This is a genomic window from Desulfomicrobium norvegicum (assembly GCF_900114595.1).
Lineage (GTDB): Bacteria > Desulfobacterota > Desulfovibrionia > Desulfovibrionales > Desulfomicrobiaceae > Desulfomicrobium > Desulfomicrobium macestii.
Map to the genome: position 1 here is coordinate 285455 of NZ_FOTO01000001.1, position 230686 is coordinate 516140.

A 230686-nucleotide genomic window follows, 5' to 3' on the forward strand; every position below is an offset into this window, starting at 1 on the left:
ATGACCTGGGCGATGCGTTTGCCGCCGATCTGGTGCGGAGTCAGCACGCGGTTGGCCCCGGCCCGCTCCAGCTTGGCCACGGATTCTGGCCGGTCGGCGCGGGCGATGATGGTCAGCTCGGAGTTGAACTGGCGCGAGGACAGGGTGATGTACACGTTCTCGGCATCCTGGCTGACACAGGCAAAGAGCCCCTTGGCGCGCTCCACCCCGGCGGCGATGAGAAACTCGTCCGAGGTCGCGTCCCCGGCCAGAAACAGATAATTGTCCCGCTCCAGCTCGAAAAGCAGCTCCGGGTCCTTTTCGATGACGACCACGGGCAGATTTTCCCGCCGGAGCTCCTCCGCCACCACCGCGCCGATGCGCCCGTAACCACAGATGATGTAATGATCCGCCAGCGAATCGATGATTTTCTGCACCTTTCGTTTCCCCCATAAATCCTGCAATCGGCCTTCGACCACGACCTGTGTGAACGCGCCCACCAGATAGGCAAAACTGCCCACGCCCATGAGAATCAGAAAAGAGACCATGAGCCGCGCCCGGTCCGAGAGCGGGTGCAGCTCCATGAAGCCCACGGTGGAGAGGGTCATGACGACCTGATAGAAGCTGTCCAGCAGGCTCCAGCCCTCCACCACCAGAAAGATGAACAGGCCGTAGGCAAAGACCGTCAGCAGAAAGCCCGCGCCCAGAACCAGCGGAAAAAAAGTTCCGAAACGGAACTTGACCATCTGGTACAACCCCGTGAAGCCGCGAATCCCCGCCGAACAGCGCGGCAGGAAACGGCGCAGAAATGATGTCCGCAGTGAGCATGTGTTCATGATCGTGTCGCCCTGGAACCGTCCAGACCATGGCGCTTCTCCAGGGTCTTGATCCGGTCCCGCAATCGGGCAGCCTCCTCGAATTCAAGCATTTCCGCCGCCTTGCGCATTTCGCGACTCAGGCGGGCCACTTCCCTGGCCGCATTCTCGGGGCCGGGATCGTAGTCCGCCGTTCGCTCTGCCGCCCGTTCCTGCTCCTTGATCTCGCGGTGCAGGTCGTAAAGAGTGTTCTCCGAGGTCTTGCGTATGGACTGGGGGGTGATGCCGTGCTCCTCGTTGTAGAGGGTCTGCCGCTCCCTGCGCCGCTGCGTCTCGCCCATGGCCTCGGCCATGGACCGGGTGACGGAGTCGGCATAGAGCAGGACCTTGCCCTTCACGTTGCGCGCGGCCCGTCCGAACGTCTGGATCAGGGACCGGGTCGAGCGCAGAAAGCCCTCCTTGTCGGCATCGAGCATGGCTACCAGAGAGACTTCCGGTATATCAAGGCCTTCGCGCAGCAGGTTGATGCCGACCAGCACATCGAACTCACCGGCGCGCAGAGCCTGGATGATGGCCACCCGCTCCAGGGTGTCGATATCCGAGTGCAGGTAGCGAGCGCGCACGCCCCGGGCCTGCAAAAACTCGGTCAGGTCCTCGGCCATGCGTTTGGTCAGGGTCGTGACCATGACCCGCTCGTCAGCGGCGATGCGCGCCAGGCACTGCTCCATGAGGTGGTCCATCTGGCCGCTCGTGGGCACGACCTCGACCTCGGGATCGATGAGGCCCGTGGGTCTGATGATCTGCTCCACCACCACGCCCTGGGCCCGCTCCAGTTCCCAGGGAGCGGGCGTGGCCGAGACGAAGACGGTGGTGCCGATGCGCTCCAGAAATTCCTCGAAGTTGAGGGGCCGGTTGTCCAGGGCCGAGGGTAGCCGGAAGCCGTAGTCGACCAGGGTCTGCTTGCGCGAGCGGTCGCCCTTGAACATGGCCCCGACCTGGGATACGGAGATGTGCGACTCGTCCATGAAGAGCAGAAAATCCTTCGGAAAATAATCGATGAGCGTGGCCGGTGGCTGCCCGGTGGCGCGCCCGTCCAGGTGCAGGGAGTAGTTCTCGATGCCGTTGCAGTAGCCAAGCTCCTCGATCATCTCCAGGTCGAGCTGGGTCTTTTGCTCCAGGCGCTGCGCCTCGACCAGCATGTTCTTGCCCTGGAAATACTCCAGGCGCTGCCGCAGCTCCTCTCGGATGTCGACCATGGCCCGGACCAGATTGTCGCGGTCCGAAACGTAATGGCTGGCCGGGTAGATGACGGTCTTCGACATGCTCGACAGGATCTCGCCCGTGAGCGGGTCGGTCTCGTAGATCCCGTCGATCTCGTCCCCGAAAAACTCAATGCGCAGGGCCTGCTCGTGCTTGTAGGCCGGGATGATTTCCAGCACGTCCCCGCGCACGCGAAAAGTGCCGCGATGCAGGTCGTAGTCGTTGCGCTCGTACTGCACGTCCACCAGCCGCCCGATGATCGTCTCCATGGCCACATGCTGCCCGCACTCCACCGGAATGACCATCTTGGCGTAGTATTCGGGTGAGCCCAGGCCGTAGATGCATGACACGGAGGCGATGATGATCACGTCGCGGCGGGTCAACAGGGCGTGGGTGGCGGCGTGGCGCAGCTTGTCGATGTCGTCGTTGATGGCCGAATCCTTCTCGATGTAGGTGTCGGAATGCGGCAGGTAGGCTTCGGGCTGGTAGTAGTCGTAATAACTGACAAAATATTCGACGGCGTTGTGCGGGAAGAGGCCCTTGAACTCGTTGTAGAGCTGCGCGGCCAGGGTCTTGTTGGGGGCCATGATCAGGGCCGGGCGGTCAAGCCTCGCGATGACGTGGCCCATGGTGAAGGTCTTGCCCGAGCCGGTCACGCCGAGCAGCACCTGGTCGCGCACGCCCTGCCGGATTCCCGAGCAGAGGGCGTCGATGGCCGCCGGCTGGTCGCCGCGCGGGACATATTCGGATTCAAGCTGAAAAAGGGACATGGATAACCTGCACGCCGGGCCGCTGCCCGGCGTCATGAGGGGCTTATTTGGGCCGGATGCCCAGCACGTTGGGCGCGGGCCAGAAATTCTTGTTGCTGCCTTGAAAAAAATCGGATCGATACTCGCCCACGAAACGCCCCACGAAGCCGTTCACATCGACATACATGGCCGCATCGGCCCCGCCTTCGACATACATGGCCCCGATCAGATCCAGGGGCAGGTCGATGAGGGCCTGGGCAAACTCGTGCAGGGACAGCCGGGGGCGGCAATGGACAAAGAGCAGCCGCCCCTCCCGGTCCATGGCGATGGCGGCGCCGGAATGGCGGCGGTCGCTCTGTTCCCAGAGATTTTCCCGCTCGCGGCTGATCAGGCGGTAGTTCTGGATGATCCCGTCGTAATCGGCCAGCGTTTCCTGCCAGTCGGCGTCGCTCTTGCGGTCCACCCAGCGCAGGGCGGGCAGGGCCGGGTCGCGGGGATGGAAGGCCAGGAACGCCCCGTAGTTCGGATGAATGAATGAATTGATGACCACGTTGGCGTCGCGCATGTAGCCCGTGCTGCGCATCCGGTCGTCGGCCCGGAACATGCCCGCGTTGATGACCGCGACAAATCCCGAATGCCGGGCCCACTCCTGCATGCTGCGCATGCGTCCGGTGCCCAGGGCCGAACCCAGGGCCACGTCATAATTGCCGGAATCGATGCGCAGCACCGCCATGGAGCTCTGCTGGCCCGCCAGGTCCCCGAACTGGTCGGGAATCAGGAACTCGCGCAGCTCAAGTCCGGGCGCCAGCACGCGCCACTCTTCCGCGTACAGCGAAGCGGCCGGAACGCAAAGGACCAGGCAGGAAAAAATGGCGCGAAGAAAAAAGGCGGACATGCTCGATGCTCCCTGATGGTCAAAAGGCCCAACTCGCAATTACATTCCACAGAAGCGGAATCATTTCAAGCAGAACGGCGCGCGCGGCATTGAAGCCCGTCCCGAAGCGTGCTAGACGTCTCCCAAAACAGCGACGCAATCAATCCGTCCAGGGAGGAAGGTTTCATGGAGACAGTTCGACAGGAAGCAAAAAACGCGCACCTCTGCCCGCGCGGACATGTCGCCACCATCTGCATCCGGGCTTTCAAAGGCCGACGTGACGTCCTCGTGCACCTCTTTCGGCCCGACTGGACCCCGGAGGAAACCGGCTATGACTGGTCCGAACTCGTGCAGGAAGATCCGGACACTGATCCGGCCGCACGCCGTGGCGACAGTCGCGCGGTCCTGCTCGAATCCTTCACCCGGGAGGAAATGGACCAGATCGTCGAATACCTCGCCATCAGGTACGCCGACCGGCTGACCCGCATCAGCGTCAATTCCCTGGAATTCCCCCTGCCTGCGGGTCTGCTGCCCTTGAGTTTCATGCCCGAAGGCAAGGACATCGGGCGCATCCGTTTTGAAATCGTGCCCCGGTATCCCCTGCCCTTCGCCGTGCACGGACTCTACGATCTGAGCCAGCACAAGCCCATGGACCAGGGAATGACCCAGCCCTAGTCCTCAGCCTGTTCGCGCTCGAAACTCTGGCGCAGCAGCCGAAACAGGGCGCGACCGTTCTTGGCCGGCTTTCCGGCGGCCTTCTCCGCCGCGGCCTGCTTTGCAAGCTGGCGCAGCTGCTGTGGGTCAAGGCCGAATCGCCCCACCAGCTCCGTCATTACGTCCCCGTCTCCATCCACCAGCGCGTCGCGCCAGATCTCGATCTGATGAAAGGCCTCGGCCTGCTGAAAACGAAGCTGGTCCAGTTCGTCCAGGGCTTCGCGCAACGGCACGGGATCGATCTTGCGCATGACCGTGCCGATGAACTGCTGCTGCCGCCGCTTGGCTTCCTTGTCCTTGAGGGTGTGGAAAAAGCGGATGGCCTCGACCAGATCCTCATGCAGATCAAGCCGCCCGAGCTGTTCCGGGGCCAGTTCGATGAGGCTCTCCCCAAGCTTCTGCAGGGCTACCATGTCCCGCTTGCGTTGCGATTTGCTTGGTCGTCCTTCCCAGTCTTCCTCGTTTCCGTGTTCAAATTCAGTCATTGTTTGGCTCCGTTAAATTTATTCAGGGTCCCGGCCGATCAAGGCTCCGTCACGCAGGCGCCAGGGCCCGCAAGGAGTCCGCAGCTTCAGGGCCCGCTCCAGGCGAAAAAGAAATTCGTCGCGCGGCATCTCGAATCCGCCGAAGCGGAGCATGTGCGCGGTGGTCTGCTGACAATCGAAAAGGACGAACCCCGCCCCGGTAAGGGCCCGCATCAGGGTCACGAGCCCTGCCTTGGAGGCGTCCGGCTCGCGGTAGAACATGGATTCCCCGAAAAAGACCCCGCCCATGGCCACGCCGTAGAGGCCGCCGACCAGGGCCGCGCCGGACCAGACCTCGATGCTGTGCGCGAACCCAAGGTCATGCAGACGGCAGTAGGCGGCCAGCATCTCCGGGACGATCCAGGTCCCGTGCGCGCCGCACCGGGGCGTCTCGGCGCAGCCGGTGATGACCTGCTCGAAGGCCGTGTCCAGGGTGAAGCGAAAGCGTCCCTGGCGCAGGATGCGATCGAGCCTTTTGGGCACATGGATGCGCGCGGGCTCCAGGACAAGCCTGGGGTCGGGGCTCCACCAGAGGATGGGGGAGTTCTCGTTGTACCAGGGGAAAATGCCCTGGGCATAGGCCATGAGCAGCCTGTGCGGCGCAAGATCCCCGCCCACGGCCAGCAGGCCGTCCTCGTCGGCATGGGCCGGATCGGGGAAGGCGGGCTGGGCGGGCAGGGCAAAGACGGTCATGTCGGGATCACTTGGTGGAGAAGGTGAAATCCAGCTCCCCGCTCTCCGTCAGCCCGATACGCACGCTCCCGCCGGTGGCGAGATCCCCGAACAGGATCTTGTCGGCGAGCTTGTCCTTGATTTCCGTCTGGATGAGCCGACCCAGCGGTCTGGCCCCGAAAGCGGGATCAAAGCCCTTCCTGGCCAGCCAGGCGCGAGCCTCGGGCAAGAGATCAAGGGTCACGTTCTTGGCCGCGAGCTGGACACCAAGTTCGCCCATGAACTTGTCCACGATCTTTTCCATGATGTCCTGGGTCAGGGAATGGAACGGAATGATGGCGTCGAGACGGTTGCGGAATTCCGGGCTGAAGAGCTTCTCGATGGCGGCCAACCCGCGCAGCCCCCTGTCCTCCTCGACTCCGGCCTTGAAGCCGATAGCGTTGCCGCTCATTTCGCGGGCGCCGGCATTGGAGGTCATGAGCAGGATCACGTTGCGGAAATCGGACTTGCGGCCGTTGTTGTCCGTCAGCGTGGCGTGGTCCATGACCTGGAGCAGTATGGAGAACATGTCCATGTGCGCCTTCTCGATCTCGTCCAGCAGGAGCACGCAATGCGGGGTCTTGCGGATGGCGTCGGTCAGAAGGCCGCCCTGTTCGAAGCCGACATAGCCGGGAGGCGCGCCGATGAGCCGGGCCACGGCGTGCTTCTCCATGTACTCGCTCATGTCGAAGCGTACGAAGGCCACATCGAGGCAGGCCGCCAGCTGTTTGGCCAGCTCGGTCTTGCCCACGCCCGTGGGGCCGCTCAGCAGGAAGGAGCCCAAGGGGCGCTCGACGTTGCCAAGGCCCGCGCGGGAGCGCTTGATGGCCTGGGCCAGCATCTCCACGGCCTCCTTCTGGCCGAAGACCTTGGAGCCGAGCTCGAATTCGAGGCTGGCCAGCCGGTCACGGTCCGAGGCGCTGACGCGGGCGCTGGGAATACGCGCCATGCGCGCCACCACTTCCTCGATGTCGCGCCGGGTCACGGACTTGCGCCGTTTCCTCTCTCCGGAGAGAACGAAGATGGCCCCGGCCTCGTCGATGACGTCAATGGCCTTGTCCGGCAGGAAGCGGTCGTTGATGTGCCGGGCGGAAAGCTCAACGGCGGCGGAGATGGCCGAGGGCTGATACTTCACGCCGTGAAAATCCTCGTAATAGGGACGAAGCCCCATGAGAATCTTCTCGCTCTCGGCCACGGTGGGTTCGACGATGTCGATCTTCTGGAAGCGCCGCGACAGGGCGCGGTCCTTCTCGAAATGATTCTTGTATTCCTCGTAGGTGGTGGAGCCGATGCAGCGCAGTTCACCCGAGGCCAGCACGGGCTTCAGGATATTGGAGGCGTCCATGGACCCGCCGCTGGTCGAGCCCGCGCCGACGATGGTGTGGATCTCGTCGATGCACAGAATGGCCCCGTCCATGGCCTTGAGCTCCGAGATGACACCCTTGAGGCGGGCCTCGAAGTCTCCGCGATACTTGGTTCCAGCCAGCAGGCTGCCCATGTCCAGGGCAAAGATGCGGGCATCGGCGAACTGCTCGGGCACCTCGCCGCGGGCGATCTTGAGCGCCAACCCCTCGGCCACGGCGGTCTTGCCCACGCCGGGGTCGCCGACGAAGATGGGATTGTTCTTCTTGCGCCGGGCCAGAACCTGCAAGGTGCGCTTGAGCTCCTCGTCACGGCCGACCAGGGGATCTATCCGGCCCTCCTGCGCCCTGGCCACCAGATCCACGGTATATTTCTCCAGGGCGCTCTGCTTGGAGGCATCCCTGGTGTCGGCTTCGCCGCTGCTCCCGCCGTCGGGGAGCTGATGGGAAATGTACTCGATCACCGCCAGCCGCGTAAGCCCCTGAGCCTTCAGATAGTAGACGGCAAAGGCGTCTTCCTCTTCGAGCATGGCGGCCAGGAAATCCCCGGCCTCAACCTGGGACTTGCCCGAGGACTGGATGTGCAGGATGGCCCGCTGCATGGCCCGTTGCACGCTCACGGTCTGCACGATCTCGTGCTCGGGACGGGGGCTCACGTCGAGATGATCGATGAAAAATTGAGCCAGCTGCTTGCGCAGACGCTCCAAATCTATGCCGCAACCGGCAAGCAGGCTCTGACCGTGGGTATCGAGCGTATAGCTGTACAGCAGATGCTCGAGGGTCAAGAACTCGTGCTGGCGAAGTTTGACCTCGCGCACGGCATTACCGATGATTCTTTCCAACTCCTTACTCAGCATTTACACCTCTTCCATGGAGCAGCGCAGGGGAAAAGACCGGGCCTTGGCCATCTGGTGCACAAGCTGCACCTTGGTTTCCGCGACCTCGGCCGTATAGATTCCGCACAGGCCAATTCCTTTCTCATGAACGCTCATCATAATGGCAAACGACTCGGACTCGGATTTGCCGAAGACATTCATGAGCACTTCCACGACAAAATCCATGGACGTATAGTCGTCGTTATGCAGCAACACCTTGAACTGCCGGGGCTCCTGCAACTGGTCCTCGACCATGATATCCGGATCGGAACCCGGAACCTCAAACGGTTCGGTCATGACACACCCCGGCCCTATTCATCTTCACCGTATTCGTCGATCCAGGCCTGCAGAATCTGTACAACCTGACGGGCCTGCTTGACCGATGAAATATTGAACTTGGAATGCGGCGAAAAACGGCCGTTGCGCTTCTGGTAGCGCCCGACCCGGAACTTGACCGGCCCGAACTCTTCCTCGCCGCGCCCCACTTCCTGATAGGCGAACATGAGGGTCGACCATGCGCCTCGGGTCAGCACTTCCTTCTTCAATTCCTTGACCTTCTGGACGCCTTCTTCATCAGTCCAGTCTATGGAAATATCGTCGATGGTTTCAGCCATTGTCTCTCCTCGTAATTGATTCATCCGGCAGTTCAGGTCTTTGGGGTCCGGGCAACAATGCGCGGGAACCGCCTTCTTTCGATGGGGACCGCCCCTTGGCAGGCGACCGTCCCCTTTGCAGGCGACTATTAATGCCGCGTTCGCTAAAAGCAAGTCTCAATACTGCCCGTGATCCACGGCATATCGCACGAAAGCGCACGCTCCGGGCCGGCCGCTTCCAATGCATTTTTCCACTACCGCTCCCGGGCGAAATATATTACCCAAAGCATGTTTTTTCCAAAACAACTCCTATTTTTTTACTATCAACATATTTAATTTCAAGGAGTTTTCATGTCTCTCAAAGTCGTTGTCATCGGCGGCGTGGCTCTCGGGCCAAAGGCTGCATGTCGCATCAAACGCGTGGCGCCTGATGCCGAAGTGACCCTGGTCGACGCCAGCAAACTCATCTCCTACGGCGGCTGCGGAATCCCCTATTATGTTTCGGGAGACGTCAGCGATCATCAGCAGTTGCAGGAAACCAGCTTTCACATGGTCCGTGACGAACAGTTCTTTCAGGATTGCAAGGACTTCAAGGTCATGACCGAGACCAGGGCGCTGTCCATCGACCGCAAGGCCAAGACCGTCCTGGTCCAGGCCAAGGACGGTACGCAGACCACGCTGCCCTACGACAAACTGGTCCTTGGCATGGGCAGCACGCCCCGCAAACTGCCCATCCCCGGACGCGAACTCGGCAACGTCTTCACCGTGAGCACCCTGGGCGAAGCCATCCGCATCAAGGAGCAGGTGGCCAGCGGCAGCGTCGGGTCGGCCGTCATCGTCGGTGGAGGCTTCATCGGTCTGGAAATGGCGGAGTCCTTCGCGGACATGTGGGGCATCGAGACCACGGTCATCGAAGTGGCGGACCAGATCATGCCGGGCTTCATGAGCAAGGCCATGGCCACCATCGCCGAAAAGCATCTCGCGGAAAACGACGTCACCGTCCACACCTCGGAAATGGTTCAGGCCATCGAAGGCGAAGACGGCAAGGTCACGCGCGTGGTGACCAACAAACGCACCATCGACGCGGATCTGGTCATCCTGGCCGTGGGAGTCGTGCCCAACGACAGCCTGGCCCGGGAAGCCGGGTTGTCCTGCTCCGAACGGGGCGGCATCATCGTCTCCAAGACCATGCAGACCTCGGACCCGGATGTGTACGCCGGCGGCGACTGCGTGGTCATCGAGAACATCGTCACGGGCAAGCTCGGCTACTATCCCCTGGGCTCCCTGGCCAACAGCCAGGGGCGCATCATCGGCACCAATGTCGCAGGCGGCAGGGAAACCTTCGACGGCGCGGTCGGCACCTTCATCATCAAGCTCTTCGATTTCGCCTTCTCGGGCACCGGCCTGTCCCTGCCCGTGGCCCTGCGCGAAGGCTTCGACGCCTTCAGCACCCACGTCATCATGAGCGACCACTCCCACTTCTATCCCAAGCGCGACATGGTCAGCCTGGAGATTGTCGTCGAGCACCGTTCCGGCCGGGTCCTCGGATTGCAGGGCGCCTGCCAGAACGGCGATTCGCTCAAGGGGCGCATCGACACCATGGCCGCCATCCTCAAGTTCCGCCCGACCCTGCGCGACGTGTCCAGCCTGGAGATGGCCTACGCCCCGCCCTTCGGCTCGGCCATGGACGTTTTGAATGCCGCAGCCAACACCGCCGAGAACATTCTGGTAGGCAGGAACGTCCCGCTCCAGCCTGTCGAATTCGCCAAGCTCTGGGAGAACCGCGTCAATGAAAACCTGCTCTGCATCGACACCCGCGAATGGGGCAATGCCGAGCCTTTCGTCACCAAGTACCCGGAATTCTGGAAAAACATCCCCCAGGGACAAATCCGCGGCAGGCTGGACGAGATTCCAAAGGACAAGAAGATCGTGCTGTTGTGCAACACCGGCGGCAGATCATACGAATCCCAGGTCATCCTGCGGCACGCCGGCTTTCTGGAGCCGGTCAACCTGCAGGGCGGCATGGGCTTCATCAAGCAGCTCGGATTCGACCCGAGCCAGGAAGATTGAGAACACTCGGCCAACCCTCGGGTTGGCCTTTTTTTTACTCAGGAGGACACATGGCCAGAATTCTTGCCGCGCTCATGCTTCTCTTTCCCTGCTGGGCCTGGGCCGCGCCAACACAGGTGACGCTCTTTCCGGATTCCGCCCAGGTCGAGGAGGTCTCGGCGGTGACGATGGAGACCGGCGAAGCGGGACTGTCGTCCTGCACCCTGGTCCTGCCCAGCCAGGCTGACCCGGCCAGCCTGCGATTTGGCAGACTGGCGGAAAAGGGAACCATTGCGGACCTGACCTGGAAAACCCGTCAGGAAAAGAATCAAAGCGCCCTTGAACCGCTCAACCGTCGCCTGGCTGAATTGAAAACGGAGCGGGACGCGGTCCTGTCCGAACTGGAAGGCGTACGCGGACGCATCGCCTTCTGGCAGGCCCAGACCAAGCCCGGCGAGCAGACCGTTGCGGCGCTGCGCGAACTGGCCGAGGAGATGGGCAAGGCCCTGCGCGAGAACACGGCCAAGGCCCAGACCCTGACGCCGCGCCTGGAAGAGTTGGAGGCAAGGATAGTCTGGGTGGAGAAGGAGATCGCCGACACGGCGGGCAAGGGCCGCACTGTATGGGAAGTCCGCGTCCTGATCGCGGGCGAGGCACCCAAGGAACTGGCCTACACCTACACCCTGCGTGACTGTGGCTGGACCCCCATGTATCGCCTGGAAGCCTCCCCGGCCCGCAAGAGCATCGATTTTTCCTGGCAGGCCAAGGTCTGGCAGCGTTCGGGGCAGGACTGGAGCGACGTGCGGCTTTTTCTGGCCACCATGCAGCCGCAAATCCAGGCCGAGCCCTCTAGCCTCCCGCCCTGGGAAATCGGGCCGCAGCGGGTATTCCGCAAGGCCATGGCCGGAGCACCCATGATGGCCATGCGCTCCGATGCCGCAAACGAGGAGATGTTCGCGGCTGCCCCCGCAGAGCCCGTGCAGGTCAGGCACAGCACCTACGCCGCCTGGGATATGGGCAAGAAATCGGTTCCGGCCGGAGACACCCGCATCCTTGAGATCGAGCGCGATGCCTGGCCGGTCAGCTTCACGCACCTGATCCGGCCCAGCCTCGATTCCAAGGCCTTCGTGCAGGCCAAGGCCGAGTTCGCCGAGCCCAAGGAACTTCCCCCCGGCACGGCTTTCCTCTTCATCGACGGAGCCATGGTCGATCAGCGCCAGTTCTCGCTCTCCGGCCGGGAAGCGACAGTGTTCTTCGGCACGGACCCGCTGCTGACCTGCACCACCGTCCTCAAGGACAAGAAGACGGGCGAAAAAGGTATCTTCAAGCAAAAACAGACCTTCCTGCGGCAGTGGACCATGACCGTGCGCAACGCCGCCGAGCGCCCGGTCCAGGTACGCATCGAGGAGCCGCGCCCCCTGCCCCGCGACGAACGCATCAACCTCGAACTGACGGCCAGGCCCGAACCCCTGAAAGAGGACGATCCGGAAATCCTGGCCTGGAACAGCACCATCGCTGCCGGAGCGGAAATGACCATCACCATGGACCTCAAGCTCGACGCCCCCGAAGATCTGAACATCGATCCGGGCTGGCGCTGGTAGGCGGCCGCCGAAACAACAAAAAACGCGCTCCCTCGCACATGAAAGGGAGCGCGTTTTTTGTTGCATCGCCGATCTTCCGATCCCCGATTCCAAAGCTCGAATTGCAGAGTTCGAATTTTAGGTTCCTGAAAAAATCCGAAAGACAAACCCTTCGGCTATCCCTTGTCCTTGGGCGGCGGCAGGGGCGCGCCGCATTTCTCGCAGCGTTCCCGGCGCTTATCGCCAGGCTGGGCAGACTGCCTGTGTCCGCAATGCGGACAGACCCGGACCTGGGAAATAAGCCTGCGCATCATTTCAACCAGAAACATGTCTTCACCCCATCGTTGCAATCAATTCCAGGTATCGCCTTCAGCGCCGATAAAAAGCGCAGCCTTCTCGGAAATCAAATCCTGCTCGCCAAAGACATGCACGCGGTCTCCGGCCTCGAAGACCCATTCCGGATCGGGATTGAGCGAGGTCCGGCCATCACGCTGCACGGCCACGACGGTCAGGCCGTGTTCCTTGCGCAACCGCGCCTCGATCAGGCTTTTGCCCTCGACGAATGCGCCCGGGACAACCCTGAGCACTGTCGCGCCAAAGGAGGAACAGACCCCGCCAAGGTTGCAGGCATCGGCGGTATTGAGCACGGGCCGACGCAGCATTCCGTAGCCCTCGGCCCTGATCTCGCGGACGAATCGCTCAATGTCGCCCCTGGGTACCAGATAGGTGGACAGAACGCGAATGAACATCTCCACGGAGGTCTCGTATTCCTCGGCCACCACCTCCTGCGCCCCGAGCTGCATGAGCGGCTCGATCTCGCTGACGAAGCGAGTGCGCACCACGATGTGCAGGGCCGGATTCTGGGCCCTGGCCGTGGCCACGATGCGCCCGATGGCGGCCGGGTCGGAGATGACCACGGCCAGGATGCGGGCCTTGGTCACATTGATGTGTTCGAGCACGGCAGCCTGGGAAGCGTCGCCGTACATGATCGGCACTCCCCTGTCTCTTTCCCGGCGCACCGTGTCCGGATTCATCTCAAGGATCACGTAGTTGATGCCCGCCGCTTTCGCCGCCCGGGCCAGGTGATGGCCGCCCAGACCGAAACCGGCGATGATGAGATGGTCATGCAGGTCCTCCTGCTCCGCCTTGGGCGGCTCGGCTTTGAGGCCCGGAGGCATGAGTTTCACCAGACGTGTGGATATGGCCGGAACAGCCGCAATGAGGAAAGGCGTCACCGCCATGGTCAAGATGGCAACCGCAAGAAAATACTGATATTCCACAGGACTGAGCAATTTATTGCCCATGCCCACTCCCGCCAGCACAAAGGAGAACTCGCCTATCTGACACAGGCAAAGTCCGCCGAGAATGGCCACGTGCCATGGATAGCCGAGCAACCGTCCGGCCAGCGCGGCCAAAAAAGCCTTGAGGACAAGAACCGCCCCGGCCAACCCCAGAACCTGAGGCAGATGCGCCAAGACAAAAGCCGGATCGAGAAGCATGCCGATGGAAACGAAAAAAATGCTCGTGAACACATCGCGAAACGGAAGGACTCCCTCCAGCGCGCTGTGGCTGTACTCCGATTCGCTCATTATGAGTCCGGCCAGAAAAGCTCCCAAGGACAGCGAAAGGCCAACGCTCGAAGTCAAAAGCGCGATGGCGAAGCACAGGCCCAGGGTCGTCATGAGAAAGAGCTCCCGGCTGCGCGTGCGGATCGCGGCTTCGAGCACGCGGGGGATGACCTTCCTGGCCGCCACCAGCAGGACGGCTCCCACCAGGACTGCCTTGAGCAGCAGTTCCCCCAGGGATTGCCATGGATTATCCGCGGTGCCTGCCAGCAGGGGGATGAGCAGCATCATGGGCACCACCGCAACATCCTGAAAGATGAGCATGCCGAGGGAGATGCGCCCGTGCGGCGCACCGAGCTGCGCTTTTTCGCCCAGCAGCTTGAGCACGATGGCGGTGCTCGACAGGGCGGCCAGAAAACCGATGAAGATGGCCTTGCCGAGTCCCACCCCGTAAATCATGAACGGCAGTTCCAGCACGGCTATGGTAAGCAGGACCTGCGCCGCCCCGCCCACGAAGACCGGCTTCTTGAGGCGCTGCAATTCCGCCAGAGAAAGCTCCATGCCGATGACAAAGAGCAACAGAATCACTCCTATCTCGGCAAAAATCTCGACCTCATCGACGGCCCCGACAAGGCCGAGACCGTAAGGACCCGCCAGAACACCCGTGAGCAGGAAGCCTATCACCGGTGGAATGCGAAAACGGTGACTGGCGATGATCACGGCGCTGGACAGGCCGAAAATCATGACCACATCGGTCAAAATGGGAATCTCGACACTCATGAAAGTCCTCGAAACGTGTTTTGCCGCATGCCGGAGTTCCCGAAATTGTCATGCATGCCTTGCCCTGTGCAAGAGACTCACTGCAACATGCCGCCATGTAATGAAAAAGCAGGCCACGCTCAAATGGAGCATGACCTGCTGACAGGTTAAAGCACGGGTATCGAGAAGTCTAGCTGAAGAACTCCACAACATATTTGAATGCCGTGCTCAAAATGATCACACACAGCATGGCCTTGATGAGACGGGCAGGGACGCGCTTTTGCAATCTGGCCCCGCAGTACATGCCGAGCATGCCGCCCAGACCGAAGAGAATGCCAAGCCCCCAGTCGGGGGCGATGGATTGACCGACGTGAAAAGTCGCCAGTACCTGATAGAACCCCACCCCCGCCACGGACGTGACCAAGGTGCCCATAAGCGCCGCCCCGGCCACCGTATAGACCGGCAGGCCGCAGATGGAGACAAAAAACGGGGCGATGATGGACCCGCCACCGATGCCGTAGACGCCGCCGACCACGCCCACGAGGAGGCTCATCATGAATATGGTCATGGTCGAGCAGGAATAGGTTTCTCCGGAAAAGTCGTAGCGGATGAGTCGCAGGGAAAACTCCCTGACAGTGACCTCCCCGGTCCCGGCCGCTCCCCTGGATTCTCTGACCGACTGCCGGAAGCTGCTCTCCGACTTTTTCTCCTTCTGCCGCAACAGATCCCGAACCATGCGAAACCCGATGTAACCCAGGACCAGTCCGGCAAAGACCTTGAAATTTCTGGGGTCAGGCAGGTAGTTGACCCTGATCACGGCTCCGAGAATGACTCCCGGGAGGGTGCCGACAATCACGACCCAGGTCAGGGGCCAGACCATGCGCCTTTCCTTGAGATACCGATACACGCCGCTGGGAATGGCCACTATGTTGAAAAGATGATTCGTGGCGCTGACGGATGGCGCGGTATATCCGAGAAAGGACATTTGAAAGGGCAGGAGCAGAAAAGCCCCGGAAACACCCCCCATGGAGGTGAAAAAAGACACCACGAAGGCGGCCAAGGGCGGCAGCCAGGGAGAAACCTCAATTCCTGCGGTCGCAAAATACATGACACCCCCCGGTGCCCGGACACGAACCCATCCGAAATCTCGTCATTCAGCATGGGCGTCCAGGATTATGAAAGACACGGTTAAAGACATTTTTTTAATTTTTATCGTGTCACTAATTGCTCAACTTCGAGTATTTTTGTCAAGAGAATCCGCTCCTTTTTCTTGTAAAAAAAGTTTCGCGACGCCCAGGTCATTTCGAAAATGTTGACGGCAAGCTTCTTTCCGGCTCATCTGCGGGCCGGGAGGAATAATCATGCACGCTTTGAGGGGTTCGCTCCAGTTCAAATTCGTGTCGGCCATCATCTGCATCGTCGTGCCGCTCCTGGGCATCATCTTTCTCTGGCAGGGCGTGGTCGAAGAGCGACAGGCCTGGTCCCAGGTGGTCAATCAGGCCCGCCTGCTGACCCGCCAGATCATCCTGACCCGTCAATGGGTCTCGGACAGCCAGGGCGTATTTCTCCGCCAGGACACGCCCGGCGCGCAGGGCGGCGGCGGGTTCTACTCCGACCTGCTGCCCACGGAACGCGGCGTCCTGCAACGCTTCACCCCCTCCATGATCACCAAGCAACTCTCCCTCTATTCCTACAGGCAGAATCTCTATCGCTTCCGCCTGGCGGGCATCGCGCCCATGAATCCGGAGAACAGGCCCGACGACTTCGAGCTGGCGGCCATCAAAAGCTTCTCCCAGAGCGAAAACAAGGAATACTACACCCTCGCCGATCATGACGGAGAGGCGATTTTTCAGTATTCGGCTCCCCTCTATGTCGACGAGACATGCCTGTCCTGCCACAAAAACTACACAAGCGGAACCGTCAGCGGGTGCCTGAGCATCCATCTGCCGGTCCAGCATGTGCTCGACTCCCTGAGCAGCAGCAAATTGCAGCTCTTTTCCTCGGCCCTGGCGCTCATCGTGCTGACGGTGTTGACCCTGTATTTTCTGGTCCGACATCTTGTCCTCAATCCTTTAAGCACGCTGGAGACCGTGGCCGAGGGCATCAGCAGGGGGCAATTCCCGGAGCGAATCCACTTCGGCGGCAGCGATGAAATGAACCGGGTCGGACAGGCCCTCGGCAGCATGAGCGCCAAGCTGCGGGAGGGGCGGGACAGGCTGGAGGAAGAAGTGCAGAACGCGACCAGCGAGCTGGCCCTGGCCAACGAGGAACTCAAGACCCTGGACCGCCTGAAAAGCGAATTCCTGGCCACCATGTCGCACGAACTACGCTCTCCGCTGACCTCCATCCGGGGCGGACTCGACTACCTGCGCCGCACGGAAACCGCCTCGGACAGGCAGGATTACCTTCAGATCATGGACAAGAACCTGCGCAGGCTGGTGCACCTGGTCACGGACATCTTCGACATCACCCGCATCGAGGCGGACAAGATCGAGTGGAATTTCGGACCGGCGGACATGTCCGAACTGGTGGGGGAAATCGTGGAGATCATGACCCCGCTGGCGGAAGAACGCGAACTGCGCCTGCGCTTCCTGTCCCCCGGACCCATGACCGCCATGGTGGACGTGGAACGTATCGAGCAGGTCATCGTCAACCTGACGGACAACGCCATAAAATATTCTCCCGGGGGCGGCCTCGTCAGCTTCGTCCTGCTGCGCGGGGAAGGCGAATTCAAGATCCAGGTACGCGACCAGGGCCCCGGCATCCCGGCCGAAGCCAGGGAGGCCATCTTCAAGAAATTCCACACCGCGCCATCTTCAGGGCATTCCGGCAAACCGGGGGGCACCGGGCTCGGACTGGCCATCTGCAGCCAGATCGTACGCGCTCACGGGGGGCGAATCTGGGTCGAGGACAACCCGGAGGGCGGCAGCATCTTCACCTTCACCCTGCCAGCCAGGGATGAGGACTGAGGGCCGATGCGCCCTGCCGACAAAAAAACGTGGCTGATTCGGGCGGCCACAATGTCCGCATCAATTCAGAATCGTCGCAAAACACGGGAAAACGTGCGCTTGGCGCAAAATATTTCAGAAACAATTAAACGATCTATTCAAGCCCATTGCATATATTTTTGGGCCCGAGACATCATGTTGCGGAAAAAATAAAAATAATAAACGTTGACATTAAAGTCAGCCCCACCTAGTTACTGCTGACTTTGGCGGAAATGAAAACTTGAATTCAAGCTTGAATCCACTTTCATTATTTCGCAATCCTGTCGGTAGCTGTTTTCCGCAGGAACAAAGTTTTTCTTTTTACTTTTTTTTCTTTGGAGTTACTGTCTTGTCTAAGAACATCTATGTTGGAAATTTGTCCTGGTCGACCACTGATGCAGATCTGCACGCCATGTTTTCCCAGTACGGTCAGGTCAGCTCTGCCCACGTCATTGAAGATCGTGAAACCGGTCGTTCCCGTGGCTTCGGCTTCGTGGAAATGGATGACGAAGGTGCACGCAAGTCCATCCAGGCGCTGAACGGAACCGACTGCCAGGGCCGCAACCTGAAGGTCAACGAAGCGCAGCCCCGTGAAAGCCGCTCCGATAGCCGTTCACGCTACTAAGCAGAACACTACGATCGCGATGAAGCCCGTCACCTGACGGGCTTTTTTTTGCCCAAAATCTGGGCAAGCCCCCGCTCCTTTCTCCGCCCGAATTCTCTTCGTCGGCATTTCAAGATGCCTCCGCGACACGCTGTCATCACCCTGAATGCGAATGTCCACAGCCTATCCCGGACTTGGTTCGAATCTGTAGCCGACGCCGGCCACGGTCAGAATGAAGCGCGGGGCCTGCGGGTTGACTTCGATCTTTTTGCGCAGACGCTGCACGTGCACGTCCACGGCCCGACTGTGGGAATAGAGCTTGGAATCGCCCCAGTTCTGACTCTGGATGAAATCACGGGACAAGGCTTCGCCCGGATGGGTGATGAAAAGTTCAAGCAGTGAAAATTCGGTTCGGGTCAGGCTTGCCTCGCGGCCCTGAATCGAGGCCCGATGCGTGCGGTAATCAAGAATGATCTCTCCCTGGCGATTGGCATTGGCCGATTCGCTGCGCCGCACTCTGCGCAGCACGGTCCGTATCCTGGCGGAAAGCTCCAGCGCATTGAAGGGTTTGACCAGATAATCGTCGGCTCCACACTCGAGCCCAAGCAGTTTGTCTGCAACCGTGTCACGAGCCGAAAGCATGATTACCGGCGCGTCGCTGTCCCGTCGCAGAATTTGGCAAACCTTTATTCCGTCTATGTCAGGCAGGTTCAGATCCAGCAGCACCAAATCGGGCGAATAGGCTTGCAGAACCGCGAGCCCTTCGTTTCCGGTCGGTGCGCTGGACACCAGAAATCCGTCCAGTTCCAGATTGGCGGACACGGTTTTCACAATGTCCGCGTCGTCGTCGATGATCAGAATGTGTTGCTGGGTCATGGTTCCTTATCCTTTAAAATCATTCCCGAAAAACGGATCGCCCGTCCGGCAAGTCCTCCGTTGCGTACGGACTATCCGATACACAGGTTTCAATTCTGTTACAACTTTAACCACCACTCACCATGAATTTCTGATACGTAGCCAGGACAAATGTCGGCACCGGATCAACGACTCGAGGTGTTCAGGCATTCACGTTGATCCCATAGCACCTTTCACAGGAGGGAGTATGACACGAAAAAAAGATGCATCCAGCGGACGGGGATGGCGGTTCGCCTTGCCTCCGGCCATAGCGGGCATCGTGGTCACGGTAGGAGCGGCGCTGGCCATGACCGCGACGGACCAGGCCAGTTTCTGCGGCAGCTGCCATTCGATGGCGGAAGCGGCCTTTACGCACAAGACCTCGGTCCATGCCGAACTGGCCTGCAACGAGTGTCATGCGCCGCACAATCTGGCGGCCAAGATACCGTTCAAGACCAAGGAAGGCACCCGTGACATCCTGGCCACGGTGACAAAAACCATCCCGGATCTCATCCATCCGGGCGAGGAAACCAAGGAAGTGACCCAGGAAAACTGTCAGCGCTGCCACGGCGCGACGACGTCCACGGTTGTGATGCAAAGCAAGAAGTTCTGCACCGACTGTCACCGCCACGTGCCCCATTCTCCCAAAATCCCCGTAGCCAAAAGGAGTGCCGCCGATGCGTAACACCCGATCCCTTATTGCCCTGCTGGCCGTGGGCTGCGCCCTGGCCCTTAGCGCCTGTTCCGAAGCGACCGAACCAAAGGCTCCGGAATTCAAGACCAAGCTCAAATCCGACGAGATCAAGAACTCCGCCTTCAAGGCTGAATTTCCGCTTCATTATGAAACGTTCCTGCGCAACAACGAATCCGAAATCATGACCGAGTATGGCGGATCCGTCGCCTACAACAAGCACGACAACGTTAATCCCCTGCCCGAAGGCTACAAGCACGCCCAGCCCTACCTGAAGAACCTCTGGCTCGGCTACGCGTTCAGCTACGAGTACAAGGCGGCGCGCGGTCACACCTACGCCATCAAGGACATCCTGCATATCGATCGTTTGAACCGCTACGACGAAAAGGCCGGGCTGCCTTCGACCTGCTGGAATTGCAAGACCGCCAAGATGAACGAATGGGTCGGGCAGTACGGTGACGAATTCTGGGCCAAGGATTTCAATCAGTTCCGGGAGCAGGTCGACATGGACGACAACACCATCGGCTGTGCCAACTGCCACGATCCGGCCAACATGGAGCTGCGCCTCTACTCCGTGCCCCTGCAGGACCACCTGAAGGCCGAGGGCAAGGATTTCAAGACCCTTTCCCGCAACGAGCAGCGCGCCCTGATGTGCGGCCAGTGCCACGTGGAATACTATTTCACCGATCCTGGCCAGGGTGTGCCCAAGAAGCCCGTCTTCCCCTGGGCCGAAGGCAAGGACCCCGAACAGATTTATTCCTATTACAAGGGGCACGGCGATACCACGATCCCCGGTTTCGAAGGCAACTTCGTGGACTGGGTCCACCCCGTGTCCAAGACCCCCATGCTCAAGGCCCAGCACCCCGAATACGAGACCTGGTTCAACGGCGTGCATGGCGCGGCAGGTGTCAGCTGCGCCGACTGCCACATGAGCTACACCCGTCTCGACGGCAAGAAGAAGATGTCCAACCACCACTGGAACTCGCCGTTGAAGGACCCGGACATGAAGGCCTGTCGCCAGTGCCATACGGACAAGAGCCCCGAATACCTGAAGCAGCGGGTCATCTACACCCAGGACAAGGTCTGGCAGCAGCTCATGGCCGCCCAGGACATCTCGGTCAAGGCGCATGAAGCCATCCGCATGGCCCATGAATTCCAGGGCGAAAAACCGGCCGATTACGACCAGCTCATGATCGATGCCCGTGAAATGTGCCGCAAGGGCCAATTCTTCTGGGACTACGTGTCCGCCGAGAACAGTGTCGGCTTCCACAACCCGACCAAGGCCCTGGACACCCTGGCCAAGTCCCAGCAGTACAGCCAAAACGCCGTGGACATCGCCATCAAGGCGGCGGCCTTCACCACGGCTAAGGCCCTGTCCGGCGACATCAAGGAACTTGTGCCGCCCATCATGGAGCACAGCCGCGAACTGCAGATGGATCCCGAGCACATGGCCAGCCACCAGTGGTTCAAATATCTCAAAGTCACTCCCAAGGCCGAAAAGATCTGGGAAGGCAACAAACGCCTCATCCCGGCCCCTGCGTCCAGCTAGTCATTCCGCACCCGTCACCGCGCGGGGGGTTCGGCACTACGCCGAACCCCCCGTTTTCTTTATCCCCTCAATTTCACGCGCAAAATATTTCCCCCATTGACTGATGAAATATCGCCAAGGACCTTGTCCTTTCGATGCCAATTAAATATGGTTAAGCTATCCATTCTGGAAAGAAGTATCGTTATCATCAATACTAGCCACGGAGGTCAGTGATGGGAGAAGAATTGGCGGCAGGCTGCACCAGGCCAACAGCCGAGGTCGAGCAGACACCGGAAGAAACGGTTCAACCAGCAACACCAGTCCAAGGAGCGCGCCCCATGATTCAGGTAGGAAAGAAAGCCCCCGATTTCTCGGCCCCGGCCTATTTCAACGGCGGTTTCACCAACGTCAGGCTGTCCGAATTCCTGGGAAAATGGGTGGTTCTGTGCTTTTATCCCGGTGACTTCACCTTTGTCTGAGCGACGGAAATCTCGGCGGTCGCCGAGAAGCACGCGGAATTTGAAAAGCTGGGAGTGCAGGTCCTGTCCATGAGCACGGACAGCATGTTCGTGCACAAGATGTGGGTGGACGACGAACTTTCGAAAATGATCACCGCGAAAACCGTGCCTTTCCCCATGCTGTCCGACGGCGGAGGCAACGTGGGCAGGATGTACGGCATCTACGATGAAGCGGGCGGCGTGGACGTGCGCGGCCGCTTTCTCATCGATCCGGACGGGAATGTGCAGGCCTACGAGGTGCTGACCCCTCCGGTGGGCCGCAACGTCAACGAAACCCTGCGCCAGATCCAGGCCTTCCAACTGGTGCGCGAAAGCAAGGGCACCAAGGCCACCCCGTCCGGCTGGAGACCCGGCAAACCGGTCCTGAGCCCCGGTCCGGGCCTGGTCGGCAAGGTCTGGGAAGTCTGGACCGTGGACAAGGCCTTCGACTGATCCAGCCCCGACCTCTCACCAAACGAAGCGCCCGGATTTCCCGGGCGTTTCGCATTCCCCCCCCGTCCCTGAGAACGACGACGGGTCCTGCCGAACGTCAGCGCCCATCCCCCCAGGAAAACAATCAATCGCTTGATTAATTCAATCAGATGATTTATTCGCATCGTCATGAACATCGATCTTCTCCACGAACCCACGCCAAGCCGGGCGGACCGCGCCAGGATCAGCCTTCTTGAGGCCGGGTTGCAATGCTTCGCCGACCGGGGCCTCCATGGCGTGACCATCCGTGAAATCGCCCGGATCGCGGGACAGAACTCCGCGGCCATCACCTACTATTTCGGCGGCAAGGAAGGCCTGTACGGCGCCGTGCTAGACGCGGTGATGCGCTTCTTCCGCAACCATGTACACGAGGCCCGCCAGACGTGGGACTCCCTGAACGAGGCGGATACAAACCCCACGCAGGCCGTGGAACTGCTCAAGCGCATCCAGCGCGGCTTCGCGATGGGCATCCTGACCGACGCCAAGGCCGCCCAGTTCGCCATGCTCATGGTCCGGGAACAGACCCAGCCCACGGCCGCCTTCGAGGCTCTCTACCAGGGCACCGTGGAACCGCTGCACCGCATGGTCTCGCGCATCCTGGCCCGAATCACGGGCGACGACCCCGAATCGCCCCGGGCCGTGCTCCGGGCGCACACCCTCATCGGGCAGTTGCAGTCCTTCGTCATGGCCCGGGAAACCCTGCTTCGGCGCATGGGCTGGGACGGATACGACGCCGAGCGCGCTGCCGCCGTGGCCGACATGCTGGCCGAGAATCTCGACATCTTCGTTGCCGGACTGAACACCCCGACTGAACCCAAACCGGAATATCCATCGTGAAACGCATCCTTGTATTTTTTCTTCTCCTGGCCACGGCCGCCGGTGGCTGGTACTTCTGGCACACCCAGCACGCCACGCGCGACAACACGCCCCCGGTCTTTCACGGCAACGTCGACATCCGCGAGGTTCGGCTTGGATTCAGGGTCGGCGGGAAAGTCCGGGAAGTCTTGAAGGAGGAAGGGGACGAGGTCGGGGCGGGCGAAATCGTGGCCAGGCTCGATGCGGAACCGTTTCAGAACGCCGTGGATCAGGCCGAGGCCGAGGTCGGAGCCATTGCAGCCCGTCTGGCGGAGCTGCGAAACGGCGCACGTCCCGAAGACATCGAACAGGCCCGCAAGAACCTTGCGGCAGCCGAGGCCACCTACGACAATGCCCGCCTCATCTTCGAGCGCCAGCGGCAACTTGTCGCCAGCGGGGCAGTGGCCAGACAGGATTTCGACACCGCGCGCTCAACGTTCGAAACGGCCAGGGCCAGGATGGGCAGCGCAAAAGCCGCCCTCGATCTGCTCCTGGCGGGATCAAGGCCCGAACAGATCCGCCAGGCCGAAGCCAATCTGGGGGCCGCCCGCGCCGCTCTGCACCAGGCCCTTACGCAGCTCGCCGACACGGTGCTCACCGCGCCCGAGGCGGGCGTGGCCCTGACCCGGGTCGTGGAACCGGGCAGCATCGTGCAACCCGGTAGCACGGCCCTGACCGTCAGCCTTGTCTCTCCCGTTCGTGTCCGGGCCTATGCGCCCGAACCACAGCTTGGCCTCGTCCACCCCGGCCGCAAGGTGCTGGTCTTCACCGACTCCCGTCCCGAGCCGTACCAAGGGCAGATCGGAGACGTCTCGCCACGGGCGGAGTTCACGCCCAAATCCGTGGAAACCGAGGAACTGCGCACGGCGCTGGTCTATCGTTTTCGGGTCGTCGTGCTGGACGCGGATCAGGGGCTTAGGCAGGGCATGCCCGTCACCGTAAAGCTGGCGGAGTGACCATGGCCACGGTCAGCCTGGTCGACGTCGGCAAAACATTCCCCGGCCTGGACACGCCCGCCCTGGCCGGCATCTCGGGTTCCATCGAACCTGGGATCATCACCGGCATCGCCGGGCCGGACGGAGCGGGCAAGACAACCCTGATGCGCCTCATGGCCGGACTGCTGCGCCCGGACAGCGGCGTCCTGACCGTGCTCGGCCGGGAACCCGTGACCGCTCCCGAGCTCCGTCTGCGGGTGGGCTACATGCCGCAAAAATTCGGCCTCTACGAAGATCTTTCGGTCTTGGAAAACCTGACCCTGCATGCGGATCTGCGCAACGTGACCGGAGAGGAACGGACGCGAACCTTCGAGCGGCTGCTGACCTTCACCGACCTGCAACGGTTTACGAAACGCCTGGCCGGACGGCTCTCGGGCGGCATGAAGCAAAAACTCGGGCTGGCCTGTGCCCTTTTGGGCACACCGGACCTGCTCCTGCTTGACGAGCCGGGAGTCGGCGTCGACCCCATTTCCCGGCGCGAATTGTGGAAAATGGTGCATGAACTCGCCGGTCAGGGCATAGCCGTGGTCTGGAGCACATCCTATCTTGACGAGGCAGAGGCATGCGACTCGGTGTTCCTGCTCAGTCAGGGCAGCCTGCTGTTTTCGGGCAAGCCGGACGATCTCACCAGCCGCCTGCGGGGACGCTGCCTGCACCTCGGCGGCGTCGAGGGGCGCAGACGGCAAGCGCTGGCGACCCTGCTCCGCCAGCCGGAAGTGAGCGACGGAGTCATCCAGGGACGAAACCTGCGCATCGTTCTGAAGGACGGCGCCGCCCGGCCCGATCCCTTGGCCCTGGATATTTCCGGCCCGACCGAATGGAAGGAGGTCTCCCCGCGCTTCGAGGACGCCTTCATCGATCTGCTCGGCGGCGGCCCGGGCGGTGAGTCCGCCCTGGCCGCATCCATGCAGCCGCGAGCCGAAATCCACGAAAGCCTGATCAAGGCCGAAGAGCTGACCAAAAGCTTCGGCGACTTCACGGCCACGGACCATGTCAGCTTCGAGATCAGGCAGGGGGAAATCTTCGGACTTCTCGGACCCAACGGAGCGGGCAAGTCAACCACCTTCAAGATGATGTGCGGCCTCCTCGCGCCCACCTCCGGACGGGCCGAGGTCATGGGCATCGACCTGCGCCGCAGCCCGGCCAGGGCCAGGGAGCGTCTGGGCTACATGGCCCAGAAGTTCTCCCTCTACGGCAAGCTCACCGTGCGCCAGAATCTCGAATTTTTCTCCGGAGTGTATGGATTGTCACGGACCAGGCAACGACAGGCCGTGGATTCGATGATCGAATCCTTCCACCTGAAGCAGTTCCTTGGCGTCACGACGGACGACCTGTCCCTTGGCTACAAGCAGCGCCTCGCACTGGCCTGCGCCGCCATGCACGAGCCGGACATCCTTTTTCTCGACGAACCGACCTCGGGCGTGGATCCCCTGACCCGCCGCGAATTCTGGAACCACATCAACGGTGTCGTGGAAAAAGGGGTCACGGTCATGGTCACCACCCATTTCATGGACGAGGCCGAGTACTGCGACCGCATCGGCCTGATCTATCAGGGCAAGCTCATCGCCCTGGCGCCGCCGGACGACCTGAAGGCCGACGTGGCCTCGCCCGCCCTGCCCGAACCGACCATGGACGACGCGTTCGTCGAGCTCATCCGCCGTAGGGAGGCATCATGAAATTCCTGTCCCGGCGAAGACTGTCCGCCCTGTGTCTCAAGGAAACACGCCAGATTTTGCGCGACCCGAGCAGCGGCGTCATCGCCTTCATCCTGCCCATGATCCTGCTGGTCATCTTCGGCTACGGCCTCAACCTCGACACCACCCGCCTGCGCATGGGCCTGTGCGACGAGGACGGAGGGCCGGTGGCGGCGTCATTCACGGCGAAGCTGACCGGCTCGACCTATTTCGAAATATTTCCCGGCAGCCGTGCCGAACTCGACGCCCTGCTCGAAACAGGGGGCATCCGGGGCTACGCGGTCCTGGCCCAGGATTTTTCGCGCATCGTGGACCAGGGCCGGGAAACGGCGCCAATCCAGGTCATCACCGATGGAGCCGAACCGAACACGGCAAACTTCATGGCCGCGTTCATGAAGAACGTCTGGCAGGAATGGCGGCAGACCCGGGCCAAGGATCAGGGCCGGGACGCCGTGCAGGGCGCAAGGGTGGAGGTTCGGTACTGGTACAACGCGGCGGCCATCAGCAGGCACTATCTGATCCCCGGGTCCATCACCATCATCATGACCGTCATCGGCGCCATGCTGACCTCGCTGGTCGTGGCCCGCGAATGGGAACGCGGGACCATGGAGGCCCTGCTGGCCTCCCCGGTGACCAGGGCCGAGCTGCTGCTCTCCAAGCTCCTGCCCTATTACGTGCTGGGCATGATCTCCATGTCCGTGGTGGCGCTGAGCGCCGTGCATCTCATGGGCGTGCCCTTCCGGGGCTCGGTGGGAGCGCTCCTGCTGGTCACGACGGTCTTCCTGCTCAGCATGCTCGGCATCGGCCTGCTCATCTCCTCGGTCATGCGCAACCAGTTCGACAGCGCCCAGACCACCCTGAACGTGGCTTTCCTCCCGGCCGTCATGCTCTCGGGAGCGTTCTTCGTCATCGCCAGCATGCCCGCGCCCGTGCGCGCCCTGACCTATCTGCTGCCGCCGCGCTATCTGGTCAGCTCCCTGCAGACCATCTTTCTGGCCGGTGACGTCTGGGAAATCCTACTCCCCGACATCCTCTTCCTGACGGGCACGAGCGTTCTCTTTCTGACCCTGACCGCGCTCAAGACCGTGCGCAGGCTGGACGCATGATCTGGCTGCGCCGCATCCTGGCCCTGGTCAAAAAGGAGCTGCAGATTCTCCTGGCCGACCCGCAAAGCCGCAAGCTGGTGGTCATCCCTGTTCTTTTGCAGGTCATCCTCTTCCCCCTGGCCGCCACGTTGGAAGTGAAGAACAATTCCCTGGCCGTGCTGAACGAGGACGGGGGCGCGGCTTCGGTGGAGCTGATCCAGCGCTTTGCCAGCGCCCGTGCCTTTACGGAAATCATCCACCTGTCCGGCGCCGGACAGATTGAAAGGACCCTGGACAACCAGCAGGCCATCGCGGTGGTCCGCTTCGGACCGGACTTCTCGCGCAATGCGGCGGCAGGGCTCCCCGCGCCCATGCAGCTGCTCCTCGACGGCCGCCGCTCCAACAGCAGCCAGATCGCGGCCAGCTATATCCAGGACATCACCACGCAGTATTTCAATGAACAAAACCTGGCCCAGGGACGCCCGCCGGCATCGGAACTGGTCGTCCGCCATCGCTACAACCCGAACCTCGAATACCAATGGTTCATCCTGCCGAGTCTTGTGGCCATCATCCTGACCGTGAGCGCGCTCATCCTGACCGCCCTGTCCGTGGCCCGGGAGCGCGAGCACGGAACGCTGGACCAGCTGCTGGTATCGCCCCTGACCCCGGAAATGATCATGATCGGCAAGGCCTCGGCCGTGCTGGTGGTGGGCCTTTTTCAGGCCACGGTCATCATCCTGGCCGCCATCTTCGTGTACAAGGTGCCCCTGTCCGGCTCCCTGGCCCTCATTTACGCCAGCAGCGTGCTCTACTTCGCGGCCCTGGTCGGCGTCGGCTTCTTCATCAGCGCCATCTGCGCCACCCAGCAGCAGGCCTTTCTCGGGGCCTTCGCCTTCATCATGCCGGCCATCCTGCTCTCGGGCTACGCCTCACCGGTCGAGAACATGCCCCAGTGGCTGCAAACCGCCACTTGGATCAATCCCATCCGGCACTTCATCGTCATCGTGAAGAGCATCTTTCTCAAAGACGTGTCTGTTGGATTCGTGCTGGAGAGCGCCATCCCGCTGCTGGTCATCGCGGCAGGGACGCTGACGGTCGCGGTGATCATCTTCCGCAGACGGTTCGGATAGTACGGCAACGGGCGACTGCCTTTTCAGGCAAGAAAATCAGTAACGCCCGATTGAATACGGATTGAGGAATTGGCGCTGCCACATCAGATTCTTATCAACGGGAGTGAGCCGGGCTTCACCACATACCCGATCCCAATTGTCCCGGATGGCCATGATCACCCTGTCGACGATGCCGGTGGCCTCATCGGTGGAAAGCAAGAAGAGATATGCAGCCTCTTGGCAGGTCTTAAGCTGGCTGTATCGGTTATTGCCGACAATCAGCATCGCTTGCGTTGCTTCATTGCCGGAGCGGTTTTGCGGGCAGATGTCGTAGGCCGGAGTCAGGGTCAGCTGACGTCCATCCCAAAACGCGGCATGATTGCGGGCATGATCGTCCGTATTGCCGCACAGAACATTGAACACCAGACGGCCATACAGCTCATGCAAGGTCTTTTTTGGATTGGTAAATCGTGCGCGAATGCTCTGCGCGAAGTCCTCATAGCTGGCGTAGCGTGCCTGCATCTCGCTCAAACCAAGCAATGTCAGAGCGGAAACCATGCTTTTGCGCTCCCATCCCGAAGCAACACGGATCCGATCAAAACGCTCAATCAGCAGCACGTCCTTGCCTGCGGCTTGAACCAGTCTGACGGGGGCGACACTCAGCCCCGCTGTTTCAGCCAGCCTCATGGCAACATATTCAGCCTTGACCACGCTGTAGGAGTCCGAACTCGATGAAAATTTCGCGATATATTTTGTACCGTGATCTTCAATCAGGGCTTTTGGCCGCGCGCCTCCGATAGAACTGCCATGGAACAAGGCATGGTCAAGCTCAGGAGTCAGGGGCACCCCTTTTTCTACACGATCCGCGGATTCCAGCAATTCTTCCAACGTGGCATTCTCGGCCGCGCGTGAAACGTATTCAGTCGGAGAACGCTGAAAATCAAGCGCACCGATACGGCCGGAACCTGATTCAAGCAAATATGTCAACTCGCCAAGATCCGCCGTATCCGTGTCACCTCCTTTTTTCCCAAATTGCCAGTTGATGATGACGCGTCGTCCCCAGGCATCCGGGGCGGCATCCCGGATACAGTTGGGGATATTCAAGTCTCCCAGCAGCGGCATGACACCTGCTCGTCATGGCAACTCGGGGTCATATATAGAAATTGCATCCTGTCTTTCCAGATAACTGCGACCATAGTTGAAACGAACAAGCTCACCATCGGCGACCAGCTTTCCGCAGACAACAGGCTCGGTTTTTCCCGGCAGCCATATCCAGACGTAGGCTTCTGTATTGCTTTGCCTAGAAGTCATCGTCGACCACGTGTGCTTGTTCACTTATCCGTTTCGGGAGAAGGGCTATCTTGCTTTGGGTCAAATCAATGCTGGTCGCCAGGCGCTGGTGGTCTTGTTCAAACAAAGGCACCCCCACCAACGATGCGACCTCAAACACAAGCCCGATAGCCGGCGACATTTCACCGGCTTCTATTTTTTGCAGCGTTGCCCTGGAAATCCCCGCCCGCTCGGCCAAATTCATCTCAGACCACTTGCGCCTTTTTCGAGCCAGCCTGATTTGCTGCCCCAGCAGGAAAACGGCGTCTCGGGCATATTTGGAATAGGTTCTTAACTTCGCCATATTTACCGCCGAATGACCATTATTATATCCGTTAAATGATACAACGCCTAATATAATGGTCATTTATACTTCTGTCAAAACAAAAAGACCATAATGATAGCCACTAAACGATTGAACGACTATTATTATGGTCATAAGTATTCAAAACAGAGGCAGTCGCGCCCTCAATTCAACGATGCAAGAGGGACTTTGCAAAAGGCTAAACCCGATCGCTGCCACGCTGCCCTTCCAGCATGCGCGCGATCTCGTCCTCGCCCAGGGGTTCGGGATGTTTGACCGTAAGGCTACGGGACCATTCGCGCGCGAAATCCTTCTGCAGATACATGTTCATCCCCAGAGTGACGAGCATGGCGATGAGCGCGCCGATGCTGGCCAGGAGCATGTCCTTGTGCGCGTCCCAGACATCGCCCTGGGTGCCCAGGTAGGCGACCCCGAGCTCCCCTCCGAAAAACTCCGCCGCGCCCCATTCGATCAGTTCGTAAAGCATGGAGGTCGACATGGCGAAATCAAGCGGCAGGAAATAGCCCCAGAACCCGTCCGCCCGGGCGACACGAAAATAGACCTCGCGAATAGGATAGGCCAGCAGCAGGCCGTAGAGGAAATGCACGATGCGGTCGAAATTGTTGCGTTCCCACCCGACCAGTTCGTTGAATGTCGTGCCGAAGGCGGACGAAAACCAGGCATCGTAGGGGACTTCGGAGTACGTGTAATGGGATCCTATCTCGTGGATAGCCAAAAAAATGAAAATCAGCGTGTAGGAAATCCTGGAGAGAGGAAACTTCTTTGCAGTAAGAAGCAAAACAAGCAAAAACATGGCGACAAGGACATTTTCCAGGAGCCAATCCTTCCTGTCGTATGGATCAAAGGCTAAAAAAATAAATTCGACAAAAAACAGCAGAGTCAGACACAGCAAATACGTCCTGTGTGTAGCAATTTGCATCCATCTCATGAAATAACCTCGGTGCGTTCCAATTTCACTATTCGGCCACGGGAAAAGCGCATCATTCGCATGGTGGTTACTTGCGGAGCTTAAAAGAGGCAATACGCATAAACTCGCAGCGGCGGGCTCACCCGAAAAACGCAGCAATGCCGTCAGACGCCTCCGGTCGAAACCTCGGCGATGAGGCGAGCAAGGGAATCCATGTCCACAGGCTTGGAAAGATAGGCAGTCATGCCGCGCTCCATGAAGTGCTCGCGGTCTCCGGGCATGGCGTGTCCGGTCAGGGCAATGACCGGAATTCGAGGGGACACGCGCGCAATGGTGCCGGAACGGATTCGGCCGGTGGCTTCAAGCCCGTCCATGATCGGCATCTGGATATCCATGAGCACGCAGTCGAAGTCATCCAGGGCCAACTTGTCCAGAGCTTCCCGGCCGTTGCCGGCAAGGGTCGGAAAATGGCCGAGCTTCTTGACCATCCGGGTCAGGGCCAGCTGATTGATGGGATCATCCTCCACCACCAGGATGCGCTTGCCCCGAACCGTCGGCACTGAGGCCTCTTCCCGGGCCCCGCACACCGTCGGGCCGGGAATGAGCGGAATCCTCGCGGTCATGGTCGTGCCCTGTCCGGGCTCGCTCTGAACCGTTATCGATCCGCCCATCATGTCCACCAGGCGCCGGACAATGGCCAGTCCCAGCCCGACGCCACCGTGCTGGCGGACCGCCGAGCCGTCGACCTGGGTGAAGGCGTTGAATATGTCATCCTGCCGCTCGCGGGGGATGCCGACGCCGGTGTCCCTGACCGTGAATTCGACGTGCATCTCATTGCCCACGTCAATCCGCCGGGCCGCGACGTGGACGCTGCCTCTGGATGTGAACTTCGTGGCGTTGCCCACCAGATTGAAAAGGATCTGACGCAGTCGGCCCTCGTCGCCCACCACGTGGGACGGAATTGCCTCGTCGACTTCGAACGAAAGTGCAATCCCCTTGGCCTTTGCCGGTATGGCAAAGAGGTCGCGCACGGAGTCACGCAGGTCGATGAAATGAAACTCCTGGGCGACAACGTCCATCTTGCCCGCCTCGATGCGCGAAATCTCGAGGATGTCGGTCAGGAGCTGGGTCAGCCTTCTCGATGAACGGATGGCCGTGAAGACAAACTCCTTCTGCTCCGCATCCAGAAAGGTCTGACTCAAAAGCTGCAACATGCCGACGATGCCGTTCAGGGGGGTGCGGACCTCATGGCTCATGTTGGCCAGAAATTCCGATTTCGCCCGGCTTGAGGCTTCGGCCTCGATACGCGCCGCAGCCAGATCCGTGACATCGGTCAGGACGTTTATGTATCCAGCCAAGTGTCCCTGACTGGAATGAAACGGCGCCCTGGAAGTCAGCATGCGCCGCACGCAGCCGTCACCCGCGAGGCATTCGAACTCTTCAGGCGCCGCCCCCCCGCTTTTGGCGGGCTCCATGACAAAGATGTCCCGAAGCCGGGATTCATGTTCGCCGACAAGCTCGCGCTCGGGCTTTCCCACCAGCGCAGTGAAGGCATCGTTACAACGCAGAATCCGGCCATGCACGTCCTGTACGAACACGGGATTGGGCAGGCTCGCAAGAAGGGACGACAAGAAGGCATGCTGCTCTTCCAGGCGGTCGCGCGTGGCCCGCAGCTCGGTGGTGCGCTCACGAACGGCCAGCTCCAGATCCCGGTACTGGTCCGCCTGGCGCATGATCAGGGCCAGCAGGGAGGACAGGCGATCAAGGCTGTGCACAATGGTCTCGATGCCTTGCGTGTCCATGAGTCCGAGCAGAACCAGCGCTCCGATCATCTCGCTGCCGACGCGCAAGGGGACGATCACGGAGTCCGACAGACCGAGGGATCGAAGCAGCTTGCCCGGCACAGTCGGGTCTTGCGGGTTTACGGTCATGGCCAGCGGCGAGGCGTGACTTGCGTGGATGAGCTGGTCGATGGCCGGGTTCCTGAACAATGTCTCCTGCCGCAAGGGACGCACAGCCAGGAGCAGATGCGGATTGTCATGCCCCTGGCAGGCCACCACGGCCACGGCCTTCACGCCCAGAAGCTCCCGGACCTGCGACGCCACATACTCGGCGCACTGCACCGGATCCGTGACATGCTGCAAGGTTCCCGAGGCCAGATCGGCGAAAAGCTGGTAAAAGGCGCGCGGTTCTCCGGCGTCACTGGGCATCGAGCAGCTCCTGCGCGTTGGCGACATTTTGTTCCAATCGGTCAAGCCCCACCGTCAGGACGGTCATGGGCATCTCAAGTTCCCGGCTGATTTCATCCAAAAGGGCCGCCGGCACGGGCATGACCCCGGTATCCAGATATATGAACTGGTTATGCACTTCGCGCAACATCTCCCCGGCCCCGCGTCCGCCCGCAAAACCCAGCTCACGCTCGAAGACATCCCTCCAGCGAAGCGTCCATTCCGGCAGGAAAAAAAATGCCCCGGCCTTGCGCAGACGGCGATATTCCTCGCGTCCGAGCAGAATTTCGCAGCAGTTGATGCCCTTGGTCTTGGCAAAGCCGGACCCGCGCGACAGTTCGACAATGCGCGGGGTGCAGTCTCCGTAGATGAAAAGCGTCTTGCCGGACGGATGCTGCGCGAGCACGCCGTCGATGCGGTCCTGGAGCAGATCCGGGCGCATGTGCAGCATGGAATCGGCAAAAACGAAGCGCATGCGGGGAAATCGCGGAGCCAATTGCTTCATTTCCGCCTGAAAAATGCCGCAGGTCAGGGCCAGGATGTCTTTCATGCGACAGCTCCCGCGTCCACGACCGCCCTGCGCACTGCCAGCAAGGTGTCCGGACTGGTGTCGAAAGGGATGTCCGCATGCGACGAGGCGAGCACGAACGCCCTGTCCGAAGCGCGTTCGGCCAGAAGCGTGGACACGGATGCATACGCCTTGTCCGGCTGCATGCGCGCCAGGCCAGGGCCATTCATGTTGCCGAGCACAAGTCGCCCAGGGCCAATAATATCGCGGGCCTGGGGCAGGCTGTCGCGCGGATCGAGCAGGAAGCCGGCCACGTTCGGCAGACTGGAGAAACGCTGGAGATGATCGAGGATGCGGTTGCCGCCGTGATGGTAGACGAGCGGTCCCGCAGCCTGGCCGAAAGCCCGGGCCAGGGCGGGAAGGACGGCGTCTTCGAGCAGGGCCGGAGTGACCAGACGCAAATTGGCGAACATGACCGGAATCGCCACGAAGGCGGCGCCGGCCGCGAAAAAGGCTCCGGTCAGGCGCAGAAAATGTTCCTCGGCCAAATCCATCAGCCGCGCGGCACGCTCAGGGTCGAAAAGCAGCGTCTCAAGCCAGGCCTCGATGCCCAGCAGCATGGCCGGAAGGTCGACGGGGGCCGTGGCCACGGCGCAGACAGGTTTCGACGGCCCGAACTCAAGGGCCAGGAGGCGCGTTGACTCGACCAGATAGGACACGCCCGGAGCGCAAAGCAACCCGTCACCCAACGGCTCGGGCGTCTCATGTTCGCGAAAGGGGGGCTTGCGCACGTTGGGCGGAAAATTATCCAGCCAGACCCCTTCCCCTCCATAGGCCAGCGCCTCGAAGGGCAGGGCAAAAGGGGCGAACACGATGTCCGGATCGATGAGGCGCACAACCTTACGCTGCCCTTCCAGATAACGCTTCGGGTCGGAATAGTATTCTTGTGTAGGGCACCCGGAAAGTCTGGCGCCGTAAAGGCTCAAGGCCAACGTGAAGGCCCGGCGGTCGGCGGGTTTCCCGTGCAGCGCGCAAAGCACGCGCTCCATGCCGGTCATTTGTCCTCCGCTAGGCTTTGGGCCCAAAGCCGCTCGAAGAGTTCAGGAGCCTGGATGGCGCTGGGGGCGGTGCCGTCGCCGCCGACCTCCAGCATCAGTTCGGGCCGCAGCTTGAACACCGCGCCACCCACCGCCAGTTGAATCCTGCCGCCAAGTCCACGGGCGTCGATCTCGGTCCGCAGGGCGCGAATGTTCTCGGCCGTGGTCAGCATCATGGCCGAAACCCCGATGACCCTCGCGCCGTTCGCAAGGGCTGCGTCGACAAAATCCCCCGGCACCACGTCGTTGCCCAGATCGACGACCTTCCACCCGGCGGCACGCAGGAAAACGGCGACCATCTTGCGCCCCAGCGAATGATAGTCGTCCTCCACATTGCCGATGACCACCGGACCCTTGACGTCCAAAGGCAGATCTCCACCGGATTCGGCGGCGGCCACCAACAGATCCTCGGCGATCTTCCCGGCCACATAGCCCTGGGCCAGGGACAGGTTCTCCCGGTGCCAGGCTTCTCCCGCCTTCTCCAGTACCGGTTCGAGCAGGGCGCTGACCGCCGACTGGAAACCGTGTACGCCCGCGTGGTCGAGCAACAGCCGCAGAGCCTCCTCACGCTTGGCTTCAAGCATCAGCGAATACAGGATCTCACGGCGCAATTCCAGATTGACGCACCTCTCTTCAGTCATGACCGCTCCCTTGCAAATCCGGACAACACATTCTTTGACATCTCACCACACTCTCACGGTCTTGGCAACGTGTCCTACGCCATCGCCCCGGTTGTCACACACTATTCGGGTCTCCGCGAGCCCACGCGGCATCCTCTTGTTGACTTCGCGGCCCATGGTGGCAAAGTCGGGATTTACTTTTCCGACACATCCCCCTATTTCACCCGGCTTCCGCAAACACCGCGTTTCGCGGATGCCACATCCCGGCGCGTGCTCTCCACGCCCATCACCTCCGGAGGAAAACATGAAGCGTTTTCTGGTCTCCCTTGGTCTTATGACCCTGATGTTCTGTCCGTCCGCGGCCATGGCCAAGGACCTCACCATCGGCCTCATCCTGGTCGGCCCCTACAACGACAAGGGTTACAGCCAGGCCCAGTACGAAGGCGGCAAATACGTCGAGGAAAAACTGCCCGGCACGAAGCTCATCTATCTGGACAAGGTCAATCCCGCCGACCGCCCCGGCCTGACCATCCCGCAGGTGGTCGATGATCTGGTAGAAAAGGGCGCGGACCTGATCATCGCCGGTTCCGACGACATGAAGGACGGCATCCGCGAAGCCGCGAGCCTGCACCCTGACAAGACCTTCGTCCACGTCTCCGGCGACGACGTCATTACCGGCAAGGCCCCGGCCAACCTGGGCAACCTGTTCGGGCGCATGGAGTATGGCAAGATGATGGCCGGCTTCAGCGCCGCCCTGACCTCCAAGACGGGCAAGATCGCCTACCTTGGACCACTGATCAACGAAGAGACCCGCCGTCTGGCCGCCTCCGCCTTTCTGGGCGCCCGCTATGCCTGGACCGAAGTCCTGGGGAAGAAGGCCGAGGATCTCAAGTTCAAGGTCAGCTGGATCGGCTTCTGGTTCAACATCCCCGGTGTGACCACCGATCCCGCCCAGGTCGCGGGCTCCTTCTTCGACGGCGGGTATGATGTCGTCATCTCCGGTATCGACACCCCCGAGGCCGTGACCGTGGCGCGCCAGAAGCGCGACCAGGGCCGCGACGCATGGGCCATCCCTTACGACTACGCCCATGCCTGCGAAGGCCAGGGGCCGACCTGCATCGGCGTGCCCTACTTCAACTGGGGCCCCTCCTTCCTGCGTCAGGCCACGGCCGTGCAGGACGGCACATGGAAGCAGGACTTCCAGTGGGACGCTCCTCATTGGGCCGACATCAACGATCACGACAAGTCCACCATCGGCTTCATGGTCGGCGAGGGCCTGTCCGCCGAGAACAAGGCCCTGCTCGACTCCTTCGTCGCGGACCTTGGCGCACACAAGATCAACCTCTTCAGCGGCCCCTTGAACTATCAGGACGGCACCCCCTTCCTCAAAGACGGCGACGCGGCCACGGACGAACAGATCTGGGCGCTGCAGCAGCTGCTGCAGGGCATGGAAGGCCAGTCCAGCGCAAAATGACATGATCGTTCTGCAAGACATCAGCAAGCACTACGGCCGGGTTCGGGCCAACGACTCCATCAGCCTGACCCTCGAACCCGGCCGCATCTACGCCCTGGTGGGTGAAAACGGGGCCGGCAAGAGCACGCTCATGCGCATCCTTGCCGGCCACACCGTGCCCGACTCCGGCACCATATCCATGCGCGGCGAGGTCCACCCGGGCCTCACCCCGGCCACGGCCGCGCACCTGGGCGTGGGCATGCTCTACCAAGATCCGCTGGATTTTCCCGCTCTGCCGGTCTGGGAAAACTTCCGCCTCAGCGGTCCGCCCCGGACCAGAACGCAGGTCGTGGACCGACTTGGCGAGCTTTCCAACCATCTGGGCGTGTGCTTCCTGCCCGAAGAACCAGTGGCCTCCATGACCGTGGGCGAACGTCAGTTGCTTGAGCTGCTGCGCCTGCTCGACCTCGGAGCCACGACGCTCATTCTCGACGAGCCGACCACCGGCATCACCCCGGAACAAAAGCGCGGCCTCTTCGACCTCCTGGCCCGACTGGCCCGTCAGGAAGGACACACCGTCATCCTGGTCACGCACAAGCTCTCCGAGGCACTGGAAATGGCCGACGCCATCTTCGTCATGCGCCAGGGACGCCTGGAGGCACGGCTCACGCCCCCCTACGACTCCAAGGAGCTGGTCCGACGCATGTTCGGCGATGCCGCCACGCAATCCGTGGACAGCGCCTTGCCCGAAACGGGACAGAGCAGTCGGGTAAAATTGGAAGAGGCGATATTCGCCGGACCCAAATACCACCTGGGCCCCCTGAACCTTTCGGCCGCCCCCGGCGAAATCATCGGTCTGGCCGGCCTCGACGGCAGCGGCCAGGAGCTTTTCCTGCGCGGACTGTGCGGCCTGGACCGCATGCCCTCGGGGCGTCTCGTTCTCAATGAAGTCGGGCACACCCGTACGAATTTCAAGACATTGCGCCACGAAGGCGTGCATTTCGTGCCTGCGGACCGCATGAGCCAGGCCCTCTTCCCGGACCTGTCCATCCGCGACCACATCCTGCTCGCCTTCCCGGAACACGCCACGAGGCTGGAAGAATTTCACCAGTCGCAATGCGTGGAGCGCTTCGACCTGCGCGCCCACCCGGACACCCCGGCCAAGGACCTGTCCGGCGGAAACCAGCAGCGCCTGCTTCTCTCCCTCATTCCCGACGACGCCCCGCTGCTGCTCATGGAGCACCCCACCAGGGGCCTGGATGCCGGATCAGCCCGTCAGGTCTGGGAGCATCTGCGCGGACGCTGCGACTCCGGCGCGACCCTGTTCTTCTTTTCACCCGATCTGGACGAGGTCATCGAACACAGCCACCGCGTGCTGGTCTTTTTCGATCGTACGCTGGTGGCCGACGTGCCGCGCCTGAACGCGAGCGTCGAGATCCTTGGCGCCCTCATGGCCGGAAAAAAACCGGAGAGCGCTCATGTCGCATAGCTCGTGGCTGCACCAACTGCTCTGGATCGCCGTCGCGCTGACCATGGCGCTGGCCCTGACCGTGCTCGTGGCCCTGCCTTCCGGCGCGCCGCCCCTTGAGACCCTGCGCATCCTGTTCATGGGCGGCCTCGGCTCCGCGTCCAAGTTCGGGCAGGTGCTGACGGTCTTTGTCCCGCTGCTGCTCTGCTCCATGGGCCTGCTCATCCCGTTCACGGCCAGATTGTGGAACATCGGCATCGAAGGACAGATCGTGCTGGGGGCCATCTTCTGCACCGGCGTGCTCATGCCTGTCGATCAGGGCGGACCCTGGCACATCGCCCTGGCCCTTGGAGCGGGCATGCTTGGAGGCGCGCTCTGGGCGCTTCTGGCCGGGCTGCTCAAAACCCACGGCAGGGTGCATGAAATTTTCTCCGGTCTCGGGCTCAACTTCGTGGCCATGGGGCTGGCCATCTGGCTCATCTTCGGTCCCTGGAAGCGGCCTGGCATGGCCTCCATGAGCGGAACCGAGACACTGCATCTCTCCCTGTGGCTTGAGCGCATCGGCTCCCTCGCTGTCAGCTGGACGGCGCTTGGCCTCGCCTGCGCGGCGTTCCTGCTGGTGGCGCTCCTGCTCCTGCGCACGCAGTGGGGACTGGGGCTGCGTGCCGTGGGGCAGAATCCCAAGGCCGCCCGCCTCTTCGACCTGAGCCCGCGCCTGCGCATGCTGCAGGCCTTTGCCCTGTGCGGAGCCCTGGGCGGACTGGCCGGGGCGGTGCAGGTGCTGGGCGTCTATCATCGCCTGCTGCCGAGCATCTCCTCCGGCTACGGCTACACGGCCCTTTTGATCGGCATGATGGCGGGTTTTCGGATCTTGCCGGTGCCCTTCATCTGCTTCTTTTTCGCCGTGCTGAACGTGGGTTCGATCCAGCTTCCCCTGCAGCTTGGCCTGGACTCATCCCTAAGCGGCGTCATCCAGGGGCTCATGGTCCTGTCGGTCTTCGTCACCCAGGGCATTCGCACCTACGCAACCCGTCGCCGGGAGGGACGCTGATGCAGGAATTCGCACTCATCATGGCCGGCATTCTCCTGGCCGGAGCACCGCTGGTCCTGGCCACCCTGGGCGAAACCATCACCGAGAAGGCAGGGGTCATCAACCTGTCCCTCGACGGGACCATAATCCTCTCCGCCATGGCCTCCTTCGCCCTGGCCTCGATCACTGGCAACGCCTGGATCGGCGCTCTGGGCGGCATGGCCGTGGGGGCGCTGGTGGCGTCGGTGCTCGGCCTGACCAACATCTATCTTGGGCAATCGCAGCTGGCCGTGGGATTCATCCTGACCCTTTTGACCCGCGACCTGGCCTATTTTCTGGGTCATTCCTACTCCCGGCAGCCCGGTCCGAGCCTTGGCTACTGGGGCATTCCCGGCCTTTCCGACACTCCGCTGCTGGACCTTTTGCTCGGACGGCAGTCGCCGATGGTGAGCATCAGCCTGGCAGCCATCGCGCTGTGTTGGTGGTGGATGTACAAGACCAGTGCCGGAATGCGGCTGCGCGCCGTGGGCGAATCGCCTCGGGCGGCTTTTGGGCGCGGCATCCGGGTGAGGCTCTCAAGGCTCATGGCCTGTCTTGTCGGCGGGGCGTTGGTGGGACTTGCGGGCGCGGCCTACTCCCTGGCCGTGAAGCCGGGCTGGGGACGCCCCCAGGGCTGCGAAGGCGCGGGCTGGATCGCCCTGGCCATCGTCATCTTCGGCGGCTGGCACCCGGTGCGGGCGGCCATCGGCGCCTATTTCTTCGCGGCGCTTCAGGTCTCGGGCATCTACCTGCAGGACATCTTTCCCTCCATCCCGGCCCAGGTCTTCCAGGTGGCGCCCTTCCCCATGATGATCCTGACCCTTCTGGCCGTGAACCTCGGCCGGATCGGCTTTGTTCAGGACATGATGCGCCGCTACCCCTTCCTCGGACGATTCTCGGGCAGTTGGCCCATCACCGCGCCCGCGGCGTTGGGGCAGGATTTCGATCCGAAGAAGGGGCTATAGCCCAGGCGGGCTGGACCTCACTCGTAGTGCGTCCACATGCGAAGCACCTTGACCACCCGTTGCTCCGTGAGAACCTGGTAGACAAGGCGGTGCTGGATGTTGATGCGCCGCGAATACGCGCCTGAGAGATCCCCGACCAGCTTTTCATAGGGCGGCGGGTTCTGGAAAGGGTTGTTTCGAAGGATTTCCAGGAGTTCCTGGGCCTTGGGTTTGAGTCCCGACGAGGCCAGCTTTTTCGCGTCCTTGCCGGCGTGACCGGTGAAGCGCAGTTCCCACGTCACCAGTCGAGTTCCTTGTCGCACTCCTCGACGCCCGTCGCCATGCCCTGGATGATGGACTCGCGCATGCCCGGAACGGACAGAAGATGCAGGGTCTCGGTGATGGCGTTCCAGTCCTCTTCGGACACCAGGACAGCGCTCGCCCTCTTTCCCTTGATCACGACCGGTTTGTGGGTCAGCGCCGCATCATCGATCAGACTGTACAGTCTGGAACGTGCTTCCGTTGCATTGAGTATCGTCATAATTCCCCCTTTTGTCGACAAAGCGTACGTATTAACGTACGCCCTGTCAATCTCCTCAGATCTGAATTGAATCCGTTCCCTGGCACCGGTTGAAATACATGAACAGGGAACCTGTCCCGCCCTACATTCTCGTCTCCCCGTCCGCCAGGGAACGGAGCCGTTCCATATCCAGGATGGTGATCTCCTTGCCCTGGACCTCGATGAGGCCTTCCTGGCTCAGCTTGCCGAGCACGCGCGAGAGGGTCTCCTGGGACGTGCCCAGGATATTGGAGAGCACGCCCTTGGTCACGCTGAGCTTGACCCGGGCCGAGACGGGCTTCAGGGACTGCTGGTGCACGAGGTACGTGGCCAGGCGCTGGGGGATTTCCTTCAGGGACAAATTCTCGATGAGGACCGTGAATTCCCGCAGGCGGCGCGACAGCACGGCCAGCATGTTCATGGCCAGGGACGGGCTCTCGCGGTAGAGTTCGATGAGTTTTTGGCGGGGAAAGAAATAGAGGGCCGATTTGCTCAGGGCCTGGGCATTGGCCGGATAGTTCATTCCGGCAAAGACAGGCACCTCGCCCAGCGGGTCGCCGGGCCCGAGAATGTGCAGAATCTGTTCCCGGCCATCGAAGGACATCTTGAAAACCTTCACCTGGCCGGACAGCACTACGTAAAATCCAACCCCTTCCTTGCCCTCGCCAAAGAGCAGGTCTCCCTTGTCGTAGTGGCGTGGCTCGCTGATGCGCTCCAGCTGCGCGAGTTCCTCCGGGCCAAGCCCCTTGAAGAGCGTGCTCTGCCCCATGGCGGTCATGAAATCCATGCAACGTGTCCTTATCGTTTGAATACGAAGATGCTGGCTGAAAAAACCTCGGGGTCAAAGCCGCTGCCGGAGTAGTCGGACACATGCTCGACCAGATGAAATCCGCGCGCTTCATGCCCGGCCACCATCTGGGCCGAGGACAGTGGATACAGCCGCACCTGATCGTCGAAGACCCGCTGTCCCTCGATGTCGAGGCCGGTATGAAAAGTCAATCCTTCCGGGGTGATGTCTTCGTAGGCGCGATGAAAGACCGCCCCCTCCATGACCTTGGCCGGAAAGTTGAAAGCAGGCAGGCCCAAGACGTAGTCCCAGTTCATGACCTGCACGATCCACACTCCGTCGGGCAGAAGCCGCTCGCCCACGTTTTCCACGCACGACCAGAAGCGGCCCCCTGGCAGGTGTGCGGCGGTATTGCCGATGGAATAGATCATGTTCCAGGGCCCGCCGAGCGTCGGAAACTCCGTCATGTCCAGGACATGAAATTCGGTCTCCGGTCCACGGGCCCGGGCCTGGGAGATCATCGCGGAATCGAGGTCGACGCCCACGGCCCGCACGCCGTCGCGGGTGAAGGCGGCGCAGTAGTCGCCCGTGCCGCAGCCAAGATCCAAGACCGGCCCGCCCCGATCGCCAAGATGGTGAGTCAGGAAGGCGTAGACGCCGGGGCTGAAGGGAAAGATGCGGTCGTACCAGGCGGCAAATTTTGAATACATGGACATGGCGGCCTCCTTGTCGTGAACGTGAATCGGAACATACTGATATGTCCGCACTGCCCTAAGGTCCAGTCCGAAACAAAACGGCATACGTCATCGGAGCGTCGGATCGCGCATGACATACCGAGGTCATGCGCGAAAATCGTCCACAAAGTGGTTGAAAATCAACCATTGCGTGGATGATTTTCAACCATGTAACGGTTGATTTTCAACCACGTAACCGGTATTCAAACCTCCATGTACACACGTCACATCTCAGCCAACATACTGGAAGCATTATCAGACACACCGGTAATCCTCATCCGGGGAGCACGGCAGACCGGCAAGACAACCCTCGTTCGCGACATCATGCCGGATCACATTTCGTCCGAGTATGTCACCTTGGACAATGCCCTTGCCCTCGCGGCGGCCCAGAGCGATCCGTCGGGCTTTATCGCCGGCATCGCAAAGCCGGTTGTCATCGACGAAATCCAGAAAGCTCCTGGCCTCCTGCCTGCCATCAAGGAGCATGTGGACCGGGATCGCAGTCCCGGCCGCTTCATCCTGACCGGCTCCTCCGACATCATGGCCGGTTTGCGCGTCTCCGACTCCCTGGCCGGACGCATGGAGATATTCGACCTGTGGCCTCTGTCCCGGGCCGAAATCTCGGGTTCGACCATCAATCTCGTGGATGCCCTGTTCACCCCGGAGTTGGCCTGGCCCGCACCGACGGATACCGACGTCATGAGCGCCGTGCTCACGGGCGGATACCCCGAAGCCTTGGCCCGAAGCACCGAGAGACGCAGGCAGGCCTGGTTTTCCGCATACGTAACCACCATCGTCGAACGGGACATACGCGACCTTTCGAGCATCCAGGACCTCGCGGCCATGCCTCGTCTGCTCCAGCTCCTGGCCTCGCGCACCGGCCAGCTTCTGTCCTATGCCGACATCTCCCGCGGCCTGACCATCCCCCAGACCACGCTCAAGCGCTACATGGCCCTGCTGGAAGCCACGTTCCTCATCCGCGAATTGCCTGCATGGGCCGTGAACATCGGCAAGCGGGTCACCAAGGCGTCCAAGCTCATATTCACCGACACGGGCCTGGCCGCCCATCTGGCCGGGCTGAACTCCGACCGTTTCACCCTCGATCGCCAGGCTTTCGGACATCTCCTGGAGAACCATGTCGTTTGCGAGATGGCCAAGCACGCGACATGGTCTGAAACCAGGGCGACATTGAGCCATTTCAGGTCCCACACGGGCCAGGAAGTCGACCTCATCCTGGAAGACCCGTCCGGCCGCATTGTCGGAGTGGAAATCAAGGCTTCCGCCACGCCTGCGTCATCCGACTTCAAAGGGTTGCGCCTTCTGGCCCAGTCCTGCCCCGAAAAATTTCTGCGCGGAATAGTCCTGCACCTCGGCCCCGAAACCGTTCCCTTCGGGGAGAACCTTCACGCACTGCCCATAGCGGGCATGTAGCGAACACATCTCTCTTCATAACAACACAGCTCAGAAGGATATCCATGAACCAGAATCAGCAACTCCTCATCAAGAACATCCTCCAGGCCCCCCTGCAGGACAATCCCGATCAGGAGATCACCTATGCCGGAACCCTGCGCTTCACCTATGCGCAGTTCCGGGAGCGCGTGGCGCGCCTGGCCGCCATACTCACTGCCCAAGGCGTGAAACCCGGCGACACCGTGGCCGTCATGGACTACGACAGCCACCGCTACCTGGAATGCTACTTCGCCATTCCCATGATCGGCGCTGTCCTGCACACCATCAACATCCGTCTCTCGCCCGAACAGATGGTCTACACCATCGGCCACGCCGAGGATGACGTCATTCTCGTCAATTCCGACTTCCTGCCCCTGCTGGAGCAAATCCGGGGCCGCCTGGACACCGTGGAAAAGTTCATCCTGCTCTCGGACACGGAGGAGACTCCGGCCACCTCGCTGCCCCTGGCCGGCGAATACGAGGCGCTGCTGGCCGCGTCCGAGCCCCTGGAAGACTTCCCGGACTTCGACGAGAACACCCGGGCCACGACCTTCTACACCACGGGCACCACGGGCCTGCCCAAGGGCGTGTTCTTCAGTCACCGCCAGCTTGTCCTGCACACCCTGGCCGGAGTCGCGGCGCTGGGATCCAACGCCACCCAGGGCCGCTTTCACCGCGAAGACGTGTACATGCCCATAACGCCCATGTTCCATGTCCATGCCTGGGGCATTCCGTACATGGCCACCATGCTCGGGGTGAAGCAGGTCTATCCGGGCAGATACATCCCCGAAGTCCTGGCGCGGCTCATCGCCACGGAGAAGGTCACCTTCAGCCACTGCGTGCCGACCATCCTGCACATGCTCCTCTCGGACCCCAAATGCGCGAAGTTCGACCTGTCGGGCTGGAAAGTGGTCATTGGCGGCGCGGCCATGCCCAAGGCCATCTGCGCGGCGGCCCTGGACCGTGGTGTCGACGTCTTCACCGGCTACGGCATGTCCGAGACCTGCCCCATCCTGAGCCTGGCCCATCTCTCGGACGCGGAACTGCAACTCGATCGCGAAACCCAGATCGCGCTGCGAACACGGACGGGCAAGGCCCTGCCCATGGTCCGGCTGCGTCTGGTGGACGACAACGGGGCAGAAGTGCCAAGTGACGACAAGACCCCCGGCGCCCTGCAGGTTCGCGCGCCCTGGCTCACGGCGTCCTACCTCAAGGACGAGAACAATTCGAAAAAGCTGTGGACCGACGGCTGGCTGAACACGGGCGACGTGGCCTGCCGCAGTGCCGAAGGCAGCCTGCGCATCACGGATCGCACCAAGGACGTGATCAAGGTCGGCGGGGAGTGGATCAGTTCGCTGGAACTCGAAGACATCATCCTTCAACACCCGGACGTGGCCGAGGCTGCTGTCATCGGCAAGCCGGACCTGCGCTGGGGCGAGACTCCGCTGGCCCTGGTCGTGCCGAAGAAAGGCGCGACCCCGCAAGAAAAGGAGATCGCCCAGCATGTAAAGAGCTTCGTGGACAAAGGCGTGCTGCCCAAGGAAGCCATCCTGCTCAAGGCCCGCCTGGTCGAGGCCATCGCCAAGACCAGCGTCGGCAAGATCAGCAAGGTGACCATGCGCGAAATGTATCTGAAGGACGGCGAGGAATAATCGGCGGCCCCGAAACGCGGATAACAAAAGCTTTCCCGCACAGTTGCGGGGAAGCTTTTGTTTGGTAGAGCGACAATAAATACGCATCAAGGAGTCAAACATGAAAAAAGCAAATCGCGCGCTCGTCGTCATCGACCTGCAAAACGACTACTTTCCCGAAGGGAAATTTCCCCTGTGGAACACCGAAACCACGCTGACCAACGTTCAGAATGCCATCAAAAAGGCAATCTCAAACGACATCCCGGTCATCCTCGTTCAGCACGTCGCAAGCGGCAAAGCAGGAGCCGCGCCCTTCTTCAATGCGGGAACGCATGGCGTCGCCTTGCATCCCCGCATTCTTGAAGTCGCGCAAGACGCAAAAATCGTCATCAAAAAATTCGCGGACAGCTTTCTTGAGACCAATCTTGAAAATATACTTGATGAGGAAAAGATCGAGGAAATACTCTTGTGCGGGATGATGACCCAGAACTGCGTTACGCACACTGCACTTTCAAAGTCGGCGGAAAAATACAAGATCTCCATCTTGGCGGACTGCTGCACCACGGTCAGCGAAATGATTCACAACATCGCCTTAAACGGCCTGGCCCCGCGAGTGACGCTGACATCGTCCACAGACGCGCTCTAGGCTGCGACGAAGGGGGGGCCGGTATTCCCCCTTGGACAGGCCTTAGGGACAACTGGCGCATTCCCAAACCGACGCCACAACATCCCGCACGGCCCCCAAAACAGGCTCGACCTTCCTGGCTTCCCGGCACACAAAGGACAATGGCAGGCCCAGCCGTTCTCCTGGCCAGACGGCGAACTGCCCGCGCTCCCGGCCGTCAAGCGCCTCGTCCTCGCGCATGAGGGTCACGCCTTCTCCGGCAAGGACCAGGGCGCGCAGAATGCTCTCGTGATCGGCCTCGATGCGTTTCTGCGGGTGCTGCCCAAACTCGGAGAATTTTCGGTCCAGGATGTCCAGGAAAGGACAATTATGGGCCATCCAGACCCAGGGCATGGCCGCGATCTCCGGCCATCCGGCGCTCTCCAGCCGCGCGGCCCATGCGGCCGGACCCACGACGCGAAAGGGAACCCGGGCCAAGACCGTCGCCAGCAGGCCCTCTTCCGAAATCTCGCCATACGCGAATCCCGCATCCAGCACACCCCGACGCACATCGCGCACGATCTCCCAGGAATTGGAATTGACCAGGGACATGGTGATGCCCGGATAATCCCTACGCATCAGCGCCGAAATCTCGACCAGCCGAATGAAGACCGAGTCCGTGTTGATACCGAGGGTAATCTGGCCGTTCAAATCGCCGCTCATGTTCCTGGCCGCGCCGAGCAGCGACTCGGCATCATCGAGGATGCGCCGGACGCGGCCCAGAAGTTTCTCGCCTTCCCGGGACAGGATCATGCCTTTGGGCGTGCGATGAAAGAGAACAACGCCAAGCTCCCCCTCCAGCGCCTTGATGTGGCTGCTGACCGCCGGCTGACTGACAAAAAGGCGCTCGGCCGCGCGGGTCAGATTATTCTCTTCAGCCACGGCCACAAAAGTCCGCAGATGGTGCAAATCCATGTTTTCTCCATAACGAAATCAGAACGGCATCATCACATAATCACATTGGATTGAAAACAATGTCCGGTGGTACCTCAGCACGCATCAACCAAGGAGGACCTCATGGACATGACTCGACTGGCAGGCATTCTGCGCTATTTCCTGATCCCCGAAGACAGCATCCTGACCCGACCCGAAGCGCAATGCTTCGCGGGCAGCGCGACTTCGGCATGCAAGACATTGATCTGGATCGCCCTGGCCCTGGGGCTCGGATTTCTGCTGGCCCGGCTGCACTGACCGCGAGCGTCCACCGGAAACAAACAATTCCGGTGTGGTCCGCCTGAAGCACAATTTCATGACGCATCAAAAATGCGGATTCCCGTGAAAACAAAAATTTCAGTTCATCAAACCCGCTCTTGGAGGTAGTGTCTCCTCAACACGTTCCATGGAGGAAAACATGAAAGCGCAACTCTTGCAAACATACGGGGATACGCCCGATTTTCGACTGGCGGATACCGACGTTCCTGCAGTCAAACCCGGTCATGTGCTTGTGCGCGTGGCCGCGACCAGCGTGAATCCCATCGATATCAAGATCCGGAAGATGAAACCGGTCTTCGCCCCGGCGCTGCCCGCCATTCTGGGCATGGACGTGGCCGGGACGGTCGAGGCCGTGGGCGAAGGCGTGAGCGGCCTCAAGCCCGGCGATGAGGTCTTCGGCTGCGCGGGAGGCCTTGCGAACATGCCCGGCGCCCTGGCTGAATACATGCTGGCCGACGCAAGGCTGATGGCCCTCAAACCGGCGAACCTGACCATGGCGCAGGCGGCGGCGCTGCCGCTGGTGACCATCACGGCCTGGGACGCGCTCTTCGACCGGGCCCGGATCAAGGCCGGACAGCTCGTGCTGATCCATGCAGGCACGGGCGGAGTGGGACACGTGGCCGTGCAGCTGGCCAAATCCTGCGGAGCGCGCGTGGCCGCGACCGTGTCCTCGGCGACTAAGGGCGAGCTGGCCCGGTCCCTGGGCGCGGACGAGATCATCAACTACCGCGAGGAGAAGCCCGAGGAGTATGTCGCAAGACTTACCGACAGGCGCGGCTTCGACGTCGTCTTCGACACCGTGGGCGGAACCAACCTGGACGCGTCGTTCCTGGCGACCGGGCCGGGCGGGGTGGTCGTCTCCACCAACACCCGCTCCACCCACGACCTGTCCCCCCTGCACGCCAAGGCCCTGACTCTGTCGGTGGTCTTCATGCTCCTGCCACTCATCACCGGCCAGGGCCGCGAACGCCACGGCGAGATTATGGCTCAGGCCGCCACCCTTGCCCACGGCGGCAAACTCAGGCCGCATCTGGACAGGACTTTTTCCCTGGAGGACATCGCAAAGGCCCATGATTTCCTGGACAGCGGACGGGCCGTGGGCAAGGTCGTGATCCAGGTCGCATGATCCGGACCAATGCGTACCGACCCCGGTGCGCCCAGGGCCGCCGCGTGTTGCCCGGCGGAGGATCGTGCTTATTTGAGGGCGGTCGACTTTTTTCGCCATGCAACCAAAGTCACCGGAGCCGGACATGCACCAGACAGCCATCGACCCGATACGCTTCTCTTCCCATCGCGGCCTGAACCGCCTGCAGACCCTGCTGCTCCTGGGCCTCATGACCGGGTACGCCGGCTTTCTCGGCTGGATGCTCTGGGGGTCCGACGGGCTGTGGTTCCTTCTTGTCTGGGGCGCCTTCCTGCTGCTCTTCTCGCCGCAGCTCTCGGCCCGATGGGTGCTCAGGATGTACGGAGCCAGGCCCGTTTCTCCGGCCCAAGCTCCCGAATACCATCAGGCCCTGTCCACCCTGGCCGCCCGGGCCGGACTGCCGGCCACGCCAAGCCTGTGGTGGGTGCCGAGTCCCATGGTCAACGCCTTCGCCGTGGGCCGCCGGGACGCCTCGGCCGTCGCCGTGACCGACGGCCTGCTGCGCACCCTCTCGCCGCGCGAACTCTTGGCTGTCCTGGCCCACGAGACCGCGCACATCGCCCATGGCGACCTGTTCGTCATGAGCCTGGCCGACGTCATTTCGCGCCTCACCTCGGCCATGAGCTTCGTGGGCCTCGTCCTCATCGTTCTGTCCCTGCCCCAGGCCCTGACCGGCGGAGAAGTGCACTGGTGGCCGCTCATTCTGCTGGCGCTGGCCCCGCAAGTGAACCTGCTTGCCCAGCTCGGACTCTCCCGCACCCGCGAATTCGATGCGGACCTGACCGCAGCCCAGCTGACTGACGACCCGCAAGGCATGGCCTCCGCCCTGGTCAAGCTGGAAAAAATCGAAAACGGCTTTCTGCGCCGCATATTCTTTCCCGGACAAGGCCTGCCCGAGCCGTCATGGCTGCGCACCCATCCGACCACGAGGGAACGCGTCCAGCGTCTCCTGGACCTGCAACGCGGCCGCCACGACCCCTGGTCCGACGGCTATGCCTTCGAACCACCCGAATTTCCGCATATCCGAGTCCGCCAACGCCCCCGGGGCGGCTGGTGGGGGTACTGGTACTAGAAAACCCGAAAGGCGCTCACGCTCAGCGCGACATCAGGAAATCGTCATACATGATCCGATAATCCTCGATGATCCCGGGCGTCAGCCAGCGCTCAAAGGCCTGTCTGTACCCCTTCGAACCCCGATGCCCGAGCAGGATCTCATTGACTCGCCCGATCATGGCCGTGCCCCAAGCCGTGCGGGGAGCTGCTATGCGACCCTGCACGGGGACCATGCTCTCTCGCAGCGGGGCTATGGAGATCATATCTTCCCTGCCCTTCATCCGCGCGCCGTACACCGCCTCGAAAGGGTAGGCGAGCACCCCGTCCACCCGCCCGAGAAGAAGCATCTCAAGCAGGCTTTCAAAAAGATTCGAGCCCTTGGTGACCACTACGCGGGACAGATCGGGCGACGAAAGCAGCACGGAATCAAGCTCCGGGCCGTAAGATCTGGCCGCTGCCACACCCAGGCGCTTGCGGGCGATGAAATCGCGCAGGCTGACGTGCCCTCCAAGGCCCAGGGCGTCCTGTTCCCCGGCCCGGACCACAAGGCAGACCGGCGGCACCAGCACGCAGGGAACGGAATATTGCATGACCCGATCGCGCTGCGGATTTGGAATGATTCCCACGGCCAGAACGTTTCGCCCACTCTCCATCCAGTTCAGGGTTCGGCTCAGGTTGGCGGTGATTACGGAGTGCCTGAGATCGGGTAGTTCCCGGCTCATCAGTTCGTGGATCATGTCCGAAATCCCCTGCCCCTTGTACGGGCCGTCGAGGATGCGCAAGGGCGGAAAATCGGCGTGCATCCAGACTACTTCATCGCGAGGTTGCGCTTCAACTTGCAAGGGCATGCACATACACAGGATAAAAACGATAATTTTAAATGAATTCCGAAACATAAAAAAATTGTATGACAAAGGCGGCAAAATCACAAGAGATGGGAGCCTGACACAAAATTCCCCGACATGCACTCTCCATACGCCTTTGGACAATTCAAGGTCACGATCGCCACATTTTTCCTTTATTCACGGCCCGGACAGGTCTATTATTTCTCCCAAAATAATAAGGAGGAGAAATGTCGCACCATTCGCACCGCTCAGGCTATTCCGAACTGACCGACCGGCTGAACCGCTGCCCCCAGGGCGCTCCACCCTCCGAGTCCCTGTACAGGATCCTGAAGATACTCTTCTCCGAGCGTGAAGCCGAACTCATCGCCGTGCTGCCCATCAAGCCCTTCACAGCGGAAAAGGCCGCCGAAATCTGGAAAATGGACCTGGCCCGGACCCGGAACATTCTGGACGACCTGGCCGGACGGGCCATGCTCGTGGATATCGAAGGAGAGGACGGACAGACGACTTATGTCCTGCCGCCGCCCATGGCCGGATTCTTCGAATTTTCCATGATGCGCACGCGCGGCGACATCGACCAGAAGGCCCTGGGCGAACTCTTCTACCAGTACCTGAACGTGGAAGAAGACTTCATCAAGGCCCTCTTCGTCGACGGCGAGACCCAGCTTGGCCGCGTCTTCGTGCAGGAACCCATGCTCTCACGCGAAAACGCCGTGCACGTGCTGGACTACGAGCGGGCCAGCGAAGTCATCCGCACGGCCAGCCACCGGGCCATCAGCACCTGCTACTGCCGCCACAAGATGGAGCACGTGGGCCGCGACTGCGACGCCCCCAAGGACATCTGCATGACTTTCAACACCTCGGCCGCCGCCCTGGCCCGTCACGGCCACGCCCGGCCCGTGGACACTGCCGAGTGCCTGGACCTCTTGGACCAGGCCCAGGAGCACGGGCTGGTTCAGTTCGGGGAGAATGTGCGCGAGCGGGTCAATTTCATCTGCAACTGCTGCGGGTGCTGCTGCGAGGCCATGATCGCGGCCCGCAAGTTCGGCAACCTCCACCCCGTGCACACCACCAACTTCCTGCCGGTAGTGGACGAGGGCGTCTGCAACGGCTGCGGCAAGTGCGCGGCCGCCTGCCCGGTCGAAGCCATGAGCATCGTCTCGGCCAACGACCCGAAGCAGCCGAAACGCAAAAAAGCCCGCGTGGACGAGAACATCTGCCTGGGCTGCGGCGTTTGTGTACGCGCCTGTCCGGAAAAGGCCATGCTGCTCAAATCCAGGGAGAAGCGGGTCATCACCCCGCTCAATTCCGTGCACCGCACCGTGGTCATGGCCCTGGAGCGCGGCAAGCTCCAGCACCTCTTCTTCGACAATCGCGTGCTCTGGAACCACCGCGCCCTGGCCGCCGTGCTGGGCGTCATCCTGAAACTGCCGCCCGTGAAGCAGATCATGGCCACGGATCAGGTCAAATCGCGGTTCATGGAATACCTGGTGCGCAAATTCCCGGTTTAGGAGACCACTTCAGAGCACACCGAGCACGAGATACAGACACAGCATGACACCCATGAACCCCACCACGGCGTTGATGGCCATGGCGGCCTTGGTGTTGTAGCCGGCGGGGATGTCCATCTCGTGCAGCGTGTCCAGGAAGTGCCTGTGCTGCAGCACCGAATAGACCTCGATGAAGGCGCCGAGGAGGATGAACCCAATGCCACCGACGAAGGACAGGTGGCGCTGGGCCCCGAGCACGCCCTGCACGCCGAGGAGCTGCATGTAGAGGCCGAAGCGCTCGACCACGAAGCCGAAGGCCATGAGGGAGATGCCTGTACGGTTCCAGGCGAAGAGAGTGCGTTCCGCAGCGAAGAGTACGCGCGGGTCCGTCTGTCCGGTCATGATATCCTCCTTGTCGGCGACGGCGCGCTACATGGCCCCGCGCCCCAGATTCACGCCCGTGGCCTCGGCCGCGCGGATGAGCTGATGGTCCATGGGCACGGTGCGGCACAATCCGGCCAGTTCCGAGAGGGGCACCAGCAAAATGTCCGGGGTCTTCAACGCCACCATGGTCCCGAAATCCCCGCGCGCGGCCGCGTCCACCGCCGCCGCGCCCAGCCGAGTGCCCAGCACCCGGTCGAAGGCCGTGGGAGAGCCGCCGCGCTGGATATGGCCCAGCACCGTGGTGCGCACTTCCAGCGGAATGCTTTCGCGAATCTGGTTGGCCAGATGGAATCCGATGCCGCCCAGCTGCTCCACGCCCTGCAGTCTGGTCCCGGCCGTGCCCTGGGTGATGCGTTCGCCGCCCTCCTCCCTGGCGCCCTCGGCCACCATGATGATGCTGAACGGGCTCTTGCCGCGAATGCGATGCCGGATCTTGGTCACGACATTGTCCAGGTTGTAGGGAATCTCCGGAATGAGGATGATGTGCGCTCCCCCGGCAAGGCCCGCCTCCAGGGCAATCCATCCTGCATTGCGGCCCATGACTTCAAGGATCATGACCCGGTCGTGGCTGCGGCCCGTGGTGTGCAGCCGGTCCATGGCGTCGCAGGCCACCTGCACGGCGGTCTGGAAGCCGAAGGTGTAGTCCGTGCCGAAAAGGTCGTTGTCGATGGTCTTCGGTATGCCGACCACGGGCATGCCCATCTGCTGGAACTTGTATCCCAGCTCCAGGGTACCCTCGCCGCCGACCACGAAGAGACAGTCCAACTCCAGGGAGCGAAAGGTCTCCATGGCCTGGGCCGAGAGGTCGCGGACCACGATCTCCCCCCGGTCGTCGAACTCGCGGTAGGCGAAGGGGTTGCCCTTGTTGGTGGTCCCGAGGATCGTTCCGCCCAGGGTCAGGATGTCCTTGGTGCTTCTGGTGGTCAGTGCCATGGTCCGGTTGAAGACAAGACCGTCGAAGCCGTCCTCCAGGCCCACCACCTCGGCCCCGTACTGGATGATGGCTGTCCGGGTCACGGCCCGGATCACGGCGTTGAGCCCGGAGCAGTCTCCCCCGCCGGTCAGAATTCCCACACGTTTCAAAGCCATGTTTCCCCCTGAAATGATCTGTGATTCCATGAAATTCGTCCTACATGTGGCCGCGCCGCGCGTCCATCCCCGCCAGGGGGAAATGGAGATGGCGGGGTGGAGGTGGGAGAAAACGTAGCGCTGTTTGTACTCTGGTAGTGATCTGCACGTATCCACCTTGCTTACCAGGCTGTATTGAGGATCACGTTACGCCATGATACCAAGCCATTATGACACTTCAGAGGGCCTGGCACTTCAGCACGAAGAATTGGATTCCAAATTCCAGCCGGTCCACGCCATGACTCCGAAAACTTGCAGCACGCCACGGCAGCACGCGGAACTTCTCAAAACAATTCAGCGATCTAAAATTCGAACGTCACCCCATGACTACCTTACACGGAGATTGGCCCATGACAGAAATCATCATTTACGAAGACCCTGAAGCGACCACGGCGGTGCAGGTCACGCTGGACGGGGAGACCGTGTGGCTGACCCAGGCCCAGATGGCGGAACTTTTTCAGGTCCGTCCACAAAACATTACCATCCATCTCAAAAACATCTTTCGCGATGGGGAGTTGGAAGAACCGGCAACGTGTAAGGATTTTTTACAAGTTCAACAGGAAGGTTCGCGCAAAGTTCAGCGGTCGCGCAAAATGTACAATCTCGATGTCATCATCTCCGTCGGCTACAGGGTCAACTCCAGACGTGGCGTGCGCTTCCGGCAATGGGCCTCGTCCGTGCTCAAGGACCATCTGCTCAAAGGGTATTCCCTGAACCGCCAGCGGCTTGGCGAACGCGGGCTGGAAGAGGCGCAGGCCGCCCTCGACCTCATGTCGCGGACCCTTGCGGCCAACGCGCTGGTGGACGACACCGGCCAGGCCGTGGTCGCCCTGATCGCGCGATATGCCAAGACATGGCGGCTGCTCCTGCAATACGATGAAGACCGGGTGCCCATGCCCGAGGGATGCAGCCCTGCCCGGGGCGTTCTGGAGTGCGACAGGGCCAGGGCCGCCATCGCGGGGCTGAAGGCCGATCTGTTCGCGAGGGGTGAGGCCACCCAGCTTTTCGGGCAGGAGCGTGACGGTGCCCTGCCCGGCATCCTCGGCAACATCGAGCAGACCATGTTCGGAGAGGCCCTGTACGCCAGCCGGGAGGAAAAGGCCGCCCACCTCCTGTATTTCGTCATCAAAGACCACCCCTTCGCAGACGGCAACAAGCGCATCGGCTCCTTCCTGTTCCTGCTCTACCTGCAGCAGGAGGAAATGGCCCTGCGCATGGGCGACACGGCCCTGACCGCCCTGGCCCTGCTCGTGGCCGAAAGCCTCCCGAGGAACAAGGACCTGCTCATCCGGCTCGTCGTCAACCTGCTGGCGGAATCGTGAGGGCAGAAGCTGACAGGCGGACGATTTTCCTCTGACCGGCCAAAGCCTCTTCAACGCAAGCACGCGATCTGAGGCAACGGCGCGAACTCGGTTCGCGCTTCCCTCAGCGAAACAAAAAATGGCCTGCCGATGCGTCACACCGGCAGGCCCTCTTTTTTTCTCAATCCGGGACGCCGTCCCGAAGCCCTATCCCTCGGACGTGGTCGGGTCGATGATGGTCTTGACTTCGCTCACGCTGTTGGCCGGGAAGCCGCCCTTGGTGGCGTGCTCGCGCACGGCCTCCTCACTGGGGGCGATGTACACGCAGTAGATCTTGTCCGGCGTCACGAAGCTCTCGACCCACTGGATGGACGGCCCCATCTCCTGCAGCACTCCGCAGGAATGTTTGGAAATGCCTTGCAGGGTTTCGGCGGACATGCTGCCCGCGCCGGGGATCTCGCGCTCGATGATGTACTTCGGCATACAGTCTCCTCTGGGTTGAAAGTCCATGTTCGGTAGATGGAACATATACGTGCAAAAGTCCTTAGCCCATCATACAAGAATGCGGCCAAAATCGCGCCCTTTTCCAAACATGGCCCAGCGCCTGACTTTCCGGCGCATTTCGGACGCCTCGCGCGCCAGCGAAGTCCATGCATGCGGACACGCCTGTTTCCAAATCGAACAGATCAAATCCCGCTATTGTATCAAAAAGAAACACGCACACGCCTGAAACAAGCACCCTTGCCCTGTCCGGGATTCTCTCGCGCTTGACCTCGCTTCGTCTGCCTCAATGGCGCCTTCCGATCATTCCAGCGCCTGATCCAGGTCGGCCAGGATGTCGTCGATGTGCTCGATCCCGACGGAAAAGCGGACCAGATCCGGGGTGATGCCCCCTGCGGCCTGCTCCTCTTCCGAGAGCTGGGAGTGGGTGGTGCTGGCCGGATGGATGGCCAGGCTCTTGGCATCGCCGACGTTGGCCAGATGCGAAACCATGCCCAGGCGGCCGATGAAATCCCGCCCCGCCTCGAGCCCGCCCTTGACCCCGAACACGACCATGCCGCCGAACCCGCGCGGGAACATGGTCCGGGCCAGATCGTAGGAAGGGTCGCCCGGCAGGCCGGGATAGCGCACCCAGGACACCTTCGGGTGCCCGGCCAGAAATTCGGCCACCTGCAACGCGTTCTCGCTGTGCCTCTCCATGCGCAGGGCCAGGGTTTCGAGGCCCTGCAGGAAGATCCAGCAGTTGTCGGGCGAGAGGCACGCGCCAAGATTTCTGAGCGGCACCAGGCGCATGCGCAGAATGAAGGCCAGATGATTCATCTCTCCGAGATCATGGGCGTAGCGCATGCCGTGGTAGGAAGAGTCCGGCTCGTTGTAGAGGGCGAACTTCGGGTCGGTCCAATCGAAGCCGCCCCCGTCGATGACCGCGCCTCCGATGGCCGTGCCGTGCCCGCCGATCCATTTGGTGAGCGAATGCACGACAATGTCCGCCCCGTACTCCAGGGGCCGGAACAGGTAGGGCGTGGTGAAGGTCGCGTCCACCACCAGCGGCAACCCGTGCTCGTGGGCAATGGCGGACAGGGCCTCTATGTTGGCCACGTCCAGGGCCGGATTGCCGATGACTTCGGTAAAGATGAGCCGGGTGCGTTCGTTTATGGCCGCACGCACGGCATCTGGATTATGGATGTCGACGAACCGGGTGGTGATCCCGGCGTCGGGCAGGATGGCGGCGAACATGGTGTGCGTGCCGCCGTAGAGGGTCGAGGACGAAACGAGTTCGTCGCCCTGGCGGCAGATGTTGATGACCGTGTAATGGATGGCCGCCGTGCCCGAGGCCAGGGCCAGGGCGGCCTTGCCGCCTTCGAGCTGAGCCAGGCGGGTCTCCAGGACCTCCTGGGTCGGCCCCCCGAGACGGGTGTAGATGTTGCCCGCCTGACGCAGGGCGAACAGGTCGGCCGCATGCCCGGCATCCTTGAACAGATAGGCCGAAGTGCGGTGCACCGGGACGGCGCGCGAACCCGTGGCGTCGGGAGTGTAGCCACCGTGCAGGGCCTTGGTTTCAAATCGTTGCATGGTTCCTCCTGTCCGGACCCGAGCCGGAAAAAGCTGTTTATGCGGCGGTTATCATGAAAATTCCGTACGAAGCCAGCAAATTGGGCCAGAAACGGACCTCGCGCATGCCTCCGTCCCCGGACGGGTTCACGGCCAGGGAACGGGTGATTGAAAAGGGCACGGCCCGCGAATAGGCCCTGAAATCCTCAAGACTCAGCACCCGGATGTTCGGCGTGTTGTACCACTGATAGGGCAGCTCGGGCGTGACCGGAACATGCCCCGAAAAGGCCATCTGCAACCGGATCGGCAGACAGCAGAAATTGGGAAAACTGACGATGCCCCGGCGGCCGACCCGAAGAAGCTGCTGCAGGAGGGCCGTCGGTTCATAGGCCTGCTGCAGGGTCTGGGAGACCACGACATAGTCGAAGGCGTTGTCGGGAAACCCGGCCAGCTCCCTGTTGATGTCCCCATGGATGACGGACAGGCCCTGCGCGATGCAGGACACCACCTCGTCCTCGTCATGCTCGATGCCCAGACCGACGACATCCTTGGTGTCCCGCAGCACGCGCAGCAGTTTTCCGTCGGCGCAGCCAAGATCGAGCACCCGGCTGCCCGGCTCGATCCAGGAGGCCACTATGCGCAGGTCGAAACGCAGTTCCGGCAGATCCCGGCATTGCTCAGCATCCATGCAAACCTCCCAGAAAACCCCTGACAACGGTTTCAAGCCGCTCGTCCGGCAACAGGAACGCGTCGTGCCCCCAAGGCGCGGTGATCTCGCAAAAACTCACATCCTTGCCCAAGGCCTTGAGCACATCGACGACCTGCCTGCTCTGATAGGTCGGATAAAGCCAGTCGGAGGTGAAGGACACCAGCTGAAAACGCGCCGGTGTCGCGGCCAGGGCGCGCCGGGCCGGGCTGTCCGGGTTTGCAAGGTCAAGATCGAAATAGTCCGCGGCCTTGGTCACGTAGAGAAAGGCGTTGGCGTCGAAGCGTTCCACAAATTTTTTGCCCTGGTGATGCAGGTAGCTTTCGACCTGAAAATCGCCCTCGAAGTTGAAGGCAAAAGAGCCTTTGCGCAGCTCGCGGCCAAACTTCACGTGCATGGACTCGTCCGAAAGATAGGTGATGTGCCCGATCATGCGCGCCACGGCCAGACCCAGGTCCGGGCGCACGCCGTCGTAGTAGTCGCCGTTCTTCCAGTTGGGATCGCTCATGATGGACTGCCGGGCCACCTCGTTGAAGGCGATGGCCTGGGGAGAATGGCGGCTGGTGGTGGCCAGGGCCAGGATGCCGTCCATCATCTCCGGATAGGCCGCCGCCCACTGCAGAGTCTGCATGCCCCCGAGGGAGCCCCCGGTCACGGCCAGAAGGTGGTCGATGCCGAGGTGCCGAAGCAGCTCGCGCTGGGCGCGGACCATGTCGGGGATGGTCACCAGCGGAAAATCGAGACCCCAGTAGCGCCCCGTGGCCGGATTGATGGAGGACGGCCCGCAGGAACCCATGCAGCTGCCGATGACGTTGGAGCAGACCACGAAATACCGGTCCGTGTCGATGGGTTTGCCCGGGCCCACGTAATGCTCCCACCAGCCGGGCTTGTCGTCTCCGGCGTGATAACCGGCCACGTGGGCGTCGCCGGTCAGGGCGTGACAGACGAGCACGGCGTTGGACCGCTCCGCGTTCAGGGTCCCGTACGTTTCGTAGGCCAGGGATACTGGCCCGAGCTCCACCCCGCTGTCCAGGACCATGGGCGTCGGGGGATGGGCGAAAGTGAACGATTTGGACTGTACAGTGCCGACAGATGGCTGGGTCATTGAAATCTCCATGATTAAGGCAAGAGCCTAGCATCTATGAAGCCCCGGCGCGAAGGTCAAGGCCCATGCAACCCTCCCAACGTTCTGGCCCTCCCGGCGGCGACGTGATATGTAAGCCCGCACACGCGACAACATCCTGGAGGCAGCCATGCTCAGATCCGATATTCTTGACCGACTCGATACCGACACCACCTGGGACATGATCATCATCGGCGGCGGCGCCACGGGCCTTGGCTGCGGCGTGGACGCGGCCAGCAGGGGCTACAGGACGCTGCTCCTTGAAGCGCACGATTTCTCGCAAGGCACTTCCAGCCGCTCCACCAAGCTGGTGCACGGCGGCGTGCGCTACCTGCAGCAGGGCAACGTGGCCCTGGTCATGGACGCCCTGCACGAACGCGGCGTGCTGCTCCGAAACGCCCCCCATCTGGTCTACAACCAGGCCTTTGTCGTGCCGGACTACAAATGGTGGGAGCGCCCCTTCTACGGCGTGGGCCTGAAACTCTACGACATGCTGGCCGGCAAGCTCGGTTTCGGCCGTTCGCGCATACTGTCGCGCTCGAAAACCCTGAACATGATCCCCAACCTCGAACCCACGGACCTGCGCGGTGGAGTCATCTACTATGACGGCCAGTTCGACGACTCCCGCCTGGCCATCACCCTGGCCAAGACCATGCAGGATCTCGGCGGACTGCCGGTCAACCACATGGCCGTGACCGCGCTCCTCAAGGACGATGAGGGTCAGATTGGCGGCGTGGAGGCCCGGGACTCTCTGACAGGCAAAACCCGGCGACTGCGGGCAAAGGTCGTCATCAACGCCACAGGCGTGTTCGTCGACGACATCCTGCGCATGGACGACGCGGCCGCGCCCAAACTGATCGCCCCGTCCCAGGGCATCCATCTGGTGCTCGACAAATCATTCTCCCCCGGAGACACGGCCATCATGGTCCCGCATACGGACGACGGCCGAGTCATCTTTCTGGTGCCCTGGCACGGACGCGTGCTGGTCGGGACCACCGACGTGGCCCTGGACGGCCCGAATCACGAACCCCGGCCCATGGAGGAGGAAATCACCTTCCTGCTCGAACACGCTGGGCGATACCTGACCCGCGACCCGAAGCGCAGCGACATCCTGAGCGTCTTCGCGGGCATCCGGCCGCTGATCAGGGCCGAGGGCGAAGGTCGGACCTCGTCCCTGTCCCGCGATCATCATCTGACCATCTCCCAGGGCGGCCTGGTGACCATCGCCGGCGGCAAGTGGACCACGTACCGCAAGATGGGCGAAGACACGGTGAACCAGGCCGCGCGCTTCGCGGGCCTCCCCGCCCACTCCTGCAAGACCGAGAACCTGCCCCTGCACGGCTGGATGAACGGACTTGATCCCCGGGATCATCTCTCGGTCTACGGCAGCGACATCGAGGAAATCCGCGAAATGATCCGCCGCGACCCGGAACTGGGCAAGCCCCTGCACTACAAATTGCCCTACCTGCGCGCCGAGGTGGTCTGGGCCGTGCGCCGCGAATGGGCCCGGACCCTGTCCGACGTGCTGCGTCACCGCACGCGCGCGCTGATCCTGGACGCGGCCGTGAGCATGGTCATCGCCAGGGACGTGGCTGAAATCATGGCCCGGGAACTGGACCTGGGCAAGGATTGGATCGAGGAGCAGGTCAGCTCCTTTCGGGAGCTGGCGAGGACGTATCTGGCAGGCTGAAAACGGTCGCGGCGGGCATGAGGCCCGCCGCGATCCGACACGTTCAATCGAGAATCAGCGGGTCAATTTTCAAAAAGGGTCCAGGGAAAATCGGAATCCTCCAGCACCACGAGGGTCGCTCCGGGCATGTCGGCCTGAACTCCCGGGACCGCTTCCGGCCAGGCGAGGGTGATCAAACCGCCGCCGGCGGCCGAGGTCACGCCCACTATCGAATCCTCCACGGCCATGCAGTCGTCCGGGGCGCACCCGGCGCGTCTGGCGGCCTCAAGATAGGGGTCCGGCGCGGGCTTGCCGCTGGGCACATCGTTGCCGCAGACCGTGAACGCCATCAAATCCCACAGTCCCAGAGCGCGCAGATTGGCCTCGATGACGGGGGCCTCGCCGTTGGACACGGCCGCCTGCGTGACGCCCAGCTCATGCAGGCGCCTTACCGCCGCCACGGGACCGGGCCGCATCATCTCGGCACGCAGTCCCGCCATGTAGGCGCGAGCGCAGTCCGCCCTGAAATCCTCTTCGGTCAGTCCGGCGGGCAGGCGGCTCTCAAGAATGGCCCACTTCTCCGGCATGGTCTTGCCGAGCAGTTCGTCGTTGGCGGCCTCGGTCAAGATGTAGCCTCGGGCCGCGCACCAGTCGCGGATGACTTCGTAGTGCAGGCCCTCGGTGGTGATGAGCGTGCCGTCGATATCCCAGAAGACGGCCTTGGGCCGCTTGGTCAGATTCATTTTTCCTCCTGCTTGAATGCTTCCAGCGCGGCCAGGGCCCGGGCTGGAAAATCGGTGATTATTCCGGTCGCGCCCTCACGGGCCAGCCGGAGCATGTCTTCTTCACGGTTCACGGTGTAGACGTTGACCTCGAATCCGGCCTCGCGAAACGCCGCGATGCGGCCCGGAAAAAGGCCCTTGATGGACGGATGCAGCGCCACGGCCCCAAGACTTTGCAGCCTCGCGACTATATCCTGCGTGGAGGCGGCCATGGCCTTTTCGTCCAGGAGCAGACCCACGGACACTTCCGGACACAGCTTGCGGAACAACTCCAGGGAGTTCTGCCGAAAGGACGAGACCAGCACCCGCCGCGCAATCCCGGATGCGCGGATCAGCCCCACAACCTCACGCACCAGGCCGTCATCATCACCGCCGAGCATGTCCTTGATCTCGACGTTCACGGCAAGGCTGCTCTCGCTGGTCCAGTCCAGGGCCTCGGCCAGGGTGGGGATCTTCTCGCCCGCGTAGGACGCCAGCCGCTCCGGGCCGACCTCGCCGGACGCCACGGTGCCAAAGGGATCGCGCCGGGCGAACCAGCTCCCGGCATCGAGCTCACGGATCTGGGCCAGGGTCAGCCGGTCCACCACATGCGACGCCCGCACGGGCATGTTCGGCCGAAGGGCAATGTCCGTCACGCGGCGCAGGCCGTGATCGTGGGTGACAATGACTACACCATCGAGGGTGACGTGCACGTCCAGCTCCCAGCCGAAGGCGCCCTGCTCCAGGGCGGCCCGGGCCGCGGCCATGGTGTTCTCGGGGGCCGCGCTGCGCGCGCCTCGATGCGCCCAGACCTTGGGCGCGGAGGAAAGATTGGTCATGTGTGTGCTCCGTTGAGGGGGACGGCGGGAGGCAAGAATTGCGGACCGGACGATTGCCCTAGTCCTGCCCCGGACACTCCACCTTGGCCGAGATGTCCATTTCCCTTGGCCCGGCCGCCGTGTCCGAAAGGCGGTACCTGATGGCTTCGATCTCGTCCAGATTCTCGAAGAAGAGGTCAACGATCCTGGGGTCGAACATGCCGCCTCGTTCGCGCCGGATAAATTCCAGCACCTTTTCCTTGGGCCAGGCCTCCTTGTAGACGCGGTCCAGGGACAGGGCGTCGTAAACGTCGGCCAGGGCGCAGATGCGGGCCGGCAGGCTGATCTCCTCGCCTTTGAGGCCGCATGGATAGCCCGTGCCGTCCCATCGCTCGTGATGCTGCAGGGCGATGTTTCGGGCCTCGGCCATGAGCCTGCGGTCCGAGGTGTGCAGGATGCGCTGGCCGATGACGGTGTGGTGCTTGATGCTTTCGAATTCCTCGTCATCGAGCTTGCCGGGCTTGTTGAGAATGGCGTCGGGGATGCCGATCTTGCCGATGTCGTGCATGGGCGCAGCCGCTTCCAGCAGCAGGATGTCCTCCTCGGAGAGGCCGTACTTCTCGCCCAGCAGGGCCGAATAGGCGGCCACCCTGCGCACGTGGTAGGCCGTCTCCTGGGACCTGGTCTCGATGACCTCGCCCAGGGTGGAGAGCAGTTCGCGCTGGGTCTCGATCATCTCCCGATTGAGATTCATGATCTCGCGGTTGCCGTGGTTGATCCTGCGCTGTTTGAGCACGTTCATGACCAGCAGCGCGATGATCACGCCGAGGATGGCGATGACCGCCAGGGCCGAGAGGATGACCGAGCGGTGCTGTTCAAAGTACGACAGGGGGCGGTTCAGCACCAGCGCATCCCCAGGCAACAGGGATACCGGGATACCGAAGCGCTCCAGAGCGGCATAATCGTAGGTGTGCCGATTCACGCCCGCAAGCCCGCTGTACGCGGCCGGAGGGTTCTTTCCGGCCAGGCGGTCCAGCAGGGTGCGGGCGGCCTTCTGCCCATGCCCGAAAGCGCTGGTCACGCAGCCCCCGACAACACCAAAACCCAACTGAAAATCCCAGGCCGCATACACCGGCACGGGGGAGGCGGCGGCCACGGCGCGCGGGATCTCCTCGGCCGTGAAGACCTGCCCCGCCGCGTCCTGGAAATAGACCAGCAGATAGAGAAGCTCCCCCTGCCCGCGCTCCGTCGCGAAGCGGACGAGCCCGTCCCGGGTCATGGGCGGCACGACCTCGATCTCCACACGCCCGGCCAGCTCGCGGGTCTGCTCCAGGAATTCCCGCAGGATGGATTTGCCCGTGAGGGTGCCGTCGATCATGACGAAGACCTTGCGCGTGCCCGGATTCTGCCGCAGGGCCGCCTCCAAAGTTTCGAGGTGCGCCAGGCTCTCGATGATGATGTTCATGTCCCGGGCCCCCGGCGGGACGGACTTGAGGTCGTTGATGCCGCAGGCCGCCATGGGCGTGCCGGGGAACAGTTCGCCCCGGTGCATGGCCACGAAGTCCAGGGCGTGGTCGTCGGTCAGGATGACCCCGTCGAAGCGGTCCCGGCCGTACTTCTCCCGAAAGAGATCCAGCAGCCGGGCCTGGTACTCGGGCGAGTCGTGGTGCTTGGCGTCCATGTACTCCACGCGCCAGCGCGCCCGAACATCAGGGGCGTCGAGGACCGAGACGATCCCGGCGTGCATGTCCCTGGTCCAGGAATAGTCGGCGGCGTAGGAATGGATCACCAGCACCACGGGCCTGTCCGACTCGGAGGCGCGGACTTCCGGCGACGGATGGAAGAATGCCAGGACGGCGAAGATGGGAATCAGGGCTAGAAGAAGCTTCATGATTCCCTGAATAGCATCTCTTGCGCGCAGGGGGAAGAAGCGGGATGAAACTGAAGAGCCTAGCGCACTGTTTTTCGATACCGGCAAAGAAAGGCAGGTCTCGCGTCGAACAAAAAGTGTAAAAAAATGAAGATACCACTGTAAAAATTTATGAATTCCCTTGAAGAAAAGGATTCATAATTTTTAACCACCTGAAAAAAAATGGATTTCGCGCCATTGCCCGACATGCCCCGCCTACCCATGCTGGCACACGTTCGCGGGAATGATCCGCCTGCAAAAAGTCGTCATCCCCTTGAAGAAAGGGATCTACGCCTTTCTAACTATCTGAAAAGAATGGTTTCCCGCCTTCGCGGGAATGACAATCAGGTTCATCCACGACTCTTTGCAAGCGCGTCAGGAATGACACTCAGATTCTTTTGCGACTTATTGCAGTGTCGTAATTAAGCACAAATCTCATTATTTTTAATATTCTTTTTACGCAAAGATATTTTTTTCTGTATTATGTTGCTTACGGAAGAAATAAGTTCACTCTGTCGTATCGGCTTTATAATATAATCTGCAGCATGCATTTTGAAGCTCATATCAATTGTTTCAAGTGTTGGATAAGCCGTCATTATTATCACCTGAGTTTCAACTTCATTTCGATCAATTTTTTTCAAAACATCTAATCCACATCCATCGCTTAAAATAATATCAACAATTATAAGATCATAAACTGTCTCATTCATTTTAGACAGTGATTCCAATAAATTTTTTGACGTGCAGACATGGTTTCCTTTATCGGCAAGAAATTTATAGAATGTGAATCGAATTGATTCTTCGTCATCAATGACAAGTATGTTTGCATTCATGGCTATTTCAAACGAAAATTCATGAAGATATTCTTGTAAAAAATATTGTCGCAACACAAAGCCCGGGTCCGCATTCGAGCCCGCACTGCCTGGAAACCACCAAGCAAAGTCAATACAATATTCATACCAACAGAACGATGCCGCCAGAATATTTTCATTACTATAGAATAATTGAACTTTTTGATAAAAAATGGATGCGGGGAGAAAAATGGCAAAAAAAGCGTGTTGCATGCAACAAAATCGTTGCAGGCAAAAAAGGTGTCATTAACGCAACAGTTTTGCACCCGAAGCTTCTCGGACAAGACCATATCTCTTGATTTTGCGGTACAGGGTCACCCGGTCTATCCCAAGCAGCCGGGCAGCTTTCGCCTTGTTCCAGTCGGTGTTGTTCAGAGCCGCAAGAACCGCGCCCGCATCGTCACTCTGAGCCTCGGGGCGGGAGCGTCGCACTCCTGCCAACTTCATGAAATCCGTGGGCAAATCGTCATGCGTGATGACGCTCTTGTTACAAAGGACAAAGGCATGCTCCATGGTATGCTCAAGCTCGCGCACGTTGCCTGGCCATGAATATTTGAGGAAAGCCTGAAAAACATCGGATGACACGGATTTGATGTTCTTTTTGAACTTCACGTTGAACCGTTCGCAAAAATGATCGACAAGGAGGGGGATGTCCTCAGTCCGGGTGCGCAAAGGAGGCAGCTTGATCTCGACCACTTTGAGCCGGTAATAGAGGTCCTCCCGTAGAATTCCCTGGCTGACCTGCTCCAGGAGGTTCTTGTTTGTCGCCGCGATGACTCGCACATTGGCCTTCACGGTCGCGGAGCTGCCAACCCGTTCAAACTCGCGCTCCTCCAGGACGCGCAAAAGTTTGAGCTGCACCATCGGCGAGAGGTCTCCAATCTCGTCAAAAAAGATTGTTCCGCCATTTGCTTTTTGAAAGCGCCCTTCGCTGTCCTTGATCGCGCCCGTGAACGCCCCCTTGACGTGACCGAAGAGTTCGCTTTCAAGCAGGCTCTCGGGCAAAGCCGAGCAGTTCACCTTGACCAGGGGCTTATCGCTGAGATCTCCGGCCATGTGCAGGGCTTCGGCGACAAGCTCCTTGCCCGTACCGCTTTCGCCGGTGATCAGGACCGTGGTCTGAACTCCGGCCAGCGTCTTTATCAGGGCGTAGACCTTCTGCATCGGCTCGCTCTTGCCGATGATGCGGTGAAACTGCCCGTACTCCCTCAGCTTCATTTCCAGATTGGACACATGCGTGTCGTCACGCAACATCATCACCACTCCGGTGGATTGCCCCTGGGTGTTGAGCAGCGGATAGATCCTCGCGCTGACCACTTTGCGGACTCCACTCGCCGCACTGCACTCGACGCGATCCTCTTCGCGGGGCTGGCCGCTCGTCAGCGCTTCCGCCAGAATCGTCTCGAACCTGTTGTCGGTCGTTCGCGGCAACAAGCTGACTGGGTTCCCGATGTCGGCCTGGGAAAACCCGCACATTTCGCTGGCCGCCTCGTTGAATTCGATCAGCACGGACTCGTTGTTCACAGAGAGGATAGCCTCTCTGACGCTCCTGAAGATCGCTTCAAGGTTTGAGCGGTATCTCTCCTTCTCATCGTTGGCGGCTTTATAAGACAAGGCCAGGCGGGTGGCGTTCAAGAGCGCTTCCTGCTTGACGGGCTTTGGAATGTAATCGAAGGCCCCCAGATGAATGGCTTCGGTCACGGTCTCGATACCCGGATCTCCGGTGATCATGATCACCGGACAGCCCAGCCCCCTGGCTTTGATCTCACGCAGGATGTCGATCCCCGTACCGTCTTCGAGGATTATGTCCGCGAACACGACATCAAAGCCGTCTCCTGAAATTTTGGCCAAGGCGTCACCGCAACTTGAAACGGTCACCACAGCATGACCCGCCGCACGCAAAAATCGTGAAAGCGTGAACCTGATCGACTCTTCGTCATCGAGAATCAGAATTTTTCCGGTCACTAACATATTCCTTCATCTTTTTGATGAACCGGCAAATCTATTATAACGCGGGTAAACTCCCCCTCTTCACTCTCAAACCGCAGATGCCCCCCGTGATCATCAATGATCTTCTGCGTAATGCTGAGCCCAAGCCCGGTCCCCTTGCCAAAAGGCTTGGTGGAAAAAAACGGTTTGGTCAGAAACGAGAGCTTTTCGGCCGATATCCCTCCACCCTGATCCAGAAACGCCACCCGTACAAAAGGGCAGCCTTCGACCATGACGAATTCGCCGGAGATCGCGAGACATTTGTTCTTATGCCACCCCGGATACTTTTCGTTCAATGCATAGCGCGCATTGCTGATGATGTTGATGAACCCCTGCTGAACCTGCTGCAGATTTGCCATGACCTTGGGAAGGCTTTCAGGGAAGTCGAGAACAAGCTGGATGCCGTCCTTGCGAATCTGGGCCTGGGTCAGGGCCAGGGTTTCCTCGAGAATGTCCACAACCTGCGTCGCCCTTTTTTCCTTTCGTCTTTCGTGCGCATAGGACAGGAGGGATTTGACGAGGCGGCCGATGCGTTCCCCCTCTTTGAGGATGCGCGCCCCAAGATCATGCTCCATGCTTTCAGCGTCGCATTCGTTGACCAATATTTGGCCGTAATTGATTATTCCGTTGACCGGATTGTTTATTTCATGTGCGACACTTGCAGCTAGCTCCCCCAGCGACAAAAGATGACATGCATACTGCGCGTCCGCCTGGATCGCCATTTTTCCCGTGACATCGCACACCAGCAGAAGAACACTGATTACATCTTTGTTTTCCTTGACAGGAAACGCCCGTATATCCAGTACAGATTCACCATGCGTAACAATGCAAGACTTTTTTTCTCCGGTGTTAAAACAATCGATGATAACTGATTTTTCATAAAGCACCGAACAATTACCAACAAAATCATTGCAATATCTCAAAACATTATCTGATATATTTGAATTTATTCCAAACTCATTAATTATATTCGACCACAAAACTTTCATTTCTGGAGAAACAACAATTACAGTCCCACTAATACCACTCAATACAGCGTGAAACTGCTGCAATAATATTTGAAATTTATTCTCGAAATCTTCAGTAAAATCTGAACTTAGATGGAATTTTTCATCAGCTTCACAATAAGAAACATCACTTGAAATTTTTTGAATGGCTATGTCGGCGATATCTGTAAAAGGAGACATGTAAAAAACTATATGACCACTATTTGAAGACTTGACGCTGTCTATTTTAACCCGGAAATCCTGCATGTTCTTCCGCTTTAGCATCAACTCGCAACTCTGTCGCTCTCCTGTTTTGAAAACGAGATCAAGATACACCCTGAATTTTTCCATATCCTGTGAGGCAACACGCTGCCCAAAAAACGAATTGACCAGCGCGTCTCTCTCCACACCCAATTGACTGATCGCCCAGGGGTTTACCTCCCGGACGCGGCCCTGCTCGTCCAGGCTGATAAAGCCTTGGGGCGAATAATTATAAAAATCTGAATAGACCGCCAATTTATTTTCAAGGTTGTCCAGAGCCCTTCGAAGTTCTTCGTTTTGCATCATCAACGCGCTCTGCTGCGCTTTGAGCTCATTCAGCACCCTCGCATCATTTGAACTGTCAGCCTCATGAATCCGGCGGGAGAAACACTCATCCCTGCCCACCGTTTCCCTGCTGTTCAACTCAAAGAGGTGATCTTGCTTCGCATACCGTTTTGTCATGCCAACACTCTCATTATATTTCTTCTTTACATCAAACATGAAACCACCAGAAATCGTAACTGATCAGCATACGTCGGCAAAGCAACGATCACGCCAAGACGATCCCGGGAATATTATTTCACAACATCCTGATTATAAAAAAGAAATAAAAAAACCAACAGAGCTGTAGAAAAATGAGTTACAACCTGATCCGTCACACACAGCATAACCGGGATATATGACGGGCCATTTTTAAAAAGCCTGTATCACTCCTTTGAATACTTGTTCCATAAAAAAAATTTCTACGACTCATCCCGACTGCACAAAAATATTCCTTTTGTTACGAGGTATTAAAAATATTCTAATTGCTAATCTCGTGCTTCTTCAAAAGGTCGTACATGGTTGGACGGCTGATCCCGAGCGCTTCGGAAGCCCTGACGATGTTGCCCTCGTACTTGGCAAGGGCCGCCAGAACCATCTTCTTTTCAAGCATGGCGCGGGCTTCCTTCAGGGTTTTGTCCGTCAGGCCGAGACCGTTCAGGGCGTAGTCACTCTCCCCGAAGCCCAGTTCCTCGGCCGTGAGCAGGGTCGAGTCCGCGAGCAGCACTGCGCGACGCAGCTTGTTTTCAAGCTCACGGATGTTGCCGGGCCAGCTGTAGGTGTTGAGACAGGCCAGGGCATCAGGCGTGAACCCGGCCAGGGTCTTACCCAGGTCGCGGGCGATGCGATCCAGAAAATATTCGGCCAGGATGCGCACGTCATCTTCACGCTCGCGCAGCGGTGGAAGATGGATATTGACCACGCCGATGCGGTAATACAGGTCCTCCCTAAAACGGCCCTGGGCTATGGCCGCGGCGATATCGATATTCGTGGCCGCGATGATGCGCACATTGACGGGGATGTCTTTCCTGCCCCCGACTCGCTGAATGACCATCTCCTGCAGGAATCTGAGCAGCTTGACCTGCAGGTTGACGGGCAGTTCCCCTATCTCGTCCAGAAAGAGTGTTCCGTCGCTGGCGTACTCGACCTTGCCCCGCACCATTGAAGCCGCGCCGGTGAAGGCTCCTTTCTCATGGCCGAACAACTCGGATTCGATCAGGTTCTCGGGGATGGCTCCGCAGTTGATGCAGACCATGGGACCGTGCCTGCGCAGACTCTTTGAATGAATGGCCCTGGCCACCAGCTCCTTACCCGTCCCGCTCTCACCGGAAATGAGGATCGGCACGTCCGAAGTGGCAACCTTGTCGATGAGGCCAAGCACTCCGCGCATGGCCGCGCATGCGCCCACAATTCCGCAGTTGTCTTTGAGCTCGCTGGCGGCTTCATCCTGCTGGACCACGCTTTCCCGCTCAATGGCATGCAAATGAAATGCGCGGCGGATGATGACTCGCAGTTCGTCCAGATCAATGGGCTTGCGGAAAAAATCAAAGGCCCCAAGCTTGATTGCCTGCAAGGCATTCTCGCGCTCATCGTTGCCGGTGACGACAATGATCTTGGCTGAAGGCTCAAGCTTGAGCATCTCCACCAGCCCCCTGAACCCCTCTTCCGAAGACTCGACATGCGGAGGCAGGCCCAGGTCCAGGGTCACGACACCGGGGTGAAGTTTACGAAAGGTAGCCAGCGCCTCGTCGACATTGGCGGCCAAGTGAAGTGTGTAAGATTCCGAGGTAAGGCCCCACTTGAGCTGGGTCAGGACGTCCTCGTTATCATCAACGATAAGCAAATGTTCCAATTATTGACCCCACTCGCTGAAATTTTCGGCCGCAAAATATCTCAGGCTACGGCAGAAAAAAAGAAGTTTACGGAAAACATAACACACACCGACAACGCAAGTCCATACTTACTAAGCAAAAATTGCTCACAAAACCTGCCTGTCACCAATACATACAATAAATTCAGAGCCCTCATTCGGCGCACTGCGCACTTCGATGCGCCCGCCGTGGGCCTCGACGATCTGCTTGCATTGATACAGCCCGATGCCCATGCCCTTGGCCTTGGTGGACTTGAAAGGTTCGAAGAGCCCGCCCGCCATGAACTCCTTGGCAATGCCCACACCATGGTCCGTCACCCTTACAAACGGTTCGGGCTCATCCCCTACCGTGACGGATACGGATTGACCCGCCGTGGACGCCTCCAGTGCGTTGAGGCAAAGATTCAGGATCACCTTGCCCATCTCCGCGCTGTCGATCATCACCCGCACGTCCGGACCCTGGAAATCAAGGCGTTCCTGCGGCAGAGGTCGGGTGGATTCCCTTGCCAGGGACAAAAGACCCACGGGCTCGCGCTTCAGGGTGTGACGGTCGGGGAGACCTTTAAGTTGCGAGATGAGGATCTTCATCTTGCCTACCGTGCTCCCCAGGGAATCGACCATGTCCTTCTGAAATTCGGGATTGCCGATATGTTTTTGCGCGTTGTCGGCCATGAGCGAGAGCGTATAGACATGATTCTTCAGATCATGAAGCACAAAGGCCGAGACCTTGCCCATGATCTCCATCTCCCTCGACCTGGCCAACTGGTCCAGCAGACGCATGTTCAAAAGGGCCGAAGAGATGTGCCGGGCCATGGTGTCCATCAGCTCGAAGTCTTCCTCGTCGTACTCCTCCCGTGGATTGATGGGCCGACCCAGAAGCACAAACCCGTCCAGCGCGTCTTCGCGGAAAATGGGAATGGCAAAGCCGGCCCGCGCGAGCCAGGGCGAAGAGTCGTCCACATCCGCCGCGCGCAGCACGGAACGCCGGGTTTCAAGCTCCGTCACAAGAGCCGAGTCTTCCCCGAAACCACCTTCGTGAGAATCCATCTCCACCAGGCTGGCGGGCAGGTAAAGCTTGCGGTCATGATCGAAGAGAAAGAGCCCCGCACCCACGATACCGAAGGTTTCGCAGCAGGCCGACAATGCCGCCTGCTGCAGCTCGTTTTGGGTGCGGGCCGAGGCCAGGTGCTGGGTGAACTGCACCCACTGGATGCGGTAATCATACTTTTCGCCGTAAAAGTGCATCTGCAGAAAAAGGCGGATCTTGCGGCGCACCGTGTCCGAGAGAAAAACGACCAGAAGACCGAGCCCGGCCAGAAAGCTGACCACCAGCAGTACGGCCCGGCCCAGATCGTCTCCGAAAAGGCGTGCACCCTCGCCGAGCAAGCCCAGCCCGACCAGATACAGACCGGCCGCGACCAGGACCACGGACTTGAAAGCCAACCGCCTCGAAAAGCTGATCCGTACTTCGGGGCCACGCCGCAGGTCCGAAAACCACATCATGGCCGTACCTAGAAGCAAGGCCAGGGAGCGCAGGCCCGCCAGACTCATGTCGATGGAACGATGCAAAAGGCTCTGGCTGTAATAGAGGATCAGGGCAGCCAGAATGCTCACGGCCCCCAGAAGAATGAATTTGATCTTCCAGCGACGGTGATGCACGGCCGCCGCCAGCGTGGCCTCGATGTTGAGCAGGGCCGCGACGCAGCACACGGCAAAACCGATATAGAAATAAAAGCTTCCCGGAAGGAGAAAAAGTAGACCCTCGGTCGCGAAATCCGGGGCAAAATAGGCACCCTGCGCGGCCAGATACCCGGCCCAGGGCATCATGAGGCAGGACAGGAGGATCAGCGCGCGCTGCGTTCCGGGCAACCTGCCTTCTTCGTAGTTGCGGGCAAAAAGGGCCGTGAACCAGATCCAGGCCGGCCCCAGGGCTCCTTCCACCAGCAGTCCGGCCATACGCCAGGCCTGTACCGATTCGGGGTACAGGAGCGTCAAGAGATCCAGCGCTTCCAGTCCGGCAGACAGCACCAGCGCCACGGCCAGGGCTCCCGAGGCCCGCGACCGATCGGCGCGCATGACGCCAAGCAGCATGCGCGCGGCAAATCCCACGGCCAGGATGACGGCACACAGGGTTGTCAGAAAGGAAACGAAGGAAGGGGTCATTAAAGCTACTCCAGCTACTCCAGATTGCCCGCAAGCGTTGCCGTATTGCCGAAAGGATCCATCAATTCCAGCCGCCACGGTTCCCCCTTGTGCACTTCCCGCTTGGGGACGAACACGCAGGGCCTGGAGGCAAAGCGTTCGAAGACATGCTTTGCCCCGTTTTCCTCGGCTGCAACGCGGCCAAGGCGCATCTGGGCCAGGCGGGGTTCATGGGCGCTCGCCCCCAAATCCGCCATGACCAGATATCCCTTGCCGTGCTCCGCATCGCGCGCCTGCGCCACGCGCACGTTTTTGTCCCAGGTCAGACCGACCAGGCCGCCCGGCTTTTGCGGTTCAGGCGGCAATCGGTACAGAGGATCGCCCACAAAACTGGTGATCCAGCCCATATGGACCTGATTGCTGAGCAGAATCTCGCCCACAGGGCGGCCTTCACGCAGGGCCGGATAAAAAACCGCTTCGTCCCAAAAACTGTGGCTGTGAATATGGGGCGTCTTGCGCGGGTCGACGCGAGCCGAACCGGCCGTCATCGTCACCCCTTGCCTCAAGAATTCGTGGAATCGCGAATCCTTCATGTTCCAGCCCTGATTCGACTGGACAAAGGCCGCAATCCCTCCGGGAAGGAATACAGGGCTTGAGTTGAAGAATCCGCTCCCCGGGGCCAGTTTGAAAAGGTCAAGCCGGACCCTGCCTTTGGGGTGCTGGAACAGATGCCTGTATCCCAGGTCCCAAAACGGCTTGGCCGGAGTCCGGTCACCGATCTCTCCGACGCGTTCCGGGGCTTTTACGAGAGGCACATCCGCGAGCATGCCCATCTCCGGACCCGCATGCCTGGATGCATAGACGGCCCGGTCCACCAGTTCCATGGCTTCAAGGGGTGTCTGTCCATCTATGCGCATGGCGAAAAAGAGGTGACGATCCGGGCGAAGGGCTCGCTGCGCGGATGTGAACCGAGGCGAACCCAGCCCGGCCTTGTTCCCGCCTTTGCGGTAGGCCGCCGGGTGCACGAAAGGATTTAGATCCGCCCCCTGAAGCGGCATGGACATTCGCGTGCGGAATATAATATTCGTGAAAGCGCTTTTCTTTGGAGCCGGAGCAAAGCGCATCGGCTGAACCTTACGTTGGTGCAGGCTCTCGAAATCGTAGTACATGAGCTGGAGTCGCTGACACAAATCAATCGCAGATCCATAATCGCGCAACTGCGGGCCAACGCCGGTGGCAATGCCGTACGGAGCCGCAACGGTGAGGGGCAGCCCATGACAAACAACTATGTACAGGACATGATCCTTCAGCAGGGTTCCGTCGGGCCTGGCATTGGCGGGATCTTCCAGAAACGCCTTGATCGGAGCCTCCACCAGATCCAGGTAATTTTGGTCGTCACGAATACCGTCAAGACCCGTGGCGTTCCATGACGCCTGTAGAATGTCTTTGTACTCGGCGCTCCACTCGTGAACGTCGCCCTGAGCGTCCGCGCACCGGGCCGTGGCCGTAAACGCCCCCTCCATGAGGAGCCCGCCCAGGGCCCTGATTCGCCAGTCCCCGTCTTGCTGGACCCGCACCTTGTCGGGATGAAGGCTTGCGCCGTTCTCGACCAGCATGAAACGCGCGCGACTTGATCTCTCGTCGGACTCGATTTCAAGTCCGAGGGTGCTGAGGTTCCACGGGACTTCGGTCTTGGGCAAGACCACCTCCACCATGCGACTGTCGCGCATCTCGCAGCCGCTTTCGACACGTTTGGAATCGCGGGACCGATACAGGACACCACAAGCGTTGTCCGCGCTGCGCTCCTCAAGATGATCGCCGGAGAGTACGTTTCCTGACGACCGGCCACCCGTCAGCCCCAGCAGGTAGGGCCTCTCCCCGGTGACCGGATCGGTATGCATCCGCGCATAGTGCTCGGCGACCGCCAGCGAATCCTGCGCAGCGGAGATAAGGGGATGCCGCTCTCGCCAATCCGCATTGTAAAGGACGAGGACCTGCGAGGGCGATACGCCGGCCAGGGGCTCTGCACATGCCAAACCATTGCAGAATGTGAGCGCGCACAGGATGAAAAGGAGCGCGGCGAACAGGCGATATGTGATTCCGGGCACGGCAGGCCTCGAAATGTTCATGTTCATGAGTCCCTCACAAATTTCTAGTTTGGCAAAAAATCGCGAATGACCGGATAGAAATCCCGCAGAAAACCTTCGATCCGTCGCTCCGCCTCCTCCTGGGCGCCATCTCCCTGCACGGAAATCCTCATAAAGCTCTGATCCCGGCGACGGTGAAACATGGAGCCTGTAATCTCCGCAAGTTTCAGGGAAAGCTCATCCGACATGGTCTTTCCGCGCATGGAGAACCAGTAGTAGATGACCTCCCGGTTATTGCCCATGGCGTACACGGCCTGGACCAGATTTACCGCTTCCCTGCCCAAATCCAACGTCACGTGCCTGGAGGACAGTTCCGTCCAGCCGCCGCCCGGCAGGCAATGCTTGGGCGAGTGTATCCTGCCCGAATCGGGTCCGCCGTCGAAAAAACTCAGGTACATGTCGACGGTCGAGCCATCCTCCCTGGCATAACGCCGGGAGAGATAATCCGTCGGCATCAGCACCTTCACGATGTTTTCACTTAAGTTTGCCTGCCCGATCATGCGCCAGCCCGCATGGCTGGCCGGAAATTCCTCGAAGGGCCGCCCCGGGGGCACTTCGAGATCGCGATGAAACGCCATGTACGTTCCGGCCCCGGCCAAAAGCAGCATGATGAAAATAAAACGGAAGCGAATATTCATGACCACCTCTTGAGTGCTGCGCCCAGGGCCACGAACATGACCACCGCTGCGAAAAAGACGAAGAATCCCGCGAATTCATGGAAAAAGCCCTCGGCTGCCGCCGCCCCGAAATATTGGGCCAGAACCCCCGTGGCGATGACCCGCAGGCAGTTGGTGAAAACCGCGATGGGCAGGGTCGAGGCGATGAGCACCACCCGGTCCCGGACCGAGGAGTGCAGCACGAATGCGTACGCCGTGCCCAGGGCCAAAAGGGACATGATGGAGCGCAGTCCGCTGCAGGCATCCGCCACCTCAAGGGTGATGCTTGGGAACATGAGGATGTTGCCTTCCTGCCAGATGACGATGCCCATGGCCTTGAGGGCCAGGACCGAAACCTTGGTCACAAAGAGTTTCAGGGGAAAGGCGGCGGCGTCATAGATAATGTAGGGAATCGGGATCATGAGCAGCAGATAGGCCAAAGGGGCAAGGAGAATCCCAAAAATCTTCCATCCCAGGATATAGAGCACCGATCCCGCGATGATGACCACCAGGGAGGCGCGCATGGTGAAGTATTCCGTGCCCAGCCAGCCGAAAAGAAGCATGGCCAGCCCAAAGAGGATGAGACCCATGCCGGACTCGGCCGGCTTGACCTCCGCCTCCAGGAGATCGTCCCGGCGCATGTAGACCAGATACCCGGCGATGAAAGGCACAAGAAAGCCGTGCGAGTAGTTGTCGTCGGCAGCCCACTGTCTGACCATGGGGACGACGATCGGCCAATAGACGACCCCGGCGGCAACGGCTAGAAAAACAACCCAGATGATCAGATTCTTTTGATTCTTCAAGAGTTCCATTCAGCTCCCCTCATCCGATGTTCACGTTCCAAAGGTCTGTCTTACTCCCAAACCCCGTCCAAAGCCTCCCGGTGCGCACCCCGTCCGACCAGGCTGCACACCTTGCGAGCGGCCTGGCAGGCGGCCCAGCCTGCCAGAGGAAAAGGATCGAGCAACTCAAAATCATCCATGGCCGCGAATCCGGATAACACCGCGTCCGGCCGCGCGGCGCTGGATCCGGATAAAAATGCATGGGCTTTTCGCATCATGTCTCCGCCCAGCCACCGCGTGGCGACCACCGGCGGGTTCAGGGGCGCACTGAAGTCATTCTCGCCCATGGCGCATTTGTAATAGTAGTAGGGAAAATCTATGCCCCGGGCGATGCTCTGCCCGACCGAACCCCAAAAACGCGGATTGACGTCGATGAGAAAACTCTTGTTCCGGACCTCGTCATGAAGAAAGTCCGCCTGACACGGCCCGGTCCATTGCAAATCATCAAGGAGGGTCTTCATCGCCGCCGTGGCATCGGGAAAATCCCGGCTAACCCGGACCGTCGGTTGGCCGTACGGGTGGGGATAGGTCTGCACGGTCCAATATGAGTCCGCAGCGACCAGGGCCCCGTCGCGGTAGAGCATGGCCACTCCCGCAATAGGACCTTCGATTTTCTCCTGAACGAGATAGCGTTCCGGGAGCACGTCAGTCCGCCCGGCCATCATGCGCAAGGCGGACTGGCTGGATACTTCCATCACCGACCACCCTCCCCCCCCCTGCTTGGGCTTGAGGACGGCAGGAAAATGAAAATCGGGCGGCAAGCCTGAAGTGACTGCGTCTTTGAGTTCCACGGTCAGGGGCATGCTCACCCCGAGACGCTCCGCAATGTTTTTGAGAGAGCGCTTGTCGTGCAGGCTGATGAGATCCTTGTACTGCGCCATGAAGATGCGCACATGAGGAGCAAGGACGGCGCGATGACGCGCCACGAAATAGGTTTCTTCCAGCACAGGGATAAGAACGTCGATTTTCTCCTTGTCGATGATCCGAAGAATGTCTTCGACAAAGCGGGCCTCATCCACAAAGGGCGAAGCGTACACATGTCTGCCGGCGGCATGACGCGACCAGAATGACATGGCGAGCGGATCGGAATCCGCCATGACCGCCTGGATGCCATGGCGACTTAAATTCTTGCAGATGCAGTAGGCAACACGAGTGCTGGCCGAAGTAATGAGTGCGCGTCCCACAGTATCTCCATTCTACACATTGAGATTAATTTTAAGAGCACTATTCATGAAGCTATCTTCCTTGCCAAAGAATTCTTCATAGACTTGAGAAAAGAGAACGTGCGCGAATTCTTGTCAAAATAATTTTTAGGATTTGAATAATAATTCAAAAAATACATACATCTTCCATACTGGCCGAGCCTGTCTTGAAGACCCTTCACATACGTATTCTTACAAGGATTACATGTTCCGCACGGCTTGGAAAAAAATGTTGGGCGGTGACAAAACCATGAAAGATCCAGTATGTCCGCAAAATCGTGTTCTGTCGCTATTCTTCGCATGTCCACTTTATAAATGTCCGTTATCGCGAAAACAAAATGATGGAAAAGATCATAGACAGGCGTTCCTTTAAATTTTGAATCGATAACGCGATATCCCTTTTCATCTTTCGATAAATAATTTGCAATGACGGAACGGCAGCCGACAACAGAATCAGAACGTTCAATAACCAGCTCAATTTCCGACAGGCCGAATTGATCGGCCCAGATGGACAACCACTCGTATTGCCCACCCAGTCTCTCTTTAAGTCCTGCATAACAGGCGGATAAATGTATATTTTCACCCACATCTGTTTTGTCAAAATAGAGTGTCGGCAACAGAAGATCACTCAATTCAGGATATTTTTGCTTCAAGGTACGCTTGATGTTGCTCATCGCCTTGAACTCGTGGACAAGAGACCAGCGGAACGGATCAATTATATAGTATGTCTGTACAGGACATTTTTCCACCACGACAAGGTAAAGCACTCTGAATGTCGAGTCCCACCCGCCAGTCCATAATACTTTCTTGACTTCACTCATTGATCCCTCTTCACCAGTATAGAACTGATAATTTCAGCATGTTACCAAAATTTAACCCATCTATTCTTCACAAGCCGCAGCACTATCTCCACAGTAAACATTTTCGTAAACATATGACCACTTTTGTCTCCACTGAGCAATTCTATCAAATTTTTCCTGGAAACATATTTTGATATTTCAAGATCATGACCGTGAAAAAACGCATCAATCCATGATCCACAATCCTTATTCAGCCATGTCTCCCAATCTTCGAGCGGGACCTGATTTATTTCTTTATTCAATGTATTGCGAATCTTATGGTTAACCCTGTACAGGAAGTGAAATAAATCTCCCCCCAGGACAAAATCGGGACGCGCGCTGACAATGGGTATTTTTGCAAGGTGCGGAGCTTTTTTCGCCAGCAGATAGGACTGCATGACCATTTCGCAGCGCGAGCCGCGACTATGCTCGGGCAAAAACTGGGAATAGCTCAGCATGCTGAGTTCCGAAGCGAAACCGTACTCTATGATTTTCGTATCGTATGCAGGAACTCGCCACGTGGTGAAGTTGTCTGCGATTTTCATTTCCCCGCCAAAATATCTCGCACCAATCATGTACAGGCTATATGAAAAATGATGAGCGCTGGACGTAAAACTCCCAAATCTATCAGCAAGTAAACAATTAGTTTCTATAATATGATCAGAAAAATTACCAATGTCATCTTCAAATATATCTCCCCATGAACCATTTTGAAATTCTGATGTCTTGCCTTCAAAGAGGTCGTACACGTCTGGAGAAGTCAATGGATGCCATCCAGCATGTCCACGCAGCGCACCCAAGGCAACACCACTCAGGGTAAGCGGATAATTCGTCCCATTTTGCGTTATCGAGCGATACACGTGCAGCAATGTGGCCCGTTTCACCCCTTGTGTTCCGGAAGATACATAAACAGTGTCCAGCATAAGTTCAGGCAAACCGGCCACGAATTCCTGATCAAACAAAACCTCCTTGTGCAACGTTCCGGCGCTGCGGGCCACTCTTGCCGCACGGATCAGATCCGACGTACCGGGAATCCCGTAGGTGTAAGTTGTCATGTCCGCACCGGTCGGCTTGAAACCCAGCACTGTCCGTGCATCCCAACCGGCTGTGATGGGGCATGCCATCTGTGTATTTTCAAAATAAAGAGGGAATCTTTCCGAAAAAACTTCCAAGGCTGCTTCAAGTGCCTTTTTTTTCTTGAGAAGCGGCGTATGCACCTTGAATTCCGATGCATAGGTGAATATTTTGTACACAATTGAATCTTGCAGCGAAAACTTCATCACCGTGCCTGCAGAAGCTCTGTTTACACCTTCTAGAAAACTTACGTTTGAGACTGAAAAATTGTAATATAAAAATTCCCATATCCATTTCTTGCTGACATTAAACACATCCAGCTTGCAAAAAGACGAGACCTCAGACCCTATATATAAATTTCCGGAATCAATCCCCCAGTAAATGGGATACTGGCTTCTTCTGTCGGTCAATACAAACACTTCATTTTCAATATTATTTACTGCGATTATCCCATACATGCCCTCGAATTTGGATAATTCATAAAATGATTCCCGGCTGAGAGCATCGGATATGATCTCAATATGATTCGAAGGAATATCAACCACATCCCCTACTATGAATATCTTCCATTTCAAATTCTCATAAAAAATTGAATATTTCATTTCCGGTGAAGGAGTTTTTCCAATTCTGATGCGAAAATTCTTTCCTATGAAGCTTGAGAGTGTACGTGTACGGCAAGGATTCAATGTTTCATCGACATCATGAAAAAGAGAATCCTGATTCAAGCATTCTTCATTGCATCCGAAGCAACTAAAAAATGAGGACATATACACCTCGATCTATACATACATGAATTTTCAATCCAGCTCTTTCATGTAAAGTCATGTCCTGCCTACTCTCATTGCGGAAGATAGGGACCTTCAAACACACCCTGTCCAAAGGTCGTTACAATGATTCGTGTCATGTCCGAAGGATCAAAATTAATGCTTTGCACCGATGCAGCAGGAAATTCCGAATAATGCCGCCAAGTCGCCCCGCCATCCTGGCTGTAGAGCAAACCGTTCCTGGAAGTACCGGCATAAACCAACCGGGAATTTTGAGGATGAAGGGCCACAGCCATGGTTTGCTCGTAGTTCTCCCCCCGGGCCGCTTTTTGAATCATCTCGTCGGTCAGGACATGCGCCCAGGAGTCTCCGCCGTCCGTCGTCTTGTATATGCCGCCCTGCATCCAGTGCCCTTCCGAAGAGCCGGCCGAGACGTACATCACGTCTTCGTTTTCAGGGTCCCAGGCGAAATTAGTGGTCCACCAGACAAGGTTGACGCCACTACTGATTGACTTCCATGTTTCGCCGCCATCCATCGACTTCCAGACGCCGCCCGGAACCGTGAAAAAATTATTCTTGGAGCGCAGCCCTGTGATGAGGCAGTACAAATTTCCGCTCTTCGGATGCACGCGTAACCGGTAGATATGCAGATTTGGCGCAACGCCCGGGCCCGGTGAAATTTTTGCCCACGACGTTCCTCCATCAACGGACTTGTACACACCCGCTTCGTCATCATCGCCTTCCCCATACACACCGGCATAGAGGGTTCGCCGATCAGGAGGCGACGCGGGATCGAGAGTCACGGTGGTGCAGACCTGTTTGGGCAGTCCGGATGAACTGCCCGGCTTATAGGGAACCTGCCAGCTCAGGCCGCCGTCCGTGGATCTGACCACCCCACCCTGATGCCCCCGATATCCCGATTTGGTAACCGAAAGATTGGAATGGTGCGGAATGTCGTGACGGGCGCTCACCGCCGCATACAGCACGTCCGGCACATCCGGATCGTTGACCAGATCATAGAACGTGTTCCTCCAGGGCGAACCCTGCGCCGTCCATTGCCAGCTTTTTCCGCTGTCCGGCGACCTGGCGAATCCGATGTCCGTGTAGGTGATGTAATGTCTGGCCGGGTGATGGGGGTCGAAATGATAGCCCCAGGCGCTGGTCACCTCCAGCCCGATGCTCCGGTAATGCGCCGACTTCTCCGGCCCAACGACGACCTCTGTGGCCATGCGCGGATGCCATGTCTCTCCTCCGTCCCGGGTGCGATACAGTTCGCCCTGCGTAACGAGAAAGGCTTCCTCGGGCTTTCGCGGATTGACCGTAAAACCCTTGGGCGAGATCAGATAACTCCATTTCAGGGAGTCCTGAATCCAGGTCGGTTCCACATTCGCCTTCCAGCCGTATTTGCGGGCGAAATCGGCCATCCTGAAACTCGGGTTCCAGCTTTGGCCGCCGTCAATGGAACGAAGCAGGTTGATGTTGACGTTTGATCCGGTCTGGGCGGCATAGACGACATCAGTCTGCCCGGGGGCCATGACAAGATGATTTTCGCCCCCATAGGGTGAATGCGCGAGGGCCCAGCTCGATCCTTGATCCGTGGAGCGGATGATGCCGAACTTGTGCAGACTGGCCACCATGAGCGAACCTTTGTCCGACACCGCGCCAGCAAGCCCCATGGCAGGGTGCCCCTTGATTGCCCGCCCGTCGACGACCACGGGAGACGTCGTCCACGTCTGGCCCCGGTCACGGCTGCACGCGACAGCATCCGGGTCCGCCATGGCGCAGAGGACCTCGCCAAGGATGACGGTCTCGGATGTCTGCCTGTCCAGCACCTTTTTCCAGGTCGCGCAGTCGTCATCAGTGCGCCACAGCCCGCCCTTCGTGCCGACGAGAAGAACATCCGGCGAGCCGGGAATCGCGGTCAGATGCAGAATCGCGTCCTTCCCCCAGGGCATGCCGTCCACCTTGGGCCACGAGCGTCCCTGGTCCGTGCTGACCCGCAGCGCGCTCTTCCCCGACCGCCAATAGATGCGATCCTTGAAGAACACCGGGGGCGTGGAGAACTGCATGAAGCGAAAGCCCTGGGTGTAATGGATCAGCTCCCACCGCTCGCCACCGTCTTCCGAGCGGTAGGCGCCGCCCATGTCGGTGACCAGAAACATGAGTCCCTCGTCGTATGGAGAGATGGAGATGACGTACATTCCGCCCCCGCCGCCAATGCCGCGCGGGGAAAACACTCCCGTATTCACCGTTGCAAACGATGACGGCGCGGACATGCCCATGATGACGAACACGGCCCAGAACATCAGGCCATACACCACGCAGCCACCATGCTTTCTCCCTTCCATTATTCGTGACACGATTCGTCCCTCACCCGCCCAAGCATGGCTATCTTCATTTTTTCCCAGTTTTCGACCGTGAGCTTCCCGCCTCCCCGAAAGAGACGCGCCAGGCGGCTTCCGCCCCGCACCTCCTCCAGAAACAGCGGCAACAGCCACGGCCCGAGATAACGAAACCCAATGCGTCCCTCGACTCCCGGAGGCCCCACACGGGAAAAACGAAAACACCCGTTCTCATCCAGGGCCGCCGGCCGGAGCCGTTCCCGAGACCCCACCGTGGTGCCGACATAATACCCGGATGCCGCGTCAAACACTTCCTCGGTGTACCCGCCGCCGGGCCAACAGAAGAAATCGATCTTCTTGTGCAGGTTGTCTTCAAGAACGGCCTTTGAATCCGCAAGTTCCCCATGCACCCGGAGCATGAACTCATCATGCGTCTCGACGCTGGTTTGCTTCCAGGCTTTCATCATTTCGTCGGCCATGCCGTGCAGATCACGCCTCCAGTCCGGCCCGTCGAAAAATGATCTCCCCATCGAGGCCACGACTTCGCGCAGCGCCCGGCCAACGCGCTCGTCGGGACGAAAAACGGGACCATCCATGGACTTGGCGTGTTCATAAACCGGCTCGCCCCAGACGCCCGGATCGGATTTGAGCTTCAGATAGCCCCACTTGTCCTCGGGACAGGCGTTCCAGTCCATCCAGTAATATGTATCGCCCGGATGCCGGAAATCCACGATCTTCGGCCCTGAGGGATACCAGGTGTGCGTAATCCCGTGGGACTGGATCTCCATGACTCCGCTCTGCTCCAGGGCGCGCATCTCGCTCCAGGACAAAAAACCGGCGCTTGGCAACCGGGCGCTTTCCGGACGCGTCGGATCGAATTGGGGGCGGGGCTTGACGGCGGGGTCGACAAAATCGGTTGAGACGAAAATCGTGCCGCAAAAACCGTGCTTTTTCAGCAGAGGCGCGGCAAAGACCCAGTTGTCCAGATAGCCGTCGTCAAAGGTCAGGGACACGACCCGCTCCTGCTCAAGGCGACCGGCCAGTGCGATGTCCATGTACTCGCGCAGAAAAACGGCGCGATACCCGAAACGCCTGAGCGCACCGAGTTGGGCGTCGAAGAGCTGCCAGGGGACCGTGAGAAAATTCCAGGCCCAGCGTCTGTCGGGCACTCCCACGGTGTGAAACATGACGGAACTTGTTCCGGGTCGCGACATCACTGCACCTCGCATACGATATACCTGTGTTTTCCACCAATTGTGCGTGGGATTTCATCCACAAAGCGGACCCGCAGCCGGATCTCGCCCTCGTGATCATGTGCGACGCATTGCGGCAGGGCATTGAGCTGCATCGTGGACGCTTCACTCACGCCCTCCTTGCATTTGACCAGCAGTTCCACTTCCCCAGGCACGGATTGCCTGAACTGGAATGAAAGAACGCCCTCTATCTCCTTGATGATCTTGACAAAATATGCGCCGTGAATCTTGCCGCCGCCTGCGGCGAGCATGTAGTCATAGACGCGGCCGATATCCATGCGAATGAGGGGAAAACCCCGGCCGCAGGAACAGCCATGGGAGAGCGGGGTCGCGTAATCGCCGATCTCGTAGCGCAGGAGCGGCATGGTCCGATTGGTGAGGCCGGTCACGACCAGGCGCTTCAGTTCCGCACCCGGCTCGGGCAGGAACTCGGCATAGGCCGAATGCGTCAAAAGATGCATGCCGCCGTGCTCGCACTCCACCGCGATGCACGGCACCTCCCTGCTCCCGTACTGGTCATGGACCCGGCACCCGAACGCCTGCGCGATGAGGGCGCGCTGATGGTCATGGAGCTTCTCAGCCGAGGTCATGACCGCGCACACGCTCGAAGGCTTGCGTCCGCAGGCCAGGATGTGTTCGGCCAAATCGCTCAAAACGGAGACATAGCCGTACACGAAGACCCTGCGAAAACGCGCCAGAACCTCCAGCCAATCATCCATCTCCTTGCGCCCGTAGCGGTAGGCGCTCAAGGTCATGGACCCTGAAAGCCATTGCTTCAGATCCACCGACGGCCGCGCAGTCCCCTTATCCCTTGGATTGCCCCAAATGTTGACGATCATGTCGGAGGGCTTCCATCCCGCGAACGTGAGCCCGAGCATGAAGCTGCCCTGCATGGCATCGAACACGTCCATGTCCTGATAAAATCTGACAGGCTCCCCGGTGGACCCCCCCGTGGCGTTGTCCACGCGGCGGGAAGCATCGGATGCGGACGAAAGCATGCGCGGCAGGCTTTCGCGCAGATCCTGCTTGGTAAGAGTCGGCAGACCGGCAAAATCCTCGAATGTCCTGATGTCGCTCGCCTTGAGGCCGAGTTCGTCAAAAAGATCGCGATAGAACGGCACCGTGCGGACGGCATGATCGACCACCTGGACAAGCCGGGCCAGTTGCCGCCGCCGCAATTCCTCCACGGACAGCCGTTGCAGGGCGACGCCTTCACGCATGAGCGCATAGCGCCTGCTTCCGCGCAAGGAGTGCATCGCCTGGCGCATTAGACCTATCATGGCCGCCTCCCCGCATCCGCATACAGCTCTGCATAACGCTCCACCATCCGCTCATGCCCGTATTGCCCATGAATCAGGGCCTTGCCCCGCGCCGCCATGTCGGCGCGCGCAGCGGCGTTCTCGACCATCCATGCCAGCCCGCCGGCCAGGGCCGTGACCTCCCGAGGTGCGACAACCCTGGCCGTCACGCCATCCTGCACGACCTCGCCGATCCCCCCGACATCGGTGGTGAGCACAGGCAAGCCCGCAGCCATGGCCTCCAGGACCGAGATCGGCATGCCCTCGCGCATGGAGGACAAAACAAAGACGTCCATGAGGCCAAGCAGGGCCGGCACGTCCCGACGCATGCCCGCCAATTGGACGAATTCGCCAAGGCCAAGCTCGCTGATCAGGGATTCGACGCCCGGCCGGGTCTCGCCGTCGCCCACCAGCAGGAGACGGACGCCGGGATGTCTGCGCCGGACCTCGTCAAAGGCCCGCAGCAGGCCGGGGTGATCCTTGGCTTCGCTGAACCGGGCCACATTTCCGAACACCGTGATGTCCGGCCCTCCCCAGCTCTCGGGCAAAAGCCCGCGCGTTTCAGGGCTTGGCGCCGCTTGCGTGAAACGTCCCAGGTCCACCCCGTTGGGGATGACCTGAATCCTGCGCGTATCGATGCCGACGCGTTCGACCATGAAGGATTTCAAATTCTCCGAAACGCAGGTGACCGCGTGCACAAACGGCGCGCAAAGGCGCACCACGCGCCGCAGCATGGGTTGCTGTTCGAGGGAATGCTTGGCGTGCTCGGTGTACACCACGCGCACACCGGCCAGCAGCGCCGCCGGGAGTACGAAGGAGAGAAGATAGCCGGCCTGGACGTGCGCCACATCGACCCGCTCGCGGCGCAGCACGCCCGCAAGAGCCTTCCAGACCGGGAAACGGCGGGGGGAACTTGACGAGAGCACATGCCAGGGCAACCCCTGGGCCTCGATGGCCGGGATCAGCGCGCCGGTGCCGCGCACCAGCCCGCACACCGAGCCCCGCACGCCCGCCTTCTCCAGAATGGTCAAGGCCAGGCTCTCGGCCCCTCCGGGGGCCAGGGAGACGACGCACTGCATCACATGGAGCTTCACGGGCGCTCTCCGATGACTTTGGCGGGAACGCCGGCAGCGATGCTGTACGGCGGTATCGGCTTGGTCACCACGCTGCCGGCCGCGATGACGCAGCCCTCGCCCAGATCGGCCATGATGATGGCGCCGTTGCCGACCCAGCAGTCCCGCCCAATGGTAATGGGCTGGAACTCCCCGCCCTGCAACCGGATCGGGATGTCCCGGGAGTCAAAACGGTGCTGGTTCTTTCCGCCGGTTACCATGACGTAGGTGCCGATCATGCAGTCAGCCCCGATATGGCATCGGCCGATATTGGCGCCCGTGCTGAAGGCCGTATTGTGGCCGATGCGGATATCCGGAGATGAAAACGTGGTCAGAAATCCAACAGCACAGCTTTGCGGACACTCGTTCATCGCAATACGGTAAAACCCCCCACGAATATACGAACCCAAAAATCCTGGAAAAAGAGATAAAAATTGCGACATGCTTATAAATGCGCCGTTTTTTCCGACAAAATAAGATCCAATCCGATATATGACATACGGAATTATTGCGATAACGAGAAAAGTTGCATGGAATAATTTCTTTATCATATATAATCAGCCCCTAGCTATGTGTGCATTAAACCTGAAAGCCTGTTGAAAAATTCATGTTAAATGACAACAGCCGCCTGCTGCTCCTTCCACATCCGGTATCGATCCTCCCCAAAATGCTCCTTGAGTTCTTCGGGAATGGGAAGTTTGCCCACAATGCGGCCCGGATTGCCCTCGACAAGACAGAAAGGAGGAATTTCACCCGCCACGTGAGTCCCGGTCTTGGCCACGACCCCGTCACCGACTCGCGCTCCGGGATACAGACAGGTTCCGGCGCCAAGCAGGCACAGATCACCCACACTCACCGGCCTGACGCTTTTCCGAGACGGACTTCCGCCTCCGGAAGTCATCCTTCCGGCCGCGTTGGCGATGGGATGTCCGGAGTTGTCCATGACGATGCGGCATGCGATGAGCCCCCAACTGCCGATGACGACGCTCTTGGCGATCAGAAACCTTGATCTCGGAGCAATGTAGGTGTTGTCACCGATCCTGAGCTCAGGCTCGTCAAATATCTTGAGGCCAGCCAAGCTGACGTTGTCGAACATCGTGACATTTGAACCTATGTATATATTCAATTTCCCTGCGATACGGGCGACTCCATCTCCACCATAATACATCTTGAATCCCGGTCCGACTTCCCTGCACATCGACTTGAACATGGGCTCGTAGTAAACGACACGCCAGAAATCATGCCACATTGCAGTTCTCAATGCCCATTCATGATACAAAAACCTGTGCAACCCAGGAATAACAGGGACAGATAGCCCTATAAATTTCTTTGCGACGTCATGGAGCTTTGAATGAAATGGAGTTTCACGGCGCCGGATCGCCAGTTTGAATTCAGAAAAATTACGCATTTTTGTTTCCTTCAAGAGTTTGCGCCACGAGGAGTTCTTTATAGAGTGCCAGCACACGATCCACTCTGGCCGTTGGTGAAAAATTATCGAGCGCGCGGCGTCGCCCCGCTTCGCCCATGGCCTGCATGCGACTCGGCGATTCCAGCATGCGAATGAGCGCCACAGCCAAAGACTCGGAATCACCCGCCGTGACCATGAAGCCCGTCTCGCCTTCAACCACCACCTCGGGCACTCCGCCAACCCGACTCGAGACCACCGGCTTTGCGAATATCATGGCCTCCAGGGCCACATTGGGCATGCCCTCGCTCAAGGAAGGCATGGCCACGAGATCCATGGCCCGGTAATAATCGCCCAAACCTGAAACATGCCCTGTAAAATAAACCGCCCCCGCGAGCCCGCATCGGGCAGCCTCAGCCTCCAGCATGGCCCGGTCCTGGCCGTCACCCAAAAGAATCCCCACCGCATTGGGCACACGCTGGCGAGTCCGAGCCAGGGCCTTGAGAAAAAAAATCTGCCCTTTCTCAGGACTCAATCTTCCAACCACCCCAACAACCAGCGCTTCGCCGGAAATACCCAATTCGTGCCGCACATCACGTCCGCTGGAATCATTGAGTTCAGCCGGGTCCACGGCATTGGGAATCACCGTCATCTTGCGCTGCGCGATCCCCGGCAGTCTTTTCCCCAGCGCTTCGGAAACAGCGACAACTCGTGTTGCCAGCGTCACCAGACCCATTTCAACGATCCTGTAGCAATGCATTTTCATGTTTTCGGAAGTCCAGCCGTGAACATAAGCAACCCAGGGAAGTCGTACGCGTCGTTTCAAAAGAGCGCACAGTACATGGCTTTTATATCCATGCGACTGCAATATCTGACAGCCTTCCCTTTTAACGATGCTCTCCGCCTGATCCACCAAGTTCATGTCAAATTTTTTATTCTGGCGAAGCTCGGCGACATTGGCTCCCGACAAACGCATGACTCGTGCAAACTCCGATTCACAGCCTGATTCCGTGACAAAATCCACGAGCACGGGATCACAAAGCTCAAAACCGCCCGATCGCAGAAACTGAAGCAGTCCCTTCCCTGGCCCGCCCAATTTGGAGGTGGCCAAACTGATGAACACGCGCGGCCTCATTTGACACCCGCAGCGGCTTGAGATTTTGCCGAAAGAGTCTCTTCAATCCAATCGGAGACCATCTGCGCCTTGTCCGTCCACGCATCCCCTTTCAAACACTCCCGCCTGGTCTCAAGGTCCACGACATCAGACAACGCCTTGTCCACTTCACTCGCAAAATCTTCCGGCTTGGCCGCAATGCGCAGATGCTCCTTGAAACGAAAAACTTCCGCCATTGCCGTGGTCACGATCGGTTTGCCTGTCGCCAGATACTCTCTGAGCTTGAGAGGATTTGCAGTATTGGTGTGCTGATTCACCACGTAGGGTATTATGGCCACATCAAAAACCGACGAATAGCGCGGCAATTGCTCATAGGGCACGGCCGGCAACCAGCGAAAGTTCGGCCTTGATTCCAGAGTGCCAAGATCGATGCGTTTTGTGCCGATGAGCACAACAGTCCAATCAACGCGCCAATCGAGCAGCATGCGAATAATTTCCACATCTAGATGAGAGTCGATAAGTCCGTAAAAACCGATTATTGGACCTTGAATATCCGCCAAAGAGAGTAAACGGTTCTGCGTAACGGTTGCCGTGGAAAAATGATCGACATCGACTCCATGCGTTAACAGAAAGGTGCTCTTATTAACACTTTTCTTCGCCGAATAAAGCTCATCGGAAACCGCCATGACAATATCAGCTTTTTCCAAAAGTTTCTTTTCAAATTCCATAACCAAACCTGGCAAATTCATACCAGGCCATATTGTAAAATCATCAACACAATAATACGACACAATACATTCATCAAAATATCCAATATATTCTGAAGCATTCGGTACTGTTGCAAGAAATATTGGATTACGAATATCCCATTCATCCATGTATTTTCTGACTGTACGAACGACATTCCACCTATTGAAATTTCGAACAGAAGAAACGTTGTTGAAAGGAATCATGACGGGTGAAATAATCCGTAGATTATCCGGCAGGGCTTCTTGCGGCGGATTTGAAGTCCACGAAGCAATTTTTCCGGCGGCCCTTTTCACATCGTACAGACTGAGTCGGGGCAGGCGCAGGCCGATGGTGTTGACCCACAGCACCCGGTTATGCGGCAGGAAATGCTGCATGATGTGCTGACAACTGAACGGATGCCGCCCCCAGTCGTCGGAAAAAACCAGAAAATTCCTACCCTTGATCATACGCATCTCCATGCGCTCTCAAATGATGAAGGCGGGATCGCCACGGGGATGCACGTCATGTCCGCACCGCGTCCGCGAACCCGACCAACCTGCGATCCAGACGGAAGAGCCCGTATTGCACCAAAATGATTACCAGTCCCTGCATGACCGACATCGCAAATAAGGAAAGATATCCCGGCCCCATGTAATCCTTGACCGAAATCCAGAAAATCCATTGAGGCAAGACATGCGTCAGCGCGACGCATCCGAGCAACTGTATATAACTCGACAGAGGCGCATCTGCCTGCCGAAACGCATAATACGGAAGAAGGCATGCTCTAAAAATAAAAGAACAGAAAAAAAATGACCACCCAACCCCAACAATTCCAAAGTACATCATTGAGATCATTGAAGCGAAAACTACGCAAATACCCTCTCCGATATTGCAAATCGCAGTTATTCTATGTTGAGAAATACCCATGAGAAATTCTTGCGCAGGTATTATACTTGTAGAGAATATTGTCCCGATCGCCATGGGCACAAGAACAAGCTGCACGTCCCGAAACTCGGGACCAAGCCACAGCTCGACAAACTCTCCGCCGTAGAAAACAAGACAAAGCCCGACATAGGCCGAAACCCGATAACTGAGCCATAACGCGCTCAGCATGGATTGCCGAATCCCATCGTGATCGTGTTGAGCCTGAAGGCGGCTGAAATGGGGAATGAATATACCGAACGCGCTACGAATCAGATTGGTAAAATAGGAAATCAGTTGGGTTGCGATGGAAAAAACCGCAACTCCTTCCGCGCCGATGGCCTTGACGATGATGTATGGCTGCGACCTGAAGCGCATGGCCTGGCCCACCTGAGCCACCAGGGAGGTCAACCCGAACCGGAAAAGCTCTCCCCCCAGCCGCCAATCGACATATTTGAAGCGGATGCTGACCGAAAAGCCGCGCCGGGCAAAAAGCCAATAGGCTACGCCTTCCAGAAGAAAACCCGCCCCATTGACCACGGACAGAAACATCAGGCCGTTGTCCCCGGATATCCAGATCAGGACCGACAGACTCACGATCACGTTCTTGACCATGGAAATGAAGGCCAGCAGGGTCCAGCGCATCTCGCCCGCCAGCACCCCATTCCATGTTCGAAAAAGGAAAAGCAGGGAAAATGTACCAGCATAGATGGCAAAATATGTCTGCGCTTGGGCAAAATCAGCGCTCTGCGGGATATGGTCCTTGCCTAAATAAAGCAGTATAATTGTAATAATGCATGACAAAAGGCACGATATGACGTTCAGCGCGATCCCAGTGGAACAAATGCGATTTATTTCCTTCTGATCTTCACGGGCAATGGCCGCTGCCACGAATTTGGAAACCGCCTGGGAAAGTCCGAAATCAAGCAGGAGATAGTTGGCCACCGTGGCGCTGATCAGCGCCCAGACACCGTAGGCGGCCTGGCCTATGGCATTTATTATGACCGGCGTCACAAACAAGGCAAAGACTATCCCCACCCCAAAGGACACCAGGCGCAACGTCGAGTTGCGTATGAGATAACGCATCATTCTCACAGGCGCACCTTTTGCTGCCGCACCTGCAGCGCGCTCAGCGGAGGATATCTGAGCGGAGCGCTGGAGCGGATTTTTTGCGGAACAGGCGCGTCGTTTGACTGGACATGATGAAAATGCATAACCGCAGCCAAACCGAGCAGATAGTACAGCGTCGAGGAATACCCCGCGGAAATGAAGAAACTCGCTGTCCCGAAGCCGACAATCCCGACCTTCAAGGCAATCCAGCGTGCTCGGGTGCCGGTGCGCTCATCCTCCTCGACATGTCGCGTGATGAGCTGCCAGGCGCTGCAAAGCATGGCGAGATACAGAATGAATCCGGGGAGCCCCAGTTCAGCGGCAAACTGAAGGTAGGTATTGTGCGCCGTGAGCCCGATCTTGCCATCAAGCAGAAAGTGCGCTGTCCCGAACATTCCGATGCCCACGCCAAGCACCGGATTGTCGGCCACGATCTCAAGACCGTTCTTCCAAATTTGTACGCGACCGGACCTGCCCTCAAGATTGTAATCGGCGGCTTCGCCCTCCGCAGTGAGACTCGCAAACCGATCCCACAACGACTGCTCGGCAGTCGCCACGACAACGAGACCGGCCGCACAGACAAGGGTCAAAGCCAGGAGTCTGAACTTTTTGGCGGTCAGGACGAAATACAGGGCCTGGACGCCAATCGCGACGATCGCCCCACGCGAGCCGGTCAGGACAAGTCCGAGCAGGACCATGGCGCCCAGCCCCAGATAAAAACCGCGCCGAACCATGTTCCCATTCATGGCCTCGGCCAGAACAACGGGCATGAACGTGACAAACAGGAGCGCGATGTCGTTCGGATCGTACGTGAAGCCGGCGGTAATCCTGCCGGCGCCCTTGCTCATGATCATTACACCGGCCAGCAAGGAGATGCCGTAAATGAGCGCTGCCCTGTATTGATTCAAATGGCCGGCGGCTGAAAGCAGTACCAGACAGCACGTAAAAAACAGGATCCGAGTGAAAGAAAGCAAACTGTTCAAAGCCCCGGTGCCCCAGACGCTGAACGGAACGCTCACCATTGCCATGATGAACAGCAAAAACAGATAGTGTGCAAACGGAACGCTGGCCCTGAGCTTCCCCAAAAGTCCTTTCGGCAAGAAAAATAATGAAATGAAGCCTGCTGCAAAAGCAATTTTCCCTAGATGCAAAGGAACAAGAAAGGTGAATAGCTCAGGCATTCGAGCCATGACCACAAAAACTATGATAAAAATTACTATTGCGTGCATACAGCCTCTTAAAAATTGTAAATGAATAACTTAAAAAAAATAACATTTAACTATAAATAACTAAAAATTTTAAATCTCTTATATTTTATTTTAATGTTTAAATAATATCTGCTTATTGGATAAATACATATTAATGCAATAAGAGCTATAAAATAACTCATTGGCAAGCTAAAATAGACATTTTTTGCTATTGGCCAATACATTTTATTTAAAATTTTTGACAATCCAACAGCAATAATTTTACATAGTGGAAGATGAACTATATATATAAAAAGAGATGTCGACCCAATGCTTATTAAAAACTGACACCGCAAGGAAAAATAATCGATCAAAAAGAAAAAAATAAAAATCGTCCCCAGTGCCACAAGTGAAAAATACAAGGAAGGCGGGTATTTAGAAATATTTACAAAAGATGCCACCGTCTTCCATGTTTCAGGATATTCCTGCCACAAAGGCTGGTACCCGTAGACATTTGCACCGCGAAGCACCAGCCACACAAAAATGAGAGACAAGCCCAGAAAAAGGAAAACACTCATTCTCTTCTTGAGGGGCAAGAGAAACAAATGTCCTGTGGCATACCCCAAAAGCATCATTCCAAACCATGGTATGACAGGAAAACGATTGAATATTGATGTGCCGCCAACGAATCCAAATGTATCGGCGGTCATGAAGATCCGCCAAATCACATGGCCTTCACCCGGAAAGCCATAGAGCGCAGGCAGTCCGTGTCCGGCCAGAATCGCAACGCTCATGAGAAGAAGCATATTTCGAGGCAGCTTGGAAAAAAATGACAGCAGGATCATGGACATCCCGATGCTCCACAGCACATCGAGAGATGCCGGATACTCCGACGTGAAGAGCTGCATGACGGTCCTTACCAACTGCAGCGCGATCAACAGCAATCCCCTGGGGATCAGGAAGCCGCCCAGTGATCTCTGGACTCCGCCCTTGTGGGCCCACAGATAGGCACCGACACCGGCCAGAAACAGAAAAATGGGCGCCCCGCTGTGCGTGAACCAGCGATTGAAAAAAACAAAGACCGTGGTCACGTTGACGTTCAGCATGGCCAGCGGGAGCGGCGAGGCCTTGCCCATGACCGCGGCCGCTTCATAGGAGAGATAGTCGTAGCTGTGCCCCACGACCATGAGCATGATGGCGATGCCCCGCACCATGTCGATGGATTCTATGCGCGAGGAAACAGGCGCCTGGACCGTGACGGATTCAGCCATGTCAGTTCCCCCTCGGATTCCAGGTCACGAACCTCTCGCCCTGTGCGAGCCGGAAAAGCCCCAGCAGCGCGGCCCAATGAAGGATGAGAAACATCCACGCCGCGTGCGAAATGCCTCCCCGCCCCCGAAATCCCGCCCAGGCCGACACGGCCAGAGCTGCCAGTCCGAAGAGGACGATGGACTGAAAAACCCCGCTCCCCGCCCCCGCGATGGCGCTCGCGCCCAGCACAGCCAGCAGCGGCAGGGTCAGCCAGCGCAGCATCTTGTGCGAGACGAGCTGCCACAGAAAACCGAGGCGACCTGCCTGCACAAGAGCGCCGCTGAAACGCAGGCAAAGCAGCCAGGACTGCGCCATGATGCGCGTCTGCCGCCTGAGTTCCGCCCCGCCGCTATTTTCCCCCACCTCGACCACCACGGCCGATGGCTCGCTTATGGCGCGCTTTCCGCGCAGGACAACCTGGATGGGATGCAGGAAGTCATTGATGTATTCAGGGCGCAGGGGTTCGAAAAGTTCCTTGCGCAAGGCGTAGATCGCCCCGTCGGCGCCGACGATGGAAAAAAGCCCGCTCTCGCCGCTCTTGATCCATTCCTCGTAGCGGCGGTACAGACCGCCCGGAGTCTCGCGCCCGTCCTTGTCCGCATACACGCTGCGCCCGCCGACCAAACCGACATCTTCGGATGCAAACGGCGCCGCCAGTTTGCGCATACTGTCCGGTCGGAACATGGAATTGGCGTCGGTGAAAACCAGAATATCCCCGGCAGCCTCCCCCGCAGCTCTGTTGATGGCCCGGGTCTTACCCCCGCGCGAAGGCTGCCGCAGCAGACGGACCTGCGGGGAGGCGCACTGCGCGACCAGGGTCTCGGTGGCGTCATCACTGCCATCCGAGACCACCAGAAGCTCAATGCGGTCCTGCGGATAGTCGAGTTCCAGAAAATTGCGGATCTTGGCCGTAATGACGCGCTCTTCGTTGTAGACCGAGAGCAGCACGCTGATGCTTGGAAGCTCACCGGGCGGCACGAACCTGCGCTTGCGGCCAAGGATGGCGACAAGCAGCGGATACCCGGCAAAGGCGTACGCAAGAGTCAGCAGGGAGATCCAGAACAGCGCGTTCATGCCGCGACCTCCTTGACGCTTGCGCATCTCTTTACAGGCAGATCCTGGAAGACCCGCACAATGGCCCTGATGTCGTCACCGTGCACATGGCCGTGGGTGGGCAGGGTCAGAAGATTTGCGGCCAGCAGCGAGGCTCCGGGATAATCGCCGACCGACGTCAGAAACGGCGCCAGTCCCGAAATGCGGTGCAGGGCCAGGGGATAGGAACGAACTACGCCGAGCGCCTGCGCCTGAGGCGCGACGCCCCCCGGCCAGACGCCTGAAAGCGGCAGAAGCGGCAGGCGCAGATACACCGGCACTGTCCCGGCGGCCGGCTGCACGACGCGCATTCCAGGCACCCCCTGCAGCCCTGCGTGCAGGGTCGCGGCAGTCCTTCGACGGGCCGCATTCAGGTCGTCCAGCCGGTCCAGGGCGCTGCGGCCTATGCCTGCCCGCAGCTCGTCCAAAGACTCAAGGCGAAAATCCGGATCGAAAACCGAGCGTCCGATCCCCAGAAACGGCAGGGAGGCCGGCAGCCAGTAGGCCCGGGGATGGAGCATGACCATGAGCGCCAGCGCCAGCGCCAGGTTCCGGGCGGTCCGAATTCTGCCGCTCGCCGCGAAAAGCGCGGGCATCGCTCCAAAAGCTTCCGCCAGGTCCTCGCGGTCGGTCAGGACGATCCCCCCGTCCACGGCGGTGATGTTCTTGCCCCGGCTCAGGCTGAAAAGCCCCGCATCGCCCATGGTCCCGGCCAGTTCCGTCCCGGCCCGCGCGCCCATGGCCTGCGCGGCGTCGTCCAGGAGGAACGCGCCGTGAACACGGCACAGTTCGCGCAGCGGCTCAAGAACCAGCGGATATCCGAAAAGATGACAGGCCACGACGCACAACGTCTTGCTGTTCAGGGCCTTTTCCAGGCTGACCATATCCGGGGCCAGGGTCCGGGAGCTGACATCGTAAAGACCGACCTTGAGCCCGGCATTGACCACGGCCGAGGGCACGGAAAAGGAAGTGAATGCCGGCAGCAGCACCTCGTCCCGCTGCGGGCAAAGCGTGCGCATGGCCCGCAGCGAAGCCGAGAGTCCGGCCCGGCCGGAGGTCGCAAAAAACACATGCCGCACTCCGAACTTCCGTTTCACTTCACACCGCAGGGACTGCGCCCCCTGGCCGGACATCCACGCCCTGATTCCGGCCGCGATATCGGCGGGACGCAGCGGCGAGGCGCTCGGCGGCAGCATGCGCAAATACGGGCCGCTCATGGAATGTCCCGTACGATCAGGGGTCCGAGGGTGCGGGTCATGGACAGGGGCAGACGCCGCCACAGGCTGATGGCCAGAGAAAACCGGGGATTGCTGTTGCTCAGGTTCGGCAGCTTCGCGCCCGAGGACAAGAGGTAGTGCCATTGCAGTATTTCGGGCCTGGCCCCCCATTGTTCCTTGAATTTGAACGTCCCGGAGCAAAGGGAGGACCGCCCGAGGTCAAACCGGCGCAGCCCCAGGCGCAGGCCATGGCGGATGGCCTCCCAGTACATGAGATTGTTGGGGCAAAGGGAGTTGTAGTCCCGGATGGACGAGGCCCAGGGAATCTCCAGAGTCTCCCCGTGCCAATAGAGCAGCCCGGCGGCGATGGGCTCGCCCTGCCTTCTGATCAATACGATCCGGGTCACGCCGGGCAGACCGGCCAGGATGTTGGCAAAAAACGAGCGCGCATACACCGGAGTGCCCAGATCCCTCATGTTGCGCACGAACACGGTGTAAAAATCGTCCAGCAGTTCTGCCTCGCCCCAGACCGTCTCCAGGCCGGCTTTTTGCGCCTTGCGGATCTGATTGCGGACCTTGGTATTGAAACCCGTCCACATCGCCTCTTCGCTTTCGGCCAGGGCGAGCACCATGGCCACCTTGTGCCTTCTGGCGGGCAGGTCCGGATTCACGGTCTGGGTGTGCCTGAGTTCCACGTGACGCGCTTTGAGCCGGGAACGCAATTCCCCGGCGGCTTCCAGCAGGGCCTGGCTTGACGCCTGATCCCGGCAGAGCAGTCCGCCATAGGTTACAAAGGGCAGTGAAACCAAAAAATTGCCAAAGACGCCGCGCATGTGCACCAGCGGCAAAACACCACTTATGGTGCCGTTTGTCCTGGCAGCCAGAAAATGGGTTTCATGCCCGAAGCTGCGCTCCAGAATATCCCGCCATACATGATTGTAATACCCTGCCGCACAGGGCATCGATTCAACAAAGCGATCCCAGTCCGCTGCCGCGCCCTGAAAGGTTTCCGTGCGTACGCTCATGGCAGGGGAACCTCCAGGCGGGTCGCGCTCCTGCTCTCATCGCCGTTTCCCCCGTCCAGTCCCAGCACCCGGGCCATGGTGTCGAAGCGCAGCTCGCCAAGGAGGCTGCGGACCTTTTCTTCCGTCGTGTCGAGGTTGAGATAATGCCGGAAGCGGGACCTTAGACGGGCCTTGATCCGCGGCTGGTCGGGGTCCAGTTCCCAGGGATGGAAATAGAGAACCACAGGCTGCTTTTCCGCAGTGTTGACGCTGCGCATCCCCCACAGCACGACCCCTGCGGGAAGAAGGCGCAGATAGCCGCCTCCGGCGATGGGCAGGACAATCCTGCGGCCCGCGAAGTTCACCGCCAGAGTGGTCAGGGGAAATTCACGGATGGTGCCGCCGGGGCGAACGATGTCGTACGGAAATCGGTGGGAGCCCGGGATGCCGTAATTGTCATGGACAATGGGAAAGATGCTCGAATCATAGACAAAGCCTTCCTCGATGAGGATGTCCAGAGCCCACATGGAGTTATTGGTGATGGAATAGCTTGGGGCTCGGTAACCCAGGACAGGAACGCCGGTCAGGTCTTCGAGCAGGGCCTTGCACCTGCGCACATCGGCCCTAAAAACGTGAGGTTCCAGATTGTAGATGAGTTCATGGCCATAGCCGTGGCAGGCCACTTCGTGACCGCCGTTTGCAATGGCCTGCACGACGCCCGGATAGTGCTCCGCCACCCAGCCAAGGATGAAGAATGTGCCAGACAGGGAGAATTCATCGAGCAAATCCAGCACCCGCCGGGTGTTGTTCTCGACCCGGGACGGATAGACAACCCAATCCTGCCGCTTCACAACTCCTTCAAAGGCCGTGACTTGAAAATAGTCTTCCACATCTATGGTCAAGGCGTTTTTCATGTATCCCCGTTCGTCGTTACAGACCTTCGTGCCGCAGCCTCTGCCATCATCATTGCCCTGTCCTGCTCCCGCGCTGTCTAGAAAGTCATTGTGAGCTGCACGCCGACCCTGTTCACCTGATATTCCTCCTCCTCGTCATCCGATGAGGAATCCTTGAACCTGTACCAGCAGCCGAGTCCCACGCGTTCGCTCAAGGCATAGTTCAAGCCGACATTTGCGTACCAGCGCCGCGTGTCGTCATCCGAGCGGTCCTGAAAATCGTGGATCAACCCCATGGAGGCGGTCAGGCGCTCACTCAGCTCATGAGACAGGCTCATCCCGAGCAGCGTTCTGCGCACCTCCTCCCCATCCTCGCCTTCATCGCTCCTGTCTTCGTACTCCTCCAACGTGGAGTACACGCTGGCCGTGGTCCGGGACCAGGTCTTGGTCAGCCGCAGGGTGCCGAACCTGCGCTCATAGGTCTCGCCCGTGTCCGGATCGTCCTCGAAGGAGACTCCCGTGTTCAGGTGCAGGAGCACCGTCCCGAAATCATGATCCAGCCCCGCATCCCAGAACAGGCTTGAAGAGCTGGTGTCGCGGTCCCGGTAGCGGGTATGCTGGGGGCCGGCCTTCAGGTATACGACTCCGTTTTCGGCGTAGGCATAGCGGCCGCCGAGATAAAGGATATTGCGGTCCAGGGTCTCGTCTTCCCAGAGCTCCTGGGTATAGGAGTAGCCGCTGAGCAAGGCGGTTTGTCCGGAGAGCTCGTACTCCCCGTCCACGAACCCCCGGTGGATGTTCTTGGAGTCCCGGTCATCCTCGTCGTACCAGATGTTGCTGTAGGCATAGCCGACCTTGGCCTGGCCGCGTTCCCCGAAACGCGGGGTGATGTAGGGAGAAAAAGTGAAGATGTTCTGCTGCAGCTGATCGACGGTCGAGTCCTCTTCCACGGTTTCGCCGCGGGTCCGGTCCTGGTTGACCATCCGGTATGTGTCGCGCAGGTCCAGGAAGAGAAAGCCATCCCAGGCATCCAGCAGGCCATGCAGCATGGCATCGTGGTTGAATTCCTGATCCCGGCTCCCGGACGCGTAATGATTCCACGTTCCCCTGTAGGTCGTTTCCAGCAGCGTGCGCGCGCCCTCGTGCCTGTAGCTCAAGCCGGGACGGACGGAGGTCACGAAATCTTCTTCGCCGTGGCGCTCCTCCTTTACGTTGTCGTTGTATTCTTCGCTCACGCTCAAAGATGCCTTCCACTCGGGGTCTGCCCAGGCAGGGAACGCGGCGATCATCAGCAAAAAGGCGGCGATCAGATAATTTTTCATGGTGCGGTCTCACGTTGAAGTTCGGAATCAAAATGGCCGGTTACGTCCCCCTGGCCGGTTCCAATCAGTTCCCCCACAGGTAATTCCAGATGCTTCTCATGGTCCCGTTGCGTTTCTTCACGTCGACCTCGGCCGGCAGGGGGTCGAGCTGCTGCACGATTTCACTGCGCAGTTGCTGCTGCATCGATCGCAGCTCCCGGACTTTGGTCTCCAGGGACTTTTCCAGCCTGTCCACCCGTTCCTGCATGTCGAGCATGGCCGCATGGTCCCAGACGGGCATGAATTCCAGTTCCTCGATGCGTTTGTTCATGGACCCGATGACGCTCAATATCCTGGACTGCGCGGCCGTATTCCGGGCCACGTCATTGGTGTCCCGTTTCTCTACGGGCGCTGCGATCGCCGCAGCGGCCTCCTTTTTTTGAGGCGGCTCGGGATTCCAGTACTGAGCCTCGAAGGACAAATCCGCAGCCAGTTCGTGAATCACGCTTCCCTCAATGTCCCGGGTCTGGGAGGAAAAGGCGTCGATCATGATGTAATCGCACAGGATGTTGACAAGCCGGGGGATGCCGCGGCTGTATGTCGCGACGGCCTCCACGGCATCATCGTCAAAAACCAGGGCGGTCTTGTTACCGGCCTTCTCCAGGCGGAAAAGAATATACTCACGGACCTCCTCCACGCTCAGCGGCTGCAGATGGCAGTTGATCTGAATGCGTTGCCGCAACTGCAAAAGACCGGGCCGGGCCAGGATGTCGCGCAGCTCCGGCTGGCCGACGAGAATGATCTGCAGAAGCTTGTCCCGATCCGTCTCCAGGTTCGAGAGCATGCGCACCTCTTCCAGGATTTCCGCGGACAGGTTCTGGGCCTCGTCGATGATCAGCACGGCCTGACGTCGCTGGGCATATTGCTCGATGAGGAAATCGTTCAGTTCCCGCAGCAGCGTGGCCTTGTCCCGCCCGTCCGTATCCAGTCCGAAATCACCGTTGATCTGCATGAGGAGCTGCAGGGAATCGACACGGGTGTTGAACACCTTGGCCAGGACGCTGTCCCGCAGCTGCGACCGGATCATGTTGCGGATCAGGGTAGTCTTCCCAGACCCCACTTCGCCGGTCAGCAGGATGAACCCCGCCCGCTCCTTGATCCCGTGCGTCAGATAGGTCAGCGCGCGCTTATGAGCCCGACTCGGATACAGGAAGTCGGGATTGGGCAGTAAATCGAAGGGTTTCTCACGCAACCCGAAGAATGCGGTGTACACAGGACTCTCTACTCCGCGTAATAGTAGGACGATCTGTTTTGCAGGTGCGCCCCGTTGTAGACAATGCCCAGAACCTTCTGATCCAGGGCGTCGATGGCCTCCTCGATCTGCTCCAGGTTTGGCATCCCCTCTTTCACGACCAGAATCACGCCGTCGACGATGCTCGCGATGGACCGCGTCTCGGCAAAGGGCAGCACCGGCGGGGTGTCGACTATGATGTAGCGGTCCCCGTAACGTATCTTCATTTCCCGAAACAGGCTGCGCATGGCGTCGGAAGAGAACAGCTCCACCGGATTGGGGGTGGGCGTGCCCGCAGGCAGGACCGAGAGCTTGCCGATCCCCGTCTTGACCAGCAGTTCACCCACGTCCAGACCCTCACGCATGCAATCCGAAAGCCCCTTGCACGAGCCAAGGCCCAGGTACTTGTGCACGGAGGGCCGCCGCAGATCGGCATCGACGAGCAGAACCGTGTGGTCGTACTCACCCGCAAGGCTTGCGGCCAGGTTGACCGCGGTCATGCTCTTGCCCTCGCCCGCGGTGGAACTGGTCACGGCAATGAGGTTGTCGAAACGCTCACGTTTGGTCATCTTGACCAGCGCCTCCTTCAACTTGCGATACTCCTCCGCCATGGGCGACAAAGGCGCGTTGATGACCACCATGGTCTCCTCGGCCAAGCGGACCCCGCCGACGCTGGTCGGCTCGCCCATGGGCGCCCGGGCAATGCCGGACACTCCGGCCCTGTTTCCCTTGCTGTGCAATCCGGATTGCATTCCAGCCGCTTTGGCCAGTGCTTCCTCGATTCTGCTCATTGGTTTTAGTATCCTTTCAAATTCAGGTTTCGGAGCTACAGCCACGGGCCGAACGCCCTTTCAAACAGCGCATCGAGGGGTGAGTTGCCCAGGGCCTCCATGACACCGATGGTCACCAGCATGAGGAAATAAAGCGCCGCGCCGGACAGAAAAATACGGTCCCCCCTCACGCGCTGCCTCTCCTCCTTTGGCTTGGAAATCGCTGGCAGAACGGCCAGCACCCGCTGATTGAGAACCCGCAGGTCGGCCAGGCTCTCCACCGACCCGCGCATGATGTACGGCACCATGATGACGGCAATGCCTATCCCGATTCCAGCCAGGGCCGACAAAAGCATGATCGGCACGCGCTTGGGACTGACAGTGGTGTCGGGCATGACAGCCGGATCCACGACTCGAAAGTTCATGGACTTGTTTTCCATCTCCATTTGCTTGGAAACCTCGGACTGGCCGTAGCGGGTCACGAGCTGACTGTAGATCAGGGTCTCGTTCTCCTTCTTGCGCAAGAGTTCGTTCAGCCCCGTGCGGAGCGTGGGAATCCGGCGCAGAAGCTCTGTCTTTTCCTCGATGGTCGCAAGCTGGGCCTTCTCCTGAAGCGTGGCGGCATCGATCTCGGCCTGAACCAGAGTCTTGGCAGCTGCTCCCGAGTTCCCGGTCATGCCGCCCGACGGACTGCTTTTCACGGCCCTGATCTGCCCCTGCAGCCGCACCACCTTTGGATGCTGATCCGTATAGGCCGTCAAAAGCGTCGCCAATTGACGCTCCATATCTGCCAGATGCGCGGACCGGCCCGCTCCGGAGGGTATGAGCTGCAACTTGGTCTCAAGCTCAAGTTTGCGCGCTCGAATGGCCTCCAGCTTTCTCTCGGCATCGGCGATCTCGAAACGGATGCTGGTCTCGTCCGTCGCCAACTGGAGGCCATGCTCGGCCTTGTACTGATTGATCTCGTCCTCCACCGCGTCGAGGCGCTTCTTGAAGCTCTCTATCTGCTCGGATAAAAAGCGGGTCGCTTCCAGGGATTCGTCCCGCTTGGAGGCAGTATTCGACTCGATGTAGACTTGAGTGATGGTGTTGACGAAATCACGGGCATAACGCGGGTTGCTGTCCTGAAAGGAGATGAAGAAGATCCCCCGCTTTTCGTCCAGCCTGATGGAAATCCTCTCCCGCAAATCCTTGATGTATGCTTCCCTATCCATATCCGAAGCAAACTCGACATCCTTATCGAGAATGCGCATCACCTTGAAAAGCGTTTCCCGACTCAACATGGCCACGGTCAAAACCTTGATCTTGGCCTCCATGGACGGAGTGGTGGCGATGCCCTTGACCAATTCGCTGATGACGCTCTGTTCGATGAAAACCGTGGATTGCGCCTCGTATTTCCTGGGCAGGACATAACTGGTTATAACGCCCAGGGTCATGACCAGCAGAGCCACGACGACCACAACGCGCTTGCGCTGCAGCAAGATCCGCGCATACGTTTCAAATTTCTGATACAGTTCATGATTCATGTGTGACTCCGCTCCTGCGGCTTAAAAAAAACTTTCCGCGGCAATGATGTAATCCCCGCGACGCAAGACTACGTTCTGAGACAGATCCCGGCCCTCGGCCAGATCCTGGGCCCGTACCTCGATTCGCTTCTCGACCCCGTCCTCACGCCGGACTACGATCGTATCGTTCTTCTTGGCGAATTTGTTGAATCCTCCGCACGCCAGCAGTGCATCGAGCACCGTCATTCCATCCTTGTAAGGCAAGGCCTGGGGCGTGTTCACGGCACCGACGACATAGACATACGGTTCAGGCAGAGCCGGAAAGACAATGATGTCGTTGTGGCGCAGGACAAGATCCTGCTTTAAGTCCCCCTTGCGCAGCAGAAGATCGAAGTCGCGTTCCATCCTGCCGCCGTCGCGCATGACATGGGCGCCGTGCAGGTCGGCCCGGGCCAAATCCATGCCCGCCAGGAGCTGCAGAAGCGAGGTCTTCTGCTTCAGGGGGTAAACGCCCGTGACGACGCCTCCACCGATGATGTAGACTTTGCTGTTCTCGATGCCGACCATGGACACCGTGACCATAGGTTCCTTGACCAGGGCCGAGAGACGGCTGGCGATCTCCTTCTGCAGGGCCACGGGGGTCAAACCCTCGGCCATGATCTCACCGGCTCCGGGGAGGGAGATGCGGCCGTCGGGGCGCACGAGGGCGGGAACCGTAAGCTCCGGCTCACCCCACACAAAGACATGCACGCTGTCTCCCGCGCCGATGACATAGTCACCGGCGTGCCCTATCCCGCCAAAGAGGATCGCGCCGAAAATCAGCACAGCAACCTTGGCCATGAAACATTTCTTCCACATGACGGATTCAATCCCGGTATCAGACGACATCTCTACCTCCCTTTTCCAAGCAATACGACTTTAAATGTTTTAATAACTATGTACAAATCAAGTATTATTGAGATATTCTTTATGTAGTACATATCATAACGAAGTTTCTCAATTGCATCCTCAACTGTTGAACCATACGGATAGAGCACTTGTGCCCAACCCGTCAGCCCCGGTTTCACATAATGCCGCTCCGAATAGTAAGGAATCACTTCCTTCAGCTCACTCACGAACTCAGGGCGTTCCGGTCTGGGACCGACCAGACTCATGTCACCTTTGAGGATGTTGATCAGCTGCGGAATCTCGTCCAGGCGGGAACGGCGCAGAAAGTTTCCGACCTTGGTTATGCGCGGATCATCCACCTGAGACCAGACGGCTCCGGTCCCTGCCTCGGCGTCCTCGCGCATGGTGCGGAACTTCATGAGCACGAAGGGCCTGTCGCCCCTGCCGACCCTGACCTGCCTGAACAGCATGGGGCCGGGAGAGTCCAATTTGATGGCCAGCGCGATGAACGGCACGAACGGCATAAAACAGATCAGGCCGACGCTGGCGGCGCTCAGGTCAAAGATGCGCTTGAACAGGCGCAGCATCCAGTTCACCTTGAACCCATGGCTGAATATGAACCAGCTGGGTGAGATGTTTTCGATGAGCAGCTTGTGCGTCGCGCTTTCATAGAAGGAGGGAGCGTCCACGACCTCGATCCCGGCCATCTTGCAGTTCAAAAGCTCCTCCACCGGGAAAAAGCCCCGCCGCTCGGCCAGGGCGACCACGACCTTGTCGGCCCCGAAATTCTGAGCCAAACGCAACAATCTGCCGATCCTGTCAGGAGCCGTTTCATGCCCGGCCTCTTCGTCTGCCGGGGGAAAAACCGTCGACGTGCAGCTGACCCTGCCAAGCATGACATAACTCTCCCGATTGGCGTGCATGAATTCCTCCATCTGCACGGCCAGCGGACCGTCTCCGACGATAAGCACGCGCTTGAGCACTCCCGGGATGACCCTGCGATACTTGGCGAACAGAAATTCGGCGGATTTGAGCCCGGCAAAGACGCCAAGCCCCAGCACGACGAGACGGATCTCGCTTCCGAGCACACCCGACGACCTGTCCACGACATAAAGCATCGCCATGGTCAGCGAAGTCGCCACGGCTTGGTAATACAAGGCCCTCGGCGCCTTCGGTTTACGACCAGTGAACCAGAAGACCGACCAGACTCCGACCGAGGGCAGCAGCGTAATGGCCAGAACACTGCTGGCTCCGCGCACGAACTCAAAATCCCCGGAAAGCGATGCGACGGACGGTGCCAGGATGGCCAGGGACGCACTCAGGGCCAGCAACGCCCAGACAATGTCGTGGGCAAGATTTCGAAATATAATCGGCGACATGCTTCCTCCCTACTTCCCGCTCAAGGCGCGCAGAAGCTTTTCGGCGTCCTCGCGTTCAGCGAAATCGGCCGAAGCCAAGGCCGTTTCAAGCGTTGCCCTGGCTTCGGCCGTGCGGCCCAGTTCGGCCTCGGCCAGGCCCTGATGATAAAGGATCCCGGGGTTGCCCGGAGCGAGGGTCAAGGCCCGCGCGAGTACGCCCAGGGCTTCCTCTGGACGACTGTTACGGATCAGGGCGTAGCCAAGAGTGTCGATGACGGAGGGGTCGTTGTTCGCAAGAACAAAGGCCGCCATGGCCAGATTCACGGCCTGGGCGCTTTTCGCCTCGTCATCGGCCCAGATCATGGCCAGGTTGTTCAAGGCCGGGACATGGTCGTGCCGGGCCTGCACGGCCTGGAGATACATCCTGGCCGCGTCGTCGTTCCTGCCAAGCAGTTGCAAGGCCATGCCCTTCCCGGTCAGGGCCTGGGCGTTGGTGGGGGAATGCGTCAAAACCCGATCAAAGGTGGCGAGCGCCTTCTTGGCCTCCCGGCCACGCAGCTGAAACTCGCCCATCACGACGCCGATCTGATCGTCCGTGGGCTCCAGCGCCCATGCACTGATCAGCACTTTTTCGGCTTCAGCCCGGTTCTGGCGCATCTCAAGGATGCTGGCCAACGGCAGGTAAGACTGCCCCTTGTCCGGCTTCAACTGCATCAGACGCCGGGCGTTTTCCTCGGCCTTGTCCAGATCTCCGGCGGCCATCCACGCTCTCATCCGCTCCACCGTCCCGGCATAGGGTTCGAGCTGCTCAAGCTGGGCGTACAAGGCCATGGCCTTGTCCATTTCCCTGCGTGCGACATGCAGCTTGGCCAGGCCTTGGACAATGACCATGTTTTTGGGTTGCTGCGTTCGTTCCTGGTCCAGAACCGCCAGGGCCTCGTCGCTTTTCCCGTTTCGCTGCAGGAAACTCGAAAGCATCAGGATCGCCCCGGTGTCCTTGGTGGAGCGCGCCTTTTCGAGCCGGATCCGAGCTTCGTCGAGCTTCCCCTGTTTCTCAAGGACCGCCGCCGAGGCGATCAGGGCTCGCACATTGTTCGGTTCGAAGCCCAAAGCCAGGTCATATTGCGTCACGGCCTCATCAAGCTTATTTCGGGCAAGTTTGGCGATGGCTCCATGAAAATAGGTCTGTAGAAAAGCGGGATCCGCGCCACGCGCCTTGGCCAGATACTCCTCAGCCCCCTCGGCGTCCCTGCGCCCCAATGAGGCCTTGGCCAGGGCGTTATAGAGCACGGCGTCGTTCCTGCTCCCGTTCAGGCCCTCGGTCAGCACGGCCATGGCCTCGTCCGTGCGGCCATTTCTGAAATAATACGAGTGCAGAGCCATGCGCGCATCGACGCCCTCGGGCGATATTTTGATCGCGCTCACCAACTCGTCCTCTCCACTGCGATCTCCCAGGGAGAGCTTGAGCAGCCCCGCCTTGAGCAGCAGTCCATAATGGGATGGCGCCAACCCCATCGCCAGTCTGAATTCGGCCAGCGCCTCATGGGCCTTGCCCTGCATCAGCAGGGCGTCGCCTTTCAGGACATGGCCTCGAAAATCCTCCGGACTGCCTTCGATCAGCTTGTCGGCCACGACCATCGCTTCCGGACCCCGTCCCTGGCGCAGAAAGATCTCGCCCTGCATGATCCTGGCCTGCACGAAGCCGGGGCTGTAATCGAGCACGGTCTGGAATTGGGTCACCGCCAGCTCCAGATTGTCGAGGTTGTAATAGACAAGACCAAGCAGGTAGTATGTTTCCAGATCCGGCTTGATGCGCAGGGATTTGCCGAGGTACGTCGCGGCCTCGTCGAATTTACCCTCGCGGAAGAGATACAGCCCCATGAGCCGGTGCCCTTCGGCGCTGTCGGGATACTCGCTCAGCATGGCCTCGGCCGAAGCCCTGACCTTCTCCCCTTCGCCTTTGTTCATGAGGAGGCTGCCTTGCTTGTAGCGGGCGAATAAATCGGAGGGGTAGATGGAAGAGATGCGGGAATACGCATCCAGCATGGCTTCGGGATCCTTTTCCTGAGCCTCAAGCTGCGCCAGCGCGTGCAGACCCGATCTGTTGTCGGGATCTTGAGCCAGCAGATTGTCGAGCATTTTGCGAGCCTCGGCCCTGTCTCCCTGAATCATAAAAATCTGGACAAGACCCAGCTTGGCCGAAATCCGGTCAGGCTCGACGGCCAGAGCCTTTTCCAGGTGTCCCTTTGCACTGGCGGGATCCCCGGAAATCGTGGCCGAGATGGCGAGCTGCTCCAAGGCGGCGGCATCATCCGGATGTTCCTGCAAATAGGCCATGATCAAGGGTACGGCCACGGCAGGCTTGTTCTGAAAATTAGCGATCCGGCCAAGCTGAAAATTGACTCGGCCGTCATAAGGGTTCTGCAGCAGAACTTTTTGAAATTCCCGCTCGGCCTGCTCCATCTTGCCGGTTTCGATATAAGCCAAACCGAGATTGTATCGCGCCGCGATAAAATTGGGGTCCTTCTCCAGGGCGTTCTTGTAATGGACGATAGCCCCGTTATAGTTGCCCTGCTTGAAAAGCGCCTCCCCTTCGGCGTTGAGGGATTCGCTGGTATGTCCCTTGCAGCCAGCAAGCGCGACACAGAGCATGAGCGCAACCGCGAATACAGTACATCTGATCATTCTTCCTCCGTCGAACACGCCTTTTGAAGAGCGGATCGCTCCGTATGCTGAATAATGCGCCGTGGTAAGTCTTGGGTAGCCAGTCCAGGGCGAGCCGCCCGCGCTCGGGCATCAGGTCCCGAAAAACTTCTCCAATGCGCAGGAACGCGCGGCCGCTCATCTTTCAAAGCGCCGCGAACATCACGCTCCGCCTCGCCGACGCCGTTGATGTCCTTTAGGGATATGCACCCTGGCCGCCTCATCAGAGGCAGGCCGACAGACGCTCATCACGCCCGTCGAGCCCCCTAGAGCAAGTTCGATGCCCGGAGGAGAAAAACCTGTTCGAATTTTAATTATTGTATTAATTCAAGATGATAAGGAATAAAAAGAGACCACGACAGAACCGCGTGAGCACGCAAAAGCGTTGCGCGCAGCAGAAGTGTTGCATCAACATGTAACAGACATCAAATCTTCATTTCTATCTTCATTAGCTGCGCAACATCTCAAACAAAAAACGGCTTCAAGTGTTAAAAATATCTCGACTTACTGTCGAAAAAACTTACACTTAATCAAAATTATCCGAAATAATTCGCAGCACATCTCTTGATCAATACTGTTGCATCGCTTTTTTTTATCTCTACCAACATATCATTGACACTTCGGACAATATCCCCGAAAAAACATGGGAGATGGAGGTGTCGGCCTCAAACAATCAAAAATCCGTGAGTGTCGATCATGCATATCCGCACCCTGTTCCCGAAATATTTCCTTGTCTGCTCGATCCTGCTCTGGGGCTTTGCCAACCCGGCGCTTCCGGCCCACGCCCAGCCTTCAGGCCGGGAACTGGCCCAGCTGGTCCATGACCGGTACGTGGGCGACGACTCCGTCTCCCGGCAAACCATGGAACTCGCTCCGGCCTCGGGACAAAAGCGCGTCCGCCAGCTGAACATTTCCGTTCTGGAAAAAAACGGCGCCCGATCCACCTTGCTCCGGTTCATATCCCCTGCGGATATCCAGGGCACAGGCTTTCTGGCCGTCGAGGACGGACAGGGGGGGACGGACCAGTTCCTCTATCTGCCCGCCCTGAACAGAACGCGACGCATCGTGGCAGGTCAGAAGAGCCGGAGCTTCGTGAACACCGATTTCACCTACGAGGACATGGAGCGCAGGCCAGTCGACGACTCCGAGCACATCATCGTCGGCGACGAATCCCTGAACAACGTACAGTGCTGGATCATGGAGAGCCGCCCCAAGGCTGGCACGGACTCGCAGTACAGCATGGTCCGGACCTGGGTGGCCCGGGATATGCTCCTGCCGTTGCGAGTGGATTTTTTCACTGGCGCCGACACTCCGATCAAGCGCTACCTCGTGCTCCAACTGGAAAACATACAGGACATCTGGACAGAGACCAAAGTGGTCATGGAAGATCTCCATTCAGGTCATAAGACAATCATGGAAACTCAAGGAATTCAATACAACACAGGTGTATCGGATAGCACATTCACACAGCAGTCTCTTGAGCGCTGGTAATTCATGAACAACGTTCCAATTCATTGTCTTTGTGCAAATAAATTAATGATTCTCCATTTCTGAAATAAAATCGAGCACGGATTCAAGTACAGTTCTTGGAGAGCAAAAACATATGAAAATTCGACAAAAAAGTCCGCCATCACTTTGCGAACATACGAAACGAAAACCTGGATCGCGCTTATCAAATTTTCTGCACGTCATCCTGCTGCTCCTGTCGCTCCTCTTCCCGATTTCAGCCTTTGCAAATGAGCCTGTTCTGGTTTCAACTTTTGATCCGAGCCCGAAAGATGCATCGCAAACCCTGGTCATGACCCTGTCAGGCCCTCCTCAAAACGTGCACTCTTTTGTCCTGGAAGATTCCAAACGCCTGGTGATCGACATCACCGAGGCACGACTCCTTGAACCGGCCACCAACATGCCCGTGCAGCACCCATTGGTCCTGCGCGTTCGCGCGGCCCAGTTCAAACCGACAACCGTGCGCGTGGTCCTGGACTTGAAACAGGACGTGACGCACCGCATCGAAACGCCCCCCACAAGCACGAAAATCGCCGCCCACAAAATCGTGGTCAGCCTGACCCCGATGAATCCGGCAGCGCCACCCCAAAAGCCCACTCTTCCCACCCCGCCACCGCAAGACGTCAAGCCCGAAATCCAAAAGGTTCACCCGGAGTATACCGTGGCCCTGGCGGACACGGTCGGCAGTGCCGAGAATAAAACCCTCATCTTTGGAGAATCCACAGCCCCAAGCGAGGAACAGGAAGAGCCTTCGCCCTGGGGGCGGCTCAACTTTTCGGGGTTCCTCCTGGCAAAAATAGCGCAGGAACTGCATGAATCTGGAGACCCCGAGCAGGCGCGAAACTTCCGCAACACGGTCAGGCTCGAAGGAAAATGGACTCCGCCTCTGCCCGGCAACGATCCTGCGGCCGCCCCCGGCGCATCGAGCACCTTTCTTTTGGCCTCGCTGCAGTCCGACTACCTCTGGTTCGGCCCCGAACATTCAACGGACGACTATGACCTGGACCTGTACGAAGGCTACATCTCCCACGCCACTCCGGACTGGGACCTGCGCCTGGGCAGGCAAATCGTGCGCTGGGGCAAGACGGACCAGATCAGTCCGGCGGACAACGTCAACCCCCAGGACATGCGGGAATTCTTCATCCCGGAACTGGAAGACCGCAAGGTTCCCAACTGGATGGCCAGAATCCGACTGTTCCCTGGCGACATCACGCTGGAAGGCATCTTCATTCCCTTTTTCGAGGAAAACGAATTCGACTTCTCCGGGACCACCTGGGCCCTGCTCGGCAATCAGCCGAGCGGTCTGAGAATCAAGGAGTCAAAGCCCGACAAGGGGCTGGACAACGCCGACCTGGGTCTGCGCACCTCAGCGACCCTGGCGGGATGGGACGTGGCGGCGAGCTACCTGTACGCGACGGAAAAATCGCCCCGCCTGCGCTTCGACCCGGTCAATCCCGCAGGGCCCACCCTTCATGCCGACTACCTCAGGCAACACATCTGGGCAGTGGAATTCGAAACCACCGCGGACAAGTTCGGATTTAGGGGCGAAGGGGCCTATTTCGACAAACAGAGCCTGCACACAGACTCCCTCGACTCCGTGGCCAAACCCGTGGCCCATTATGTCCTGGGGGTGGATTATCTGGGCGAACAGGACTGGTACGCGAACGTACAGCTCTCGCACCAGCACGTCTTTGAGTACGAGTCCCGCATCCAGCTCCTTCGACGCGACAATTTTTATCTCAACGGCGAAATCAATCGCGAGTTCTGGCGGGGAAACATGATGCTGAGGCTGCGCTACGCCCTGGATCTGAGCGATGGAGGCTCATTCCTGACACCGGAGGCCATCCTCAGTTACTATGAAAATCTCGAACTGACCCTTGGAGCAAACGTCTTTACAGGCCCGAAGGACACCTTGTTCGGACGCTACAGGGACAACGACCAGATCTTTTGTAAAATAAAATATTATTTTTAGAAAAATCACACTTTACCTGCATCACAGCCATCGAGAAAACGCCGTCTATTCAAATATAAAGATTGCATCGGATATAATCGCCGAAATAAACGGCGCTATTCTGTTTTTTCTGAAACAGAAATAGCGCCGCTCTTACGATAAAAATTCAAAAAAAAAAAAATCTGGATATAAAATGAAATTGTCAAAACATAGATGGATAAATCTCTCAAAAACAGCAGATTATGAACAAAAATACAGCAGCAGAAAAAAGGATGTCGATTATGTATTCAAGATAGCCGAATCCGCCAGCGAACTTCTTGAGTCATACAACCTTATGTACCATAAATATGTAAATGCTGGATATTCAAAGAAAAACAGCAAAGAGATATTGTTTACAAAATTTCATTTACTTCCAAAAACGACTGTTCTTTTGGCAAAATCGGAAAATACGATAATATCCACAGCGACGCTGGTTCCCGACTCCAAGCAATTTGGCCTGCCAATGGACGAATTGTACCGCGCGGAACTGGATTTTCTGCGCAGACAAGGGCGAAATGTGACGGAAGTATGCTCGCTGGCATCCAACACACAGAGATTTTCGCGAAGCGGCATTCAGAACTTCACCAGGCTGCTCTTTTTGTATTGTGTTTTCCTTGATGTCGATGACGTCTGCGTGATGGTCAACCCGAAACATGTCCCCATTTACAAGAGGCTCTGCGAGCTGGAAATATTCGGGGAGCAAAAGCACTATGACCGGGTCAATGCCCCCGCAGTGGCGCTTCGCGCGGATGTCGCCGCCGTCAGGAGGAGACTCGAGAGCAAGAGGCTCATGACCTCGTACCGAAACGCAATCGACGCCCATTATCTGTCCCTGCGCATCGCGCTCTGCGACCGGATCACCGACATTCTCGAAGGCCGCCGCCCGCCCGGGTCCCGCCCGAACCCTCTGGACACCAGCCTGCTCCATCACATCCTGGTTGACACCATCGACCTGCGGGACTTGCCCCTGGAATGCAAAATCCTGCTCCGGGATTCGTACCCCGGACTGCAGATCTGATTCTCCCAAGCAAGGTTCAGGCATGGCATATGCATTAAACATTTGCGTCTCTTCAAGCGTTGCTGCCGGGAGGAAATTATAACGAACATGGCCGTGACGCGAGCCGCGTCGGCTTTTCCTTTTTTTTACGTGCTCGCGAATATGGAGAACCCATGACCGATATCTCCGAAAACACGCGTCAGGATCGCCGAAGATCCGTCAGGCTCCGTCGCTCCGCCATGCTGAGAGCCAAACTCGATGAAATAGACAGGCCGAACATCAAGATCGCGGAAACCCGCGACGAATGGTCTCAGTCCTTCGCCCTCGTCTACAGGGAATACCTTGCCTCGGGGTACATCGCACAGCCGCACCCTTCGGGGATGCACTTAAGCGTCTACAATCTCCTGCCGGCGACGTGCGTTTTCATTTTCAGGACCTATGTCACGGTCATATCCACCCTGACCCAGATATTCGACAGCGAACTCTTCGGCTTGCCCATGGACGCCCTGTATCGGCCTGAGCTTGATGCGCTGCGTTGCCAGGGCCGAAAGATCACCGAACTTTCGGCCTTGGCAACTCCCAGGGAAACACGCTGGTGCAATCTCATGGTATTTCTGTCAAAGACCATGTTTGAATACTCGATGATGAACAACATCGACGACATATGCATCATGGTCAATCCAAAGCATGTCAACTTTTACAAGACCATGTTTCTGTTCGAGGATTTCGGCGAGGAACGTTTCTATCCAGGTGTGGGAGCTCCGGCGGTCGCCTTGCGCATCAACATGGAACACATTGAAGACAAGGCATCGGAAAAATACAGGGATTTTGAAACGGACGACAATATCCACGAGTTCTTCTACAAAATGAAGAGCACCCTTGTGGACTTGAACAACGGATGGACGTTTTATGACAAAAGACCCCCCATGAGTGAAGAGGACGCGAGCTTCTTCTTCAACGCCCGACCGGAAATCACCGCAAATCTGACCATGCGCCAAATAGAGCATCTGACGCGACTCTATCCATTCCTCGGATGCGCACTGGCATCCAGCACACGCACGGATCATCCATGAAGCAGTTCGCCGGTCTGGTCACTCGCGCCCCCACCCTCTGCCTTTTGCTGGCCCTGTGCCTGGCAATCCCCTTCCTGATCCAGCTCCCCCGCATCCAGACCGTGGACAATGTGGATTATTTCACCGTGGAAGATGATCCGGACGTCGCCTTTTACCAAAGCATCAAGGAAACATTCGGAGAGGACGAATTCTTCGTCATCGCTTTTTCAAGTCCGGATCTTTTCACCCCCCCCCTCCTGCGCATGATCGCGGCCATCACCAGGGAACTTGAAACCATTCCCGAAGTCCGGGAGGTGCAGAGCCTGGCCAATGTGGATTACATTCACGGCGAGGAGGAATATTTCGAAGTCCGCCCCTTCCTGGAGCGCATCCCGGAAGACGCCGCAGAACTGACCGCCCTTAAGGAGCAGGCGCTGGGCAACCCGCTGTATGTCGGCAACCTCGTCTCCGCCGACGGCGAAACGACCGCCCTGGTGGTTTTCCCCATAATACCCGACGCAAGCGACGGGAGCTTTCGCAAGAGACTCATCAGGCAGGCCGAAACAATACTCTCGGCCCACGAAGGGCTCGCCGGTCGTTTTCATCTGGCCGGCTGGACCATGACCAACTTCAGCCTCAGCCAGTACATGAAGTCGGATGTGGCCGTGTTCATCCCGGTGACCTACCTGTTCATCACCCTGACCATCTGGCTCTTTTTCCGCAACGTGCGTCTGACCCTGCTGGCCCTGGCCAACATCTCCATGTGCACGGGGGCGACCATGGGTCTCTTCCCCCTGCTCGGCATCACGCTGAACAACGTGACCACCATCGTCCCGCCGCTCGTCATGGCTCTGGCTTTGGCCGATTCCGTGCACATCTTCGCCCATTTGGACAAGAAGCTGCTGGATCAGGCCCGATCTCCCGCAAAAGCCATGGAGCGCATTCTGCAGCGGGTCATAACCCCCTGCTTTCTGACCAGCCTGACTACGGCCGTGGGCTTCATCTCCCTTGTCGTGAGCGACATTCCGCCAATCAAGGAATTTGGATACGTGGCTTCAGCGGGCATGATCTTCGAATTTCTGTTCTCCTTCCTACTGCTGCCGCCGCTCATGCTCATGTGCAGGCCCGACGGCATATACACCCACCAGCGCAAGGACATCGGCATGGGCGCCTTTCTGGGCCGCCTCTCCACGGTGGTGCAGGCCCACGCCCGCCCCATAACCATCTTCATCACGATCCTGACCCTGGGCGCTTTGTGGGCAGCCTCGACGATCCGGGTCGAGACCAACCTGCTGGAGTACTTCAAGCCTTCAAGTCCCCTGCGCCAGGAGCTTTCCTACATCGAGCCCCGCCTGAGCGGGGTCGGCACGGTGGACATTTCCGTCAAGGCCGGCGAGCGGGATGCCTTGCGTGACCCGGCCAAGCTGGCCGTGATCGACAGGCTGCAAACCTTCGCCCTGACCCTGCCGGGCGTCGACAGAACCATGTCCTTCGTGGACTTTCTCAAAGACATGAACATGTCCTTTCACAACGAAAATCCGGATTTCTACGTCATCCCTGAAAGCCGGGAACTGGTGTCCCAGTACCTGCTGCTCTACGACTCCGACGACATGGATGAATTCATCACCCCGGAATACGATCAGGCCCGCATCCTGATCCGCCTCTCCGAGCACAGCTCCGCGGGTCAGGCCACGATCATAGACTCCCTGCGCGCCTTCATCGACCAGCATGAACACGACGGCCTGCAAATCCGGGTCACCGGCCGGGCCGTACAGGACGTAAACACCATCGACGCCCTGGTCCGGGGGCAGGTGGAAAGTCTGGCCCTGGCCGCCGCCGTGATCACGTTCATCATGTTCCTGGCCCTGCGCTCGTTTGTCGCAGGGGCCTTAAGCCTGATCCCGAACGCATTTCCGATCATCATCAACTTCGGGATCATGGGCCTGCTCGGCATCCCCCTGAACACATCCACGGCACTGATATCCGTGGTCGCCCTGGGCATCGCCGTGGACGACACCATCCATTTCCTGACCGAGTACAACCGAAAGCGCGCCGAGAACCTGCCCATGCGGGAGGCTCTGCAACAATCCATCCTGGATAAGGGCACGGCCATCTGCGCTTCATCGCTGATCCTGGTCATTGGCTTCGGCGTGCTTCTTTTCAGCAGCTTCGTGCCCACCATGAGCTTCGGGGGCCTGAGCGCCGTGATCATGATCACGGCCTTGATAGGCGACCTGATCGTTCTGCCGGCGGCCATGCTTTCCTTTGACGGCAAGAGTGCGTGACAAGACAGGAGCAAGCCGGGCAGCAAACACGCCGAAAACGCCCCAAGGCCCGGGGGCATCTCCTTAAGGAAAAAGAGGATCAAGCATGAAACGAGATGAACACCTGGCAACCTTGCAGGCCCTCGGCATTTCCAGCGCGGCGACCTACCGCGAGGCCGCCTTTTCCCGCAACATCGGGCTGTTTTCGCCGGGGGAACAGGAGCGGCTTGCCAAGGCCAGGGTCGCCATCCCTGGCATGGGCGGCGTCGGCGGCGTGCATTTGATAAATCTGGTGCGCACGGGAATCGGCCGTTTCAACCTGGCCGACTTCGACCAGTACGAACCGGTCAACGTGAACCGCCAGTACGGGGCCAGGGTGCCATCCTTCGGCCGCCCCAAACTTGAGGTCATGATCGACGAGGCGCACAGCATCAATCCGTTCCTGGACATCACGCCCTATCCCGCAGGGCTGACCGCGGACAACATGGAAACCTTTCTGACGGATGTGGACGTGGTCCTGGATGGACTGGATTTCTTCCAGTTTGAAATCCGCCGCGCGCTGTTCAACATGGCTCGGTCCATGGGCGTGCCCGTGATCACGGCCGGCCCCCTGGGGTTCAGCTCGGCCCTCCTGGTCTTCACCCCGCAAGGCATGGGCTTTGACGACTATTTCGATGTGGGCGGAAAACTGCCGGAAGAGCAAAAATATCTGCGTTTCGCCATGGGTCTGGCCCCAAGGCCCACACATATCGGATACATGGATCTGTCCAGGGTGGACCTCAAGGGCGGCAAGGGCCCCTCCCTGAACATCGCCTGCCAGTTGTGTTCGTCTCTTGCCGCCACCGAGGCCGTGCGCATCATTCATTGCAAGCCGGGGCTCAAGCCCGCGCCCCATTTCCTGCAATTCGACCCCTTCAGGCAGGTGCTCCGCAAAGGGCGACTGGCCCGGGGCAATCGCTCCTTAAGCCAACGCGCCAAACTCTGGTACGTGCAAAACGTATTGATCAAGGCTACCGACCAGGCCCGGGTGCGCATTCCGGACCCACCTGCTTTAAGCGTCGCACATTTTGATTCCCTGCCCCAGGGTGTCGGCACCTATCTGCTGCAGGCCGCAATTCAAGCGCCCTCCGGAGATAATGTCCAGCCTTGGCAGTTCCGCCTGGCAGGCAACGACATCCACGTTTTTCTGAATCCGGAAGCCGACGTGTCTTTTTTCAATGTCCGTCAGACCGCCTCCATCATCGCCTGCGGGGCAGCAATGGAAAACATCCGCCTCGCTGCCACAACGATGGGTATGAATGCGACCACGCAAATCCGGCCCGATGCCGCGCAGAAAAATCTGATGGCCACCGTGCGCATTCATCCAGGCGATCGCACAGCGGACCCGCTGGCCCGGCACATCTGGACGCGCTGTACCAACCGCCGCCCGTACAGCAAAAGACCTCTGCCGGATTGGGTGCAAGCCGACCTCGAAACCCGCATCCGCAGCATGCCCGAAGCGCACCTACACCTTTTGACCGACCGCGCTCAACTCCGAAAGCTTGCCAAGGTCATCTACCTGGCCGACAGGATCCGCACCGAGCATCAGGGCTTGCACGAGCATTTCACATCCATGATCCGCTTCAACATGAAGGAGGCCGAGCAGCGACGCGATGGACTGCCCCTCAAAAACCTGGAAGCCGGATTGCCGGGGGAAGCATTCCTGCGCCTGACCAAACCTTGGCCCGCAATGCGCGTCGCCAACGGCATCGGCCTTGGCCGCTTGGTGGCCCTGCATTCGGCCCAGGGCATCCTGACCAGCGGGGCTGCCGGAATGGTTGTGATCGACGGGTTCGAATCACGGGATTTTATGCTCGGTGGCCAAGCCTTGCAGCGCATCTGGCTGGCAATGGAGCACCATGGCCTGCAAATGCAGCCCATGACCGCCGTGACCCTCTTCTGGCTGCGCTGGCTGTGGGAAGGGCCATCAAGTTTTTCCGAAAAACACCGCAAATTACTGGAACGGGTCTGGCAGGATTTGAAAAGGTTGTTCGCTTCCGTTGATTTTGAAAAGCAGGGCCTGGTCATGCTCTTTCGCACAGGCTACGGTCCCGGAATCCGTCACCGCACCCTGCGGCGCGGTGCTGGCGACTCTCTGATGAAATAAACGGGTATTGTTTCCGGGGATGATGGACTACAGAACATGAGAAAAGGCCGGGAAGCATCTGCTCCCCGGCCTTCATTCTGCAATTACGCCTGATCAGTTCTTCTTGTTGCGGCGTACCGCAATGCCGAGGCCGAGCAGGCCGGCACCGAGAAGAAGCATGGTGGCGGGTTCTGGAACAGGGGCAGCGGTTATGCTCAGGTTGAACTGAGCCGAGGTGTCGCCATCTTCACCTGTGAGCCATCCAAAATAATCCGTATCCACTCCCAGCTGGCTGACAATGAAGTCATGATATGCGCCTTCGATGAGCCCGAAGCCTTCGCTATTGAACGCGAAGTCGTACCTGTAGCCATCATAGTCAAATGATCCGTTGGTCAGACCCGGGTCGGTGAGGATGAAAATATCCATTGGCGTCACAGCATCATTGGGAGTTTCGAAGAACAGAAACTCCAGATACGCAGGATCGACAGACTGCGCAGGTCCGGCAGGATCAAAAGGCGTAAACTCAATGGTTGCCTCGACCTGGCCGTATGCAAGAGTTGGAAACAGTGAAGAAAGAACGTGGTTATAGTGTGTGATTGAAACCACATTCACGGCTGGCCCGAAAGTCATCAGATCGTCACCGCTTACAGGTGCGTTCAGCACAAGCGAGCTTTGCTCGCCGGTTGTGCTAGTCAACGCAGGCACACCCCAGGACAGGGTATTCAAATCACCGCTAACGCTCATAAAGTCCTGGGTTCCGGCATCGTTGAGCCAACCAACGAAATTTGCGTCGTTTGTATACGACCACTGATTCACCAAGGCAGCGGAGGCGAATGTCGCCGAGAAAAGAAACGCCACAGCCAAAAGACATGTTACAACGAAATTCTTCCTCATGGTAATCCTCCAATGTTAAAATAATTATCTTGTGGTGACAGGGTATAAGCATGGTCCATGCCAATATTTAAAGCAATAATACAGGCTAGTTATATGAAGACATGATAATAAAAACTCAAAAAATGTAAGGTCTGCCGACTTTCTTTCAGTTAAAATTTACAGACAAGGAATGCCCCTCGTCTCGGAGTAGCCAACGCGGTGTGATCCTGCCCTGCGGTAAACAGGCACCCTTATCGGAAACGAGAAAATTTATACATAATTTCGGGATGATAAATAAAAAAGACTCGAAAACATCCTTGGGATGTTCCGAGTCTTTTTACCGAGAACGGCTTGTTTTATTTGCGCAGCTTACGACTTGTGAATGCCAAAGCCGCCATGCCGAGTCCGAGCAGGGCCACTGTGGCCGGTTCAGGCACTGGAGGCGGAGGAGGATTGTCGCTTCTGTAACCCAGAATGAAGAAATCTTCGAAACCATCGCTCAAAAGCTGATACTGGAATGTAGCCGTGAAGAAAAGGCCCTGACCAATAAACTGGGCCAGGTCCATTGTCGGAGCATATACAAGAAAGTCCACGTCGTTTGTTCCGGTTGTATCGAACGAGTATTCCACGCCCATGAATTCCACAGTGCGGGTGTTCGGCACCTCGACAAGAGCTTCCTCGTCAAACTCTCCGTTAGGAGAACTGTCAAAAGCCCATTCTGCAAGACCGAAAGCATCGGATGCATACGGGACAACGGCGCCGAGTTCATCGACAATCGCGACATACCCATTGCCAAGCATGTTGGGCTGATTGCCTATCTGATTAATATCGAAAGCAAAAACAGGAATATTTGAATTCTCGAATTCACTTTGCAGAAAATCATAAAGCAAATCTACGGACACTTCCCAAGTGATAAGCAAATCAGTGTTAAATTCCGTAGTCGAACCTGCGTTCGGGAATGACAACGGATCAGGAAAGTCATATCCTCCCCTGATGTTCAAATTGTCTCCAGCAGCCTTATCGGCACTTTCGCTATCACCCCACCATATCTTGAGCTCATCTTTCAGCGAACCCTGATTTGATGGATAATCGGAAAAACCTCCTGGATAAAGTTGCTTCAAAATGCTTGTGGAATAGGAATAATATTCGTCGTACGGTACCGCATTAGGAAAGACCGGCTCCGGCAACCAAATACTTGCCCATGACGGCGAAGCCAATAAAAACACCAGCACTGTCGTGCAAAGACTGCCCTTGACAAGCGTTTTCATAATCAATCCCTCCGGTTGATTTCTCTCTGTGACGCCCCTTGACTATCAATCACGTAAAGCAGGGAAAATGCCAACACGCACCACTCTTTAATCATTCAATTTATTGTAAATACACGCTCAAGCAATGTAAGATTATCCGACAACGCACAGCTTTACTTTCCAGGTATCGACCAACGCTTGTCCCCCAATAAAGCGCTCCGACACAGCCAGCAGATTCGACCAGCAGCAGTAAAATCATTTTCAACTCGCAACGGCACGTTGCAAACAAGCACACTTTTAGTTTAACAGCCAGCCAATGAACGACAAAGCCTGGCCGCGCATAGTGCCTTTTGCCCTCTTCATGGCCGTCATCGGCCTGGAGGAAGGATTGCGTTTCATGGATGGCAAAGCCTGGATCGCCGTCCAGGACTCCACCTTCGCCCTGCTTTATCCACTCAGGCCTCTGGTCGCCGTCATCGCGCTCTTCCTGTGTCGGCGGGCCTACACGGAGCTGCGCTGGGCCGATCTGAAGAGACGCGGCCAGACTGTGGGGAGCATCGCACTGGGCCTGGCGGTCTTTGCGCTCTGGATCAACATGGACTGGACCTTCGGAGCGCTGAGCGAACCTCCGGGCTTCAATCCCGGCGTCTTTTCGAACCCGGACCTGCGCCTGGCCATGACCGTCGTCCGCATCGGCAGCGCCGTGCTCATTGTCCCGATCATGGAGGAAATCTTCTGGCGTTCCTTCATTCTGCGCTACGTCATCAACCCTGATTTCGCCAAAGTCCCGCTCGGGACGTTCACTTGGATTTCGTTTCTGGTCGGAGCCGTGCTCTTCGGCCTGGCCCATCATTTCATCCTCGCCGGAATCATGGCCGGCATGGCCTATTCCTGGCTGCTCTACAGAACCAGGAGTCTGGCGCACTGCGTCCTGGCTCACGCAGTGACCAATCTGGCCCTGGCCGCATTTGTGCTGAACACGGAAAAATGGTGGTTTTGGTAAATTCAGGGGAGATGGTTCGGCAGGTTCCATCAGTCAAACCTCACATCAGCGAAATTCCACCGTAAAGAAGGCCGACGAAAACTCCGAAATTGAAGGCAAAGACCCATCGACTCCCGAAGCGATGGATCTTGTACAGCGACACGGCCACGCTCGCGATGCAGATCAGGACAACGACAATCCAGCCCAGGCTCGACCCGCCCCATTCGACGATGCTTTTCGCCACATAGATCTGACCATAGCCGAGCAGCATCCCGTGGGCCAGGGAGACGGCCCCTACCCGGCTCATGAAATCGTCCAGGGCCTGCATGCCCTGACAAACAAGAATCGCGGCAATGGCCAGCAATATCTCCATCTGCAGACTCTCCCTCATGGATACGCGGGCACCAAAAACTCCTCCGGTTCGCATGCAATCATGCACAATCTGCAACAAACAGCCGCAGTTACGCCGGTCCATTTCCAGTTCAGCGTCCCTTGAAGAGCACGCGCATGGACGCGGAAGCAAAAAAGGCCGGGCAGCTCATGCTCCCCGGCCTTTCTCTGATGATCGAAAGCGCGTGATCAATTCTTCCTGTTCCGTCGCGCCGCCAAGCCCAGGCCAAGCAGGCCGGCGCCAAGAAGAAGCATGGTGGCCGGTTCGGGGACTGGCGCCACCGAGATACCCAGGTAGAACTGCGCCGACGTGCTGCCGTCCTCGTTTGCAAGCCAGCCATAATAGTCTGTATCCACACCGAGCTGACTGACAATGTAATCATGATAGGCGCCCGTGAGGAGTCCGAAGCCGTCACTCAAGAAGGAGAAGTTGTATGTATAACCATCGTAGTCGAATGCGCCGCTGGTTGCGCCCGGATCGGTGAGAACGAAGATATCCATGGGCGTTGCAACATTACTGTTTGGAGTCTCAAAGAACAGAAATTCAAGAAATGTTTTTTCGACAGGAAGAGGCTGTCCAGCAGGAATGTAAGGTGTAAATTCAACATTAGCCTCAACTTTCCCGTACGCAAGATTAGGAAATGATGAACTCATCAAGTAATTAAAGTGTGTAATTGACACTACCTCTACAGCGGACCCAGAAGTCATCAGATCGTTTCCCCCGACAGGACCGTCGATCACAAGATAACTTTGCAATCCTGTTTTAGAAAAAACGGATGGCACTCCCCAAGAGAGCTTTCTTCCGTCGGGACTCAGCGCCATATAATCCTGATTGGCATCTTCGTTGCTCCAATCGATAAAAACAGCATCATTGACATACGACCACTGTGTCACCAGCGCTGCGGAAGCAAATGTTGCTGAAAAGATGAATGCCACCGCCAGACATGTTGCTGATAGTTTCTTCTTCACAGTAGTACTCCGATGTTAAATAATTATGTCGTTCTCTCACAACTTAGCACCAAACGTGCCAAAACATAACTACTGTATATTGCAATATTATTTAACAAAAAATTCTCAAAACAAACATAAACTGTAAAATTTTTCGACATACTTCCGGGGCAAACTTACACGCCAGCAAACACAATCCGAAAATCCCCGGAAGCTTTGAGTATGCCAGCCAAAACTTCACATGTGCAAAGCCCTTTCGTGTGATGCACCGCAAAGATCAGTTCGACTTCTGCGCGTCCACTTCCGGAGAAGCGATGGGAACGGCAAGCTCCACGCCAACGGAATACGTGCCCATGAGCGAGGATTCGTCGGTCTGGCCCCAGCGGACGTGGCCCTGATAGCTGTCGCTCAAATCATAGCCATCCACTTCCCTTCCGGGACTTGCGATGATCGACAAGACATCGCCAACGTTGAAGGCGCAATCCGTCTCTATGAGAAACCCTTGCCTGCTCATGTTGAGAATACGACCCAATACGATCGTGTCTTTTTTCTTCCCGCATATGATACCGCAGGGAAACAGGCAGGCGTGACGCTTCCATTTTCTGATTTTTTGTTCTGTCGTCGACATGGTTTGTCCTACCTTGAGGCGTTTTGTATATTTTCAAGCATCCAGTGCGCGATCTTGATTGAAAACTTTGATAATGAACACATTTCCCCATCACATTAAGCAACGAACGTACCAGCAAGCCCGAGCCGCATCGGCACGGCCATACAATGTATTACATGATACCTACGCACCCTGAAGTCGTGCACATCAGAAAAATTTCGAAGAGTTGTAAGACTTCACGTTCGGCACTGTCGGAAAAATTTACATACGAGGCATCGTTTTTTTCCGTTCACGGCAATGCGGTAACAAGCCTGGGTCGACGAGGCCCTGTCGGCCCTGGATCCTGGAGACGTGCATACCGCGCCAAAGGCCTCAAAAGACGCCGTCAAGCACCCAAAGGGTCGCACAGAAACGCCTGGTTTCCGCTCGGCGGGGATCGCGGTCAGCGAAACCACTTTTTGGCATGGAACATGATAGACCAATCATGAAAAACAGTTCCAGGTTCCGGCAAATACTCGTGACATAGCCGGCGGCGCGGACAAATGGCGGATGCCTCTCCTTGCTAACGATGAAGCAACCCCGTCATTCATTGCGTTGCCAGGCAACGAAATCACGAGTTGAGCATACCCCTCCCTGATAAGCCACCAGGGGGGGGGATTTTTTTTTTGGGGGGGGGGGGGGGGGTACGAGGGATTTCTTTGAGTGGCGAGTGCCGCGAAGGCTTCGGTGGCCATTGGCCGACCCAAGTAGTATCCTTGTCCTTCGGCACAATGATGTTTTTTGAAGAAGGCATGCTGCGTCTGCGTTTCAATGCCTTCGGCCACGATTTGATGATTAAAGCCCCGCGCCATCGCCAAGAGGGCCGTGGCCACTGCCTTGCCCGATTTGGCCTCGATGTTGTGCACGAACGACTTGTCGATCTTGACCGTACCAATCGGAAATTCCCGTAAAAAACTCAAACTGCCATACCCTGTGCCGAAGTTGTCCACGGCAATCTGCACGCCGAGGTTCTTGAGCGCATGCAAGGCAGGCAGAGCCTGTTGCGAATCCCGCGACAGGCCGTTTTCGCTCATTTCAATTTGCAGAAAACGCGGATCCAGTCCTGTCTCGCGCAGGATGGCGCGGACTCCAGCCAAAAAATTCCTGTCGCTGAATTCAACCGCCGAGACATTGACCGCGATCCGGCTCAGGTTAAGCCCCGCCTGCAACCACGCCTGCGCCTGCCTGCAGGACTCACGGATCACCCACTGCCCAATCGGCAGAATGAGCCCGCAACTCTCGGCAACTGTGAGGAACTGAGCCGGGAAGTTGAGCTGATGATCGGAACGCTTCCAGCGCAGCAGGACCTCGGCGCCGGTGATGACGCCGCTCTCCAAATTCACCATCGGCTGGTAGTGCAAGATGAATTCGCCGTGGTCGAGAGCGCGCTTCAGCGCCAGCTCAGCGGACTTGCGCATGGTGCAACTGGAACTCGGACTCATGCTTGGGGTGAATATCTCGTAGTTGTTACGGCCGCTTCTTTTGGCTTGATACATCGCGATGTCCGCGTTGCGCATCAGCACCTCGGCGTCTTCGCCGTCATCCGGGTACATGCTGATGCCGATGCTCAAGGTGATGCGGAGCTCCTGCCCGGCAATGAGATGGGGTTCTCCCACGCTCTGGATCAGCTTCTCGGCGGCGTGAGCAGCGCTTTGCGCATCATCGACTTCCGGAAGCAGGACCACGAATTCGTCGCCACCGTGGCGGCTGACCGTATCCGAGGTGCGGACGCTGGCCTGCAGACGCTTGGCAACGGATTGCAGCAGCTGATCGCCAATACCATGCCCCATTGTGTCGTTGATATGCTTGAAATGGTCGAGGTCCAGGAACATCAGAGCCACTTTGTTGCCGTGGCGCTTTGCGAGCAAGATCGACTGCACCAGACGGTCAGTCAAAAGCGCCCGGTTCGGCAATCCCGTGAGCAGATCGTGCTCGGCCATGTAGGACAAATGAACCGAGACCCGCTCGACCGCCTCGGTCATCATATGCGCATTGACCGAGGCAACGACGAGTTTCTCGTTTGCTTCCCGCAACGTTGTTTCCATTTCCGAGCAATAATCGACCTTGACCTTCTCGGCATTTTTGCGAACCCGCAACGCCTTCTTGACCACCTTCAGAACTTCCTCTTGCCTGTCGGAAAACGCCTCGCCATGAGTGTCTGTTCTTGCTTCTCGCACTATCTTTTCGCCAGCCTCGTGTTTGCTTTCGGAAAGCGTTTGCAGGGCCTTGAAACTCGACGGCCAGGCGAACACACGCCTCTTGAGCGGTCGTTTGGACGTATAACGTCTGTACTTCAAACCAACTGTATTCAGCTTCATCGATCCTGGTCCTTCACTGCTAAAGACGGGTTCAGCGCCGGGCTTCCACTCAAAATCCCGCTGTAGCCGGACAAAATCTCGCCGATGGCAATACCGCCATCATCGATTTCAAATTCCCGCAGTTCATTGCTGTGAGCGCTGGCACGGACCTTGACGACCGCCATGACCCGCTTCAGACAACTCTTAATCTCGACGTAGCGCTGCACGATAATCGCGTCGGTGAGAAATGCGGACCCGTAGGGGCTGAAACGCAGATCGCCATATCTGTCTTCAAGTTCCGAGGTCATGAGCACCGTCACCCCGAGATTGGACAACGCGGCGATCATGCGAAACAGCGACTCCCGAAAATCCTCGCGAAAAGTCGGGGCCACGGCGAGCTCGAAACCGGACAGCGAATCGATCACCACACGTTTCGCTTTCATGCTGTGAATGAGGTCTATGAGATGCTGTATGACCTCGTCCATGGACAGGTCGAGGGAACGGGTATTGATCAGACCAATGCTCCCGGCCCGGACCAGATCATCAATGGTGCGCGTCCTGGACTGGCTCGGCGTCTGCTCAAAGGCGACAATCACGCCGGGCTCGCCTCGCCGCACCCCCTCTACCAGAAAGGCCGTGGCCAGGATGGTCTTGCCTGAACCGGACGGTCCGGCGACCAGAAGCGAATACCCGGATGGCAAACCTCCACCCATCATCTCATCGAGACGCGGCACGCCCATGGACAAACGCTTCTGCGTAGAGTCCTTGCGGCGGGACGCGACCGTGAGGTCACCGTCATCACGTACCTCCACCGCAGGGTAGACGACGATTCCGTCATCGGTGATGCGGAACGTATGCATCCCGGGGCGGGTGGCCTGGCCGCGCATTTTCATGATCTGAATCTTGCGCACCATTGAATTGCGAAAAACGCTCTGTTCAAGCGATATGAGCCCGTCGGCCATGGTGAAGATCGGCGGTGAGTCTGTCTTTGAAGAATATTCACCAACCAGAAACGTTGAAGTCGCCCAGCCCATGAGCTGCATGCCCAGCTGCTGGATGAATTGCTGCTGGCTGATCGATCCTTCGGACTGACGCTGCGCCTCATGCATGATCGAGCGGAACGAATCAACGAAGACCAGCGCTGGAGCCGTGGTTTCGACCTCACGCGTGATCCGCTTCAAAACCTCAGTATATGTCCCCGTAGTGACGTCATCACCAAGGCTGACGAAGCGAACCGCCCCGTTGATCTTGTCCAGATCGAAAAAAGAAAACTGCTGCTGGTAACGAAGCATCTTGATGGGCGATTCGCCGAGCACGGTAAAATAGAGCGCAGGTCGCCGAGGCGAGGCCATGGCGAACATGAGTTGATGCGCAAGCGTGGTCTTGCCGCAGCCCGGAGCCCCCACAATGAGGTTGAACGAAAGTTCCGGGATCCCGCCGCCAAGGATCGCATCAAGCCCGGGAATGCCGGTGGCAAGGCGGGCTATGCTTACTTTTCGGCTCATGATGTCTTCTCCTGCTCCGCCACGCCAAGCGCGGCAATCCAAACCGGATCCAAAAGGCGCCTGGTCAGGGAATTTCCAATCAAGGTGGCGAGTAATTCAGTGAACGTTATCAGCAGCGAACTGCTTGCCTGTGCCGCCGCAACGGGTTCGTGCCCAGCCAAAAGCACGCTGATTCGTACCGGAAGCGAGTCAGTGTCCAGCTGCGCATCCGGAATCGACAACCAAGGAAAGACGACACTTGTCAGATGCACAGATCGCTTGAGAATGGCGTCAACGCCGTTGCCGCCAATCACAGGCGTCAACCGAGCGGACATCAGCAGCCATATCTCGGACGTCGCCTTGGCGATGGCCAGCGCGTCGGGGGAATCACCGGCGCGTTGCCGCAGCGTTCTTCGTATCGCTTCGCGACAGAGGTCGCGATCTGTAATTGGCATCGGAGCGACTCCTGAAACCTTATACCTGGCGTTCTGTGTGGACGTGCACGATTCATCGGCACGCCATGAAATTTTATCGCACGACGTTACTCTGAAATTCGAACCGGGGTAGAACTGCATCAAGCGTGACTTCGCAGGATAGAGATCGCCATATAGATCAAGATTGAAATCCCAAGAGCCCAAAGCCACGGCCATCCGATCCTACCAGAGTCCTTACTGGACGGGGCAATCCGCCACCTTTGGTCGTGCTGCAAAAAATCAAATTTGAGTGAATGAAATTTTTCAATATCCCCGAACCTTAAAATATTGTTGAGGATGACTTGTCGTTTATTGACTCTGCGTAATAACATTTGTTCTCCGTGACCGGATAGTTATCCGGGTTTAGCATGAGACCGAATACGAATAACGCCAGAGCGATTCTTCGCTTTGCAGCAACAGCACACGATTGGTTGAGCAACAATCGCGCCAAGACGATGGGCGTGGTTTCGTCTCGGTTTCCGACCGGATTCATTCGAAGCGAACGATAGACCCGCAAGGACAATGCGCTACAGAGCAGGACCAGAAGTCCATATTCCTGAAAACCCTCGATCTCATGTGCCGCCTTGCCCGCAAAACCATGCGAATCCGACAATAAACTTCAAGACCCCGAAATCACTCAACGCGACCACCGTATCATGGACCCGCAATGATGTTTTCTTTCCGATGCGTTCCAAAATGGCCACGGCGACAGGAGCAACCTTGGGAAGACAGCGCCAAAGGACTCGTACCTTCGGCCGGGCCAACAGAGTTGCCACTTAGAGGGTTGCACAAATTTTCGGGACCACCTCTCAGGCTATGGCGGATTACCTTCAATAAAAAAAACATTTCAGTAAAGCGACCTTGCAACTGAAATTATTTTAATAACATCAGAAGCAATAAAAAATATCCGCAACATTGCTCTTATGCTCAAAAATACCCTATAAATTTTTGAATTGTTTCCTACAGCATGCGAGGACATATTTTCGCACAAAATAGACATTCTATCCTGAACTAATACAGAATTCACACATTACAAAATTATATTGGCACAATGACTAAAATTATGCCATTAAAAGTGACATGACCATGAAATCAAAATCCAAAGACAACGGCTCCCCCGCCTTGAATCCTGAATCCACTCCGCCAGCTTTCCCCATCGTCGGCGTTGGCGCGTCCGCTGGCGGACTTGAAGCGCTGGAGCATTTTTTGCGGCATGTGCCTGAAAATAGCGGGTTGGCCTTTGTCATTGTCCAACACCTCGACCCCACCCACAAGGGGCTCCTGCCGGAACTGCTCCAGCGCGCCACCGCGATGAAGGTACGGCAGGTCAGGGACAGGATGCCGGTCGAGACGAACTGCGTGTACGTGATTCCGCCCAACCACGACATGTCCATCCTGCATGGCGTGCTGCATCTGTTCAAACCAGCCGCTCCTCGCGGACTGCGCCTCCCCATCGACTTCTTCTTCCGTTCCCTGGCCGAAGACCAGCTGGAACGCAGCATCGGCGTCATCCTTTCCGGCATGGGCTCCGATGGCACGCTGGGCATTCGGGCCATCAAGGAAAAGGCGGGACTGGCCCTGGCGCAGGACCCCGCCTCCGCCAAGTTCGACAGCATGCCCAGAAACGTCATCAACGCAGGACTGGCCGATCTGGTGGCCCCGGTGGAAGAACTGCCCGCAAGGCTCCTCGACCTCATTCAGCATGCACGGGTTGCTGGATCGGTCGTCACCCCGCTTGAAGAGAAGACCCAGGGCGGCCTTGAAAAAATCATCCTTCTGCTGCGCACGAAGACCGGCCATGACTTTTCCCTGTACAAGAAGAACACCCTGTATCGCCGCATCGAACGGCGCATGAACATCCACCAGATCGACAGGATCATGACCTATGTCCGTTTTCTTCAGGAAAATTCCCAGGAAGCGGACCTCCTTTTCAGGGAACTCCTGATCGGGGTGACCAGCTTTTTTCGCGATCCGGCGGCCTGGGAGAAGTTGCAGGCAAATGCCCTTCCGCCTCTCCTCAAGGCATGCCCGGAGAATGGCACCCTGCGAGCCTGGTCGTCTGGCTGCTCCACGGGTGAAGAAGCCTATTCGCTGGCCATCGCCTTCAAGGAGACCGTGGCCAAACTGGCGCCAGAGTCGGGCCTCAAGCTGCGCATCTTTGCCACCGACCTGGACAAAGACGCCATCGACAAGGCCCGTCAAGGCCTCTATCCGCAGGGAATCGGCGCGGATGTTTCACCCGAACGGCTGGACCGTTTCTTCGAACAGGACGGGAACGGCTACCGGATCGGCAAGGAGATCCGGGAGATGGTCACCTTCGCCACGCAGAATGTCATCATGGACTCGCCGTTCACCAAGCTCGATATCATCACCTGCCGTAACCTGCTGATCTATCTCACGCCCGAACTTCAGCAACGGATTATCGGACTCTTCCATTACAGTCTCAAGCCGGAAGGAGTCCTTTTCCTGGGGAGTTCGGAAGCGATCAACGGCAGCACCGACCTCTTCGTACCCATAGACAGCAAATCCAGACTGTTTCTGCGGCGCGGAGCAACCCTCCCACCCCCGTCCATCGCATTCCCGGCGTCATCCATCCCGACCCTGCCGGGCGTCACACAGGAGACCACAATGCTCAAACCGGCGGTCAATATCCAGTCCCTGGCGGACCAAGTGCTGTTGCAACGCTTTTCACCGCCCGCCGTACTGGTCAACAGCAAGGGGGATATCCTCTACATCAGCGGGAGAACGGGAAAATACCTTGAACCGGCGGCGGGCAAGGTCAACTGGAACATTCACGCCATGGCTCGGGAAGGACTGCGTTTTGACCTGGGCACCGCCTTTTCGCAGGCCCTTCGACAAAAAAAGGCCGTCGTCGTCAAAGGACTCACGGTCACGGACGGTGAAACGGCTCAGTGTGTGGACCTCACCGTGCAGGAACTCCAGGATCCCGAGTCGCTGCGCGGCATGGTCATGATCATCTTCACCGACGTGCCAACTCCCCCAAAACAAAAAGCAATCCGCCGTTCCAAGTCGGGAGCGGCCGGCAACGCTCGGGCCATGGAACTGGAACAGGAATTGCAACGCTGCCGTGATGAGCTACGAACAACCCGGGAGGAGATGCAGGCATCTCAGGAAGAACTCAAATCCTTCAACGAAGAGATGCAGTCCACCAATGAGGAGCTGCAATCCACCAATGAGGAATTGACGACCTCTCGTGAAGAGATGCAATCGCTCAACGAGGAGCTGCAGACGGTGAACGCCGAGCAGCAATCAAAGATGGACGAGCTCGCGCGGGTCAATGACGACATGCGCAATCTGCTCAACAGCACGGAGATCGTCACCATCTTTCTCGACAACGACCTCCACGTTCGACGCTTCACTCCCGGCGCCAACAAGATCTTCAAGCTCATCCCCGGCGATGTGGGCCGGCCCCTTTCCGACCTCGTCAGCGACCTTGTCTACCCTGAAATGACCGAGCAGGCCCTGGAGGTGCTCAGGACGCTGGCATTTTCGGAAAAACAGGTTTCCACAACCGACGGCCGATGGTATGCGGTGCGCATCATGCCCTACAGGACCATGAACGATGTCATCGCAGGGCTGGTCATAACCTTCACGAACATCACCTCGGCCAAGGCACTCGAGCGGGAGCTGCGCGAGGAGAATGACCGGCTTAAGCTTCGGCTTGGTGAAGGAGAATCATCATGACCGCATCCAAAAACATGAAAAAAGCAGATCCCGCGCAAGCGCGGCAGGACAAACCGGCGTGCCTCAAGACCGCCGGCACTCGTCCCCTTCTGCCCGAAATCGAGATGAAGCGACTGGTGCAGGAGCTTGAGATTCACCAGATCGAACTGGAGATACAGAACGAAGAGCTGCGCCAGGCTCAGGAAGCGCTTGAGATATCGCGCAATGCCTACGCCGAGCTGTATGACTTCGCCCCCGCGGGCTATTTTTCCTTTGACCGACAGGGCCTGGTGCGCAGCGTCAATCTTCCGGGCGCGCAACTGCTGGGCATCGAACGGCAGCGCCTGCTGGGCATGCCCATGAGCCTTTGGATCGCCGACGCGGATGGACGGGAGCTGTTTTCGAAGCACTGCGCGGATGTTTTAAGCAAAGAGGGAGACGGTCTCTGCGAAATCTGGCTTCAGAGATCGGACGGAATAATGTTTCTTGCCCGCCTGCGAAGCATCGCCAAGTACCCGGTGGAAGGGACGCACGGCGACATCCGGTCCATGATCGCTGACGTTACCGAACAGATCCAGCTCAAGACCGCGCTGCAAAACGCCCATGACCAGCTTGAACAGAAGGTCGCGGAACGAACACGTGAATTGATCCAGGCCAACGAGCGTCTTGTGCAGGAAATCGCCGTGCGCAAAGACACGGAAGAAGCCCTGCGCCTGGCGTTCAAGGAAATCAAGGAGCTCAAGGATCGCCTGCTGGCCGAGAACGTCTATCTCCAGCACGAGGTTGCCCGAAAGTTCAACTTTGGCGAGATCATCGGCCAGAGCAGCGCCATCTCGCAAGTGTTCGACAAGATCGAACAGATCGCGCCCCAGAATACGACCGTGCTTCTCCAGGGCGAGACCGGATGCGGCAAGGGAGTCGTGGCGCGGGCCATCCATGCCCGGAGCCTGCGCAAGGATCGACCGATGGTCACCATCAACTGCACGGCATTGCCTGCCAACCTCATTGAAAGCGAACTCTTCGGACGGGAAAAGGGAGCCTTCACCGGAGCCAACGCCCGGCAGATGGGACGCTTCGAACTGGCCGACGGGGGGACCATCTTTCTGGACGAAATAGGCGAGATGCCGCTGGAACTGCAATGCAAGCTTCTGCGGGTGATCCAGGACGGCGAATTCGAGCGCCTCGGAAGCCCTCGCACCATCAAGGTTGACGTACGGATCATCGCGGCCAGCAACCGCAATCTGGAAGAAGAAATCAAGAATGGCAGCTTCAGGGAAGATCTCTACTACCGGCTCAATGTCTTTCCCATCGCGATCCCGCCGCTCAGGGCCCGCAAGGAAGATATCCGCCTGCTCGTCGATTTTTTCGTCGCCAAGTTCAACAAGAAGATCGGCAAGCGGATACAGACGATTCCCAAGGAAGCCCTCGAAGCGTTGGAGAATTACGACTGGCCCGGCAACGTGCGGGAACTGGAGAGCGTGATCGAACGGGCGACAATAATCAGCCAGGGTCCGTCATTGCGGATTCTGGATCAGTTCAATGCATCGTTCAAATCGAACGAGCCTTCCGGCTCGGACGTAAAGGCCCTGGCCGATCTGGAGCACGACCACATCCTCCATGTGCTCCGAAAAACGAATTGGCGGGTTGAAGGAAAAAATGGCGCCGCGGCCATCCTCGACATCAATCCAAGCACGCTTCGCGCGCGCATGAGAAAGCTCGGAATTCAGCGCAACAACTCGTAACACGCCCAAGCGCCCGTCCGCCCTCCGGTCAGCCATGGCCCAGGCATCGACCCTGCCCCCTCTCTACCAAATTCAATTGCCCCGCCGCGCTTCATCATATCCGACCTGATCGTCATGCCCCTTCCTTGCGACTGCACCGGCAAGACATCCGGGAAGCATGATGATTTCTGGCGCTCCATTCCACACGGACAGACTGCCATATACGGCACCTCCGTCAAATGTGGCCGATTCCCGTTGACGGATTTCCCCATGCTCACGCGCCTCCAACTCTCGCACATCATTGCAATCAGATAGTTACACCTAGGAAAATTCGCAGTGTCGCAGGCACGAAAGTTGCGATTCCAATTACGCCGCAGTCCACACAGACATGGATGCATGGAATAGCGGGCAGTTCAACGTGAACAGGCAATCCTGCTCCCATTCAATCATTCCATCTGGAACCAAACACTCCATGACCGCCTGGTCATATCGGACCATAAACAGGAGGCAGAAAAGTGTTGCAGAACACAGTATCACTCACCGTCGAAACTTTAGCCGAGCTGACGGCGGTACATCAACCGCCATGCCTGTCCCTCTACCAACCAACGCATCGACACGGCCCCGAAAACCAGCAGGACCTGATCAGATTCCGCAACCTGCTCAAGGCAATGGAAACGTCGCTCAAAAAAAAGTACCCTGAACCCGAGACCAGGCACTTTCTGGAGCCGTTTGAGGCTCTCGGGCTTGATCGCGAATTCTGGAACAACACGCTGGATGGGCTGGTTGTCTTGAGTGGCGCGGGAATGTTCCGGGTGTTCCGGCTCAGACGGCCGGTCCCCGAATTGGCCATCGTGGGCAACAGCTTCCACGTCAAGCCCTTGCGGCGTTTCATGCAATACGTCGGGCGTTATCAAATCCTCGGCCTGAGTCTGACCAGAATCCAACTCTTCGAGGGTGACCGTGGCACGCTGGAAGAGATCGAACCCGCCCAGGGAGTCCCGCGAACAATAACCGATGCCCTTGGCTCGGAGTTGACCGAGTCACACCAGACGGTGGCCTCCTACGGCGGTACGGGAGGAAGCGCGAACCCCATGCGTCACGGCCAGGGCGGGAAAAAGGACGAGGCCGACAAGGACACGGAGCGTTTCTTCCGGGCCGTTGATCGCGCGGTGCTTGAACATCACTCGCGCCCTTCCGGCCTGCCGTTGCTCCTGGCCGCACTGCCGGAACACCACCATCTTTTTCGGAGCATCAGCCACAACTCATTTCTCATGGAGGATGGCCTGGATCTGAACCCCTTCGTGCTCACGGCATCCGAACTCCGAGAACGCGCGTGGGAACTGCTCGAACCCCCGTACCAGACCTGGCTGGCCTCGCTGCTTGATGAATACGGAGAAGCGCAATCTCGGGGATTGGGCAGCGGCGATCTTGGAGAAGTCTTGAAAGGGGCCGCTGACGGACGTGTGTCGAAGCTCATGATCGCGTCCGATCGCGAGATTGCCGGGCGCATCCTGGACGATACGGGCAAGTATGAACTCACGGACATGAGTGAAGAGAACGCCGTTGATCTGCTCGACGATCTTGGTGAACTGGTGGACAGAATGGGGGGACAGGTTCTGGTCATGCCTGCCGCACAGATCCCCGGCAAGACAGGGCTGGCAGCCACCTTCCGATACTGACCGGCAGGCAGTCGGGGAGAAATGCGCCAGACAGCGCGTCCACCAAGAACCCGCTGTCATATTTAGCAGATTCAGAGCATATGACGGACCAATCGGATGGACTCACCATCCCATGTATTCGGCTCAATAATTTTAACAATTAATTCAGAATATTGCTGTAGATAATTTATTGAGATTCAGCGGAACGCTTATTGCTCATATCATTACATCGCCAATATATAACAAAAGAGGTGTATATGAAAATTCTTAGATACTTTTCCGCTTTATTACTCGTCGGCCTTCTCTTTACAGGCACATCCTCCTGTTTTGCCCAAGGTACAACAGCAAGTCCGGCTCCCGACGTCGATGGATATGTGTGGATGAAGTCAACCGATCCCGAGAAAAAGGCATTTCTTTTCGGGGCAGGAACAGCCGTCGCGCTTGAATACCAGATGCGGGCAAAACGCTCGGAAGAACCGTCCAAGTTCATCAAGGGATGGGTCGAGGCTTTTGACAACATGAGCTGGGCGGAAATGGCTTCCAGACTCGACAATTATTACGAATCGAACCCTGACAAGGCAAACAGGCTGGTCTTTGACGTGCTTTGGCATGAAATGATCAAGCCCAACCTGAAAAACTAAGGAGCGGATATGCAAAAAATACTTCTCTCTCTCATGATACTGATGCTTTTAAGCGCTTCCGCCTGCACCAACATGTCCCGCACGCAGCAGGGCGCATTGTCGGGCGGTGCCATCGGAGCCGGAGCGGGCCTTGGAATCAGCGCCCTGACTGGAGGCTCGCTGGGTGCCGGCGCCCTGATTGGCGGGGCGCTGGGCGGAGTCGCGGGCGGCATTTACGGAAATCAGAAATAATGACTTTCAACTGTGCAGCAAACACTGGAGTTACCATGAACGGATTTATTGAAAAACACATGCCGGGCAAGGCTCACGGCATTCTTCTACTCGCACTGCTGGCCATGATGTGCCTTTTCTCAAGCGCCGCGACGGCAAGAACCGGCGAAGAGATCGACACGCATGCCGACATGACGCTGCAGCGTTTTTACAAAGAAGTGAACGGCGGCAAGGAGATTGCCCAGGAAGCCAAGGCGCTCCTCATCATGTCCGATGTCACCAAGGCCGGCTTTGTTCTTGGCGGGACCTATGGCCAGGGCGCTCTTCGCGTGAACGGCAAGACCATCGGATACTACAATCTCATTGCCGGATCGTATGGGTTCACCTTTGGCGCGGAACAGATGGACATCATCCTCGCCTTCATGACCCAGCAGGCGCTCGATGACTTCATCAAGATTGACGGCTGGGAGATCGGCGTCACCGGCAACGTCGCGTTCATCGATGTCGGAGGCGGCAAGAGACTGGACACCACTTCGCTCAAAGACCCTGTCGTGGCCTTTGTGTTCAGTCCCGAGGGGCTGATGGTCGATGCGTCCCTGAAGGGCGCAAAGTTCACCAAGCTCAACAAATAAGCTGTCATTTGCCGCGCAAGGCAGGATCGCGCGCCCGCGGGATGCGATCCCGCCCTGTCCGGCGAAGGAGGAAACAATCATGGGACTCATACTCATCGTCATTCTTGTTCTCATACTCCTTGGAGCCTTGCCGACATGGCCCCACAGCAGGAGCTGGGGATATTACCCCAGCGGCGGACTTGGGCTGATACTTCTGATCGTGCTCATCCTGATGCTGATGGGAAGAATCTGAGGCCAAGCCGGAGCTTCTCTCCGGCTTGGCAGTCAGTAACAGCATGGCGTCTTTCCAGGGATTCATGAAAATTTAGGGGACTACCATGGACACACAACATTCGACCGACGCAAAACTCAAATCACTGATGGAAATGCTTGAAAGCAAGGACGGCCTGATTCGCCAGAAGGCTCGGATAGCGCTGGTGGAACTGGACGGACCCGCCGTCATGCCTCTCTCGGAGGCACTCACGCACTCAAAGCTGGATCAGACCCGTTGGGGCGCCGCCAAAGCCCTTGGCGAGATCGTCGATGCCAGATCAATCCCCGCGCTTGTGGACGCACTCGAAGACAAGAACGCCGATGTGGCCTGGCTTGCGGGTGTAGCGCTGCGAAAATTCGAAAAGGCGGCCTGGAAACTCCTGCTGCAGAAATTGATCGAAAGTGGAGTGGACTCCGTAAGGCTGCGTAACGGAACGCGCCATGTGTTCAGTGGTCAAAAGGCGGAAGGATTCAACGACCTGCTGGAGGAACTCATGACCGCCCTTGAAGACTCGGCACTACCGGAAGCCGGGGGAATCGTCGCGGGAGAAATCCTGAAGCGCATGAGAAGCGATGACGCGGATTGGGACTGAGGCCCGTGGGCACAGTATGAGTCACAATCTCCTTCTATTAACCCATGCATCGAATTTTCAAGAATCACGAACAATATTATTGTTACTAAGTAAACAATGGAGATAAAATAATGGAAAATTTTGCAAATATTTTCAAAATCATTCTGTGCACTCTGCTCGTGACATCAATCATGAGCTGTGCAGGAACAAGCAAACGTGAAAGTACAGGTCAGTACGTTGATGACTCAACTATAACAGCAAAAATAAAAGCAGAAATATTCAAAGACGATTCTTTGAAGTCACTACAGATAACAGTTGTCACATACAAGGGAATTGTTCAGCTAAGCGGATTTGTTGACTCAGCCAAAAACGTCAAAAAAGCTGGAGATATCGCAAGAAGCGTAGATGGAGTGAAATCTGTCAAGAACGACCTTGTTGTCAGATGAAGTATTTTTACGACACATAAACTCTTTGTATTTAAAACTGCATGCGTAATGCGATAAATACATATTAATCATCAAGCAAATACCGATCCTGAAGAACATTCTTCGGATCCAAGACAAACGGAGACAATCATAATGGCTCATACTTACGACAACAAAAAGATTATAAACAAGGAAATGCGTCACATCATGGAGCATGCCGAAGCCCTCGTGGACGCGACAGCAGGAGAGCTTGACGAGCGCATCGCAAAAGCCAGGACCATGCTCAAGGATCGTCTTGATTCGGCCAAGGACGAATACGGCGAACTGGAAGCCAAAGTCATGGACAAGGTGCAGTCAGCCGATGAGTTCATTCATCTCAAACCATACTATGTCGTCGGCGGAACCTTTATCTCCGGCCTGCTTCTGGGTTGGATGATGACCAGGAAATAACGTGAACAGGCTCCCCATGGAGATTTTCGGATTCAATGGCGCGGCAACCAGGCTCGGCAGGGTTACCGCCCAAATCCTTCAGGACCGCCTGGAGCTGCTTGCACTTGAATTGCGCGAGGCGAAAATCCTTTTTGCGCAGGCATTGATACTGGTTTGTCTGGGCGTGGCGTTCTGCCTGCTCGGCCTCTTGCTGCTGATTCTGGCCACAGTGTACGGGTTGCCCCCCGAATGGCGGGTCTATGGACTCGCGGCCACGGCCCTGGTCAGTCTGCTGGCCGGAGCGGCCGCCTTTCGCGCCCTGAACAGAATTCTTGGACAAAGCCCCCTGGCCTTTGACCAGAGCGTGGCCGAACTCAAAAAGGACGCAACATGTTTCTTGACCAAAAACTAGGTCTGATTCGGGAGGAAAAAGCCAGGCTTGGCATTTGCTGCGACCTTCACCGGCATCTGGCTCATGTCGAATTCCGGGAAATGGTGTCCGGAGCGTTGCACACAGCCTCGAATGTCGCCCTGGGATTCGCCGTGGTCGAACAGATCGTCCGCCTCCTGCGAGACCGCAAAGACAGACGACAGTAACAATCACCCTGCTCTGTCAAACACGGACAGCGACTTGCACGGACTGACTGCTTTTCGGGTCCGATAGTTTTCTCGCGATTGCGACACCGCGCATGAATGACATGCTCACAATGCATCCTTGCTGGGGTTTGTGTGTTCTGTCCTCCATTCGTGCGCGGTGTTGCAATCGCGAGTTGAAGATATCCTCCAGATTATAAGAAGACCTGGAGGAAAAATTTTGTGCTCGTATATTTAGAGCGGCCAAATGTGAAATCTTGCAGTAGCGCCATATGTGACGGATTCATCTTCTTTGCTTCTCCAGCACGATATTAAAATCAATCTATTTTATTCTTTATAATCATTCACTTACACAACATAAAAAACAATGCGAAGTCTGGCACGTTCATTGCGGTGTACATCATACCCTCTGGAAACGTGTCGCCCCTCATTTCAATAAAAAATCCGGGGCTGTGAAAGAGCGGAAAACGTTTGAATTTTATTACAAAAAAGGAGCGGCGCATGAAGTCCAGCACAAAGAATCAAACAAAAGGCGTTTACCATGAGACCAAAGGCAAGATCAAGGAAACCGTCGGAAAGATTATCGACAACCCATCCTTGGAGGCCGAAGGACTAGCGGAAAAAACAGCAGGCAAGGCGCAGAAGAAAGTAGGAGAGGTGGAAAAAGTCCTGAATGAATAACGGTCAGGCCCAGCTTTTATTCACCCAAAAAGCGTCCACAAGAATCCGCGACATACAGATACTACTACCAGTAACCGGAGAGCGTACGTGCTCTCCGGGCAACCTCGTATCTTACAAATTTATAAAGGGCACATTTTAATGAAAACAACACTCCTTAGGTCCCTGCTTTTGGCAACGGCGGCTTTTTTCATCCTCGGCATGCCTTTGCAGGCGTCAGATTCGGATCGAAACATAGAAAAATCAGCCAAACAATCACATGTATTCAAAAAATACCTGCAGGACGATGATATCAAAATAGAGTCCAAAGATGGCGCTGTCACTATGACAGGAGTTGTATCTGGAAGCTACCACAAAGCCCTGGCACAGGAAACCGTAGAAAATATCCCTGGAGTCAAAAGCGTAGACAACAAGCTTGAATACAAAAACGTTCCTCCTTCTGCAAACACAGACGCATGGATACGCGACAATGTTGTTTCGACACTTTTATTTCACCGTAGCGTCAGCCCTTCCACGACCCAGATCAATGTCAAAGACGGAGTGGTTACACTCAAAGGCGAAGCATCAAGTGAGGCTCAAAAGGAATTAACCACTGAATACGCTATGGATGTCGATGGCGTAAAGGACGTTGAGAATGAAATGACCGTGGCGAAGGATCAAGAAAAGGAAAAGGCGGAAAAGGCGGAAAAATCGCAAAGTATCAGCGAAACCATTGATGACGTATCCATCACCACCCAGGTCAAAATGACACTCCTCTACCACCGCTCGACCAGCGCCCTCAAAACCAAGGTCGAAACCCAGGACGGCGTAGTCACACTGACTGGAGAGGCAAAGAACGCGGCAGAAGCAAATCTGGCCACCAAACTTGCCGCCGATGTGAACGGCGTAAAGGAAGTCAAAAACCAAATGACCGTCAAATAAAGTTCAGCTCACGACAACAAAACGAGAATGGCCATGAAAACAATAAGCATAATCGGAATTCTGCTGATCGTCATAGGAATAGCGGCTTTTGCTTACCAGGGCATAACCTACACGACCCAGGAAAAAGTCGTTGATCTCGGACCACTCCAGATGACGGCAGAAAAAACGCGGACGATTCCTCTGCCCCCTATCATGGGCGCGATCGCTCTGGCGGGCGGCGTCGTACTTCTGATCGTGGGGAAAAAGAAAGCTTAAAAGAAGCCCTGTCCTGCCTGGAAAACAAGACACCACCCTTCACTCGAAAAATTCAACGGAGGACACAATGTTATATACTATCGCCGGCGTACTTGTAATTTTATGGCTGCTTGGCATCGTCAGTGGATACACAATGGGTTCATTTATTCATATACTCCTTGTGATCGCCGTCATTGTGATTCTAGTAAATTTTATCCAGGGAAGACGCACACTCTGACATCGCTGCAAAAAATCATCACTCCCGAGAAAGGGGATCCATGCCTTTTAAACTATCTGAAAAAGAATGGGTTCCCTACTCTCGGTATTGACATAGAGGCTCTTTCGCGACTTTTTGCAGTGACGTCATACTCTAATTAGCGAGGATCACGGATATGATAAAATATTATATTGCTGTCGCATGCCTGTTTTTCTCATCTATCACTGGAAACTTGGCATCTGCCAATGAGCCAGAGCTAGCTTACTTCATAACCCCATATATCGGCTATACTTGGTATGATGACGAGCAAAATGTTGACGACAATCCCGCTTATGGAGTTCGTATTGGATACAATTTCACAAAGTATTTTGGAATGGAAACGTCCTTGGAATATACCGACACGAACTATGACAACGACAACGATTCCAGGTCAGTCAATATCGGCAATTATCGACTGGACGCCATATTCAATCTACTCCCAGACAACCAGCTAGTCCCCTTTGTTTTTGCCGGAGTTGGCGGACAGTACATTGATTATCCAAGAGGAATTGACGACAGAAACGCCGCGACACTCAATTACGGCGCAGGATTGAAATATTTCCTGGACGAATCCGTGGCCTTGCGGGCTGACATCCGTCAGATCCATATCTTTCAGAATATTGATGATCTCGATGACAGGCGCGATATAGAAGCGACTGTCGGAGTCACTTATTATTTTGGCGGACCCGAGGCGCAGCCTGCTCCAGATCCGACTCCGGTCAGCCAGGCAACCGCCGCCCCCATGGTCGCGCAACAAACCGCGGTTGCCGAGACGCAGCCGGAGGTAGTGGTGCTCGTATTTGAAGACATCCACTTCGATTTCGATTCATCGGCCCTCAAACCGGAAGCCAAAGCAATTCTGAAAAGGAATATTCAACTCCTGAAGGATAATCCGAGAACACACATCCGCATTGCAGGCTACACGTCTGCCTCGGGGTCTGCAGAATACAACAAGAAACTCAGTGAACGCAGGGCAAACGCCGTCAAGAACTACCTCATAAATGAGGGCATCATCACTGAAGAGCGGCTCTCCATGATCGGCTACGGAGAGATGAACCCTGCCAAATATGAAGCTTCTCCGCAGGACATATTGTCTCAAGCGGCCAAAGCGAACATGCGGGTTCTCTTTGAAATCATAGTTAAATAAAAAGTGCTTTAATTTACAAGTATGATATAACATACTTTGAATTTTTATAAACAAATCAACCTCGCTGCAGCTGAGCAAAATAAATATCATATTTAAACATGTGATTTATTTATACTAAAATAAAAAATGAATCATAAACCCAACATGGTTCAGCTGCAGCAAAAATTACTTAAAAAACGCAAACATATTTCTTGCTATAAAACCGATTTCTGCGCGCTATGTAGCCTGATTTGCATGGAGATTCATCATGAAGAGCCGAGTCGATCAATCTGAAAATTTCGATCTGCTTCGCCGCAAGGCTGAAGACGTCATTCGAAAAAAAGAAACAGCTCCGTTGGAGAGTCTCCCAACCGTCCCTGTCGAAGACGCCTCGTGGATGGTTCATGAACTGCGCGTTCATCAAATCGAGCTTGAAATGCAGAATGAGGAATTACACAGGACGCATGAAGATCTTGAAAAAGAGCACGAGCAATATCTGGATCTCTACGACTTTGCGCCAGTTGGATATTGCACCATCTCGGAAGAGGGGCAGGTCATGGCAACAAATCTCACTGCCACGACAATGCTCGGCATGACCCGAAACAACCTCATTGGCCAGCGTATAACCCGCTTCATCCGTGACAAGGAACAACACACCTTCTCTCGCAACATACGGCACCTTTTCGCAACCGGGGAAGCACAGGGCTGCGAACTGGGCATGATAAAATCCGACGGGACCCACTTCTGGGCCAGCCTCAAGGCGGTCTTGAAACGGGACATGAACATCCCCGTTTGCCGCGTCATCATAAGCGACACCAGCGGCAGAAAAAAGGCCGAAAAGGCGCTGGCCGAGAGCGAACTGCATTTCAGAAACCTGGCCAACTGCGGCCAGGCGCTGATCTGGACCTCCGGAAAAGACAAACTGTGCGATTATTTCAACGAACCATGGCTGACCTTCACCGGGCGCACTCTGGAGGAGGAACTCGGCAACGGCTGGCTGCAAGGGGTCCATGAGGAGGATTTCGATCGCTGCATGACCACCTATGTCACGGCCTTTGACCGGCGCGAACCTTTCAGCATGGAGTACCGCTTGCGCCATGCCAGTGGCGAATACCGCTGGCTGGTCGATCAGGGCACGCCACGCTTCGACTCCGGGGGCGCATTCGTCGGGTACATCGGCCATTGTCTGGACATCACTTCCCGCAAACACATGGAAGAGGAGCTTCTGGCCACCAAAAAAGCGGCTGAAACGGCGAATACTGCCAAGAGCGCTTTTCTGGCCAACATGAGCCATGAAATCAGGACCCCTCTGAACGGCCTGCTGGGCATGATGCAACTGTTGGAATTCACGGAAACTAGCGACGAACAGCGCACGTACATCGAGATGGCCATCCGCTCCGGGGGCAGGCTTACCCGCCTCTTGAGCGACATCCTCGATCTTTCCCGCATCGAGGCTGGCCGGATGCCGTTAAGCGAGGAGCCGTTCGACCTGTCCGAAACGTATGCCGCCATTACCGACAGTTTCGGCCCGCTGAGCATTCAAAAGAATCTGCCCGTGCGCATCGACGTCGCGCCGGACGTTCCGCTGGAAGTGTTCGGAGATGAGGTCCGCGTGCGTCAGGTGCTCTTCAATCTCGTCGGAAACGCCATGAAATTTTGCGACCAGGGAGAGGTCAGGATCGAGGTGTGTACGCTGCTTCCCATGCCGCCGGATACCGTTCGCGTGCTGTTCTGCGTTTCCGACACGGGCGCGGGGATGAGCGATACGACACTTGAAACCTTGGGTTCACCCTTTACCCAGGCCAGCAACGGTTTCACCCGCAAGCACCAGGGAGCAGGGCTTGGGCTCTCCATCTGCAAGCGTCTTGTTTCCGCCATGGGTGGGACGCTGACCTTCGAGAGCACCCATGGAGCCGGGACCACCGCGTACCTGATGCTTCCATTCAGGCGGCGGGCGTATTCAAGGCTCCCGGACCAGTCCGGCACCGACTCAGCCACGCCATCGCTTCGAATTCTGCTCGTCGAAGACGACGCAACAAGCCGCATGGCTGAAAAGGAGATGCTCAAAAGGATGGGCCACTCCGTGCAGACGGCGTGCAACGGGATTGAAGCGCTCAAAAGCATGCGGCTGAATACCTTTGATTGCGTGCTTATGGATGTGCAGATGGAGGTCATGGACGGCCTGGAGACCACCAAAAAAATCAGGACGGACGTTTCCAGATTTTTTGACCCCACAATCCCCATTGTCGCCATGACGGCATATGCCATGTCTGGCGATCGAGAGCGGTTCTTGATGGCCGGCATGGATGACTACATCTCAAAACCATTCGACCTCGGCAATCTGACAAAAGTGCTCGGCAGCCTAGACGTCAATGACGGCAAATGACCAGAACGCTCCGCCTGCACGCCGCGCCGTCTCTTCGCTTCAGTGCTGAAGACACTGCGCGGCCTTAGAAATTTCAAAGAATTCGCAGCCAGGGCAAATCTCATGCTTTCGCTCTAACTCCAGGAGACCACGCGCATGAAGATGAGCAGCAACATAGGCAAGGGTGCCGGTCCACGGTTCTGGACGCGCCTGACCGGACGTGGACCATCTGTAAAAAGTATCGAAGAGGAACTCCCCCTTCGGGCGGAGCTCTTCAGCGCCTCCCAGATGGAACTGCACGGCAAGATTCTGGCTGCCATGCATCAGCTCAGCGGCAAGCGCACGCAAGATCGCCTCCTGTCGCGCCTGGCCGAAAACGAAAAGGTGTTGAGGGACGTACACCGCCTGCTCACGGAAGACGTCAAGAATGAACGGCGCATGACTCCGGCCGGAGAATGGCTGCTCGACAACTTCTATGTGATCGAAGAGCAGATCCGCATCGCCGCCAAACACCTGCCCAAGGGCTACAGCCGCGAGTTGCCGCAACTGCGGGGCGGACATACGGCCGGGCTCCCGCGCGTGTACGACCTCGCCCTGGAGGCGATCTCGCACGGCGACGGCCGCGTGGACCCGGAATATCTGAGCCGCTTCGTAGCCGCCTACCAGACCGTGACGACCCTGAAACTCGGCGAGCTGTGGGCCATCCCCATCATGCTGCGCCTGGCCCTGATCGAAAACCTGCGCCGGGTCGCGGCCCGCCTCGCCGCACGCAGAATAGACCGCAACAGTGCCGATTACTGGGCCGATCTGATGACCGAGGTGGCCGCCACCGATCCCAAGAGCCTGATCCTGACCATCGCCGACATGGCCAGGTCCGACCCGTCCATGGGCAGTTCGTTTGTCGCGGAACTGACCCGTCGTCTGCAGGGCCAGGGTCCGGCGCAATCCCTCCCGCTATCGTGGATTGAACGCCGTCTGTCCGAATCCGGCCAGACCATCGATCAGCTGGTGCGACTGGAAAACCAGCAGCAGGCCTCCGACCAGGTCTCCATCAGCAACAGCATCGGCAGTCTGCGCTCCCTGAACGCCACGAACTGGAACGACTTTGTCGAGTCTCTGAGCGCTGTCGAAGCCATTCTTGGGGAAGATCCCGGTTCAATTTACGGTAAGATGAATTTTGCCACCCGGGACCGTTATCGACATGTCATTGAAAAAATAGCAAAAAAATGTCCACATGCCGAGCCCGAGGTGGCGCGCAGAGCGCTGGAGTTGGCGCGGGAAGGCGCAGCTTTACAGGGTGAAGAGCGCAAGGGCCATGTAGGATACTATCTGGTCGGAGACGGACTTGCCCAGCTTGAGCGCCTGGTTCAGATGCGCCGGTCGCCCACGGCGGCGCTGCGCGATCCCGGCCGACGATTGCTCATCCATTGCGGAGGCATCATGCTCCTGACGGCCATTCCGACCGCATTCCTTGGGCTCAAAGCCCACGGCGACGGACTTGGCGGCTGGCAACTCGGCCTTTTTTGCCTGCTCCTTGTGCTCTGCTGCAGCCATCTGGCGGTGTCGCTCGCGAATTGGCTGGCCACGCTCCTTGGCAACCCGCATCTCTTGCCGCGCATGGACTTTTCCAAGGGAATTCCGCCCGAGGCTCGAACCATGGTCGTGGTTCCGACGATGCTCACCAGCACACGCGGCATCGAGGAACTGATCAACGATCTCGAAGTCCGGTTTCTGGGGAACCGTGACCGGCACCTCCACTTTGCCCTGCTCACGGACTTGGCCGACGCAGCCCAGGAAATTCTGCCTGAAGACGAAAATCTGGTCAGCTTGGCCCATGGCATGATCGAAGCGCTGAACGCCAAATACCCGGGCGAAGCCGGCAGCACCTTCTTCCTGCTGCACCGCCCGCGCAGCTTCAACGCCGCGGAACGGACATGGATGGGCCATGAGCGCAAGCGCGGAAAACTGGGGGATTTGAATGCCCTGCTCAGCGGGGGCACGGCTGATGCGACGGATCGGTTCGCGCTCATCGTCGGCGACACGTCCATTTTGCCGGACATCAGATTCGTCATCACCCTGGACACGGACACCCAGCTGGGCCGCGATTCGGCGCGCAAGTTCGTCGGCGCCATCTCCCATCCGCTGAATCGGGCCCGCTACGACACGGCGCGCGGCCGCGTCGTGGCCGGCTACGGCATTCTGCAGCCAAGGGTGGCGGTCAGCCTGCCCGGCGCGAATCGTTCGAGATATGCGCGGATGTGCGCCAGCGAAGTCGGCATCGACCCCTACACCAGCGCCGTCTCCGATGTGTATCAGGACCTGTTCGGCGAAGGGTCGTTCATCGGCAAGGGCATTTACGACGTGGCTGTCTTCAGGCAGGCGCTGGACGGCCGGTTTCCCGACAACCGAATTCTGAGCCACGACCTCCTGGAAGGCTGCTACGCCAGGGCCGGGCTGTTGAGCGATGTGGAACTCTATGAGCAGTATCCATCCCGCTACAGCGAGGACGTGGCCCGCAGGCATCGCTGGATCAGGGGCGATTGGCAGATCGCCCGCTGGCTGATGCCCCGGGTTCCCGGCGCGGACGGGCGTCTGTACGCCAATCCCATCTCCATGCTGTCCCAATGGAAGATTCTCGACAATCTGCGACGGAGCCTGAGCGCAGCGTCGCTAGTCCTGCTTCTGGGCCTGGGTTGGACCATCCTGCCCGACGCGCTTTTCTGGACCACGGTGGTGCTCGGAATTGTTCTGGTTCCGTGTCTGGCCGAGTCGCTTTCAAACGCATTCAAGAAACCCGATGACGTGTCTGCGTGGCAACACCTCGCCGCATCGGCAGGCCTGGCCCGCCAGCATCTCGGACGCGCGATCTTCTCTCTTGCCTGCCTGCCCTACGAGGCCTTCTTCAGCCTGGACGCGATCCTGCGCACCACCTGGAGAATGCTGGTCTCGCATCGGCGCCTGCTGGAATGGAATCCGTCGATCAACGCCCAGGGCAGTCCCGCCGGTTTTGCCAGATCCTTGCGGACCATGTGGATCGGCCCGCTTTTGGCCATCAGCATGGCGGTCATCCTTGCCGTATCGGCGCCGCAAGTGCTGCAGGTGGCAGGGACACTGCTCGCGCTCTGGCTGTTCTCCCCCGCCGTGACCTGGTGGATCAGCCGACCCATCACTCGCCGCCGCGACACCTTGACCAGGGAACAGGCTCTCTTTCTGCGCAGGACGGCCCGCAAGACCTGGGCCTTCTTCGAGACATTCGTCGGCCCCGAGGATCAGTGGCTCCCTCCCGACAATTTTCAGGAACACCCCGCACCCGTGGTTGCGCACCGCACCTCTCCCACCAACATGGGACTTGCGCTGCTGGCGAACCTGTCCGCGCTGGACTTCGGGATCATCTCGGCCGGAAAATTCCTGGATCGGACCATGAAAACGCTGCGCACCATGAGCACGCTCGAGCGCTATCGAGGCCACTTCTACAACTGGTACGACACCCTGACCCTGGCCCCGCTGCCGCCGCTCTACATATCCTCCGTGGACAGCGGAAATCTGGCCGGGCATCTTTTGACCTTGAAACCGGGCCTGCTCGAATTTCGGAACCGCAAGATCCTGGAGCCGCGCACTTTCGAGTGCCTGCGCGACACCCTTGAAATTCTGGCCGACGCCCTGAAATCTCTTCCAAAAACGACCTCGGACCCGCTCGCCGGCCTCAGGCTCGACCTGAAAGCCGCGCAGCGCTCCGAACCGCCGTCCCTGGTCGCGTCACGGCAGCGGCTCGAACGACTGACGGCATCGGCCGCGGCCGTGATCGCCCACCTGAACGCCACCGGCTCGGACCCAAACTCGGACGCCTTCTGGTGGGCCAACGCCTTTGCCGAGCAATGCGGCGACACACTGACGGAACTGACCAGTCTCGCCCCCTGGACGGGCCTTGCGATTGTGCGCAAAAACCTGCCGGATCTTCCCGCGCTCGACCGGATTCCGACTTTAAGCGGACTGACGGTTCTGGCCGAAGAAATCCTGCCGGACATAATGCGGCGGCAGGAAACGTCAGCCCCCTCGGACTATAACGAGTGGGGGGAGCTGCAAAGTCTCGTCACCAAGGCCGGCCAGCACGCCGAGGCGCGGATCAAGACATGCGAGCGCCTTGCACTGCAATGCAACGGACTGGCTCAAATGGAATTCGAGTTCCTGTGCGATGATGCGAGCCACCTGCTGGCTATCGGCTACAATGTCTCGGAATGTCGAAGGGATAACAGTTTTTACGATCTTTTGGCCTCGGAAGCGCGCCTGGCCACCTTCGTGGCCATTGCCCAAGGGCAGATTCCGCAGGAGAGCTGGTTCGCGCTGGGACGCCTCCTGACCACCGCCGGAGGCGAGCCGGTTCTTTTGTCCTGGAGCGGCTCCATGTTCGAATATCTGATGCCGATGCTGGTCATGCCCACCTTCGAGTCAACTCTTCTTGACCAGACGTGCAGCGCTTCGGTGGCCAGGCAGATCGAATACGGCAAGAAGCGCTCCATGCCCTGGGGCATTTCGGAGTGTGGCTACAATGCCATCGACGTGCACCAGAACTATCAATACCGGGCCTTTGGCGTGCCGGGACTGGGGCTCAAACGCGGCCTTGCCGAGGATCTGGTCATCGCCCCTTACGCCTCGGCCCTGGCGCTCATGGTCGCGCCGGGTGAAGCATGCCGAAACCTCATTCGATTGGCGGGCGAAGGTTTTGAGACCAGACATGGCTTCTACGAGGCCATCGACTACACCCCCTCGCGCCTGCCGCGCGGCCAATCAAACGCCGTCATCAGGTCGCACATGGCCCACCATCAAGGCATGAGCCTGCTCTCCATGGCCCACCTGCTGCTTGATCGGCCCATGCAAAAGCGCTTTGCCTCCGACCCGAAGTTCCAGGCGACCATGCTGCTTCTGCAGGAACGCATCCCCAAGACCACCGCGTTCTATGCGCACACTTCCGAACTGTCCGAGCTACAGATGGAATCGGACAGTGGAGGCTCGCACATCCGCGTATTCTCTCGACCGGACACGCCCGCCCCGGAAGTGCAGTTGCTCTCCAACGGCAGCTACCACGTCATGGTCACCAATGCCGGCGGCGGGTACAGCCGCTGGAGGGATCTGGCCGTGACCAGATGGCGCGAAGACCGCACCTGCGACAACTGGGGCACGTTCTGTTTCTTGCGAGATCTGGACAGCCGGGAATATTGGTCCACGGCCTATCAGCCCACACGCAAACAGGTGCAGCGCTACGAGGCCATCTTCTCCGAAGGGCGGGCCGAATTCCGCGTACGGAACCACAATTACGACACCCATACGGAGATCACGGTGTCCCCCGAAGACGACATCGAGCTGCGCCGGGTGCGTATCACCAACCGTGCCCGGACGCGCCGGACCCTCGATCTGACCAGTTACGTCGAGGTGACCCTGGCCAGCTCCGCCTCCGACGATCTGCACCCCGCTTTCAGCAACCTGTTTGTCCAGACCGAGATCATCCCTGCCCAGCAGGCCATCCTCTGCACCAGACGGCCGCGCTCCCAGGGAGAAAAGCCGCCCTGGATGCTGCACATGATGATCGTGCACGACATGCGTCCCGTCGACATCTCCTACGAAACGGACCGCATGCAGTTCATCGGACGCGAAAACACCGTTGCCGACCCTCTGGCCATGAGCTGTAAGGGCGAGTATTTCTCCGGCGCGCTTTCGGGCAGCGAGGGCTCCGTTCTGGACCCCATCGTCTCCATTCGCTGCCGCATCATCCTTGAGCCTGAAGAATCGGTGACGCTCAACATCATCTCCGGTATCGGCGAAACCCGGAAAGAAGTCGTGCAACTGGTCGAAAAATACCAGGACCGCCGCATCGCGGACAGGGTTTTCGACCTGGCCTGGACTCACGGGCAGGTGCTGTTGCGGCAGCTCAACGCGTCCGAGGCGGACGCCCAGCTCTATGGACGTCTTGCGGGATCGATCATTTACGCCAATGCGGCGCTACGGGCCGAGCCGGGCATTCTCGCCAAGAACAGCCGCGGGCAGTCCGGACTCTGGAGCCACGCGATTTCCGGGGATTTGCCCATAGTGCTGCTCCAGATTCAGAACACCGCCAATATCGAACTGGTCCGCCAACTCGTGCAGGCCCACGCCTACTGGCGGCTCAAAGGGCTCAAAGTCGATCTGGTCATCTGGAACGAGGACCAGACCGGATACAGACAGGTCCTCAATGATCAGATCATGGACCTCGTCGCGGCCGGAGTCGGGTCCGGCGGAACCGATCAGCCCGGCGGGATCTTCGTACGCTCGGCCAACCGCTTCGCGGACGAGGACCGCATCCTGATCCAGGCGGTTGCGCGCGTCATCCTCTCCGACACGCTCGGAACCCTTGCGCAGCAGATTGACGGCCGCACCTTGCCCCGAATCAGGATTCCCCAGCTGGTGCCAAGCAGAACACATCGCTCCGAGCCCTTGCCGTCAGCTCCGCAACCCCGCCATGATCTGACCTTTTTCAACGGTCTGGGCGGATTCACTCCGGACGGCCGCGAGTATGTCATCACTACGGCTCAAGACCAGACCACACCCGCCCCCTGGATCAATGTGCTGGCAAACCCCCTCTTCGGGAGCGTCGTCTCAGAATGCGGCAGCTCCTGCACCTGGAGCGAAAATGCCCACGAATTCCGCCTCACGCCCTGGGACAACGACCCGGTCGCGAACGAAGGAGGCGAAGCCTTCTACCTGCGGGACGAGGAGCGGGGGCATTACTGGTCGCCCACGCCGCGCCCCTGTCGCGGGGCGGAGCCGTATGTCAGCAGGCACGGATTCGGATACAGCGTCTTCGAGCATACCGAACGAGGAATCCGCTCGGAGCTCATGGTCTATGTCGCCCTCGACGCGCCGATCAAGTTCTCGGTCCTGAAAGTGTCCAACGTTTCCGAACGCTCCCGGCACATCTCCGCCACCGGCTATGTGGAATGGGTGCTCGGCGACCTGCGTCCCAAATCCGCTTTTCACGTGATCACGGAAATTGATCCGCACAGCGGAGCCGTTTTTGCGCGCAATGCCTACAATCCCGAATTCGGGAGCCGGACGGCGTTTTTCGATGTGGACGATGTGCTGCGCACGGTCACTGCCGACCGCGCGGAATTTCTGGGCCGCAACGGTTCGCTTCGTTCGCCCGCCGCCATGACCCGCACCAGGCTCTCCGGCAAGACGGGAACGGCCATGGACTCGTGCGCCGCGATCCAGGTCGGTTTCGAGCTCGATGTCGGAGAGGAGCGGGAGATCATCTTCAAGCTGGGCGTGGGTACTGACGCAGCGGACGCGCAAAAAATCATCCATCGTTTCAGGGGAGCGCCCGCGGCGCGGCACGCCCTCGACAACGTCTGGCAGCACTGGGCCCACACCCTTGGCGCCATCCACGTCGAAACTCCGGACCAATCGCTCAACGTGCTCGTCAACGGCTGGCTCGTCTACCAGACCCTGGCCTGCCGCCTCTGGGCACGCAGCGCCACCTACCAGTCGGGAGGGGCGTTCGGTTTTCGCGACCAGCTCCAGGACGTCATGGCGCTCATCCACGCCAGACCGGGCCTGGTCCGCGAGCATCTCCTGCTCTGCGCCTCCCGGCAATTCGAGGAGGGCGACGTGCAGCACTGGTGGCATCCGCCCGTGGGTCGGGGCGTACGTACCAAATGCTCGGACGATTTCCTGTGGCTGCCCCTGGCGACGTGTCGCTATGTCGCCTCCATCGGTGACACCGGCATCCTGGATGAAAACATCCCGTTCCTGCGCATGCGTGCGTTGAACGCCGACGAGGAGTCCTGCTATGACCTGCCCGAACGCTCGGATCAGAGCGCGAGCCTCTACGAGCATTGCGTACGGGCCATTCGCCACGGTTTGCACTTTGGCGTGCACGGGTTGCCGCTCATCGGCTCCGGCGACTGGAACGACGGCATGAATCTGGTGGGCGAGCACGGCAAGGGCGAAAGCGTCTGGCTGGGTTTCTTCCTCCACCATGTGCTGGAGTCTTTTGCCGCGCTTGCACGCGGGAGAGGGGACGTCACCTTCGCCGCACAGTGTCTGCAGGAAGCCGGCACCTTGAACCGGAACATTGAAGCCGCCGGCTGGGATGGACACTGGTATCGCCGCGCGTATTTCGATGACGGCACGCCGCTGGGCTCATCGGAGAATGACGAGTGCCGCATCGATTCCATCGCCCAGAGCTGGTCCGTCCTCTCGGGAGTGGGAGACCCGAAACGGACCGCCACGGCCATGCAATCACTGGACACGCACCTCGTTCGCCGCGAGCACGGGCTGGTTCAGCTTCTGGACCCGCCTTTCGACACCTCCCAGCTCAACCCCGGCTACATCAAGGGCTATGTGCCCGGAGTGCGCGAAAACGGCGGACAGTACACCCACGCCGCCATCTGGGCGGCCATGGCCTTTGCCCACCAGGGGGATGCCAAGCGCGCCTGGGAGATTTTCGACATGATCAACCCGGTCAACCACGCCCGCACTCCCGAAGAGACAGCCCTTTACAGGGGCGAACCCTATGTCGTCGCCGCCGATGTCTATGGCGCGCCGCCGCATACGGGCCGTGGCGGCTGGACATGGTACACGGGATCGGCCTCCTGGATGTATCGCCTCATCGTGGAATCGCTGCTGGGCCTCAGCCTCGAAGTGGACAGACTGCGCATTACGCCATGCCCGAATCCGCAATGGAAGGAATTCACGGTGCACTACCGTTTCCGGGAAACTGTCTATCACATCAGCGTGTCGCGGCATCAAGGCAAAAAAATCGGCACGCGCCTGATCATGGATGGCGTCGAGCAGGCAGGACAGACCATTTCGCTGGTGGACGACCATCAGGAACACTGGGTCAAGGTGCGCATGGACGTGAAGAGCGTCGAACAATCGACCTCGTCATGAGCGTCATTGCCAAGAACGTGAACTCACAACCGCGAAAAGGATAAAAATGAGTGCTCCTCAACAACAAGCTTCGAACCCGGACCCGAGCAGAAGAATGCGGAGCGAAGACCGCAGGCAACAGACGGACAGACGGCGCGAGGGTCTTCGACGGGAAGCGGACCGGCAGCATCCAGAGCTACCACCCCTGGATGACGGCGGTGACGCGCAAGCGGAAGGGCAACCCGGAGGCATCGCGCGCAGGCGCGGGACAACTGTAGAGGGGGGGCAAGCTGTGACAATATTATGAGGCATCGCGCGCAGGCGCGGGACAACTTTGAACAGCAGGCCTGTCGCCCATGCCTTGAACGAGGATGAAATCAGATTCCTCCTGGGCGACGAAGGCGGCAATCGAGAATACGCGAATGCCGGAAAAAAACTCGGATGAGACGAAGCAGCGCTCCGTCTCCTATCATGTTCTTCTTGGCGCGGCGTTGTTCGCCTTCATCCAGTCGTTCGCGATGCTCTCCCACATTGTGCTGTCTTTTCTGCTGGTCATACTCGTCTCGCTCGCGCTCAACCCGTTGATTTTGCGCATGCGCGCCTTGACCGGCAGCAGAAAGATACCGGCAGGGCTGATCTTGGGAGGGTTCCTAGCGATCCTGATCCTGACCGGCTGGGCCTTCCTCGGGCCGATGCAGGATTCGATCGCCAACATCTCGAAACAGCTGCCCGGCTACTGGGAGCGCCTCCAGAAACCCTTGATCATGATGGAGCAGCGGGCCGCAATCTCGGAAGAGAAACTCCAGGAGGAAGTCACCACCGAAATCGCCCGGACCGATCGTCAGGCAGGTCAACCCGTGGTCAAGCCCGCCCCGGCCGCGCCCCCCAAAGCCGCCGCGCCGGAAGATTCCAGGTCCCTTCGTTCCAGCTTGAGCGACATGTTCCGAGGGGTGGTCGGCAGCTTCACCAGCGTGGCCTTCAACGGGGCCCAGGTCCTGATCGTGCTGGTGACCGTCTTTTTCGGCGTATTCTTCACGCTCATGAATCCCCGCCCGATCGCGGGCGCCCTGTTCGCCCTCGTACCCTTGCGCCACCACGACAAGGCTCTGGCCGTGGTGCAGCGCATCGGGATGTTCGCGCCAAGATGGGCCGGGGCGATGCTGGTGGGCATGGTGACCATCAGCGTGCTCGTCTTCCTGTCCATGTGGCCGGTCTTCGGTTTTACGGACGCGCTGGTCCTGGGCCTGATCGCAGGCATCCTGGAGGCGGTACCCTTCCTGGGCCCGATACTCAGCTCCGTCCCGGCGCTGCTGCTCGCGCTCGGCATGGGCGGCATGACCCCTCTGTGGGTCATGATCATCTATGTCGCGATCCAGTTCCTCGAAAACAACATCATCGTCCCGTTCGTCATGGCGGGCGGCATGAAACTGCACCCAATGGCTGTGATCTTCTCGATGCTCCTGTGCGTGGGCGCCTTCGGCGTACTCGGCGTCCTGGTTGCGGCCCCGCTCGTCGCCGTCGCGATCATCCTGCATGACGAACTGTATCGAAAACAACTGCCTGAAACGGTCGCCGATGAATACATTCGAGAAATGGCGCGGCGGGCTCTCCGCGAAAAATGAGGAACCCTGGGGAGCGGACGACCGCCTGATTCAGCCGGAGATTTTTATGTGCAAAACATGGATTGTCATCTGCATCGCCTCGATCCTTCTCGCGCCGCGGACCTTCGCCGGAGACGAGGCGCAAAAGGTCCGCTCCGCCGAAAGCAAGGCGCAAGCGCTGGAACAAAACGCGGCCTCCGAGGGCGACAAGTCCCGCCCATCCGAGTCCGAAACCATCACGAAGCCTGAAGCGCAGGCGGTTGATCCGGCCGGTGAAAACCCCCTGGACGACGCCCTGACCTGCCTTGCACGCAGCATCTACTGGGAGGCCCGGGGAGAAGAAGCGGCCGGTATCGAAGCCATAGCGAACGTCGTCATGAACCGGCTCGGACACGAGGGCTTTCCGGACACGATCTGCGAAGTTGTCCGGCAAGGCCGCGAAGAAGGCGCCTGCCAGTTCTCGTGGTGGTGCGATGGCCGCGCCGACGACGCGCAGGAGGATCAAGCCTACTCGGCCGCCAAGGAGATCGCCCGAAAAGTCCTGAACAGGCAGGTTCCCGACCGAACCGGAGGCGCCCTGTATTTCCATCAAAAAGACATCACGCCCGACTGGACCGCACAATACGTGAAGACGACCGAGATCGGGGGGCACGTATTCTACAAACCTCGCGACGGCGCGGCCAAATAGGACGCAGGACCAGCGCGGTAGTGTGCGTCCTGTAAAGAAGATTTCGCGAACAGCCGTCCTCTTCGACTTCCTTGGCCCCGATAATGCCCTTCTCCCTGGCCAGTTCGAGTATGCGTGCCCTGCAATCCAATTTCCCGGCTGCCCCGGCACCAACAAACTATGCACCCAGCGCCAAATCAATTGGCACGCGCATGGCTTCAAGAAAAAAAAACTCAAAAAATAGACCCATTGCAAATAGTGCAATGTGGATCGGCATTTGCTAGACACGAACCTGACATAATCATTTGCGGTTGTTAACAGACAAAAAACGAGAGGCGCACATGGATATCATGCACAACGCACAGGCCATCATGGACTACATCAACACGGCCATCAGCGGCGACGGACTCAAGCTCGATGAAAACGGAGTGGCATCCCTCACCATTGAAGAGGATATCGTCTGCCTCTTCTGTGTGCTTGAGGCTGAAAAAATGCTGGTCGCCACCCTCTATCTCGGCCGCATAAATCAGTCAGATTCCAACCTGCTGTATGAGATGATGTGCGGGAATTACATGGGGGCCTACACCGCCGGCGGCACCCTGGGCATTGACGCGGAAGAGGGGCTGGTCGCCCTGCACCAGCATTTCCCCCTGCCTGTGGACGAGCCGGCCTGGATCGAGGAACCTTTGTCCGCCCTCATCGGCGCGGCCCGTTACTGGCGGGACAAGCTCTCCGCATCTGTATCAGGAGTTGGCGAGACAGCCCATGTGTCCGCGGCCGAAGCGATGCTTCGCGTTTGATCCATCGGCCAAACCGGCGAGAACAGAAAGGAGCTTCGTATGTCACATTTTGTCGTTGGATCCCAGACCCAACCCATCAATCAGGGCCTTGAACAACTCCAGCAGCCCGGCCAGGGCGTACCGCAAACCGCACATGCCCCCCAAGGCGTCCAGCCGGCCCATATCGCCCAGATACAGCTGCAGGGACGCCAGGTCATCGGACAGCAGACCTTGCAAGCCCTTGGTCCCACCATTTCAACGTCGAGTCAGGCGTTGCAGCGCGCAACCGCACAATGGCAGCGCACCCTGCCCCCCCAGGGAAGCATGCCGAAAACCATTGGCGTGAGCATGCCCCCCAGCGGGCAGAGCGTCCAACTCGACGGCAAGATGGTCGAGCATGAAATCAACGCACTGCCCAAAAATCAACGTCAGGACGCTGTGCGCGACATGCCGCGCATCCTGCAGGAACGCGTCGACAACGGGCACCGGGTCTGGGAGGGTGTGAACAACGGCACGCGGCAGGGGCCGGCCAGCATGGAAGACGTGCGCGATCTCATGACCTTCCTCCTGGCCAAGGGCATGGAGAAAGGCGACGGTTTCAGCGAAGGCGCGTTCAATATTTCCGACCCCGACCATCGCCTACGCAATTTTCTCGATTCCAGCCCGGAAGTTTATCAGCGTCCGTCCTCGCACATCGAGGGTTTCCAGCAGGCTCCCGGAGGCAGCCATCGCGGCATAGACGTGCGCGGCAACGTGACTCTGCCCTACGGCAAGGCCACCCTGCTCTACGGCGGCATCAACGCTGGCGTGCAGGGCATGGGCGAAGACCGTCTCTTTCTCAAGACCGAGGAACACGGTTGCCGCCTGTCCTCGCGCTGGACACCCAACCGCGATCCGAACATGCGCCCCGACAGACCCAAGCGTTTCGGCGACGTTGGCCAGTTCCTGGGCCATGCCACGGGCTTTTTCCGCACCGTGCTGCGTGGCCTTTCCGGCGGTCTCCTGTTTCCCAACGCCAAGGATTCTCGCAAGGAACGCATCCCCGGCGACGTGACCAAGGATTTCAAGGCCATCCTGAAAGGCCTGGACAGATCTGGAAAAACAGAAATCGCCGGCATCCTGCGCCAAAATGACCCCCTGGCCACTTCCCAGGGTATTCGGGTCATGGTCGCCAATCTGAACGAGGCCCTGGCGCGCCCGGATCTTGACCAGCCAACTCGCGAAACCATGCAGCGCCTGAGCAACGAACTGAGCACGCGTTTCGATCACCTCGACGTGCGCATCGGCAACGAAATCGTACTGAGCCAGGACGAACTGGCAGGACCAGCCCCGCAACAGGCCGTCAACGGAGCCATGCGCGCGGCGGTGAATTCCCTGCTGACAATACCCGACCGGGATCATTTCACTCCGGACAAGGTCGAATCCTTTGTCCAGCAGCTCGGCAAGATCGGGACGCGACTGGACCGGGCCGGAGGCGGAGATGAGACCAGCGCCATGGTCAGAACCGCCCTGGAGCAGGTTACCGCGAGCCTCACTCCCGACCAGCGGGCGCAATTGCGGGATATTCTGACCGCACCCCAATGCAGGGAGGCCATGGCCGCAATCAACGATGTCATGGCCTTTGGTGGAGAGAATCTCGGCCCCATGAACCCAACCGCCCGCAACTCCGCCTCGCAGATCGCCCATAAAATCAACCACGCCTATCTGGGACTATGCGGTCAAGTAGGGTTGCCCGATGAAGCTCTACCCCGAGCGACCCAGCAGGCCATGGATCTGATCAAGCCAATCCTGATCAGGGCCGGCAGTGACGCGTTTCTGAGCACCGCGCAAACAAGCGCGAACCAGGAGCATGCCCGACAAATCCAGCAAGGCGGTCAACAAGTCGGGCTGATGCGCCTTGATACAGTTCGCCCACTCATTGGCAGGGGTGTTGTCGCCTTGGGCGACCACATGCAGGGCATTGCGCGCGGCCAGGTCGATCATGAGCAAATCAGCCGATTCTTCGCCACGGAACTGGCCCATGACGTCCGCACGCCACGAAAAGGCGAGCCGGGCGGGCTGGATGAACAGTTCGTGAAGGATTTTTTCCGAAACGGCATCTCGGTCAACGGCCAACACTTCGGGGGGCAGGGCACCGGTATTTCCGAAACCGCCAAGCGCGAGTCGCTCCAGGCCTTCATCGACGCAGCCGGAGGGTTGGCCACGGCCCAGCAGATCGCCCGCGTGGCCCACCAGGGCCTCATGGGCATGATGAGCCAGGCTTGCATGAAGGATCCGGGCCTGAACCCCCTGTTCATGGACTTCAGCATGCATGGAGGCCATGTGCAAAACGCGGTTTCCCCGGACACCGGGCAGCCTGGATCAATGATGCTTTCCGTATTAACCCATGGCGACAGCGTGGCCGTGCACTGCGAAACCAATACGCAAAAAGTCAACGACATTGACGGAAATGATCAGGTTGGGAGCAACCTGTCCCTCGACTTCACGATTCAGGGTGCCGGCAGCGACGATCCTGTGGTCAGACTCGACGACTGGGACGCACTGTTCAGCTCCTGTCCTAACTGACCAGGCCCCATCAGATTCCCTTGGAAAGTCCCGGAAAGCCGGGACTTTCCAATTTTGTCAAGGAAAGCGGCTTGATCCCCGGACCCAGGTTGCCGTAGACAGCTCCGTAGTCAGGACGCGCTCCATCGGCCCGTTCGCTCAAGCGCATTTCGTTCATGTCACATGCAACCTAGGAAACAGACATGCCCCTGCCCTTTCTGTCCAAGCCACCCGTGTCTGTCGCCACGAGCCAAAAGTCACTCTGGCCGCGACTTTTCGGATTTGCCGCTGTCCTGCTGCTGAGCGCGACCTGCGTCCTCATGACAGGGTACTTTGCGCGCGCGTGGGCCGAGCAGTCCGCCGACGCATCCTCCACCCCCCATAAAAAATGGCGCGTCGTCTATGTCGAGGGGGGGCCCTACACCGACTACCAGCAGATCTTCGCCGGCACGGTGCGCGGCCTGGCCAAGCTGGGGCTCATCGAAAACGGCGACGTCCCCGTGCCGGAAAACTCTGAAAGCACGCGGGAAATGTGGGCCTGGCTCTGCGCCAACGCCGGCGGCGACAGGATGGAATTTCTGCCCGACGGCTATTACAGCGCCAACTGGGACGAAAAGCTGCGCGTGTCCAACAAGGCCGACATCATGCGCCGCATCCATGAACGCGGCGACGTGGATATCATCTTGGCCTTCGGAACATGGGCCGGGCAGGACATGGCCACAGGCGAGCACTCCGTGCCGACCTTCTCCATGTCCGTGACCGACGCCGTGGACGCCGGCATCGTCGCTTCGGCTGAAGACTCGGGACGGGACCACGTCCACGCCCAGGTCGAACCGGGGCGCTATGAACGGCAGGTGGCCATTTTTCACGACGTGTTCAAGTTCCGGCGCATGGGCGTGGTCTACGAGGACACCCCCGACGGCCGCAGCTCCAGCGGCATTCCCGCCGTGGAGAAGGCCGCGCGGGAACTGGGTATCGAACTTGTGCCCTGCACCACCGTGCTGAACCTCCCGGATCTGGACCAGTCCTTTGAAAACCTGCGGAGCTGCGTGGAAAGCCTGAGCACCCGGTGCGACGCCATCTACCTGACCGTCAACACGGGCATGCAGGGCCACCGCATCAAGGAACTGCTGCAGCCCATCATCGCCGCCGGCATCCCCTCCTTTTCCCAAAGCGGGCCCGGTGAAATCAAGCTTGGAGTACTCATGAGCCTGGCCCAGACGGACTTCGACGACGTGGGGCTTTTTGAGGCCAATGCCGTGGCCAAGGTCCTTGACGGCGCCAAGCCGCGCGATGTGAACCAGATCTTCGAAGGGCCGCTTGGTCTGGCCATCAATCTGAAGATGGCCATGCTCATCGGCTGGAATCCGCCTTTCGAAATTCTGGCCGCCGTCGACGAAATCCACCAGCAGATCCCCGACCTGGCCCGATGAGCACAGCCCCAGGTCCACGACCCGCCTCCATCGCACAAAGCCGGAGCCGGCTGCCGTTTTTGCTCGGCGGCCTGGCCGCGCTGCTGTGCGCCCAGATACTGTACGGCGTACTGGTCCTCTCGGCCTTGCACAAGCAGTACGTCAAACCCATGCTGGCCGTGCAGGCCCTGACCTGCGAGGAACTGGGGCACCGCCTCGGGCTCATGACCCGCATGGGCAAGACCCCGGAGCGCGTCGAGCGTCTCGGTCAGATTCTGGCCGCCTACAAAGACACGGCCTCGGACACCCTGGTCGTTCTGGGGGCCGACGGTCGCGTGCTGGAAGGATGGGGGCTCCCCAAAAACAGCTTTTTCCACCTCCCAGCGGAATCTGGCACCGTGCGGGGAAACATCATCGAGTTCTCCAAGGACGGAAACCTCTGGCTGGCCAGTCCACTGAAGGACCGCAAAGGTCACGCCGTGGGCCACGTGGTCCTGGGCATGGACGACCAGCGGCGCTCGGAACAAGTCTGGCAAGTGCTGCGGGACAACGTCCGCCTCCTGGGCGGCATCACCGCCGCCGCGGCCCTGCTCCTGATCGTTCTGGCCCTGACGGTCCGCACCGCGCCGTTACCGGGAGGCTCCTTCCCGAAGAAACGCGTCTACGCGAGCCTCGTCCTGCCTCTGGTGGCGGGGCAACTTCTTTTCGCCGCAGCCATGCTGCCCCCCCTGCGGGACATGAACGAGAGCCACATGGACACCGTGGCGGGACAGCTGGGACGGCATCTGGGCGGTGAACTCGATCACCTGCTGGACCTGGGACTGGGCCTGAACCAACTTCCCCCGGTCACGCAGCACATGGCTGGTCTGCAGCAATTTCTGCCCGAAGCCCAGGGCCTGGCCATTCTCGACGCGGACGGGACCCGCCTTCACGCTGCCGATGCCAAGGGTGCCCTGGATGACGCAGACTGGCGACGCGTGAAAGAAAAATCCCTGACTACCGACGTTCCCTTCAAGGCGGGCGTCGTGCGTGTACTCATGTCCTCGGAAGCCGTGGCCACGAACATCCGGGCCATCACTCTGGACACCCTGACCATGACCGTGGTCGCCATTCTCTTTCTGATGGAGCTGGTCAACCTCCTGGTCATGCGCGAAGAGCGTCGAAGACTCGATGACCCCAGGCCCCTGTCGACCTCGGCCGGGTTCATGCGTCCCATCATCTTCGTCTGCATGTTCGCCATCGACCTGTCTTTGTCCTTCGTCCCCCTGCGCCTCGGGGAACTCAGCCCGGATCTGCTGGGCTTGCCTCCAGACGTGGTCATGAGCCTGCCCGTCTCTTTTGAGATGTTCATGGTCGGACTGGCCATCATGCTCGGCGGTTTCTGGAGCGAGCGTTCGGGCTGGCGGCCATTGCTGCTCACAGGAGTGTCCTTGGTCACTCTGGGCAATCTGGCCAGCGGCCTGAGCGCGGATCCGTTTCTCTACATCGCTTCGCGCGGCTTGGCCGGAGCCGGATACGGTCTGCTCAATCTCTCCGCCCAACTCTTTGTCCTGGCCCACTCCCGCCCGGACCAGCGGGCTGGCAACCTGGCCGCGGTCTTCGCCGGGCTCTTTGCCGGAGCCCTGTGCGGCAGCGCCAGCGGCGGCCTCATCGCAGACCGCCTGGGATATGCTGGGGCCTTCCAGGTTGCGGCCGCCCTCATGCTTCTGACCGGCATCGTCCTCTGGCGCACCCTGCCCCGGGAGCACGCTCCCCAGCGCAAGGCCCCAGCCCTGGCGCATTCCTTGCCGGGACTGCGCGAGACCCTCTCCTTCATCACCGATCCGCGCATGGCCGCGCTGCTGTTCCTCAACATCGTACCCGGCGCGTTCGTCACCGTGTGCCTCTTCCAGTTCTTCGTGCCCGTGTCCCTGAACCAGGGCGGGGCCAGTCCGGCCGACATCGGCCGCGTGACCATGATCTTCCCCCTGGTCATCGTCTATCTCGGCCCTCTCTTCGGTCGCATCGTGGACCGTTCGGACCGCAAATACCGTCATCTGGCCCTGGCCGGGCTCGTCGCAGCCGTGAGTGTAGGGGCGCTCATGGCCCTGGACGGCATCGCCGCCGCGACCCTCGCGGTCACGCTGCTCGGCCTGTCCAACGCCATCCTTTCCAACGCCCAGGGCGCCTACGCCTTGGAACTGCCCGCCACGGAGCGCTATGGTGCGGCCCGGGCCATGGGCATATACAACGTCGTCGAACGGCTCGGGCAGGTCTTGGGGCCCGTGAGCCTCGGTATCATCATCGCCGTCTGGGGCCGCAACGCGGGCCTGGGCGTCATGGCCATTGGACTGGCCGCCATGAGCCTGGCCTTCGCCGTCACCAGCAGTCGCCAGCCATCGAAAATCGCGGAACAGACCACACGATCATGAACGAACTCATCTCCCTCCCCCTGCTCGCCCCGCTGTGGTCCAGGCTTCCACACCTGCCCCCCCTGCTGCGCCAGTGGGGCGATGCCCCGCTAGGCCAGATCGCAGCCAGCTTTGCGCAAAACCCGTCCGGCCAGGCTGGGCAGCAAACCGTCTCCAGTGCCCTGCTCGCGGCGGCGCGATCCATGACCGCCCCGGTGCTTGGCGACGCGGCTGCAGGAGCTCTGGCCCATCGGCTTTCAGCCAACTCGTCGATACTGGCCGCCAATTACCACGGGGTGGAGTGCTTTCCGGAGATGGTCCAGGCCATCCATTTCTTCGCCCTGGGGGATCTCGTGTCCGAGCCCGTGGAAGCAGATTTCGGACCGGTCGTTCCTGTCCTGTCCTGCTCCAGCGTTTCCCTGCAGAGCCAGACCTACCCGCGGGGACTCATGCTCTCGCGCCGGGACGCCGAGGGCATAGCACACGTACACCTGCCCTTCTTTTCCAGTGCCCTGCAGGACGTGATGGCCAGCCGTTCACCCGCCCTGACGATGAAGCAGCTGCGCGCCATGCGCGCCCTGTGGCTGCATAAAGGGCGACCTCCGCTGCTGCGCTGGGAGCGTGAAGCCGTGGACGCCATCATGGACAGGCATGTACTGCGCCCCGACGTGCTGGACCAGCCGACGTTCGGCGCGCAGGTCACGCGCGTGAACGCATCGCTGTGCACGGAGCGCTACAGTCAGGCCCGGCACGTGCAGGTGATCTATCTTGAGATGGAAGCCCTGGTGACAGAGCTGCTCGGACGAGATATGGAGGACGAGAGGTCGGTCATGCACCGGATTCTTTTCGACCCGCAGGTGCGCGCCCTGGTTCTCGACACGCTGGCCGGAGTGCGCGGATGCTGGCGAACCGAGGCCATCAACGGTCTGGCCCTTGGGCGCACGGGCAGGGCCGGCACGGTTTTCTTCTGGATGGCCGACGAAAAAGGCCGACGCTGCCCCCTGCGGCTGTGCGTGACGCCTTCGGGCAAAGCCGGCCTCGGATTCGGGGACACGTGCATTCCCCTGCGGCCTGCGGCCCTGCGCGACGCCCTGGCCGCCGGAACCATCGTGCCGAGCCTTTTCACTTCGTACATGAGCCTGACCCTGGACCATGGGCTGCGCTGCTTCGGCGGAATCTTCCTGGCGGAATACCTCCCGGCCATGATGCGGGGCGTGGCGTCGGCCATGGAAGCAGTCGGGTCACCCCTGCGCGTCCACCTCCCAGATCAGTGCCTGGCGGCTCTGCCCCTGACCGTACAGATCGAGGACATGGGCCTCCGCCCGGCCGGCAGCGTGGAACTTGCCGCCGCCGGAGGTCTGACCCGCGCGCATCTGAGCCGCATCGCGCAGCTGACCCTGGCCGATGTCCTGCCCCTGAGCCTGGCCTCATGGTATCAGGACTACGTCCCCACTGGGGAACGCGCCCCGGACTGGGAATCCGCCCTTACACGCCTTGCCTCACGCTGGAACGGCGTGACAGTGAACCCTCTGTCCTCCTGATCGTCTCTGAGAGACATCAGCTCTTGCGGGTAAAACAGAGCATAGTGATGTCGTCGGACTGGGCGGCATTCCCGCGATGAGCCTCAATGGCCTCGAACACATGCCGCAGGATCTTTTCCGGGGTGTCGCCGGCGTGCGCTGCGAGCAATGCTTCGACACGATCCTCCCCGAACAGATGCCGCTCCTCATCCATGGCCTCGGACACTCCGTCGGAGTACAACAAACAGGTCTCCCCCGAGCCCAGCACAGTCCGGTGCAGCTCATAGGGGAGGCCGCTCATGGCCCCCACCACGGGCCCGCTCATGCCCTCGATGGCGCGCACGGCCCCGTCCGGGCCAGTGACCAGAGGCTGGCAGTGCCCACCGTTGGCATATTCCAGCTCACCCGTAGCCGGATCGAAGATCCCGATAAAAAGCGTCACGAACATACAGCCGGGATTATTCTCGCTCAACCTGTCGTTGATGCGTGTCATGACCTCGGCCGGATCCGAAATCTGGGCCAGTGCGAAGCGGACCAGGGTCACGGTCATGGACATGAACAGGGCTGCAGGAACGCCTTTGTCGGATACGTCGCCGATGATGATGGCTTGCCGGCCGTCGGCCACCTGAAAATAATCGAACAGATCCCCGCCGACCTCCTTGGCAGGCTCCAGGAACGAGGCCACCAGGCAATCCGGATGGGCGGGAGCATCCGCGGCCGGCAGGATGCCCATCTGGATATCCCGGGCGGCGTTCAACTCGCCCTCCATGCGCTGCTTGACCGTGGTTGTTTCCATGAGAGTACGGATGTTCTGATCCAGGGCTCGCCCCATATCCCCGAAGGCCGCGGCCAGGGTGCCCACCTCGTCGCGCTGGCCCACGGGCAACTCCCGCGCCAGAGCGAGAAGGGGTGAATCCCCGGCGTCGCGGACAGAAGTGGCCTGGGTCAGGTCTGTACCGGCCAGGGCCTGAGCCTGGCGAGTCAGGGTGCGCAACGGCTTGATGAGACGGGCCGTGACAAATAGCATGCCCAATACGCTCAGCACCGCCGAACCCAAGGCAAAGGCGACCATTCGACGCAACAGAATCCTGGCCGGAGCTTCCATCTCGTCCCGGGGCACGGCGGCCACGATGTACCAGTCCAGGGCCTTGAAGTAGGCAATGCGGAAGACCCGGGAACCGGCTCCAGCCCCCTGATCCGAAAAATCCACGAACCCCTTCTCCCGGGCCAGGTCCAGGCCCTCGCGGGGGATGAACCCCTCTTTGCGCCCCTGTGGATTGCCCTTGAAGGCAAGAATCCGGCTTTCTCCCGAGAGCAGTGCCAAAAAACCGTTCTCGTGCAATTCCAGAGAATCGAACTTCTCCTGGGTGCTGTCGGCGATCTGCCGCTCCGTGGCGGCCGCCTCCTTTTGCATATCCGAAAGCTGCATGGCCAGGGCAATGACGGCCTCGCGCTCGGGCACGGGGAGAAAATAGACGAGCAAAGGGCCGGGAGCACCCGGCAGCACGCCCGTCAAATCCTGATCCAGGCCGAAAACCGCGAACATGCCGTCGGCAGGCAACCGCTCATGACGCATCATGGTCGCGATGGGGCGGCCCTTGAGATCCGTACGTTCGGGGTCCATGGCCAGTTCCCGGATCAGGGGGCTGCCGAGGATGCGCGCCCCCGACGCCTCGAACAGGTCGAGGTGCAGGCCGAAACCGAGCAAGGGACGCGCCCAACTGCCGATGACCCGTTCCCCTGCCCCGTCGGGCAAGCCTTCCATGTCGAGCCAGGTGGTCCGGGTCAGGATGGCCATCTGCCGCAACTGGTTCTTGTGCTGCATCACGCCCAGAATATTATTGGCCAGCAGGCTCAAGTAGCGGGAGCCGATGTTGTCTTCGACCAGGACCACCGCGTTGCCGAAGGATTCCCGCTCGCGCCTCAGGCTCATGTCGTTGATCTCGCGGAAGGTCAGCAGGATAATAGGCACCGCCGCCAGGGCGATGGCCGCCACTACCAGGGAAAAGAGCTTGGTGCGCAAAGATAGAATCATGGCTACTCCGTCATCCCGATGCGCTGCAGTTTCTTGCGCAGACCCTCGCGGGTGATGCCGAGCAGTTCGGCGGCCCTGGTCTTGTTGCCCGCGCAGCGGTTCAGGGCCTCGGAGACCACCCAGCGCTCGACGAGGTGCAGGTTGAGGTCCGTCGCGCCTTTTCCGAGCGGTCCGTGATCCGGAGCCGGATCATTCCCTCTGAAGGGCGCTGCGCCGAAAACAGGATTTCCCGTCGCTGGAATGTTTGCAGTGAGCGCAGGCACGGAAACACCCAGGGGAACCCTGGCCGTGATGCGTGGAGACAGATCCGTCGCTTCAACACGCTCACCCACCGTGAGGGAGGCGGCACGCTCCATTTCATTGCCCAGCTCGCGCACGTTGCCGGGCCAGGAGTAGGCCAGCAGCGCCTCCCGGGCTCCGGCGGCCAGGGTCAGGCGGGGACGGCCCATACGCATGCAATGCTCCTCAAGGAAATGCTGGGCCAGGATCAGAGTGTCGTCGCCGCGCTCGCACAAGGGAGGCAGACGAATCTCGGCCACGCTGATCCGGTAGTACAAATCAGACCTGAAACGCCCCTCCCGAACAGCCTCCTCCAGGCTGACGTTGGTCGCCGCAATGACCTTGATATCCACGGGGAGCGGCTTGTTGCGCCCCACGCGTTGCACCTCCTGCTCCTCCAGCACGCGCAGAAATTTTGCCTGATGTGCCAGGCTCATCTCGCCCACCTCGTCCAGGAAAAGTGTGCCGCCGCTGGCTTCCTCCACCAGACCGCGCCTGAACCCCACGCCCGAGGCCGCCCCTTTCTCGATGCCGAACATCTCGCTTTCGAAGAGATTTTCGGGGATGGCCGAGCAGTTCACGGCCACGAAGGGCCCCTCGCGACGCGAAGAATTATAGTGCACCATCTTGGCGATGACCTCCTTGCCCGCACCCGTAGGGCCAAGGATCACGGTGTTGATGGGCCGTCTGGCGATGGACAGGGCCAGCTCCACGACACGGCGCATGCCCTCGGAACTGCCGATGATCCGCCGGGGCTGGTAGGCGTCCTGCACGGTCTGCATGAGGTGCCGGTTGCGCTGGTCCAGTAGGACGCGAATCTCCTCAAGCTCCGCGTTTCGGGTCTTGAGTTCGGCGATGAGTTCGTCGCGGTGAAATTCCCGGCCCTCGACCTTGACGAGCATCATGCCGAAGGCCTCGGCCAGGCGGACGTAGTCCTCGGGGCCGGCTCCGGGACGGGTCAGGTCGAAGAGCTGCTCCTCGCTGGCCGGGCGGCCCCAAGCCAGATCATCGCAAAGGGAAATGAGCGTATTCAAAAACTTTTTCTCGTAAGTCATTCGTACTACCTTAAGCTATCTGCTGCGAGCACCGCCAGCTCCGAGACTCTGCACCCAGCGCAGCACCTCGGCCACGGGCCCGATAAGATCCTTGGGGATGTAGGCGTTTTCCGTGCCAGTTTCAAAGAGGGCGTGAGCCAGGGGAACGTTCTGCATGATCGGGATGCCCTCCTCCTGGGCGATCTCTATCATGCGCTGGGCCAGCAGGCCCTCACCCTTGGCCAGAATGATCGGCAGGGGCGTCTTGTCCTTCTCGTAATCGAGGGCCACTGCAAAATGTGTCGGGTTGGTCACGAGCACCTTGGCCTTGCGCACGTTGCCCAGAGTGTTCTGCGCCAGCAGTTCCTGATGCAGCTGCTTGCGCTTGCCCTTGATCATGGGATCGCCCTCCATCTCTTTGTACTCACGCTTGACCTCGTCTTTGCTCATCATGTGCTGCTTGTTGTACTGCCAGCGCTGGAAGAGGTAGTCCACGGCGGCGATGACACAGAACGCACCGGCCGCGGCGTAGAGCAGGTCGTGCATGGCCTCGCCCAGCACCGACCAAAGATGCCCGATGTTGCCGTTGGGGATGGTGAAGAGGGTCTTCAAATGCGCGGACATGATCAACCAGACCACCCAGGACAGAACCACGACTTTAAGTATGTTCTTGAGGAACTCCACGGCGTTCTTGATGGAAAAAACCTTCTGGAACCACTTGGAGGGACTGATGTTCTCAAGCTTGGGCATGGCGCCCTTGAAGGCAAAAAGAACACCGACCTGCGCGAGGTTGGACGCGATGGAGGTAGCCATGACCAGACCTATGAGGGGCAGTACCAGCTTCAGGAAGCACGCCACCGTGACGTCGGCGGCCAGGGGCAGGGCCTGCTCGAAGGGCAGACTCATGACGATCATGGGCACCTCCGTCATGGTCGAGAGGGTCTCGTAGATGGAGTCGCTCATGGCCGAAAGGTACACGGCGATGGCAAGCACGGACATGGCCGCCGGCACGTCCTGGCTCTTGCAGACGTCACCCTTCTCCCGCGCCTCCCGCAGGCGCTTTGCCGTGGGTTGTTCGGTCTTCTCACTCATGGAACAGAATCCGCAGCACTGCCAGGTCGTTGCCGATGGTGGCGAAGAGCCCTCCGATCTGGGACATGAGAAGCCCAAAGGACACGAACAGGAGAAAGGCCGCCAGGGCGCTCTTGATGGGCATGCCCAGAATATACACGTTGAGCTGCGCCGCGAAGCGGTTGATGAGGCCCAGGGACATGTCCGTGAGCAGACAGGCGGCAACGATAGGAGCCGAGAGCAGAATCATGGTGCTCATGAGCCAGGCCACACGGCCGGCAAAGAACAGGGGCACATCCGCGCCGCGCTCGAACAGGCCGGCGGGCAGCAATGAGGCCACTGGCCAAATCTCGTAACTGGAGTAGACCAAAGAGAGGAAAGTCAGGAAGGCGCCGCCGGAAAAGAACAGATATACCGCGCACTGAAAAAGCAGAGAACCCAGCGGGGAGGTCTCCTCCCCGGACAGGGGATCGGCGCCCGAGGCCATGGACGCACCGCGCTGGTTGTCGATGAAGAAGCCCGCGCATTGCACGGCCCAGAACAGCATCCCGGCTAAAAAACCCAGCAGGAAACCCAGCAGGCTCTCCTTGAGCAACACAAGAGTCAATTGTCCCATGACGCCCATGGTCAGGACCTGGGGCACATCAAGCTGATCAAGAACCATGGGATGGATGAACATATAGCAGGCAAAGGCCACGGCCACGCGAATCTGGCCGGTGACAATGCTGCCGCCCAGGAACGGCACCGTCTGTATGATCATGAACAGACGCGGCATGCCCAGAAGCACGGCCAGCAGATGGTCCATGACGCGGAGTTCCTGAAAGAGGGATTCCAGATTCATCCGCCCCCCCTTTCATTCATCATAACAAATAAAAATTATTAAAGATTTCAGTTGCATATCGCAAAATTTGACCGCTCAGCCAGCCACCCATCACGAACAGGGTCGCGATGACTGCGATGAGCTTGACACCAAAAGACAGGGTCTGCTCCTGAAGCTGGGTGATGGCTTGGATCAGGCTGAAGATGATGCCCACGACCGAGGCGACCACAATGGGCGGCAACGAGAGCATGAGCACCAGGTACAGGGCCTGCACGGCATAGTTAATGGCAGTGACTTCCATCACCTCTCCTTTGGAAGTTGACGACGGCCCCGTGGCCTTGCCCTACAGGCGTATCCTGTTCACGGGCTGGACCGAAATCTCCGGCGTGATCTCCTGGTACGACACCACGGCCAGGCCGTAGTGTTCCCCCTCGATGAGCCGACGCACATACCGGCGGATGTCCATGGAGACCACCAGAACGGGCTTCTGGGTACTGGTCTTGTACCTGCCGGCGGCCTCGCCCACGGCCTTCATGAAGCGCTGGGTGGTCTCCGGGTCCAGGGCCAGGAACGCGCCTGCCGATGTCTGCCGGATGGCTTTGCGGATGGTCTCCTCCACTGCGGGCTCCATGAGAATGGCCGGCAGCATGTTCTGCCCTTTGGAGTACATATAACTGATCTGGCGTTTGAGGGCCGTGCGCACGTACTCCGCGAGCATGACCGCGTCCTTCTCCTTGGGGCTCCATTCCACCAGTGCCTCCAGGATGCCGCGCAGGTCGCGGATGGAGACCTGTTCCTGCACCAGGCGCTGGAATATCTCGGCGATACGCTGGGTCGGCATGAGGCGAGTGGCCTCGCGCACCAGATCCGGGGCGCGTTCCTCCATGCGGTCCAGGAGATACTTGGTCTCCTGCAGGCCCAGGAAGGAGGAAGCGTGGCGCGACAGGATCAGGGACAGGTGGTAGGCCAGAATACGTGGATGGCTCATGCAGGAGATGCCCACGCGGGCCAGGCTCGGACTCTGGGCCGCGGGCACCCAAAGAGGATCCACGTCGGGCAGGAAGCGCTCGCCCTCCTTCACGTCCACGCCAAGCATCCGCAGATTCTCGCGCGTATCCCGGACCAGAACCATGCCCCGTTCCAGCTTCCCCCGCGACATGGGGATCTCGTTGACGTGCAGGGAATAGCTCAGATCCTCCAGGCCGGGGTTGGGGCGAATGTTGATGCCCGGAAAGGGCACGCCCAGGTCAAAATACAGGGCCCGGCGCAGGGTCGCCAGCTCCTCGTTGAGGGAGTCGTAGTCGAGGCTGTCCCCCATGTCCTCGGAGATGTCGAGGATGATGGGCACTGTCGGCGCGAACTCGTCGCGCTGTCCGCCCGGCAAGGGCTTGCCCGACTTTCTGGGCGTAGCCGAAGGCTTGAGCGACCTGGTCAGCTCGGCGCGGGCGTCATGGGTCTGAGGCAGCAGGCTGATGCGGCGCAGCACGTAGCCAAGCCCCCCCAGAGACGCGGCCAGGGCGAAAAGCTGTGGCTTGGGAAACCCGGGAATAAGGCCAAAAAGAAATACCAGGCCTCCGGCCATAAGCAGGGCCTTGGGCTGGTTGAAGAGCTGCTCGCCGATCTGAGTGCCGACGTTGACCTCGGAGTCGCCGGTGCGGGTGATGAGGACGCCGGCCGAGATGGACACCAGCAGGGACGGAATCTGGGAGACCAGGCCGTCGCCGATGGTCAGGATGCCATAAACGTGCAACGCCTCGCCAGCCGTCATTCCATTTTGGGAAATGCCGATGATGGTCCCGCCGACGATGTTGACCACGGCGATGATCATGCCTGCGATGCTGTCGCCCTTGACGAACTTCATGGCTCCGTCCATGGCGCCGTACATCTGGCTTTCCTGGCTCACGCGCTGGCGACGGGACTGGGCCTCGGTCATATCGATGACCCCGGCGCGCATGTCCGCATCAATGGACATCTGCTTGCCCGGCATGGCGTCCAGGGTGAAGCGGGCCCCGACCTCGGCCACTCGCTCGGCGCCCTTGGCAATGACCAGGAACTGCACGATGGTCAAAATGAGAAAGACCACGGCGCCGACCACGAAATTTCCGCCCAGGGCGAAGTCGCCGAAGGTGAAGATGATCTCGCCCGCGTCGGCCTGAAGGAGGATGAGGCGAGTGGTGGTGATGTTGAGTCCCACCCGAAACAGGGTGGTGAAAAGCAGCATGGTCGGAAAGACTGAAAAGTCCAAGGCCGTGCGCACGTACATCGACATCATGAGCATGATGAAAGACAAGGCCATGTTCAGGCCGATGAAGGCGTCCACCAGGGGCGTGGGCAGGGGCAGAATCATGAGCCCCACCACGATGACCAGCAGAGCGACGATGGACAGGTCGTTGTGCCTTGTGATCATGCCCACGGCCGAGCGGGCTATGGCGAATGCGTTCATGCTCTGGTCCCGCTTTTAGCTGATAGGGCCGACTTTGCCTCCCCGTCGGACTGGCCGCCGTCAAGGCGTCCGCCCAGTCCGATGAAGGCGTCCACCGCTTGCCTGGCCTCCTCGCGCCGATCCTGCCGCCACAGGGCCCGGGCACGCAGCAGGTGCAGGGCGGCCTCGCGGGAGGAAAGGACGCGGCCGTCCATGGCCTTGTGCAGGTTGTCCAGGGCCGCTCCCGGGTCGTCGCGCTCCAGATCCACCATCGCCATGCTGGCGTGGGCCAAGCGGTCAAGAAAATCCAGGGCCGGCGTGCCGGAGCTCCCGGTCCGTTCCCCGGACGCGGCGATGAGGGCGGCGAAAAGGCGGCCTGCCCGCTCCAGTTCGCCCATGCGCAAATACATGTATCCAAGAATGAGCAGGGTCTCGCGATGCTGTCGCTGCAGATTCACGCTAGCCTCCGATCATCAGACCGGTGTAGGCCTGCAGAAGGTCCCGGTTCTCCAGCAACAGGCGCAGATCCGTGTTCAGGAAATCCCGCACTTCAGGATTCTGGCTGTCCTTCAGGGCCTCGAAGCTTTCGCGCAGGTTGGCGGCGAAAACCTCGGGCCGCAGCAACTCCCCGTCGCCCACGTCCGGACACAGCGCCTGCTCCACGAGCCTGGCGGCGTTGAGGGGCGAATACAGCTCTTCCAGGCCGGCCTCGCGCAGCACGTTGGCAGCCAGCGGCCTGGCCTGGGGCAGTTGTCCGTCGGCGGAAAGTCCCGGGTCCAGGATATCCTGAATCCCCAGGGACGGATCGAGCAGATTGGTGATGGAAGAAACCATGAAAACTCCGATTTGCAAAAATCATTAACCGCCACAAAGACGAAGGATCATCCCCTGTCGTCTCTACCTGCGCTCCATCACAAATTCCGAACAGCGGTGATCGCCGTTGGGTTCAATGATGTATTGCTGATGAAAGCGCAACGGCAATCCAGGATCGGAATCGATATTGATCACGACGGTGGTATCTTCGCGCTGCGTGGCTGTCACCGAGAAATTGCCGTGCTCGCTGAACTCGATGCCCGGAAAAGTCGTGCTCAGCAACCGGGACATGACCAGCGCGGCCTGGCTGAAAGCCTGCAGCATCCTGGCCTTCTGGGCCGGCGATGCGCTCATGCTCTGGGCGTGGTCCACTATCTCCTGGAAGTGAGGATGACTGGGCACGTTTTCGGCGTCCGGGATGCCAAAGGGGGAGGTCTGAAGCACCCGCCCATCCGAGGCCTCGAAGCGCATGACCGTGTTCCGACCGCGACGCCTGAAGTCCGTGGTCAGGCCATAGGCATTGTCCGGAGTGTAATCCCGCAGACTGGACATGCCCAGATCCACGGCCACGTCATCCTGCGTCAAGCGCGCGCCAGGAAGCGTCAGCTCCATGAGCTTGGGAAACGACAGTCCCTGGAAGAAGGCGGTAAAAACCGTGACGTCCCGCTGTCCCGCGAACATGTCCGGGCAGGCGATCCGCAGGGCCTGATCGTACGTCGAGACCACATGACCCAGCAAACGTCCGCCCAAAGCGTTCTCCGTGAGCTTCTTCGGCACCGCATGTCCGGTCACGGCCCGCCAGATCTGGGACGGGGATAAAGGCTGCTCCCCATTGGACTCCTGGGCGGCGAGCAGGGATCGGGCATTGCCCTGCAGCAGCCCCGGAATCAGGGCACGCTGATGCGGTGGCACCGACGTCTCAAGCCGACCGGCGATGGAGTGCAGTACCTGCAGTTGAGCCGAACCAAGTGGAGGAATCACCTGGCCGAGCCTGATGTCCAGGTCCGAAAACGACCGCGGAGCAAAACTGCTGATCTTATCCATGAGCAGGCCCGGAATCTGGTGTCTCTCGGACACGTTTCGGGTGAAATGCAAAGGATCGCGTTCCACAGTGATGCCAAGTCGGGCTCCGCTCTGCAGGCGCAATTCCTCCATCACCCGGATGGCGGCGAGCATACGCGGCTGATTCTTGATGTCCGTTTCAGCGACATGCATGACGGCTCCGGCCACCTGTTGCCCAAGCTCCCCGTCCAGACTGTCGAACATGGCGCGCAACCCAGCCTGGTCTTGCCCGGAAAAACCAATGGCCATCATCAGCGCGCCACCCAGAACGCCTTCCAGCTTGGCCGCGGGATCATTCTTCATCTCGCGAATCAGTGGTTCAAGCTGCCCGGTCATGTTGAGAACAGCCTCTGAAATGTTGACGACCGTGTTCTGATCCCGGCACATGTTCCCAATGCTCGAAGCACCATCCCGCGCCATTCCTGCCAGCCGCGTGATCATCTCCATGTCTCGCAATCCCGTGGATATGACCATGTCCTTCATGACGGCCTTCTGTTCGGGAGTGAAGGCGCCGCTGACCACTGCTCTGCCCTGCGGTTCGGGCAGGCCGTCTATGCTGTCGAAGATCGCATTCAATACAAAAGCCCGCACCGGAGCGGACAATTCATCCAGAGACAATTCGCGCTGGAAGGTCTTGTCCACAAGATTGCCTACCTGTTGATTGAAGTCCGCGCCGGGCACGTCGTCCAAGGCGTCCTTGGGGACGAGAACCAGTATCGCGCGCAAATGCGTCTCCAGGGTGAGGTATGACACCATCGCGGCTTTCTGCATATCACTGGTCCGGCCTGTCAATTTTCCTTCATCGCAGGCCATGCTGACCGTGGCCAGCTCCGAAGCAAGCGGACCGAATTTATCGACAGTGTTTTGCAGCAGTTCCTTGTATTCCTCCCCTTCCACGCCGCGCTGGGCCAGCAGCAGCTGGATGGCGCCTCTCTGTACATTTATAAAATCGTCGGTCCCGAAATCACCGCTCACGCCATGGCTGCACGACTGGACCACATGACTGTGCCGCTCCACGCGCTGCAAAAAGTCCGGCGGCATGTCTCCTCCCAGAAGAGGATCAAGCATGCCACCCTCTTCCAGCAGGACATTGATGAATCTGGGCAGGGTCTCGGGTGACAAAGCCTTGGGTTTGAGCTCAGCCGGAGGGTTGGCGGACATGGCCACAAACTCCCTGACAGCAGGCAAGTTCTTGCCCATGAATGCCCGCAACGCCCCTTCCAGCGCGGTTTTGGCCTGCTCTTCGGAAGGAATCGTCGGCGCAGGGACCAAAATGTCCAGGGCTTTGCGCGCCTCGGACTGCACGTCCGGATGATGCGCCAGCGGAGATCCAAGATTGGTCGGCAAACCCTGCTCGGCCAAAAGTTTCTCGCAAACCGACGCCCCGAGGGTGTTGACCTGGAAGGAACGCACAGCCTCGCTCTGTCCGGCCGGGGTGCGGACATCCTGATGTTCCATGTCCAAGGAGATATAAAAGGTTCCCAGTTCATCCCGACTTATGGCATGGCTGTCCACGGCCTGAATCATGGTCTGCAACCGCTGCGGCATGTCCTCACGGCCCCTGAATTCTTCCAGAAGCCCCTTGCCATTCTGCAGATCCTGCAACACATTGAGGGCCTTGGATAGCGTGCCTTCAAGCACGCCCATGACATCCGTGAAACGCAAGGCCCGCGCGTCCATGTCTGGGTCTTCGAAGGCGCGGTTCATCCCCTCGGATACAAGTCCCGCTCCGCTTAAGATCGCGGCCACCGGCACCGCGACATCGCCCATGCCCCTATCCCGGCAGAGCTTGGCCACATGCTGCCCCACCACTTCGGTCTGGAGAAAGTCCCGCAGCAGTTCACCGGGCAGGGCTTCGCCATTCACAGCCTGGCCGCCCAGGGCATGAGTCATGCAGAACTGGCCAAAAGAAGTCCCGAATCCATCGGGAATCACGCCTTCTTTGGCCAACTGCTGGCCGAAAGCGATGGCCTGGCCCAAATCGAGGGACAGTTGGCGGTCCACCTGCTCCCTGACCATGGCGATGTGGCGGGTGCGCAGGGGTTTGCCTTCCTGCCGGTTGGCATCGAGCACTTCCTTGGCGATATCTATATATTTACTGTAAACCGGGTCGCGGCGAATGGCGCCCAGAAAGGCCTTGGCCGTCTTATCGTTCTCCCTGGCCCTGGCGTGCCCCTGGAAAATGGAAAAAGCCGACGTCTTGGCCAGTTTTTCGTCCTGGCGCACATAAACTTTCTGATCGCTCTGCGTTGCCCCGACTTCGGTCTGACGGAAAAAATTATCAATGCTCAGTGCCATGAACCCTCCGAATGGTCGTGAATCAGTTTGAAATAATGCAACCGCCGACTCACACCCGGATCATGGGCATTACCGCTGCTTTGGCCTCGTCGGTCTGATCGTCCGGAGCTCCACTTTCCAACTCGCGCAGAAAGGTCTCGACCCGGCTCCCTGCCTGGGATTCGATTTCATCGTTCCATTCCTGCAACCGTCTGGTCCACTCATCGGCCAGGGCGACAAAACTCTCGACCCTGCCCACGAAGCCGGCCCCGTCCAAACCGTTCAGCCCCAAGGCCAGCTCCAGAAAAGCCAGACCCGTACGTTCATCCAGGCTGATGGCCGCGCCATGGGTTTCGGAGAGCAGAAAATTCGCCCCGAGCAAGCGGGCGTGAATCCGTCCGCCCAGACCCGTCGGATAGCCGATCTCCATGTGCAGCAAAAAGGATGAATCCCACGGCCTGTAATGCAGCAGCACCGGCACGCCGTCGAGCAGAAAGGCATAAGCCCCCTCCCCGTCCTTTTCCACCTGCTGTCCCAAGGCCTGACTCAGCGCATTGATAAAGACCTGCGTTTCCATGGCGTCTCCTCATGGCATCGAAATTTATGGTATGAAAATGAAAAATCAGAGAAATTATGCGATGCGCTCCTGCATCTTTCCAAGAAACGCAATGGCGTTCTCAAGCATGGCGGCCGTAACGGTGCGCTCGTCCATCCGGGTCAGGAGCACGGCATTGCCCGCATGCACTCCTCCGCAAAGAGGCATGGGATGGGCATGGCGATATCCACACAGCTCCAGCAACCGTTGCGGGGCTTTTGCGTCATGTGCCGGGATCGGGAACGCGAGGTAAACGAGAAGCTCCCCATCGCCCCTTTCAAAATACACGCGACCGAGACTCTCGACATCCAGGGCGGCGACATCGCCGCCGACGAGGGCGAAGTCCGGCATGCCCATTCGGCGACCGAATTCGGCGATTTCACGATCAAGCATGGTCAACCCTCTTCCTGGGCCGCGAGAAATTCGTCCTCGCGGGCAATGGCGTTATCGACGCGCTCCTGTACGGCATCGAGCACTTTCATGCGCTCCTGGTCGCCGTCGAAGAGCTGCGACGGGAAACTTCGTGTCATGTTGAGCATTTCCTGAAGAAAAAGAACCTCGCGTTCGATGTCCGGGGCCTGCGCCCGAGCGGTGATCCGGTCGATGTGCATGGCCCCGAGGAAGCGTTCGTTGCGCAGCCCAACAATCTCACCCAAAAGGTCCATGGGCCGCAGGGACCCGTCACGCACCCCCTGCACGCCATGCACGTTCTCCCAGCGCTCAAGCATCTTGTCGCACAGCGTATGGGCGCTCTGCAGCAGCCGCACCTGGCCCAGATTTGTGTGCACGCTTTCCAGATGTGTCTTGTCCATGCTGGGGATGTCCGCGGCCAGATCGTTGCCCAAGGCGCGGAACAAAAAATCCATGGCCTTATCAAAACCGACGTCGCCGTGGCGTTCGAGAACATGGGCCAGAACGTCGTTGACGGTCCCGAAATCAAGCACGGTCTGGCGATACATGCCCCGCAGGTCGTCCGAGGAGCCAAGGCCATCAAATTCCCTGGCGGCCAAAGCGCCCTGTATGCCGGCGTGGATGGCCGGCCCCTCCTGCGCCCGCAACTCGTCCATGGCGGCCCGAATGCCGTCGCACACCGACGCGTCCGCTCCTTCCTTCTCCAGCGTATCCAGGGACCCGGCCAGGGCCGCCCAGGCATCCGACGGGTCAGGGAAGTGCTCGCGGGCCTCACGCAAGGCCTGATCCTTGCCTCCGCCCTGGCGCAACCGGCGGGTCAGTTCGTCCATGTCCTGCGTCTTGCCGGCCTCGTGCATCATCTCCTGATACATCTGCACCCGCTCGATCAGGGATTCGGAGGTCTTTTTGCGCTCCTTGCGGTCGGCCAGCTCGAACTCGTCCGTCGTGTCCGCGGCGAAAGTCATCTCCTCGGCAGCGTCGGCCAGCAGGGACATGGGCGAAGCCACGGCTGCGGCCTGACGACCCATGAACGTCCCGGTCATGGCCGATCCGGCGGAAGCGACTCCGGCGTCCTGGCCCTGCCGCGCAAACTGGGTGTTGATGGAAAAATCAACGCTCATGATCCTCTCCTTCTGCGATGGAAAACGGGTCTCTCCGCGCTCCTACCAATATTCGCGCCAATAGCTTAATAATGTATCACAGGAGTCGTAATGCCGCAAGAACACAGATGAATGCTTGCTTCCATCGAGAAACTGGAGTACTTTGAATAAGCAAAAAACGCCTACAAAGTTGCCGCCAACATAGCACTCGCTTTGGAAAATATTTTACAGCGCAGACGACCAAGGCGGTTACGAAAAAAACGCCTTAACTTTACTATAGACCAGCTCTCACGGCTTAAACATGACTTTGGCACGCCATCTGCTATTCGACGAACAAAAACAGGAGGACGACATGGCTTTTTCAGACAAAGATCTCCATGCACAAGAGCAGCAAATCCAGATATTGAAGGAAGAACTTTCCAGGCTCAACACGCAGTTCGATGCGCAACTCAAAGGACTCGGCATCTCGGAAGACGATCTGCTGACGGCACTGGATGCGGACCTGCCGCCGGAATTACAAAAAATGATGTCCGAAGCCCAGGACAAGGCCAAGCGTGAAGGCGCCGCCCGCTCCGCACAGAGCGCTCCCGCGCCGGTCACTGGCGCAAAGGCTCCCGGAACCGGACGACGCGGGGTTGTCCGACTCTGATGACAGTGTGATATCGATCGCACTTATCGCACCCAAATATCAGCAAGGGTACTCACATGTCACAAGTCACAGGTCCTCAAAGCCTATCCCAGATAATGGCGGATATCGACCTCGGCCCGGCCGGCGGCATCCAGATGATGTTCGCCAAGCTGCAGATGGCCCAGTCTCAGATATGTAAGAATCAAGCCAACGACTACATGAAGCAGATCCAGGACATCCAGGCCGAGCAGAAGGCCTGTGCCGACTTGATCGCCACTGCCCGGGACCTTCAGAACAAGGGCAAGAACGGAGAGGGCGTCGGCATCAAAAGCATCAGTGGCACGACCACTGCGGGGAAGGACTGCTACCCCATGCCCCAAAAGCTCGTGGACTTCATGGACGAACGCAAGCTCAGTTACCCGAACTCGGACAAGGACTACATCCTGGGCAAGGACGAATGGGACTACACCCTTAAATCCTTGACCAACTACCAGGAACAGATCGGCAGCAAGACCCAGACCCTCATGGTCTACCTGCAGGACTTCATCGGACAGCACAATTCCTTCCTGCAGGGCGCGAACACGGCCATCAGCAACGCCAACCAGGTGCTGACTAACATCGCCCGCGGGCAATAGGATCGCCGGGATAGTCTCGAGCACGGAATAAACATACCGCAATCGGATATTCGCGATCCTGCACACACAAACGCACCAAGCACACAATCGCAGAGGACATAACCATGACAACACCAATTTCCGGATCCCAGAGTCTTTCCCAGATCATGTCCGATATCGACCTCGGCCCGGCCGGCGGCATCCAGATGATGTTCGCCAAGCTGCAGATGGCCCAGTCGCAGATATGTAAGAATCAGGCCAACGACTACATGGCACAGATTCAGGACATCCAGGCTGAGCAGAAGGCCTGCGCGAGTATGATCGAAAAGGCCCGGGCCCTGCAGAACACAGCCAAGACGGACGATAAGGCCACGACCATGCCTGCCGATATGAAAAAATTCTTCGACGACCGCGGCCTGTCCTATGACACGAAAGGTAACGACACCAAGCACAACAAGGATGAATGGGACTACAACCTCAAATCCCTGACCAACTACCAGGAACAGATCGGCAGCAAGACCCAGACTCTCATGGTCTACCTGCAGGACTTCATCGGACAGCACAATTCCTTCCTGCAAGGCGCGAACACGGCCATCAGTAACGCCAACCAGGTGCTGACCAACATCGCCCGCGGACAGTAGGACGAAACCCGCAAGACTGAAGCATTCCAACCAAAAAACACCACCCGTCCGCAGATCCGCGCTCACGCCGGCTGCCACCCGGGCCAAAGAGACATCCATGAATACCACACAGTCTTCCCTCGACGACCAAGAAATCCAGGCCATCGTCAAGGCGATGCAGAATGGCGCCAGCATCAGCGACGTGGCCAACATGAGCGCGGAAGTCCTCGAAGGGCTCTATTCCCTAGGCTACAACCTCTACACCTCGGGCAACTTCAGCGACGCGGAGATCATCTTTCAGTCCCTGTGCCTGTACAAACATTCGGAGGTCCGCTTCTGGATGGGCCTGGCGGGCTGCCGTCAGGCCAACGGAAACCTGCAGGAAGCCGTGGACGCATACTCCATGGCCGGGGTGGCCAGCGGGCTTTCAGACCCTTCTCCCTTCCTCTATGCGGCCAACTGCTACATCAAGATGGGTGACAAGGAGAATGCCGTGGGAGCCTTGAAAGGGCTGCTCACAATGGGCGAAGAGTCGAATGCGGCCCATGCCCAATGCAGAGACAAGGCCAAAGAGCTTCTCAAGATGCTGGAAAACAAGGCGTAAGGGTGCAGCCATGAGCAGCGACCTCACCATCAACCGTTTTCAGACTGGAAATATTGATGCGTCCTCCGCCTTGCAGGAGTTGACCGGAACCCGGCAGGTCGGAGGAACGACCCTTCCTCCGGCTATCGGCGACATGACCCTGAACAATGCGCTGGAGCAGCTCGGCCTCCCGGTGCTGTCCATCCCGGTGGGCAGCATGTCGCTGGACTCACTGATGAACGCCATCGGCAACGAAGCCCGCAGACAGGCGTGCAAGGACGGCGTCAACAGCCTGGAACTCAAGGCCCAGCAGCAAAAAGAAGTCAACGACAAGCAGCTGGAACAACTCGCCAAACAGCTTGAGGAAATGAAGAAGAAGGCTGTGCTGAACGGCTTTCTGAAAGCCTTCAAGATCATCGGCATGATCGTCGGCGCCATTGCCTCCGCGGCGACCATCGTCGCCGGAGCCTTGACCGGCAACCCACTGCTGATCGCGGCCGGTTGCATTGGCATGGCCATGACCGTCGACACTCTCGTGTCTACGGCCACGGATGGCAAGGTCAGCTTGATGGCCGGGTTCGAGAAGCTCGGCAAGGCCATGGGCATGGACGACGAGGCCGCCAAGTGGTTCGCCTTCGGCATGCAGATGGCCATCATGGTGGTGGCCATCGGTGTGAGTCTCGGAGCGGGCCTGGCCGGCACGTCCTCCAGCGCCGCCAAGGTCGGTACCGATGCCGTCAAGGTCGGTGCCGAGGTCGCCAAGGTCGGCGCCCAGACCGCCCAGGTCAGTACCCAGGCCACCCAGAAGGCCCTCAGCGTTATCCTGGCCGCTCAGAAAATCCTGAACTTCACCTCGGCTGGCCTGGGCGTGGCCCAAGGCGCAACGACCGTCGCCAGTGCGGTCGTTGATTACAACGTGGCCCAGACCAAGATCACCACCAAGGAACTGGAAGCCATTCTCGAACGACTCAGAGAGTCCATTGAAATGGACAGGGCGTTGGTGGAAAACGAGATGGAGCGCGCCAACGATCTCATGGCCAAGGTCACGGAAATCATAAAGGGATGCGCCGAGACGCAGGCCGCAATTTTGACGACCACTCCGGCCATGGCCTAGCCGGACGGGCCCGGCCTGCCGGAGCCCCCACGCCAACCCGTTTCAAACAGGCCACGAGGTAGAAACATGACAATCACGAATGTCAATCAGATCAGCGGATTCGATGCCGCACAATACAACCAGCTCCTGGAAACGGCCAAGTCGGAATATGTTTCCAGCACCCAAATCGACCAGGCCCTGCTGGCTGCGGTCAATTCCGGAAAAACCTTTGAACAGGCCCTGAGCACGGTCAGCACGTCCCTGCCAACCCTGCCTCCCCCCATTGGCACCGGCAAGCTGTGGGACAACGGGCTGGACGGGCTGCCGTCTTTTAGCGCCAACTACCTGGCCTTGATCGGCGACGTGGCCTCCGAACAACGCCGCAAAAGCGCCGAGCAGCGAGCCTTGCAGACGGAGCTCATCATCGACACGATCAAGGATCAGGCTCAGGAGATGCGCAGCAAGGCCGTCTTCCAGCTCTGCATGGGCATCGTTTCGGGAGCGCTGAGCATCGCACAGGGAGCCATGGCCTTCAAAATGATGTCCAGCGGTGTTTCCGCGAATGCCAAAATTACGGATACAGCGGCCAAAGGGCACGCTGACATGCTGCTCAATACGCGGGTGCAGAGTTTCAACGCCGGTGCAGGTGGCGTGACCGGCATGGTGGGCAGCATCAGCCAGGCAGTTGGCAGCTTTTACGACTCCGACATCAAGCTCATGGACGCCACCATCGAACGGGCCAGGGCCCAGACCGACGCCCTCAAGAGTATGGAGGACAGCCTCAGGGAACTGATCGGAAAGATGCTCTCGACCATGGACTCCATCCAGCAGAACACCAACCAGACCAGGACCAAAATCCTCGGGTAGACGCCCGCTGGCGCGACCGGGACCCATCCCGGCGCGCCGGGGAGGACGCGGTGCCCGACAATTCCGGGCCGATTTTAGAAACACGGTGCACGGGCAAACTTGTTTGACAAAATAAGGGCCTTGGCCCAAGAGTTTCACGTTCTACAAGGAGTTCACATGACCTTGCCCCAACAGGCCGCCGACGCCATCACCTCGGCTGCAGGCTGGCAACCGGCCCGGCCGAACGACGACGGCGTGTTCCGCTTCCGCCTGGAAGGAGACCTCGAGATGGATTTTTTCTCGCCCGACGGGCGCACCGGCATCTTCCGCTCCACCCTGGCCACCCTGCCGGACACGGAAGCCGAGGCCGATGCGCTACTGAAGACCTGCGCGCAGCGCGCGGTGGCCGCCTCCCGGAAGCGAAAATCCATTCTCTCCATCGACACCGGGCGCCTGCAACTGCATCGCGCCGTCAGGCTCGACGGGCTTCCGCAGGACATGCTGGCCCGAGTAGCCTCCGACGAGGCCCGGGCTTTCCTGAACGACCTCGCGTGGTGGCAGGGCCAGACCGGAGCAAAACCCGGACAGGCCGCCGCGCCGTCTCCCTTCAGCCTGTCCGGATTCGGCGGCTCCTGGTCTCCGGGACGTTGATGGGCATGGTCATTCATCCGCCTTCACGCTTCCTGCGCCGCGCGGCAGTCCTCCTGGTCCTCGCCCTGGCCGTCCTGACGGCGGCCCCGGTCCCGGCCGCCCTCGGCTCGCCCATGCTCAACGGCATCCGCCACCGTTCCGAACCCGGACACACGCGAGTGGTTCTGGATGTCAGCGCACCGGCGGACTTCACGCAGGCCCTGGAAGAAAAAGCCGGAACACGGCGGCTTCGGATCACCCTGCGCGGTATCGGCATGGCCAAAGACGTCAAGCCCGAGCGCGCCGTCGGCGACGGCATCGTCTCGTCAATCCAGGCCACCTCCACCCCGGACTCAGGGGTGGAGGTCTCCATTGACCTCATGGCCATGGGCCGCCACCGCATCTTCACCCTGACAGGCCCCGACCGGGTGGTCGTGGACATGTACACGGCCCCGGCAGTGAAAAAGCAGCCGACGACCGCGCCGACGCTCGCCGGACTCTCGGTCGCCCCGGTCCCCGTGGCGTCCGGGAGCGGTTTCTCCAAACCCTTCAGTTACTACGCGGACCAGCAGGAACTCGCCACGGTGCTCATGCACTTCGCCCGCGCGCAAGGACTTGGGGCTTCCCTGTCCGCCGGGGTGACCGGCAAGATCAGCGGCCGTTTCTCCGACGTGCCCGCGGACAAATTTTTGCAGGGCATGCGCGCCGCCTTTGGCGTGTCCTGGTATCGCATCGGCAGCACCCTCCATTTCTTCAATGACGCGGAGATGACCCGCGCCTTCATCACCCCCAGGGCGCTGACGGCCGAAAAACTCTATTCCATGCTCCAGCAATCGGCCGTATTCTCACCGCAGCTTCACCCTGTCCTGGCACCGGACGGGAACATGATCGTCGTTTCCGGTCCCCCGGAATACATCAACCAGGTCATGAGCGCCGTGACGGCCTTCGAAGAGGCCCAGACCGGGACCGTTGTAATGCGCGTCTTCCCGCTCAAGTACGCCTGGGCCGAAGACATCACCGTGAACAGCATGGACAAGACCGTGACCATACCCGGCATCGCGAGCATCTTGCGGGCCATGCTGAACGGAACGCCCGTCTCGGCCACGCGTGTGACCCAGCAAAAAGCAACGCTGGACACACTCTCGGGCACAGGGCTGGCCGCCCAGGGCCGGGAGTCAGAACAGCCGGAGCAGGCCGCGCAGCCCGAGGCGACCGGCCCAGGCGCCAACATCATGGCCGACCCCAGGGTCAACGCCGTTCTGGTCCATGACGCCGAATACCGCATGCCCTACTACGCCAAGGTCATCGAAGACCTGGACAAACCCGTGGAACTCGTCGAGATCCACGCGGCCATCGTGGACATCGATACGGACTTCAAGCGCGACCTTGGCATCACCTACCAGGCCGCGGACGGTTCCAGCAAAGGCTGGGGATTCGGCGGCGAGCTGTCGTCAAGCGACGGCGCATTTTCCGCCCTGCCCGTACCCGGCTCTCCGTCCGGCGCGGGGCTGACCCTGTCCACCATCTACACCATGGGCTCCGACTACTTCCTGGCCCGCATCCAGGCCCTGGAAGAAGAGGGCGAGGCACGCATGCTCGGCCGCCCGTCCGTCCTCACCGTGGACAACGTGCAGGCCACCCTGGAGAACACCACCACCTACTACATCCCCATTCAGGGCAACGAAGCGTCGGACCTGTTCAAGGTCGAGGCGGGCACGGTGCTGCGCGTCACCCCGCATATCATCACGGAGCAGGACGGACGGCGCACCATCAAGCTGGCCGTGAACGTCCAGGACGATCAGAACAACAACAGCGAAGCCACGTCTACCACGACCATCCCCCCCATCAAGCAGACCAAAATCAACACCCAGGCCATCGTCGGGGCCGGACAGAGCCTGCTCATCGGCGGCTACTACTACGAGCAGAAGGGCAGCGCCGAAAGCGGCATCCCCATCCTCAAGGACATCCCGGGCGTAGGAAATCTGTTCAAGACCACGTCGAAAAGCAGCAAACGCATGGAACGGCTCATCCTCATAACCCCGAGGGTCATCAATCTGCAGGACATGCCCGCCATCCCCCCACGGGTGGATGATCCGGCCATGCGCCAGAGCCCGACCCAGGCGGACTATTCAGAACGCCCGGCACCGCCCAAGCGTAGCGGTTGTGCGCACGTCGCTCCGGCTGACGAGGCGCTCGCGGTGCCGTTCAGACCCGAAGCCCGGCCGGCGGGAGGCTCCCAGCCATGACCCCGGCCGGATCCGTCCGCCTGCGGATTTTTTCCGGTCCCCACCTAGGCGCGGAAATCATCCTGCCGCCCGGGGAACACCTGGTTGGCAGTGACGATTCCTGCGACATCATCCTGAGTGAGGGATTGGTGTCGCCGCGACACGCCCTGGTGCGGATCATCCCAGCACAGGACGACCCACCGCAGGCGGACATCCGGCCCGTTGACGACGCCGTACTGATCGACCAGAGCCCGGCCGCTGCCGACGGCACTCCCTGGAGCCCCGGTTCACCGTGCCTGCTGGGCTCGACCATGCTGGCCTGGCTGCCGGCCGAAGACACGGCTGAAGCATGGCAGGAACTCATCGCCCACCTCGCGAAACCCGCAGACAGCAACGACCGACAGGCAACGCCCCCTTTGGCAACCGACACACCGGTCGTCGAAGCCGGAACGGATCATGCGCCAACAGAATTGGCAAACGCCGACTCCGTTGACTCCGAAGCGACGCCGCCCCGACCCCGAAGCCGGACCGCAGGCAAGATCATACGCGCCCTTGTGGTCCTGCTCTGCCTTGGCTCCCTGGCCGTATCCTACGAATTCTCAACCCGGCCGACCGGCGTCAGCCAGCAAGAACTCACTGAAATTCTGAAAGAAAGCGGGTTCACAAGCCTCTCGGTCCAACGCGACGGAGAGATCCTGGAGGTACGCGGGGAAGTGGCGGACGACCACGAACGGGCCCGTTTGCTCAGGCTGGCCCAAAGTCTGCAATCACCTGTTCAACTCGATGTCCACGTGCGTGCGGACCGGATCGGGGCCATCGCCTTCGCCTTCAACAGCCAAGGACTGTTCCCGGAGATCTTGAAGACCGAGGAAAGCAACGGCTACCAGGTGCGCGGCTACATGCGCAGCAGTCAGGTGGAGGAAGCCGCCTTCGCCGCCGCGCTGGAGGATTTTCCGGCCAACATGCGTCCCCTGCTGGTGCGGGAAATCATCCATGCCGACGCAGTGGACGGAGCCCTGCGCCCCCTGCTGGCCCGCACGGGCATGGACTTCGTCTCGGCCGACTACCGCCCTGGGATGGTCATCTTCTCAGGGACTTTTTCCGAAGCCCAACGCAGCCTGCTTGAGTCGGTCATGTCCGAGACGCAACAAGCCCTCGGCGTTCCGGTGCCTTTCAGAATCGTTGCCGCGACGCAGGTCACGCTGACCAGGGCTGCAAATCCAGCGAACACGACATCGGCCATGCCCATGGCTGCCCCGAGCCCCATGGCGGCAGAACCTTCCGAAGCGAGCATCGAGGGGCTTCAGGTGACGGGCGTGACCCTCTCACCCATGCGCTTTATCTCCGTACACACGGGTGAACGGGTTTTCGAAGGCGGATTGCTGCCCACGGGGCACACCCTGGAAAGCATCGATGACAAGGAACTAAGGCTCCGCAAAGACGGGGTTGTAACCATTTACAGACTGCGAGGCACCAATGAATGAAGCTTTTGTCTCGGTCCTGGACATACTTGAGAACGATCCATCGGGTGCGGGCCTAAAGCCCATCCGGGAAGACCTTCTGAACATGGACATGGACATCCGTAGAAACATGGACCGGGGTCTGGCACCGGATGAAATGACCACGGCCCGGACGTCGCGCGCCATGATCCAGGCCGCGGAGAGCATCCTGAACAAGCTCTCGTCCTGATCTGAAAAACGCAGCCTGCCGCACCGGCGGGCAAGGAAGGTACATATGGCTATTTCAGGAACCCCCGGACTGAACCTGGGCAATCTCTTCGACAAGAGCATGGAAGCCGTGAGCAAGCGCGGCGCGAACATCGAGCAGAAAATGAAGGAGCTGCAGAACAGTGAGTCTGCCAGCCCCGAGCAGATGGCCATGCTCAATTTCGAACTTGGCCAGTACAACGCCATGCTCGAATCCCTCTCCACCGTCACCAAGAGCATGAACGACATGCTCAAAAGCCTCGCCCAGCGCGCGGGCTAGGGAGAAACCCATGCTTTCCACGGAACACAGACAACGCCTCCTCGACATCGCCAACGCAGGCTGCTCCAAGGGCCTCGTAGTCGAGGCGCGGGCCATCTACGAAGGCCTGCTGACCCTGGACCCGGACATGGCTCCGGCCAACATCGGCCTGGCCTTGAGCCACATCGTCCTCAACGAGTTCGCCGAGGGCGAGGAACTCCTGCGGGAGAAAGTTCTGGCTGCCGACCCGGCCGACCAGGAAGCCCGCGCCATGCTCGGCCTTTGCCTCACCCTGGCCGGACGGTGCAATGACGCCGAGGACATACTGGAACCCCTGTCCCGCGAAGGCGGTCCCAGAGCCGAACTCGCGACGACCCTGCTCGAACGCGCTCGTCAGTAGCAGACACCCATGGAACTGGGGTCCGTTGCCAACCTGGCCAGTCGGCTGCTCGCCGCCCTGGAAAAAACCGGAGTCTCCAGCGGCGCGGAGCTGCGCTCGGACTTCGGCCCCAGTGGGCAACCGGACCCTGAACTTGTACGCGCCTTCGAGGAAGCCATGGAGCGCGGCCCCGAGCCCGTTTCCCCAGGATCATCCGGGACCGACGACGCTACGGGATTAAACGAGCAGGCCCAGATCGACGTGCAGCCGACAGAGCAGACCCAGTTCCAAACGGAGGCCGTGCCAAACGGTCCCCAGGCCATGGACGCTCCGGAGGCCCCGGAGAAAATCGCCGACCAGTCCGAGGGCTTGCGCACGGCGGAAACGAATGGGTTCGCTCCACGAGAGGCTGCGGCTACGGATGCAGCCCCCCAGCCGGATGCTTCGTCCAGGGTCGAGGCCTCGGACGGGCTGCGCGAACTTGAGAATATCCTGGGTCGCATCGAGTCGGGCCAACTGCGTGCCGAGGACCTGTTCCGCATGCAGTATCTCGCCGGGATGCTCAAGGTACACGCCGAAAGCGGCATGAAAGCCTCGCAAAAAATGGCCCAGGGGTTCGAAAGCCTCCTCAGACAAAAGGGATAACAAACACAAGGATTGCACGGTGCCCACACCCAACGTTTCAACTCCCCGGGGCCGCTTCCCCCTTCCCGGTCGGCTCATCCCGGCCATTCTCGTGCTATTGCTCTGTCTCGTCCTGGCGGGATGCCAGGTCGAAGTCTACCGGGAACTGAGCGAGGAACAAGCCAACTCCATGCTGACCGTTCTGCTCAAGCGGGACATCCAGGCCAAAAAGGTGGCCGAAGGCAAGAAAGGCTTCTCCATCACCGTCGATGAGAAAGAGCTCGTCCAGGCCCTGGAGATCCTCCAGGAAAACAACCTGCCGCGCGGCAGCTTCACGGACATGGGACAGATCTTCTCCGGGCAAGGCATGATCTCCTCTCCGGCCGAGGAACAGGTGCGCCTGGCCTACGCCATCTCCCAGGAACTCGCGGACACCTTCTCGCGCATCGACGGCGTGCTCACTGCCAGAGTGCACGTGGTCCCGGCCGGAGTCGCCCAGGCCGGCGAGCACCAGAACCTGCCGTCGGCGGCCGTATTCATGCGTCACCTGCCGGATTCCCCCGTGACCAACCTCGTGGCCCGGGTGCGCGAGGTCACGGCCAAGGCCGTTCCGAATCTCGACCCCGAACGCGTCTCGATCATGCTGGTTCCGGCGCGCGAATCCGTGAGTGTCCCCATGGTCGCACAGGAACGCTTCCTGGGCATACCGTACAGACCCGCCGACGGTCCGCCGTTTGTCCAGGCCCTGGCCCTTCTGGTCGCGGCCCTGTGCGTCAGCGGGGGCATCCTCTTGGCGGGGTACGAGCTGTACCGTCGCAATCAGCGCCGGAAGGATCCAAAGGCCGCCCTGCCCGAGTGAACCGGCGCGATCCAAACGGATCAGCGTTCCCGACACCAGCTCGGCGGACTCCTTCGCAAGTGACCCGTGACGACAAGGCAACGCATGCACAAAGACTTTTTTGTCCACATCATCCGGCACAAGCCGCAGCTCTTTCAATCCATGCTCGCATTCAACGGGCAGGATGAACTGCGGTCGACCAAGACGCCGGTCGGCCTGCTCCGGATCCAGGGCTTGGACGCAGAGACCCTGTGGGCCAACGGTCGCGCTCGACGCCGCCTCGTCGACTACGTCAATTCCGACGGACCGAGCCACTTCTGGGACTTCGCGGAGGAATCGCGTCGGCTGGCCCTTCTGCCGCCGGAACTCCTGGACCGGGCCGTGCTCCAGTTCGGCGTGGCCCTGCATGCCGACGAACTGTCCCATCTCATCGCACGCGAGGACGTCCTGACCGCGCGAGGGGAAATAGGCCCGGAACTCTTTGCCTATGCCCTGCAACGCGGCAGATTCCAGGCAGGATCACTGGCTGGCCTCTTCGGCGACAGCCACGGCGGCCTGGCCGCGCGCATCCGTCGGCACGGACGCCAGGCCCTGTCCCTGTGCAGCTCCGTCTGGCCCCGGGAACTGCTGGACATCTGCGCCACCCGGTTCGCCGAACTGGCCCCGGCGTTCTCCGCCGTGGGCGCCCCGGACAACATGGACACGGACCTGGACGAGACTCTCCCGGCCGAAGCCAGACGAGCCGTATGGTTTGGATTCAAGAAAATTCTGCTCAAGGAGGTCGCGCCGCAATGGGCTCCATGTTTCGACTAACCAAGGACACGATCTTGCCCCCGGCCGGCCTGCGGGTGCTCAAGGCCGCAGACGCCGCGACCCTCCATTCGTCCCAGCAGATCCTCGACGCCGCGCGTGAGCGGGCGGAAGCCATCGTGCGCGAGGCCGAAGAAGTTTACGAACAGCAACGCCAACAGGGCTACGAGGACGGCCGGACCGAGGGCAAGCTCGAACACTCCGAGAAAATGCTTGAAACGATCATGTCCTCGGTGGAGTTCATCGAAGGCATCGAATCGACCCTGGTCAACGTCGTCGGCCAAGCCCTCCGCAAGATCATCGGAGAACTCGACGACGCGGACCGCATCGTGCGCATCGTGCGCACGGCCCTGATGGGCGTACGCAACCAGCAGCACGTCACCGTGCGCGTTGCCCCGGCCGACGCCGCAGCCGTGGAGAAGGCCCTGGCGGCCATGTTGCAGGCCGCCCCTGGTCGAACCAGTTTCCTGGACATCGTGCCCGACGCGCGCCTCGAACGCGGAGCCTGCCTCCTCGAAAGCGAACTGGGCGTGGTGGACGCCAGCCTCGAAACCCAGTTGCGGGCCTTGGAGAATGCGCTGCAGGCCCGCATCAACGCCTGATCCGCGCAGCGGGCCGGCATAATCCGCGCGGCCCTCGGCTGCACGGAAGGAGAACGGGAATGGCATTTGAATATATCGGCGCTCTCCTGGAGGAGACGGTCCAGAACACCAGTTCCGTGGAGGTCCGAGGCCGCGTGGAGCAGGTCGTCGGCACCATCATCCGGGCCGTGGTGCCCGGGGTCAAGGTGGGCGAGCTGTGCATCCTGCGCAATCCGTGGGACAGCTGGACCCTCAAGGCCGAGGTGGTGGGCTTCGTCAAACAGGTGGCCCTGCTGACCCCCCTGGGAGATCTGCAGGGCATCTCCCCTGCCACGGAGGTCATTCCCACCGGCGAAATCCACTCGGTTCCCGTAGGCGAAGACCTTCTGGGCCGTGTGCTTGACGGCCTGGGCAATCCCATCGACGGTGGGCCGCCGCTGAAACCTCGCACCCGCTACCCCGTGTACGCCGACCCGCCCAATCCGATGTCGCGGCGCATCATCGACCGCCCCATGTCCCTGGGACTACGGGTCCTGGACGGGATGCTGACCTGTGGCGAAGGGCAGCGCATGGGCATCTTCGCCGCAGCGGGCGGCGGCAAGAGCACCCTGCTCTCCAGTATCATCAAGGGCTGCTCCGCCGATGTCTGCGTGCTGGCCCTCATTGGCGAACGCGGCCGCGAGGTGCGCGAGTTCATCGAACACGACCTCGGGCCCGAAGGCCGCAAGAAGGCGGTGCTGGTGGTCTCCACTTCGGACAGATCGTCCATGGAGCGCCTCAAGGCCGCCTACACGGCCACGGCCATCGCCGAATATTTCCGCGACAAAAGCCGCAGCGTGCTGCTCTTGATGGATTCCGTGACCCGCTTCGGACGCGCCCAGCGCGAAATCGGCCTGGCCGCAGGCGAACCGCCCACCAGGCGCGGTTTCCCGCCATCGGTCTTCTCGACCCTGCCGAAACTCATGGAACGTGCCGGCACGTCGGACAAGGGCTCCATCACGGCCCTGTACACGGTGCTGGTTGAAGGCGACGACATGACCGAACCCATCGCCGACGAGACCCGCTCCATCCTTGACGGGCATATTGTCCTGTCCAGAAAGCTGGCCGCATCAAACCATTACCCGGCCATCGACGTGCAGGCCAGCGTCAGCCGCGTCATGAACGCCATCATTTCCAGCGAACACAAGGAGTCCGCCCAGAAGCTGCGCAAGATCCTGGCCAAGTTCGCGGAGGTCGAGCTGCTCGTGCAGATAGGCGAATACAAGAAGGGTTCGGACCGGGATGCCGATGACGCCTTGAGCCGAATCGACGCGGTAAATACGTTCCTCAAGCAGGGCCTGTCCGAGAAAAGCACTTTCGAGGAGACCCTGCAGGCCATGCACAAGGTCGTGGCCTGACCATGGCTCGCTACCCCCTGGCCCCTCTGCTCTCGGTACGGCAGTACAGGGAAGAAGCCGCTCAGAACCTGCTGCGACAGGCCGAGCGGATGGTCCGAGAGGCCGAAGCCACGCTGCGGGAACGCGAAAAAGAGCTTGAGCGCTATCGCATCTGGCGCGTAGAGGAAGAGGATAGGCGCTACGAGGCCATAATGGGACAACTTTTGAGCCTCGACGACCTTGAGGCTTTCAAGGCCGGACTCGGCCGCCTGCGCGATGCGGAACTTCTGCGCGAGGAGGACGTGACCAAGGCCGAGCAGGCCCTCGTCAAGGCCCGCCAGGCAGTGACCGACGCCAGGAGCGGCCTGAACAAGGCCCGTCGCGACACGGCCCGCATTCTGGCCCACAAGAACATATGGAATGAAATGACCCGCCGGGAAGCCGAACGGAAGGAAGACCTGGAAAGCGAAGAATTCAGGCCCCTGCCCATCGGCACGGGCGATGACGCCTGATCCCGGTCAGGAAGGACAAGAATATGCCGGATTTCATGAAAGTCGACTCCACACGCCTCGAAAGGGCTGGCGCGGGAGAGGAAAAGCCCGGGCCGCAGCAACCCGACAAAGACTCGGTGCAGCGTTTCCAAGATTCCATGGAGACGAAAGGAAAGGATCGCGAAGCCCGATCCGGTGACACTCCCTCGAAAGCATCTGAAAACGCCCCGGATGACGATGCCCCCGGCCAGATGCCGTCCCTGCCCCTGAATGACCTGTTCAGCGGACGCATGGCGTCGATTACGCCCGGTGCCGCCCGGCCTGAAGCGCCCATGCCGCCCGGCGAACTGGCCGAGAAGCTGGTGGAACGCATCCTGGTCGGCCAGACCGCGGACGGTGGACAGGAAGTGCGGCTACGCCTCGGACCCGACGTATTGCCCGGAACGGAAATCCGTATGACCAAAGGCCCCGACGGCACCCTGCAGGTCGTTCTGATCACGGACAACGCTTCGTCCTTCCAGACCCTTGTCGCGGCGCAAAACGACCTCAAGGCCAGGCTGGAAAATCTGGACAGTCCGGTGCGCATCGACATCACCTCCGAAAGCGGTGCGGAAGACAACGACAGCAATCGCCGTTCAAGGGGCTGGGTCCCCGAAACCGATGAACCCCGATGACAGGACCAACCATGCCTGAACACACGTCCGCCGTGTACGCTCCTCCGCGCCTGGACCCGCTCCAGGCCCACGTGGACAACATGCTTCTAACCCGCGAGCAGCCGTGGGCCGTGGTCGTCGGCCATCGCCCCGCCACGCTGCGGGCGGTGCCTGCGCCCTTTCCCTTCAAGGTCATGGGCTCGCTACGCCTGCACTGCGCCGGGGGCGCCTGGCGCGTGGAGCTGGGCGACACGGATTTCATACGCCGCCATCCCGCCATCGCCGAAGTTCCGCTCTGGACAGACCTGCCCGGGGCCGTGCGCCTGGCAGTGCTGGACCTGATCCTTGGCACCTTGCTTGAGCCCCTGCAACGACTCATGGGCAACGCCGCCACCCTGGGCGAAGCCTCGCTCGAACCCGCCGTGACCGAGAACGACAATCCGGCCGCATTCGTGCACCTGATTCTTGAATTTTCCGACGCCGAGCATGACGATGCACCCGTGCCCTTGCGCGTCGCCATACCGGACCGACAGTCCGCCCTGCTCCTGTGCGATCGCCTTGCGGACCTGCCGGTCCGCGGCGCAGGCCAGGGCGCGGAAGAGCATCCCGACCTGCCCATCGCGGTGTGCGTGGACGCGGGCAGCATGCGCATCTCCATCCGGGAGCTTTCCGCACTGGAGCAAGGCGACATCCTCCTGCCGCCCGACTACCAAGGCGCACAGGGCAGGATCATGCTCCGTCCGTGCCCTCCCGCGACCGGACAGGCCAATCCTCCGGGCGGTGCTGCCGGCGTGCTGTGCACCGTCAACGACACCCAAGCCACGGTGGTGAACGCCGTGACGAATTTCCAGGAGATCCCCATGACCACCACAGATCCGTCCGAGACCACTTCTCCCGCCGAAGATCAGGCAGGACTGGATGTCGGCGGCATCGACGTCGAGCTCTGCTTCGAGCTTGAACGCCGCACCATGACGGTCGCGGACCTCGCGGCCTTTGTGCCTGGCTACACCTTCACCCTCGGCTGCAACCCGCTCTCGCCGGTGTCGTTACGCATCAACGGGGCCGTTGTCGGCACGGGACGCCTGGTGGACATCAACGGCGTGCTCGGTGTGCAGGTCGATTCGTTGACCCGGAAGGGGGGACAGGATGGTCGGGGTTAATCCACTCTTTTTCATCTTCGGCATCGCGGCCCTTGGCCTGGCGCCGTTTATGCTCATGATGGTCACCTCCTACGTCAAGATCGTGGTGGTCACCTCCCTGGTGCGCAACGCCCTGGGCGTACAGCAGGTCCCGCCGACCATGGTCATGAACGGCCTGGCCATCATCCTCAGCATCTTCATCATGGCGCCCATGGCCATGAACACGGCAGCGCTTCTGGAGACCGCCGACATCAAGGAAAACCCGACCCCCGCGGAAGTCGGTCGGATCCTGGAGCACATCTCGCCGCCCCTGCGCAAATTCCTGTCAGCCAACGCCAACGAATCGGTGGTTCGGACCTTCATGAGCACGGCCAAGCGCATTTGGCCCCAGAATCTTCACGAACGCATCGCGCCCGACAACATGTTCATCCTGGTTCCGGCGTTCACCATTTCGGAGCTGACCAAGGCTTTCCAGATAGGATTCCTGCTCTACCTGCCTTTTGTGGCCATAGACCTCATCATTTCGAACATCCTGCTGGCCATGGGCATGATGATGGTGTCCCCCATGACCATCTCCCTGCCCTTCAAGCTCCTTCTCTTTGTGACCCTTGACGGGTGGGTGAAGGTCAGTCAGGGACTGCTCCTGAGCTACGCACAATAAATGGAGAAAGACATGCAAATCAACGTATCGCAGATACAGGACATCGTTGTCATCAAACCCAGCGGCAGCATGGACGCGACGACCACGAACATTTTCGTCAACGCCTGCCAGGAAAGCCTGGACGCCGGAGCGGTCAAGATCCTGATCGACCTGGCCGGCATCGAATACATGAGCTCCGCCGGCCTGCGCGGCATACTGACCCTGCTCAAGGGGAGCCGCACAAAAAAGGTCCCCGTGGCCTTCTGCAACCTGCAGCCCATGGTCAGCGAGGTCTTCAAGATATCGGGCTTCACCGCCATGATGCCGATCTACGACACTCCGGAAACGGCCCTGGCCAAACTCTGAGAGGAAACATGGCCGCTCTGACCGTGCCCGCCCGCATCGAGGAACTCGACGCAGTAAACGAGTTTCTGGAGAGTCGCATCCCGCCGGACTTCCAGGGCATCGCCTCCCACGTGCGGCTTGCGGCCGAAGAACTCCTGGTCAACGTCTTCACCTACGCCTACGACGGCGGCCCCGGCGAGGCCCGGGTGGAGTGCCGCCCCGCGCGCCTGGACGGCCGGGACTACCTCTTCTTCAGCGTCACGGACTGGGGGCATCCCTTCGACCCCTTCGACGAGGCACCGAGGCCCGACCTCGACCTTGACGCGGACCACCGCCCCATCGGCGGTCTGGGGGTCCATCTGGTGAAATCCGTCAGCGCCCGCCACGAATACAGACATCACAACGGCGCGAACATCGTCGAACTCTACTTCGCCAAGCCCGAGTGATGCGCCCCCTCCGACACGCCGCCGCCACGCTGACCTGGGCCGCCCTGCTCGCCTCTCCGGCCCTGTCCGCGGACAGCCCAGGGCGCAGCATGCCCGGCATCCTCCAAGAGGAAATGAGCGTCTCCGAGCGCATGCCCCAGGTCGTGCGGCCCCTGCATGACGACGAAGCCTCGGCGCTCCGCGATCCCGCTCGCGGAACAGAGAACATGATCGAGCAGATGGATGTCTATTCCCTGTCCGATCACGCCCATCTCCTGGCTCTGCCGCGCATGGTTCCTCCCCTGCTCGTCACGGAGTCAGCCCAAGGGCGGGCGCACATGCCGACCATGGCCGAGTGGGACCCGATCATCGGGCACGGCAGCCGCGTCTCGGGCCTGGACCCGGGTCTCATCAGGGCCGTCATCCGCGTGGAATCCAACAACGATCCCCTGGCCATCTCCCCCAAGGGGGCCCAGGGCCTCATGCAGCTCATGCCCGGCACCCAGGCGCACCTCGGCGTGACCGACCCCTTCGATCCCCGCGCCAACGTTGAAGCGGGCAGCCTGTATCTGCGCCGCCAGCTGGACGCCTTCGGCACCCTGGAGCTGGCCCTGGCGGCCTACAACGCAGGCCCGGGCAACGTGCAGCGCCACGGCGGCATTCCCCCTTTTCGCGAAACGCAGGATTTCGTGCGCAAGGTCCTGGCGCTCTATACCCCTTAAGCCTTCGCACAAAAAAATACGCCCGTGTCAGGGATACGGTTTTTGGCAACGCCTGAAACCGGCCTGATCGGGCGCTTTGAAAAAAACAGACTGCTTCAGTTCATGCTGCCGGAATGAGCGTTCATCTCCCTTGTGTTCAAAGTTCCGCGCCGGCCAGCTCGACCCGATTCCTGCCCAGATTCTTGGCCTGATAGAGGGCCTGGTCCGCGGCCGTGATCGCCCCTTCCAAGTCTCCTTTATACTGGGCCACTCCAAAACTCGCCGTAACCCGGATCTCCTTGCCCGCGAAATAGTAAGTCGTGTCGGCGATGCGCGCGCGGACCTTCTCGGCGACTTCCAGTCCCCCTGCCGAGTCGGTATCCGGCAACAGGATCATGAATTCCTCACCGCCCCATCGGGCCAACGTGTCCTGCCCACGGATGATGCCCTTCATGCGCACTCCCGTTTCCACCAGAATGCTGTCCCCGGCATCGTGTCCGTGAGTGTCGTTGATCATTTTAAAATGATCAAGGTCCACGATGACGAGCGTGAAGGGCGTATTCTGCCTGCTGCTTCGGGCCACTTCGAGGTCGAGCCGCTCCTGGACGACGCGCCGATTGAAAAGGCGGGTCAGCGGATCGATGGTCGCGGCCTCCTGCAAAGCCTTTTGGGCCACAAGGCGTTCGGCCACTTCCTGGCTGAGCTTGTTGTTGACTTCCGAGAGATCGGAGGTGCGCTGACGAACCCGGATTTCCAGTTCGTCCTTGGCCTGGCGCAGGGAGTCGACGGCCGCTTGCGTCGTGCGCTGGGACAGGGACAGGCTGTTCGACATTTTATTAATGGCTTCGATGAGCCTGTCGAGTTCGTCATTGGTCTGAATGTCGAGCTGCTCGTCGTAGCGACCTTCCGCGATGGAGGAACAGCGGGAAATGGAAACGCGTATGGGTATCATGAATCGGTTGGCCAGGATTCGGGCCAGAACGAAGGCCAGGACAACGGCCACGGATACCGCAACAGCGCCGGAGATGCGCAGGGCGCTGTATTTTTCGCGAACCTGATCGGCGCGCATGTCGATGCCGACCAAAAACTGCCCCTTGGCGTTTTTGATCGGGGCGTAGCCCGATAGAAACGAGCCCCATTCGTCGGTGACGATCTCGTCGTCGACGATCATGGACGTGAAGCCTCTCTGCAAAGATGGCAGTACGTGGGCGTACTTTTTGCCCGGCAGGGCCTGTGCATTGGTTTCGTCGGAATCAATGACGAAGAAGATCTTCTCCGCCTCAAGGCGCATCACGTAAATGAAGGCGATGTCGGGGTTCATGCGTTTGAGGGTGCGCAACTGGTCGAGGGTGGCCACGTATTCGGGGCTGGCCATATCTTCCTCTGTACGGATGTGGCGCAAAGCCTCGGCGTCAAGAGTCTGGCTGATGAGCCCCGCGCTGGCCTGCAGGCGCTCCTTGAGCCCATCCATGAGGCTTTCCACAGCGCTCAGGTAGAAATACGTCCCTGCGGTGCCGGCGATGAATAGGACGATGAGAATGTGGCTCAGGAACAGTTTGGTGCGGACGGAAATGCGGATATTCATGCGGAAGCTACTCCTTGGCTCTCTTACTTTTTCGCCTCTCCCATCGGGAAGCGGGCATTCTTATAGGCGACAGGAGCGGTGAACACCCCTTTGCCACTCTTGTCGTCGGTGGGGGTAAAGGTCACCTTGTCTCCGCTCAGGCTCACGTCATACATGCGGGGCTCCTCGGTCAGGTCCGACTCGATAAGAATACGGGACATTATTCCGTCAACATCATGCGAAGCAACGACCCTCAGGGTCGTCCGCAACGAGTGTTGGTCAAACGGATGCCACGGAATCTCCACGCACTCGGCGAGGTACTTTTGCGCCTCCAAATTGATGCGCGTCTGAGTCGATTTAACGTTCAGATTGAAGGACTGGAGGGTCGAAAAGGTCTGAATCAAAGCCTGATGCAACTCATCGAATTTGGCGATGAAAGCCTTGTGCTTATCCTTGTCAGGGATGAACCGATCCAGTTGCAAGCCTTCGGCAGGGCTTAAAACATGCTCGCTGAACAGTCGTTCAATGGAACGGGCCACGACGGGATCAAGCCCTCTGGCTTTGGCGTCGACCAAAGCGGTCGTCAAGCGCCGCGTGTGGGTGAACAACTTGGTCATCTGCTTCTCGATATCCATCTGAATCCGAAAGTTCATCAGTGCTTCGGATTCCAGGATCATGGAAGTGGTCACCCGGGTCAGCGAAGACGGATTGTTCGGATCCACCACGCGGGACATTTGGCCGTACGTGCTGATCTTGTTAGCTTCTCCAAGTGCCGCTACTTCACGCGAATCAACATCACTCTGTGTCAGGTCGACGTTTCCGAGCAGAGGCGAAACACCCTTCGAAGCGTCAAGACCCAACGTCCCGACATTACGGGCGATATCAAACAACGCCGCATAGGCGTTGAACAGGGTCGCGCGCAGGTCCGTTATCTGCTGGGTCTGACCCACGGTGAACACGGTGGGATCATCCATATAACTCTGTTCCTGCCCTGCCAAAAATTCCATAGCCGGGAAGAAAGAGTGTACCGCCTTGCTCAGCGACTCCTGAGCTTCCTGACGCATCAGCCGCAGTTCCGGTGTCATTTCCTTAGTTCGGGACATGGTATCGGCATAGAGCATCAACTTGTGCGTATATTCGGAAAAGTTGGACCGCAATTCGTCGGCGTGGGACAATCCTGCTTTGGTCAAGGCGATAAAGGAGTCCTGCATCAGATTGACCACATCGGAGATACGGATACGCGCGGTGGTCATCTTGGACACACTCTCAAGCACTTCGTTCATGTGTCCCATGTTGTTCAGGCTGTCACGTCCCATGCCCACTGTGAAGCCCCAATCTTTCCACTCGTTCAAATCATCTTTGAGACTTTTGTACAGTTCAACTTTCTGTTGATCCGCAACGCTGTCGGTGGATAGAGACTTGTTGAGGGTATCCAGCAGACGTTCAAACATCGCCACGGTCTCTTGGCCGGGAATTTCGTGGGGGTGCGCCATGATAAAGTCGACAATGGCGTTGCAGTCGCTTTCCCATGCTCCCCGATCGACGCCTTCCGGACAGGACTGGCGTAGCATGTCCAATCCTTCGGAGGCCAACTGGCCCATGGCGTGCATGTTGATCATGCCATGGAGTTCAGCTTCCAGCCGCATCAGCCCTTGCAGTTCGGTATTCAGGGTCGCAAACAGCTTCGTCCGCTGATCCAGCCTGGCCTGTTTTCCGTCGATGCCGCTGAGAGCCGAAGCCATCTCGTAGGAATACGCCGTCTTGATATCTGTGATCCGTTCTGCCAGCTCTGAAAGCGTGCCGCGCAGCGAGGCTTCGTCCAGTTTGTCAGGATTCAGCGTGAGCGGCGTGCGCAGCTCGGCCAGCCGCTTATCCAGTTCAGAGATGCCGGTTTTGGGTGCCGAATTCCGATATTCCTGCATGTCCATTCCGAACCGCTCGGCATCTTCCTGCATGCGCATTTTGCCGTTCTGTTTGAACTCTTCAATCTGCTGCGCACTCGGTTTGGGCACTGTGACCGTAAACGACGTGGTGGCATCAAGCCGGGTGAACAGCTTTTCAAAGCTCTGCACCGCGACACCTTGCAGTCCTTCGGTGAACTGAGCCGCGTTCGTCTTGATAAGATGCAGCGCAGGCAAATCCTTTGCGGAAATGAGCGAACCGGGTGCTTCCAGCAGGTGCCTGGTCATCACGGAACAGGCTTCGTGCCATGAGTTGCCATCCACTCCCGCAGGCGGCGTGTCGCCCTTGGCGGCCAACTGCCTGGCCAACGTAATGGCCGAAAGCTCCACCTCGATGCTTTTGAGTTCCTGGCGCGCGGCAACGAACTTGAGCGTCATGTCTTTAACCGAATTGACCGCGATCTGCGCCACTGCTCTGGCCCCCTTGGGCATTTCCGGACTTTGATTCTGCCTGCGGATAAAATTGCGGATGAGGTCATCCGCCTTTTCGTCAAGCGGGCTTTGCAGGCTCTTGGTCTGCTCCAGTGTAGCGTTTTTGTAGAGGAAGAGTTTGGACAAATCGCGGTTGGCTTCTTCGGCCGAAACCAGCTGGGGCTGGTATTTGTCCACCGCCAACTGCCCGGCCATTTTGGCCGATTCCGTCTCCAGCGCCTTTTCGGCAATTTCCTTTCCCCGCTTGATGGTCGCGCCGATAATGGTGTCCAGCTCCTCCCGAACGGCATCGAACTTTTCCATTGTCAGTTTCGTTTCGGGGTTCAGGCCCTCTCGCAACAATCGGAGCTGGTCAGTGAATTCTGCCATTTCGGGGGCGCCGGTCTTGCACAATTGCTCCAGCCCGTTCAACTTCTCGCGCAGGAGCTGTCCGACACGCTGTTCTTTCGAGCCGAACAGACCCTTGAAAACGTCGCCCAGCTTTTGCAGCCCGGTTCGTTGGTCCACGGGTTCGGCCACGACATCAGGCAGGCTCGCATGAAGCAGCTTGTCGAATTGACGAACCAATGCGCCGTGGTCGCGCATCACGGGGTTGGGGTTTTCGTCCGGCATTCTGGCCATCACGGCAACGGCTGCTTTCATGCTGTTCAGCGCGTCGGGATTGTTCTTCATCAAACCGTTGATCAACCGCTGCAGGAAGAGCGACTCCGATGCTTCACGGTCCAGCCCGTACGAACGAGCCAGACTGTCGATTTCAGTTTCAAACGCGCTGAGTTCCTTGGCAATGCCGTCGATCAGGAGATTCTTTTCCTTCGCGATATCTTCCGAAAGTCCGGACTTGCCAGCGAGCGTCTGAAGATTGACAAACTTCCCGGCCATCCGGCCCAGGTTCACCTCGATGGCGTCCTGCGCCCGGCGCAGTTTTCCGGCTGAATGCCACCAATCGAACTTGTCGATGGTGGCTTTGAACACGCCTTCAAGCCCCGTGTTTGCCTTATGCGGCTTGTGCTGGGAGCGGCTCGAAGGAGACATGATTTCGGCCTTAACAATTTTATTGTCCTTCCCGATGGTAATGGGACGCTCGCCTACGAGCTCGTCCATCTTGAAATTTTCTTGCCGTGCCGTCAGCTGGACTCGCGCCTGATTCGCATTAAGACCGATGCTCATAGTATCTCCTTACAACCTGTACCGGTAGTGCTCACAAAAAACGCCCGTCAGACTCTGATAAAAGTACTGGGCGGCAGATCGGGCAGTTCGTCGCCGGGTAAAGGATCCTCGGTTGCTCCACTGGACAGTTTTTCTTTCCATTCGAGATACGTGGAAAAAAAGGCTTCAAACATTTCCACCCAGAGTTCTTCCGCCATTTCCGAAGTCGGCGCACGCATGAACAGACACAACCGGTCCTCGGCATTCACCCCGAACGAGGCGTGGCCCGTATCGTTAAACAGATAATGCGCCCGGAACAGTTTAAGCAACGTGTCACGCGACAGGAATGCGGCATCGTCCGTCAACGCAGCAAAAACATGCAACCAATTCTTGGTGTCATCTTCTTCAAAATCAATGACGATGCTATCGTTCAGCCTGATCCTACAAAGCCCTAGTTCATTCAGGCATAACTCGGGAATGCCGAGACGTTTGCCGATATGTTGCACCATTTCGCTTGCAGTCATAGAAGTCCTCCGTGATATTTTGAGCACAAAATACGCCACACGTCAAAAAATACAATTATTCCAAATTAATAAAACTCAAGATAGAAAAATATTGGCGGTCCATTCAAAACCTGACCCCAACAATGTTGGCAATGCAGCGCCAACCGATGGCATTCAAGAAGACCAAAGGTTTGCTACCTACACGCTAGATGTGTTTCGTCGCACCATGCCAATGAGTCCGTCAAGTTCGGCTTAAATTTCCCTGACATGCATGGTGATGCAACCACAGCTGCCTCTATTTCTAAAGTGTTCGAAAATAGCACACCCACGCACTGCAGGGACGGCAAGTGCTCGAAAAATAAAAAAAGGCCTACAGATGATTTACCTGTAAGCCTTGTTTTTCCTGGTCGGGGCGAGAGGATTCGAACCTCCGGCCCTCGGTTCCCAAAACCGATGCGCTACCAAACTGCGCTACGCCCCGAAGAGCGCCGTATCTACACAGGCGCGCTCAACACTGTCAACAGGTTTCTCGATCGGGCTCTGGACAGGGTTTGAGCTTGGTCTTAGATACATCAAATGCGCCCGATTATCGTTCTACTCACTGATTTTGGTCTCCTTGATCCCTATGTCGGACAGATGAAGGGAGTCATTCTGCGTGAGGCGCCGGACGCGTGCATTGTGGATCTTTGCCACGAAGTGGTCGCGCATGACAGTGTCCAAGCCGGTTTTTTGCTGCAAGCCAGCCATCGTCACTTTCCGCCTCAAAGCATCTTTTTGGGAGTGGTCGATCCGGGCGTCGGATCATCCCGGTCCATTTTGCTGGCCCAGCGGGAAAATCAGTTCTTCCTGGCCCCGGACAACGGCCTGCTGTCGTTTCTGATCGACGAGCCCGTGTCATGGTGGCGGATTGACGCACAGGCCTTCGCCGCCGGCAACACCTTTCACGGCCGGGATATTTTCGCGCCCATCGCCGCGCGGCTGGCCCTGGGTGCGACACCGCAAGCCTTCGGATCGCGCGTCGCGCCGGACACGATCATGCGCCACGATCTAAGCTGGGCCGAAATCGGGGATCCCGTCGTTGACTGCACGGTCCTGCACGTGGACCGCTTCGGCAACTGCCTCTTGAACCTGCGCGCCGAACATTTTCATGAATCGCCAAAGACCTGGCTCCTCGATGACGGCAGAACCGTCGTCAAGGCTGTCGCCTACGCGAGCCTCGCTCCCGGACAGATCGGCCTCCTGGCGGGCAGTCAGGGCGTGCTGGAACTGGCGGTGAACCAGGGCGACTGCGCCCGTACCCTTGGCCTTGCCCCCGGCCTGAACATCCGCCTGACCCGAAAGGACACCCCGCACCCGTGAATCCGCTCAAAGACTTCCTCGTGGCCCTGACTTTTCTGACCCGCCTGGGCCGCGCCCATATCACCACCTCCGAGGCCATCAGCAAATCCATGCCCATGTATCCGATGGTGGGGCTGCTCCTTGGGCTGATCCTGGCTCTTTGCTCCCGGCTCCCGCTCTCTCCTTGGGTCCTGGCCTGGGTTCTGACCGGGCTCAACATCTACCTGACACGGGGCCTGCACTGGGACGGCTGGGCCGACCTGTGGGATGGATGGGGCAGCGGCGCGACGGGCGAACGCTTCTGGACCATCGTCAAGGACAGCCACATCGGTGCCTTCGGGACCATGGGCCTCATTTTGGGCCTTGGGCTTCAGACCGCGCTCTTTGAAGCAGCAGTTTCCCGCGATGCATGGCTGGCGCTCATCCTTGCCCCTGTTTTTGGCCGGTTTTCCTGTCTGGTGCTGGCCCGCATGAGCCAAAACCTGTCCCGTCCGGGCCTCGGACAAAACGCCGTGCAGGGGGCGACGCGCTCTGCCCTGATCGTGGGCGGATGCACCACCCTGCTCCCGGCCCTGGCCCTGGCCCCGAGCCATCTGGCCGCGACCCTCGCGACGACCGTTGCCGTCCTGGCCGCGCTGCTGGCCCTGGGCCGCAAACAGGGAGGCGTGAACGGCGATTTTCTGGGAGCCGCCATCATTGCAGGGGAGGTCTGCGTTCTTCTTCCCCTCTCCCTGCCGATCTGGTAAGTATTGGTACGTATCACACGTTTTTGAACGACTGTTCAGGACCTTAGCATAAGTCCGAAAACCATGCGTGCTGATCGGCAAATCACCAGGCCGAGGGGCCTTCATTGACCCCCCTTTTTTTTTGAGTTAGCAGCGCCACAAACGCCTTTATTAAGTGGTCACTCAAGCTCTTCACTTCTCGCCGACCACACGGCGCAATCCATACAGGAGAACACAATGGACTTCCCACAACTCAAGATCGGTGATCTTGTTGCAAAAATCCCCATCATCCAGGGCGGCATGGGTGTTGGCATCTCCCTTTCCGGGCTGGCTTCGGCCGTGGCCAAGGAAGGCGGCATCGGCGTCATCGCCGCCGCCATGATCGGCATGGGCGAGCCCGATATCGGAAGCAATTACCGCGAAGCAAACACGCGCGCCCTGGCCCGCGAACTGCGCAAGGCCCGCGAAGTGACCGACGGCATCCTGGGCGTGAACATCATGGTCGCCCTGACCAACTTCAGCGACCTGGTCAAGACATCCATCAAGGAAGGCGCGGACATCATCTTCGCCGGCGCCGGCCTGCCCCTGGACCTGCCCTCCTACATCAAGGACGGAGCCAAGACCAAGCTCGTGCCCATCATCTCCTCGGCCCGGGCCGCCAGCATCATCTGCAAGAAATGGCTGTCGAAGTTCGATTATCTGCCCGACGCCTTCGTGGTCGAAGGCCCCAAGGCCGGTGGGCACCTCGGCTTCAAGCCGGAACAGATCGACGATCCAGAATTCTCGCTTGAAAAGACCGTACCCGAAGTCATCGAGGCCGTGCGCGAATTCGAGGCCAAAGCCGGACGCCCCATCCCGGTCATCGCCGCGGGCGGCGTCTATGACGGCGCGGATATCCACAAGTACCTGCAGATGGGCGCGGCGGGCGTGCAGATGGGCACGCGCTTCGTGGCCACTCACGAATGCGACGCGGACATCAAGTTCAAGGAAAGCTACGTAAACGCCACGGAAAAAGACATCCAGATCATCAAGAGCCCGGTGGGCCTGCCCGGACGAGCGGTCAGCGGACCCTTTCTCGACGATGTGACCAGCGGCCTCAAAAAGCCTTTCAAGTGCCCGTTCCACTGCATCAGTTCCTGCGACTACACCAAGAGCCCTTATTGCATCGCGCTCGCCCTGGTGAACGCCAAGAAGGGACAGCTCAAGCACGGTTTCGCCTTTGCGGGCGCAAACGCCTACAGGGTCAACGCCATCATCTCCGTGAAGGAACTCATCGAGTCCCTGCGCCAGGGCTATATCGCGGCCGCCAGCGCCGCCTAGCATCCAGCGGCCATAAGCTTCACGAAGCCCGGCCGGTATGGCCGGGCTTTTTTGTGCACGCTTTTTGCTGACATACCGACATGGCACGCCCCTTTCTGTTCAAACTTGAAAAAATCCTGGAATACCGCAGGCAGCTCGAAGACCAGGCAAAACTGGCCTTGAGCCTTACCAGACAACAGGTCGCGGAACAGAAACTGCGTGTCGAGGCCCTGCACAAAGACCTGGAAGCCTGCCTTGTCGAACTCAGCGCGATCAAACAAATGACCCAACCGGAGCTGTGGCTCTGGTCGGGCTGGCGAAAACGTCTGGAACTTGACAAAACACAGGCACAGGCAAAACTTGTCGAACTGCAAAAGCTGGCCGAAACCCGTCGGCTCGAACTGGTGACAAAAGCCAAGGACCGCAAACTCCTGGAGAAACTCCGGGCCAAACAGGCAGAAAAACATGTTCAGGAAGAACAGCGAAAAGAGCAAAAGGAATTCGACGAGACAGGCACCCTCCGCCACGGGCGCACGCCTTACTAGGCTGGTCCAGGCTTTCATCGCCCTCGCGGCCGTCAAGCTGGCCGCCATCTGCCTGCTCTGGATTCCACCCACCCTCCCCGACAATCCCTTGCTGCAGCCCGTGATCGTCCGGCCGGCCATTGCCGCAAGCCAGGCCCTGGCGCAGGAGCCTGCCGCGCCCTCCACGCAGGACAACGCCACCGATTCCGACGCTCAGGCAAATCAGCCCCAGGACCTCAATGCGCGGGAACAGGCCCTGGCCAAGAAAGAAGCGGAACTGAAGGCGCTGGAAGCGCAGGTCGATCAAAAGCTCACCACATTGCGGGAGCTTGAAATCAGAATGCAAAACCTGATCGATTCCGCCGCAAGCATCCAGGACGAAAAGATGGCGCATCTGATCGACGTCTATTCGAACATGAAGCCCAAGCAGGCGGCGGTGGTGCTGCAAACCCTGGAAGAACCCATCGCCGTCAGAATCCTGGCAGGGATGAGCGGCCGCAAGGCGGGAGAAATCCTGTCCTCGGTGCGGGCCGATCGCGCGGCAGCGCTCTCCGCGGCCCTGACCCGGCTGCAGACCGGCGAGAACGGGAACTGAGGAATGCCGCGCATCAGGCTTACCGTGGCCTACGTCGGCACCCGCTACCAGGGCTGGCAGATTCAGGGCCAGGGCGCGACCATCCAGGGCACCATCGAGGATAAGCTGACCCGCATCTGCGGCGAACTGGTGCGGGTTCACGGCTCCGGACGCACGGACTCGGGCGTGCATGCCCTGGCGCAGGTGGCCCACTTCGACGTCCCGGAGTCCAAGGCGCACATTCCCTGGCAACAGGCCCTGAACGCCATGCTGCCAGACGACATCGCCATTCTCGACGCAGTGGAAGTGACCGAGGATTTTCATGCGCGCTTCTCGGTCCGCTCCAAGCGTTACGCCTACACCCTCTGGACCGAGCCGCACTTTATTCTGCCGCAGCGGGCGCCCTTTGTCTGGGCTGTTCGCGGGCTTGATTTCGAGGCCATGGACCAGGCCGCGCAAGAGCTGGCCGGAACCCACGATTTCGCGGCGTTCCAGAACGCCGGCACGGAGATCAAAGGCACCGTGCGCACCCTCGAACCCATTCTGCGCACCCAGGGGCAGAGCCCGGCGGAATGGGTCTTCCGCTTTCAGGCCGATGGCTTTTTGAAGCAGATGGTCCGCAACCTCATGGGGCTGCTTGCCGAAGCGGGCCGAGGCGGGCTGGGCCCCGGCGAAGTCCGCGCCATCCTTGAAGGATGTGACCGCCGCAAGGCCCCGGCCACGGCCCCGGCACGGGGGCTCACGCTGGAGGAAGTCGTCTATTAATGACTTTTAAAAATCATCCGATTGGTTAGGAATGTCCACCGGAATCCGCCTGCTTCGATAACAAGCGCCCGTAAAGAGGTTTTCATGGCCTTAAGCGATCTGCAAAAACTCTTCGTCGTTTCCACCGCCACCCAGATGTGGCAGCAGGATCTGCTCATGAACGTCTACTTCCAGGGTTCATCGGTGGGCACCAACCTGCGGGAAATGATACTTGGGCAGCAACCGGTCAAACCCCTGACCAACCCCTACGACGAGGCCATCACCGGCAGGCTGCGCTCGGACAGCGCGGCCATCCGCCAGGCCGGCAAGAATGTGCAGGAAGCTTCCTCCATGGTCGGCATCGCGACTGGCGCGGTGGGCACGATCAAAAGCACTTTAGAGGAAATGCAGAGCCTCGCCCAGCAGGTCAAGGACGGCGATCTGGCATACTCCGCGGATGTCGCCACGCAGTACAACGCCCTGCGCGACAAAATCACCGGCATCATCGAATCGACCCAGTATAACGGCATCTCCCTGCTCGACGATACGCGTTGGGGCACCGACCAGATCGACACGGACGGCAATGTCTTTATCCAGTCGTTCGCCCAGGGCGCGAACGGCGGCTTCGACGTGACCTTCCAGAAACTCGACGCCACCGGTCTTGCCGCACTTGACGGCGCGGCCCTGGAAGACAATCCGGCAGGCAGCCTGCAAACCGAACTGGACACCCTCTCCCTCCACATCGGGGACATGACCACCCTTGAGGAAGTCTACTCCCAGCGCGAAGACGGGCTGAACTACCAGGCCACGGCCCTCGATTCCCAGGCGGACCTGCTCGATCAGGCCGTGGAGGCGCGGCGACAGACGCCGGTCCTGTCCCTGGAGGAAATCCTGATCCGCCTCCTCATGCGCGACACAGGCACCCTGCTCGACGAAACAAGTTGAAGCATTGCGCCCGCAGCAAGGCGCGCCATCCATTTTTCCTTGCCCGCCATTCTCCGCGAAACTTGCCCGTTGCCTTTTTTGCGTTTACCTTCCGTTCAAAAATCATTTTCCGTTTGAGAACAAAACCGCCAGGCATGAACAAGGCTCCTCCTTTGACAAGGCCGCGCGGACTTGACCGTGGAGAAGGTAACCATGAACCATATACATTCCACAAAAATTCTTTTTTTGCTGATCGCCGGGATTCTGGGCATGCATTGCGGCAACGCATCTGCTTCATCTGAATACGAATTCTCAGCCAGCCTTTACGGCGGCGTCATGACCGACGACAACTGGCGCCAGTCCATTTCCGGACAAGCCGACGTGGTCGATTCGCACATCCTGGCAGGGGCCCTTGGCTGGACATTCTACCGTCCGTCCAACCGTCTCTGGTCCCTTGAGCTAGAGGCCAACGTGGCCCGGCATTTCGGCATCCAGGATCATTTTGAATTCAATGCACCCATCCTGACCGCCCGCTGGGAATATTTCCCCTGGAACAAATTTCTGGAAACAAGCCTGGCATACGGACTCGGTCCGTCTTACGCCACGAAGCTGCCCGATTACGAAAGACAAAAAAGCGGCGACAGCGAACAGTTCCTTCTTTTCTGGCACCTCGAGGCCGCCTTTGCCTTGCCGGAATCCAGATGGTCCACCCTCTTGCGTCTGCATCACCGCTCGTCCGGCTACGGAATGTTCGCCGACAAAGGCGGAAGCAATATCCTGACCATGGGATTGCGATACGACTTCTGATCATCTCCAGATGCATTTTTCCCTTGCCCGCAAGCCCCGATCGCACCTAGGTTAGTTCATCCATTCATCAACACTGGAGGTCCCATGTCCATACGTGTCCAACTGCCGAATCTGAAAATCGTCTGCGCCCTGGTCACGATGCTGCTGCTTGTCGGCGTTTCAGGATGGGCCCAGAACAGTCTCCTGCAACAGGGGCTCGGGCTGCTTTCCTCGGGAGGCGGAGCCAAGACCGGCTCCCTGTCCCAGGGTGAAATGGGCGACGGCCTCAAGGAAGCCCTGCGCGTGGGTACCGAGAACGTGGTCGCAAAGCTTGGCCAAACGGACGGCTTCAACACGGACAAGGCCATCCACATCCCCCTGCCGGGGCAACTGGCCACGGTGCAAAAAGCCCTCAAGGCCGCAGGCTATTCGAGCCTCGTCGATGACCTGGAGCTAAAACTCAACCGCGCCGCCGAACAGGCCACGCCCAAGGCCAAGGCCCTCTTCGTGGATGCCATTTCGGCCATGACCATAGAGGACGCCCAGAAAATCCTGAGCGGCCCCGAGGACTCGGCCACCCAGTACTTCCGCAAGTCCATGGGCCCTGGCCTGTCCAAGGAAATGAAACCCATCGTCGACGCCACCCTGGCCGATGCGGGCGCGGTGCAGGCCTATGACAACATGATGGGGCAGTACAAGGCCCTGCCCTTCATGCCCGACGCCAAAGCCAACCTCTCGGATTACGTCGTGGAGAAGGGCATGGACGGCATCTTCCACTACGTGGCCAAGGAAGAGGCCGCCATCCGCACCAATCCTGCCGCCAGAACCACGGACCTGCTCAAGAAGGTCTTCGCGCAGTAACTCCCCAAAAAAGAGAGGGCGAAGCTTTAAAACTTCGCCCTCCCGAGCTCCGGGCATCCCCAGATCCTTCCTGCCCATCCGATCCAGCCGACCCATCCGGTCCATTCAGCCCATGGAATCCACAATACCAAGAATTTCCTCGGTCTTCTCGTCCATGAGCGCCCTGTCCCCGCGCGACTCGACGTTGAGGCGCAGCACCGGCTCTGTGTTGGAAGAGCGCAGGTTGAAGCGCCACTGATCAAACTCAAGACTCAATCCGTCGGTATCGTCACGGCGCCCCCCCTGGGCGGCAAACCGCTCCTCCACGGCGGCGATGGCGGCGGCCGCGTCCTTTACGCGGCGGTTGATCTCGCCGCTGGCCGGATATGCGGTCATGGCCTGGTCCACCAGTTCGGCCAGGGACTTGCCCGTGCGCGAAATCTGCTCGGCCACCAAAAGCCAGGGGATCATGCCCGAATCGCAGTAGGCGAAATCGCGGAAGTAGTGATGCGCGCTCATCTCGCCGCCATAGACAGCGTCCTCCAGGCGCATGCGCTCCTTGATGAAGGCGTGTCCGGTCTTGGACATGATGGGCCTGCCCCCGGCCGCCTTGACGGCGGCGATGGTGTTCCAGGTCAGGCGCGGATCGTGGATGATGCCCGCCCCGGGAACCTTGCGCGCGAACGCTTCGCCCAGAAGACCGACCAGATAGTAGCCTTCGATGAAGCGCCCGCTGCCGTCGAAGAAAAAGCAGCGGTCGAAATCCCCATCCCAGGCCAGCCCCAGGTCCGCCTTGTGTTCGATCACGGCCCGGGCGGTGAGTTCCCTGTTTTCCGGCAGCAACGGATTGGGCACGCCGGCCGGAAAATTGCCGTCGGGCTTGTGCAGAAGCTTGTGGAACTTGAAGGGCAGCCTGCGCTCCAGCAGGTCCACTATACTCCCGGCTCCGCCATTCCCGGCATTGACCACGATGGACAGGGGACGCAGCACGTCGCGATCCACATAGGACAAAAGATGATCGATGTAGCGCGGGCGCATTTTGAGTTCATGCAGCTGACCGCTTCGCTGCGCGACCTTGAATTCCCCGGCCGCCGCCAGGTCGCGGATGGCGAAAAGACCCGTGTCCCCACTGATGGGGCGGGACTCTTCGCGCACGAACTTCATGCCGTTGTAGTCCCTGGGATTGTGACTGGCCGTGACCATGATGCCGCCGTCCAGCCCCTGATCGAAAACCGCGAAATACACTTCCTCGGTGCCGCTCTCGCCCAGGGTGAAAACATCCACGCCCGAATCGCGCAAGCCTTTGGTCACGGCCTCGGCCATGGCCGGGCTCGACAGGCGGATATCATGTCCGACAACCACCCGGTCGGGATTCAGGAACGCGGCATAGGCCCGGCCGATGCGATACGCCAGGGCCTCATCGAGTTCATCCGGGACGCGTCCGCGAATGTCGTAGGCTTTGAAGCAGGAAAGATTCATGGGTAAAACTCCTGAAATAATGACATGCATTGAAATATCATGAGCAGCAGGGCCGGACTGACGGCTAGCAAGGCCGGACCGCCCGATGCAAGCAAAAAGACGGATTCCGCCGCCACGCCGACCACCACATGTGGTTATGCCCTCCGGTCCGGCATGTCGACATGGACTTGCGCCCTGAAGCATGCAGGCGCGTGCGGTTTCTTGTGAATCGCATCCGATGCCGGGATAAAGCGAATCAAAACGGACGGTTAAATTTAAGGGAAGCGCTGTTGCATGAAAAACAGATTGATCTTGTCAGAATTTTTGTTTTCAAATACTATTATCAGTATCGCTTATCAACAACACGGGAGACGCTCATGCTTGATTCGAAGTATCGTGCCTTTCACAACGCGGTGGCCGCTTTTGTCCCCATCGCGCGCATCATCACCGATCCCTTGCGTCTGCTGGCCTACGGCACCGACGCAAGCTTTTATCGCCTCGTGCCGAAGATCGTCATCAACGTGGAATCCGAGGAGGAGGTGGCCCGCATCCTGCGCCTGGCATACAAAAGCCGCATTCCCGTGACGTTTCGCGCGGCAGGCACCAGCCTCTCCGGCCAGGCCGTGACGGACTCGGTGCTGATTCGTCTCGGCGAAGGCTGGCTTGGCTGCCGGGTCTATGACCAGGCCCGACGCATCGACCTCGAACCCGGCATCATCGGCGCCCACGCCAACCGCACCCTGGCCCCCTTCGGCAAGAAGATCGGCCCGGACCCGGCTTCCATCGACAGCTGCAAGATCGGCGGCATCCTGGCCAACAACGCCAGCGGCATGTGCTGCGGCGTGGCCGAGAACAGCTATCAGACCCTTGAAGAGCTGCGCCTCATTCTTGTCGACGGCACCGTTCTGGACACGGGAGACGACGAGTCCAAACGCAGGTTCACCGAAAAGCACCCGGAAATCGTGAACGGACTTGCGGACCTGCGCAACCGGGTCATGGCGGCTCCGGAGCTTGAGGCGCGCATCCGCCACAAGTTCAAGATCAAGAACACCACCGGCTACAGCCTGAACGCCCTGGTCGACTTCGAGGATCCCTTCGACATCCTCAAACACCTGCTGGTGGGCTCCGAGGGGACGCTGGCCTTCATCTCCAAGGTCACCTACCGCACCGTGACCGAGCACGCGCACAAGGCCTCGGCGCTGATGCTCTTCCCGGACATCCGCACGGCCTGCGAAGCGACCATCATTTTGAAGAAACAGCCCGTGGCAGCGGTGGAACTGATGGACCGCCCGGCGCTCAGGTCCGTGCAGGACAAGGACGGCATGCCGCCCTACCTGAAGGAACTGAGCGAAAGCGCCGCCGCGCTGCTGGTGGAGACCCGCGCCGAGGACAAGGCGGGGCTTGACGCCCAGATCGAGACCATAAGGGCCGCCCTTGAAGGGGTGAATATGGTCCGCGACATCGAGTTCACGCCCGTGCCCCAGGAATTCGCCAAGCTGTGGAACATCCGCAAGGGCCTCTTCCCGGCCGTTGGCTCGGTGCGCGCCACCGGCACCACGGTCATCATCGAGGACGTGGCCTTCCCCATCGAGCGCCTGGCCGACGCGACCCTTGAGTTGCAGGGGCTGCTGGAAAAATACGGCTACTCCGAGGCCATCATCTTCGGCCACGCCCTTGAAGGCAACCTGCACTTCGTCTTCACCCAGGACTTCGGAGACCCGAAGGAGATCGAGCGCTACAGCAAACTCATGGACGACGTGGCCACCATGGTCGTCGACAAGTACGACGGCTCCCTCAAGGCCGAACATGGCACGGGCCGCAACATGGCGCCCTTCGTGGAGATGGAATGGGGCCAGGACGCGTACCGCCTCATGCAGGACGTAAAGCGCATCTTCGATCCGCTGACCCTCCTCAACCCCGGCGTCATCCTGAACCCGGACCCCAAAGCCCACTTGAAGGACCTAAAACCCCTGCCCGCCGCCCACGAACTGGTGGACAAGTGCATCGAGTGCGGCTTCTGCGAGCCCATCTGCCCCTCCAAGCACATCACCCTGACCCCGCGCCAGCGCATCACATCCTGGCGCGAAATACAGCGCTTGAAAGGCAAGCCCGAACACAAGGCGGAGCTGGCCAAGCTCATGAAAGCCTACGGCTACCAGGGCGACGGGACCTGCGCCACCGACGGGTTGTGCGGCACGCGCTGTCCCGTGGGCATCGACACGGGCAAGATGACCAAGGCCCTGCGCGCCGAGAGCGCGAGCATCCGGCAGAAAAAAGCCGCCGACTGGATCGGGGAGCACTTCGCGGGGGTGGCCCGGACCGTGTCCGGAGTGCTGCAGGTCGTGGACGCGGTGCACGCCGTGACCGGGACCAGGTTCATGGACGTGTCCTCCGAAACCCTGCATCGCATGACGGGCAAGCGCGTCCCGCGCTGGAACGAACGGATGCCCGGTGGAATCAGCCGCATTCGCCGCGAAAAGGTGAACACGGACAACCCGCTCAAAGTGGTCTACTTCCCGAGCTGCATCGCCCGCAACATGGGGCCGTCCCGGTGCGAAAAGATCCGCCCCCTGCCCGAGACCACGGTGCGGGTGCTGCGCAAGGCCGGCTACGAAGTGATCTACCCCGAGAACATGGCCGCGCTGTGTTGTGGACAGGCCTTTGAAAGCAAGGGCTTCGTGGCCCAGGCCGACGTCAAGAGCGCCCAGCTCGAAGAGGCGCTCCTGGCCGCAAGCCAGAACGGGGCCCTGCCCGTGCTGTGCGATACCAGCCCGTGCCTGAAGCGCATGCAGGAGGTGCTGGACCCGAGGTTGAAGATGTTCGATCCGAGCGTCTTCGTGCTGGAACACCTGCACGACAAGCTGACCTTCATCCAGCAGGACAGGCGCGTGGCCCTGCACGTGACCTGCACATCCCGCAAGCTGGGTCTTGAGGGCAGGCTTGTGGAGCTGGCGCGAAAGTGCGTCACCAAGGTGGTCGTGCCGGAAGACATCTTCTGCTGCGGCTTTGCCGGAGACAAGGGCTTCTCCGTGCCGGAACTGAACGCCTCGGCCCTGAAGACCCTGGCTGAAAAGATTGAGGACTGCACCGAGGGCTACTCCACCAGCCGCACCTGCGAGATCGGCCTGGCCCTGCACGGCGGCATCCCCTACCGCAACATCCTCTACCTGGTGGACGAGTGCACGGCCTGAGGCTGGACAAAGGCTCCCGTTTCACAAACCACTGATCTTGCAATCCCGCGGCGGTCAGGACTCGACAGTCCGGGCCGCCGCGCACTTTTGATACCAGATCTTCCGGCGCTTTGGTCTCCATGCTTGCCGCCTTGACCACGACCAAATAAAAACCTAATTGCAGTACTATTAACAGCACTAAAAAAGGAGAAGCCATGCCCAACATGATACTTGCCGATGTGGCGGCCAGCGTGTCGGAACTCAAGAAAAATCCCATGGCCACCGTCGCAGCGGGCGAAGGTTTCCCCGTGGCCATCCTCAATCACAACGAACCGGTCTTCTACTGTGTACCGGCTCATGCATACGAAACTCTCATGGACAAACTCGAAGACATGGAGCTTGCAGCCCTGGCCACCGCGCGCAAGGATCAACCGGAGATCGAGGTGGCCTGGGATGACCTATAGCCTGCGGTTCAAGGAAGAGGCCAAAAAGGAATGGGACAGGCTTGATCCCGTCATCCGCGAGCACTTCGCAAAAAAACTGCTCCAGCGGCGTGAGCACCCAAGAGTGAACAGCGCCCAACTCTCGGGCATGCCGGACTGCTACAAGATCAAGCTTCGTAGCGCCGGTTACAGGCTGGTTTATGAAGTCCGCGACCACGAAGTGGTCATTGTCGTGATCGCGGTGGGAAAGCGTGAACGCAGCGCGGTATACAAGATTGCAGCCAAAAGACTGCGCTGATTTTATGCACGCATCTTCCCACTTTCACTTGCCCGGGCCCCCTGATATGGATGTCCGCACCCAACGCCCAGGAAGACCTTGGCCGTTGCCCGGTCGGCACGGAATCTCCCTGCCGCACCGTCTTTTTCCATGTGTCGTCCCGGCTTCAAACGCGTCAAACCATTTTTCCAGCACCTCTTGCGGAGGCTCTCATGTTCGGAATTGGCGTTCAGGAACTGCTCATCATTCTGGTCATCGCCCTTTTTGTCTTTGGGGCGAAAAATCTCCCGCTTCTCGGCACCAACATGGGCCGGGCCATCTTCAATTTCAAGAGAGGGCTCAGCGAACCGGAAGTGATCGACATCACCGCCGAATCAAAATCCAGGGACGCATCCGGGCAGAACCCATAATATCCAGGACGGCATCCATCCCGTGCCGGCGCGCCCATCAAGGCCCAGCACCCGGCTTCCGGTACGAAAATCCGGGCCTGCCGACCGGACAAGTCCGCGATCCATCCCGAATTACATGATCCCCGCCGACCACCAAACGGCGGGGATCTTCACTTTTTTCCGGTGCAAAACCCTGAGTATTGAAAAGTCATTTGCCGACCCCGTCGCATCTTGCTATGCTTTATCCAAATTTTCATGTGTTCACCGACAATCCGCATCCTCCAGGGCAACCATTTCCCTTTTCATAGGAACCTGACTCAAGGAGTCTTCATGCCAACCAGAATCATATTCACATTCCTTTTCCTTTCGCTGTTTGCCGGCAGCGCCCTGGCCATGGAGGCCACGGACAGCGCGGCCTCACACCCACTGCCCGTGGGCAGCACCATGCCGGATCTGCTCCTGCGCGGCGAACTGAACCCGAAGCATCTTGGGCACCTGGGACTCAAGGGCCCCGCGCCAAGGCATCTCTCCGAAATAAAAGCCAAAACAGTCATCCTTGTTGCTTTCAGCATGTACTGTCCGCACTGCCAGCGCGAAGCCCCGGCCCTCAATGAATTGAACGCGCTGATCGCCAGTCGGGACCTGAGCGATGACGTCAAGCTCATCGGTGTGGGCATCGGCAACTCGGATTTCGAGGTACAGGTCTTCCGCGACAAATACGCCATCACCTTCCCCCTCTTTTCCGACCCGGATTTCAGGGTCAACAAGGAGATCGGCGAAGTCGGGACCCCGTTTTTCTACGTGCTGGCCTTGAACCCGGCAAAAAAGGAAGTCCGTGTCGCCAAGACACTGCTCGGGCGCATGAAATCAGCGGAAACATTTCTCGCGCAAGCCTTGAAGGCCTGTGACGGAGGAAAATGAACATGATGCGAGCGCTGCTTTTCGCCGCACTGCTGACCATTGTCCCGGTTTGGCTTCCGGCCCAGGAGACGCCTATACCACAGGAACGGATCTTTGAGACAGGCAGCCTGCCCCCGCTGGACAGCAGTCTGAAGGTCAAAGTCGGAGATCCGGCCCCGGACTTCTCCCTGCCGACCATTGATGGACGCACCGTCACCCTGGCCGAATTCCGGGGCAAGAAGAACGTCGTCCTGTCCTTCATCCCGGCGGCCTGGACGCCGGTCTGCTCTGGGCAGTGGCCCGGCTACAACATCGTGCAGGACAAGTTCGATCAGGCCAAAACGCAACTCGTGGGCATAAGCGTGGACAACGTGCCCACCCTGCACGCCTGGGTGCAGGAGATGGGCGGGGTGTGGTTCCCCGTGGCCTCGGATTTCTACCCGCACGGCAGGCTGGCCGAAGCGCTGGGCATCCTGCGTTCAACGGGCGAGGCCGAGCGCTCCCTGTTCCTGATCGATAAGCAGGGCATCATCCGCTACATCGATGTGCACGACATCAACTCGCGCCCGGACCTGGGGCCGCTCATGAGGGCCATGCAGGAACTCAAGTAATGCATGGTGAATGGGAGAGAACGTGGATGCTTGCCGCGCCTGTTCCCCGGAAAGTCGGACTCGACGCGACGCGGATCGGGATTTACAGGGATAGCATCAGCCTTGATTGAGAACACCCTGCAACCAGAAAGCAAGGAGAAACATGATGGAACTCCTGGACGCCATCCACACCCGCCGCAGTATCCGCAAATATCTCGACAAGCCCGTCACGGAGGAGATGATCGGCATCCTCCTCAAGGCCGCCATGAGCGCGCCTTCGGCGGGTAACCAGCAGCCCTGGCATTTCGTCGTTGTAAGGGACAGGGCCAAACTCGACACCATCCCAAGCTTCCATCCCTACAGCAAGATGGTCCTGCAGGCCCCCGCGGCCATTGTGGTCTGCGGCGACCCGGACGGCAAGAAATGGCCGACCTTCTGGGACCAGGATGCAAGCGCCGCCACCCAGAACATCCTCCTGGCCGCCCGTGACCTCGGGCTTGGCACGGTCTGGGTCGGAATCTACCCGGAAAAGGACCGCATGGACGGCTTTCGCAAACTCCTCGGCATCCCGGAAAACATCATCCCCTTCTCCCTCGTCCCGGTGGGGTGGCCGGATGGAATCTTCGAAGCCGTGAACCGCTTCAGGCCGGAACTGATCCATAACGAGTCGTGGGGCGCCAAGTAGCCACGACGCTTCGAACAAACGCCCCGGGTCAGCGCACTGCACTGGACCGGGGCGTTTGTCACGCACGGCAAGGCAATCTAGAACTCCAGCCCTACGCTCAGCACCGCCGTGAACGGAGCTCCCACATAATACGATGCACCGCCTTCGCGAGTGTCGTCCGAGGCGTTGATCCTGGACACGTATTCGGTGTCGAACAGATTGTAGAGGTTGAGCGAGAGCTTTAAACCCTCTGCGAAATCCACGTCGCGGTTGACGTAATTCATGCTCAAGTCCGCCACAATATAATCATCGACCTTCTCCTTATGCTCCACGTCCCCGTAACGTTCGCCCATGTAGCGCACTCCGGGAACAAATTCGAAGTCCCCGACCTTCCAGACCAGCCCGGCCTTGACCATCCATTCTGGAGTATCGACGACCTGCTCGCCCTTGGTTTTAAGCGTGTTGCCCTGATAGGAAAGATCCTTGTCGTAGGTCAGACGCGTATAGGACGGATTGACAAACGCCGTCAGAGCCTGCGTCAGATAGAAATTGCCCTCCACTTCCAGGCCGTAACCCGTGGCCTTACCTACATTCTGGGCGTAGCTCAGATCCACGCGCGGGTCATAAACAGTGGTCAACAGATTGTCGTGCCTTGAGTAGAACACCGCCGGGGTGATGTCGAAGCGCTCATGAGTGATGCGCAGCCCCAGTTCGAAATTGTCCGACGTCTCGATGTCGTATCCGGCGAACATGTCCTTCAGCGTTACTCCGGCAGCCTGGAATTTTCCCGTATTTGCATTGTAGAGGTTAATCAGCGGCACATACGAATAGGGCCGGATGTGACTGCGACCGTAACTGGCGTAGGGCTGGAACATCTCGCTTACCATGTAGCTCACGCCCACGCTTGGCAGCCAGATGTCATAAACACGGGAATCACGCGCCAGATCCGGGGCTTCCGCGAGAACTCCGGCCGTCGACGTGAAGCCTTTGCTGGCGGGCTCGTCGTAGCGAAAATATTTGAGCCCGGCCTGCCAGTCGAATGCGCCCACGGTTCCGGCCAGGGTGGCGAAAGGACTGTTCACGTAGCCGTTGCCGTCGTTCTCGGTGCGGATGCCGTGATTGATGAACGCACCGGTGGTGGGATGAAAAATATCCGTGTTGATCTGCATGTCCACGGACTCGAACAGATGGCCAACGGACAGCCGTACCTGCTCCAAGTCGACCTCCAGTTGCGACAGCAGGCCCATGCGCTCGATATCGCGCATGCGCTTCTGAACGACGCCTCCCTGTGAAATCACGCCCTGGTATATTTGCGCGTCCTCCCATGAATAATACGGCCGCAGAGTCGCCTTGAACATTTCATTGAACGTGAAAGGCACCACCGCAATGATGTCCATGTTGGCGTGCTCGGACCTGTTGTTCCTGTAGTGATAAATGTCCTGATTCTTCACTCCGGTCAGCGTTTCCTGGAAATCCTTGCGGTAATTCCCATGCAGATCCCGGACATCATCATAGCCGATGGCGCGATAAAGATCCTGTTCGACATCGTTGTAATTGAACCAGACACGAACGGCGTCCTCCCCATGATACGGTTGCTCGACCATGAAGTTTGCGTTGACGCGCGGTCCCAGATCCCCCGGGCCTTTCCATTTCTCGGCCTCGGTCCATGACGCCGATGCGCTGAACGCAGTGCCCAGGGGCCCGACGCTCCCGGTATCGACCCTTGAATGTGCCCGGCTGTAGGCATTGGAGCCGATGGCAAAATTCAGATCCAGCCCCGGCTCCTTTTCGGGCCAGCGGGGACGCAGCTCCACGGCCCCTCCGCGCGCGCCCACTCCCGTGCCGAGTCCGGCCGGAATGGCCCCCTTGTAAATGGCGAGGCTCTCAAAATTTTCCATGTCATAGAGATACTCGCGCGGGCCCATGGGGTTACCGCCCCAGTTGGGCACGCCCTCCACCGTCATGGAGCCCAGAAAGCCGCGCACTCCGCGTACCCGCGTATTCGTCTGCTCCACGGCCAGACCCGTTGCATCGACACTCTCGACCTGCACTCCCGGCAATGAATCCATGGCCTCGTAAACGCTGGTTTCAGCCTTGGCACCGGGCAGATCAAGGCCGCTCCTTGTAATCTCGGTACCTGTGTAGACCTGCTCGTTGGCCTGTCTGGTTGGAGTGACCAGTTTCTCGCCGACAACGGTCATCTCCTCCAGTTGCACCTCCTGCCCCGCTGCCCTGGCATGAACCGCCGCCAAAAGCAGGAAACAGACAAGAACCAGAACTTTCCTCTCCATGAGCCCCCTCCAAAGTAATTTATTTTTAAAAAATATAATAAAATAGATACGAAAATAAATATCGTGCCACTAATGGGCACAACATTCACACGGCAAGGCACGGCCTGGACAGGAACATGTCATGCCTATGAAAACATATCAAAAAAGGCGGACCAAAAAGGCCCGCCATCCAAAACTATATTTTCTGCTCAACCATCTGAAAACATGGGATGCATAGTGTCTGCCCGGCAAAACGGCGCGTGCGCGACTCCATGGTCTTCTCGCCGCAGTGCGCGCAGGCAAGGCTTTCCAGGATCTTGGGCGGCCGTGGCGCGCCCTGCTCAACCGGGGTGACGCAGAACATCTCCTCAAGGGGCAGGGTCATGAAGCGCTGCTGCAGACCGGCGCGCAGTTCGGTCATGCGATTCTTCTGCGCTTCCGTGGCCGTGCCGATCCCGTTGGCCTGCATCAGCTCGGCCATCTCGTCATCCATCCCACCACGCGCGGCCGGATTCAGCAGCGCCCGAAACCCCTTGCCTGTGGCTCGCCTGAAAAAGGAAAAGGCCATCTTGCCGTGATCGCGGTGAATGAGATTGCCCTTCCCCATGGTCGTGCCCAGCAGAAACTGCAGCGCGTCCACACCGCACATGTCCGTCTCGACCACGGCCACGATCTCCGTATCCTTGGGATTTTCAAGCTCGCGCAGGGCCAACTCGGCGGCGCGGATGCCGATGGCCAGACCCGGGCAGCTGTGTCCGTGAAAGGCGATGGTCGCGTCAATCTGTTCCGGTGAAATCTGGCAGGACATGTAATTCTCCTTTTCAGTTTTGGGGGATGACTATGGAGCGGCCGTCAATGCGGTGGATATGCACCGGCAGGCCGTAGACTTCATGGATGATCTCCGGAGTCACGCAGCCTGGCGTGGTCATGGCGTGAATGTCTCCATCCTTCAGGAAAATCGTCTTGTCGGCATGGCGCAGGGCCATGTTCAGGTCGTGCATGCTCATGACCGCCGCGATGCGGTGCTCATCCACCACCCGGCGGATGAGGTTCATGATCTCGACCTGATTCCTGAGGTCCAGCGCGCTGGTGGGCTCGTCGAGCAGCAGCAGCGAAGGCTCCTGCACCAGGGCGCGCGCGATGCACACTTTCTGCAGCTCGCCGCCGCTCAGGGTGTCGATATGGCGCATGGCCTTGGAGCACAGATTCATGGTGTGCAGGATGGCGTCGGTCTTGCGCAGGTCGTCCTCGCTCATGCGCCAGCGGATGTGCGGGGTGCGACCCATCAGCACGGCGTCGAAGACCGTCAGGCGGGAGGCCTCGTTCTTCTGCGAGACATAGCCGATGTCGCGGGCGATATCGGCGGGCGCAAGCGAGAGAATATCGCGCTCCTGCACCAAAATCGCCCCCGAGGCCGGGCGCAGTATGGCATTCATGCATTTCAGGAGCGTGGTCTTGCCCACTCCGTTGGGGCCGAGGATGGCCAGAAGCTCGCCGCGCTCAAGGCTGAAATCGATGTTTCGCAGGAGCGGATGGCTGTTGTAGGTGAAATGAACCCCGCACACCGAGAGCATCATGAGCGCCGCCCCCTTACAATGAGATAGAGAAACGTCGGCGCGCCCAGAAAGGCCGTCAGCACCGAGACGGGCAGGAGGTGCGGGGCCATGACGAGCCGGGCCGCCGTGTCCGAGACCAGCAGCAGCAGCGCGCCGCCGACCAGCGATGCGGGCAGCAGAAACCTGTGATCCGCTCCGATGACGCGGCGGAACATGTGCGGCACGACCAGCCCCACGAAGCCGATGATGCCCAGGAAGGCGATGAGCACGGCCGTGACCAGGCTCGCCAGCAGCATGCCGACAATGCGCACGCGCTCGACCCGTACCCCGAGTCCCCGGGCCGTCTCGTCCCCGGCGTCGATGGCGTTGTAGTTCCAGCTGTTGGCCAGAAAATAGAGAGTGCAGCCAAGGGTCGCAAAGCTCATCAGCCCAAGCTCGGTCCATGACGCGCGGGCCGTGTCCCCGAAAGTCCAGAAAACCATGGCCGAGAGCTGCACGTCGGTGGCGAAATACTGCAGGAACATGGTTCCGGCGGTGAAGAGCGCACCCAGGGCCACCCCGGCCAGAACCATGGTTTCGGGCCTGGTGCCGCGCGTGCGTGAAATGGCGATGATGATCCCGGATGCCACCAGGCTGGCCAGGAAGGCCGAGACGGTGGTCACATAGGGACTGGTGATGTTCACGGCGCTTTGCCCCGAGGTCATGAGCCCCGAGTCCAGGGCCATGACCGAGAAAGCCGCGCCAAAGGCGGCTGCGTGGGAAATGCCCAGGGTAAAGGGGGACCCCAGCGGGTTGCGCAGGATGGCCTGCATGACCGCTCCGGCCACGGCCAATCCGCCACCCGCGACCATGGCCGCCAGCGCCTGAGGCAGACGGATGCCGCGCACGATGGCGTCCACCCGGGGGCTTGCGGACTGGCCGAGAAGGCTCGCGAGAACGTCGCCCAGCGGCAACCCCGCCGCGCCGACACACAGGGACAGAAGCAGAAAACCGGCCAGCGCAAGGGCGCACGCGACCACGACCAGGGTCTTCCAGGCCAGATAGCGTTTGTACTCCTCGGGCACGTTCCCGTGATCGGAATGCATCAGCGCACCGGCACCGGGATAAAGGCCAGTCCGGAAAAGGTCTGATTCATCTCATCGAAAACAGGCTTGCCGACGACAAATGAGTAGATCTCGTCGGCCTTGGCTTTTGGATCGACGTCCGCGAACCGTTCCGGATAGAGGGTCTTGCCCACGAAATAGGCGTTGGCCAGGATGGATTCGAAATTCTGGGAATACCAATTATAGGGCAGCACCCCGTAAACCCGCCCCTCGGCTACCGCCGTGAGCGTCGCGTAGGCGGGATCGGTGCGCAGCTCGTGCAGGCCACCGGCATCCTCGCCCATCTGTAATGTGGAGAGGTCAAGAAACAGATGGTCAGGATCCCAGACCACGATCTTCTCCTTGGCCACATCCGTGTTGCTCAGATCCCTGCCCGCCCCGCCCTCTTCGCGGGCCAGGTTGCGGGCCTGCACGAACAGAAAAGGCGGATAGGTCGGCTCCGTGGACTGAAAACCGTGCGGCCCCTTGTAGGCCACGCCGCCGATGTAGGCCGTGGGCCGCCCGGAATCCGGGATATCCGCCGTGCGCCGCGCAAGATCGGCGATGGCCGCATCGAAATAGGCGACGAGGCTTTCGGCCCGCTCCTCCTTGTCCACGATCCGGCCCATGAGCCGCAGGGAGGCATAAAAAGCTTCGCGTTTCGCGCCCAGATTGCCGGCATCGAGCACGACCACGGGGATGCCTGTCTTGTTCTGCAGTTCCACCGGGTCATGGCCCATGGTCGCGTAGGTCTTGAAGATGACCTGCGGCTGGGGATCGAGGGTCAGGATCAGCTCCGGGTTGTCCTGGCCCCGGAACCGGCCGAAGATGGGCATGGTCTTGAATTGCGGGTTGGCCATGGCATAGGGCCGCGAATCGAAGCGGTTGCGCCTTGATTCGATGTCGTCCACGGCCACGACCAGATCCTGGGCCTGTAGGTAGGCCAAGAGGCGCAGGCAGCCGGAGCCGGAGCAGATGACGCGATTGACGGGAGCCTGAAGTTCATGGGTGCGCCCCAGAGCGTCGGTGACTTCAAGGGCCTGGGCCGGAGAGGTCGCGCAAAGGACAAGGCCGATCAGGAGGAACGTGCGAAGCGGCATCGGAATCTCGCGTTGCTTGATGGTTTGAAAAAAAGCGCGGGTCCTTGGAGGCACCGCGACTGTCGCCTTGCTGTCAGCTTCCTTTCAGAGCGAAACGAATCGGCAGCAAGGCGGCACACTCCATACCCCGCCCTCCCCGCGTGGCGGGGGCGTAAACGGATGCCCTAACCGCGGCCAGGGCGGCTTCGTCAAAGCCGTGCCCTCCGCCCTCGACAACCTGGGCGTCCCTCAGATCTCCGCCGGGGCCTATGACCAGGCGCAGGACCACCAGCCCTTCCCGGCCTCGGCGGCGGGCCAGTTCCGGATATTTGGGCATGACGCGCTGAATGAAGCGAGGCCCGTCCGCATCGCCAAAGCTTGCCTCCATGGGCCAGCGATGGCCTTCGCCATGTCCGCCACCCAGACCATCCGAGATGGAGGCGAGCGGCCCGCTCACCGCCGTCGGCCCTGTTGCCGTGCTCTGCAACTCGCCGTTAGAGTTGTCATTTGCGGCCGATTCCAACGCCACCGGACCGCTTTGCTTCGCTTCAGCAGGTGGCGCAGGTTTTTCCTGGACTTTGGGCGCATCTGTTTTGACGACCCGGACCGGCTTCCCTGGCTTGGCCTTGACGGAGCGTGGCTTTTGCACCGCAGGCACCACCGGGGACATGGGCATGGTCTCCCGGACCGGCTCCGTACTCGACGAAACCGACACCGGCGGACCGGAATTTTCGGCGGGTCCGGGAGGCGGGCCCGCATCCGGAATGCCGGATACAAGGCTGATGCCGAGCACTATATCAGGCAACGCCCTGTTCACGGGCAAGGTCAGACCCAGAAGAAAAATCAGGCCATGCAACAGCATCGCCATGCCAAGACAGGCCAAGGTCGAAAAACCGCTCCCGCGCGGCGCACTGCCCTCCGGCGCGGGAGGAAGAGGGTAACATTCGCACTGCCCGAGCTCCGGTACGTCAAGACAGGCGGGGTCTGTAATCCCGACTAGATTGCTCATGAATTCAAGGAGTAATATGATTTATGTGACGCATTGACCCATAACCCATCCCATTCGTGTAATCAATACAAAAAGCGTGACACCATGCACATATCATTTCCCCATTGATCCAACCACTCATTTCAGCACCCACGATGAGCATCCGGCTTTTCAACATGCCGGATATACACGACTCTTTTCAAAGCGGCAAAATTTTGCCGCAGCAATACCACAGACGCTGCAAATCGCGGCGGCGCATCACGGCATTCAGGATTTACTCTGGGAAATTAAGGCTGGAAAAAGCGATGAAACCGCCGGGAACTGGCGGGATGGGATCAGGTCAGCTTGAGGTCGTATTCGGCCAGTTTGTAGCGCAGGGTGCGGGGACTTACGGCCAGGATCTCGGCCAAACGGGCCTTGCTGCCCCCCGCCTCGGCCCAGCCCCTGATGATGGCCGTGACCTCGGCCTGGCGCACGGCCGCTTCCAGGGTCATGACGTTCTGGCCGCATTCCGTCGCCGGCAACCCGGTGGCCAGGCGCATTTCCAGGGGCAGATGGACGGGTTCAATGAGCGGATCGGCGCAAAGCAGGACCAGCCGTTCGGTAAGATTACGCAGCTCACGCACGTTGCCAGGCCAGGAATAGCCGCACAGGGTATCAAGGGTGGCCGGGGCCAGCCGCACATCGGGCTTGTGATAACGGTGCCGATACATGGCCAGAAAATATTCGGCCAGGGGCGGGATGTCGTCGATGCGCTCCCGCAGCGGCGGAAGGGTCACGGGGATGACGTTGAGACGATAATACAGATCGGCCCGGAATTCCCCGGCCGTGACCATCTTGTTCAGCACCCTGTTGGTGGCCGCAACGATGCGCGCGTCGAAAGGCTGGGTCTTCTCCCCGCCCAGGCGACGGAAGGTCTTTTCCTCCAGGACACGCAGAAAATCGACCTGATTGGGCGGCGGAATCTCGCCCACTTCATCCAGAAACAGGGTGCCGTCGGCGGCCATCTCGAAGCTGCCCTTGCGCTGGCGCTGCGCACCGGTGAAGGCTCCCGCCTCGTGCCCGAAGAACTTGTCGGCGAAGAGTTCGCCCTTGAGCACGCCGCAGTTGACGGGGATGAAGGGCTTTGCCCTGCGGCCCGAAAGCTGGTGCACGAGCCGGGCGAAGAGTTCCTTGCCCGTGCCCGATTCGCCGTAAACCAGGATGGTCGCATCCGAACCGGCCACCTGCGTGGCCAGACGATAAAGGTCCCGCATGGTGCGCGACTGGATGACGAACTTGCCAAGGCCGTCCTCGGTTCCAAGCTCCAATATCTCCGCTCCGGCGGAATCCTCCGGAGCATTCGGCAAATTATTGCCAGCTCGAACGCGCCCCCGACCCCTGGCTTTTTTACCGCTATCCGCTCGAAATTCCATTAATTATGTCCTTTATTACGCATACTGAAAAACCGGAAGGACGGCTTGAAAATTCCCCTCCCGACCTACCGGCCGATTGAGAAAAAAGGAACAAACTTGCCGATTGCGGCAATATTTTGCCGTTTACTCCCTGCGTTCGCACACGTCAACACACGGCCGGCGTGAATTTCCGTGCTGGCACGCTCCTTGCCTAGATAGAGCTTCGGATGCGCTGTGCATCGTGGTGCTGAATCAATCAATGCTTGAGGAAACGTGTAAACGGGAGCGAAACAGGAATGAAACTGAACACGAAGTGGATGCGAATTCTGGGAGGGGCCGCAATGGGCGCACTCCTGTTGGTCACTTTGGCTTGGGCTAGCAATAACCCCGAACTCGCGGATGAAGCAGCCAAACAGCTGGCGGAAGCCACGGGCACATCTTCCGCCCTGCCCTGGTGGGCCTGGCCTACCATCTTGCTGTTTTTCTGTTTTATACTTGGCATCATCGCGGTTCTTGCCGGTGTTGGCGGCGGCGTGCTCTACGTGCCGCTGGTGAGCGGATTTTTCCCCTTCCATCTTGACTTTGTCCGTGGCGCGGGCCTGCTTGTGGCCCTGGCCGGAGCCCTCGCCGCCGGTCCCGGTCTGCTGAAGCGCAACCTGGCCAGCCTGCGCCTGGCTCTTCCGGTGGCGCTCATAGCATCAAGTTGCGCCATCGCCGGCGCCTTCCTTGGCCTTGCCCTGCCGAACCACATCGTCCAGATGTGCCTGGGCGGCACCATCATGGGCATCGCCATCCTGCTTCTGCTCTCCAAGAACACGGCCCGTCCCGTCGTTGAAAAGCAGGACGCCCTGAGCCTGGCCTTTGGAATGAGAGGCGCCTACATGGAACCTGCCACCGGCGAGATCGTGGAGTGGAAAACACACCGCACCGTCATGGGCCTCCTGCTCTTCATCGTCATCGGCATCATGGCCGGCATGTTCGGACTTGGCGCAGGCTGGGCAAACGTTCCCGTCCTGAACCTGCTCATGGGCGCGCCGCTCAAGGTCGCCGTCGGCACCAGCAAATTTCTCCTCTCCATCACCGACACCTCCGCCGCCTGGGTTTATCTGAACCAGGGTTGCGTCATCCCGCTCATGGCCATTCCCTCCATCGTGGGACTGATGATGGGTTCTTTCGTCGGCGTGCGCCTGCTGGCCATCGCCAAGCCCACCTTCATCCGCTACATGGTCATCGGCGTGCTGCTCTTCGCGGGTGGAAAGGCATTGGCCAAGGGCCTGGGCTTCTAACATATTCCAGAATCTAAGGAGAAAAGACATGAATAAACCAGATACCAACGCGCCTGCCGAACAGATCGCATACGCCAACATCCTCTTCTACGGATGTTGGAGCGGCCTCGCGCTCATGCTGATAACTTACGTGCTCTACGTCACCGGCATCATGGACCCCTACGTGTCCATGGACAACGTGATCAAATACTGGGGGTTGCCCGTGGGACAGTATCTCGCGGACAACAACGTGCCCACCGGCTGGGGCTGGGCGACCCTACTGTCCAACGGCGATTTCCTGAACTTCCTTGGAATCGCGCTTCTCGGCGGCCTGACCATCGTGGCCTACATTCCGGTCACCCTTGCCTACCTCAAGAAAAAGGACTTCGTGTTCGCCATTATTGCGTTTCTTGAAGTTCTGGTCCTCTGCTTCGCGGCATCCGGAATCGTCGGAGGCGGCGCGCACTAAAGGAGAGGCTCGTGCTCAAACGGATTGAAGAATTGATCGGCACCGATTGCCCGGACCTGCCCTCCCTGTTGGATGGGCTGCCCGTTGGGGTGGCCCTCCTGGACAACGAGGGGCATGTCCTCATGCTCAACAAAGCCCTCGAAGCCCTGACCGGATACAACCGGGAAGAAGTGCGCGGACTGCCTTGCAGGCACGTCCTGCGCAGTCGGGCCTGCCTGCAGGACTGTCCCCACGGGAAGGAGACGGTTCCGGGAGTCGGGATCGAGACCGATTGCATCAACCGTCATCACCGCAAGATTCCCGTCCGCATCACTCCGGTGCGCGTTCTGGATGGAAACAACCGGCCCATCTGCGTGCTCGACGTGGTGGAAGAATTGACGGCCCTGCGGGAAATCGAGGCACGCCTGTCCCAGGTCGCGGACCACGGCCAAATCGTGGGACGCAGTCCGGCCATGAAAAAGATTCTCGGCCTTGTGCCTGTCATCGCCCAGCACGACACTCCGGTGCTGATCACCGGCGAAACCGGCACAGGCAAGGATCTTTTGGCCGAATCGGTGCACAAGGCCTCGCCACGATCACGCGAGCCTTTCGTGCGCTTCAGCTGCGGGCCCATGCCCTCCGAACTGCTCGACGCCGAACTGTTCGGACGCATGCAGGGGCCGGACGGAGAACTCAAGTCCGGCAGGTTCCAGCAGGCCCAGGGCGGAACCCTGTACCTCTCGGAAATCGCGGATCTGCCTCTCTCGCAGCAAAGCAGTCTGGTCAGATTTCTGGACGAGGGCACCATTCTGCCTGTCGGCGCGGGCAAACCCATGCGGGCGAACGCCCGGCTCATGGCTTCCACGGCCGAGTCGCCGGAAAAGCTGGTGCAGGAGGGGCGTCTGCGGGAGGATCTTTTCCATCGCATTTCAGCCATCCGCCTGCACCTGCCCAGGCTCAAGGATCGCGGGGAAGACCTCGGGTTCCTGCTGCATCATTTCATGGGCCATTATGCGACGCGTTTCAAAAAGAACATCGCCGCCATAAGCCCCAAAGCCCAGCGCCATGTGTACGCCCACGATTTTCCGGGCAACGTGCGCGAGCTCAAAAACATCATGGAATTCGCCGCCATGGTATGTAGCGGCGACACCATCCGGACCGAGCATCTGCCCATGCACCTGACGGACGACGCCGAAACCGAAGCGCCTGTTCGCCCGGTGGAAAAGAGTCGCAAGGCCGGTCGCAAGAACACGGAGGAGCGATAGCAATGGAACGCCGCGTGCTGATCACCGTCGCCAAGGACGAAATCGCCCCTCGCTTCGACCTGACTACCGAAGCCCTGTTGCTGACCATTTCCGAAAGCGGAGAAATCGTCTTGCGCAAGTCCTTTCTTCTGGCTTACGCTTCCGGAGACGAACTTTGCGATCTGGCCCTTTCCAGGGACATCGGCACCATCGTCTGCGGAGGCATTGAGGACGAGTATTACCACTATCTGCGCTGGAAGCGCATCGACGTCATCGACTCGGTCATGGGTCCGGTGGAACGCGTTGTCTCCCGCCTGACGGAAGGAACACTCAAAGCCGGAGACATCCTCTACGACCGGGCATTGGAAACGACATGAAAAAAATCCTGTCCGGCCCCATGGAAGCCATCAAGGCCGATCTGGCCACGGAGATCAATTCTCCCGACCGCTACAAGCTGTTGCGGCGCAAGATCGTTTCGCTCATGGCCCTGGTCACCCTGCTGCCGCTGCTCTCGCTGGCCGCAATCAATTATTACGAGCACCAGAGCTCCATGTCGGCCGAAATCCAGGCCCCGCTCAGGGCGCTGGTGGGCAAGGCCAAGCATTCCTTCGAGCTTTTCCTGGCCGAACGGACCTCGGCGGTGAGCTTCATCGCCTCGGCCTACTCCTTCGACGAACTCTCCAACGACGCCAACCTGCAGCGCATCTTTCAGGTCATGCGCCGCGAATTCACCGGCTTTGTCGATCTCGGGCTCATCGATACCGCCGGCAACCAGGTCAGCTACGCCGGCCCCTACGATCTCAAGGACCGCAACTACACCTCCCAGGACTGGTTTCACCAGGTCCAGTTCAAGGGCACGTACATAAGTGACGTATTCCTGGGTTTTCGCAAATTTCCCCATGTGGTCATCGCGGTGCGGCACACCACGGAAAGCGGTCAGTCATGGATTCTGCGGGCCACCCTCGACACCATGCATTTTGACCGCATCATCTCGGCCATGGGCCTCGAACCGGGCAGCGACGCCTTTCTGGTCAATCGCAACGGAGTCCTGCAGACCGAATCGCGACGCTACGGGAAGGTGCTGGACATGTTGCCCTTCAGCCTGCCGCCAACGAATTTCGAATCCAACGTGCAGGGTATCCGCGACCCCGATCAGAACGACATCTTCATCGCTTCGGCCTTCATCGCCGACTCGGACTTCGTTCTCGTGGCCGTCAAGCTCAAGCCGACGTTCTTCAGCACCTGGTACACGGTTCGCCTTGACCTGCTTGTCATCTTTGTCACCGGCGTCATCTTCATCTTCATCGCCGTCTACCGCCTGACCAGCGTGCTCATCAACCGTTTGCAGGAAAGCGACGAACAGCGCCTCGGCGCCATCCACCAGATGGAGCATTCACAGAAGCTGTCCTCCATCGGTCGCCTGGCCGCGGGCGTCGCGCACGAAATCAACAACCCTCTGGCCATCATCAACGAAAAGGCCGGGCTCATGCGCGACATCATGGACCTGCGGCCCGACTTTCCGGACAAGGACAAGTTTGCCAGACAGATCGAGTCCATTCTCAGATCCGTGGATCGCTGCCGGGGCATCACCCACCGCATGCTCAGCTTCGCCAAGCGCATGGACGTCAAGATCGAGATTCTGGACCTGAACGCCGTGCTGGTCGAGACATTGGGCTTTCTCGAACGCGAGGCCCAATACCGCAATATCGAACTCAAGCGCGAACTCTCCATGAATCTGCCAAACATCGCCACCGATCACGGCCAGATTCAGCAGGTCTTTCTCAACATCCTGAACAACGCCCTGGCCGCCGTTCCCGACGGTGGACGGATCGTGCTCTCCAGTTGGAACGTGGATGACGACTATGTCGCCATCTCCATCGAGGACAATGGATGCGGCATGTCCGACGAGACGGCCAAGAACATGTTCGAACCGTTCTTCACCACCAAAAAGGAAAAAGGCACCGGGCTTGGCATGTCCATCACTTACGGCATCGTCAAACGCCTGGGCGGAGAGATCAAGGTCCAGAGCAAATTGAACGAGGGCACCACCATGACCATCCTGCTGCCCAAACACCCTGTGGAAGGTTAATCATGGATATGAACACATGGAACATCCTGTTGGTGGACGATGAAGTCGATTTCATCGTCACCCTGGCCGAGCGTCTGGAACTCAGAGGGGTCAACGCCCGCGTTGTCCATGACGGAGAATCGGCCCTCAAAGCCGTGGCCGACAATGTGCCGCAGGTGATCGTGCTGGACGTCATGATGCCGGGAATGAAGGGAATCGAAGTGCTGCAGAAGGTCAAAAGCGAACACCCGAAGGTCCAGGTCATCCTGCTTACCGGGCAGGGCAAGACGCGTGACGGCATCGAGGGCATGCGCCACGGCGCCTTTGCCTATCTGACCAAGCCCCTTGATCTCGAAGAACTGATCCGAACCATCAACGAGGCCATCAATCCGCCGGAAGGAATTCCACATGTCTGAAATCCCGAAAGAAGCGCGTTTCATGGGTGCGGTCACGGCTCAGAACATGCACGAAATGCAGAACATTCTGGCCATCATCCGGGAATCGGCGGGCCTCATGGGCGACATCCTCAAAGTCAACTCCAGGGTCGATTTCAAGCACAAGCCCAACATGGAGCGCACCCTTGAGAACATCACCTTCCAGGTGGACCGTGGCAAGGGGTTGCTGGACGCCACCAGCCGGCTGGCCCATACGCCGGACGCGGATCTGCTCGAATGCTGCGACCTGACCGCCTACTCCAAGACACTGTCCCAACTGGCCGATCGTTACGTACGTTTGAAGGGCGCGGCCCTGACCCTCACGGCCCCGCCCAACGCCTTGCCAGTTTCCATGGGCGCCCTGCAGGTGCTCATGAGCGGTTACAGGGCGCTGCAGTGGGCGGTGGGTACGGGCACCAAAGAAGGCGTGCTGCGTGTCGGCCTTGAAGGCGGAGCAGATTTTCATGTCCTGAACATTTATCCCCCGGACGGGGTGAGTCCCGACCCGGACGGAGTCGCCGCCTTGGGGGCGATGCTTGCGCCGGGTCGAGTGGAGTGGGACGGCAGTCGGCTGCGGCTCTTTTTTCCCGTTCAGTCTTGAGATCACAATCGCGGTAGGAGCACATGGACGAACCCAGCATTTTGCTCATTGATGACGAAGAAGCTTTCGTGACCACGCTGCAAGAGCGGCTTGAGATGCGCGGATTCTCGGCCAGGGTGGCCCTTGACGGTCAAAGCGGACTGGACATGATCGCCGAGGATCCGCCCGACGTGATCGTGCTCGACCTGCGCATGCCGGGAATCAGCGGCGTGGAGGTGTTGCGCCGCATTCGCAAGCAGTGGCCCGGCCTCCCCGTGATCATGCTCAGCGGGCATGGCTCGGACATGGACTTTGAGACCTGCGTCCATCTAGGGGCGGCGATGTATCACAAAAAACCGCTTGATATCAACACGTTGATAGAGAGTGTCCGTACCGTGACCC

Annotated in this window: 206 protein-coding genes and 1 tRNA gene (2 of these 207 cut by a window edge); 107 read left to right on the plus strand and 100 right to left on the minus strand. The window is 59.2% G+C overall.

The genetic code is table 11. The annotated features are described in order from the left end of the window. The 3 genes in view from BMZ24_RS01320 to BMZ24_RS01330 are tightly spaced (at most 43 nt apart) and all read right to left on the minus strand, a layout consistent with a single transcriptional unit that may run on beyond the window. Positions 1-815, minus strand: partial view of a potassium channel family protein gene (locus BMZ24_RS01320; RefSeq protein WP_092188495.1) — the 5' portion only. Its footprint begins 301 nt before the window's first position; 815 of the gene's 1116 nt are visible here — the first part of the coding sequence; the start codon lies at positions 813-815; its stop codon lies beyond the left edge, outside the window. Then, the gene (gene uvrB, locus BMZ24_RS01325; protein WP_092188497.1) at positions 812-2824 is read right to left on the minus strand and encodes an excinuclease ABC subunit UvrB; all 2013 of its coding nucleotides are present in this window, start codon (positions 2822-2824) and stop codon (positions 812-814) included. Before uvrB ends, BMZ24_RS01320 begins: the two co-directional genes overlap by 4 nt. A 43-nt stretch (positions 2825-2867) precedes the next feature. Further along, the gene (locus BMZ24_RS01330) at positions 2868-3698 is read right to left on the minus strand and encodes a phosphodiester glycosidase family protein (protein ID WP_092188499.1); all 831 of its coding nucleotides are present in this window, start codon (positions 3696-3698) and stop codon (positions 2868-2870) included. A 165-nt stretch (positions 3699-3863) separates the two neighbouring features. Between BMZ24_RS01330 and BMZ24_RS01335 the strand changes: the two genes are divergently transcribed. Beyond that, a complete protein-coding gene (locus tag BMZ24_RS01335; protein WP_092188501.1) occupies positions 3864-4352 on the plus strand; it encodes a hypothetical protein in 489 nt (162 codons plus the stop codon). Here BMZ24_RS01335 and yjgA read toward each other — a convergent pair. From yjgA to BMZ24_RS01360, 5 genes are read right to left on the minus strand one after another with little or no spacing between them, the layout of a single operon-like run. Further along, the gene (gene yjgA, locus BMZ24_RS01340) at positions 4349-4876 is read right to left on the minus strand and encodes a ribosome biogenesis factor YjgA (RefSeq protein WP_092188503.1); all 528 of its coding nucleotides are present in this window, start codon (positions 4874-4876) and stop codon (positions 4349-4351) included. The genes BMZ24_RS01335 and yjgA overlap by 4 nt on opposite strands. Positions 4877-4894: 18 nt before the next feature. Further along, complete coding sequence (gene aat / locus BMZ24_RS01345; protein WP_092188505.1) at positions 4895-5608, minus strand: leucyl/phenylalanyl-tRNA--protein transferase; 714 nt, start codon at positions 5606-5608, stop codon at positions 4895-4897. A gap of 7 nt (positions 5609-5615) precedes the next feature. Then, positions 5616-7844, minus strand: coding sequence for an ATP-dependent Clp protease ATP-binding subunit ClpA (gene clpA / locus BMZ24_RS01350; protein WP_092188507.1), 2229 nt, complete (start codon positions 7842-7844; stop codon positions 5616-5618). Continuing rightward, the gene (locus BMZ24_RS01355; protein ID WP_092188509.1) at positions 7845-8159 is read right to left on the minus strand and encodes an ATP-dependent Clp protease adaptor ClpS; all 315 of its coding nucleotides are present in this window, start codon (positions 8157-8159) and stop codon (positions 7845-7847) included. It lies immediately after the preceding gene. Between the two features lie 14 nt (positions 8160-8173). Further along, entirely contained in the window at positions 8174-8476 is a 303-nt protein-coding gene (locus BMZ24_RS01360) for a hypothetical protein (RefSeq protein WP_092188511.1), read from the minus strand. 330 nt (positions 8477-8806) lie between these two features. Between BMZ24_RS01360 and BMZ24_RS01365 the strand changes: the two genes are divergently transcribed. Together BMZ24_RS01365 and BMZ24_RS01370 are read left to right on the plus strand one after the other, a co-directional pair. After that, positions 8807-10525 (plus strand): FAD-dependent oxidoreductase, encoded by a 1719-nt coding sequence (locus BMZ24_RS01365; RefSeq protein WP_092188513.1) that lies wholly within the window; start codon positions 8807-8809, stop codon positions 10523-10525. Positions 10526-10575: 50 nt separating this feature from the next. After that, positions 10576-12105 (plus strand): DUF4139 domain-containing protein, encoded by a 1530-nt coding sequence (locus BMZ24_RS01370; RefSeq protein ID WP_092188514.1) that lies wholly within the window; start codon positions 10576-10578, stop codon positions 12103-12105. 155 nt (positions 12106-12260) lie between these two features. Here the strand turns inward: BMZ24_RS01370 and BMZ24_RS19635 are convergent, their stop codons facing one another. The 3 genes from BMZ24_RS19635 to BMZ24_RS01380 all read right to left on the minus strand — a co-directional run bounded on the left by BMZ24_RS19635 (position 12261) and on the right by BMZ24_RS01380 (position 15516). Next, a complete protein-coding gene (locus BMZ24_RS19635) occupies positions 12261-12413 on the minus strand; it encodes a hypothetical protein (RefSeq protein WP_153304600.1) in 153 nt (50 codons plus the stop codon). Between the two features lie 21 nt (positions 12414-12434). Then, positions 12435-14429 carry a monovalent cation:proton antiporter family protein gene (locus tag BMZ24_RS01375; protein ID WP_092188516.1) on the minus strand — a complete coding sequence of 665 codons (1995 nt, stop codon included), beginning with the start codon at positions 14427-14429 and terminating at the stop codon, positions 12435-12437. 169 nt (positions 14430-14598) lie between these two features. Then, positions 14599-15516 (minus strand): sulfite exporter TauE/SafE family protein, encoded by a 918-nt coding sequence (locus BMZ24_RS01380; protein WP_092188518.1) that lies wholly within the window; start codon positions 15514-15516, stop codon positions 14599-14601. Positions 15517-15769: 253 nt separating this feature from the next. On the opposite strand from BMZ24_RS01380, the gene BMZ24_RS01385 reads away from it, so the two are divergent. Together BMZ24_RS01385 and BMZ24_RS01390 are read left to right on the plus strand one after the other, a co-directional pair. Next, on the plus strand, positions 15770-17377 hold the full coding sequence (locus tag BMZ24_RS01385; protein WP_092188520.1) for an ATP-binding protein: 1608 nt from the start codon (positions 15770-15772) through the stop codon (positions 17375-17377). A gap of 367 nt (positions 17378-17744) precedes the next feature. Next, entirely contained in the window at positions 17745-18020 is a 276-nt protein-coding gene (locus tag BMZ24_RS01390; RefSeq protein WP_015774269.1) for an RNA recognition motif domain-containing protein, read from the plus strand. Between the two features lie 162 nt (positions 18021-18182). Here the strand turns inward: BMZ24_RS01390 and BMZ24_RS01395 are convergent, their stop codons facing one another. After that, a complete protein-coding gene (locus BMZ24_RS01395; protein WP_092188522.1) occupies positions 18183-18875 on the minus strand; it encodes a response regulator transcription factor in 693 nt (230 codons plus the stop codon). Positions 18876-19101: 226 nt separating this feature from the next. Between BMZ24_RS01395 and BMZ24_RS01400 the strand changes: the two genes are divergently transcribed. The 8 genes from BMZ24_RS01400 to BMZ24_RS01440 all read left to right on the plus strand — a co-directional run bounded on the left by BMZ24_RS01400 (position 19102) and on the right by BMZ24_RS01440 (position 27860). Beyond that, positions 19102-19578: a cytochrome c3 family protein gene (locus BMZ24_RS01400; protein ID WP_092188523.1), complete on the plus strand. Its 477-nt coding sequence runs from the start codon at positions 19102-19104 to the stop codon at positions 19576-19578. Continuing rightward, positions 19571-21133: an ammonia-forming cytochrome c nitrite reductase subunit c552 gene (locus BMZ24_RS01405; RefSeq protein ID WP_092188525.1), complete on the plus strand. Its 1563-nt coding sequence runs from the start codon at positions 19571-19573 to the stop codon at positions 21131-21133. The genes BMZ24_RS01400 and BMZ24_RS01405 overlap by 8 nt, the downstream gene beginning before the upstream one ends. A 212-nt stretch (positions 21134-21345) precedes the next feature. Continuing rightward, a complete protein-coding gene (prxU, locus tag BMZ24_RS20060) occupies positions 21346-22062 on the plus strand; it encodes a thioredoxin-dependent peroxiredoxin (protein ID WP_192622963.1) in 717 nt (238 codons plus the stop codon). A gap of 168 nt (positions 22063-22230) precedes the next feature. Then, positions 22231-22938, plus strand: a complete 708-nt coding sequence (locus BMZ24_RS01420; RefSeq protein WP_092188529.1) for a CerR family C-terminal domain-containing protein — start codon at positions 22231-22233, stop codon at positions 22936-22938. Further along, positions 22935-23912, plus strand: a complete 978-nt coding sequence (hlyD, locus tag BMZ24_RS01425; protein ID WP_092188531.1) for a secretion protein HlyD — start codon at positions 22935-22937, stop codon at positions 23910-23912. The genes BMZ24_RS01420 and hlyD overlap by 4 nt, the downstream gene beginning before the upstream one ends. A gap of 2 nt (positions 23913-23914) precedes the next feature. Then, positions 23915-25627 (plus strand): ATP-binding cassette domain-containing protein, encoded by a 1713-nt coding sequence (locus BMZ24_RS01430; protein WP_092188533.1) that lies wholly within the window; start codon positions 23915-23917, stop codon positions 25625-25627. Further along, the gene (locus tag BMZ24_RS01435) at positions 25624-26751 is read left to right on the plus strand and encodes an ABC transporter permease (RefSeq protein ID WP_092188535.1); all 1128 of its coding nucleotides are present in this window, start codon (positions 25624-25626) and stop codon (positions 26749-26751) included. Before BMZ24_RS01430 ends, BMZ24_RS01435 begins: the two co-directional genes overlap by 4 nt. Continuing rightward, positions 26748-27860, plus strand: coding sequence for an ABC transporter permease (locus BMZ24_RS01440; protein ID WP_092188537.1), 1113 nt, complete (start codon positions 26748-26750; stop codon positions 27858-27860). Before BMZ24_RS01435 ends, BMZ24_RS01440 begins: the two co-directional genes overlap by 4 nt. Positions 27861-27896: 36 nt before the next feature. Here BMZ24_RS01440 and BMZ24_RS01445 read toward each other — a convergent pair whose 3' ends face one another. From BMZ24_RS01445 to BMZ24_RS01475, 7 genes are all read right to left on the minus strand, one after another. Further along, positions 27897-28961, minus strand: a complete 1065-nt coding sequence (locus BMZ24_RS01445) for a type II toxin-antitoxin system HipA family toxin (RefSeq protein WP_208599789.1) — start codon at positions 28959-28961, stop codon at positions 27897-27899. A 178-nt stretch (positions 28962-29139) separates the two neighbouring features. Then, on the minus strand, positions 29140-29535 hold the full coding sequence (locus tag BMZ24_RS01450) for a helix-turn-helix transcriptional regulator (RefSeq protein ID WP_208599790.1): 396 nt from the start codon (positions 29533-29535) through the stop codon (positions 29140-29142). 136 nt (positions 29536-29671) lie between these two features. After that, the gene (locus tag BMZ24_RS01455; protein ID WP_092188541.1) at positions 29672-30421 is read right to left on the minus strand and encodes a DUF2238 domain-containing protein; all 750 of its coding nucleotides are present in this window, start codon (positions 30419-30421) and stop codon (positions 29672-29674) included. Between the two features lie 143 nt (positions 30422-30564). Further along, positions 30565-32610, minus strand: a complete 2046-nt coding sequence (locus BMZ24_RS01460; RefSeq protein WP_161949001.1) for an ATP-binding protein — start codon at positions 32608-32610, stop codon at positions 30565-30567. Continuing rightward, entirely contained in the window at positions 32600-33178 is a 579-nt protein-coding gene (locus tag BMZ24_RS01465) for a DUF1638 domain-containing protein (RefSeq protein ID WP_092188545.1), read from the minus strand. The genes BMZ24_RS01460 and BMZ24_RS01465 overlap by 11 nt, the downstream gene beginning before the upstream one ends. Then, positions 33175-34194, minus strand: coding sequence for a uroporphyrinogen decarboxylase family protein (locus BMZ24_RS01470; RefSeq protein WP_092188547.1), 1020 nt, complete (start codon positions 34192-34194; stop codon positions 33175-33177). The genes BMZ24_RS01465 and BMZ24_RS01470 overlap by 4 nt, the downstream gene beginning before the upstream one ends. Continuing rightward, positions 34191-34874 (minus strand): cobalamin B12-binding domain-containing protein, encoded by a 684-nt coding sequence (locus BMZ24_RS01475; protein WP_092188549.1) that lies wholly within the window; start codon positions 34872-34874, stop codon positions 34191-34193. Before BMZ24_RS01475 ends, BMZ24_RS01470 begins: the two co-directional genes overlap by 4 nt. Before the next feature lie 283 nt (positions 34875-35157). On the opposite strand from BMZ24_RS01475, the gene BMZ24_RS01480 reads away from it, so the two are divergent. The 4 genes from BMZ24_RS01480 to BMZ24_RS01495 are packed head-to-tail and all read left to right on the plus strand — an operon-like array spanning position 35158 to position 39808. After that, positions 35158-36327 carry a BMP family lipoprotein gene (locus tag BMZ24_RS01480; RefSeq protein ID WP_092188551.1) on the plus strand — a complete coding sequence of 390 codons (1170 nt, stop codon included), beginning with the start codon at positions 35158-35160 and terminating at the stop codon, positions 36325-36327. Between the two features lies 1 nt (position 36328). Next, positions 36329-37795, plus strand: coding sequence for an ATP-binding cassette domain-containing protein (locus BMZ24_RS01485; protein ID WP_092188553.1), 1467 nt, complete (start codon positions 36329-36331; stop codon positions 37793-37795). Continuing rightward, positions 37785-38825 (plus strand): ABC transporter permease, encoded by a 1041-nt coding sequence (locus BMZ24_RS01490; protein ID WP_092188555.1) that lies wholly within the window; start codon positions 37785-37787, stop codon positions 38823-38825. Before BMZ24_RS01485 ends, BMZ24_RS01490 begins: the two co-directional genes overlap by 11 nt. Beyond that, positions 38825-39808: an ABC transporter permease gene (locus BMZ24_RS01495; RefSeq protein ID WP_092188557.1), complete on the plus strand. Its 984-nt coding sequence runs from the start codon at positions 38825-38827 to the stop codon at positions 39806-39808. Before BMZ24_RS01490 ends, BMZ24_RS01495 begins: the two co-directional genes overlap by 1 nt. Before the next feature lie 17 nt (positions 39809-39825). Here BMZ24_RS01495 and BMZ24_RS01500 read toward each other — a convergent pair whose 3' ends face one another. The 4 genes from BMZ24_RS01500 to BMZ24_RS01515 form a co-directional block, all read right to left on the minus strand. Further along, positions 39826-40089, minus strand: a complete 264-nt coding sequence (locus tag BMZ24_RS01500; protein ID WP_092188559.1) for a Txe/YoeB family addiction module toxin — start codon at positions 40087-40089, stop codon at positions 39826-39828. After that, positions 40086-40328, minus strand: coding sequence for a type II toxin-antitoxin system Phd/YefM family antitoxin (locus BMZ24_RS01505; RefSeq protein ID WP_092188561.1), 243 nt, complete (start codon positions 40326-40328; stop codon positions 40086-40088). Before BMZ24_RS01505 ends, BMZ24_RS01500 begins: the two co-directional genes overlap by 4 nt. 121 nt (positions 40329-40449) lie before the next feature. Continuing rightward, positions 40450-41133 carry a Crp/Fnr family transcriptional regulator gene (locus BMZ24_RS01510; protein WP_092188563.1) on the minus strand — a complete coding sequence of 228 codons (684 nt, stop codon included), beginning with the start codon at positions 41131-41133 and terminating at the stop codon, positions 40450-40452. Between the two features lie 11 nt (positions 41134-41144). Beyond that, a complete protein-coding gene (locus BMZ24_RS01515; RefSeq protein WP_161949002.1) occupies positions 41145-41849 on the minus strand; it encodes a class I SAM-dependent methyltransferase in 705 nt (234 codons plus the stop codon). A gap of 231 nt (positions 41850-42080) precedes the next feature. Here BMZ24_RS01515 and BMZ24_RS01520 point away from each other — a divergent pair, with 231 nt between their 5' ends. The 3 genes from BMZ24_RS01520 (at position 42081) to BMZ24_RS01530 (ending at position 45593) form a co-directional block, all read left to right on the plus strand. Continuing rightward, entirely contained in the window at positions 42081-43298 is a 1218-nt protein-coding gene (locus BMZ24_RS01520; protein WP_092188568.1) for an ATP-binding protein, read from the plus strand. 44 nt (positions 43299-43342) lie between these two features. Further along, positions 43343-44968 carry a fatty acid--CoA ligase gene (locus tag BMZ24_RS01525; protein ID WP_092188570.1) on the plus strand — a complete coding sequence of 542 codons (1626 nt, stop codon included), beginning with the start codon at positions 43343-43345 and terminating at the stop codon, positions 44966-44968. Positions 44969-45068: 100 nt separating this feature from the next. Continuing rightward, the gene (locus BMZ24_RS01530; protein ID WP_092188572.1) at positions 45069-45593 is read left to right on the plus strand and encodes a cysteine hydrolase family protein; all 525 of its coding nucleotides are present in this window, start codon (positions 45069-45071) and stop codon (positions 45591-45593) included. A 42-nt stretch (positions 45594-45635) separates the two neighbouring features. On the opposite strand, the gene BMZ24_RS01535 is transcribed toward BMZ24_RS01530, so the two are convergent. Beyond that, complete coding sequence (locus tag BMZ24_RS01535) at positions 45636-46526, minus strand: LysR family transcriptional regulator (RefSeq protein WP_092188574.1); 891 nt, start codon at positions 46524-46526, stop codon at positions 45636-45638. Positions 46527-46628: 102 nt separating this feature from the next. Here BMZ24_RS01535 and BMZ24_RS19640 point away from each other — a divergent pair, with 102 nt between their 5' ends. The 3 genes from BMZ24_RS19640 (at position 46629) to BMZ24_RS01545 (ending at position 49039) form a co-directional block, all read left to right on the plus strand. Further along, positions 46629-46802, plus strand: coding sequence for a hypothetical protein (locus tag BMZ24_RS19640; RefSeq protein ID WP_153304601.1), 174 nt, complete (start codon positions 46629-46631; stop codon positions 46800-46802). A gap of 160 nt (positions 46803-46962) precedes the next feature. After that, entirely contained in the window at positions 46963-47949 is a 987-nt protein-coding gene (locus BMZ24_RS01540) for a zinc-dependent alcohol dehydrogenase family protein (protein ID WP_092188576.1), read from the plus strand. A gap of 124 nt (positions 47950-48073) precedes the next feature. Further along, positions 48074-49039 carry a zinc metalloprotease HtpX gene (locus BMZ24_RS01545; RefSeq protein ID WP_092188578.1) on the plus strand — a complete coding sequence of 322 codons (966 nt, stop codon included), beginning with the start codon at positions 48074-48076 and terminating at the stop codon, positions 49037-49039. A 22-nt stretch (positions 49040-49061) separates the two neighbouring features. Here BMZ24_RS01545 and BMZ24_RS01550 read toward each other — a convergent pair whose 3' ends face one another. Continuing rightward, on the minus strand, positions 49062-49868 hold the full coding sequence (locus BMZ24_RS01550) for a TIGR02285 family protein (protein WP_161949003.1): 807 nt from the start codon (positions 49866-49868) through the stop codon (positions 49062-49064). A 224-nt stretch (positions 49869-50092) separates the two neighbouring features. Between BMZ24_RS01550 and BMZ24_RS01555 the strand changes: the two genes are divergently transcribed. Next, on the plus strand, positions 50093-51376 hold the full coding sequence (locus BMZ24_RS01555) for a 4Fe-4S dicluster domain-containing protein (protein WP_092188582.1): 1284 nt from the start codon (positions 50093-50095) through the stop codon (positions 51374-51376). A 9-nt stretch (positions 51377-51385) separates the two neighbouring features. On the opposite strand, the gene BMZ24_RS01560 is transcribed toward BMZ24_RS01555, so the two are convergent. Both BMZ24_RS01560 and BMZ24_RS01565 read right to left on the minus strand, forming a co-directional pair. Next, positions 51386-51757, minus strand: a complete 372-nt coding sequence (locus BMZ24_RS01560; protein ID WP_092188584.1) for a YidH family protein — start codon at positions 51755-51757, stop codon at positions 51386-51388. Positions 51758-51784: 27 nt separating this feature from the next. After that, positions 51785-52888 carry a 6-phosphofructokinase gene (locus BMZ24_RS01565; RefSeq protein ID WP_092189507.1) on the minus strand — a complete coding sequence of 368 codons (1104 nt, stop codon included), beginning with the start codon at positions 52886-52888 and terminating at the stop codon, positions 51785-51787. 389 nt (positions 52889-53277) lie between these two features. Between BMZ24_RS01565 and rhuM the strand changes: the two genes are divergently transcribed. Further along, positions 53278-54249 (plus strand): virulence protein RhuM/Fic/DOC family protein, encoded by a 972-nt coding sequence (gene rhuM, locus BMZ24_RS01570; protein WP_092188586.1) that lies wholly within the window; start codon positions 53278-53280, stop codon positions 54247-54249. A 186-nt stretch (positions 54250-54435) separates the two neighbouring features. Here the strand turns inward: rhuM and BMZ24_RS01575 are convergent, their stop codons facing one another. The 4 genes from BMZ24_RS01575 to metX all read right to left on the minus strand — a co-directional run bounded on the left by BMZ24_RS01575 (position 54436) and on the right by metX (position 58091). Then, positions 54436-54711 (minus strand): DUF4242 domain-containing protein, encoded by a 276-nt coding sequence (locus BMZ24_RS01575; RefSeq protein ID WP_092188588.1) that lies wholly within the window; start codon positions 54709-54711, stop codon positions 54436-54438. Between the two features lie 321 nt (positions 54712-55032). Further along, positions 55033-56301, minus strand: a complete 1269-nt coding sequence (locus BMZ24_RS01580) for an O-acetylhomoserine aminocarboxypropyltransferase/cysteine synthase family protein (protein ID WP_092188590.1) — start codon at positions 56299-56301, stop codon at positions 55033-55035. Between the two features lie 37 nt (positions 56302-56338). Then, the gene (metW, locus tag BMZ24_RS01585) at positions 56339-56968 is read right to left on the minus strand and encodes a methionine biosynthesis protein MetW (RefSeq protein WP_244150259.1); all 630 of its coding nucleotides are present in this window, start codon (positions 56966-56968) and stop codon (positions 56339-56341) included. Beyond that, complete coding sequence (gene metX / locus BMZ24_RS01590) at positions 56958-58091, minus strand: homoserine O-acetyltransferase MetX (RefSeq protein ID WP_092188592.1); 1134 nt, start codon at positions 58089-58091, stop codon at positions 56958-56960. The genes metW and metX overlap by 11 nt, the downstream gene beginning before the upstream one ends. 148 nt (positions 58092-58239) lie before the next feature. On the opposite strand from metX, the gene BMZ24_RS01595 reads away from it, so the two are divergent. Next, entirely contained in the window at positions 58240-59799 is a 1560-nt protein-coding gene (locus BMZ24_RS01595) for a glycerol-3-phosphate dehydrogenase/oxidase (RefSeq protein WP_092188594.1), read from the plus strand. A gap of 62 nt (positions 59800-59861) precedes the next feature. On the opposite strand, the gene BMZ24_RS01600 is transcribed toward BMZ24_RS01595, so the two are convergent. The 36 genes from BMZ24_RS01600 to prsT form a co-directional block, all read right to left on the minus strand. Then, positions 59862-60521 carry an HAD family hydrolase gene (locus BMZ24_RS01600; RefSeq protein ID WP_092188596.1) on the minus strand — a complete coding sequence of 220 codons (660 nt, stop codon included), beginning with the start codon at positions 60519-60521 and terminating at the stop codon, positions 59862-59864. After that, on the minus strand, positions 60518-61378 hold the full coding sequence (locus BMZ24_RS01605; protein ID WP_092188598.1) for a glycerophosphodiester phosphodiesterase: 861 nt from the start codon (positions 61376-61378) through the stop codon (positions 60518-60520). The genes BMZ24_RS01600 and BMZ24_RS01605 overlap by 4 nt, the downstream gene beginning before the upstream one ends. A gap of 58 nt (positions 61379-61436) precedes the next feature. Next, positions 61437-63248: an HD domain-containing phosphohydrolase gene (locus tag BMZ24_RS01610; protein ID WP_244150260.1), complete on the minus strand. Its 1812-nt coding sequence runs from the start codon at positions 63246-63248 to the stop codon at positions 61437-61439. A 440-nt stretch (positions 63249-63688) separates the two neighbouring features. Further along, on the minus strand, positions 63689-64330 hold the full coding sequence (locus BMZ24_RS01615) for a response regulator (protein ID WP_092188600.1): 642 nt from the start codon (positions 64328-64330) through the stop codon (positions 63689-63691). A gap of 33 nt (positions 64331-64363) precedes the next feature. Further along, positions 64364-66082 (minus strand): sigma-54 dependent transcriptional regulator, encoded by a 1719-nt coding sequence (locus BMZ24_RS01620; RefSeq protein ID WP_092188602.1) that lies wholly within the window; start codon positions 66080-66082, stop codon positions 64364-64366. Further along, on the minus strand, positions 66082-67854 hold the full coding sequence (locus BMZ24_RS01625; RefSeq protein ID WP_092188603.1) for a PAS domain-containing sensor histidine kinase: 1773 nt from the start codon (positions 67852-67854) through the stop codon (positions 66082-66084). The genes BMZ24_RS01620 and BMZ24_RS01625 overlap by 1 nt, the downstream gene beginning before the upstream one ends. A gap of 301 nt (positions 67855-68155) precedes the next feature. Further along, positions 68156-69526, minus strand: a complete 1371-nt coding sequence (gene prsR / locus BMZ24_RS01630; protein ID WP_092188604.1) for a PEP-CTERM-box response regulator transcription factor — start codon at positions 69524-69526, stop codon at positions 68156-68158. A gap of 126 nt (positions 69527-69652) precedes the next feature. Further along, a complete protein-coding gene (prsK, locus tag BMZ24_RS01635) occupies positions 69653-71707 on the minus strand; it encodes an XrtA/PEP-CTERM system histidine kinase PrsK (protein ID WP_092188606.1) in 2055 nt (684 codons plus the stop codon). Between the two features lie 14 nt (positions 71708-71721). Next, positions 71722-73821, minus strand: a complete 2100-nt coding sequence (locus tag BMZ24_RS01640; RefSeq protein ID WP_092188608.1) for a hypothetical protein — start codon at positions 73819-73821, stop codon at positions 71722-71724. Positions 73822-73838: 17 nt separating this feature from the next. Continuing rightward, the gene (locus BMZ24_RS01645) at positions 73839-74471 is read right to left on the minus strand and encodes an exosortase C-terminal domain/associated protein EpsI (RefSeq protein ID WP_092188610.1); all 633 of its coding nucleotides are present in this window, start codon (positions 74469-74471) and stop codon (positions 73839-73841) included. Next, a complete protein-coding gene (gene xrtA, locus BMZ24_RS01650; protein ID WP_092188612.1) occupies positions 74468-75301 on the minus strand; it encodes an exosortase A in 834 nt (277 codons plus the stop codon). The genes BMZ24_RS01645 and xrtA overlap by 4 nt, the downstream gene beginning before the upstream one ends. Positions 75302-75342: 41 nt before the next feature. Next, positions 75343-76515 (minus strand): carboxylate--amine ligase, encoded by a 1173-nt coding sequence (locus tag BMZ24_RS01655; protein WP_161949004.1) that lies wholly within the window; start codon positions 76513-76515, stop codon positions 75343-75345. A 44-nt stretch (positions 76516-76559) separates the two neighbouring features. Next, complete coding sequence (locus BMZ24_RS01660; protein ID WP_092188614.1) at positions 76560-77354, minus strand: hypothetical protein; 795 nt, start codon at positions 77352-77354, stop codon at positions 76560-76562. A 41-nt stretch (positions 77355-77395) separates the two neighbouring features. Next, a complete protein-coding gene (locus BMZ24_RS01665) occupies positions 77396-79171 on the minus strand; it encodes an asparagine synthetase B family protein (RefSeq protein ID WP_143077808.1) in 1776 nt (591 codons plus the stop codon). A 113-nt stretch (positions 79172-79284) separates the two neighbouring features. Next, positions 79285-81570 carry a sialidase family protein gene (locus tag BMZ24_RS01670; RefSeq protein WP_143077809.1) on the minus strand — a complete coding sequence of 762 codons (2286 nt, stop codon included), beginning with the start codon at positions 81568-81570 and terminating at the stop codon, positions 79285-79287. Beyond that, a complete protein-coding gene (locus BMZ24_RS01675) occupies positions 81558-82766 on the minus strand; it encodes a polysaccharide deacetylase family protein (protein WP_161949005.1) in 1209 nt (402 codons plus the stop codon). Before BMZ24_RS01675 ends, BMZ24_RS01670 begins: the two co-directional genes overlap by 13 nt. Then, a complete protein-coding gene (locus BMZ24_RS01680; RefSeq protein ID WP_143077810.1) occupies positions 82766-84085 on the minus strand; it encodes a phenylacetate--CoA ligase family protein in 1320 nt (439 codons plus the stop codon). The genes BMZ24_RS01675 and BMZ24_RS01680 overlap by 1 nt, the downstream gene beginning before the upstream one ends. Then, entirely contained in the window at positions 84082-85197 is a 1116-nt protein-coding gene (locus BMZ24_RS01685; RefSeq protein WP_092188623.1) for a glycosyltransferase, read from the minus strand. The genes BMZ24_RS01680 and BMZ24_RS01685 overlap by 4 nt, the downstream gene beginning before the upstream one ends. Beyond that, entirely contained in the window at positions 85194-85454 is a 261-nt protein-coding gene (locus tag BMZ24_RS20065; protein ID WP_228644881.1) for an acyltransferase, read from the minus strand. The genes BMZ24_RS01685 and BMZ24_RS20065 overlap by 4 nt, the downstream gene beginning before the upstream one ends. A gap of 371 nt (positions 85455-85825) precedes the next feature. Further along, entirely contained in the window at positions 85826-86464 is a 639-nt protein-coding gene (locus BMZ24_RS01695; RefSeq protein WP_225940232.1) for an acyltransferase, read from the minus strand. A 151-nt stretch (positions 86465-86615) separates the two neighbouring features. Continuing rightward, entirely contained in the window at positions 86616-87743 is a 1128-nt protein-coding gene (locus BMZ24_RS01700) for a glycosyltransferase family 4 protein (protein ID WP_244150261.1), read from the minus strand. Positions 87744-87751: 8 nt separating this feature from the next. Further along, entirely contained in the window at positions 87752-88930 is a 1179-nt protein-coding gene (locus BMZ24_RS01705) for a glycosyltransferase (RefSeq protein ID WP_092188631.1), read from the minus strand. Between the two features lie 55 nt (positions 88931-88985). Next, a complete protein-coding gene (locus tag BMZ24_RS01710; RefSeq protein ID WP_092188633.1) occupies positions 88986-90473 on the minus strand; it encodes a lipopolysaccharide biosynthesis protein in 1488 nt (495 codons plus the stop codon). A 2-nt stretch (positions 90474-90475) separates the two neighbouring features. Further along, complete coding sequence (locus BMZ24_RS01715) at positions 90476-91342, minus strand: O-antigen ligase family protein (RefSeq protein WP_161949006.1); 867 nt, start codon at positions 91340-91342, stop codon at positions 90476-90478. A gap of 431 nt (positions 91343-91773) precedes the next feature. Continuing rightward, on the minus strand, positions 91774-92952 hold the full coding sequence (locus BMZ24_RS01720; protein ID WP_092188636.1) for an acetyltransferase domain-containing protein: 1179 nt from the start codon (positions 92950-92952) through the stop codon (positions 91774-91776). 1 nt (position 92953) lies between these two features. After that, positions 92954-94066, minus strand: coding sequence for a glycosyltransferase family 2 protein (locus tag BMZ24_RS01725; protein WP_092188638.1), 1113 nt, complete (start codon positions 94064-94066; stop codon positions 92954-92956). After that, positions 94063-95301 carry a DegT/DnrJ/EryC1/StrS family aminotransferase gene (locus tag BMZ24_RS01730; RefSeq protein ID WP_092188640.1) on the minus strand — a complete coding sequence of 413 codons (1239 nt, stop codon included), beginning with the start codon at positions 95299-95301 and terminating at the stop codon, positions 94063-94065. Before BMZ24_RS01730 ends, BMZ24_RS01725 begins: the two co-directional genes overlap by 4 nt. Continuing rightward, the gene (locus BMZ24_RS01735) at positions 95298-96326 is read right to left on the minus strand and encodes a FemAB family XrtA/PEP-CTERM system-associated protein (RefSeq protein WP_092188642.1); all 1029 of its coding nucleotides are present in this window, start codon (positions 96324-96326) and stop codon (positions 95298-95300) included. Before BMZ24_RS01735 ends, BMZ24_RS01730 begins: the two co-directional genes overlap by 4 nt. Further along, positions 96323-97219 (minus strand): XrtA system polysaccharide deacetylase, encoded by an 897-nt coding sequence (locus BMZ24_RS01740; RefSeq protein ID WP_092188644.1) that lies wholly within the window; start codon positions 97217-97219, stop codon positions 96323-96325. The genes BMZ24_RS01735 and BMZ24_RS01740 overlap by 4 nt, the downstream gene beginning before the upstream one ends. 77 nt (positions 97220-97296) lie before the next feature. Beyond that, positions 97297-98520, minus strand: coding sequence for a TIGR03016 family PEP-CTERM system-associated outer membrane protein (locus BMZ24_RS01745; protein WP_092188646.1), 1224 nt, complete (start codon positions 98518-98520; stop codon positions 97297-97299). A 64-nt stretch (positions 98521-98584) separates the two neighbouring features. Beyond that, positions 98585-99772, minus strand: a complete 1188-nt coding sequence (locus BMZ24_RS01750; RefSeq protein ID WP_092188648.1) for an XrtA/PEP-CTERM system-associated ATPase — start codon at positions 99770-99772, stop codon at positions 98585-98587. Positions 99773-99780: 8 nt separating this feature from the next. After that, the gene (locus BMZ24_RS01755; RefSeq protein WP_092188650.1) at positions 99781-100581 is read right to left on the minus strand and encodes an XrtA-associated tyrosine autokinase; all 801 of its coding nucleotides are present in this window, start codon (positions 100579-100581) and stop codon (positions 99781-99783) included. Positions 100582-100616: 35 nt separating this feature from the next. Further along, a complete protein-coding gene (locus tag BMZ24_RS01760) occupies positions 100617-102086 on the minus strand; it encodes an XrtA system polysaccharide chain length determinant (RefSeq protein ID WP_092188652.1) in 1470 nt (489 codons plus the stop codon). Positions 102087-102107: 21 nt separating this feature from the next. Continuing rightward, entirely contained in the window at positions 102108-102953 is an 846-nt protein-coding gene (locus BMZ24_RS01765; protein ID WP_092188654.1) for a polysaccharide biosynthesis/export family protein, read from the minus strand. Positions 102954-102955: 2 nt separating this feature from the next. Next, on the minus strand, positions 102956-104332 hold the full coding sequence (locus BMZ24_RS01770) for a TIGR03013 family XrtA/PEP-CTERM system glycosyltransferase (RefSeq protein ID WP_092188656.1): 1377 nt from the start codon (positions 104330-104332) through the stop codon (positions 102956-102958). Between the two features lie 9 nt (positions 104333-104341). Further along, complete coding sequence (gene prsT, locus BMZ24_RS01775) at positions 104342-106996, minus strand: XrtA/PEP-CTERM system TPR-repeat protein PrsT (protein ID WP_092188658.1); 2655 nt, start codon at positions 106994-106996, stop codon at positions 104342-104344. 714 nt (positions 106997-107710) lie between these two features. On the opposite strand from prsT, the gene BMZ24_RS01780 reads away from it, so the two are divergent. From BMZ24_RS01780 to BMZ24_RS01805, 6 genes are all read left to right on the plus strand, one after another. After that, positions 107711-108505, plus strand: coding sequence for an outer membrane lipoprotein-sorting protein (locus tag BMZ24_RS01780; protein ID WP_143077811.1), 795 nt, complete (start codon positions 107711-107713; stop codon positions 108503-108505). Positions 108506-108617: 112 nt separating this feature from the next. After that, the gene (locus tag BMZ24_RS01785; protein ID WP_092188662.1) at positions 108618-110492 is read left to right on the plus strand and encodes an AMIN domain-containing protein; all 1875 of its coding nucleotides are present in this window, start codon (positions 108618-108620) and stop codon (positions 110490-110492) included. A 172-nt stretch (positions 110493-110664) separates the two neighbouring features. Next, positions 110665-111528: an N-acyl amino acid synthase FeeM domain-containing protein gene (locus BMZ24_RS19355; RefSeq protein ID WP_143077812.1), complete on the plus strand. Its 864-nt coding sequence runs from the start codon at positions 110665-110667 to the stop codon at positions 111526-111528. A gap of 152 nt (positions 111529-111680) precedes the next feature. Further along, the gene (locus BMZ24_RS01795) at positions 111681-112580 is read left to right on the plus strand and encodes an N-acyl amino acid synthase FeeM domain-containing protein (RefSeq protein WP_092188666.1); all 900 of its coding nucleotides are present in this window, start codon (positions 111681-111683) and stop codon (positions 112578-112580) included. After that, on the plus strand, positions 112577-114844 hold the full coding sequence (locus tag BMZ24_RS01800; RefSeq protein WP_092188668.1) for an efflux RND transporter permease subunit: 2268 nt from the start codon (positions 112577-112579) through the stop codon (positions 114842-114844). The genes BMZ24_RS01795 and BMZ24_RS01800 overlap by 4 nt, the downstream gene beginning before the upstream one ends. Positions 114845-114929: 85 nt before the next feature. Next, positions 114930-116969: a ThiF family adenylyltransferase gene (locus BMZ24_RS01805; protein ID WP_092188670.1), complete on the plus strand. Its 2040-nt coding sequence runs from the start codon at positions 114930-114932 to the stop codon at positions 116967-116969. Positions 116970-117062: 93 nt separating this feature from the next. Here the strand turns inward: BMZ24_RS01805 and BMZ24_RS01810 are convergent, their stop codons facing one another. Together BMZ24_RS01810 and BMZ24_RS01815 are read right to left on the minus strand one after the other, a co-directional pair. Continuing rightward, positions 117063-117842, minus strand: a complete 780-nt coding sequence (locus BMZ24_RS01810; protein WP_092188672.1) for a THxN family PEP-CTERM protein — start codon at positions 117840-117842, stop codon at positions 117063-117065. Positions 117843-118177: 335 nt separating this feature from the next. Further along, the gene (locus BMZ24_RS01815; protein ID WP_092188674.1) at positions 118178-119089 is read right to left on the minus strand and encodes a PEP-CTERM sorting domain-containing protein; all 912 of its coding nucleotides are present in this window, start codon (positions 119087-119089) and stop codon (positions 118178-118180) included. 295 nt (positions 119090-119384) lie between these two features. On the opposite strand from BMZ24_RS01815, the gene BMZ24_RS01820 reads away from it, so the two are divergent. Next, the gene (locus BMZ24_RS01820; protein WP_092188676.1) at positions 119385-120071 is read left to right on the plus strand and encodes a CAAX prenyl protease-related protein; all 687 of its coding nucleotides are present in this window, start codon (positions 119385-119387) and stop codon (positions 120069-120071) included. A 40-nt stretch (positions 120072-120111) separates the two neighbouring features. On the opposite strand, the gene BMZ24_RS01825 is transcribed toward BMZ24_RS01820, so the two are convergent. The 6 genes from BMZ24_RS01825 to BMZ24_RS01850 all read right to left on the minus strand — a co-directional run bounded on the left by BMZ24_RS01825 (position 120112) and on the right by BMZ24_RS01850 (position 126270). Beyond that, entirely contained in the window at positions 120112-120423 is a 312-nt protein-coding gene (locus BMZ24_RS01825) for a hypothetical protein (protein ID WP_092189514.1), read from the minus strand. Between the two features lie 206 nt (positions 120424-120629). Continuing rightward, the gene (locus tag BMZ24_RS01830; RefSeq protein WP_092188678.1) at positions 120630-121409 is read right to left on the minus strand and encodes a THxN family PEP-CTERM protein; all 780 of its coding nucleotides are present in this window, start codon (positions 121407-121409) and stop codon (positions 120630-120632) included. Between the two features lie 256 nt (positions 121410-121665). Continuing rightward, entirely contained in the window at positions 121666-122016 is a 351-nt protein-coding gene (locus BMZ24_RS01835; RefSeq protein ID WP_092188680.1) for a PilZ domain-containing protein, read from the minus strand. A gap of 461 nt (positions 122017-122477) precedes the next feature. Next, positions 122478-124352 (minus strand): putative bifunctional diguanylate cyclase/phosphodiesterase, encoded by a 1875-nt coding sequence (locus BMZ24_RS01840; protein WP_244150262.1) that lies wholly within the window; start codon positions 124350-124352, stop codon positions 122478-122480. Then, positions 124349-125836, minus strand: coding sequence for an ATPase domain-containing protein (locus BMZ24_RS01845; protein ID WP_092188682.1), 1488 nt, complete (start codon positions 125834-125836; stop codon positions 124349-124351). The genes BMZ24_RS01840 and BMZ24_RS01845 overlap by 4 nt, the downstream gene beginning before the upstream one ends. Beyond that, positions 125833-126270: a hypothetical protein gene (locus BMZ24_RS01850; RefSeq protein ID WP_092188684.1), complete on the minus strand. Its 438-nt coding sequence runs from the start codon at positions 126268-126270 to the stop codon at positions 125833-125835. The genes BMZ24_RS01845 and BMZ24_RS01850 overlap by 4 nt, the downstream gene beginning before the upstream one ends. Positions 126271-127374: 1104 nt before the next feature. Here BMZ24_RS01850 and BMZ24_RS01860 point away from each other — a divergent pair. From BMZ24_RS01860 to BMZ24_RS01970, 23 genes are all read left to right on the plus strand, one after another. Next, positions 127375-129993 (plus strand): chemotaxis protein CheB, encoded by a 2619-nt coding sequence (locus BMZ24_RS01860; RefSeq protein ID WP_092189516.1) that lies wholly within the window; start codon positions 127375-127377, stop codon positions 129991-129993. Then, positions 129990-131714: a sigma-54 interaction domain-containing protein gene (locus BMZ24_RS01865; RefSeq protein ID WP_092188688.1), complete on the plus strand. Its 1725-nt coding sequence runs from the start codon at positions 129990-129992 to the stop codon at positions 131712-131714. The genes BMZ24_RS01860 and BMZ24_RS01865 overlap by 4 nt, the downstream gene beginning before the upstream one ends. A gap of 494 nt (positions 131715-132208) precedes the next feature. Then, complete coding sequence (locus tag BMZ24_RS01870) at positions 132209-133372, plus strand: baeRF3 domain-containing protein (protein WP_161949008.1); 1164 nt, start codon at positions 132209-132211, stop codon at positions 133370-133372. Between the two features lie 236 nt (positions 133373-133608). Further along, positions 133609-133992, plus strand: coding sequence for a hypothetical protein (locus tag BMZ24_RS01875; RefSeq protein WP_143077813.1), 384 nt, complete (start codon positions 133609-133611; stop codon positions 133990-133992). Positions 133993-134001: 9 nt separating this feature from the next. After that, on the plus strand, positions 134002-134223 hold the full coding sequence (locus BMZ24_RS01880) for a cell envelope biogenesis protein OmpA (RefSeq protein ID WP_092188691.1): 222 nt from the start codon (positions 134002-134004) through the stop codon (positions 134221-134223). 35 nt (positions 134224-134258) lie between these two features. Further along, a complete protein-coding gene (locus BMZ24_RS01885; protein ID WP_092188693.1) occupies positions 134259-134834 on the plus strand; it encodes a lipid-binding SYLF domain-containing protein in 576 nt (191 codons plus the stop codon). 79 nt (positions 134835-134913) lie between these two features. After that, the gene (locus tag BMZ24_RS01890) at positions 134914-135066 is read left to right on the plus strand and encodes a DUF3309 family protein (protein WP_208599791.1); all 153 of its coding nucleotides are present in this window, start codon (positions 134914-134916) and stop codon (positions 135064-135066) included. Between the two features lie 85 nt (positions 135067-135151). Further along, positions 135152-135679: a HEAT repeat domain-containing protein gene (locus BMZ24_RS01895; RefSeq protein WP_092188697.1), complete on the plus strand. Its 528-nt coding sequence runs from the start codon at positions 135152-135154 to the stop codon at positions 135677-135679. Positions 135680-135789: 110 nt separating this feature from the next. Next, a complete protein-coding gene (locus BMZ24_RS01900; RefSeq protein ID WP_092188699.1) occupies positions 135790-136104 on the plus strand; it encodes a BON domain-containing protein in 315 nt (104 codons plus the stop codon). Between the two features lie 132 nt (positions 136105-136236). Next, positions 136237-136533, plus strand: a complete 297-nt coding sequence (locus BMZ24_RS01905; RefSeq protein ID WP_092188701.1) for an ElaB/YgaM/YqjD family protein — start codon at positions 136237-136239, stop codon at positions 136531-136533. A 1-nt stretch (position 136534) separates the two neighbouring features. Further along, complete coding sequence (locus BMZ24_RS01910) at positions 136535-136924, plus strand: phage holin family protein (protein WP_092188703.1); 390 nt, start codon at positions 136535-136537, stop codon at positions 136922-136924. Next, positions 136903-137109: a hypothetical protein gene (locus BMZ24_RS19360; protein WP_143077814.1), complete on the plus strand. Its 207-nt coding sequence runs from the start codon at positions 136903-136905 to the stop codon at positions 137107-137109. The genes BMZ24_RS01910 and BMZ24_RS19360 overlap by 22 nt, the downstream gene beginning before the upstream one ends. Positions 137110-137607: 498 nt before the next feature. Next, complete coding sequence (locus BMZ24_RS01920; RefSeq protein WP_092188707.1) at positions 137608-137787, plus strand: CsbD family protein; 180 nt, start codon at positions 137608-137610, stop codon at positions 137785-137787. 87 nt (positions 137788-137874) lie between these two features. Then, positions 137875-138705: a BON domain-containing protein gene (locus tag BMZ24_RS01925; protein WP_244150263.1), complete on the plus strand. Its 831-nt coding sequence runs from the start codon at positions 137875-137877 to the stop codon at positions 138703-138705. A gap of 33 nt (positions 138706-138738) precedes the next feature. Continuing rightward, positions 138739-138960, plus strand: coding sequence for a DUF3185 domain-containing protein (locus tag BMZ24_RS01930; protein ID WP_092188709.1), 222 nt, complete (start codon positions 138739-138741; stop codon positions 138958-138960). Positions 138961-139027: 67 nt separating this feature from the next. Further along, the gene (locus BMZ24_RS20460) at positions 139028-139177 is read left to right on the plus strand and encodes a lmo0937 family membrane protein (protein WP_143077815.1); all 150 of its coding nucleotides are present in this window, start codon (positions 139028-139030) and stop codon (positions 139175-139177) included. A 154-nt stretch (positions 139178-139331) separates the two neighbouring features. Next, positions 139332-140342, plus strand: coding sequence for an OmpA family protein (locus tag BMZ24_RS01935; protein WP_092188711.1), 1011 nt, complete (start codon positions 139332-139334; stop codon positions 140340-140342). Between the two features lie 247 nt (positions 140343-140589). After that, a complete protein-coding gene (locus BMZ24_RS01940; protein WP_092188713.1) occupies positions 140590-142707 on the plus strand; it encodes a PAS domain-containing hybrid sensor histidine kinase/response regulator in 2118 nt (705 codons plus the stop codon). A gap of 135 nt (positions 142708-142842) precedes the next feature. Beyond that, positions 142843-151608 (plus strand): glycoside hydrolase family 94 protein, encoded by an 8766-nt coding sequence (locus BMZ24_RS01945; RefSeq protein WP_092188715.1) that lies wholly within the window; start codon positions 142843-142845, stop codon positions 151606-151608. A 350-nt stretch (positions 151609-151958) separates the two neighbouring features. After that, the gene (locus BMZ24_RS01955; protein ID WP_244150264.1) at positions 151959-153209 is read left to right on the plus strand and encodes an AI-2E family transporter; all 1251 of its coding nucleotides are present in this window, start codon (positions 151959-151961) and stop codon (positions 153207-153209) included. A gap of 46 nt (positions 153210-153255) precedes the next feature. After that, on the plus strand, positions 153256-153876 hold the full coding sequence (locus BMZ24_RS01960; RefSeq protein WP_092188721.1) for a cell wall hydrolase: 621 nt from the start codon (positions 153256-153258) through the stop codon (positions 153874-153876). A gap of 320 nt (positions 153877-154196) precedes the next feature. Continuing rightward, positions 154197-154655: a type III secretion system chaperone gene (locus tag BMZ24_RS01965; protein WP_092188723.1), complete on the plus strand. Its 459-nt coding sequence runs from the start codon at positions 154197-154199 to the stop codon at positions 154653-154655. Positions 154656-154694: 39 nt separating this feature from the next. Next, positions 154695-157199 carry a serine hydrolase gene (locus tag BMZ24_RS01970; RefSeq protein WP_092188725.1) on the plus strand — a complete coding sequence of 835 codons (2505 nt, stop codon included), beginning with the start codon at positions 154695-154697 and terminating at the stop codon, positions 157197-157199. A gap of 10 nt (positions 157200-157209) precedes the next feature. Here BMZ24_RS01970 and BMZ24_RS19645 read toward each other — a convergent pair whose 3' ends face one another. Next, positions 157210-157356: a hypothetical protein gene (locus BMZ24_RS19645; RefSeq protein ID WP_153304602.1), complete on the minus strand. Its 147-nt coding sequence runs from the start codon at positions 157354-157356 to the stop codon at positions 157210-157212. A 25-nt stretch (positions 157357-157381) separates the two neighbouring features. On the opposite strand from BMZ24_RS19645, the gene BMZ24_RS01975 reads away from it, so the two are divergent. From BMZ24_RS01975 to BMZ24_RS01985, 3 genes are read left to right on the plus strand one after another with little or no spacing between them, the layout of a single operon-like run. Beyond that, positions 157382-158611 (plus strand): ABC transporter substrate binding protein, encoded by a 1230-nt coding sequence (locus BMZ24_RS01975; protein WP_092188727.1) that lies wholly within the window; start codon positions 157382-157384, stop codon positions 158609-158611. Beyond that, positions 158608-161001, plus strand: coding sequence for an MFS transporter (locus BMZ24_RS01980; protein ID WP_092188729.1), 2394 nt, complete (start codon positions 158608-158610; stop codon positions 160999-161001). The genes BMZ24_RS01975 and BMZ24_RS01980 overlap by 4 nt, the downstream gene beginning before the upstream one ends. Next, positions 160998-162521, plus strand: coding sequence for a hypothetical protein (locus BMZ24_RS01985; protein ID WP_092188731.1), 1524 nt, complete (start codon positions 160998-161000; stop codon positions 162519-162521). Before BMZ24_RS01980 ends, BMZ24_RS01985 begins: the two co-directional genes overlap by 4 nt. Positions 162522-162537: 16 nt before the next feature. Here BMZ24_RS01985 and BMZ24_RS01990 read toward each other — a convergent pair whose 3' ends face one another. The 12 genes from BMZ24_RS01990 to sctW all read right to left on the minus strand — a co-directional run bounded on the left by BMZ24_RS01990 (position 162538) and on the right by sctW (position 176440). After that, positions 162538-164535 carry a SpoIIE family protein phosphatase gene (locus tag BMZ24_RS01990; protein ID WP_092188733.1) on the minus strand — a complete coding sequence of 666 codons (1998 nt, stop codon included), beginning with the start codon at positions 164533-164535 and terminating at the stop codon, positions 162538-162540. Between the two features lie 2 nt (positions 164536-164537). Continuing rightward, a complete protein-coding gene (locus tag BMZ24_RS01995; RefSeq protein ID WP_092188735.1) occupies positions 164538-165869 on the minus strand; it encodes a sigma-54 interaction domain-containing protein in 1332 nt (443 codons plus the stop codon). Positions 165870-165884: 15 nt separating this feature from the next. Next, positions 165885-166940 (minus strand): type III secretion system export apparatus subunit SctU, encoded by a 1056-nt coding sequence (gene sctU, locus BMZ24_RS02000; RefSeq protein WP_092188737.1) that lies wholly within the window; start codon positions 166938-166940, stop codon positions 165885-165887. After that, entirely contained in the window at positions 166933-167760 is an 828-nt protein-coding gene (gene sctT, locus BMZ24_RS02005; protein WP_092188739.1) for a type III secretion system export apparatus subunit SctT, read from the minus strand. Before sctT ends, sctU begins: the two co-directional genes overlap by 8 nt. 19 nt (positions 167761-167779) lie before the next feature. Then, positions 167780-168040: a type III secretion system export apparatus subunit SctS gene (sctS, locus tag BMZ24_RS02010; protein ID WP_092188741.1), complete on the minus strand. Its 261-nt coding sequence runs from the start codon at positions 168038-168040 to the stop codon at positions 167780-167782. 42 nt (positions 168041-168082) lie between these two features. Continuing rightward, positions 168083-170182 carry a type III secretion system export apparatus subunit SctV gene (sctV, locus tag BMZ24_RS02015; RefSeq protein WP_092188743.1) on the minus strand — a complete coding sequence of 700 codons (2100 nt, stop codon included), beginning with the start codon at positions 170180-170182 and terminating at the stop codon, positions 168083-168085. Then, entirely contained in the window at positions 170179-170619 is a 441-nt protein-coding gene (locus BMZ24_RS02020) for a hypothetical protein (protein WP_092188745.1), read from the minus strand. Before BMZ24_RS02020 ends, sctV begins: the two co-directional genes overlap by 4 nt. 1 nt (position 170620) lies before the next feature. Beyond that, positions 170621-170995, minus strand: coding sequence for a type III secretion apparatus assembly protein SctX (sctX, locus tag BMZ24_RS02025; RefSeq protein WP_092188747.1), 375 nt, complete (start codon positions 170993-170995; stop codon positions 170621-170623). Between the two features lie 63 nt (positions 170996-171058). Next, positions 171059-174334 (minus strand): hypothetical protein, encoded by a 3276-nt coding sequence (locus tag BMZ24_RS02030; protein ID WP_092188749.1) that lies wholly within the window; start codon positions 174332-174334, stop codon positions 171059-171061. A gap of 49 nt (positions 174335-174383) precedes the next feature. Next, positions 174384-174890, minus strand: coding sequence for a type III secretion system chaperone (locus tag BMZ24_RS02035; RefSeq protein WP_092188751.1), 507 nt, complete (start codon positions 174888-174890; stop codon positions 174384-174386). Between the two features lie 54 nt (positions 174891-174944). After that, positions 174945-175301, minus strand: a complete 357-nt coding sequence (gene sycN, locus BMZ24_RS02040) for a type III secretion chaperone SycN (RefSeq protein ID WP_092189522.1) — start codon at positions 175299-175301, stop codon at positions 174945-174947. 2 nt (positions 175302-175303) lie between these two features. Beyond that, positions 175304-176440, minus strand: a complete 1137-nt coding sequence (gene sctW, locus BMZ24_RS02045; protein WP_092188752.1) for a type III secretion system gatekeeper subunit SctW — start codon at positions 176438-176440, stop codon at positions 175304-175306. 331 nt (positions 176441-176771) lie between these two features. Between sctW and BMZ24_RS02050 the strand changes: the two genes are divergently transcribed. The 24 genes from BMZ24_RS02050 to BMZ24_RS02165 all read left to right on the plus strand — a co-directional run bounded on the left by BMZ24_RS02050 (position 176772) and on the right by BMZ24_RS02165 (position 194646). Then, complete coding sequence (locus tag BMZ24_RS02050) at positions 176772-177068, plus strand: hypothetical protein (protein WP_092188754.1); 297 nt, start codon at positions 176772-176774, stop codon at positions 177066-177068. 56 nt (positions 177069-177124) lie between these two features. Beyond that, positions 177125-177682, plus strand: a complete 558-nt coding sequence (locus BMZ24_RS02055) for a USH1C-binding protein 1 (RefSeq protein WP_092188756.1) — start codon at positions 177125-177127, stop codon at positions 177680-177682. Positions 177683-177786: 104 nt separating this feature from the next. After that, positions 177787-178302, plus strand: coding sequence for a hypothetical protein (locus tag BMZ24_RS02060; protein ID WP_092188758.1), 516 nt, complete (start codon positions 177787-177789; stop codon positions 178300-178302). A gap of 97 nt (positions 178303-178399) precedes the next feature. Next, positions 178400-178885, plus strand: coding sequence for a SycD/LcrH family type III secretion system chaperone (locus tag BMZ24_RS02065; protein ID WP_092188760.1), 486 nt, complete (start codon positions 178400-178402; stop codon positions 178883-178885). 10 nt (positions 178886-178895) lie between these two features. After that, entirely contained in the window at positions 178896-179978 is a 1083-nt protein-coding gene (gene sctE, locus BMZ24_RS02070) for a type III secretion system translocon subunit SseC family protein (RefSeq protein WP_092188761.1), read from the plus strand. Positions 179979-180044: 66 nt separating this feature from the next. Then, the gene (gene sctB, locus BMZ24_RS02075) at positions 180045-180824 is read left to right on the plus strand and encodes a type III secretion system translocon subunit SctB (protein WP_092188763.1); all 780 of its coding nucleotides are present in this window, start codon (positions 180045-180047) and stop codon (positions 180822-180824) included. Between the two features lie 156 nt (positions 180825-180980). Then, complete coding sequence (locus BMZ24_RS02080) at positions 180981-181454, plus strand: CesT family type III secretion system chaperone (RefSeq protein ID WP_092188765.1); 474 nt, start codon at positions 180981-180983, stop codon at positions 181452-181454. Then, the gene (sctC, locus tag BMZ24_RS02085) at positions 181454-183679 is read left to right on the plus strand and encodes a type III secretion system outer membrane ring subunit SctC (protein ID WP_244150265.1); all 2226 of its coding nucleotides are present in this window, start codon (positions 181454-181456) and stop codon (positions 183677-183679) included. Before BMZ24_RS02080 ends, sctC begins: the two co-directional genes overlap by 1 nt. Beyond that, on the plus strand, positions 183676-185142 hold the full coding sequence (sctD, locus tag BMZ24_RS02090; protein WP_092188767.1) for a type III secretion system inner membrane ring subunit SctD: 1467 nt from the start codon (positions 183676-183678) through the stop codon (positions 185140-185142). The genes sctC and sctD overlap by 4 nt, the downstream gene beginning before the upstream one ends. Further along, complete coding sequence (locus tag BMZ24_RS02095) at positions 185135-185347, plus strand: hypothetical protein (RefSeq protein ID WP_092188769.1); 213 nt, start codon at positions 185135-185137, stop codon at positions 185345-185347. Before sctD ends, BMZ24_RS02095 begins: the two co-directional genes overlap by 8 nt. A 45-nt stretch (positions 185348-185392) precedes the next feature. Beyond that, positions 185393-185644, plus strand: coding sequence for an EscF/YscF/HrpA family type III secretion system needle major subunit (locus BMZ24_RS02100; protein ID WP_092188771.1), 252 nt, complete (start codon positions 185393-185395; stop codon positions 185642-185644). Between the two features lie 10 nt (positions 185645-185654). Further along, positions 185655-186023 carry a tetratricopeptide repeat protein gene (locus BMZ24_RS02105; RefSeq protein ID WP_092188773.1) on the plus strand — a complete coding sequence of 123 codons (369 nt, stop codon included), beginning with the start codon at positions 185655-185657 and terminating at the stop codon, positions 186021-186023. A gap of 9 nt (positions 186024-186032) precedes the next feature. Next, on the plus strand, positions 186033-186647 hold the full coding sequence (locus BMZ24_RS02110; RefSeq protein ID WP_092188775.1) for a hypothetical protein: 615 nt from the start codon (positions 186033-186035) through the stop codon (positions 186645-186647). A gap of 19 nt (positions 186648-186666) precedes the next feature. After that, positions 186667-187485, plus strand: coding sequence for a type III secretion system inner membrane ring lipoprotein SctJ (gene sctJ, locus BMZ24_RS02115; RefSeq protein ID WP_092188777.1), 819 nt, complete (start codon positions 186667-186669; stop codon positions 187483-187485). 84 nt (positions 187486-187569) lie between these two features. Next, on the plus strand, positions 187570-188277 hold the full coding sequence (locus tag BMZ24_RS02120; RefSeq protein WP_092188779.1) for a hypothetical protein: 708 nt from the start codon (positions 187570-187572) through the stop codon (positions 188275-188277). Then, a complete protein-coding gene (locus BMZ24_RS02125) occupies positions 188256-188876 on the plus strand; it encodes an HrpE/YscL family type III secretion apparatus protein (protein ID WP_092188781.1) in 621 nt (206 codons plus the stop codon). Before BMZ24_RS02120 ends, BMZ24_RS02125 begins: the two co-directional genes overlap by 22 nt. Before the next feature lie 59 nt (positions 188877-188935). Continuing rightward, positions 188936-190252: a type III secretion system ATPase SctN gene (gene sctN / locus BMZ24_RS02130; RefSeq protein ID WP_092188783.1), complete on the plus strand. Its 1317-nt coding sequence runs from the start codon at positions 188936-188938 to the stop codon at positions 190250-190252. Positions 190253-190254: 2 nt separating this feature from the next. Next, complete coding sequence (locus BMZ24_RS02135) at positions 190255-190743, plus strand: type III secretion protein (RefSeq protein ID WP_092188784.1); 489 nt, start codon at positions 190255-190257, stop codon at positions 190741-190743. 23 nt (positions 190744-190766) lie between these two features. Further along, entirely contained in the window at positions 190767-191396 is a 630-nt protein-coding gene (locus BMZ24_RS02140) for a type III secretion HpaP family protein (RefSeq protein ID WP_092188786.1), read from the plus strand. 11 nt (positions 191397-191407) lie between these two features. Next, positions 191408-192535, plus strand: coding sequence for a type III secretion system cytoplasmic ring protein SctQ (sctQ, locus tag BMZ24_RS02145; protein ID WP_161949009.1), 1128 nt, complete (start codon positions 191408-191410; stop codon positions 192533-192535). After that, positions 192522-193175, plus strand: a complete 654-nt coding sequence (gene sctR / locus BMZ24_RS02150; protein WP_092188790.1) for a type III secretion system export apparatus subunit SctR — start codon at positions 192522-192524, stop codon at positions 193173-193175. The genes sctQ and sctR overlap by 14 nt, the downstream gene beginning before the upstream one ends. A 12-nt stretch (positions 193176-193187) precedes the next feature. Further along, positions 193188-193520 carry an STAS domain-containing protein gene (locus BMZ24_RS02155; protein ID WP_092188792.1) on the plus strand — a complete coding sequence of 111 codons (333 nt, stop codon included), beginning with the start codon at positions 193188-193190 and terminating at the stop codon, positions 193518-193520. 8 nt (positions 193521-193528) lie between these two features. After that, positions 193529-193945, plus strand: coding sequence for an ATP-binding protein (locus tag BMZ24_RS02160; protein ID WP_092188794.1), 417 nt, complete (start codon positions 193529-193531; stop codon positions 193943-193945). Continuing rightward, positions 193945-194646 (plus strand): lytic transglycosylase domain-containing protein, encoded by a 702-nt coding sequence (locus BMZ24_RS02165; protein ID WP_225940229.1) that lies wholly within the window; start codon positions 193945-193947, stop codon positions 194644-194646. The genes BMZ24_RS02160 and BMZ24_RS02165 overlap by 1 nt, the downstream gene beginning before the upstream one ends. Positions 194647-194782: 136 nt before the next feature. On the opposite strand, the gene BMZ24_RS02170 is transcribed toward BMZ24_RS02165, so the two are convergent. From BMZ24_RS02170 to BMZ24_RS02185, 4 genes are all read right to left on the minus strand, one after another. Further along, a complete protein-coding gene (locus BMZ24_RS02170; RefSeq protein ID WP_092188796.1) occupies positions 194783-196210 on the minus strand; it encodes a GGDEF domain-containing protein in 1428 nt (475 codons plus the stop codon). Between the two features lie 23 nt (positions 196211-196233). Next, the gene (locus BMZ24_RS02175; RefSeq protein WP_092188798.1) at positions 196234-199749 is read right to left on the minus strand and encodes a hypothetical protein; all 3516 of its coding nucleotides are present in this window, start codon (positions 199747-199749) and stop codon (positions 196234-196236) included. 47 nt (positions 199750-199796) lie between these two features. Next, the gene (locus BMZ24_RS02180) at positions 199797-200252 is read right to left on the minus strand and encodes a type III secretion system chaperone (protein WP_092188800.1); all 456 of its coding nucleotides are present in this window, start codon (positions 200250-200252) and stop codon (positions 199797-199799) included. A 383-nt stretch (positions 200253-200635) separates the two neighbouring features. Then, positions 200636-200712: transfer RNA gene (locus BMZ24_RS02185), tRNA-Pro, on the minus strand. A 95-nt stretch (positions 200713-200807) separates the two neighbouring features. Here BMZ24_RS02185 and BMZ24_RS02190 point away from each other — a divergent pair. From BMZ24_RS02190 to BMZ24_RS02230, 9 genes are all read left to right on the plus strand, one after another. Beyond that, positions 200808-201590, plus strand: coding sequence for an SAM hydrolase/SAM-dependent halogenase family protein (locus BMZ24_RS02190; RefSeq protein WP_092188802.1), 783 nt, complete (start codon positions 200808-200810; stop codon positions 201588-201590). Then, a complete protein-coding gene (locus BMZ24_RS02195; protein ID WP_161949010.1) occupies positions 201587-202315 on the plus strand; it encodes an adenosylcobinamide-GDP ribazoletransferase in 729 nt (242 codons plus the stop codon). The genes BMZ24_RS02190 and BMZ24_RS02195 overlap by 4 nt, the downstream gene beginning before the upstream one ends. Positions 202316-202531: 216 nt before the next feature. Continuing rightward, complete coding sequence (locus BMZ24_RS02200; protein ID WP_092188806.1) at positions 202532-203614, plus strand: NAD(P)H-dependent flavin oxidoreductase; 1083 nt, start codon at positions 202532-202534, stop codon at positions 203612-203614. Positions 203615-203694: 80 nt separating this feature from the next. Beyond that, complete coding sequence (gene fliJ / locus BMZ24_RS02205; protein WP_092188808.1) at positions 203695-204138, plus strand: flagellar export protein FliJ; 444 nt, start codon at positions 203695-203697, stop codon at positions 204136-204138. Beyond that, positions 204059-204712 (plus strand): MotE family protein, encoded by a 654-nt coding sequence (locus BMZ24_RS02210; RefSeq protein ID WP_143077816.1) that lies wholly within the window; start codon positions 204059-204061, stop codon positions 204710-204712. Before fliJ ends, BMZ24_RS02210 begins: the two co-directional genes overlap by 80 nt. 3 nt (positions 204713-204715) lie before the next feature. Continuing rightward, positions 204716-205456 (plus strand): tRNA pseudouridine(38-40) synthase TruA, encoded by a 741-nt coding sequence (truA, locus tag BMZ24_RS02215; RefSeq protein ID WP_092188812.1) that lies wholly within the window; start codon positions 204716-204718, stop codon positions 205454-205456. An 84-nt stretch (positions 205457-205540) separates the two neighbouring features. Next, positions 205541-206380: a flagellin gene (locus BMZ24_RS02220; protein WP_092188814.1), complete on the plus strand. Its 840-nt coding sequence runs from the start codon at positions 205541-205543 to the stop codon at positions 206378-206380. Between the two features lie 192 nt (positions 206381-206572). Next, on the plus strand, positions 206573-207166 hold the full coding sequence (locus BMZ24_RS02225) for a hypothetical protein (protein ID WP_208599792.1): 594 nt from the start codon (positions 206573-206575) through the stop codon (positions 207164-207166). An 84-nt stretch (positions 207167-207250) separates the two neighbouring features. Next, positions 207251-208006 (plus strand): DUF4197 domain-containing protein, encoded by a 756-nt coding sequence (locus BMZ24_RS02230; protein ID WP_192622893.1) that lies wholly within the window; start codon positions 207251-207253, stop codon positions 208004-208006. A gap of 105 nt (positions 208007-208111) precedes the next feature. On the opposite strand, the gene BMZ24_RS02235 is transcribed toward BMZ24_RS02230, so the two are convergent. Beyond that, a complete protein-coding gene (locus tag BMZ24_RS02235; RefSeq protein ID WP_092188816.1) occupies positions 208112-209464 on the minus strand; it encodes a phosphohexomutase domain-containing protein in 1353 nt (450 codons plus the stop codon). Positions 209465-209820: 356 nt separating this feature from the next. On the opposite strand from BMZ24_RS02235, the gene BMZ24_RS02240 reads away from it, so the two are divergent. The 7 genes from BMZ24_RS02240 to BMZ24_RS02270 all read left to right on the plus strand — a co-directional run bounded on the left by BMZ24_RS02240 (position 209821) and on the right by BMZ24_RS02270 (position 215897). Further along, positions 209821-212634, plus strand: a complete 2814-nt coding sequence (locus tag BMZ24_RS02240) for an FAD-binding and (Fe-S)-binding domain-containing protein (RefSeq protein ID WP_092188818.1) — start codon at positions 209821-209823, stop codon at positions 212632-212634. Positions 212635-212828: 194 nt separating this feature from the next. Beyond that, a complete protein-coding gene (locus BMZ24_RS02245; RefSeq protein WP_092188820.1) occupies positions 212829-213077 on the plus strand; it encodes a type II toxin-antitoxin system Phd/YefM family antitoxin in 249 nt (82 codons plus the stop codon). Then, positions 213067-213354: a type II toxin-antitoxin system RelE family toxin gene (locus BMZ24_RS02250; RefSeq protein WP_092188822.1), complete on the plus strand. Its 288-nt coding sequence runs from the start codon at positions 213067-213069 to the stop codon at positions 213352-213354. The genes BMZ24_RS02245 and BMZ24_RS02250 overlap by 11 nt, the downstream gene beginning before the upstream one ends. Before the next feature lie 191 nt (positions 213355-213545). Then, complete coding sequence (locus BMZ24_RS02255) at positions 213546-213743, plus strand: twin-arginine translocase TatA/TatE family subunit (RefSeq protein ID WP_092188824.1); 198 nt, start codon at positions 213546-213548, stop codon at positions 213741-213743. Positions 213744-214052: 309 nt separating this feature from the next. Beyond that, positions 214053-214643 carry a peroxiredoxin family protein gene (locus BMZ24_RS02260; RefSeq protein WP_161949011.1) on the plus strand — a complete coding sequence of 197 codons (591 nt, stop codon included), beginning with the start codon at positions 214053-214055 and terminating at the stop codon, positions 214641-214643. Continuing rightward, entirely contained in the window at positions 214640-215233 is a 594-nt protein-coding gene (locus tag BMZ24_RS02265; RefSeq protein ID WP_092188828.1) for a peroxiredoxin, read from the plus strand. The genes BMZ24_RS02260 and BMZ24_RS02265 overlap by 4 nt, the downstream gene beginning before the upstream one ends. Positions 215234-215375: 142 nt before the next feature. Continuing rightward, entirely contained in the window at positions 215376-215897 is a 522-nt protein-coding gene (locus tag BMZ24_RS02270; RefSeq protein WP_425266257.1) for a nitroreductase family protein, read from the plus strand. A gap of 77 nt (positions 215898-215974) precedes the next feature. On the opposite strand, the gene BMZ24_RS02275 is transcribed toward BMZ24_RS02270, so the two are convergent. From BMZ24_RS02275 to BMZ24_RS02305, 7 genes are all read right to left on the minus strand, one after another. Next, positions 215975-218167: a TonB-dependent receptor gene (locus BMZ24_RS02275; RefSeq protein ID WP_092188830.1), complete on the minus strand. Its 2193-nt coding sequence runs from the start codon at positions 218165-218167 to the stop codon at positions 215975-215977. A gap of 175 nt (positions 218168-218342) precedes the next feature. After that, entirely contained in the window at positions 218343-218954 is a 612-nt protein-coding gene (locus BMZ24_RS02280) for an FmdE family protein (protein ID WP_092188832.1), read from the minus strand. Between the two features lie 13 nt (positions 218955-218967). Further along, the gene (locus BMZ24_RS02285) at positions 218968-219723 is read right to left on the minus strand and encodes an ABC transporter ATP-binding protein (RefSeq protein ID WP_092188834.1); all 756 of its coding nucleotides are present in this window, start codon (positions 219721-219723) and stop codon (positions 218968-218970) included. Then, a complete protein-coding gene (locus tag BMZ24_RS02290) occupies positions 219720-220787 on the minus strand; it encodes a FecCD family ABC transporter permease (protein WP_092188836.1) in 1068 nt (355 codons plus the stop codon). The genes BMZ24_RS02285 and BMZ24_RS02290 overlap by 4 nt, the downstream gene beginning before the upstream one ends. Then, positions 220787-221884 carry an iron ABC transporter substrate-binding protein gene (locus tag BMZ24_RS02295; protein WP_092189532.1) on the minus strand — a complete coding sequence of 366 codons (1098 nt, stop codon included), beginning with the start codon at positions 221882-221884 and terminating at the stop codon, positions 220787-220789. The genes BMZ24_RS02290 and BMZ24_RS02295 overlap by 1 nt, the downstream gene beginning before the upstream one ends. A 73-nt stretch (positions 221885-221957) precedes the next feature. Next, positions 221958-222872, minus strand: coding sequence for an energy transducer TonB (locus BMZ24_RS20070; protein WP_092188838.1), 915 nt, complete (start codon positions 222870-222872; stop codon positions 221958-221960). Positions 222873-223186: 314 nt separating this feature from the next. Continuing rightward, positions 223187-224161, minus strand: coding sequence for a sigma-54 interaction domain-containing protein (locus BMZ24_RS02305; RefSeq protein WP_225940227.1), 975 nt, complete (start codon positions 224159-224161; stop codon positions 223187-223189). A gap of 425 nt (positions 224162-224586) precedes the next feature. Between BMZ24_RS02305 and BMZ24_RS02310 the strand changes: the two genes are divergently transcribed. The 8 genes in view from BMZ24_RS02310 to BMZ24_RS02345 are tightly spaced (at most 28 nt apart) and all read left to right on the plus strand, a layout consistent with a single transcriptional unit that may run on beyond the window. Then, on the plus strand, positions 224587-225531 hold the full coding sequence (locus BMZ24_RS02310) for a sulfite exporter TauE/SafE family protein (protein WP_244150266.1): 945 nt from the start codon (positions 224587-224589) through the stop codon (positions 225529-225531). Between the two features lie 28 nt (positions 225532-225559). Beyond that, a complete protein-coding gene (locus BMZ24_RS02315; protein ID WP_092188844.1) occupies positions 225560-225979 on the plus strand; it encodes a DUF1634 domain-containing protein in 420 nt (139 codons plus the stop codon). Between the two features lie 11 nt (positions 225980-225990). Further along, the gene (locus BMZ24_RS02320; protein WP_092188846.1) at positions 225991-227223 is read left to right on the plus strand and encodes a sigma 54-interacting transcriptional regulator; all 1233 of its coding nucleotides are present in this window, start codon (positions 225991-225993) and stop codon (positions 227221-227223) included. 2 nt (positions 227224-227225) lie between these two features. Next, positions 227226-227579, plus strand: a complete 354-nt coding sequence (locus BMZ24_RS02325) for a NifB/NifX family molybdenum-iron cluster-binding protein (RefSeq protein ID WP_092188848.1) — start codon at positions 227226-227228, stop codon at positions 227577-227579. Continuing rightward, positions 227576-229291 (plus strand): sensor histidine kinase, encoded by a 1716-nt coding sequence (locus BMZ24_RS02330; RefSeq protein ID WP_092188850.1) that lies wholly within the window; start codon positions 227576-227578, stop codon positions 229289-229291. The genes BMZ24_RS02325 and BMZ24_RS02330 overlap by 4 nt, the downstream gene beginning before the upstream one ends. A 2-nt stretch (positions 229292-229293) precedes the next feature. Continuing rightward, positions 229294-229686, plus strand: a complete 393-nt coding sequence (locus BMZ24_RS02335; protein WP_092188852.1) for a response regulator — start codon at positions 229294-229296, stop codon at positions 229684-229686. Further along, complete coding sequence (locus tag BMZ24_RS02340; RefSeq protein ID WP_092188854.1) at positions 229679-230305, plus strand: hypothetical protein; 627 nt, start codon at positions 229679-229681, stop codon at positions 230303-230305. The genes BMZ24_RS02335 and BMZ24_RS02340 overlap by 8 nt, the downstream gene beginning before the upstream one ends. A gap of 23 nt (positions 230306-230328) precedes the next feature. Continuing rightward, a protein-coding gene (locus BMZ24_RS02345) for a response regulator (RefSeq protein ID WP_092188856.1) crosses the window boundary here: on the plus strand, positions 230329-230686 show its 5' portion. 26 nt of this gene lie beyond the right edge of the window; 358 of the gene's 384 nt are visible here — the first part of the coding sequence; it begins with the start codon at positions 230329-230331; its stop codon lies off the right edge, out of view.

Coding starts and splice junctions, on each gene's coding strand:
- BMZ24_RS01905 (WP_092188701.1), top strand. CDS start 136,237: ATGGCTCATACTTACGACAACAAAAAGATTATAAACAAGGAAATGCGT.
- BMZ24_RS01525 (WP_092188570.1), top strand. CDS start 43,343: ATGAACCAGAATCAGCAACTCCTCATCAAGAACATCCTCCAGGCCCCC.
- metW (WP_244150259.1), bottom strand. CDS start 56,968: ATGGATGCTGAGCAATGCCGGGATCTGCCGGAACTGCGTTTCGACCTG.
- BMZ24_RS01705 (WP_092188631.1), bottom strand. CDS start 88,930: ATGATCAAGGGTAGGAATTTTCTGGTTTTTTCCGACGACTGGGGGCGG.
- BMZ24_RS02055 (WP_092188756.1), top strand. CDS start 177,125: ATGTCACAAGTCACAGGTCCTCAAAGCCTATCCCAGATAATGGCGGAT.
- BMZ24_RS01815 (WP_092188674.1), bottom strand. CDS start 119,089: ATGAAAACGCTTGTCAAGGGCAGTCTTTGCACGACAGTGCTGGTGTTT.
- BMZ24_RS01330 (WP_092188499.1), bottom strand. CDS start 3,698: ATGTCCGCCTTTTTTCTTCGCGCCATTTTTTCCTGCCTGGTCCTTTGC.
- BMZ24_RS01835 (WP_092188680.1), bottom strand. CDS start 122,016: ATGTCGACGACAGAACAAAAAATCAGAAAATGGAAGCGTCACGCCTGC.
- sctN (WP_092188783.1), top strand. CDS start 188,936: ATGGCATTTGAATATATCGGCGCTCTCCTGGAGGAGACGGTCCAGAAC.
- BMZ24_RS01710 (WP_092188633.1), bottom strand. CDS start 90,473: ATGATGCGTTATCTCATACGCAACTCGACGTTGCGCCTGGTGTCCTTT.
- BMZ24_RS02330 (WP_092188850.1), top strand. CDS start 227,576: ATGAAAAAAATCCTGTCCGGCCCCATGGAAGCCATCAAGGCCGATCTG.
- BMZ24_RS01535 (WP_092188574.1), bottom strand. CDS start 46,526: ATGGATTTGCACCATCTGCGGACTTTTGTGGCCGTGGCTGAAGAGAAT.
- BMZ24_RS01545 (WP_092188578.1), top strand. CDS start 48,074: ATGCACCAGACAGCCATCGACCCGATACGCTTCTCTTCCCATCGCGGC.
- BMZ24_RS01615 (WP_092188600.1), bottom strand. CDS start 64,330: ATGCAACACGCTTTTTTTGCCATTTTTCTCCCCGCATCCATTTTTTAT.
- BMZ24_RS01560 (WP_092188584.1), bottom strand. CDS start 51,757: ATGACCGGACAGACGGACCCGCGCGTACTCTTCGCTGCGGAACGCACT.
- BMZ24_RS01695 (WP_225940232.1), bottom strand. CDS start 86,464: ATGTGGCATGATTTCTGGCGTGTCGTTTACTACGAGCCCATGTTCAAG.
- BMZ24_RS01460 (WP_161949001.1), bottom strand. CDS start 32,610: ATGCCCAGTGACGCCGGAGAACCGCGCGCCTTTTACCAGCTTTTCGCC.
- BMZ24_RS02290 (WP_092188836.1), bottom strand. CDS start 220,787: ATGCATTCCGATCACGGGAACGTGCCCGAGGAGTACAAACGCTATCTG.
- BMZ24_RS02170 (WP_092188796.1), bottom strand. CDS start 196,210: ATGAATATCCGCATTTCCGTCCGCACCAAACTGTTCCTGAGCCACATT.
- BMZ24_RS02030 (WP_092188749.1), bottom strand. CDS start 174,334: ATGGCACTGAGCATTGATAATTTTTTCCGTCAGACCGAAGTCGGGGCA.
- BMZ24_RS02200 (WP_092188806.1), top strand. CDS start 202,532: ATGGACTTCCCACAACTCAAGATCGGTGATCTTGTTGCAAAAATCCCC.
- BMZ24_RS01450 (WP_208599790.1), bottom strand. CDS start 29,535: ATGACCATTATATTAGGCGTTGTATCATTTAACGGATATAATAATGGT.
- BMZ24_RS02135 (WP_092188784.1), top strand. CDS start 190,255: ATGGCTCGCTACCCCCTGGCCCCTCTGCTCTCGGTACGGCAGTACAGG.
- BMZ24_RS02210 (WP_143077816.1), top strand. CDS start 204,059: ATGTTCAGGAAGAACAGCGAAAAGAGCAAAAGGAATTCGACGAGACAG.
- BMZ24_RS01895 (WP_092188697.1), top strand. CDS start 135,152: ATGGACACACAACATTCGACCGACGCAAAACTCAAATCACTGATGGAA.
- BMZ24_RS01445 (WP_208599789.1), bottom strand. CDS start 28,961: ATGCCGCTGCTGGGAGACTTGAATATCCCCAACTGTATCCGGGATGCC.
- prsT (WP_092188658.1), bottom strand. CDS start 106,996: ATGATCAGATGTACTGTATTCGCGGTTGCGCTCATGCTCTGTGTCGCG.
- BMZ24_RS01565 (WP_092189507.1), bottom strand. CDS start 52,888: ATGGCTTTGAAACGTGTGGGAATTCTGACCGGCGGGGGAGACTGCTCC.
- BMZ24_RS01735 (WP_092188642.1), bottom strand. CDS start 96,326: ATGAGCGTACGCACGGAAACCTTTCAGGGCGCGGCAGCGGACTGGGAT.
- sctT (WP_092188739.1), bottom strand. CDS start 167,760: ATGAATCTGGAATCCCTCTTTCAGGAACTCCGCGTCATGGACCATCTG.
- BMZ24_RS01495 (WP_092188557.1), top strand. CDS start 38,825: ATGCAGGAATTCGCACTCATCATGGCCGGCATTCTCCTGGCCGGAGCA.
- BMZ24_RS01760 (WP_092188652.1), bottom strand. CDS start 102,086: ATGAATCATGAACTGTATCAGAAATTTGAAACGTATGCGCGGATCTTG.
- BMZ24_RS01730 (WP_092188640.1), bottom strand. CDS start 95,301: ATGAGCGGCCCGTATTTGCGCATGCTGCCGCCGAGCGCCTCGCCGCTG.
- BMZ24_RS01675 (WP_161949005.1), bottom strand. CDS start 82,766: ATGTCGCGACCCGGAACAAGTTCCGTCATGTTTCACACCGTGGGAGTG.
- BMZ24_RS02180 (WP_092188800.1), bottom strand. CDS start 200,252: ATGACTGCAAGCGAAATGGTGCAACATATCGGCAAACGTCTCGGCATT.
- BMZ24_RS01900 (WP_092188699.1), top strand. CDS start 135,790: ATGGAAAATTTTGCAAATATTTTCAAAATCATTCTGTGCACTCTGCTC.
- BMZ24_RS01485 (WP_092188553.1), top strand. CDS start 36,329: ATGATCGTTCTGCAAGACATCAGCAAGCACTACGGCCGGGTTCGGGCC.
- BMZ24_RS02250 (WP_092188822.1), top strand. CDS start 213,067: ATGACCTATAGCCTGCGGTTCAAGGAAGAGGCCAAAAAGGAATGGGAC.
- BMZ24_RS01515 (WP_161949002.1), bottom strand. CDS start 41,849: ATGTCCATGTATTCAAAATTTGCCGCCTGGTACGACCGCATCTTTCCC.
- BMZ24_RS02190 (WP_092188802.1), top strand. CDS start 200,808: ATGCGCCCGATTATCGTTCTACTCACTGATTTTGGTCTCCTTGATCCC.
- BMZ24_RS01885 (WP_092188693.1), top strand. CDS start 134,259: ATGAACGGATTTATTGAAAAACACATGCCGGGCAAGGCTCACGGCATT.
- BMZ24_RS01940 (WP_092188713.1), top strand. CDS start 140,590: ATGAAGAGCCGAGTCGATCAATCTGAAAATTTCGATCTGCTTCGCCGC.
- BMZ24_RS01400 (WP_092188523.1), top strand. CDS start 19,102: ATGACACGAAAAAAAGATGCATCCAGCGGACGGGGATGGCGGTTCGCC.
- BMZ24_RS01965 (WP_092188723.1), top strand. CDS start 154,197: ATGGATATCATGCACAACGCACAGGCCATCATGGACTACATCAACACG.
- BMZ24_RS01455 (WP_092188541.1), bottom strand. CDS start 30,421: ATGAGATGGATGCAAATTGCTACACACAGGACGTATTTGCTGTGTCTG.
- sctV (WP_092188743.1), bottom strand. CDS start 170,182: ATGAACGCATTCGCCATAGCCCGCTCGGCCGTGGGCATGATCACAAGG.
- BMZ24_RS02120 (WP_092188779.1), top strand. CDS start 187,570: ATGCACAAAGACTTTTTTGTCCACATCATCCGGCACAAGCCGCAGCTC.
- BMZ24_RS01510 (WP_092188563.1), bottom strand. CDS start 41,133: ATGGATTTCATGACCGCCATGGGGCAGAGCACGCTCTTCAAGGGGCTT.
- BMZ24_RS01380 (WP_092188518.1), bottom strand. CDS start 15,516: ATGTATTTTGCGACCGCAGGAATTGAGGTTTCTCCCTGGCTGCCGCCC.
- prsK (WP_092188606.1), bottom strand. CDS start 71,707: ATGACCCCTTCCTTCGTTTCCTTTCTGACAACCCTGTGTGCCGTCATC.
- sycN (WP_092189522.1), bottom strand. CDS start 175,301: ATGCTTGATCGTGAAATCGCCGAATTCGGTCGCCGAATGGGCATGCCG.
- BMZ24_RS02140 (WP_092188786.1), top strand. CDS start 190,767: ATGCCGGATTTCATGAAAGTCGACTCCACACGCCTCGAAAGGGCTGGC.
- BMZ24_RS02225 (WP_208599792.1), top strand. CDS start 206,573: ATGAACCATATACATTCCACAAAAATTCTTTTTTTGCTGATCGCCGGG.
- BMZ24_RS02065 (WP_092188760.1), top strand. CDS start 178,400: ATGAATACCACACAGTCTTCCCTCGACGACCAAGAAATCCAGGCCATC.
- BMZ24_RS01990 (WP_092188733.1), bottom strand. CDS start 164,535: ATGATTCTATCTTTGCGCACCAAGCTCTTTTCCCTGGTAGTGGCGGCC.
- BMZ24_RS01880 (WP_092188691.1), top strand. CDS start 134,002: ATGCAAAAAATACTTCTCTCTCTCATGATACTGATGCTTTTAAGCGCT.
- BMZ24_RS01580 (WP_092188590.1), bottom strand. CDS start 56,301: ATGCAACGATTTGAAACCAAGGCCCTGCACGGTGGCTACACTCCCGAC.
- BMZ24_RS02220 (WP_092188814.1), top strand. CDS start 205,541: ATGGCCTTAAGCGATCTGCAAAAACTCTTCGTCGTTTCCACCGCCACC.
- BMZ24_RS01475 (WP_092188549.1), bottom strand. CDS start 34,874: ATGACTGAAGAGAGGTGCGTCAATCTGGAATTGCGCCGTGAGATCCTG.
- BMZ24_RS02125 (WP_092188781.1), top strand. CDS start 188,256: ATGGGCTCCATGTTTCGACTAACCAAGGACACGATCTTGCCCCCGGCC.
- BMZ24_RS01680 (WP_143077810.1), bottom strand. CDS start 84,085: ATGATAGGTCTAATGCGCCAGGCGATGCACTCCTTGCGCGGAAGCAGG.
- BMZ24_RS02265 (WP_092188828.1), top strand. CDS start 214,640: ATGAACATGATGCGAGCGCTGCTTTTCGCCGCACTGCTGACCATTGTC.
- rhuM (WP_092188586.1), top strand. CDS start 53,278: ATGACAGAAATCATCATTTACGAAGACCCTGAAGCGACCACGGCGGTG.
- BMZ24_RS01995 (WP_092188735.1), bottom strand. CDS start 165,869: ATGACTTACGAGAAAAAGTTTTTGAATACGCTCATTTCCCTTTGCGAT.
- BMZ24_RS01490 (WP_092188555.1), top strand. CDS start 37,785: ATGTCGCATAGCTCGTGGCTGCACCAACTGCTCTGGATCGCCGTCGCG.
- sctE (WP_092188761.1), top strand. CDS start 178,896: ATGAGCAGCGACCTCACCATCAACCGTTTTCAGACTGGAAATATTGAT.
- BMZ24_RS02050 (WP_092188754.1), top strand. CDS start 176,772: ATGGCTTTTTCAGACAAAGATCTCCATGCACAAGAGCAGCAAATCCAG.
- BMZ24_RS02255 (WP_092188824.1), top strand. CDS start 213,546: ATGTTCGGAATTGGCGTTCAGGAACTGCTCATCATTCTGGTCATCGCC.
- BMZ24_RS01640 (WP_092188608.1), bottom strand. CDS start 73,821: ATGAACATGAACATTTCGAGGCCTGCCGTGCCCGGAATCACATATCGC.
- BMZ24_RS02295 (WP_092189532.1), bottom strand. CDS start 221,884: ATGCCGCTTCGCACGTTCCTCCTGATCGGCCTTGTCCTTTGCGCGACC.
- BMZ24_RS20065 (WP_228644881.1), bottom strand. CDS start 85,454: ATGATCGGCACCTACGTCATGGTAACCGGCGGAAAGAACCAGCACCGT.
- BMZ24_RS02060 (WP_092188758.1), top strand. CDS start 177,787: ATGACAACACCAATTTCCGGATCCCAGAGTCTTTCCCAGATCATGTCC.
- BMZ24_RS01575 (WP_092188588.1), bottom strand. CDS start 54,711: ATGCCGAAGTACATCATCGAGCGCGAGATCCCCGGCGCGGGCAGCATG.
- BMZ24_RS01550 (WP_161949003.1), bottom strand. CDS start 49,868: ATGCCCTTGCAAGTTGAAGCGCAACCTCGCGATGAAGTAGTCTGGATG.
- BMZ24_RS01395 (WP_092188522.1), bottom strand. CDS start 18,875: ATGACCCAGCAACACATTCTGATCATCGACGACGACGCGGACATTGTG.
- BMZ24_RS01365 (WP_092188513.1), top strand. CDS start 8,807: ATGTCTCTCAAAGTCGTTGTCATCGGCGGCGTGGCTCTCGGGCCAAAG.
- BMZ24_RS20070 (WP_092188838.1), bottom strand. CDS start 222,872: ATGAGCAATCTAGTCGGGATTACAGACCCCGCCTGTCTTGACGTACCG.
- BMZ24_RS02245 (WP_092188820.1), top strand. CDS start 212,829: ATGCCCAACATGATACTTGCCGATGTGGCGGCCAGCGTGTCGGAACTC.
- BMZ24_RS01335 (WP_092188501.1), top strand. CDS start 3,864: ATGGAGACAGTTCGACAGGAAGCAAAAAACGCGCACCTCTGCCCGCGC.
- BMZ24_RS01555 (WP_092188582.1), top strand. CDS start 50,093: ATGTCGCACCATTCGCACCGCTCAGGCTATTCCGAACTGACCGACCGG.
- BMZ24_RS01505 (WP_092188561.1), bottom strand. CDS start 40,328: ATGACGATACTCAATGCAACGGAAGCACGTTCCAGACTGTACAGTCTG.
- BMZ24_RS19645 (WP_153304602.1), bottom strand. CDS start 157,356: ATGAACGAAATGCGCTTGAGCGAACGGGCCGATGGAGCGCGTCCTGAC.
- BMZ24_RS02235 (WP_092188816.1), bottom strand. CDS start 209,464: ATGAATCTTTCCTGCTTCAAAGCCTACGACATTCGCGGACGCGTCCCG.
- BMZ24_RS01960 (WP_092188721.1), top strand. CDS start 153,256: ATGTGCAAAACATGGATTGTCATCTGCATCGCCTCGATCCTTCTCGCG.
- BMZ24_RS01660 (WP_092188614.1), bottom strand. CDS start 77,354: ATGAGTGAAGTCAAGAAAGTATTATGGACTGGCGGGTGGGACTCGACA.
- BMZ24_RS01740 (WP_092188644.1), bottom strand. CDS start 97,219: ATGAAAAACGCCTTGACCATAGATGTGGAAGACTATTTTCAAGTCACG.
- sctU (WP_092188737.1), bottom strand. CDS start 166,940: ATGAGTGAGAAGACCGAACAACCCACGGCAAAGCGCCTGCGGGAGGCG.
- BMZ24_RS01810 (WP_092188672.1), bottom strand. CDS start 117,842: ATGAGGAAGAATTTCGTTGTAACATGTCTTTTGGCTGTGGCGTTTCTT.
- BMZ24_RS02340 (WP_092188854.1), top strand. CDS start 229,679: ATGTCTGAAATCCCGAAAGAAGCGCGTTTCATGGGTGCGGTCACGGCT.
- BMZ24_RS01865 (WP_092188688.1), top strand. CDS start 129,990: ATGACCGCATCCAAAAACATGAAAAAAGCAGATCCCGCGCAAGCGCGG.
- BMZ24_RS01440 (WP_092188537.1), top strand. CDS start 26,748: ATGATCTGGCTGCGCCGCATCCTGGCCCTGGTCAAAAAGGAGCTGCAG.
- BMZ24_RS01465 (WP_092188545.1), bottom strand. CDS start 33,178: ATGAAAGACATCCTGGCCCTGACCTGCGGCATTTTTCAGGCGGAAATG.
- BMZ24_RS01645 (WP_092188610.1), bottom strand. CDS start 74,471: ATGAATATTCGCTTCCGTTTTATTTTCATCATGCTGCTTTTGGCCGGG.
- BMZ24_RS01980 (WP_092188729.1), top strand. CDS start 158,608: ATGAGCACAGCCCCAGGTCCACGACCCGCCTCCATCGCACAAAGCCGG.
- BMZ24_RS01595 (WP_092188594.1), top strand. CDS start 58,240: ATGCTCAGATCCGATATTCTTGACCGACTCGATACCGACACCACCTGG.
- BMZ24_RS01360 (WP_092188511.1), bottom strand. CDS start 8,476: ATGGCTGAAACCATCGACGATATTTCCATAGACTGGACTGATGAAGAA.
- sctR (WP_092188790.1), top strand. CDS start 192,522: ATGGTCGGGGTTAATCCACTCTTTTTCATCTTCGGCATCGCGGCCCTT.
- sctQ (WP_161949009.1), top strand. CDS start 191,408: ATGCCTGAACACACGTCCGCCGTGTACGCTCCTCCGCGCCTGGACCCG.
- BMZ24_RS01770 (WP_092188656.1), bottom strand. CDS start 104,332: ATGTCGCCGATTATATTTCGAAATCTTGCCCACGACATTGTCTGGGCG.
- BMZ24_RS02230 (WP_192622893.1), top strand. CDS start 207,251: ATGTCCATACGTGTCCAACTGCCGAATCTGAAAATCGTCTGCGCCCTG.
- BMZ24_RS02240 (WP_092188818.1), top strand. CDS start 209,821: ATGCTTGATTCGAAGTATCGTGCCTTTCACAACGCGGTGGCCGCTTTT.
- BMZ24_RS02095 (WP_092188769.1), top strand. CDS start 185,135: ATGAATGAAGCTTTTGTCTCGGTCCTGGACATACTTGAGAACGATCCA.
- BMZ24_RS01805 (WP_092188670.1), top strand. CDS start 114,930: ATGAAACGAGATGAACACCTGGCAACCTTGCAGGCCCTCGGCATTTCC.
- BMZ24_RS01725 (WP_092188638.1), bottom strand. CDS start 94,066: ATGAACGCGCTGTTCTGGATCTCCCTGCTGACTCTTGCGTACGCCTTT.
- BMZ24_RS19360 (WP_143077814.1), top strand. CDS start 136,903: ATGTTTCTTGACCAAAAACTAGGTCTGATTCGGGAGGAAAAAGCCAGG.
- sctW (WP_092188752.1), bottom strand. CDS start 176,440: ATGAGCGTTGATTTTTCCATCAACACCCAGTTTGCGCGGCAGGGCCAG.
- BMZ24_RS01480 (WP_092188551.1), top strand. CDS start 35,158: ATGAAGCGTTTTCTGGTCTCCCTTGGTCTTATGACCCTGATGTTCTGT.
- BMZ24_RS02160 (WP_092188794.1), top strand. CDS start 193,529: ATGGCCGCTCTGACCGTGCCCGCCCGCATCGAGGAACTCGACGCAGTA.
- BMZ24_RS01920 (WP_092188707.1), top strand. CDS start 137,608: ATGAAGTCCAGCACAAAGAATCAAACAAAAGGCGTTTACCATGAGACC.
- BMZ24_RS01845 (WP_092188682.1), bottom strand. CDS start 125,836: ATGAGCCGAAAAGTAAGCATAGCCCGCCTTGCCACCGGCATTCCCGGG.
- BMZ24_RS02100 (WP_092188771.1), top strand. CDS start 185,393: ATGGCTATTTCAGGAACCCCCGGACTGAACCTGGGCAATCTCTTCGAC.
- BMZ24_RS02285 (WP_092188834.1), bottom strand. CDS start 219,723: ATGATGCTCTCGGTGTGCGGGGTTCATTTCACCTACAACAGCCATCCG.
- BMZ24_RS01795 (WP_092188666.1), top strand. CDS start 111,681: ATGACCGATATCTCCGAAAACACGCGTCAGGATCGCCGAAGATCCGTC.
- BMZ24_RS01520 (WP_092188568.1), top strand. CDS start 42,081: ATGTACACACGTCACATCTCAGCCAACATACTGGAAGCATTATCAGAC.
- BMZ24_RS01540 (WP_092188576.1), top strand. CDS start 46,963: ATGAAAGCGCAACTCTTGCAAACATACGGGGATACGCCCGATTTTCGA.
- sctD (WP_092188767.1), top strand. CDS start 183,676: ATGACCCCGGCCGGATCCGTCCGCCTGCGGATTTTTTCCGGTCCCCAC.
- BMZ24_RS01375 (WP_092188516.1), bottom strand. CDS start 14,429: ATGAGTGTCGAGATTCCCATTTTGACCGATGTGGTCATGATTTTCGGC.
- BMZ24_RS01875 (WP_143077813.1), top strand. CDS start 133,609: ATGAAAATTCTTAGATACTTTTCCGCTTTATTACTCGTCGGCCTTCTC.
- BMZ24_RS01800 (WP_092188668.1), top strand. CDS start 112,577: ATGAAGCAGTTCGCCGGTCTGGTCACTCGCGCCCCCACCCTCTGCCTT.
- sctX (WP_092188747.1), bottom strand. CDS start 170,995: ATGGTTTCTTCCATCACCAATCTGCTCGATCCGTCCCTGGGGATTCAG.
- BMZ24_RS01780 (WP_143077811.1), top strand. CDS start 107,711: ATGCATATCCGCACCCTGTTCCCGAAATATTTCCTTGTCTGCTCGATC.
- BMZ24_RS02315 (WP_092188844.1), top strand. CDS start 225,560: ATGAATAAACCAGATACCAACGCGCCTGCCGAACAGATCGCATACGCC.
- BMZ24_RS01975 (WP_092188727.1), top strand. CDS start 157,382: ATGCCCCTGCCCTTTCTGTCCAAGCCACCCGTGTCTGTCGCCACGAGC.
- BMZ24_RS02325 (WP_092188848.1), top strand. CDS start 227,226: ATGGAACGCCGCGTGCTGATCACCGTCGCCAAGGACGAAATCGCCCCT.
- BMZ24_RS01625 (WP_092188603.1), bottom strand. CDS start 67,854: ATGTTTGATGTAAAGAAGAAATATAATGAGAGTGTTGGCATGACAAAA.
- BMZ24_RS02335 (WP_092188852.1), top strand. CDS start 229,294: ATGGATATGAACACATGGAACATCCTGTTGGTGGACGATGAAGTCGAT.
- BMZ24_RS01860 (WP_092189516.1), top strand. CDS start 127,375: ATGAAATCAAAATCCAAAGACAACGGCTCCCCCGCCTTGAATCCTGAA.
- BMZ24_RS01850 (WP_092188684.1), bottom strand. CDS start 126,270: ATGCCAATTACAGATCGCGACCTCTGTCGCGAAGCGATACGAAGAACG.
- BMZ24_RS01930 (WP_092188709.1), top strand. CDS start 138,739: ATGAAAACAATAAGCATAATCGGAATTCTGCTGATCGTCATAGGAATA.
- BMZ24_RS01385 (WP_092188520.1), top strand. CDS start 15,770: ATGCACGCTTTGAGGGGTTCGCTCCAGTTCAAATTCGTGTCGGCCATC.
- BMZ24_RS01430 (WP_092188533.1), top strand. CDS start 23,915: ATGGCCACGGTCAGCCTGGTCGACGTCGGCAAAACATTCCCCGGCCTG.
- fliJ (WP_092188808.1), top strand. CDS start 203,695: ATGGCACGCCCCTTTCTGTTCAAACTTGAAAAAATCCTGGAATACCGC.
- BMZ24_RS01955 (WP_244150264.1), top strand. CDS start 151,959: ATGAAATCAGATTCCTCCTGGGCGACGAAGGCGGCAATCGAGAATACG.
- sctS (WP_092188741.1), bottom strand. CDS start 168,040: ATGGAAGTCACTGCCATTAACTATGCCGTGCAGGCCCTGTACCTGGTG.
- BMZ24_RS02035 (WP_092188751.1), bottom strand. CDS start 174,890: ATGGAAACGCAGGTCTTTATCAATGCGCTGAGTCAGGCCTTGGGACAG.
- BMZ24_RS01355 (WP_092188509.1), bottom strand. CDS start 8,159: ATGACCGAACCGTTTGAGGTTCCGGGTTCCGATCCGGATATCATGGTC.
- BMZ24_RS01765 (WP_092188654.1), bottom strand. CDS start 102,953: ATGTCGTCTGATACCGGGATTGAATCCGTCATGTGGAAGAAATGTTTC.
- BMZ24_RS01755 (WP_092188650.1), bottom strand. CDS start 100,581: ATGAGCAGAATCGAGGAAGCACTGGCCAAAGCGGCTGGAATGCAATCC.
- BMZ24_RS01435 (WP_092188535.1), top strand. CDS start 25,624: ATGAAATTCCTGTCCCGGCGAAGACTGTCCGCCCTGTGTCTCAAGGAA.
- yjgA (WP_092188503.1), bottom strand. CDS start 4,876: ATGACTGAATTTGAACACGGAAACGAGGAAGACTGGGAAGGACGACCA.
- BMZ24_RS01970 (WP_092188725.1), top strand. CDS start 154,695: ATGTCACATTTTGTCGTTGGATCCCAGACCCAACCCATCAATCAGGGC.
- clpA (WP_092188507.1), bottom strand. CDS start 7,844: ATGCTGAGTAAGGAGTTGGAAAGAATCATCGGTAATGCCGTGCGCGAG.
- BMZ24_RS01470 (WP_092188547.1), bottom strand. CDS start 34,194: ATGACCGGCATGGAGCGCGTGCTTTGCGCGCTGCACGGGAAACCCGCC.
- BMZ24_RS01530 (WP_092188572.1), top strand. CDS start 45,069: ATGAAAAAAGCAAATCGCGCGCTCGTCGTCATCGACCTGCAAAACGAC.
- BMZ24_RS02165 (WP_225940229.1), top strand. CDS start 193,945: ATGCGCCCCCTCCGACACGCCGCCGCCACGCTGACCTGGGCCGCCCTG.
- BMZ24_RS20460 (WP_143077815.1), top strand. CDS start 139,028: ATGTTATATACTATCGCCGGCGTACTTGTAATTTTATGGCTGCTTGGC.
- BMZ24_RS02105 (WP_092188773.1), top strand. CDS start 185,655: ATGCTTTCCACGGAACACAGACAACGCCTCCTCGACATCGCCAACGCA.
- sctB (WP_092188763.1), top strand. CDS start 180,045: ATGACAATCACGAATGTCAATCAGATCAGCGGATTCGATGCCGCACAA.
- BMZ24_RS01985 (WP_092188731.1), top strand. CDS start 160,998: ATGAACGAACTCATCTCCCTCCCCCTGCTCGCCCCGCTGTGGTCCAGG.
- BMZ24_RS19640 (WP_153304601.1), top strand. CDS start 46,629: ATGGACATGACTCGACTGGCAGGCATTCTGCGCTATTTCCTGATCCCC.
- BMZ24_RS01825 (WP_092189514.1), bottom strand. CDS start 120,423: ATGGAGATATTGCTGGCCATTGCCGCGATTCTTGTTTGTCAGGGCATG.
- BMZ24_RS01890 (WP_208599791.1), top strand. CDS start 134,914: ATGGGACTCATACTCATCGTCATTCTTGTTCTCATACTCCTTGGAGCC.
- BMZ24_RS02155 (WP_092188792.1), top strand. CDS start 193,188: ATGCAAATCAACGTATCGCAGATACAGGACATCGTTGTCATCAAACCC.
- BMZ24_RS19355 (WP_143077812.1), top strand. CDS start 110,665: ATGAAATTGTCAAAACATAGATGGATAAATCTCTCAAAAACAGCAGAT.
- BMZ24_RS01785 (WP_092188662.1), top strand. CDS start 108,618: ATGAAAATTCGACAAAAAAGTCCGCCATCACTTTGCGAACATACGAAA.
- BMZ24_RS02080 (WP_092188765.1), top strand. CDS start 180,981: ATGACCTTGCCCCAACAGGCCGCCGACGCCATCACCTCGGCTGCAGGC.
- BMZ24_RS01420 (WP_092188529.1), top strand. CDS start 22,231: ATGAACATCGATCTTCTCCACGAACCCACGCCAAGCCGGGCGGACCGC.
- BMZ24_RS01600 (WP_092188596.1), bottom strand. CDS start 60,521: ATGAATCTGACCAAGCGGCCCAAGGCCGTCTTCTGGGATATCGACGGC.
- BMZ24_RS01605 (WP_092188598.1), bottom strand. CDS start 61,378: ATGACCAATCTTTCCTCCGCGCCCAAGGTCTGGGCGCATCGAGGCGCG.
- BMZ24_RS02310 (WP_244150266.1), top strand. CDS start 224,587: ATGGGCGCACTCCTGTTGGTCACTTTGGCTTGGGCTAGCAATAACCCC.
- BMZ24_RS01935 (WP_092188711.1), top strand. CDS start 139,332: ATGATAAAATATTATATTGCTGTCGCATGCCTGTTTTTCTCATCTATC.
- metX (WP_092188592.1), bottom strand. CDS start 58,091: ATGACCCAGCCATCTGTCGGCACTGTACAGTCCAAATCGTTCACTTTC.
- BMZ24_RS01745 (WP_092188646.1), bottom strand. CDS start 98,520: ATGAAAAATTATCTGATCGCCGCCTTTTTGCTGATGATCGCCGCGTTC.
- aat (WP_092188505.1), bottom strand. CDS start 5,608: ATGACCGTCTTTGCCCTGCCCGCCCAGCCCGCCTTCCCCGATCCGGCC.
- BMZ24_RS02270 (WP_425266257.1), top strand. CDS start 215,376: ATGATGGAACTCCTGGACGCCATCCACACCCGCCGCAGTATCCGCAAA.
- BMZ24_RS01840 (WP_244150262.1), bottom strand. CDS start 124,352: ATGAAGCTGAATACAGTTGGTTTGAAGTACAGACGTTATACGTCCAAA.
- uvrB (WP_092188497.1), bottom strand. CDS start 2,824: ATGTCCCTTTTTCAGCTTGAATCCGAATATGTCCCGCGCGGCGACCAG.
- BMZ24_RS01945 (WP_092188715.1), top strand. CDS start 142,843: ATGAAGATGAGCAGCAACATAGGCAAGGGTGCCGGTCCACGGTTCTGG.
- xrtA (WP_092188612.1), bottom strand. CDS start 75,301: ATGGAACTCTTGAAGAATCAAAAGAATCTGATCATCTGGGTTGTTTTT.
- BMZ24_RS01370 (WP_092188514.1), top strand. CDS start 10,576: ATGGCCAGAATTCTTGCCGCGCTCATGCTTCTCTTTCCCTGCTGGGCC.
- BMZ24_RS02275 (WP_092188830.1), bottom strand. CDS start 218,167: ATGGAGAGGAAAGTTCTGGTTCTTGTCTGTTTCCTGCTTTTGGCGGCG.
- BMZ24_RS01610 (WP_244150260.1), bottom strand. CDS start 63,248: ATGAAGCTTCTTCTAGCCCTGATTCCCATCTTCGCCGTCCTGGCATTC.
- sctC (WP_244150265.1), top strand. CDS start 181,454: ATGGGCATGGTCATTCATCCGCCTTCACGCTTCCTGCGCCGCGCGGCA.
- truA (WP_092188812.1), top strand. CDS start 204,716: ATGCCGCGCATCAGGCTTACCGTGGCCTACGTCGGCACCCGCTACCAG.
- BMZ24_RS01820 (WP_092188676.1), top strand. CDS start 119,385: ATGAACGACAAAGCCTGGCCGCGCATAGTGCCTTTTGCCCTCTTCATG.
- BMZ24_RS02280 (WP_092188832.1), bottom strand. CDS start 218,954: ATGTCCTGCCAGATTTCACCGGAACAGATTGACGCGACCATCGCCTTT.
- BMZ24_RS02175 (WP_092188798.1), bottom strand. CDS start 199,749: ATGAGCATCGGTCTTAATGCGAATCAGGCGCGAGTCCAGCTGACGGCA.
- BMZ24_RS01720 (WP_092188636.1), bottom strand. CDS start 92,952: ATGGCTGAATCCGTCACGGTCCAGGCGCCTGTTTCCTCGCGCATAGAA.
- BMZ24_RS01405 (WP_092188525.1), top strand. CDS start 19,571: ATGCGTAACACCCGATCCCTTATTGCCCTGCTGGCCGTGGGCTGCGCC.
- BMZ24_RS02110 (WP_092188775.1), top strand. CDS start 186,033: ATGGAACTGGGGTCCGTTGCCAACCTGGCCAGTCGGCTGCTCGCCGCC.
- BMZ24_RS19635 (WP_153304600.1), bottom strand. CDS start 12,413: ATGTTTCTGGTTGAAATGATGCGCAGGCTTATTTCCCAGGTCCGGGTC.
- BMZ24_RS02260 (WP_161949011.1), top strand. CDS start 214,053: ATGCCAACCAGAATCATATTCACATTCCTTTTCCTTTCGCTGTTTGCC.
- BMZ24_RS01715 (WP_161949006.1), bottom strand. CDS start 91,342: ATGAGCAAGGGCGCCGGCAGGATTACCGCCGGCTTCACGTACGATCCG.